Genomic DNA, 227,984 nt, shown 5'->3' on the forward strand with positions numbered 1-227,984 from the left:
GCCCAGTTGCGACCAGTCGAAACCGAGAATGAAAGCCATATAGCTGCCAAGATGCAGAACCACATAAGCAAAACACCAGAGCCCCAACTGACGGCGCACAGCAATCCACCCGGCCCACCCCGTAAGTTTCTGCAGCGGCGTCATACTCAGAGTGATCAACAGCAATACCAATGTTCCAAGCCCCAGCCGATCAACCAGGACCTTTCCCGGATCCGGCCCAAGCAGATCAGTAAAGGCCTGATAGAACCAAAACAGCGGCCAGATCACCGCCCCCAGAAAGACGCCCACACGCCAGAACGGATATCGCATCAGTAATTCTTCCGCAGATCGAGACCTGTATATAAAGAAGCGACCTCGTCCGCATAGCCGTTGAACATCTGCGTATCACGCACATTCGGCTTGAACAGACTATTGGGCAGTCGTCGCTCCCGCGCCTGAGTCCAACGTGGATGGTCGACCGTAGGATTCACATTCGCATAGAACCCGTATTCATCCGCCGCGATGCTCTGCCACGTTGTCTTCGGCTGCTCGCTGACCAGACTGATCCGCACGATGGATTTGACGCTCTTGAAGCCGTATTTCCATGGCACCACCAAACGCAACGGCGCGCCGTTCTGATTTGGCAACTCGCGGCCATACATACCCACCGCCAGAATCGCCAAGGGATTCATCGCCTCATCCAGACGCAAGCCTTCTACGTAAGGCCAGTCGATCAGGGCAAATCCCGAACGCTGTCCGGGCATGCTTTTCGGATCCTGCAGGGTTTCGAAGCGTATGTATTTGGCATTGGAAGTAGGCTCTACCTGCTTCAACAACGCCGAGATAGGGAAACCGATCCAGGGGATCACCATCGACCATGCCTCGACACAGCGAAGACGATAGATGCGCTCCTCCAGCTGGTAAGGTTTCATGAAGTCTTCCAGAGCATAACGCCCTGGCTTACCTACCTCCCCGTCCACGACAACACTCCACGGCTCGGTTTTCAACGAACCGGCATTGGCCGCCGGATCACCCTTGTCGGTGCCGAACTCATAGAAGTTGTTGTAATGGGTCGCGTCTTTGAAAGGCGTAATCGCCTCATCCTTGACGTTCACCGCACCCCATTTGACAGAGGGCAGTTTCTCGGCAAACCAGGTGGGCGCTTTTCCGGCTTCGACATCGGCATAGCGGGCAGCCTCTTCGGCACTGGCCCAGCCCGGCAAGCTGCTCACGGCCAAGCCAACCGCAGTCGCTCCGAGCAATTGCCGGCGAGAGAGATAAATGGATTCAGGCGTGACGTCCGACTCATGGCAGTCGGACGCCTTGGGGATTTTGATCAGCATGACAACTCCGCAGTTTTGGAGGACAGATGCACCCATAGACTGCGGAGTATGAGGGAAATTACATCACTCGACGTTTTTGTGGCGACGAAGATGCAACAGGTACTGCACAGGACCCGAGGCTGCATAGGCCAGGAACACCAGCAGCAGAATACGCGGAGGGTCACTGAACACCACGGCGAACACCAGCACCACCGCCAGGATCGCCACGAATGGTACGCGCCCTTTCAAGTCCAGCTCCTTGAAGCTGTTGTACTTGATGTTGCTGACCATCAGCATGCCGGCAGCCGCCACCATCAATGCAACCAGGAACGACATCTTCGAACCCTGGATCCCGTAATCGCTGAACGCCCAGACAATCCCCGCGACCACACCGGCAGCTGCCGGACTGGCCAGGCCGATAAAGTAACGCTTGTCTGCGGTGCCCACCTGAGTATTGAAGCGCGCCAGACGCAACGCCGCGCCGGCCACATAGATGAAGGCGACCATCCAGCCGACCTTGCCCATGTCACCCAAGGCCCAGCCGAATGCCAGCAATGCCGGCGCGACGCCGAAGGCAACCATGTCCGAGAGTGAGTCGTACTCGGCACCGAATGCACTTTGGGTATTGGTCATGCGTGCCACACGGCCGTCGAGACCATCGAGCACCATGGCGACGAAGATCGCGATAGCCGCGAAAGCGAAGTACTTGCTCGCATTCACCGAGTCCCCGGCGCTCAACGCAGCCTGGGCACTCATCGAATTGATGATGGAATAGAACCCTGCAAACAGGTTCGCAGTGGTGAACAGATTCGGCAAAAGATAGATACCACGATGCCGGACTTTACGACCTTCTGCGTCATGCCCTTCTTCGACATGTTCATCGATGGGCAGCAGGCTTTCGGCGTCGGAAGCCTGGTTCGGCTCTTCGGGACGTTCGCTCATGGACAGTACCTTGCAACGGATTGGACATTTTCGACAGGCGTCTGGGACGACGGTTCGGCCACAAACGATGCAGCTTTATACCAGAACCGCCCGCCCATACGAAAAAACGCGGCCGAGGCCGCGTTTTTTCATACAAGGTTCTACGACTTAGTTTTTGGCTTTGTCGACGATCTTGTTGGCACCGATCCACGGCATCATGGAGCGCAGTTGCTCGCCGATGATTTCGATACCGTGAGCGGCGTTGTTACGACGCTTGGCGGTCATCGAAGGGTAGCCGGTTGCGCCTTCGCTGATAAACATTTTGGCGTATTCGCCGTCCTGAATACGTTTCAGGGCGTTGCGCATGGCCTGACGGGATTCGGCGTTGATCACTTCCGGACCAGTCACGTACTCGCCGTATTCAGCGTTGTTGGAGATCGAGTAGTTCATGTTGGCGATACCGCCTTCGTACATGAGGTCAACGATCAGTTTCAGTTCGTGCAGGCACTCGAAGTAGGCCATTTCCGGCGCGTAGCCAGCTTCAACCAGAGTTTCGAAACCGGCTTTTACCAGCTCAACGGTACCGCCGCACAGAACGGCTTGTTCGCCGAACAGGTCGGTTTCGGTCTCGTCCTTGAAGGTGGTTTCGATGATGCCGGTACGGCCGCCACCCACGCCAGCGGCGTAGGACAGCGCAACGTTCTTGGCGTTGCCCGAAGCGTCCTGGTAGATCGCGATCAGGTCAGGAATACCGCCGCCCTTCACGAACTCGGAACGTACGGTGTGGCCCGGGGCTTTCGGCGCGATCATGATCACGTCGAGGTCGGCACGCGGAACAACCTGGTTGTAGTGGATCGCGAAGCCGTGGGAGAAGGCCAGGGTGGCGCCCTTCTTGATGTTCGGCTCGATTTCGTTCTTGTACAGCTGAGACTGGAACTCGTCCGGGGTCAGGATCATGACCAGGTCGGCGCCGGCAACAGCGGCAGCCACGTCGGTCACTTTCAGGCCGTGGGCTTCTGCCTTGGCAACAGTGGCCGAACCTTTACGCAGACCGACGGTAACGTCGACACCGGAGTCTTTCAGGTTGCACGCTTGGGCGTGACCCTGGGAGCCGTAACCGATGATGGCAACTTTCTTGCCCTGGATGATCGACAGGTCGCAGTCTTTATCGTAGAAAACTTTCATGAATTTCCCCTTTATATCCAGGCCGTTCAGGCCATTCGCTAATTTGGTTTAGATGCTGAGTACTTTGTCGCCGCGGGCAATACCGGTAACGCCGCTGCGGACGGTTTCCAGAATCGATGCGGTGCCGATGGACTGAATGAAGCTGTCGAGCTTGTCGCTGGTTCCGGTCAATTGAACGGTATACACGCTGGCGCTGACGTCGACGATCTGTCCACGGTAGATATCGGTGGTGCGTTTGATCTCGGCGCGCTGGGCGCCAGTGGCCTTGACCTTGACCAGCATCAGCTCGCGCTCGATGTGAGCACTTTCCGACAGGTCCACCAGCTTGACCACTTCGATCAGCTTGTTCAGGTTTTTGGTGATCTGCTCGATGATTTCATCGTGGCCGACAGTGGTCAGCGTCAGACGCGACAGGGTCGGGTCTTCGGTTGGCGCCACGGTCAGGCTTTCGATGTTGTAGTTGCGCTGCGAGAACAGGCCGACTACGCGAGACAAAGCACCGGGTTCGTTTTCCAGAAGCAAGGAAATAATGTGCCGCATGATTAGGTACGCTCCGTCTTGCTCAGCCACATATCGCGCATGGAGCCGTCTTTGATCTGCATCGGATAGACGTGCTCGCTGGTGTCGACCGAAATGTCGATCACCACCAGGCGATCTTTCATGGCGAACGCCTCTTCCATCTTCGACTTCAAATCTTTCGATTCGGTGATGCGCACGCCGACGTGGCCATAGGCTTCAGCCAGCTTGACGAAGTCAGGCAAGGATTCCATGTAGGAGTGCGAGTGACGGCTGCCGTAACTCATGTCCTGCCACTGACGAACCATGCCCAGAACACCGTTGTTCAGGATGACGATCTTGACCGGCAAACCGTATTGCAGGCAGGTCGACAGTTCCTGGATGTTCATCTGGATACTGCCTTCACCGGTGACGCACGCAACATCGGTGTCCGGGAAGCTCAGAGCGATACCCATCGCCGCCGGCAGACCGAAGCCCATCGTGCCCAGGCCACCGGAGTTGATCCAGCGGTTCGGCTTGTTGAACTTGTAGTACTGCGCAGCAAACATCTGGTGCTGGCCCACGTCGGAGGTCACAAAGGCGTCACCCTTGGTCACTTCGCACAGGGTTTCAATCACGGTCTGTGGCTTGATCTTGCTGCCGTCGCCCTTGTCGTAAGGGAACAGGCCACGATCACCACGCCACTCGTCAACCTGCTTCCACCAGCTGGCAACCGCTTCCTTGTTCGGGGTTTCGCCGATTTCCTTGAGGATCGCGACCATTTCGGTCAGGACGCTCTCCACCGGACCAACGATCGGCACGTCAGCCTTGATGGTCTTGGAAATCGAAGCCGGGTCGATGTCGATGTGAATGATCTTGGCGTTCGGACAGAACTTCGGAGCACCGTTGATCACGCGATCATCGAAACGCGCACCCACTGCCAGGATCACGTCGGCATGGTGCATCGCAAGGTTCGCGGTGTAACTGCCGTGCATGCCGAGCATGCCGATGAACTGACGATCAGTGCCAGGGTAGCCACCCAGGCCCATCAAGGTATTAGTGACCGGCAGGTTGAGCATTTGCGCCAGTTCGGTCAGCGGCGCGGAGCCGTTGCCGAGGATCACGCCACCGCCGGAGTAAAGCACGGGACGCTTGGCCGCCAGGAGCATTTCTGCCGCCTTGCGGATTTGCCCGGAGTGACCGCGAACGGCCGGGCTGTAGGAACGCAGCTTGGCTTTCTTCGGGAAGATGTATTCGAACTTCTCGGCCGGGTTGGTCATGTCTTTCGGGATATCGACCACGACCGGGCCCGGACGACCGGATTGCGCCAGGTAGAAGGCTTTCTTCATGACTTCCGGGATTTCCGAAGCGTGCTTGATCATGAAGCTGTGCTTCACGATCGGCCGGGAGATACCGATCATGTCGGTTTCCTGGAACGCATCGGTGCCGACCATGGTGCTTGGCACCTGACCGGAAATGATCACCATTGGAATCGAGTCCATGTAGGCCGTGGCAATACCGGTGATGGCGTTTGTGGCGCCAGGACCGGAAGTCACCAATACCACGCCGGCTTTACCGGTGGCACGGGCGTAGCCGTCAGCCATATGGGTAGCCGCTTGTTCGTGACGAACCAGGATGTGGGTCACTTCCGGTTCTTTGAACAGGGCATCGTAAACATGAAGAAGAGCACCACCTGGGTACCCGTAGATATATTTGACGCCTTCGTCACGCAAAAAGCGGACGAGCATCTCACCGCCAGATAAAAGCTCCACGTTGTTCACCTCTAAAACGCCAGAATACCGTCCACAAAAAGGCGAACGGGTCTTAATAGGTTTACTTCTCGGCAGAGCATGAGCGACGGTGGTCGCCGACTACGTCAGCACTGACTGAGCAAGTATTGGGATCGTCCCAAGTGTTGCGGGCCTTTCCCACCCAGCGCGAGGTAACGCGTTGCGGGTGTAACAGGTCGACGCGGATATGCGCCTCATGATCTGCCGAGAGGGTCTGCTTCTGGCAGTCCCTGTACAGCGGACTTTGGATTCTTCTGTTTCGCCCTCTCCAAGTCAAGCCGTCAATGTGCTTAATTGTGGGTAAGCACATGAGAACGCAAGAAAAAACCTGAAAAGCGCTACTCTGTTAGCGTCAATTGCGCAATTTTGCCAAGGAATCAGCATGCGAACGCTCCTCGTCATACTGCTGATCGGCCTCAGCCCCTGGTGCATGGCCGGTCAGATCTACAAATGGGTCGATGCCCAAGGTGTCACGCACTTCGATGCGCAGCCGCCGCAGGGACAATCGGCGACCACCCTGCAAACGCCGCCCTCGCCCGCTCCGCGCCCCGCCGCAATACCCGGCAGCGGCCCACTGGGCGATCAGAAAGCCATTGACGACAAGGTCAGGAAACAGGTCGCTGAGCAACAGGCTCAGCTAAAGACCTTCTGCGAACAGGCGCGTACGAATCTGGCGCAACTGCAGAACAATCCGCGCCTGAGGGAAGAAACCGAGGGAGAGTTGCGTCGCCTGAGCGATACACAACGTCAAGAGCGTATCGCAGAGACGCAGAAACAGATTGCCGAGAACTGCCAGTGATCACTGGCAGCCGGCCGTTCAGCGCGAAGCAGTGATCAGCTGGTCGAACTCTTTGAGCAACACCTGCAACTGCCGGTCCTTGCCTTGCAGATTGCGTTGGGCGAAGACCATTTCGGCCATTTCCTGAATGCCCGAGGCATTGGGCAATGGCAGGTTCTGTTCGAGGATCATCTTCATCCGCGGCAGGAAGATCCATTGCAGCCACTGCTCGAAATCGAGGGTGTCGACCGAAAACGGCTCGACACTGCTCAAGGCTTCGGTCGAAGGCTGGACTTCATCCCACCAGCCCTGGGCACGCAGTTCTCGCTCGATCAACAACAGTTGATCGGCGACTTTCGAGAAGCGCGCGTCCATCACAGCGAAACCTTGGCCTTCTGACGCGCCAGTGCGGCGCCGGCGGAATCACCTTGTTTCTCACGCGCCTGAGCGATCAGCTCCCACAGGCTGGCCTGCAAGTCCGGACGACCATTGGCCATGGTCAGCGCGCGGCGGGCGGTTTGCTCGGCTTGCGGGGCATCGCCCTGAGCCATGCGCACTTGTGCCAGGCGGTAAAGCACTTGCGGCTCACGCGGAGCAACGCGTTGAGCGCGCTCAAGGCTGGAGGATGCGCCGTTGAGGTCGCCGCCGGCCTGCTGTTGCTGCGCCGTGCTCAGCAAGGCGAGCACCGGCCCGTCCAACTGCTCGTCGGCGGACAGACCGCCGCCGCTGCTGCTGGCCGAAGGAATGCCGCTCGGTGTCGAAGGCATGCTGTAGCTGCCGGAGCTGATCGGTGCCGATTCGACCGGCGAAGGGTTGTATGGCCCCGCAGTGATACCACCGGACGCCGGGCCCGGCACAATCGGCGAAGTGCTGATCGGCGTCGACGTTGCAGCGCCGCCCGGCACCATCACTACCACACCGGTATCGCCTTGCGGGATAGCCTGAGTCTGACCCTGCACAGGACGTTTCACTGTCGTCTGCCGGAAGCCGCCATTGGCCGAAATGCGTTCGCTGTTGGACACAGCCGTGCCCGAATCGACAACCGGAATCGAACCACGCTGTACGGTGGAGCAGCCGCTGAGCAAAGCCACGGCGGTCACCGCTGGAATCAACCACTTGTTCACTTGAAACCCTCTTCGCTTAATTCATCCAGCCCTTGACCCAATCCATCACCGACTCGCTCGAGGCCGGGCTTTCGCCTGCGCAGGAGGCGCCGGGTGGCGGTTCGCTGCCGCGAATATACGGCATCTGCACGGCGCCCGGACAGTTGGCATCGGAGCCCTGGCCAGTGCGCGAATCAACCCACGCCTGCACCACGTTGTCCGGCTGCGGCATGTCGAGTGGAAGCGGATCGGCCTTGCGCATGAAACTGGTCCAGACCTGCAACGCACCGGTTGCACCGGTGAACGGCGTCTTGCCGTTATCGTCGCGGCCGAGCCAGACCACCGCCAGCAGATCCTGGCTGAAACCGGCGAACCAGCTATCCCGCGAATCGTTACTGGTACCGGTCTTGCCGGCCAGTGTCAGGGTCTTGGGCAATACGTTGTAGACGGAGCTACCGGTACCTTCACGCATGACGCGCTGCATGGCGTTCTGGATCAGGTAGATCGACGCTGGGTCGAAACGCTGCTCGATCTGGAACGGATACCGCTTGAGCGGCTCGCCCTCGGCGGTCAGCACACTGCGGATCCCGCGCATCGGCGTATTGAAGCCACCGTTGGCGAGGGTCTGGTACATCGTCGCCACTTCGATCGGCGTCATGCCACCGGCACCCAGCAACATCGACGGGAACGCCGGGAACTCACGGGTCACACCCAGGCGCCCGATGGTCTTGAGGACATTCGGAACACCCACCGCCAGGCCGAGACGCGAGGTCGACAGGTTGTAGGAGTGCGCCAGCCCTTGATAGAGGAACACCGTACCGTGGGAGCGGCGGTCGTAGTTCTGCGGTTTCCAGACCTGCCCGTCCGCGCCCTTGATGGAAAGCGGATCATCCGACAGCCAACTGGTCAGCGTGTACTGGCTCGGTTTTTCCAGTGCGGTCAGATAAACCGCAGGCTTGACCAGAGAGCCGATTGGTCGCACGGCATCCAGTGCCCGGTTGAACCCGGCGTAACTGGCCTGACGGCTGCCGATCATCGCCTGGACTTCACCGGTTTCCGGATTGGTCACGACCATTGCCGCTTCCACATCGTCGGCGCCCTTACGACCCGACAGACGCTTGAAGGTGTCATTCACCGAGGCTTCGGCTTTCATCTGCAGGATCGGGTCGAAACTGGTGAAGATCCGCAGGCCTTCTTCAGTCAAGTCTTCGTCGCGATAGTCTTCACGCAACTGGCGTTTGACCAGATCGATGAAGCCCGGGAACGAACTGTCGGCCAGTTTGCCGCGCGAGGTCACGCCCAGTGGCATTTTCTTCGCGGCCTCGACCTGTTCGGCGGTGGCGACACCCTGTTGCTCAAGCACGTCGAGCACCAGGTTACGTCGTTCCAGCGCCCGCTCCGGATTGCGGCGCGGGTTGTAATAGGAAGGGCCTTTGACCATGCCGACCAGCAACGCGACCTGATGCAGCTTCAGCTCGGACAATGGCTGGCCAAAGAAGAACTGGCTGGCCAGACCGAAACCGTGCACTGCACGCTGGCCATCCTGTCCGACGAAGACTTCGTTGAGATAAGCCTCAAGAATTTCCTTCTTGTCGTAATGCAGCTCAAGCAACAGCGCCATCATCGCTTCGGTAAGCTTGCGGGTCAGGCTGCGTTCGTTGGTGAGGTAGAAGTTCTTGACCAGTTGCTGGGTCAGCGTACTGCCGCCCTGGGTCATCTTGCCGCCGGATGTGTTGACCCAGATCGCCCGGGCAATCGACTTCGGCGAGACACCCCAGTGACTGTAGTAATCCCGGTCTTCCACGGCGACCAGGGTTTCCAGCAGGTACGGCGGCACCTGATCGAGCTTGATCAGAATCCGGTCTTCAAGGTTTTTCGGGTAGATCCCGCCGATCAGCAGCGGCTCCAGACGCACCACCGACAGCTTAGAACCGTTCGTCGCCGAGAGCTCGGCCACGTAGTCACCGGAGAAGCGCACGCGAACCGGCTGCGGTTTTTCCAGGCCTTCATAGAACTGGAAACCACGGGTATTCAGATCGACGGTGTTGCCGTTGACCGCGGCGGCGCCTGGGCCATTGCTCACGGCTTCGCGGCGATAGCCCAGGGCATCGAGTTCGGTGAGGAAGTCGTCCTTGCTCAGTTTCTGTCCGACGAACAGCTCGAGCGGCCGCGCGTATACCTTGGCCGGGATGGTCCAGCGCTTGCCGGAGAATTTCTCCTGCACCACGGCATCGAGGTAAACGGCGAAGCCGGCCAGCACCACAAGGCCGACCAGACTGAGTTTCAGGGCCCAGCCCAACCATGGGCGCAGGCCCCGGGAAGCTGGTTTTTTAGAAGTGCGGGGGGATCGAGTACGAGTCATGGCGGCGGATTATACGCACTTTATTCATACTCAACAGGAGCGCTCCGAGGTTTGCGTCGGGCTGGCGAGCGGCCATAATGGCGGCCTCGAATTTCCCCAGACTCTGAAGGATCGCCTGTGAGCCAGTCCCTGATCGCCGCCCTGCAAAATCCTGCCCTGTTTGCGCACCCTGTCGAAGGGTTTCAGGTCATAGAAACCCATATCTCGTGGGTCCTGCTCACTGGTCCTTACGCTTATAAAGTGAAGAAGCCGGTGAACTTCGGCTTTCTTGACTTCACCAGCCTCGAATCCCGCGAGCATTTTTGCGGCGAAGAACTGCGCCTCAACCAGCGTCTGACCGACGATTTGTATCTGGAAGTGATTCCAGTCACCGGCACTGCCGAAGCCCCGCAACTGGGCGGCGAAGGCCCGGCCATTGAATATGTGCTGAAAATGCGCCAGTTCCCGCAGACCGGCCTGCTGAGCACCCTGCAAGCCAATGGCGAACTGACCACCACGCACATCGACGAAATGGCCGAGCAGATCGCTCGCTTCCATCTCAGCGCGCCAAAAGTCCCGGCCGAACACGATGCCGGCACCCCTGAAAGCGTGATGGCGCCGGTACGCCAGAACTTCGAACAAATCCTGCCGTTCCTCAGCGACAAGGCCGATCTGCTGCAACTGGATGCCTTGCAAGCCTGGGCCGAAAGCAGCTTCGAACGCCTCAAACCGCTGTTCGCCCAGCGCAAGACCGAAGGTTTCACCCGCGAATGCCACGGTGACATTCACCTGGGTAACGCTACGCTGATCGATGGCAAAGTGGTGATCTTCGACTGCATCGAATTCAACGAGCCGTTTCGCTTCACCGACGTCTGGGCCGACACCGGTTTCCTGGCGATGGACCTGGAAGACCGCGGTCTGAAATCCCTGGCCCGTCGCTTCATCAGCCAATACCTGGAGCTGACCGGCGACTATCAGGGCCTGGAAGTGTTGAACTTCTACAAGGCCTACCGCGCGCTGGTCCGTGCGAAAGTTGCGCTGTTCAGCATGCCTGCCGACGCAACGCCGGTGCAGCGCGCCACCACCCTGCGCCAGTACCGCAACTACGCCAACCTGGCGGAAAGCTACAGCACTATTCCTTCGCGTTTCATGGCGATCACCCACGGTGTATCCGCTGTAGGCAAAAGCCACGTTGCCATGCGCCTGGTGGAGGCGCTGGGCGCGATTCGCCTGCGTTCAGATGTCGAGCGCAAACGTCTGTTCGGTGAGCAAACCGTCGCCAATGATGTTCAGGCCGGGATTTACAGCGCCGACGCCAGCACTGCGACCTATGCTCGCCTGCATGAAATCGCCGAAGTGATCCTGCACGCCGGCTTCCCGGTGGTGATCGATGCCACTTACCTCAAGCGCGAACAACGTGACAGCGCAGCCAAGGTAGCCGAGGCCACCGGCACGCCGTTCCTGATCCTCGACTGCAACGCACCACAAGCGGTGATCGAGAGCTGGCTGGCCCTGCGTCAGGCAGACAAGAAGGATCCTTCCGACGCAACACTGGCCGTGATCGAAGCACAGCAAGCCAATCGTGAAGCGTTGACTCCGGACGAAATCCTGCGCAGCAAGCGCGTGCAGACCAATGAGTCCGGCACCCTGGACACTGTCGTGGCGCAAATCCGCCAGCGCCTGCCAGGTCTGTAAGAAACTATTTCGGCCGTGAAGCCCACGCTCGCTTCACGGCCGTCAAATAGTGGCACTATACTGGCGTCATAAAACCAACAGGTGATCTGACATGAGCCAGCCGAAACTTCTCGACACCCCGCTTTATGCCTTGCTGCACAAAGACGACATAGCCGGTTTCAACAAAGAACGTCCGAAAGACGGCCCGATTGACATGGTGGGCGGTGATTTTCGTGGCCTCGACTTGCGCGAATTGAACGCCGACGGCGTGGATTTCCGGGACGCCTACTTCCGTTCCGCTGATCTGCGCGGTATCGACTTTCGTAATGCATCGCTGGAAGGCGCCAGCCTGGCCCACGCACAGATTTCCGGTGCTTACTTCCCGCCGGAGCTGAGTGCAGACGAAATCCTGATGTCGATGAACTTCGGTACCCGCCTGCGCTATCGCACCCGCTGAGCCACCAAAGGGCCAACCCGTCCAGCGCCCCCGCTTTGCGCTGGACTGGGTGTCATTCGTGCCTCCCCCCTCTCCAACCTGATTCGTCAGTGAAAACCTGACCTTTCTTAGAAGCGTTTGCGTCGAATCCGACCAAACAACCACGCTTTTCCTACTGATGGCTACACTCCTGAGAAGATCGCCCACGCACCATTCGGCCGTCGCAAGGAGGCTTGATGAATGATGAACTGCAACACCTGAAGAATCTTGGCAAGACGTCGGCGCAATGGCTGCATGCCGTGGGCATCCACAGCGCCTCGGATCTGCGTCGCCTGGGCGCCGTGGATGCCTATCGGGCCGTGCGCACGCGTGGGTTCCGAGCGTCGAAGGTGTTGTTGTATGCAATCGAAGGGGCGTTGATGGATGTGCACTGGAACGACATTCCCGCCGAACGCAAGGACGCTCTGAACAAACAGCTGGAAGCCATTTCCTCTCGCCACAAGAACTGACGGGCACCCACCTTCATGTATCTGCTCGGGGAACAATCGGCGCCGGCCGAAACAATGATCAACCGTTTGCAGAGCCTTCCCGGTCATTTTCTGCAGGACCTTGCACCGTGTGGGCCCCCACTGGAACTGGAGGCCACGGATGATCTGATGGCTCGGTTGCCGGGCGATCAACTGTTTTTACTGACAGAGGGTGTCATCAACGGCCAGTTAGGTGGCAGGGCGCTTTTCTATTGGCAGGAAGGTGATCTGATCGGTCTGCAGCAAAGCCCGGAATGGACGGATTGCCTCCTGCGTTCGGACGGACCGCTGAGCCTCCTGCCCTATCGTCGACGCGATTTGTTTCAGCATGTGTATTCAGAACCGGCACGTTCGGAGCAGTTTCTGCACTATCTGCTCGGGCAAATGGCGCTGCTGGCCCATGCGATTGGCGAACTGAAGCCACGGGAGTTTCGCTGCACCAATGGCTTTAAACGGGTCGAGGCCGGAGAAGTGTTGATCCGCGAAGGCGATCCCGCCGATCACGTGTTCGTAATCATCGAGGGACACGCGCAGGCATTCGTCGACGGGCACAAGGTTGGGGAGGTGCCCAGGGACGAGATCTTCGGCGCGATGGCGATATTCACCGGCGAGGCCCGCAACGCTACGGTCATCACCTGCGAGCCGAGCACGGTGATGCTGATTCCAGGCGATCAGTTTCTGAGCATGACCCGCAGCAATCCGAAAATCGCCCACAGCCTGATCGAAAGCATGGCGCGGCGCATCGACCAGCTCAACAAGCAGCTCACGGCACTTGATCGTCCAAGCTGAAGCCAGTGTTTGCAGGGCTTTTCAGCCATTCCCCAAACAAAACCGAAGAAATGGAAAAACACACGTTGACTTGTTAATGAGAATCGCTATGATTATCACAACTGATCGCGAGATCAGTCGATATTCTGAAAAGCCCTTGGTTCGGACTCTCAGATTATCTCCTCATCAGGCTAATCACGGTTATTTGACCCGGTTTTACCGGGTCTTTTTTTGCCCGCAAGAAAGTCATTGACCGAACTGTTTACGCATCTCGGTGCAATAATCCGGTTTCGGTGTAGATGGTGTGAACCAGACATAATCGGCCATGGCCGCCGTGACTTCGCTGCCCTGCTCCGCCAGCATCAACACTGCAGGTGCTTCGGGCGTGCCCAGATCCAGCACATGCAGCGGCACACCCACATCCTTGCGCGCATGGAACGCACCAGCGAACAACAACGCTGGCGCAGGCGCCGCCAACAATCTTGTCGCCATACGCCGATCCCGTTGCTGCTGCACCGCCAGCATCGCCGGCATCTGCGACTGAGGCAGCAAGCCACAATGAGAATCGCTGATCTGCCCGGCCAATTCGTTTTTCACCGACTCGGCGTTACTGCGTTCCCCTTGCAGAACCGGAGGCTGGCGATAGAACGCACGAATTTCACTGTTATCGAGATTGGCCGCCAGCAGCGGATAAGGTTGCGTGAAGGCAAACCGGACAATCGGCCCGTAGAGATTCCAGTCCCAACCATCCTGCCACGCCAGCTCGACCGGAAGATCAGTGGGAGCCTTTGGAGCTCGACGCACGACATCGACCCGCACTTGTTGATCGGGCGTGAGCATTTCCAGCAGGAGACTGCCCTGAGGCCGCTCACGACCCAGGTTCTGCAACAGCCACAACTGCACGGCATGGTGATCGGCATTGTCGTGCTGCTCACCGACGATCACCCTCGCCGGCTCGCCCAGACGCGTCAGCAATTCTTGCGGGGTAATCAGTGTTCCGCTACGCAGGTCGCGAATCTCGCCAGTGACCGGTGGCGGAGCGAGATGTTGGCAACCGCCAAGCAACAACACCGCAAACAGAAAAATCCTACGCATGCTTTCACCTCGATGACGAAATCAGCGAGCGATGATCAGCGGATGCCCGCGCTCCGGGTGCGACTGCACCAACACCTCCAGACCGAAAACAGCCTTGAGCGAGTCAGGGCGCAACACTTGCTGAGGCGTGTCCAGTGCCACCGGACGTCCACCCTCAAGCAGCAAGATGCGATCACAATAGCGCGCCGCCAGGTTCAGATCATGCAGGATCACCATCACAGCAGCGCCGCGATCGGCAAACTCGCGCACGGCTTGCAACGTGGTGTGTTGATGCAACGGATCGAGCATCGAAGTCGGCTCGTCCAGCAACAAGGTCTGCCCGGCCTGCCCCGGCCACAACTGAGCCAGCACGCGGGCCAGGTGTACCCGCTGGCGCTCGCCACCGGACAGCGCCAGATAACTGCGCCCCTTCAGGTGCCCGGCATCAGCGGCCGCCAATGCGTCGGCAACGATCTCGTCATCGCGCACTCTCCCGCTCTGATAGGGCAAACGCCCCATCCCGACCACTTCTTCGACGCGAAAAGCGAAATCCAGCGTCGATACCTGGGGCAATACCGCCAGTCGTTGAGCACGCTGAGTGCCGCTCCAATGGCCAAGGTTTTCACCGTCGAGAAGAACACTGCCTTCGCTGGCACTCAGTTCACCGCACAACGCTCCGAGCAACGTGCTCTTGCCGGCACCGTTGGGGCCGAGCACGCCGAGCACTTCACCCGACTCCAGTTGCAGATTGACGTCAGCCAGCACGGTCTTGCGGCCACGACGGATGTGCAGATTGTGCGCACGCAACATCAGGCACGCCCTCGCAGCAACAGATAAAGGAAGAACGGCGCGCCGATGAATGCCGTAACGATGCCAATCGGCAACTCCGCCGGGGCCAGCGCCAGCCGCGCCACCAGATCCGCCAGCAACAACAGACTGGCACCGGCCAGCACCGATGCCGGCAACAACACGCGATGATCCGGCCCGGCGAGCAAACGCACCAGATGCGGTACGACCAGCCCGACAAATCCGATCATCCCCGCCGCCGCCACTGCAGCCCCGACACCCAGCGCCGTGCAGAACACCAGCTCACGCTTGAGCCGCTCGACATCGATCCCCAAATGCCCGGCTTCCGACTCCCCAAGCAACAACGCATTCAAAGCCTTCGCCCGGCGCGGCAACCACAACGCGACGCCGGCACTGATGATCAGCAGCGGCCACAACCGTGCATAACTCGCACCGTTGAGGCTGCCGAGGTTCCAGAAAGTCAGGGTTCGCAGGGTGGCGTCGTCCGCCAGATAGGTAAAAAGTCCCACTGCAGAACTGGCGAGCGCAGTCAGGGCGATACCCGCCAGCAACATGGTCGCGACATCGGTCTGCCCGTTGCGACGGCCGAGCCGATACACCAGCGCTGTCACCCCTAGACCGCCGAGAAACGCGCACACCGACAATAAGTACGGGCCGAACCACTCCGGCAGACCGCCGAAAAACGAACCGCCGACAATCGCCACCGCAGCACCGAGCGCCGCCCCACTGGACACGCCAACCAAACCCGGGTCCGCCAGTGGATTGCGAAACAAGCCTTGCATCGCCACCCCGGACAACGCCAGCACGCCGCCTACTGCCAACCCGAGCAGCGTCCGAGGCAGGCGAATCTGCCCGAGAATCAGCTCAGCCTGCTCCAGCCCGTCCGGCGCCAGCGGCACGCCGATCATGCGCAATGCCGCGCGCAAGGTATCGAACAGCGGCAGGCTGACCGGCCCCAGAGCCAGTGACAGCCAGATCGCCAACAGGCACAGCAGGATCAGGCCGGTGAACAAGCCACGGGGTTTGACCAGTGTGGTCATTGGCCGCTCTGGCCTGGGTAGAAACCGTCAGTCAGAGTTTTCAGCGCTCCCGGTAAACGCGGCCCTAGCCCACCGACCAGCAATGTCGGGTCCAGCTCCAGCACGCGACCAGACTTGGCCGCACGGCTGGAATTGAGGATCGGGTTTTCCTTGAACAGAGCCGTTTTCGCCGCCTCGCCGGTCAGTGCGCGGTCAGCAAACACCAGCACTTCGGGGTCGAGTCCGGCCAGGGATTCCACGGAAAACGGTTTGTAGCCGGTGTGAGTGGCCAGGTTATGTCCGCCCGCCTGTTGCAGCATCCAGTCGGCAGCGGTGTCCTTGCCGGCAATCAATGGTTTGCCGCCGGCATGTCCGAGCAACAACAGCACGCCGGGAGCCTTGTGTTTTGACTGCACCGCCACCACGCGCGACGTCTGTGCATCGAGTTGCTGTTGATAACTTTGCAGCAGCTGAGTCGCCTGAGTCTCGGCGCCCAGCAACCGGCCCAGATGGGTGACATTTTTCTCCAGCGTCGGCAGGTCCGGCTGAGCGGAGAACAGCTCCACCTGCACTTTGGCACTGCGAACCTGTGAAATGACCGGCGGCGGGCCCATTTCCTCGGTGCCGATCAGGATGTCCGGGCGCAGGCTGAGGATGCCTTCCGCCGACAGACTGCGCTGATAACCGATACTCGGCAGCGACGTGAGGGACTTTGGATGCTGGCTCGTGGTGTCGACGCCCACCAGCTTCGCCTCACCGCCCAACGCACTCACCCATTCCGACAACGCACCGCCGGCACTGACCCAGCGTTGCGGCAATTGGGCCGCTGCAGCCTGGTGGCTGACCAAAAGTCCGACACACAGCACGGCAACGCGGGTACTCAGGCGCATAGACAGCTTCCCTTAGAGGATTTTCCCGGGCATCGGGGCGGCAGGCCAAGTATCCTCGGCAGCGGCCACCGCGCGGCGGACGAAGGCGGCCATTTGATAATTGTTTGCATTTAAACGTCAAGCTCGGACATATCCGGACACGAGCTGACACTTGAGGATAGCCATGAAGTTTCTGTGCATCGGCGCCGATTTGCTCGAAGCCACCAGCCGCGGGTTCGAGATCGACGGCCAAAAACTGTTCGCCGTGCGCCGGGCCGGCAAGGCGTACGTCTATCTCAATCGCTGCCCGCACCGAGGCGTCGGGCTGGAATGGCAACCCGACCAGTTTCTCGACCCGAGCAACAGCCTGATCCAGTGCGCCACTCACGGCGCACTGTTTCTGATCGAGGACGGTGAATGTGTGGCGGGCCCTTGCGCCGGGCAATCGCTGACAGCCATCGATTGCCGTGAAGATGCCCAAGGGCTGTGGGTCGACGTTTAACCGTCAAGCAATACGTCCAGTCGACGATCGATCAACATTTCCTCATGGCCCAACCGCACGCCATAAGCCAGCACCTCGACACCGGACGCCACCGCCTCACGCAAGGCAGCGGCGTAGGCAGCGTCGATTTCCACGGCCGGACGTACCGCTTCGATACCCGTCAGATTCACGCAGTACAGCTGCACTGCTCGAATCCCGTCTCGCGCAAGATGCGCCAGCTCACGCAAATGCTTGGCGCCCCGCTCGGTCACCGCATCGGGAAAGGCCGCCACCGCTGTACCGTCGAAACCCAGCGTGACGCTTTTCACCTCCACATACACCGGCCCTGTCGGGTATTCGAGGCGAAAGTCGATGCGGCTTTTTTCCTGTCCGTACGCCACTTCGCGCTTCAGCGCGGTAAAACCGTTCAACTCGCTGATGACACCGGCTTGCAAGGCTTCTTCGACCAGCGCATTGGCGCGCCCGGTGTTCACGCAGAACAACCGCCCCTGCGGGGTTTCGCCGATTTCCCAGGTGCCGGGCAGCTTGCGCTTGGGGTCATTGGAGCGACTGAACCAGACCTGCCCGCCTTCGACCTGACAATTAAGCATCGAGCCGGTATTCGGGCAGTGAATCGTCAGCAGTTCGCCGCCAACGGTTTCGATATCGGCGAGAAAGCGCTTGTAACGGCGGATCAACCGGCCTTCTTCAAGAGGAGGAAAAAAACGCATCAGCCTTGCCAGCTCTTCAAGCCGCGAGCAATGCGTTCCACTGCTTCCTGTAGGCGAGGGAGGTTTTGCGTGTAGGCAAAGCGCACATGGTGACTGGCCTGATAACGACCGAAATCCAGCCCCGGGGTAAACGCTACGTGCTCGGTTTCGAGGAAGTGACGGCAGAACGCGAAGGCATCACCGCCGAACTGGCTGATATCGGCATACAAGTAGAACGCGCCCTCCGGCTCCACCGCGATATTGAAACCCAGCTCCCGCAGCGCTGGCAGCAGGAAATCGCGGCGACGGCCGAATTCGGCGCGGCGCTCCTCGAGAATCGCAATGGTGTCCGGCTCGAAACAGGCCAGCGCCGCATGCTGGGCCATGCTCGGGGCGCTGATGTAGAGGTTCTGCGCAAGCTTTTCCAGCTCGCTGACCGCAGCATCCGGTGCCACCAGCCAGCCGAGACGCCAACCGGTCATGCCGAAATATTTTGAAAAACTGTTGAGGACAAACGCGCTGTCGTCGACTTCCAGCACGCTGGCGGCATCGGTGCCGTATGTCAGGCCGTGGTAGATCTCGTCCACCACCAGATGCCCGTGCCGCGCCTTGATGGCTGTGGATAACCCCGCCAGCTCATCGCGGGTCAGAATCGTGCCGGTCGGGTTGGCCGGTGAAGCGACCAGTGCACCGACACTGTCGTGATCCCAGTGGCGCTCCACTAGATCAGGCGTCAGTTGATAGCGCACATCCGGCCCGACAGGAACGAGCTGCGCCGCGCCCTCCACCAGTCGCAGAAAGTGCCGGTTGCACGGATAACCGGGGTCGGCCAGCAGCCAGTGTTTGCCCGGGTCCACCAGCAACGCACTGGCCAGCAACAGCGCCCCGGAGCCGCCCGGGGTGATCAGAATCCGCCGCGGATCGATATTCAGACCATAACGGGTCTGATAAAAGCCGGAAATCGCCTCGCGCAGCTCAGGAATGCCCCGGGCGGCGGTGTAACGGGTTTTCCCCGCCGTCAGGGCAGCCTGGCCGGCGCGGATGATCGGTTCGGCGGTCGTGAAGTCCGGCTCGCCGATTTCCAGGTGGATCACGTCATGGCCGGCGGCCTGCAATTCATTGGCCCGCGCCAGCAACGCCATCACATGGAACGGTTCGATCGCACGACTGCGCGCACTGTAGGGCTGAGCCATTGGCCTTCCTTCAACGAGTGAAAAGAAACGATTCTACCCATCTGCCGGAACGAGCGAGAACCCGCAGCGGTCACAGCCTCAAGAACGCTGGACTGTAACAAGGCAAACGTACGCTCCAGGATTGACTAAAATCAGTGATTGTCAGGTCTCCAGCACCACCAGACATGGCTTGGCAAACATTTGCAGGCACCACCGGCCGCGGGCTCGACATCCGGGAGTAGCGCAGGCCGAATTGATCTGGTAAGTTCGCCCGCTTGCAGCCGCAGGGCCGGCAGGTGTCGGTGATGGAGCAATCCTGCGCAATGGATTACAAGAGTAGAGGCGGTCCATTTCATGCCCACCCAAGCAAAGCAACAGCAGCAACAGGCGATCAGCGGTTTCGAACCTTACGTTCCGGCCGAAGGCGAAGAGTACATGGGCAAGCCCATGCGCGCGCACTTCACCAAAATCCTGACCAAGTGGAAACTGGACTTGATGCAGGAAGTCGACCGCACTGTTGATCACATGAAAGACGAAGCAGCCAACTTCCCTGATCCGGCCGACCGTGCCAGCCAGGAAGAAGAATTCGCCCTTGAGCTGCGTGCCCGCGACCGCGAGCGCAAACTGATCAAGAAGATCGACAAGACGCTGCAGTTGATCGAAGACGAAGAGTACGGCTGGTGTGACTCCTGCGGCATCGAGATCGGCGTCAAGCGCCTTGAAGCCCGTCCGACCGCCGACATGTGCGTCGACTGCAAGAACCTTGCGGAAATCAAGGAAAAGCAGGTCGGCAAGTAATCCTGACCTGAACGAGAAACGGAGCGTGCGAACGCTCCGTTTTTGTTTCTGCTGTTTTCTGACTCTCTAGTAGCATCGCTCTCATGACTGCCAACACCTCCCCCGCCTACATCGGCCGCTTTGCTCCGACACCCAGTGGCCACCTGCACTTTGGCTCGCTTGTAGCGGCGCTGGCTTCCTATCTGGACGCCCGCTCGGTGAACGGTCGCTGGCTGGTGCGCATGGAAGATCTCGATCCGCCTCGGGAAGAGCCGGGGGCGCAGGCAGCGATTCTCAAGGCCCTGGAAAGCTACGGCTTCGAATGGGACGGCGAAATGACCCGTCAGAGCGAACGGCATGAAGCCTACGCGCAAGTGCTCGACAGCCTGTTCAATCACGGCCTGGCGTATGCCTGCACCTGCTCGCGCAAACAACTGGAGCCCTATCACGGCATTTATCCAGGACTGTGTCGCAATGCCGGCCATGGTCAGGAAGACGCCGCAATCCGCCTGCGCGTGCCCGAGCTGGAATATCACTTCATCGACCGGGTGCAGGGCGAATACCGCCAGCACCTGGGCCGCGACGTGGGTGATTTCGTGATCCGCCGCCGCGACGGCCTCTACGCCTATCAACTGGCGGTGGTGCTGGACGATGCCTGGCAGGGCATCACCGACATCGTGCGCGGCGCCGACCTGCTCGACTCAACCCCGCGCCAGCTCTATCTGCAGGAACTGCTGGGCCTGCGCCAGCCGCGCTATCTGCACCTGCCCCTGATTACCCAGCCGGACGGCAACAAGCTCGGCAAGTCCTACCGCTCACCGCCGCTGGAGGCCGATCAGGCCACCCCGCTGCTGCTGCGGGCGCTGCGCGCACTGGGGCAAAACCCGGGCTCCGAACTGGCCCACGCCTCACCGCAGGAGCTGCTGAATTGGGGCAGCGCCCACTGGGACGCCTCGAAAATCCCGCGCACACTGACCCTGCCTGAAGCGCAACTGCTGTGACGACACTTGCAGTGGCGCGCCCATCCGTTACCATCGCCGCACGTTTTCGGGCACGCGCATAAAAAAGAGAGGCCGAGATGTACATCTATCGCTTGGTCCTGCTTCTGGTCGTGGGGATCTACCTGTTTTCTCCCGCCATCATGGATTGGTGGATCGACGCCACGGGCGCCTGGTATCGCCCTTATCTGCTCTGGCTGATCCTGATCGTCGTGACCTTCATCCTGCAGAGCCAAAAAGATGCCGATGAGCTTTAGCCTGACCCAGATGCTGCTGATCAGCGCTGCCTACCTGGCCGCGCTGTTCGGCGTGGCATGGATCAGTGAACGGGGCATGATCCCCCGGGCGATCATTCGCCATCCGCTGACTTACACCCTGTCGCTGGGGGTCTACGCCAGTGCGTGGGCGTTCTATGGCACGGTCGGTCTGGCCTATCAATATGGTTACGGCTTTCTGTCCAGCTATCTCGGGGTGTCCGGTGCGTTTCTGCTGGCGCCGGTACTGCTGTATCCGATCCTGAAGATCACCCGCACCTATCAACTGTCATCGCTGGCGGACTTGTTCGCTTTCCGTTTCCGCAGCACCTGGGCCGGTGCGCTGACCACGATTTTCATGTTGATCGGCGTACTGCCGTTGCTGGCCCTGCAGATCCAGGCCGTGGCCGATTCCATCGGCATCCTCACCGGCGAACCGGTGCAGAATCGCGTGGCCCTGGCGTTCTGCGCACTGATCATCCTGTTCACGATCTTCTTCGGCTCGCGCCATATCGCCACCCGTGAAAAGCACGAAGGGCTGGTGTTCGCGATCGCCTTCGAATCGGTGATCAAACTGGCCGCCCTCGGCGGCGTCGGCCTCTATGCCTTGTACGGCGTTTTCGATGGTCCACAACAGCTTGAACTGTGGCTGCTGCAGAACCAGACCGCCCTCGCCGCCCTGCATACCCCATTGCAGGAAGGCCCGTGGCGCACGTTGCTGCTGGTGTTTTTCGCCTCGGCGATCGTGATGCCGCACATGTATCACATGACGTTCACCGAAAACCTCAACCCGCGTTCGCTGGTGAGCGCGAGTTGGGGTCTGCCGTTGTTCCTGCTGTTGATGAGCCTGGCAGTACCGCTGATTCTCTGGGCCGGCCTGAAACTCGGCGCCACCACCAATCCGGAGTACTTCACCCTTGGCATCGGCATTGCCGCCAACAGCAAGTCGCTGGCGTTGCTGGCCTATGTCGGCGGTCTGTCGGCGGCCAGTGGCTTGATCATCGTCACCACGCTGGCGCTGTCGGGCATGGCCCTGAACCATCTGGTGCTGCCGCTCTATCAGCCACCGGCCGAGGGCAATATCTATCGCTGGTTGAAATGGACCCGCCGGGCGCTGATCGTCGCGATCATCATGGCCGGTTTCTGCTTCTATCTGATGCTGGGTGCCGAGCAGGATCTGGCCAACCTCGGCATCGTCGCCTTCGTCGCGACCCTGCAATTCCTGCCGGGCGTGCTGTCGGTGCTGTACTGGCCGACCGCCAATCGCCGCGGTTTCATCGCCGGTCTGCTGGCGGGGATTGTGGTGTGGGTCGTGACCATGCTGTTGCCGCTGGTCGGCAATCTGCAGGGTTTCTATATTCCGCTGCTGAACATGATCTACGTCCTGGACGATACCAGTTGGCACATGGCGGCCATCGCCTCGCTGGCGGCCAACGTCCTGATGTTCACGCTGATTTCGCTGTTCACCAATGCCAGCCCCGAAGAGGCCAGCGCGGCCGAAGCCTGCGCTGTGGATAACGTGCGCCGTCCGCAACGCCGGGAACTTCATGCAGCCTCACCGCAAGAATTCGCCACTCAACTGGCCAAGCCTTTGGGCGCCAAAGCGGCGCAAAAGGAAGTCGAACAGGCCCTGCGCGACCTTTATCTGCCTTTCGATGAACGCCGCCCTTACGCATTGCGTCGACTACGCGACCGAATCGAAGCCAACCTCTCCGGCCTGATGGGCCCGAGCGTAGCCCAGGACATGGTGGAAACCTTCCTGCCCTACAAGGCCGGCGGTGAAAACTACGTCACAGAAGACATCCACTTCATTGAAAGTCGCCTTGAGGATTACCACTCGCGCCTCACCGGCCTGGCCGCCGAGCTCGACGCCCTGCGCCGCTACCACCGCCAGACCTTGCAGGAACTGCCGATGGGCGTCTGCTCGCTGGCCAAGGATCAGGAGATCCTGATGTGGAACAAGGCCATGGAAGAGCTGACCGGAATTGCCGCGCAACGGGTCGTCGGCTCGCGCTTGAGCACCATAGCCAATCCGTGGAAAGAATTGCTGCAAGGCTTCATAAACTTGCCCGACGAGCACTTGCACAAACAGCATCTGGCTCTCGACGGCCAGACCCGCTGGCTGAACCTGCACAAAGCGGCCATTGATGAACCATTGGCACCGGGCAACAGTGGCCTCGTATTGCTCGTGGAGGACCTGACCGAGACCCAGATGCTCGAAGACAAACTGGTGCACTCCGAGCGTCTGGCCAGCATTGGCCGTCTCGCAGCCGGCGTGGCCCATGAAATCGGCAACCCGATCACCGGCATCGCCTGTCTTGCGCAAAACCTGCGCGAAGAACGTGAAGACGACGGTGAACTGACGGAAATCAGCGGCCAGATCCTCGAGCAGACCAAACGCGTGTCGCGCATCGTCCAGTCGCTGATGAGCTTCGCCCATGCCGGCAGCCATCAGCACAGCGACGAACCCGTCTGTCTGGCGGAAGTGGCCCAGGATGCCATCGGCCTGCTCGCGCTGAACCGGCGCAACTTCGAAGTCCAGTTCTATAACCTGTGCGACCCCGACCACTGGGTCGAAGGCGACCCGCAGCGGCTCGCCCAAGTCTTGATCAACTTGCTCTCCAACGCCCGTGACGCCTCGCCTGCCGGCAGTGCGGTCCGGGTCAAGAGCGAAGCCGGCGAACACACGGTCGATCTGATCGTGGAGGACGAAGGCAGCGGTATTCCGAAGAACATCATGGACCGATTGTTCGAACCCTTCTTCACCACCAAGGATCCTGGCGAAGGTACCGGTCTGGGCCTTGCACTGGTCTATTCCATCGTTGAAGAGCATTATGGACAAATCACCATCGACAGCCCGGCTGATGTTCAGAGCCAGCGCGGCACCCGTATCCGGGTGACATTGCCGCGTCATGTCGAAGCGACGTCCGCTGTGAACTGAGACCGTCGAGAGTATCGAATCAATGCCGCACATTTTGATCGTCGAAGACGAAACCATTATCCGCTCCGCCTTGCGCCGCCTGCTGGAACGCAACCAGTACCAGGTCAGCGAAGCCGGTTCAGTGCAGGAAGCACAAGAACGCTTCAGTATTCCCACTTTCGATCTGATCGTCAGCGACCTGCGTCTGCCGGGTGCTCCGGGCACCGAGCTGATCAAGCTCGGCCAGGGCACGCCGGTGCTGATCATGACCAGCTACGCCAGCCTGCGCTCGGCGGTCGACTCAATGAAGATGGGCGCGGTGGACTACATCGCCAAGCCTTTCGACCATGACGAGATGCTTCAGGCCGTCGCGCGGATCCTGCGTGATCGTCAGTCGGCGCCAGTTGCCGGCGAAGTTGTTACCGGCAAAACGGCCAACGGTAACGGCAAATCCGCCGTCGACAACAGCAATGGCGAGATCGGCATCATCGGCTCCTGCCCTCCGATGCAGGACCTTTACGGCAAGATCCGCAAAGTCGCTCCAACCGATTCCAATGTCCTGATCCAGGGCGAGTCCGGAACCGGTAAAGAACTGGTGGCCCGCGCCCTGCACAACCTTTCGAAACGCGCCAAGGCCCCGATGATCTCGGTGAACTGCGCTGCCATTCCGGAAAGCCTGATAGAGTCCGAACTGTTCGGTCACGAGAAAGGCGCATTCACCGGCGCCAGCGCCGGTCGCGCCGGCCTGGTGGAAGCAGCAGACGGCGGCACGCTGTTCCTCGACGAGATCGGCGAATTGCCACTGGAAGCACAGGCCCGCCTGCTGCGTGTATTGCAGGAAGGCGAAATTCGCCGGGTTGGCTCGGTGCAGTCGCAGAAGGTCGATGTCCGCCTGATCGCCGCGACCCACCGTGACCTCAAGAGCCTGGCGAAAATCGGCCAGTTCCGTGAGGACTTGTACTACCGCCTCCACGTGATCGCGTTGAAACTGCCGGCCCTGCGCGAGCGTGGTGCAGACGTCAACGAAATCGCCAATGCGTTCCTCGCTCGTCAGAGCGCACGCATCAATCGCACCGATCTGAAATTTGCCGCTGATGCCGAACAGGCAATCCGGCACTATTCCTGGCCGGGCAACGTGCGGGAGCTGGAAAACGCCGTCGAGCGCGCCGTCATCCTGAGCGAAAGCCCGGAAATTTCTGCCGACCTGCTGGGCATCGACATCGAGCTGGGGGATCTGGAGGACGACGAGTTCATCGGTCTGCCGACGCAACCGGCCGGTAACGCCAGCAACAGCAGCCACGAGCCGACCGAAGATCTGTCGCTGGAAGACTACTTCCAGCACTTCGTGCTCGAGCATCAGGACCACATGACCGAGACCGAACTGGCGCGCAAACTGGGCGTCAGCCGCAAATGTCTGTGGGAACGCCGTCAGCGTCTGGGCATTCCACGGCGCAAGACCGGGGTCACCAGCGAGAGCTGAACGTTACCTGTCAAGTGTGCGGGTTACCGTTGAAGATGTGAAAAAACTGTTACCTCAGTTTTTTCACGTAACAGAAGCCGGGGTTATCGGTAACGAAACCCCGGCTTTTTTTCGCCCTGCAAAAACGGTTATATCGATCTAACCCCTTGTTTTATTGGGGTTCGCAAAAGTTGGCACGGCACCTGCTATATGTTTGGTACAAGAACAATAACAAGCAATGCACAAGACAATAAAAATAAGACGAATCGACTCACGCACAATAAAAACAAGACGGCGAGAGGCGCAGCTAACTGATTCTTTTGGAGAGGCGTTGTATTTGGGGCTTGCCCCACGACCAGGCCGAGAACAACAAAAACTGTCTTAAGACAGAGCCTGTACTGGTTGGATCGAGAGATCACTGCAATTCAGCGACCAAAGCAATCCGTTTGCTCTTGGCTCCCGATTGGGAGGGTCATGAAGGAAAAGCTTCATGGCGAGGGCACTCAACAAAAACAAGAAGCCCGAATCAATAATAAAAAGAGCACGCAACTACTTCTTGGGGAGCTTCGGCTCCCCTTGTAGTTTCTCCCTTCCGGAAATCCTCCCTTCTGATGCATCTTCCCCCCTCTAGCCTGCGGCCCGCAGCGCAAATCGGCAGCGTCCTACACCATCCCTCGACTAAATGCTAGAATCCCCGCCCATCATGCGGTCATTCTCTGGTATGGCCGAACATTCCTTCAAACAGTGCATCCCATGCTGAAGAAGCTGTTCCAGTCATTCCGAACTCCCCTGCGTCGTACGCAACACATCCGTAGCACGCCTGAAGTCCTCAACAGCGGCCAACATTCGCTGCAAAAGGCGCAATTCAGCCGATACGCGGTCAACATCGTCGAACGTCTGCAGGGCGCCGGCTATCAGGCTTACCTGGTTGGCGGCTGCGTGCGAGACATGCTGCTGGGTATCACGCCCAAAGACTTCGACGTCGCCACCAGCGCCACCCCCGAGCAGGTTCGCGCCGAATTCCGCAATGCGCGGATCATCGGCCGCCGCTTCAAGCTGGTGCACATCCATTTCGGTCGCGAAATCATTGAAGTCGCGACCTTCCGCGCCAATCACCCGCAAAACGAAGACGACGAAGACAGCAATCAGTCTTCGCGCAACGAGAGCGGGCGCATTCTGCGCGATAACGTTTACGGCACCCTGGAAGAAGACGCGCAACGCCGCGACTTCACCATCAACGCCCTGTATTACGACCCGGTCAGCGAACGCATCCTCGATTACGCAAATGGCGTACACGACATCCGCAATCAACTGATCCGTCTGATCGGCGACCCGAAACAGCGTTATCAGGAAGACCCGGTACGAATGCTGCGGGCCGTGCGCTTCGCCGCCAAGCTCAACTTCGGCATCGAAAAGCACACCGTTCAGCCGATCCGCGACCTGGCCCCGATGCTGCGCGAGATTCCGTCGGCTCGCCTGTTCGAGGAGGTGCTCAAGCTGTTCCTCTCCGGCCATGGCGCCATCACCTTCGAGATGCTGGTCGACCTGCAACTGTTCGCGCCGTTGTTCCCGGCCAGCGCCGATGCGCTGGAATACAACCCGGAATACACCCACACGCTGATCAGCGAAGCGCTGACCAACACCGACCTGCGGATCAAGCAGAACAAACCGGTGACCCCGGCGTTCCTGTTTGCCGCGTTGCTGTGGCCAGCCCTGCCAGCCCGCGTATTGCGCCTGCAGGAACGTGGCATGCCGCCGATTCCGGCGATGCAGGAAGCCGCCCACGAGCTGATTGCCGAGCAGTGCCAGCGCATTGCGATTCCAAAACGTTTCACCATGCCGATCCGCGAGATCTGGGACATGCAGGAACGCCTGCCGCGCCGCAGCGGCAAACGCGCCGACCTGTTGCTGGACAATCCGCGTTTCCGCGCCGGCTACGACTTCCTGCTGCTGCGTGAAAGCGCCGGCGAGCAAACCGATGGCCTGGGCGAATGGTGGACCGATTACCAGGACGCCAACGACAGCGAACGTCGCGACATGATCCGCGACCTCAGCGGCAAGGATGACGGTGCCGGTGCGCCGCGCAAGCGTCGCCGCAGCAGCGGTTCCAAGCGCAAACGCGCCGGCGCACCGAGCGCTACGGGCGAATAAGGCATGGAACGCATCTACATCGGCATGGGCAGCAACCTGGCTGACCCGGCCGAACAACTGCGCAGCGCGGTCGATGCGCTGGGGCAATTGCCGGACAGCGCACTGGCCGGCGTATCTGCCTTCTACCAAAGCGACTCGCTGCTGCCGGGCCAACCGCGTTATACCAACGCGGTCGCCGCACTCGACAGCGCGCTCGCTCCGCTGGATCTGCTCGATGCCTTGCAGGCAATCGAAAACGGCCAGGGTCGCGAACGCCTGGAGCGCTGGGGCCCGCGTACGCTGGACCTGGACATCCTGCTGTTCGGTGACCGTCTGATCGATGAGCCGCGCCTCAAAGTCCCGCATTACCACATGCAGGAACGCGCGTTCGTCTTGTATCCCCTGGCCGAACTGGCCCCCGAAGATCTGCGCCTGGCCGATGGCCGCACTCTCGCCGATCTTCTCGCAGCCTGCCCGTTCGTCGGCCTCGAACGCCTCTCCCATGCCTGACATAAACCGCTGAAGCGGGAGCAAACCTGCTCCCGCATTTTGCGTTCTTGTAGGACAAAAAACCGCGGATCAGGCCCGCCGGCCCGCTGAATCGCATCAGTAACGCCGGTAACACTAGCGTCGTAACAATGCGGTAACACATGCAATTGACTTCCTGAGGCCTCATCACGACTATAGGCGTCCCGCTGCCGCCAACCCGGCATACAAGGGCGCAATCCAGGCCTTATAAGCACGACAAAAGAACGTGCGCCTGAATAGATGACGAATCACGCGCGTTACTCGCAGTAGTTTCCAAAGCGCCTGAACGAGGATTTCTTACATGCCAGCCATCACCCTGACCACGCTCCAGAGCCTCAAGCAGAAAGGTGAAAAGATCACCATGCTGACCTGCTATGACGCGACCTTCGCCCACGCCTGCAACGAGGCCGGTGTCGAAGTGCTGCTGGTGGGCGACTCCCTCGGCATGGTCCTGCAAGGTCACGACAGCACCCTGCCGGTGACCATTGCGGAAATGGCCTACCACACCGCCTGCGTCAAGCGCGGCAACACCGACGCCCTGATCCTGGCCGACCTGCCGTTCATGGCCAACGCCACCCTTGAACAAACCATGACCAACAGCGCCATGCTGATGCAGGCCGGCGCGCACATGGTCAAGGTCGAAGGCGCACTGTGGCTGGCGGAATCGATCCGCCTGCTGGCCGAACGCGGTGTACCGGTCTGCGCTCACATGGGCCTGACCCCGCAAGCCGTGAACATTCTCGGTGGCTATAAAGTGCAGGGTCGCAACGAAAACCAGGCACGCCAGATGCGCGCCGACGCGATCTCCCTGGAGCAGGCCGGCGCGGCCATGCTGCTGCTGGAATGCGTGCCGAGCGAACTGGCTGCCGAAATCACCCAGGCGGTGAAAATCCCGGTGATCGGCATCGGCGCCGGCACCGACACCGACGGTCAGGTCCTGGTGCTGCACGACATGCTCGGCCTGTCGATCAGCGGCCGCGTACCGAAATTCGTCAAGAACTTCATGCAGGGCCAGGACAGCATCCAGTCCGCACTGAAGGCTTATGTGAACGAAGTCAAAGCCGCCACTTTCCCTGGGATCGAACACGGATTCTCTGCATGAACACCGTCAAAACCGTACGTGAACTGCGCGCTGCCGTGGCGCGCGCGCGCAGTGAAGGCAAGCGCATCGGCTTCGTGCCGACCATGGGCAACCTGCACAGCGGCCACATCGCACTGATCACCAAGGCCAAACAGCGAGTGGACTTCGTGGTCGCGAGCATTTTCGTCAACCCGCTGCAGTTCGGCGCTGGCGAAGACCTCGACAAATACCCGCGCACCCTGGCGGCTGATCAGGAAAAACTGCTGGAAGCCGGCTGTTCCCTGCTGTTCGCGCCGACCGTCGAAGAGATGTACCCCGACGGCATGGCCGGGCAGACGCGGGTCAGCGTTCCGCACTTGTCCGAAGGCCTGTGCGGCGCCAGCCGTCCGGGGCATTTCGAAGGCGTGGCGACCGTGGTCAGCAAACTGTTCAACATGGTCCAGCCGGATCTGGCGATCTTCGGCCAGAAGGACTACCAGCAACTGGCGGTAATCCGTGCGCTGGTGCATGACCTGAACATGCCGATCCAGATCATCGGCGAGCCGACCGTGCGTGCCGCCGACGGCCTGGCACTGTCCTCGCGCAACGGTTTCCTCAGCGAGGAACAACGCGCCGTGGCGCCCGTGGTCTATCGCGCCTTGAGCAGCATTGCCGAGTCGATCAAGCAGGGTGAACGCGATTTTCCGGCCTTGATCCAGGCACAGCGGCAACAGCTGGAAGCCGCCGGCCTGCGTCCGGATTACCTGGAAATCCGCCACGCCCTGACCCTGCGTCCGGCGACCGCGGAAGATCGTGACCTGGTGATTCTGGTCGCCGCGTTCCTCGGCACCACGCGGTTGATCGACAACCTGCACCTGAACCTCGATACCCCCGCCTGAACCCCGCAACATCAGAATGAGGGAGCGAGCCTGCTCGCCCCCCACATTCGTGTTACATCCCCTTCCAGACCGTATTGCCGGGCACCTGACCATCGGGCAAACTGCCCGCCGATCCACTGCGCGCGAAAAGCAGGGACTTGCTCGTATTACCCGCCGTCTGTCGGCGTCTGCTGTTATCGATGTTAAAAAAGTACAGGTAACAGGTCAGAAGAAGCCAAGACAGATTGCAGCGCTAGGTTTACTGTATTCGCCCTGCGCCAGTGTAATCGTGTCGACGCAGTTGCCCCCTCGCCCAAACATGGCGGGGAGGTCTTTTCAGTGTTCAAAAGGCCGTTCAAGTAAAAAGGAAAACCGCAGCGATGGCGTACTACCGCACTCCTCATGACGTTACCGCTCTGCCTGCCTGGCAGGCGTTGAAAGACCACCGCCAAGCCATGCAGGATTTCAGCATGCGCGAAGCCTTCAACGCCGATCCGCAGCGCTTCAATCAGTTCTCCCTCAGCAGCTGCGGACTGTTTCTCGATTATTCGAAGAATCTGATCAACGCCGAGACCCGCAACCTGCTGGTGGGTCTGGCCAACGAAGTCGATCTCAAGGGCGCGATCAAGGCGCTGTTCGACGGCGAAATCGTCAACTCCTCCGAAGGCCGCCCGGCGCTGCACACCGCCCTGCGTCGCCCGGTGGGCGACAAGCTGTCGGTCAATGGCGTCAACGTGATGCCAGAAGTACACAAGGTGTTGAACCAGATCACCGATCTGGTCGGCAAGATCCATGACGGTCTGTGGCGCGGTTACACCGAGAAGCCGATCACTGACGTGGTCAACATCGGCATCGGTGGTTCGTTCCTCGGCCCGGAGCTGGTCTCCGAAGCCTTGCTGTCCTACGCCCAGAAAGGCGTACGCTGCCATTACCTGGCGAACATCGACGGCAGCGAATTCCACGAGCTGACACAAAAACTGCGCGCCGAGACCACGCTGTTCATTGTGTCCTCGAAGTCGTTCAACACCCTCGAAACCCTGAAAAATGCTCAGGCCGCGCGTGCCTGGTACCTGGCTCAGGGCGGTTCGGAAGCCGAGCTGTACCGTCACTTCATCGCCGTTTCGAGCAACAACGCGGCAGCCGTGGCCTTCGGTATCCGCGAAGAAAACATCTTCCCGATGTGGGACTGGGTCGGCGGCCGCTACTCGCTGTGGTCAGCCATCGGTCTGCCGATTGCCCTGGCCATCGGTATGTCCAACTTCAAGGAACTGCTGTCCGGTGCCTACACCATGGACCAGCATTTCCAGAGCGCGCCGTTCGAACAGAACATGCCGGTACTGCTGGCCCTGCTCGGCGTGTGGTACGGCAACTTCTGGGGCGCGCAAAGCCACGCGATCCTGCCGTACGACCACTACCTGCGCAACATCACCAAGCACTTGCAACAGCTGGACATGGAATCCAACGGCAAGAGCGTGCGTCAGGACGGCACTCCGGTGTCGACCGATACCGGTCCGGTGATCTGGGGTGGCGTAGGTTGCAACGGTCAGCATGCTTACCACCAGTTGCTGCACCAAGGCACCCAACTGATCCCGGCCGACTTCATCGTGCCAATCGTCAGCTTCAACCCGGTGTCTGACCACCATCAGTGGTTGTACGCCAACTGCCTGTCCCAGAGCCAGGCGCTGATGCTCGGCAAGACCCTGAGCGAAGCCGAGACCGAACTGCGCGACAAGGGCATGAGCGAAGACCAGGTGCAGAAACTCGCACCGCACAAGGTGATCCCGGGCAACCGTCCGAGCAACACCATCGTGGTCGAACGCATCAGCCCGCGTCGTCTTGGCGCACTGGTGGCGATGTACGAACACAAAGTCTTCGTGCAAAGCGTGGTCTGGGGCATCAACGCCTTCGACCAGTGGGGCGTGGAACTTGGCAAGGAACTGGGCAAGGGCGTGTACAACCGCCTGGTCGGCAGCGAAGAAACCGCCGCTGAAGATGCTTCCACCCAAGGCCTGATCAACTACTTCCGCGGTCGTCACCGCGGCTGATCCTGCACTGAACACACCCCCTCGCCATGAGGGGGTGTTTGTTTACGGGTCTTGAACCCTCCCCGCTCTCGGCGCATCTTTATCCTTGTCGCATAACAAGAATAAGGAACCGTCATGTTCGATATCAGCACGTTCCCCAAAGCCGATGCCGTCCGCCGGGCTGCCCAGTTGAGTCAGGACGACTACCATCGCCTGTACCGCGAATCCATTGAACACCCCAGCACCTTCTGGGCGGAACAGGCCACGCGTTTCCTCGACTGGAGCACACCGTGGCAGACCGTCCAGCGCTATGACCTGAAAACCGGCGAGGCTTCCTGGTTTGCAGGGGCGAAACTGAACGTCAGCTACAACTGCATTGACCGTCACTTGGAAAAGCGCGGAGATCAGACCGCTATCCTCTGGGAAGGCGATGACCCTGCCGAATCGACGCAAATCACCTACAACAAACTCCATCACCACGTCTGCCGTCTGGCCAATGTGCTGAAAAGCCGTGGCGTGAAGAAAGGCGATCGGGTGTGTATCTACATGCCGATGATCCCCGAGGCGGCTTACGCCATGCTCGCCTGCGCAAGGATCGGCGCGATTCACTCGGTGGTGTTCGGCGGTTTCTCCCCGGACTCGCTGCGCGACCGCATCCTCGACGCCGACTGCCGCACCGTGATCACCGCCGACGAAGGCGTGCGCGGTGGCAAGTTCGTGCCGTTGAAAAAAAACGTCGACAAGGCCCTGCAAAGCTGTCCCAAGGTCAGCACTGTCGTGGTCGTCGAACACACCCAGAACAAGGTCGACTGGACCGAAGGCCGCGACCTCTGGTATCACCAGGCCGTGCGCGATGTCAGCGACGATTGCCCGCCGGAACCGATGGACGCCGAAGACCCGCTGTTCATCCTCTACACCTCTGGCAGCACCGGCAAACCCAAGGGCGTGCTGCACAGCACCGGCGGTTACCTGCTGCAAGCGGCGATGACCTTCAAGTACGTGCTCGACTACCGCGAAGGCGAAGTGTTCTGGTGTACCGCCGACGTTGGCTGGGTCACCGGCCACAGTTACATCGTCTACGGCCCGCTGGCCAACGGTGCGACCACACTGATCTTCGAAGGCGTACCGAGTTACCCGAGCACTTCGCGGTTCTGGCAGGTGATCGACAAACATAAGGTCAACATCTTCTATACCGCCCCCACGGCCCTGCGCGCACTGATGCGCGAAGGTGCTGGCCCCTTGCAGGAAACGTCGCGACAGAGCCTCAGATTGCTCGGCAGCGTCGGTGAGCCGATCAACCCCGAAGCGTGGGAATGGTATTTCAACGTGGTCGGCGAACAACGCTGCCCGATAGTCGATACGTGGTGGCAGACCGAAACCGGCGGCATCATGCTCAGCCCGCTGGTCAGTGCCCAGCGGATCAAACCGGGCTGCGCCACCCAACCGATGTTTGGCGTGCAACCGGTGCTGCTCGACGAGCATGGCAAGGAAATCAAGGGCGCCGGCAGCGGCGTGCTGGCGATCAAGTCGAGCTGGCCGGCGCAGATCCGCAGCGTCTACGGCGATCCGCAGCGCATGGTCGACACCTACTTCAAACCCTACCCCGGCTACTACTTCACCGGCGACGGCGCCCGCCGCGACGAGGACGGCGATTACTGGATCACCGGGCGCATCGATGACGTGATCAATGTCTCCGGCCACCGCATCGGTACCGCCGAGGTCGAAAGCGCGCTGGTGTTGCACGACAGCATCGCCGAAGCCGCCGTGGTCGGTTACCCCCACGACGTAAAAGGCCAGGGCATCTATGCCTTCGTCACGCCCATGAACGGCGCCGAACCCAACGATGAGCTGAAGAAGGAATTGCTGGCCCACGTCAGCAAGGAGATCGGCAGCTTCGCCAAACCGGACCTGATCCAGTGGGCCCCGGCCCTGCCGAAAACCCGCTCGGGCAAGATCATGCGACGGATCCTGCGCAAGATCGCCTGCAACGAGCTCGACAGTCTTGGCGATACCTCGACCCTGGCCGATCCGAGCGTGGTGCAGGGGCTGATCGACAAGCGCCTTAACCAGTAGAATCACGGGCGCGGTCAACCGGCCGCGCCGCCCTTCACCACTGAGTTGCCATGGAATTCATCCGCAGCCGTATCGAAAACCAACTCATGAGCCTGACCGGTCTGTCCCTCGGCCAGCTCGATCTGGAAAACCCCAAGGGCGATCCCGGCCTGTTCGGCCCGGACTCGATCAGTTGGCAAGTGCACGGCGACTTCAGCAGCATGTTGATCGGCGGCATCAGTGCCTTGTTGCTGCAAGCCCTGCACCCATTGGCACTGGCCGGCGTCTGGGACCACTCGAATTTTCGCCAGGACATGCTTGGCCGCTTGCGCCGTACCAGCCAGTTTGTCTCCGGCACTACGTTCGGCTCAAAACGGGACGCCGAATGGCTGATCGAAAAGGTCCGCACCATTCACCTGCAAGTCGCCGGCACCGCGCCGGATGGCCGGCCCTATGCGGCCAGCGATCCGGATCTGCTGACTTGGGTGCACGTGGCCGAAGTCAGCAATTTTCTCGCCGCCCATTTGCGTTATCGCAACCCGCACTTGTCACTGAAGGATCAGGATCGTTACTACGCGGAAATCGCCGTGGTCGCTGAACGCCTGGGCGCCCGGGATGTACCGAAGTCGCGCCAGGCCGTGGCCGATTACCTGCAACGCATGCGTCCGCAGTTGCTATGCGACGATCGTAGCCGCGAAGTCTTGCGCCTGTTGCTCGAAGCGCCAGCGCCAAGCGTTCTGGCGCGGCCGTTTGGCGATCTGATGATGAAGGCCGGCATCGACCTGCTGCCGGACTGGGCCAGCGACATGCTGGATGCCCGTCAGAACCCGCTGCAACGCCATTTGATCCGCGCCAGCGTCAAACGCAGCGCGCCGATGCTGCGCTGGGCGATGCGCAATGGTTCGGTGCAACGGGCCCAACGGCGGATGGGGCTGAGATGAAGCTCAGTAGCTGCTAAACTCCCGCGCCCCGATTCCCTCCAGCAAGGCGCAAGCATGTCTTCCCTGAATCAGGCGCTGCGCGCCGCCCTCGATCAACGCCAGGATCTGCTCGCCGAGCTGCATCGCCAGGGCACCGACTGCTATCGCCTGTTCCACGGCAGCCAGGAAGGCGCCGGCGGCCTGACCGTCGACCGTTACGGGCCGCAGTTGATGGTGCAGAGCTTCCACCAGACGCTGGAACTCGCCGACCTGCTGCAACTGCACGCCACAGTGAACGAAACGCTGGGCTTGCAAACCCTGCTGGTCTACAACGACCGCTCCCGTGGCAACTCGCGCATCGATCGTGAAGACAGGGTGTACCGCGCCGACGACGCCGCGCTGGTTGATCTGGTCGGCCACGAATGGGGCCTGAACTACCGCGTGCGCGGACGCCATGCCGGCCAGGATCCGCTGCTGTTCCTCGACCTGCGCAACACTCGCGGCTGGGTCAAGGATCACGCCAAGGGCAAAAGCGTGCTCAACCTGTTCGCCTACACCTGCGGCGTCGGCCTCAGTGCGGCCGCCGGCGGTGCGCGTGAGGTGTGCAACCTGGACTTCGCCGAAGGCAACCTGGCAGTCGGCCGTGAGAACGGTTTGCTCAATCCGCAGCTGCCGACCATGGAGTTCATCCAGTCCGATTACTTCCCGGCGATCCGCCAGTTGGCCGGCCTGCCGATCAGTCAGCGTCGCGGGCAGAAACTGCCGAGCTATCAGCGCCTCGAACAGCGTCAGTACGACTTGGTATTGCTCGATCCACCTGCGTGGGCCAAAAGTGCGTTCGGCACCGTCGACCTGCTTCGCGATTATCAGAGCCTGCTCAAGCCAGCTCTCCTGACCACCGCCGAAAACGGCGTGCTGATCTGCTGCAACAACCTGGCAAAAGTCAGCATGGACGACTGGCGCGAACAGGTGCTGCGCTGCGCCGAGAAAGCCGGGCGCCCGGTGCGCGAATGGAGCGTGATGACCCCGGGCCGGGATTTCCCCTCACTGGACGGACAGCCGCCGCTCAAGACCCTGATTCTCCAGCTCTGAATTTCCCCCCGGCAGGAGCCGCCTTCGGCAGCTCCTACAGACATTGCAGACAAATCTGAACAATCCTGTCTCGTGCGATGTACTTCGGAACCGGAATCGCGTGCCATACTCCAAGGCACTCCGATTCAGACAGATGAAGCCGCACATGCCCAAAGGATTGATTCGCGCGATTGGCGCCCTGTTGACTGCTCTGGCCCTCTACAGCCTGCTGGGGTTTCTGATTTTGCCGGGCATCGCGCTGCGAGTGGCCAACCAGCAACTGGCCAACTACGCTACGGTGCCTGCGCACATTCAGCGTATCGAACTCAATCCGTTCAGCCTCGAAGTCACTCTTTGGGGCCTGGTCATCGGCGAGCCGGGCAAGGAACAGGTCGGTTTCGAACGCCTGTACGCCAACCTGCAACTCGACAGCCTGTGGACAAAAGCCCTGCACCTGTCCGACATCGAACTGGACAAACCGAAGACCGAAATCCTGTTCGCCAAGGACGGCAAACTCAATCTGCTCGGTCTGTTCAAACTGCCGGCCAGCGAACCGACGCCGGCCGATCCGAATGCCAAGCCGTTTCCGCTGCGTATCGACCGGATCAAACTGGCCGGCGGCAACGTACATTTCGAGGATGCACGCCCGAGCGAGCCGATCGAGTTTCTCTACGACAAACTCGATTTCGAATTGAACAACCTCAGCACCCTGCCTGAAGACAACGCCGACATGACTCTGGTCGCCATCGGCCCGGCTGGCGGGCAGATCGACTGGAAAGGCAATTTCAGCCTGATCCCGATTGCCTCCGAAGGCACGCTCAAGGTCACCGATGGCCAGATGAAAGCGTTCTGGCCCTACGTGCGCGACGCAGTGCCGCTGGTGCTGGAAAATGGCGTGGTCAGCCTCAGCACCGATTACAAACTCAACCTGTCCAAGGAAACCGAACTGCTGTTGAGCAACGTGGCGGTCAGCGTTGCGCCGTTTGCGATCAAGGCACCGGACGGACGTCCGCTGGCAAAACTCGACCGCCTGGACGTCAGCGAAACCACCGTGGACCTGGCCAAGCAGCAAGTGGTGGTCGGCAAGATCCGCAGCCAGAAACTCGAAACCTGGGCTGCCCTTGAGGCGGACGGGCAACTGGACTGGCAGAAACTGTTCGCCAGTCAGCCGTCCAAACCTGCCGCCAAAGCAGCAGCTGAACCGAAAAGCACTCCGGCCGCCGCCGACTCGCCGAAGACGGAACCGACCGCACCGGGCAAGCCATGGCAAGTGCTGCTCAAGGACGTGCAACTGCGTGACTACAAAGTGCACCTGGCGGACCGCTCGGCGAAGCCCGAGGTCACACTGGATGTCACGCCGCTGAACGTCGATCTGCAGAATTTCGACAGCCTCAACGGCTCCCCCTTCAACGTCAAACTCGACGCAGGCCTGGGCAAGCAAGGCAAGATCAACGCCGATGGCGTGGTCAACCTGGCGCCGGTCACCGCCCAGCTCAACGTGAAAACCCAGGACATCGACCTGCGCGTCGCCCAGTCCTACATCAACCCGTTCATTCGTCTGGAACTGCGCAGCGGCATGCTCGGCAGCGACCTGAAAGTAAACCTGAAAAGCACCGAGCCGCTGGCACTCAGCGTCACTGGTCGCGCTCAGGTCGATCAGTTGCACACCCTCGACACCCTGAAGACCCGGGACTTCCTCAAGTGGCAGCAAGTGGTGGTCGAAGGCCTGAATTATCAGCACGGTGACAGCCTGTCGATCGACAGGATCAACCTGTTCCAGCCGTATGCGCGCTTCATGATCAACGATGACCGCACCACCAACATCGATGATTTGCTGATCCCGCAGCCTGCCGATTCCGGAACGAAAACCGCAGCGGCAAAACCCGCCGGCAACTCGAAACCGCTGGGCATTCACATCGGCGGTATCGTGATCAATGACGGTTCGGCCAACTTCGCCGACTTCAGCCTGACCCCGAACTTCGCCACCGCGATCCAGCAGCTCAACGGCCAGATCGGCACCATCGACAGTCGGCAGGCGAAACCTGCCAGCGTCGATGTCAAGGGCAAGGTTGACCGTTATGCGCCGGTGACCATCAAAGGCGCGGTCAACCCGTTCGACCCGATGGCCAGCCTCGACATCGCCACCAGTTTCAAACGGGTCGAACTGACCACCCTGACCCCCTACTCCGGCAAGTTTGCCGGTTACCGGATCCGCAAGGGCCGGCTCAATCTCGACCTGCACTACCTCATCACCAAGGGCCAGCTCAAGGCCGAGAACAAAGTGGTGGTCGAGCAACTGCAACTGGGTGAGAAAGTCGACAGCCCGGATGCCGTAAGCCTGCCGCTGAAACTGGCGATTGCGCTGCTCAAGGACGTGGACGGCAAGATTTCCATCGAGCTGCCGGTCACCGGCGACCTGAACAACCCGCAATTCAGCGTGATGCCGATTGTCTGGCAGACCCTGCGCAACCTGATCGTCAAAGCCGCCGCCGCACCGTTCAAGCTGATTGGCGGTCTGGTCAGCGGTGGCGGATCGGAAGATCTGGGCACCGTGTCCTTCGCGCCGGGCTCCAGCGAACTGAACAAGGACGCCGAAGCGGCGCTGGTCAAATTGTCCCAGGCCTTGAAGGAGCGTCCGTCCCTGCGTCTGGAAATCGAAGGCACCGCCGCACAAAGCAGCGACGGCCCGCTGCTTGCCGAGCAGCGTCTGGAACGCGAATACCAGTACAACTACTACAAGATGCTCCAGCGCCGTGGCGATAAAGTGCCGGCTCAGGCTTCGCTGATTCAGGTGCCGGATAACGAAAAAGGCCCTCTGCTCGAAGGCATCTACCGTACCCGTCTGAAAACCCAGCCACCGGCTGAATGGAAAGACCTGGGCAAGGAAGAACGCACGGCGAAAATGCGCGCCGAGGTAATCAAGTTCTGGAGTTCCAGCGATGTGCTGCTACGCCAGCTCGGTCAGGACCGTGCCAGCAGCATCAAGGATTACCTGGTGGACAAGGGCCAGTTGGCCGACGACCGTGTGTACTTCATCGACGCCAATCTTGGCGAAGCCGAAAGCGACGGTCGCGTGGTGACACAAATGCATCTGGACGCCGAGTGATGAACAGTCAATGGCTGGCCGCAATGGCGCTGGCGCTCGTCGCCAGCCACGCTTCGGCATCCGATACCTTGCGCTGTGGCAGCCAGTTGGTCAGCCTCGGTGACCGCGCCAGCGAGGTGCTGCAGAAATGCGGTGAACCGGTCAGCCGCGACGTACTGGGCTACAAACGCAGCGCCAATCGACGTGAAGAGTTTCAAGTCGAGGAATGGACCTACGGCCCGAGCAACGGCATGTATCAATACTTGCGCTTCGAAGGCAATCGGCTGCGGCAGATCAACAGCAAGCGCGGCGACTGACTTCTCTGCACTTTTCCAGCCCTTGAAATAGAACAGGCCCCGACATGAATGCCGGGGCCTGTAATGGCCACAATCCTTGTGGCCGTTCGCATGAACTCTAAAGTGCGGCAGACGTATTGCTCGGCCCGCCTGTCGCGTCTTCTCCCGGTCCAGGCGAGAAGTCTTGCCTTACTCGGCTTTCAGGCCGTCAGCGGAAACCGCTTTGACGCCTTTGATTTTCTTGGTGATGTCTATGGCCATTTTTTTCTGTGCTTCTGTCACTGCAACGGTGGAGGACAGAGACACTACGCCTTTGTTGGTTTCTACTTTGATGTCAGTGCCAGGAATGCCTTTTTCGGTCACCAGGTCGCTTTTGACTTTGGTGGTGATCCAGGTGTCGGAAGTGGCTTCTTTCGCCTTGGTCATTTCACCGGCAGCCAGAGTCATTGGAGCCTGGGTCGCCTGGGTGGATTGTGCGAATGCGCCGGTGGCCATGGTCAGGGTCAGCGCGGTAGCAGCAGCGGCAGTGATAGCGAACTTCTTCATACGAGTAACTCCTGTTTTTCTGGAAAGTCTGCTGCGTGTCTTGTCAGCAGGGTTACCGAAGATATTGCGAACGCTGTGCCAACTTTCTGTAAAACAAAAATTACATATAAATCAATAACTTAAACTTAACAGGAAATTTCGAAATCATGCAAAATGCATGACTCGGGGAATATTCACATGCAAGTTGCAGCTTTTGGAAAAGTTCCTAAGATGCTGAAACTATTGAAACTTCTATTTTCACCGGATAAATAAAAATGCCCTGCGTGGCAGGGCATTCGGTCGTCACACGCTCGCCATCACGTACCGCTGGCGGTACAGCCTTTTGGCGAATAATCCGGGTTAACAGTAGTGGCACAGGTCCACACACCAGAGGTATTACCGGTAGCAGCGCCCGAACGAGTGAGCGTGACAGTTTTGCCCAGTACCGGCCCCGGAGCGTTGAGCAGCGTGCAGGAGATGCTGCCCGCCCCCGTCGCCGCTGTACCTGTAACCTGCACCGTACAGTTGGAGGTGGTGGTTGTACCGCCGTTCACAGAGTTTATATCCGGAGCGGTACCTTGATTGATGGTGTCCTCGAACGGCACCTTCATCGCACTGATTTCCGCCAGCCCCGCCGTCACCTTCGACCGTGCCTGATACTTGGAATACTGCGGCAAGGCGATGGTGGCCAGGATGCCGATGATCGCCACGACAATCAGCAGCTCGATCAGAGTGAAACCTTGTTGTTTTTTCATAGACACGCTCCATGCATGAGTCGGAATCTCATGATCTGCACAGGACTCAGCACAGCCCGTGCCAAGGCGCCCGCACCCGCGCAGGCTGGGCGCGATCACGCTATCGCGGTGTTTCCTACAACCTGTAACCGCACTATCTGACACTTTTTGTCACCTGCACCGAGGCGGTTTGGCGCTGTCACTTGACTAGGCTATAAGTCATGAACTGTCTGCATCCGGGATTCCCATGAATGACATCGCTCTGAGCGGTCTGGCCAAGCAATTGGTACAGGCCGAACTGCTCACGGAAAAAAGCGCCCAACAAGCCTGGCAGCAAGCCCAGCGCAATCGCCTGTCGCTGGTCAGCTATCTGGTACAGAACAAACTGGTGAAGAGTTCGCAGGTTGCCGAAATCGCCTCGGAGCACTTCGGCATGGCGTTCCTCGACCTCAATTGCCTGGACAAGGAAACCCAGCCCAAGGGCCTGGTCAGCGAAAAACTGGTCCGCCAGCATCATGCCCTGCCCCTGTGGCGGCGCGGCAACAAACTGTTCGTGGGGATTTCCGACCCGAGCAATCATCAGGCAATCAACGACATTCAGTTCAGCACCGGGCTGACCACCGAAGCCATTCTGGTGGAGGACGATAAGCTCACCGATGCCATCGAGAAATTCTTCGACACCCACGCCTCCGGCCTGGAAGACATGGCCGATGTCGACCTCGACGGACTGGACGTCGAATCCGTCGACGACAGCAAGCAGGACGCCATCGGCGTGCTGGATGCCGACGACGCGCCGGTGGTGCGCTTCGTCCACAAGATGCTGCTGGACGCAATCAAGAGCGGCTCTTCCGACCTGCACTTCGAGCCTTACGAGAAAAACTACCGGGTGCGGGTACGTACCGACGGCATCCTGCGTGAGGTGGCCAAACCGCCGATTCAACTGGCCGGACGCATCGCCGCACGCCTGAAGGTCATGGCCAGCCTCGACATTTCGGAACGGCGCAAGCCTCAGGACGGACGCCTGAAGATGCGCCTGTCGAAAACCAAGTCGATCGACTTCCGGGTCAACACCCTGCCGACCCTGTGGGGCGAGAAAGTGGTAATTCGGATCCTCGACCCTTCCAGCGCGCAGATCGGCATCGACGCCCTCGGCTACGAGCCGGAGCAGAAAGAGCTGTACCTGGCCGCCCTGAAGCAGCCGCAAGGCATGATTCTGGTCACCGGCCCCACCGGTTCCGGCAAGACCGTGTCGCTGTACACCGGGCTGAACATCCTCAATACCGTCGACATCAATATCTCCACCGCCGAAGACCCGGTGGAAATCAACATGGAAGGTATCAACCAGGTCAACGTCAATCCGAAGCAGGGGCTGGATTTCGCCCAGGCCCTGCGCTCGTTCCTGCGTCAGGACCCGGACGTGATCATGGTCGGCGAGATCCGCGATCTGGAGACGGCGGAAATCGCCATCAAGGCGGCGCAGACCGGTCACCTTGTACTGTCCACGCTGCATACCAACAGCGCAGCGGAAACGCTGACCCGCTTGCACAACATGGGCATTCCCGGCTTCAACATTGCCACGTCGGTCAGCCTGATCATCGCCCAGCGTCTGGCGCGCAAACTCTGCGGCCACTGCAAGAAAGCCATCGAGATTCCCCGCGAAACCCTGCTCAAGGAAGGCTTCCCCGAGGAACGCATCGGCAGTTTCACGATCTATGAGCCCGTCGGTTGCGATCAATGCAACGGCGGCTACAAGGGCCGCACCGGTATCTATGAAGTGGTCAGGAACACTCCCGAACTGCAGCGGCTGATCATGGCCGAGGGCAACTCACTGGAAATCGACAGCCAGATGCGCCTGGACGGCTTCAACGATCTGCGCACTTCGGGCTTGATCAAGGCCATGCAAGGCATCACCAGCCTTGAAGAAATCAACCGGGTCACCAAGGACTGAACATGGCCGTCAAGGCAGCGAAAATCAGCGTCTACGCCTGGGAAGGAACCGACAAGAAAGGCAGCCGGATCAGCGGCGAACTGAGCGGGCAAAACCCCGCGCTGATCAAGGCCCAGTTGCGCAAGCAGGGCATCAACCCCGGCAAGGTACGCAAGAAATCCGCGTCGCTGCTGAACTTCGGCAAACGCATCAAGCCGCTGGACATCGCCCTCTTCACCCGGCAGATGGCGACCATGATGAAGGCCGGCGTGCCATTGCTGCAGTCGTTCGACATCATCGGCGAAGGCTTTGAAAATCCGGCGATGCGCAAACTGGTGGACGAGGTGAAACAGGAGGTCGCCGCCGGTAACAGCTTCGCCGCGGCCCTGCGCAAGAAGCCGCAATACTTCGACGAGTTGTACTGCAACCTGGTCGATGCCGGCGAGCAATCCGGTGCTCTCGACACCCTGCTCGAGCGCGTGGCGACCTACAAGGAGAAGAGCGAAAGCCTCAAGGCCAAGATCAAGAAAGCCATGACCTATCCCACCGCCGTGATTCTGGTGGCGGCGGTCGTCACCGGCATTCTGCTGGTAAAAGTGGTGCCGCAGTTCCAGTCGGTATTTTCCGGCTTCGGTGCCGAACTGCCGGCGTTTACCTTGATGGTCATCGGCCTGTCGGAGTTCATGCAGCAATGGTGGTGGGCGATTCTGGGTGTGCTGATCGTGGCGTTTTTCGGCACCCGCCATGCCTTGAAGAAATCCCAGGCCCTGCGTGACCGACGTGATGCCTGGCTGCTGAAACTGCCACTGGTGGGCACCATGATGTACAAGTCCGCCGTCGCCCGTTTTGCCCGGACCCTGTCGACCACGTTTGCCGCCGGCGTGCCGCTGGTCGAAGCGCTGGACTCGGTCGCCGGAGCCACCGGCAACGTGGTGTTCAAGCGTGCGGTGCTGCGCATTCGCCAGGACGTGGCCACCGGCATGCAGCTGAATTTCTCGATGCGCACCAGTGGGGCTTTTCCGAACATGGCCGTGCAGATGACCGCCATCGGCGAAGAGTCCGGCGCCCTGGACGATATGCTCGACAAGGTAGCCGGGTTCTACGAGGAAGAAGTGGATAACATGGTCGACAACCTCACCAGCCTGATGGAGCCTTTCGTCATGGTGGTACTCGGGGTGATCGTCGGCGGGCTGGTCGTGGCCATGTACCTGCCGATCTTCCAACTCGGCTCAGCGATCTGACATGCCCATCGACGAACTTTTCGCCCTCTATCCGCTGGCGTTTGTCTTCACTGCCCTGGTGCTCGGGCTGGTGGTCGGCAGCTTTCTCAATGTGGTGATCTGGCGTCTGCCGAAGATGCTCGAACGCGAATGGCGCCAGCAGGCCCACGACGTGTTGGGGCTGCCCGTCGAAACGCCGTTGCCGGTCTACAACCTGATGCTGCCGCACTCGCAGTGCCCACATTGCGCCCACCGCATTCGTGCGTGGGAAAACATTCCGCTGCTCAGCTACCTGTTTTTGCGCGGCCGTTGCTCGTCTTGCGCAGCGCCGATCAGCAAGCGTTATCCACTGACCGAACTGGCCTGCGGGCTGCTCTCGGCGTTCATTGCCTGGCATCTGGGTTTTGGCTGGCCGGCTTGCCTGATGATCGCCCTGACCTGGGGCTTGCTGGCGATGAGTCTGATCGACACCGAGCATCAGCTGTTGCCCGATGTACTGGTGCTGCCGTTGCTGTGGCTGGGATTGATCGTCAACAGTTTCGGCCTGTTCGTCTCACTGCACGATGCGTTGTGGGGGGCGGTGGCTGGCTACATGGCGCTGTGGTCGGTGTTCTGGCTGTTCAAACTGCTCACCGGCAAAGACGGCATCGGTCACGGTGATTTCAAGTTGCTGGCGCTGCTCGGGGCCTGGGGTGGCTGGCAGATTCTGCCGCTGACCATCCTGCTGTCCTCCCTGGTGGGCGCCGTGTTCGGGGTGATTTTGCTCAAACTGCGTGACCGCAAAACCTCGACGCCGATCCCCTTCGGGCCCTATCTGGCAATTGCCGGCTGGATTGCCTTGCTCTGGGGTGGTCAAATAACCGGCTTCTATTGGCAGTTTGTCGGTTTGAAATGAATACCCCTGTGGAAAAACCCTGGATTCTCGGCCTGACCGGCGGCATCGGCAGCGGTAAAAGCGCTGCCGCCCAGCACTTCATCGATCTTGGCATCCACGTGGTGGACGCCGATCACGCGGCGCGCTGGGTGGTCGAACCGGGCCGTCCGGCGCTGGCAAAGATCGCAGAACACTTCGGCCCGGATGTCTTGCAGGCCGATGGCACGCTGGATCGCGCGGCGTTGCGCAAGGTGATCTTCGAAGTGCCGGAGCAACGCCGCTGGCTCGAAGCGCTGCTGCATCCACTGATCGCCGAGGAGATCGCCCATCACCTGGCGCTGGCAAAATCGCCTTACGCGATTCTGGTTTCGCCGCTGCTGATCGAGTCCGGACAGTACGCGATGACCCAGCGGATTCTTGTGATCGATGCTCCGCAACAACTGCAGATCGAACGCACCTTGCAGCGTGACCAGACCAGCGAACAGCAGGTCCAGGCGATCCTCAAGGCCCAATCCAGCCGCGAAGACCGCGTGAGCCGTGCCGATGATGTAGTGGTCAACGACCGCGACCTCGCCTGGCTGCACAGCGAGGTCGAGCGCCTGCATCACTTTTACCTGACTTTATCCGGAGGCCAGTCATGAGCCAGACCCCAACCGTTAATTGCCCGACCTGCGGCGCCCCGGTGGAATTCACCCCCGCAAACAAATTCCGGCCGTTCTGCTCGGACCGCTGCAAACTGATCGACCTCGGTGCCTGGGCGTCGGAAGAACACAAGATCCCGGTGGCCCCGGATGCCGAGGACGAACTGTTTTCCGGCGATTTCGACCCGCGTCACTGATCCCGTTCAGGGCCGCATGAAGCCGTAATCCTGATCGTCGTCGAGGTTTTCCGCCAGAAAACGTAACTCGTCGGCCAGGTCTTCGGCGTTGCGCACGGCTTTGCTCTGCTGCACTACCGCACTGAGCAAAGCGCGCAGGCTCAGACCTGGATCAAATCCCACCTCCTGTGCCATCTCCAGACTGTGTCGGGTTTCCTGCCTCGCCCACTCGTAAACGCTCATGCCGCTGCTCCTGAAGGAATTTGGCCGAGCATGAAATGCCGCGCGCGGGGTGGATTTGATGTGGATCAAGACTTGGGGTCGTCGTCCTTCCAGGGTGCCGAAAGGTAACGGGTGCGGTTGAAGGTCTCCAGCCATTCCGGGCTGAACACCACCAACGCGCTGATCACCATGCCGTTGATGAACGCTTCCGGAAAAATCAGCAGCCACAAGTAACCGATGAAGTCTTCCAGCCATTCGGGCATGGCGAAGAGGCCGTCGTACCAGAGCAATGTGAGGCTCAGCACCAGACACGCCAACGCCGACAAGGCCGCCGCGAAGAAGCCGGAGCAGAAGATATAAACAAACGGATTACGCGGTTGCGCCCGTTCGACCAGAATCGCCACGCCCTCGGTGATCAGCACCGGCAGCAGGATCAGCAACGCACCGTTGACCCCGACCGCCACCAGATCCTGGCGTCCCAGCAGAACCAGCCCGATCTGCGCCACCAGTCCGCCGACAATCGCCAACGGCCAGTCGAGCAGCAAGGTCACGGCGGTCATGCCAATGAAGTGATACGACACACCCGTATCGAAATCCCTGCGCACCATCCACAACAGAAACAGTGCGAACACAGTGCCGAACAGCAAGTGCTGACGACGGCTGTCGCTGAACAATTCCACCCACGGCGCGCGGCAGATCGCCCAGAGCAGCACCGGCAGGTAAATCAGCCAGCCGAGGGTCAGACTCGTCGATGACAGCAGTTCTGCACCGATCATGATCCCATCACCTTCATTCGCACCGCAGACTCCCTTGATTGGCGCACCTGTGTCGAAGTCTACACCGCCATCCGGATGAATCTGCCGATGCAAAGCTTTCTGCTTGTCGCAATTGAACGCTAAGCTTGGGCCTATGGATGACTCAGATTACTTACGCCTGCTGACCATCGCGGCCGAGCAGGCCAACGCGTTCCTGTCCAATGCCCGCAAATGGGAGCGTGAGCGTTGGGTCTGCCAGCGCCTGCTGCAAGGCTTGAATATCCCGTATCGCGCCGACGAATTCGCCCCGGCCGGCGAGCCTCCGGACGTATTGTTTCGCGATGCCAATTTCGAAGTGTTTTTCGTCCTCGACGAAGGTCGCCGACTCAACGATGAATGGCGCGATGAGCTGCAACGCCGGCGCAGTGCATTTTCCCTGAGCCAACTGGTGCGCCGCGAAGCCAAGCCGCGACGGATTCCGGCCAACGAATTCCTGCTCAGGCTGGCGCCGACCTTGCGCAAGAAAGCGCACAACTACAAAGAACGCGGCATGGACCTGGGCGAGCTGGACATCATCGCCTTCGCCAGTCTCAAACGCGAAGTGCTCGACCTCAACAGCCACTTTCCGCCACCCACCGAATATTTGCGCCAGGGCTGGCGCTCGCTGTCACTGGTCGGGCCGACGTTCGCCCGCGTGTTGTTCGCCCACCCCGATGCGCCGGATTTCCTGCGCGGTAACCTGGGACGCAGCATCGTGTTCGATGTCGGGATCAGCCTGTGACGCCACTTCAACAATTGATTGCCGATGTCCCGCAGACCGGTTGCGTGCGCTGGATTGGCGTGCGCCCCGAGTCACGGGGGCCGATGCTCGCACTCGATGCGGTGGAGGCGCGGCTTGAGGCCGGGCTCACCGGCGACCACGCTCGGCCCGGGGTGCGAAATGCGCGGCAGGTGACGCTGATTCAGTGGGAACACCTGGCCGTGATCAGCGCCTTGATGGGGCGGTCGGGCGAACAACCGGTCACACCTGAAGATCTGCGGCGCAATCTCGTTATAAGCGGGATCAACCTGTTCAGCCTCAAGGGGCGGCGCTTTCGCATTGGTCAGGCGATTTTCGAAACCACGGGCTGGTGCCAGCCGTGCGCGCGCCTGCAGAACAACCTCGGCCCGGGAACGTTCCAGGCCGTGCGCGGGCATGGCGGAATCACCGCACGAGTGTTACAAAGCGGGATCATTCGCCTCGAGGACAGCGTGTCTGTCGAACCGGTCCCAGACAGTGGCTATGCTGCATTCAATCCCGGTTGAAAACCGCTGTAGCTTGTTCACTTTCAGTAACGTCTACCAGACGAGGCCTTTATGACCAGCCGCCTGAACCCCGAAGACCAGAAGCATGTCGAAGAGTACCTGCAGTTGTCCCAACACCGTGTCGAGCGCCGGCCATTCCGGCCGTGGATGCTCCTGGTGGTGGTGCTGGCAGCGACCATCGGTCTGGGCCTGTTGAGCCGATTTATCAGTTACCTGACGCTATGAGCTGCATCGCGCTCGCTTGGGTTACGACGACAACGATTTCCTTTAAAAACCTTGCGAGCTATCACCATGTCCCATCGTATTGTCATTGTCGGCGGCGGCGCCGGCGGTCTGGAGCTGGCTACCCGTCTGGGTAAGACTCTGGGCAAGCGCGGCACCGCCAGCATCATGCTGGTCGACGCGAACCTCACGCACATCTGGAAACCGCTGTTGCACGAAGTGGCCGCCGGATCGCTGAACTCCTCCGAAGACGAACTCAACTATGTCGCCCAGGCCAAATGGAACCACTTCGAGTTCCAGCTGGGGCGCATGAGCGGGCTCGACCGTGAGCAGAAGAAGATCCAGCTCGCCGCCACCTACGACGAAAACGGCGTGGAACTGGTTCCGGCGCGGGAAGTGCCGTATGACTCGCTGGTGATCGCGGTCGGGAGCACCACCAACGATTTCGGCACTCAGGGCGCAGCGCAGCACTGCCTGTTCCTCGACACCCGCAAACAGGCCGAGCGTTTCCACCAGCAACTGCTCAATCACTATCTGCGCGCTCACGCCGGGCAAACCGATGTGGTCCAACAGATCAGCGTGGCGATCGTTGGTGCGGGCGCCACAGGCGTCGAACTGGCGGCGGAGCTGCACAATGCCGCTCATGAACTCGCGGCCTACGGTCTGGACCGGATCAAACCGGAAAACATGCACATTACCCTGATCGAAGCCGGGCCACGGGTGCTGCCAGCCCTGCCGGAACGCATCAGCGGGCCGGTGCACAAGACCCTGGAAAAGCTCGGGGTCAACGTGATGACCAACGCGTCGGTCAGCCAGGTCACCGCCGACAGCCTGATCACCGCCGATGGCAACGAGATCAAGGCCGGCCTGAAAGTCTGGGCCGCCGGGATCCGCGCGCCGGGTTTCCTCAAGGATATCGATGGCCTGGAAACCAACCGCATCAACCAGCTGCAAGTGCTGCCGACATTGCAGACCACCCGCGACGAAAACATTTTCGCCTTCGGCGATTGCGCCGCCTGCCCGCAACCGGGTTCGGATCGCAACGTCCCACCACGGGCCCAGGCCGCGCACCAACAGGCGTCGTTGCTGGCCAAGTCGCTGAAACTGCGGATCGAAGGCAAGACCCTGCCGGAGTACAAGTACACCGACTACGGCTCGCTGATTTCGTTGTCGCGTTTTTCGGCTGTAGGCAACTTGATGGGCAACCTGACCGGCACCGTGATGCTCGAAGGCTGGCTGGCGCGGATGTTCTACGTTTCGCTGTACCGCATGCACCAGATGGCGCTGTACGGCCCGTTCCGCACGGCGATGCTGATGCTGGGCAGCAAGATCGGACGCGGCACCGAGCCACGCCTGAAGCTGCACTAATGTAAAAACCGCGGGGGCGGGCCGGCTCGCCCCCCCGCGGCGTTTTGTCTTCTACTGTATCTGCCGGCGCTTTTCCCACCTTCGCTTACAAACGCCCCGCTCCTCGACACAGACGCGATACACCGCCACCGCTTAATGGCCACACCCGAGCGCACTTGCTCCGGCTGATCGCCCTTAACGTGTGGTTGCGCAGTGCAACCGAAGGAGAATGAAATGACCTGCACTTCGAAAATTGGCAAAACCTCCCTTGGCCTGGTCGGTGCCGTACTGGCCGGCGGCCTGATGCTGTCCGGCTCGGTGTTCGCCGCGCAACCGCTGGCCCAGGGCTATATGGTCGCCTCGGCTGAAACCTCGGTGAAAACCCCGGAAGGTAAATGTGGTGAAGGCAAATGCGGCGATGCGTCGATGGCCAGGACCGACACCGATGGTGACGGCAAAGTCTCCCGCGCCGAATTCCTGAAGGTCGCGCCGCACTCTGACTTCGACAAGATCGACACCAACCACGATGGCTTCATCGACGAGCAAGAGGCTTACGACAACGTCAAAGCCAACTACGAGGCCAACGGCAAGAAAATGCCCAAAGGCCTGTTCGAACACCTGAAAGAGCGTGACGGTGCCTGATTTTCATTCTGTCCCGACAAAACAAAGCCGCGCTTTCTCTTACGAGAAGCGCGGCTTTTTTATGTCTGCCGGAATTACAGCTGGAAACGCCGCACCATGCCCTGCAATGCGTTGGCGAGTTTCGATAGCTCATGACTGGAAGCGCTGGTCTGATCAGCGCCGGCCGCCGAACGCACCGACAGGTCACGGATGTTCACCAGATTGCGATCTACTTCCCGCGCCACTTGCGCCTGCTCTTCGGCGGCGCTGGCGATCACCAGGTTACGTTCGTGGATCTCATGCACCGACGCGGTGATGGTTTGCAATGCCTCACCGGCCCGCTCGGCCAGCACCAACGTGGTGGCAGCGCGCGAGGCGCTGGCCTGCATCGACTCCAGCGCCAGGCTCGAACCGTTGCGCATGCCCTGCACCATCTGCTCGATTTCCTGGGTCGATTGCTGTGTGCGATAAGCCAGCGCCCGGACTTCGTCGGCGACCACGGCAAACCCGCGACCACTCTCCCCAGCCCGCGCTGCTTCGATGGCGGCGTTGAGCGCCAGCAAGTTGGTTTGTTCGGCAATCGCGCGGATCACGTCCAGCACTTTGCCGATGTCTTGCGACTGATTGGCCAGTGATTGCACCAACTCACCGGTGTGTTGCACCTCACTGGCCAGCGCATTGATCGCGCTGGCGGTTTCACTGACCCGCTCTTGGCCCAAATGCGCCGACTCGCTGGACTGGCGCGTCGCGTCGGAGGTCGACACTGCATTGCGTGCGACTTCCTCGACCGCCGTGGTCATCTCGTTGACGGCGGTGGCGGCCTGTTCGATTTCGTTGTTCTGTTGTTGCAGACCTTGAGTGCTGTCATGGGTGACCGCGCTCAGTTCGTCGGAAGCTGTCGCCAGTTGCGTGGCCGAACCGCTGATGCCCTGCAGGGTTTCGCGCAGATTCTGCTGCATGGTCGCCAACGCCTTGAGCAGACGGCTGACTTCATCATTACCGTGGGTTTCGATCGGGCGGGTCAGATCGCCCCTGGCGACGTGTTCAGCAGCGTCGACAGCGGTGCTCAGGGGGCGAACGATACTGCGGGTGAGCAACATGGCCAGGACCACGGTGGCCAATGCCGCCAGAGCGATGAATAAGGTCACGATAGTGCGGGAGGTTTCGTAGTGGGCGGCAGAGTTCTGGCTTTCGGCAGCGACCTGCCGGGCGAACAGGTCTGCCAGGTCATTGAGTTGTTTGCCGGACCCGTCGACCACGGTTTTCATGTCGACCAGCAGCAACTTGGTCAGCTCATCGCGCTTGCCTTGCTCGGCGAGCGTGAACGACTGAGCGATCCCGGTGCGATAGGCGGCGAAGGTTTTCTTGAACTGATCGTATAACTGCTGACCTCCCGGGGTGGTCACCAGTCGGTCGTAAGCGGCGATTTTCTCGCTCAGTTCCTTGTCGCGGGTGTCCATCTGGCTGCGGTACGTGGCGATGTTGGCCGGATCCTGATCCAGCGCCATGCGCAGGGAAATGGTGCGAATGCGCAACATGATCTCGCGAATCTCGTCGCCACCACGAATGCTCGGCAGCCACTGCGTCTCCACTGCCACTTCGCTGTCGCGGATGCTCGACATCTGCCCCAGCGCAAACACCCCGAGCAACGCCACCAGCACCGCGATCAGAGCAAAGCCCAGGGCGGCACGGGGAGCAATATTCAACTGACGAAGCAACATGACGAACGCCCTTTTTCTTGTATTGGCCGGATTCAAGGGGCGATCAATGGCAAGCCCCTTTTGTTAGCGGGCTATCGGCAAGTTGTATGATGACTTGGATGAACATTTTCGGAGGGCAAAAAAAATCCCCGTATCTTTCGATACGAGGATTTTCAATATGGTCGGGGTAGGGGGATTCGAACTCCCGACATCCTGCTCCCAAAGCAGGCGCGCTACCGGACTGCGCTATACCCCGGTAAAAAAAGGCGACCTTTCAAAGATCGCCTTCTTCGATCAGCGCTTTTGGCCTCTGATCTTAAGATTCGATCCCAGGGCAAACTGGTTTCAAAAATGGTGGGTCGTGTGGGATTCGAACCTACGACCAATTGGTTAAAAGCCAACTGCTCTACCAACTGAGCTAACGACCCAAAAATGGTCGGGGTAAGGGGATTCGAACTCCTGACATCCTGCTCCCAAAGCAGGCGCGCTACCGGACTGCGCTATACCCCGGTTTGAAATTGGCTCCGTGACCAGGACTCGAACCTGGGACCCAATGATTAACAGTCATTTGCTCTACCGACTGAGCTATCACGGAACTACATATTTCAATTTACTACGGTGAAACTTGCAGCTTCTCGACATCGTTTTCGCATCGCTGCGTTCGTGTGTCTGAGGCGCGCTATTCTACAACCTAGAACACCTCTGTCAACCCCCTAAATTGCTTTCAAGTTAATGATTTGCAACTTATTTCAGATTTCTGCCCAGTGAGCTGAAACCGTGTTGGTGACTGACTGCGGGGCGCACTTTACAAGCCTTTTCCTTTGAGTTCAACAGCCTAACGAAAAAAAAGGCCTCGCATTGCGAGGCCTTGCTTAGTTCAACACCCTGAGGTGTCAGTTGAACGTGATCTCGTCGTTCTCCACGACGCCGGTCGCGGTCTCCCCGGGCATGAAGCGTCCCGACAGGATCAACTGCGCCAACGGGTTCTCGATCCAGCGCTGGATCGCCCGTTTCAGCGGCCGTGCACCGTAGACCGGGTCGTAGCCGACGGCAATCAGCTTGTCCATCGCCTCCGGACTCAGTTCCAGCTTCAGCTCGCGCTCGGCCAGACGACTGCGCAGACGACCCAGCTGGATCTCGGTAATGCCCGCAATCTGATCCCGCGCCAGAGGCTCGAAGATCACCACTTCGTCGACCCGGTTGATGAACTCCGGACGGAAGTGGGTGGAAATCGCATCCATCACCGCTGCACGTTGCGCTTCACGGTCACCGACCAGTTCCTGGATCTGCATCGAACCGAGGTTTGAGGTCATGACGATCACGGTATTGCGGAAATCCACCGTACGGCCGTGGCTGTCGGTCAGACGCCCATCCTCGAGCACTTGCAGCAGGATGTTGAACACGTCCGGGTGCGCCTTCTCGACTTCGTCCAGCAGGATCACCGAGTAAGGCTTGCGCCGTACCGCTTCGGTCAGGTAACCGCCCTCTTCATAACCGACGTAGCCCGGTGGTGCACCGATCAGCCGTGCCACGGAATGTTTCTCCATGAACTCGGACATATCGATCCGCACCATCGCCTCTTCAGTATCAAAGAGGAATTCGGCCAGCGCCTTGCACAGCTCGGTTTTACCGACACCGGTCGGGCCGAGGAACATGAACGAGCCGCTCGGGCGATTCGGGTCGGACAACCCGGCACGGGAACGCCGCACCGCATTGGCCACTGCGACCACTGCTTCGTCCTGGCCGATCACACGCTGGTGCAACAGGCTTTCCATCTTCATCAGCTTGTCGCGCTCGCCTTCGAGCATTTTCGACACGGGAATGCCGGTCCACTTCGAAACGACTTCGGCGATTTCCTCTTCGGTCACCTTGCTGCGCAGCAACTGGTTCTCGCTCTTGCCGTGCTGGTCGACCATTTGCAGACTGCGTTCCAGATCCGGGATCACCCCGTACTGCAACTCGGCCATGCGGTTCAGGTCGCCTTTGCGGCGCGCGGCTTCCAGTTCCTGACGGGACTGTTCGATCTTCTGCTGAATCTGCGCAGAACCCTGCACCTCGGCTTTTTCCGAGTTCCAGATTTCTTCCAGATCCGAGTACTCACGCTCGTGCCGGTCGATTTCTTCCTGGAGTTTCTCCAGGCGCTTCTTCGCCGCGTCGTCGCTTTCTTTCTTCAGTGCCTGGGATTCGACTTTCAGTTGAATCAGGCGACGCTCCAGACGATCCAGCACTTCCGGCTTGGAGTCGATCTCCATACGGATGCGGCTTGCGGCTTCGTCAATCAGGTCGATCGCCTTGTCCGGCAACTGCCGGTCAGTGATGTAACGATGGCTGAGCTTGGCTGCCGCAATGATCGCACCGTCGGTGATCGCCACTTTGTGGTGAACCTCGTAACGTTCCTTGAGGCCACGCAGGATAGCGATGGTGTCTTCTTCGCTCGGCTCGTCCACCAGCACTTTCTGGAAGCGCCGCTCGAGGGCCGCGTCCTTCTCTATATATTGGCGGTACTCGTTGAGCGTGGTCGCACCGACGCAATGCAGCTCGCCACGGGCCAAGGCCGGTTTGAGCATGTTGCCAGCGTCCATCGAACCTTCGCCCTTGCCGGCGCCGACCATGGTGTGCAGTTCGTCGATGAACAGAATGATCTGCCCTTCCTGCTTCGACAGCTCGTTGAGCAATGCTTTCAGGCGCTCTTCGAACTCGCCGCGATACTTGGCACCGGCAATCAGAGCACCCATATCCAGAGACAGCAGGCGCTTGCCACGCAGCCCATCCGGCACTTCACCGTTGATGATGCGCTGGGCCAGACCTTCGGCAATCGCGGTTTTACCCACGCCAGGCTCGCCGATCAGCACCGGGTTGTTCTTGGTCCGGCGTTGCAGGACCTGAATGGTGCGACGGATTTCATCGTCACGGCCGATCACCGGATCGAGCTTGCCGTCTTCGGCGCGCTTGGTCAGGTCGACGGTGTATTTATCCAGTGCCTGACGCGACTCTTCGTGGTTGGCGTCGTTAACGGCTTCGCCACCGCGCAGATTGTTGATCGCGTTTTCCAGGGCCTTTTTGCTCACGCCCTGGCCGAGCAGCAACTTGCCGAGCTTGCTGTTCTCGTCCATCGCGGCGAGCAGCACCAACTCGCTGGAAATAAACTGGTCGCCCTTCTGCTGTGCCAGACGATCGGCCTGGTTGAGCAGACGCGCCAAGTCCTGCGACATGTTGACGTCGCCGGTCGGATTCTGGATTTTCGGTAATTGATCGAGCTCTTTGGTCAGCTCTTTACGCAAGCTGTTGACGTCGAAGCCCACCTGCATCAACAGGGGTTTGATCGAACCACCCTGCTGTTCAAGCATCGCTTGCATCAAATGCGCCGGCTCGATGGCCGGATGATCGTGGCCGACAGCCAAGGATTGGGCATCGGACAACGCCAACTGTAATTTGCTGGTTAAACGGTCTATACGCATGGGTCACCTTCCTTTTGAGCAGGCCGGACCTAAAAAACCATCCTGAATAAAGAAACCTGCCAGATACCGCTATAGATGCGGTCGATTCTGGAAGATTCAAGCGTCAGGGAGTTGATGCAGATCAGACAAGCTTAGCGGGCGTCGGGCGACTCGAGCCAAACGAGGGAGGCGAAGCGACCAGTGCGCGATGCACGGCGATAAGAGAAGAAGCGCGGATCGGTCACGGTACAGAAACCGCCACCATAAACAGCCGTGACACCGCGAACCGCCAGACGCAGTCGCGCCAGCTTATAGATGTCGGCCATGAACTTGCCGGCATTGTGGCTCGGGACAAAGGCTGTCGCGGCTTCGGGCAATTGATTGATGAAGACTTCCCGGACTTCCGGACCGACTTCGAAGGCTTGCGGACCGATGGCCGGGCCGAGCCAGACCAGTACGTCCTCAGCGGCAACATCCAGACTGTCCAGCGTGGCTTCCAGCACGCCAGCCGCCAAACCACGCCACCCCGCGTGCGCCGCTGCCACGCGAGTACCGGCACGATCGCAGAAAAGCGCCGGCAGGCAATCGGCAGTCATCGCTGCACAAGCGATACCCGGTGTTGCCGTCCAGCTGGCATCCGCCGTGGCCACCACCGACGGATCGGCATGCGCCACGGCAATCCCGTGCACTTGCTGCAACCAGGCAGGCTTTATGGAGAAGTGTTCGGTCAGGCGCCGACGGTTTTCGGCGACGGCCTCCGGGCGGTCATCGACGTGATCGCCCAGGTTGAGGCTGTCGAACGGCGCCTCGCTGACGCCGCCCTCGCGGGTGGTGACACAGGCCTTGACGCTGGCCGGCGCGGGCCAGTCCGGCGTCAGCCAGTTCATCCGACGAATGCCTCGCGATCCTGCTTGAGCAGGGTCAGCAGCCACACCAGATCTTCCGGCAACGGCGATTCCCAGCTCATGCGCTCACCGGTAGTCGGGTGATCCAGCTCGAGGAACCGTGCGTGCAGCGCCTGACGCGGGAAGTGCTTCAGCGATTCGACCATGGTCTGGCTCGCCGCCGGCGGAATGCGGAAACGACCACCGTACGCCGGGTCTCCGACCAACGGGAAGTTGATGTGCGCCATGTGTACGCGGATCTGATGGGTACGACCGGTTTCCAGCTTCACCCGCACGTGGGTGTGAGAACGGAAACGCTCCAGCACACGATAGTGGCTGACGGCAGGCTTGCCGCCTTCCATGACTGCCATGCGCTGGCGCTGCTGGCCGTGGCGACCGATCGGGGCGTTGATCTTGCCGCCGGCCGTTACCACGCCGATCACGATGCACTCATAGATCCGGCTGACACTGCGGCTTTGCAGTTGGGCAACCAGTTTGGTCTGCGCCTGGATGGTCTTGGCCACCACCATCAGACCGGTGGTGTCCTTGTCCAGACGATGCACGATGCCGGCACGCGGGACATTGATGATGTCCGGCACATGGTGCAGCAAGGCGTTGAGCAAGGTGCCATCAGCGTGGCCGGCAGCCGGGTGCACTACCAGGCCCGCAGGCTTGTTGATCACCAGGATGTCGTCGTCTTCATAGACGATATCGAGCTCGATGTCCTGGGCGACCCATTCACCCTGAGCCTCCTGCTCGGCGGTCAGTTCAAGGACGGCACCGCCATGAACGATGTCGCGCGGGCGGATGACCGCCCCGTCCACAGTCAGGCGACCTTCTTTGATCCAGGCGGAAAGGCGCGAGCGGGAGTGCTCTGCGAAGAGTTGGGCGGCGACTTGATCGAGGCGTTGGCCGCCCAATTCGGACGGCACCTCTGCGCGAAGTTCAATTTTATCGGACATGCTCGGACTGGGCGTCGGCTACAGCCTTTGGTTTCGGCTGCGCGCTTGTGGTTAAATACGGCGTCTTTTGCCCCGGGGCTTTTCAACGGGGCGCTCATCATAACAGGACGGCCCCGCCCAAGACAGCGGCCGTCATAGGGACGCAAGCCGCCATGCAAGTGAAACACCTGCTGCTGATCGCCATCCTCGCATTGACCGCTGCTTGCTCATCGAAGGAAGTCGTAGACGAAAACCTGAGCGAAACCGAGCTGTACCAGCAGGCTCAAAAGGACCTGGACAACAACAGTTACACCAGTGCCACCGCCAAGCTGAAGGCTCTGGAGTCGCGCTATCCGTTCGGTCGTTACGCAGATCAGGCACAGCTTGAACTGATTTACGCGAACTACAAGAACTCGGAGCCGGAAGCTGCAAAGTCCGCCGCCGAGCGCTTCATTCGTCTGCACCCACAGCACCCGAACGTCGATTATGCCTACTACCTCAAGGGCCTGACCTCGTTCGACCAGGACGTCGGCCTGCTGGCGCGCTTCCTGCCGCTGGACATGACCAAGCGTGACCCGGGCGCTGCCCGCGACTCCTACAACGAGTTCGCCCAGCTGACCAGCCGCTACCCGAACAGCCGCTACGCGCCGGACGCCAAGCAGCGCATGATCTACCTGCGCAACCTGTTGGCGGCCTACGAAATCCACGTGGCCGACTACTACCTGACCCGTCAGGCCTACGTAGCTGCCGCCAACCGTGGCCGTTACGTAGTGGAAAACTTCCAGGAAACCCCATCGGTCGGTGACGGCCTGGCGGTGATGACCGAAGCCTACCAGCGTCTGCACCTGGACGAACTGGCGGCCACCAGCCTGGAAACCCTGAAGCTCAACTACCCGAACCACCCGAGCCTGAAAGACGGTCAGTTCGTACCGTCGGTCGCCGAGGCCGACAACCGTTCGTGGCTGAGCAAGGCTACTCTGGGCCTTATCGAATCCCGTCCGCCGCTGCCACCGGGAGAGACCCGCGCCAACCAGGACGTGCAGAAGCAGTTCCAGGACGCGAAAGACGCAATCCCGAACGAGCTCAAGCCTAAAGACGAGAACGGCGACGTGATCGAAGCGCCGGAACCGGAGTCCAGCAACAACGACCGCTCCATTTTCAGCTACTTGACCTTCGGTCTGTTCGACTGATCACTTCGGTGATGCCAAAAAGGGAGATCCTCGGATCTCCCTTTTTTATTGCCGCGTTTTATTGAGCTGTGCGCCCGCCAAGACCTTGGCTAAACTGCCGGATCATCAGCCAAAAAGCCGCCCATCATGCTTCGTTTACTGTTCTGGATCGCCCTGATCGCCGCCGCCGTCTGGCTCTGGCGCAAATTCAAGGCGCCTGTCGCCCCCACGCAATCCCCCCGCGAACAGGATGCCGCTCCCATGGTGCGTTGCGCCCATTGCGGCGTGCACCTGCCGCGCGACCGCGCGCTGAGCCTTCGTCAACAGTGGTATTGCAGCCAGGCTCATCTCGAGCAAGGCCCCGGTTCCAGTGATCGCTGAGGCGACCGACGCCACTCGCAAACAGGCCCAGCGACTGCTGCGCCTCTATCACCTCTACCGTCTGAGCGTCGGCATCACCCTGGTGCTGCTGATCTCCAGCAACATGGACAACCGCCTGTTGACGTCGGCCGACGACGAGCTGCTGCGCAATGGCAGCTGGTTGTACCTGGTGCTGAATATCCTGCTGGTGGTGTTCCTGGAGAACATCCGCCGCCCGGCCCAGTTGTTCGGACTGGCCCTGGTCGACATCCTGCTGCTGTGCGGGCTGTTCTACGCCGCCGGCGGCGTGGCCAGTCCGGTCGGCAATCTGCTGATCGTCTCGGTAGCCATCAGCAACACATTACTGAAACGCCGTATCGGCGTGCTGATCGCGGCTATCGGTGCACTCGGCATTGTCGGTCTCAGCTTCCTGCTGAGCTTCAGCCATCCCCTGAGCGCCAACGAATACCTGCAGGCGGGCACCCTCGGCGCCCTGTGTTTTGCCGGAGCGCTGCTGGTGCAAGGCTTGATCCGCCGCCTCGAAGTCAGCGAGACCCTCGCCGAGCAACGGGCCAGCGAAGTGGTCAGCCTCGAAGCCCTCAACGCCTTGATCTTGCAACGCATGCGCACCGGCATTCTGGTCCTCGATGAACAACGCCGGGTGCAACTGGCCAACCACAGTGCCCGGACCCTGCTGGCGCAGTCGCCCCTTGAAGGCCATTTGATCGATAACTATTCGACCGCGCTGGTCGAGCGCCTGAATCTGTGGCTGAACAACCCCACCCTGCGCCCTCAAAGCCTGAAAATCGCGGCCAACGGCCTGGAACTGCAACCGAGCTTCATCGCCCTGGAGCAGAGCCCGAACCGCCAGACCCTGGTGTTTCTCGAAGACCTCGCGCAAATCGCCCAACAGGCCCAGCAACTGAAACTCGCCGCACTTGGGCGCCTGACCGCCGGCATCGCCCACGAGATCCGTAATCCGCTGGGTGCCATCAGTCATGCCGCACAGTTGCTGCGGGAATCCGAGGAACTCGACGATGCGGATCGGCGTCTGACGCAGATCATCCAGGATCACTCCCAGCGCATGAACCGAGTCATTGAAAACGTCCTGCAACTGTCCCGCCGCCAGCAGAGCGCCCCGCAGCGACTCGATCTCGAGCCATGGCTCGAGCACTTCGTCGAGGAAAGCCGCGAACAGGCCAGCGAGCACCAACGGATTCATCTGAACATCGAATCCGGGGATTTCCGGACCCTGATGGACCCGGGGCAACTGACGCAAATTCTCGACAATCTGTTGCGCAACGGCTGGCGGCACAGCGCCCTGCTGCACGATCCGGCGCAGGTCTGGCTCCGGCTGTTCATCGACCCCGAGAGCCAACTGGCCGTGCTCGAAGTGCAGGACAATGGCCCCGGCGTGGCGCTGGATCAGCAGGCGCATCTGTTCGAACCTTTCTTCACCACCAGCAGCCAGGGCACCGGCCTTGGGCTTTATCTGTCCCGTGAGCTGTGCGAAAGCAACCAGGCCCGCCTAGACTTCAAACCACGCCAAGGCGGCGGCTGCTTTCGCATCACCTTTGCTCACGGACGGAAACAAAGTTGAACACGAGCCCACGGCAAAAAATCCTCATCGTCGACGACGAACCGGATATCCGCGAACTCCTGGAAATCACCCTGGGACGGATGAAACTCGACACGTTCAGCGCACGCAACCTCGGCGAAGCCCAGGCACTGCTGAACCGCGACACCTTCGACCTGTGCCTGACCGACATGCGCCTGCCGGACGGCACCGGGCTGGACCTGGTGCAGCATATCCAGCATCGCTACCCGCAATTACCGGTGGCGATGATCACGGCCTATGGCAGCCTGGAAACAGCGATCAACGCCCTGAAAGCCGGCGCATTCGACTTTCTGACCAAACCGGTGGACCTCACCCGACTGCGCGAGCTGGTCGCCACCGCACTGTGCATGCCCGCGACCGGCGGCGTCTGCACCTCGATTGATCGGCGCCTGCTCGGCGACTCACAACCGATGCGCGATCTGCGCAAACAGATCGACAAACTGGCCCGCAGCCAGGCGCCGGTCTACATCAGCGGCGAGTCCGGCAGTGGCAAGGAACTGGTCGCCCGCCTGATCCACGAGCAAGGCCCGCGCGCCAGCCAGCCGTTCGTGCCGGTGAACTGCGGGGCCATTCCTTCAGAGTTGATGGAAAGCGAGTTTTTCGGCCATCGCAAAGGCAGTTTCACCGGCGCGGTGGAGGACAAACCGGGCCTGTTTCAGGCTGCCCATGGCGGCACGCTGTTTCTCGATGAAGTAGCGGACTTGCCGCTGTCGATGCAGGTCAAGCTACTGCGGGCTATTCAGGAAAAAGCCATACGCAGCGTCGGCGGTCAGCAAGAAACCGTGGTCAATGTGCGTATTCTCTGCGCCACTCACAAGGACCTGGACGCCGAAGTCGCCGCCGAGCGCTTTCGGCAGGATCTGTATTACCGGCTGAACGTGATTGAACTGCGGGTTCCGTCCCTGCGTGAACGCCGTGACGATATCGAAGCGCTGGCCTCCCATATGCTCAAGCGCCTGGCCCACGGCACTGGCCAGCCTTCTGCCCGCCTGCATCCACAAGCGCTCGAGGCCTTGAAGAACTATCGCTTCCCGGGGAATGTCCGTGAACTCGAGAACGTCCTCGAACGCGCGCACACGTTGTGCGAAAACCGCATGATTGAAGCCGACGACCTGCGCCTGAGTGAAGGCAACTGTGCGGCCGAGGGCGGCATCGCCGATCTCACGCAGATCGACAACCTGGAAGACTATCTGGAAAACGTCGAGCGCAAACTGATCCTGCAGGCGCTGGAGGAAACCCGCTGGAACCGTACCGCAGCGGCCCAGCGGTTGAATCTGTCATTTCGTTCGATGCGATACAGGCTCAAGAAGCTCGGCCTGGATTAAATACGCCCGGCCGGAGCATACGGCGCCGGATCGATGATCGGCGCCCGCCCCAGCATCACATCGGCAAACAGCTGACAGGAGGCAGGTGCCAGCACCAGTCCGTTGCGGTAATGCCCGCAGTTGAGCCACAAACCATCGAAGCCTGGCACCCGGCCGATATAGGGAATGCCCTCCGGCGAGCCGGGACGCAACCCGGCCCAGTGTCCCACCACTTCGGCATCAGCCAGCGCTGGCAGCAACTCCACGGCCGACGCTTTCAGGCTTTCCAGAGCATTTTCGGTCGGGGTCTTGTCGAAACCTTCATGCTCCAGCGTACTACCGATCAGGATGTGCCCGTCGCGACGCGGAATTGCATAACGCCCCTTGGCCAGCACCATGCTTGGCAGGAAGTTCGCCGCGCACTTGTAGAGAATCATCTGGCCTTTGACCGGCTCCACCGGCAGCGACAGATTCAGCGTCTTGAGCAGCTCGCCGCTCCACGCCCCCGCCGTCAGCACCACCTGATCGCCGTTGATCACGCCTTTCGAGGTTTGCACACCGACAACCTTCTCGCCCTCCCGGACAAACCCGCTGACCTCGCACTGCTCGTGAATCGTCACGTTCGGCAATGCCTGCAACGCGGCTTTCAGCGACTTCACCAGCCTCGGGTTGCGTACGTTGGCCACGTCGGCCATGTAGATCGCCCGGGAGAAACCGCCGCCGAGTACCGGCACCGCATCATGGGCCGCAGAGATATCCACAGCCCGCAGCGGACGGTTTTCCCGCTCGGCCCAGGCCAGCGCTTCGGCTTCGTCGTCCAGATCCAGCCAGTACAGGCCGGTGGTATGGACTTCAGGATCGACGCCGGTGTCGGCAAACAATCGCTCACCCAGCTGTGGATAAAAGTCCTGCGACCAGTGCGCCAGCGCCGTGACGGCCGGGCTATAGCGCCACGGATACAACGGAGAAACGATGCCGCCACCGGCCCAGGACGATTCCTGGCCAAGGTTCGAGCGATCCAGCAGCACCACGCTGCGCACCTCGGAGGCGAGGTTGTACGCGGTCAGCAGGCCAATCACCCCGCCACCGACAATCACCACTTGCTGTTGCCTGGTCATGTTTGTTCCAACCGTAAAAAAGACAGCGGGCGCAAAAGGCACCCGAATGAACGCGGCTCAGCGGCCCCAGCAATCCTTGGTGGCAAGCCCGGCAGTCGCGTTGATCATGCTGCGCACACCGGTGTTGGTGAGGGTGAAGTCCCCGCACTTGTCGCCGGCCATGGTCGTGCCGGCCTTGCGGGTCGCGGTCAGCAGGTAAGTCTGGTCAGCGATGGTCGGGGTGATGGTGTAGAAATCATTGCCCGTGCTGAGTCCGGTGACACCGGTGTAAACATTGTTGCGGGTGTAGAAGCGCTCGAGAGTCTGCGCCTGCTCCGACAGCAGCGATACCACTTCGGCGCGGCGGCCCTTTTTCAGGTATTCGGTATAGCTCGGTGCGGCAATGGTGATGATGATCCCGATAATCGCAATCACAATCATGATTTCGATCAGGGTGAATCCTCGGATGGATCTGCGCATGCCTCAACTCTCGCTTACTGTATTTGTCGCCATATGATACGACGGCTGCCGCCGCCGGACTTTTCCACCAGGGTGGTGATACCGCCACTGGAATCGTTCACGATCTTGCGCGTTGCGCCGTTGACGATGGCGTTCAGGGTCGGAATGCCGCCGCTGAACACCACGCCGCTGGAAATCGTGTCATTGGTGTCGACCACGCCGTCGGCGTTGGTGTCGAGCACCGCATAGTTGAGCATCTTACCGCTGAACGCATCGAGTTCGACCAGTTTGCCGGTACCGAAGCTGGAGCACGGGTCGGTGGTATCGACACTGGCCGTGGTGAACACGATGCGCCCCAGCACCAGACTGGCCTGATTGATTACCCGCTCGCCGGTCAATACGTTGTTGTACACCAGCGGCAGATACCAGCCCTTCTCCGCAGGATAAGTGGTGTCGTTCTGAGTCGTGGTAATGAATTGCCCTGAACTGCCCGAGAACACGCCCGTTATGGCCTGGGCCTGCAAACTGCTGACCGTCAGTTGCCCCGTGCCGCCATCGGCATCCCACACCGAATAGAACGCCTGCAGATCCTTGTTGGTCTTGTCGGAGGTTTCGTTGAATTTGCCGGTACCGACGAAAATCTGTTTGCCCCCCAATGAATTATCCGCCAGCAGCGGTTGCGCGGTGATCGGTTGAGTCGCGCCGCCCACCGTCGTGAACAGCGGCTTGCCGGAAAACGCCATGCCCCAGCTGTCGGTCGTGGTCGCGCTCAGGTCGAATTTCCACAGGCGTCCCTTCAAATCCCCGCCGTACGCAGCCTGCACCACGTTCTGCGAATTGACCTTGAGCTTCACCGACGACAGTCCGTTGGTGGTTTCGGTACTGTCGATGACGATTTTCTTGATCAGCGAACCGTCGCGCACATCCAGCACATACAACGCCGCTACCCCCGAGTTGCTGCCGTAGCCATTGGCGATGAAAGCCGCCCAGCGCCCATCGGCCAAGCGTGCCACTTCCGGACGGGCGTAGGCATAACCCAGATCATTGAACGCGTTCGCAGTGTTGGCAGTGGCCGGTGCACTCACTTCCCACAGCGCATTGAGAATGTTCCCCGCCGAGGCGTCGAACAACTGCAATGCATAGAACGTCTTGCCACCGGCCCCGGTGCCGCCGATGGCCAGGGTTTTCCAGGCTGTGCCGAACTGTGCGTCATAGACACCGACCTGCCCGTCCACCAGAAATTTGTGGCTGACGCCGTTGATGTAGTTGGGGTCGGCGATCAATCGCAACGACGGCAGCACGCTCGACGGCATGTAGGCGTAACGCCGGGTGCCGTTGGCCGGGTTAATGACGCTGACGAAACCGTCGTTGCCGTTCACCACCAGGTTGGCATTCATGTTCGCAGCCTTGGTGGTCAGGTAGCTGGTGTAGGTGGTGTCGCCCGACAGGTCGGAGGCGGTCTTGTCGGAGGGCGAGGCCAGCACCAGCGGCGAGTTGATGATGTCGCCCAGCAGCACGCTGCGCACCTTGAGCCCGGTCTTGTTGGTACCTTTGCTCCATTCCACCAGATCGCTGCCACTGATGCCGGTGGGCAGGCTCTGGCTGAGCGAAGTCTGCTGGGTTGCCGAAAAGTTGCCGTAGGCCAGGGTGACTGCCGCGTTGTTCGCGCTATTCCATGATTGGTAGGTCGGCGTTGCAGCGCCGGGAACGATGGCCGTGTCGGTTGTCCATAGCACCGTTGAGGTATTCACCGTCCCGGCCGAGGTAAATCCGAATGATTTGATGGTGCCGCGCCAGTCCCTGGGATCGTAACTGGTCTGAAAATAACTGCTGCCGCTCGCCAGCGTGGTGCCGCTGGTGACACCGCTACCGCCGGAGCCCGCCTTGGAAGTGATGTCACTCAGTGCCGCCGACAATGCTGTGTTGAGGCCGGCGCTGTCGGTGGCCTGGTAATACCTGCCCTGTCCATACGCCGACGCGTCCGACAGCATATCGTTATCGGCGGTGAAGCCGACGGTATAGGTGTTCATGTTCTGCTTGGGGAAATCCACCGCGTTCCAGCTCTTGCCAGCCGCATCGGTGCCGGTCGAACGCATGTCGATGTCGAAGGCAAATTTGGCGATGTCGTCCAGGTACAGCGTATCGCCCTCGTTGTCACCGTTGAGGTTGTTGCCGTCATTGTTGATGCCGTCCCAGTTCGGCAATCGGCTGCCGCCCAGCGGGTCGTTGGTAGGGAACGTGCGGTCGTAGGTCGGCAGGCCGTCGGTAATCACCACCCCGTAGTTTTTCTGGCAGCGGTACTGGATCGGGCTGGTGTAGGTGTTTGGCGTGTTGTTGTAATACGGTGCCATTCCGCGCATGTAGCGGGTGATTTCATAATAGGTTTCCGCCAATGGCGTATTGGCCACGGCGCTCAAGCCGCTGATCGCCGAAATCAGTGCGTTGTAGTTACTGTCGGCCTGGGCTTGAGTCACGCTGCCGCTGACCGGCGCCAGGTCACTGATGGAGCGGGCGATATACCCGCCATTGCCCGGGTTGTTGTTGGTGGCCGGGTTGAATGTCGACAGGCCTATGCGCAGGTTGCGGTTGCTGCTCACCAGCGCCGTGGATACGTTGCGCGCCACGTTGATCCGGTAGTCGTTGGGAATGGCCCCGGTGGTGAAGTCGCGGGTGCCGTTATTGATGGCAAGGCCGACCACGTAGGCGATGTAATCCCCGTAGTAACGGGTGTTTCCGCCGCCTACGGGGTCCGGCAGTTTCAGACACAACGGCGTCAGGCTGTTGTTGTAGAACGCATAGGCACCGCCGGAACAGCCGGAGGTCGGCAGGCTCGACAGAAACACCGGGTCACCGGTGATAGCCGTCGAAGACAGGCACAAACCAAGCACCGCGTTGCACTGTCGGGCCGGCGTTCGGGTCACCGTCGGATCAAACCCGGCGGCGTAAATGATGCTGTTCATGCTTCCCGAATCATCGATCAACAGCATGACATTCGGCGGTACAGCCGCCGCGCTCAACAGTGGCGAGTCAGACGGGGTGAAGGCATACGCCGGCGCCGCCAGATACAGGCCCAATAACAGCCCCATGAGCCCGGCCCACCAACCAGAACGCCGCTCAATACTTCGCATAGACGCTCTCCACCACACTGCGTGAGCTGCCGACGATACCGACGGCCGTGACCCGGTACAGCGTCGCCGAGGTATTGCTCGGTACGTTCACCGCCGTCAGGGTGGTGCCAATGTTCTGCACCCCGTAGAAACCGTTACCGGCGGCAATCCAGGTAACACCCGACGTGGAATTGAGTCCCGCCGCGCTGACCACCGATGACTCTGCCGGCGGTGCGCATTGCGTGGTGCTGGCACACACAGCCAGCGAATAACTGTCCAGTTGCACTGCGCTCTCGCCGATACGCAGCACCGCCTCGGCAGTCTGGAACGACTGGTTGCGCAGGCTCACGCTGCCGGCCATTTTTTCCTGCAGGTTGGCGCTTTGCATCGAGGAGAGACCGATCATGGTCAGCAGCAACAGAAATACCAGGCTGACCAGCAACACCATGCCGCGCTGGCTTCGTCGCTGATGAAGAGAAATATTCATCGACCGGCCCTCACTGCAAGCGGTTGCGCAGCGCGGCAACCACGTTGAAGGTTTGATTGGCGACCCGATTGTTCGGATCGGTGAGGGTCAGACTCAGGCGTACGCTGCGGATGCGCGCAGGATCGCCGGGGTTGCTGCTGTAGGTCGAGGCGGCCACATCGGTCGCGGTGCCGGCCAGGCCAAACAGGACGGTGAACGCACTGACGTTGCTCACCAGCACCTGCTGAGTCGGCGTACCGCTCCCAGTACCCATCAGGATCTGGTTGTTGCTGAAGCTGTAGACCAGACGACGGATCGGAAACGCGACTTGCCCTGTCGCCGGTGCTCGCACGCCCGTATAAGCCGTTGAACTGTTGCGGCAGTCGGACACCACGGTCCAGGTCGGCGTCCCGCCCGCAGCACCGATGTCGGCGGTGACCAATGTCAGTTTGAGATTGGTGTTGTCCCAACTGATCGGCGTGATCTGCGCAGCATTGAAATCGCCGCCGGTGCTGGCGTCGGTAATGGTCCCGAGGCAGCCGAACATCCCGACCATGCGCAATTCCTGAATCATCTTGCTCAACACGAACCGCGCATCTTCCTGCATGGCAGCAGAGGTGTTCTGACTAACGTAAGTGTTCTTCGCCGCAATAAAGGTTTGTACGACGCCCAGCACGATGATCAGCCCCAGCGCCAAAGCGATGAGCATTTCGATCAGGCCGAAACCCTGGTTATGCCGCTTCATGGCGTAGCCACTGGATCGACCGCGACCCGGCTGGTCAGGACAAAGCTGCGCGGGGCGCTCGCGGTGTTGGCGGCCCGTGAGTCGCTCCAGTTGATGGTGATGGTGTACACCCGCTGGTTGAGGGTAATGCTGCCGGTGGCGCTCGGACCGCCGAAATTGACGATGTTGGTGGTGAAGTCGTAGAGGTCCTGATCCCGCGTAACGCTCAGGTTGCCCGAGGTCGGCGGCGTGACGGTGTAGTCGGCGCCAGAGTTGGCGCGGATGCGGTCCATCATGTCGTAGGCGATGAAGCTCGCCTGACTGGTCATGCGCGAACTGTCGGTGTATTTCAGCGCATTGAGCTGAACCGCCGCGGCCCCCAGCAACCCGACCGTCAGAATCAGCAATGCGACCAGAACTTCGATCAGCGACATGCCTTCCTGTGCAACTGTGCTCCCTGCCCTCATCCGCAGCTTCCACCCGATTGAATTCGTCCGTTCAGACACACGTTCAGCGTCCTGCTTTGCGTTCCCAGCGTGTAACTGAACACCACCGCCGTGGACGGTGCTGCCAGGCCACCCAGATTGTTGAAATCCAGTGCGGTCACTCCTGAGGTTAGCGTCAGAGTCGCACCACTGCTCATCGCTGGAACAACCCGCAATACATTGGCCGAAGTGCCAGTACTGTCGTAGACCGACAATTCGCCGGTCCAGACGCCGCCCCCGGCCGTCGGCCGCAACCGGATGGTGGTCCCGCGATCGATGGCTTCCAGTCGCGCATAGTTGAGTGCCCGCTGCAGGTCGCCGACTTCGGTGTCGGCCTTGCTGCCCTGGATCGATCGGGTAAACGCCGGGACAGCCATCGTGATCAGGATCACAACCAATGCGACCGCCACCAGCAGCTCGATCAGCGTGAAACCTTTTGTACGATGATCCATCGATGCCCTCCGTTGCCGTCGGCTATACCTGCCCTGTAAACCTAGAACATTCGGCCGGCTTGCGTCGGTTGATTTGCCCTGCCCGGCGCACGGATCGCATCGGACACCCTGCTTCAAGGAGGAAATGCTCATGCCGCAACAGGGATTCAGCCTGGTCGAACTGCTCATGGGACTGGCGATCGGCGCAATTGTTCTGTCACTGGTCAGTCCGGCGCTCTCCACGCTGGCGGAGTCGAACCACCGGCAACAGGTCGCAGAATCGCTGATCAGCGGAATCCGCAATGCCCGCAGCCAGGCCATCACACGTAATCAGAGCGTAGTGATTCATGGCATCGACGGAGACTGGAGCCAGGGTTGGCGGATCATTCTGGACGTCAGTGGCAAAGGAGCGGAGGACAGCAACAACCCACTGCTGGTCGAGCATGCCAGTGATGGTCGAATCCCGATTGTCGGTAACTGGTTCGTCAGTCGGTACATACGGTTCAGCAGTCTGGGGCAACCGCTGATGCCCGGGCGGGCGTTTCAGGCAGGGAAACTACATATCTGTTCGACCCGCGAACCGGTCAGCCAGCTTCAATTGGTACTGGCGGCGACCGGTCGCGTGCGCCTGGCCAGCGAAAAGGCTGAACAGGCGCTCTGTCGAAAGGATAAAGCGGTCAGATCGAGCGCACGCGCAGCTCTTTAGGCATCGAGAAGGTGATGTTCTCTTCACGCCCGGCCAACTCGTCGGCACCGGTGGCGCCCCAGGCCTGCAATTGCTGGATCACGCCGCGCACCAGCACTTCCGGCGCGGAAGCCCCAGCGGTGATGCCGATACGCTCGACGCCATCGAACCAGCTCTTTTGCAGGTCTTCGGCACCGTCGATCAGGTACGCCGGCGTGGCCATGCGTTCGGCCAGCTCACGCAGGCGGTTGGAGTTGGAGCTGTTCGGGCTGCCGACCACCAGCACCACGTCACACTCATCGGCCAGTTGCTTGACCGCGTCCTGACGGTTCTGCGTGGCGTAGCAGATGTCGTCCTTGCGTGGGCCACCGATGGCAGGAAAACGCGTGCGCAAGGCGTCGATGACCCGGCTGGTGTCGTCCATCGACAGCGTAGTCTGGGTGACGAAGGCCAGTTTTTCAGGGTTGTGCACCTGCAGTTCGGCGACATCTTTCTCGTCTTCGACGAGGTAGATCGCACCGCCATTGCTGGCGTCGTACTGGCCCATGGTGCCTTCGACTTCCGGGTGACCGGCGTGGCCGATCAGGATGCATTCGCGGCCGTCGCGGCTGTATTTGGCGACCTCGATGTGCACCTTGGTCACCAGCGGGCAGGTGGCGTCGAACACTTTCAGGCCACGGCCGGCGGCTTCGGTACGCACGGCTTGCGAGACGCCATGGGCACTGAAGATCACGATGACGTCGTCCGGCACCTGATCCAGCTCTTCGACGAAGATCGCGCCACGACTGCGCAGGTCCTCGACGACAAACTTGTTGTGCACCACTTCATGACGCACATAGATTGGCGGCCCGAAGACTTCCAGGGCGCGGTTGACGATTTCGATCGCCCGGTCCACGCCGGCGCAGAAGCCACGGGGGTTGGCGAGTTTGATTTGCATGCTGTGCCTCGTGTCTTGCGCGCGAAAATTCAGATCAATGCAGGGGCCGGTCCAGCCCCTGCAGAACAGCGTTTACAACGCTTTGACGGAGAAGATTTCCACGTCAAAGGTCAGCGTCTTGCCGGCCAGCGGGTGGTTGAAGTCGACGGTCACTTGCGCGTCATCGAACTCTTTCACCACACCCGGCAGCTCAGTATTTGCCGCATCGTTGAAGATCACCAGCAAACCTGGCGACAGCTCCATGTCCGCAAACTGTGAACGTGGAATGACTTGCACGTTCTGCGGGTTCGGCTGGCCGAATGCGTTTTCCGGTTCAATGATCAGGGTGCGCTTGTCACCCGCCTTGAAGCCGAACAGCGCCGCCTCGAAACCCGGCAGCAGGTTGCCGTCGCCGACCTTGAAGGTCGCCGGGGCCTTGTCGAAAGTGCTGTCGACCGTGTCGCCGTTCTCCAGGCGCAATGCAAAGTGCAAGGTGACTTCCGTGTTCTGGCCGATGCGTTGCTCAGCCAATACCTGTTCAGTCATGAACGGTTTCTCCGGTTTTTTTACTTTTGAACATGTCCAGTGCCAGCATCACCGCGCCAACGGTGATGGCGCTGTCGGCAAAGTTGAACGCCGGGAAGTACCAGCGGTTCTGCCAGTGCACCAGAATGAAGTCGATCACATGGCCGAGGGCAATGCGGTCATACAGATTGCCCAGCGCGCCGCCCAGCACCAGCGCCAGCGCGATGGCCAGCCAGGTTTCATTGCGGCCCAGGCGCTTGAGCCAGACTACCAGCACCGCACTGACCACCACCGCGATCAGGGCGAACAGCCAGCGCTGCCAGCCGGAACTGTCAGCCAGGAAGCTGAATGCCGCACCGGTGTTGTAGGCCAGGGTCCAGCTGAAGTAATCGGGAATGATCACGATCTGCTGGTACATCTCGAGCTTGCCTTCAAAGTAGAACTTGCTGGCCTGGTCGATGACCAGAACCAGCAAGCTCAACCAGAGCCAGCTCAGCCGTCCGAAACGGCCAACGGCATTAGGCATAGTGACGAACCTCGCCGGCGCCATCGATGTTGTCCACGCAACGGCCGCAGATTTCCGGATGCTCCGGGTTCACGCCGACGTCTTCACGGCAGTGCCAGCAACGGGCGCATTTCGGGAAGGCGGATTTGACGATCTTCAGCTTCAGGCCGCTGACTTCGGTGGCCACAGCTTCGGCCGGAGCCTGCACGAACGGCGCAACACTGGCGGTCGAGGTGATCAGTACAAAGCGCAGCTCGTTGCTCAGCTTGGCCAGATCGGCGCTCAGGGCGTCTTCGGCGTACAGCGTCACTTCGGCTTGCAGGTTGCCACCGACGGCCTTGGCCGCGCGCTGGATTTCCATTTCTTTGTTGACCGCCACCTTCACGTCCATGATGCGATCCCAGTACTCGCGACCCAGTTCGAAGCCTTCCGGCAACTCGGTCAGGCCTTCGTACCAGGTGTTGAGCATCACCGATTCGTTGCGCTCGCCCGGCAGGTATTGCCACAGCTCGTCGGCGGTGAAGGCCAGGATCGGCGCGATCCAGCGCACCAGCGCTTCGGAGATGTGGAACAGCGCAGTCTGGCACGAACGACGGGCCTTGCTGTCGGCGCCGGTGGTGTACTGGCGGTCCTTGATGATGTCGAGGTAGAAACCACCCAGCTCCTGCACGCAGAAGTTGTGGATCTTCGAGTAGACGTTCCAGAAACGGTATTCGCCGTAGTGCTCTTGCAGCTCACGTTGCAGCAGCAGGGTGCGATCCACCGCCCAGCGATCCAGTGCCAGCATGTCTTCGGCCGGCAGCAGGTCGGTGGCCGGGTTGAAACCGGTCAGGTTGGAAAGCAGGAAGCGCGCGGTGTTACGGATACGACGATAGGCATCCGCACTGCGTTGCAGGATCTGCTCGGACACGGCCATTTCGCCGGAATAGTCGGTCGAAGCGACCCACAGACGCATGATGTCGGCGCCCAGGGTGTCGTTGACTTTCTGCGGCGCGATCACGTTGCCCAGGGACTTGGACATCTTGCGGCCGGACTCGTCCACGGTGAAACCGTGGGTCAGCAGTTCGCGGTACGGCGCGTGGTTGTCGATGGCGCAACCGGTCAGCAGGGACGAGTGGAACCAGCCACGGTGCTGGTCGGAACCTTCCAGGTACAGGTCGGCGCGCGGGCCGGTCTCGTGGCCCATCGGGTGCGAACCGCGCAGGACGTGCCAGTGCGTGGTGCCCGAGTCGAACCAGACGTCGAGGGTGTCGCTGATCTTGTCGTACTGCGGCGCTTCATCGCCCAGCAGATCGGCGGCGTCGAGCTTGAACCAGGCCTCGATGCCTTCGACTTCGACGCGCTTGGCAACTTCTTCCATCAGCTCGACGGTGCGTGGGTGCAGCTCGCCGCTTTCCTTGTTCAGGAAAAACGGGATCGGCACGCCCCAGTTGCGCTGACGGGAGATGCACCAGTCCGGACGGTTGGCGATCATCGAGTGCAGACGCGCCTGACCCCAGGCCGGAACGAATTTGGTGTCTTCGATGGCTTTGAGCGAGCGCTGGCGCAGGGTGTCGCCGGACACCGGCTCCTTGTCCATGCCGATGAACCACTGGGCGGTGGCGCGGTAGATCAGCGGGGTCTTGTGGCGCCAGCAGTGCATGTAGCTGTGTTCGATGACGGTGGTGTGCAGCAGCGCACCGACTTCGGTCAGTTTGTCGACGATGGCCGGGTTGGCCTTCCAGATGAACTGGCCGCCGAAGAACTCCAGCGATGGCACGTAAACGCCGTTGCTCTGTACCGGGTTGAGGATGTCGTCGTTGACCATGCCGTATTTCTTGCAGGTCACGAAGTCGTCCACACCGTAGGCCGGGGCGGAGTGAACCACGCCGGTGCCGGCGCCCAGTTCCACGTAGTCGGCCAGATACACTGGCGACAGACGGTCGTAGAACGGGTGACGGAAATTGATCAGTTCCAGCGCCGAACCCGGAGCGGTCGCCAATACAGTGCCTTCGACGCCGTAACGGGTCAGGCAGGACTCGACCAGTTCTTCGGCCAGCACCAGCAGTTTGTCGCCGATATCGACCAGCGCGTAGTTGAATTCCGGGTGAACGTTCAGCGCCTGGTTGGCCGGGATGGTCCACGGGGTGGTGGTCCAGATCACGATCGAGGCAGGTTTGCCCAGCGATGCCAGACCGAACGCGGCAGCCAGTTTGGCTTCGTCAGCGATCGGGAACGCGACGTCGATGGTCGAAGACTTCTTGTTCTCGTACTCGACTTCCGCTTCGGCCAGGGCCGAACCGCAGTCGAAGCACCAGTTCACAGGCTTCAGGCCCTTGAACACGAAACCGCCCTTGACGATTTCGGCGAGGGCACGGATTTCACCGGCCTCGTTCTTGAAGTCCATGGTCTTGTACGGGTTGGCGAAGTCGCCCAGCACGCCGAGACGGATGAATTCGGTCTTCTGCCCTTCGATCTGCTCGGTGGCGTAGGCACGGCACAGTTCGCGGGTCTTGTCCGCGCCCAGGTTCTTGCCGTGGGTCACTTCAACCTTGTGCTCGATCGGCAGGCCGTGGCAGTCCCAACCTGGAACATACGGCGCGTCGAAGCCCGACAGGGTCTTCGAGCGGATGATCATGTCCTTGAGAATCTTGTTCAGTGCGTGACCGATGTGGATCGTACCGTTGGCGTACGGAGGGCCGTCGTGCAGGACGAACTTCGGACGATCCTTGCCAATCTCGCGCAACTTTCCGTACAGGCCAATACTGTCCCAGCGCTGCAGGATCTGCGGTTCGCGCTGTGGCAGGCCGGCCTTCATTGGGAAGGCGGTGTCCGGAAGGTTTAGCGTGGCTTTATAGTCGGTCATTTAAGGCTCTTCATTAGCGATGGGCGCTAGGTGCGGCTAGTGCACGGGCGGCGGCGACATCCGCGCTGATCGCCGTTTTCAATGCCTCCAGGGAGGCGAAACGCTGCTCTTCACGCAGCTTCTGGTGGAAAACCACCGTCAAACGCCGGTCATACAGATCGCCGGCAAAATCCAAAAGATGTACTTCAAGGTGGGCCTTGCCATCACCTTGCACCGTGGGCCGCACGCCGATATTGGCGACGCCGGGCCAGGTCTTGCCGTCGATGTCGACGTCGACCAGATAAACACCGGTAAACGGCACGCGACGGCGCTTGAGTTGTATGTTCGCCGTGGGCGTACCCAGCTGGCGGGCCAGTTTCTGGCCATGCAGCACGCGACCGGCTATCCGGTACGGGCGGCCAAGCAAGCGTTCAGCCAGGGCAAAATCGGTGGCGGCCAACGCGTTGCGCACCTGGGTGCTGCTGACACGAATGCCGTCCAGCTCGACGGTTTGCGCGGCTTCCACGGTAAAACCGTGAACCTGCCCGGCCTGCAGCAGAAAATCGAAATCGCCGAGGCGGTCGCAACCGAAGCGGAAATCGTCGCCGACCTCCAGATGCTGCACACCCAGGCCATCCACCAGAATCGTATCGACGAATTCACTGGCGCTGAGTTTGCTCAAGCGCTGGTTGAAGGCCAGGCACAAGACCCGGTCGACACCTTCAGCGGCCAGCAGTTGCAGCTTGTCGCGCAACCGGGCCAGACGCGCAGGCGCGGTCTCCGGAGCAAAGAATTCCCGTGGCTGCGGCTCGAAAATCACCACGCAGCTGGGTACGCCCAACTCGAGCGCACGCTCACGCAGTCGAGCCAGGATGGCCTGGTGACCACGGTGAACACCGTCAAAGTTGCCAATAGTGGCGACGCAGCCCCGATGCTGGGGGCGCAAGTTGTGAAGGCCTCGAACCAGCTGCATAACGCGCTTCTTGCTCATAAAGTGGCCGATTATAACCACACCCGACGGCCGACGACAGGCAACACCGTAACCCAAAGTGAACGAGCCGACAAAACTGCCGGCCCGCGCCCGGCTTTCAAGGGTGAAACCTCAGCTCAACGCCTTGCGATTGAAGTCACGCAGGCGGAAACCGAGCAGCAGCAACATGCCGAAATACGCCACTACGCCGGCGACCACCAACGCGCCCAGACGCAGGAAGCGCTCCAGCATGTGGCCCTGATCCCACGCCGGCATGAAATGCATGCCGATCAATAGCACCGCCGACATCACCGCCACGGCGAGCAACAACTTCAAACTGAACTTCAACCAGCCTGGCTGCGGTTGATACATCTGCTGTTTGCGCAGTTGATAGAACAACAGGCCGGCGTTCAGGCACGCACCGGCACTGATTGCCAGTGCAAGACCGGCATGGGCCAGTGGCCCGATCAACACCAGGTTGAACAACTGCGTGACCACCAGAGTGAAGATTGCGATTTTCACCGGCGTACGGATGTTCTGTTGCGCATAAAAGCCTGGGGCCAACACCTTGATGACGATAATCCCGAGCAGACCGACAGAATAGGCAATCAACGCCCGCTGAGTCATGGCTGCGTCAAAACCGCTGAACTGGCCGTACTGGAACAGCGAAACGGTCAACGGCTCGGCCAGAATCCCCAGCGCCAGCGCACACGGCAGCACCAGCACGAAGCACAGGCGCAGGCCCCAGTCGAGAATCCGCGAGTACTCGTGACGGTCCTTGCTGGCGTAGGTTTTGGCCAATGTCGGCAGCAGAATCGTGCCCAGCGCCACACCCAGCACGCCGGATGGCAGCTCCATCAGACGGTCGGCGTAGTACATCCACGACACCGAGCCGGCCACCAGAAACGAGGCGAAGATGGTGTTGATGATCAGGGAAATCTGGCTGACCGAGACGCCGATGATCGCCGGCAACATCTGCTTCATGACCCGCCAGACGCCGCTGTCGCGCAGATTCAGTCGCGGCAGCACCAGCATGCCGATCTTTTTCAGATGCGGCAGTTGATAGAGCAACTGCGCCAGACCACCGACCAGCACCGCCCAGCCAAGGGCCATGACCGGCGGATCGAAGTACGGCGTCAGGAACAGCGAAAACACGATCATGCTGATGTTGAGCAGAGTCGGCACGAACGCCGGCACCGAGAAACGGTTCCAGGTATTGAGAATCGCACCGGCCAGGGACGACAGGGAGATCAGCAATATATAGGGGAAGGTCACCCGCAGCAGATCGGAGGTCAGCTGGAATTTTTCCGGCGTATCGGTAAAACCGGGAGCCGTGGCCCAGATCACCCAGGGCGCGGCAATCATGCCCAGCGCGGTGACCAGCGCCAGGACCAGGGTCAGAAGCCCCGTCACATAAGCAATGAAGGTACGGGTCGCCTCCTCGCCCTTCTGACTTTTGTATTCAGCAAGAATCGGCACGAATGCCTGTGAAAATGCACCCTCGGCAAAGATTCGCCGCAACAGATTGGGCAGTTTGAAGGCGATGAAGAAGGCGTCGGTCGCCATTCCGGCGCCGAATGTGCGCGCAATGAGCGTGTCGCGGACAAACCCGAGAATCCGGGAAAGCATCGTGATAGAGCTGACGGCGGCCAACGATTTGAGCAGATTCATTGAAGGAATTTGTGCCTGTCGATAAACAGCAGGCGAACAATGCGCCTACTTGTGCGATACTCCGCGCCGCAACAGCACAGAGCCAAAGCTCGCGAGTTTACAGGTCAAGCGCCGGAAATAAATATCCCGCCTCTTTATACCTACCACTTAGCGGAACGTTTCAAGCGCCCTTGACAAGACATCTCTTCATCGGCATGATTCGCGGCCTATTTTGTTTGCTATTTCCTAAAAAGTCTTTCGAGGAGCTCGACGGTGGCCAACTCACCTTCCGCCAAAAAACGTGCAAAACAGGCTGAGAAGCGTCGCAGCCACAACGCCAGCCTGCGTTCCATGGTTCGTACCTACATCAAGAATGTAGTTAAAGCCATCGACGCAAAAGACGCTGAAAAAGCTCAAGCTGCATACGTTCTGGCTGTGCCAGTTATCGACCGCATGGCCGATAAAGGCATCATCCACAAGAACAAGGCTGCTCGTCATAAGAGCCGTCTGAATGGCCACGTCAAGGCACTGAAAGAAGCTGCCTAAGCGACGTAGTCATTAAAAAACCGACCTCAGGGTCGGTTTTTTATTGTCTGCGATTTGCCAAAAACGACGAAAAAAAAGAGGAGCCAACCGACTCCTCTTTTTATTTACGTCCAAATCAATGAACTGGCGCCCACGGCAGAATCGGAATCGCTGTCACCGCATTCTGTGGACTGCCCTCGATCAGGCGATCGCTGTAGACCAGATACACCAGGGTGTTGCGCTTCTTGTCGAGAAAACGCACCACCTGCATGGTCTTGAATACCAGCGAAGTGCGCTCCTTGAACACCTCTTCACCATCCTTCAACTCACCCTTGAAGTTGATCGGACCGACCTGACGGCAGGCAATGGACGCCTCGGCACGATCCTCGGCCAGACCCAAGCCACCCTTCACGCCACCCGTTTTGGCGCGCGACAGATAGCAGGTCACACCCTCGACCTTCGGATCATCAAACGCCTCGACCACGATCCGGTCATTCGGCCCGACAAACTTGAACACCGTCGATACCTGGCCGATTTCCTCGGCCGAGGCCAGCAATGGCAACGCCATCAACAGGCCCAACAATCCTTTTGCCATGCGCATTGCGCTTTCCTCAAACCAGAATCAGGTTGTCACGGTGAACCAGTTCCGGCTCAGCCATGTAACCCAGCAAACCGACAATCGCATCCGACGACTGACCGATGATTTTTTGTGCTTCCAATGCGCTGTAGTTAGCCAGACCACGGGCGATTTCACGACCGTCCGGCGCCACACAAACCACCATTTCGCCGCGACGAAAACTGCCCTGCACCAACTTGACACCAACGGGCAGCAAACTTTTGTTGCCTTGGGACAACGCAGAAACCGCACCATCATCCAGCACCAGCGTGCCACGGGTTTGCAGATGACCGGCCAGCCACTGCTTGCGCGCCGCCAGCATGCCGCGCTCGGGTGACAGCAGCGTACCGATGCGCTCGCCCGCCTTCAGACGATCGAGCACTCGCTCCAGACGCCCACCAACAATAATGGTGTGCGCACCGGAACGCGCCGCCAGGCGCGCCGCACGCAATTTGGTCTGCATGCCGCCACGCCCCAACGCACCGCCAGTACCGCCCGCCACCGCATCCAGGCTCGGGTCATCGGCGCGCGCCTCGTAAATCAGTTGCGCATCAGGATTGTTGCGCGGATCAGCGTCGAACATGCCGTCGCGATCCGTCAGAATCACCAACAGATCAGCCTCGACCAGGTTGGCCACCAGCGCCGCGAGCGTGTCGTTGTCGCCGAAACGGATTTCGTCGGTGACCACAGTGTCGTTCTCGTTGATTACCGGGATGACTTTCAGCTCGACCAGCGCACGCAACGTACTGCGGGCGTTCAGGTAGCGCTTGCGATCAGACAGGTCGTCGTGGGTCAGGAGAATCTGTGCCGTGTGCCGGCCATGCTCGGCAAAGCTCGACTCCCAGGCCTGCACCAAGCCCATCTGACCGATTGCCGCAGCGGCCTGGAGCTCGTGCATCGCACTGGGTCGTGCGGTCCAGCCCAAACGGCTCATGCCGGCTGCCACCGCCCCGGAGGACACCAGCACCAACTCGACGCCAGCCTCATGCAAAGCCACCATCTGCTCGACCCAGACGCCCATCGCCTTGCGATCAAGACCCTTGCCATCCGCTGTCAGCAAAGCGCTGCCGATCTTCACGACCCAACGCTGCGCACCTGTCACCTTGCTCCGCATCATCTTCAACCTTAGCTTGAGGACAGCGCGACCCAGCGCTGCCCGTGACGTTATTCGTGGTTACTCGTGACCAACAATCGATTTCCAGATACCAAAACGCCGCTCGATTGAGCGGCGCTTAAGTTTACTTCAACGAATCAGTCACGCACGTAAATGATTTCCGGACCGTCTTCGTCATCCACATCTTCTTCGTCCCAGTCATCGTCGCCAATGTCATGGACCGACTTCACGCCGCTGCGACGCAGGGCACGCTTGTCATCCAGCGCCTGCAACTGGGCACGAGCTTCGTCTTCGATGCGCTGATCGAGGTCGGCCAGCTCTTCCTTGTAGGCCGGGTCATTGGCCAGGCGATCGGCGCGATCTTCCAGATAACGCATGATGTCGCGCGTCAGGCGCTCAGTGCCTTCTTTGGCGATGGCCGAGATCACGTAGACCGGACCTTCCCACTGCAGACGCTCAACGATTTCCTTGACGCGCTCTTCGTGCTCCTCTTCGAGGATCTGGTCGCACTTGTTCAACACCAGCCAGCGATCACGCTCAGCCAGCGACGGGCTGAACTTGATCAGCTCGTTGACAATCACTTCAGCGGCATCCGGCGCACTGCTTTCATCCAGCGGCGCCATGTCCACGAGATGCAGCAGCAGGCGGGTACGCGCCAGGTGCTTGAGGAAACGGATACCGAGACCAGCGCCGTCGGAAGCACCTTCGATCAGCCCCGGAATGTCGGCAATGACGAAGCTTTTCCAGCGGTCGACACTGACCACACCCAGGTTTGGCACCAGGGTAGTGAACGGGTAATCGGCGACTTTCGGCTTGGCGGCCGAAACGGAACGGATAAAGGTACTTTTACCGGCGTTCGGCAGTCCCAGCAGACCGACGTCAGCCAGAACTTTCATTTCCAGTTTCAGGTCGCGCTGCTCGCCCGGCTTGCCCGGCGTCGTCTGACGCGGCGCACGGTTGGTACTGGATTTGAAACGGGTGTTGCCCAGACCATGCCAACCACCCTGCACCACCATCAGCTTCTGACCGGACTTGGTCAGGTCACCAATGACTTCCTGGGTAGCCGAGTCGATGATCGTGGTACCAACCGGCACGCGCAGGATCAGGTCTTCGCCCTTCTTGCCGGTGCAGTCGGTGCTGCCGCCGTTGGAACCGCGCTCAGCCTCGAAGTGACGGGTGTAACGGTAATCCACCAGGGTGTTGAGGTTTTCGTCGGCCATCATGAAGATGGAACCGCCGTCGCCACCGTCACCACCGTTCGGGCCACCATTTTCAATGAATTTTTCCCGACGGAAACTCATGCAACCATTGCCGCCGTCGCCAGCCTTTACGCGGATCGATACTTCATCAACAAACTTCATAACCAACGCCTCTCGCCGTACGGACGAGCCGAAAAACAATCAAGACATAAGACTCTTGCAAAAATGAGCGCAGCGACCCCAAACCACGACCTGCATCGCACGCTGGCAGCCCATACAAACAGCTTTGCAAGAGACTCACCCCACAAACGAAAAAGCCCCGTCGCAAGACAGGGCTTCTCCAGCACTCTCGCAGTTAGGCTGCGACAACGCTCACGTAACGACGACCGAAGGCGCCTTTTACTTCAAACTTGATCACGCCTTCGATTTTCGCGAAGAGGGTGTGATCTTTACCCATGCCAACGCCGTAGCCAGCGTGGAATTGGGTGCCGCGCTGACGCACGATGATGTTGCCGGCCTTGATGACCTGGCCGCCATACATCTTCACGCCAAGGCGTTTGGCTTCTGAGTCGCGACCGTTACGGGTACTACCACCAGCTTTTTTGTGTGCCATGAGTTCAATTCTCCTAGTGAGGAATTAGGCTGTATTAAGCCTGAATACCGGTGATTTTGATCTCGGTGAACCACTGGCGGTGGCCCATACGCTTCATGTGGTGCTTACGGCGACGGAACTTGATGATGCGGACTTTATCGTGACGACCTTGGGAGATCACTTCAGCCTTGACGGTTGCGCCAGCAACAACAGGTGCGCCGATATTCACGTCGTCGCCATTGGCGACCAACAGAACGCGGTCAAAAGTCACGGATTCGCCAGTAGCGACTTCCAGTTTTTCGATCTTCAGGTATTCACCTTCAGCGACCTTGTATTGCTTACCGCCGGTAACGATTACTGCGTACATGGTATTTCTCCGATAATCCTGCTCACCCAGCTCTTTATAAGAAGAGGTATTGGCTGGCATGGCTGCATGGGGCTGGAACGGCCCAAGTGCAATTGCGTAAGGCAGGTGCTGCCCAGGAAGTTCAGGGTGCGCGATTGTACGCAAGCCTTCGAAGTCATGCAAGGGGCCGTCCATCGCGCCTTGACAGGCCCGGACGTGGGTCCTAGCATGCCGCGCAACCCTTCTGGAGCACCTGTCGCTGATGCAACCCCAAGCTTTCTACCGCGCGGTGGCGGACGATTTTAGCGCCGTCGACGGCATCATCAAGAAGCAGCTGACTTCCCGAGTGCCGCTGGTATCGAAAATCGGCGATTACATCACGTCGGCCGGCGGTAAACGCCTGCGTCCTTTATTGGTGCTGCTGTGTGGCAAGGCCCTGGGTCGCGAAGGCGACGACATGCGTCTGCTGGCCGCCACCATCGAATTCCTGCACACCGCCACCCTGCTGCATGACGACGTGGTCGACATGTCCGGCATGCGCCGTGGCCGTTCGACCGCCAACGCCATGTGGGGCAATGCCCCGAGCGTGCTGGTTGGCGACTTCCTGTACTCGCGCTCGTTCGAAATGATGGTCGAACTGGGCTCGATGCCGGTGATGAAGATCCTGTCCCAGGCCACGCGCATCATCGCCGAAGGCGAAGTGCTGCAGCTGTCCAAGGTTCGCGATGCCAGCACCACCGAAGAAACCTACATGGAAGTCATCCGCGGCAAAACCGCGATGCTCTTCGAAGCCTCGACCCACAGCGCCGCGGCGCTGGCCGGTGCCACCGCCGAGCAGAGCGAAGCCCTGCGCACCTTCGGTGATCACCTGGGCGTGGCGTTCCAATTGGTCGACGACCTGCTCGACTACAAGGGCGACGCCGAAACCCTGGGCAAGAACGTCGGTGACGATCTGGCCGAAGGCAAGCCGACCCTGCCGCTGATCTACACCATGCGCGAAGGCACGCCAGAGCAAGCCGCACTGGTACGCCAGGCGATCCAGAAAGGTGGGATCGAAGACTTGGAAAGCATCCGCATCGCCGTGGAAGCGTCCGGTTCGCTGGAATACACCGCACAACTGGCCCGCGATTACGTGGCCCGTGCGATCAAGTGCCTCGACGCGCTGCCGGCCAGCGAATACCGCGATGCACTGGTTGAACTGAGCGAGTTCGCGGTCGCCCGCACGCACTGATCAACGCCGCGCAATAAAAAAACCGCAGCCTCCGTCGGAGCCTGCGGTTTTTTGTTGCCTGCCATCTGCGGTTAAAACCTTATACAATGTACGACTTTTAACGACCCCCTCTCCAAGGAGCCTTAGTGAGCACGTTGCCACCCTGCCCGAAATGCAATTCCGAATACACCTACGAAGACGGCACCCAACTGGTGTGCCCGGAGTGCGCCCACGAGTGGTCTGCCGGCGGCGAAGCCGAAGTGGCGTCCGATGATGCCGTGAAGAAAGATTCGGTCGGCAACATCCTGCAGGACGGCGACACCATCACCGTGATCAAGGACCTGAAGGTCAAGGGCACCTCGCTGGTGGTCAAGGTCGGCACCAAGGTCAAAAACATCCGTCTGTGCGACGGCGATCACGACATTGACTGCAAGATCGACGGCATCGGCCCGATGAAACTCAAATCCGAGTTCGTCAGAAAAGTCTGATCCTGCTGCCCTCCATCCCGCGCCCGTCGTGGGATGGAGCTTCGCCCTCCCCCGCTATCCCCAGCAAAACCACACAATAGCCAAACGCCAGCCATTTTGACCTTACGCAATCTTTACCCATAAAAAATCACGATCCGCCAATAGGCGCTTGCTATTTGACGAATAAGAATTATTCTCATTGAAACCCTGCAATGGAGATGAGAACCATGACTTATTTGATCGACGCCTGGCTGGATCGCCCGCACCCGTACCTGAGGATCCTGCATCGGGAAACCGGTGAAGTCTGCGCGGTGCTGGAAGAAGAAGCTCTGCACGAGTTGCAGGATCAAGGGGATCTGGACGTCAGCGGTCTGAGTTCCAGCGAACCGTTGGTGCTCAAGGAGCTGGTGCGCAATCTGTTCCTGTTCTGCTATGCCCGGGCGTTGCGCCCGACCAGTGAGCTGCATCACAAGATCGAAGTATGAGAACGGCGGAGAAACCCTGCACAAGCCAGGCTTGTGCAGGGTAACGGGATTACAGAACGTCGAGCAGCTCGACGTCGAACACCAGAACGCTGTGCGGCGGAATGCTGCCAACGCCTTGAGCGCCGTAAGCCAGCTCGCTCGGCACGTACAGACGCCATTTGCTGCCGGCATTCATCAGTTGCAGGGCTTCGGTCCAGCCAGCGATCACGCCGCCAACCGGGAATTCTGCAGGCTGGCCACGCTCGTAGGAGCTGTCGAACACAGTGCCGTCGATCAGCGTGCCGTGGTAGTGAGTACGCACGGTGTCTTCACGGGATGGCTTGGCGCCTTCACCCTGAGTCAGCACTTCGAATTGCAGACCGGAAGCCAGCGTGGTGATGCCGTCTTTCTTGGCGTTTTCAGCCAGGAACGCACGACCTTCGCCAGCGGCGGCTTCAGCCTTGGCAGCAGCTTCGGCTTGCATGATCTCGCGGATCACCTTGAAGCTGGCGGACAGCTCTTCCTGACCCACACGGCTTGGCTTGCCGGCGAATGCGTCGGTCAGACCGGCCAGGATGGCGTCCAGGCTGACACCCGGTGGCGGGTTGTCGCGCAGCTGGTCACCCAGCTGACGGCCGATGCCGTAGCTGACGCGGGTTTCGTCGGTGGACAGATTTACTTCGGACATGACACTGCTCCGCTGTGCGGACGGCCTCAGGACCTGCCGTGCGTACACAGCGCGTCCAGGCGCGCCCGGAACCAAAAGGGCGAGCAGACTAGCACAGATGTTCCGCCATTGATCAGGCCCTCGGGCCTACAGTGCCGAACGCCAGGCCAGCGGCACTTTCAGGCTTTCTTCACCGCTGGCGCCAAGACCGCACATTTCATCGTGCACCGAGGTGTGGACCAGGTTGAACGGCAGCACCGGAAAGTTGTGCAGCACATCCCGGGCATGCTCCACCGAACGCAGCATCAGCATCTTGCCCTGGGGATCGCTCAACGGGTACGCCGCGCCGTGCATCCGCGCCTCGAGCAAGTAGATTCCACCCTCCATGGAGATCAGGTTCAGCTCATCGACCTTCCTGGCGATGGCAAACGCATTCAACTCTTGCAGGTTCATGAACGCACCTCACGCTGTTGCGAGCCGGGACGCTTACAGGGATATGCCTCGGCGCTACAAAGCACAAGCCACAAACGACACCGCCCGTCTGTTTCGCAACAGACGGGCGGTTTTGTTACAGCTTTCGACAACTCATCAGTGCTTGGTGAGCTTGTCCAGGTAACCCATGGCAAACGCCGAGACCACAAAGGTCATGTGGATGATCACGTACCACATCAGATGCTGGGGATCGACGTTCTTGGCGTCCATGAAGATCCGCAGCAGGTGGATCGAGGAAATTGCCACGATCGATGCCGCCACTTTCATTTTCAGCGACGAGGAGTCCATGGTGCCCAGCCAGCTGAGTTTCTCTTTGCCTTCGTCGATGTTCAGTTCGGAGACGAAGTTCTCGTAGCCGGAAATCATCACCATCACCAGCAAACCGCCGACCAGCGCCATGTCGATCAGCGACAGCAGCACCAGAATCAGTTCGGACTCGGCCATGGAGAACACGTTGGGAATGACATGAAACACTTCCTGGAAGAATTTCAATGCCAGCGCCAGCAGTCCGAGGGACAGCCCGATGTAGATCGGCGCCAGCAGCCAGCGCGTGGCGTACATTGCATTTTCGATAAAGCGTTCCATTGACTCTCACACAAGGGGGGTTGTAATCGGCGGCGAGTATACCAGCCCCCCATGACAGCCAGAAACCGCCCGGAAATCCGTCACCTGCGTGTGTGTATCAAAGTTTTTCTGCTAGTGTCCAAACCATTGACAGCCCAGCGACAGTGGACAGGACGACTGGAAATGGATGTGCGATTGCCGTTAACGACTGCCGGAATTTGCCTCGCCTTGATGATCGGCGGCTGCTCGCCCGCTGATGAAAAACACCCGCTCAGCCTTGAAGAGAAGACTGCACAGTTCGAACAGTCGCTGGACGCCATCACCGACCCGAAACTCAAGGATGCCGTGACCGAACTCGGCGGCTCGTTACTGCTGCTGGAGCGAGCGCAGCAACGACTCGACAACAAACCGGCCAGAACCGAATACGGCGAAGACGCGCTCGGCGTGCTCAAGCATTACCCAACGCCCCAGGCGCTGGTCGACACCTTCATCAACGGTCTGTTCGTTCTGCACAAGGACGCCAGCTCCGATTACCTCACCGACCTGCAACCGGTGTTTCCCTTCAACCTCAATATTCCCGGCGGATTCCTGTTCCCCCATGGCGTGGAATGGCAATCGGTGACCTTGAGCAACAAACGGGTGATCACCTACCAGCCGGAATGGTCGGAAACCGATCCGGGCATTCAGTTGAGCCCGTCCAGTTCCAACGTCACCAACCCCGATGACCTGACCGTGACCTACCCGTTCATCGAGGGTCTGGACGTCGACAAGAAAACCCGGCCGCGTCCGGTGAGCCTGCAAGGTCAGGTGGAAGTCATCGCCCCGAAACGCCTGCACAGTTTCGACCTGGGCAAAAAAGACGTCGGCCAGACCCGGACCGACGCCAACCTCAGCGTGACCCTGCTGAATCTGGAAAAGAACTACGCCGAAGTCGAATTCAGCAACAGCCTGCCGCTTGCTCTGGAAGTCGCCAACACGCCGCTCAATCCGCTGATCGTCCAGGCCCGCGACACGACCGGGCAATATCTGGTGCGTGCCGGCGCCATCAACGAAAGCCCGGAACAGGTCGGTTTTTACCAGAAGCAACTGGCGCACCTGCAACAGCAAAAGGCCTGGAGCGAGGATCTCGAGAAGCAGCTGAACGACGACCAGCGCACCTTCGAACAACAGCATCCGCGCCGCTACAACAAGGTTTACTTCAACGGCCCGATCGACACCCTCGAAGTCAGCGTGCTGGACTTTTCCGAAGCGACCGTCACCCGCAAGCCACTGGATCTGCCGATTCGCGAGTTCGATTCGCACACCACGGCAAAAACCATTCAGCCGCTGGATCTGGCGATCACCGTCTACGACGACCAGGCGCCTAACTGGCTGAAAGGTGCGGCACTGACCGAGGACGAGCTGAAAAAAAGCATCCATATCCGCCAGTCAGTGGAGGAGCCCAGCGCCGCGCGCATCGAGTTCGATCACCGTAAAACCTTCAATGACGAATTGATCGGCGACGACCTGGCTCCCGGCGAAAGCCCGGTGACGTTCTTCACCGAAAAACACAACGGCAAACTCGATGAGCCGATCGAACTGCCGGCCGAGGCATATCAGGTGGATCCGCTGCAAGCGACCATCACCTATGACTTGAACCTGTTCCCGGAAACCCCGGCGATTGCCGTCGGTTCGATGCCGCTGTTCCTGGCCACGGTGGCCAAGCAGTCGTTTGAGACCAAGGCGTTGCCCAAGGGTCTGGAAGTCAGGAACAACGCACTGGTGGTGGACCTCAAACTGTTCCCGGCCAACGAATGGCGATTCTTCGTCAAGGACGACAGTGGCAACTACCTGAAGCAGATCCTTTCGGTCAGCCACGACGCGAGCGCAGAAGGCCCGGCGCTGTTCGGCGTGCACTATTTCTACGGTCGCCCGACGCACGTGGAAACCTATCAGCGAACCGACCTCGCCACCGTGCAATACGGCTTTGAGGTCAAACTCGACAAGGCCCACACACAAGGTGCTGCGCCATGATCGGCGCTAGTGGTCAAAAACGCCGATGCTGCGCCCACGCCCACCGTTGATCTGCCGTAACTGGGCTTGCAGGTGCAGGGACCAGATCTGCGGATCATTGGCCAGTTCGTAGCCATGCATCGTCAGGCTTTCGACGATGGTATCGAGGATCGATTCGGCGGCGATCGGCCCGTGAAATGGGCCTTGGGCCTTGATGGCGGAAGGTTGCTCACCGGCCATGCCGGCGGCGAAGAGCAAAGTCCACATGCCGTTATCGCCGGCCAACGGCTTGATGGCGCATTCGATACGGGTCACAAGACCCAGGCACTGACGGGTGAGACAGAGGTTGCGCGACATGGCGGCGACCCTCGGTAAAGCCGGTGTTCAGCCCTTGCTGAAGGGCTGTTTCGATCCCGTGATACTGTCGATGTCCTTGAGCAGAGAATAGAAGAAAAGTCCGCCGCGCAAGCCGCACAGAACCAGAAGGCGCCGAATGGTCATTGTGTGAATATTGACGTCAGAGTGCTGGCACTTTTGCCGACGTTCGCGACAAAACAAAATGGGAGCACAAGGCTCCCATTTTTTGATTGCAACCTGGTTTAAGCCGGTTTGGCCTCGGCCAGCGCCTCCTGCGCCAGTTCCTTCTCGGCTTCTTTCAGGTCTTCTTCGCTGATCATCTCGGCAATCACTCGCAGGCGCTCCACGACCCGCGCGTTGACGCTGCCTTCCGGGAATTCGCCTTCCTCGTTCGGCTCACCGGCAGGCTCGCCAACCAGCAGGCTCAGCGCTTCGTCAGCCTGACGCACCGCGTAAACGTGGAACTGTCCGGCCCGGACTGCGGCCAGTACTTTCTCGTCGAGCATCAGCGTGGCGACGTTGGCGTGAGGAATGATTGCGCCTTGCTCGCCCGTCAGCCCGCGCGCTTCACAGAGGCGGAAGAAACCTTCGATCTTCTCGTTGACCCCGCCCACCGCCTGCACTTCGCCGAACTGGTTGATGGAACCGGTGATTGCGAAACACTGTTTGAGCGGAGTTTTCGACAAGGCCGAGATCAGCGTGCAGGCCTCACCCAGCGACGCACTGTCGCCATCGACGTAGCCGTAGGATTGCTCCAGCGCGATGCTCGCGGAAATCGCCAGCGGGAATTCCTGGGCGTAGCGGCTGCCCAGATACCCGGTGAGGATCATCACGCCCTTGGAGTGAATCGGCTGGCCAAGGTTGACCTCGCGCTCGATGTCGACGATACCGCTGCCGCCCGGGTACACCGTGGCGGAAATCCGCGCCGGCACACCGAACGCCGAGTCGCCGACTTCGAGCACGGTCAGGCCATTGCACTTGCCGACCGCTGCGCCGTCGGTATCGATCAGGATGATCCCCGCCAGCATGTCATCGAGAATCCGCGCCGACACCCGGCCGGTGCGAGTGGCCTTGGCCTTCAGGGCGCGTTCGATGTGGCCGGCGTCAGTCATTTCATCGTTGGCCAGATGCCGGATGAAATCCGCCTCGCTGACCAGTTGGAACAGATCACCGATCCGCGCCGACAAACGCCCCTGGTGCTCGGCCAGACGCGCGCTGTAAGTCGCCAGACGCGCCACCGCATCGGCGGTCAACGGCGCCATGCCTTCTTCCGAAGTACGGGTTTTCAGCAACTGGGCGAATTGTTCCAGGCTTTCGTCGACCATCGGGATGTCTTCGTCAAAGTCCACCAGGACACGGAACATCTCCTGGAAGTCCGGATCGAGGTCCTGCAGCGTGTAATACAGCGACCGCGCACCGATGATGATGACTTTGACATTCAACGGAATGAACTGCGGATTGAGCGTCACGGTGGCGAAACGGCCCATCTCGCCCAGTGGCGATTCCATTTTCAGCTTGCGCGATTGCAGGGCGCGCTTGAGCGCATCCCACACGAACGGCTCGCCGAGCATTTTTTCCGCTTCAAGGATCAGGAACCCACCGTTGGCGCGGTGCAACGCCCCCGGACGCAACTGGCGATACGTGGTGTAGAGCGCGCCCTGATCAGTGGTGTATTCGATGCGGCCGAACAGGTTTTCATAGGTCGGATGCGGCTCGAACACCACTGGCGCACCGCCGCTGAACGGATGCCCGACCATCAGGCTCGGCGAGTATTGCTCTTCCAGCAGTTTGCGCGCCACTGCATCAGTCTTGCTGTCGTCCACCAGTTGCTCAACCACGGTTTTCAACAGGTAGACCTGCATCGCTTGCAGGTAACCGCAGACCGCCGCGTTTTCTGCGTACTTTTCCGACAGCGGCGAAAGCAACGGCTGCAAGGCCAGGGTGATGGTTTCTTCGTTGAGCTGACGCAACTGGTTGCTCGATTCACGCTTCCACTGCGGCAGGCTGGCGAGCTCTTCGTTCAGGCGCTCTTCGAGACCGGAAATGTCTTCGTGGAAACGCTCACGCTCGGCTTCCGGCAACTGGGCGAATTCAGCCTCGTCCAGCGCCTTGCCTTCGAGCATCGGGGTGAACGCGATGTTGCTGCTGTCGCGGTACAGGGCGACGTCTTTTTCCAGGGCCAGACGCTCGATGATGTCCAGCGCCTTGTCGTAACGCTGGTTGAAGGCGCGGTCGATGGCGCTTTTCTTCTGCTGGTAGGACGGGTGTTCGAACACGGCGGGAAAAGTCGACAACAAGTTGTCGATCAAGCCGTTGATGTCACCGATGAACGCACCGGCGGTGCCCGACGGCAACTCCAGGGTGCGGGGTTCGCGCGGTTCATCGAAATTGTTGACGTAGACCCAGTCCGCCGGGGTCTGCAGGCGTTTGCCTTCTGCCTTCAGGTAGCGTTTGACGAACGAGAAACGGCCGGTGCCAGGCTCGCCCATGACGAATACGTTGTAACCGGGGCGTGGCATGGCCACACCGAACTGCAAGGCTTCGACCGCACGTTCCTGGCCAAGCACACCGCGAAAGGGCTCCAGATCATTGGTGGTAGTGAAGCTGAACTGTTCAGCGGAAAACGGACGGGTCAGCGCTTCGGGCGCTAGACGCAAGCTGGCAGCAACAGGATCAGGCATCGGGCTTCCTTAACAATCAGGCGGGGCAGATAGCGGCATTCTGGCGCTGCCCGAGCCCCACTGGCAAGGCGCGCCATACGACAAAGCATAGACAACCGGCCTGTCCACGGTCCGGCCCTGTAAAACCGGGGTTTATTCCAAATATTGTGCAAAAAGTCACGGAACCCTTGGAACGTGCCTAAACTCCAAACTGCGCGGCTGGAACTAATACCGGCCCACTGGCACCACAAGGTCTGTACGAAAACTCGCCATGAGGCTTGTTTGGTAGAGAATCGGGGCCAGAACCCTGTCCATTGGTATGCACACAAAGAGAACAAAGCTATGAAACGGATTCTTCTCGGTACTCTCTTCACCGCTGTATCCATCAACGCCATGGCTCAGGCGCCAGGCGGCCCGGATTGCGGTTGGGGCAACATGCTGTTCGAAGGTCAGCGTGGCACCCCGGCTCACTTCCTGGCATCCACCACCAACGGCACCTCCGGCAACGCGACGTTCGGCATGACGTCCGGCACCAACGGTTGCTCCACCAACGCCTCGCTGACCTATGGCGGCAAATCCTGGTTTGCCATGAATGGCATGATGAACGAGCTGTCCGAAGACATGGCAAAAGGCAACGGCGAAGCGCTGACGACCTATGCCGTGGTACTGGGCGTGGCGCCGGAAGACCGTGCGCACTTCGCCGCCGTCACTCACGAGCACTTCCAGCAGATCTTCAGCAAGGCTGACGTGACCGCCGAAGACGTGCATACCAACACCCTGGCCGTTCTGAAAGCAGACCCTCGTCTGGCCAAGTACGCGACTCAGGCTTAAGCTCGACCCCACCCGCTTCTTTCGGGAAGCGGGTTTTGTTTTTTCGGCCCGTCCCTCTTTGGGTCTTTTGTTTCTTTCGACTTAAGTTGCCACCTATGCTCAAACGCCTTGCCTGGCTGGCGCTGTGTGTCTGCGCCCCGCTATCCGCCGCGCCCCACATCAACCCTCAACGTTTGCAGCAACTGGCCAACGATCGCTTCTGGATTTCCCTCGGCCACTACGAAACCGCCAAGCTCGGCGGCTGGCGCAGTTACGTCAGCGACAAGAAGTTCTTCCTGGCCGCCGACGGCAACGAGCACCCCGACCACGAACTGGCCGCCACCGTCCAGGCGCTGTATGCCCCGGTCAGTCTCGGTGGGCAACACGCCCAGTGCGTCTACCCGGCGCGCACCCGCTGGCTGAAAGATCAACTCAACCTGACCGACCTGCCATCGCCGGACTGCTCCGAATTCAAGAAATGGTTCAAGGACGTCTCGCCCCACAGCGCGGTGATGATTTTCCCGGCGGCCTACCTCAACAGCCCGTCGTCGATGTTCGGCCACACCCTGCTGCGCATCGACCAGGCTGACGTGCAAAGCGACAAGACTTCGCTGCTCAGTTACGCGATCAACTTCGGCGCCTACATCGAAGGCTCGGACAACAGCATCCTGTACGCCTGGAAAGGCCTGATGGGTGGCTATCCGGGACTGTTCGCGCTGGTGCCGTATCAGGAAAAACTCTCGGAATACCGCAGCCTGGAAAACCGCGACCTGTGGGAATACCGGCTCAACCTGACGCAAGCCGAAACCGCACGCATGGTCGAGCATGTGTGGGAGCTGAAGCAGATTCAGTTCGACTACTTTTTCTTCGATGAAAACTGCTCCTATCGTCTGCTCGAACTGTTGCAGGTCGCCCGTCCGAGCCTGCGCCTGACCGAGCAATTCCCGCTGACCGCGATCCCGACCGACACCGTCAAAGCCGTGAAGGAAGCCGGACTGGTCGAGCACATCGAATACCGCCCGTCCCGCGAGCGTGAATTGCTCAGCCGCGCCGAACCCCTGACCGGCGAAGAACAGGACTGGGTGCTGAAAGTCAGTGCCGACCAGCAACAATTGCAGGACCCGGCCTTCAAGGCCCTGCCCCGTGACCGGCAAGCGCTCATCGTCGACGCCGCGTATCGACTGGAACGTTACCGCGCCAACGGCCAGGAGCGTGATCCGCAGCGAGCGCAGCGCAGTTTCGAACTGCTGCGGGCGATCAACAAGAACCCGGCACCGGAGCTGCAAATCCCGCAGCCGGGGCTGCCCGAGGACGGGCACGAGTCCCGCACCTGGCAGGCCGGTCTCGGCACCCGAGGTGACCGCGCGTTCGGCGAGTACGGCTTGCGCATGGCCTACCACGATCTCAACGACAACGCCGAGAGTTTCCCCCTCGGCGCGCAGATCGAAATCCTGCAAATGAAGCTGCGCCAGTACGAAGGCAATCACTGGCAGTTCCAGCAACTGGATCTGGCGACCATCCGCTCACTGACGCCGCGCAATGCGCTGTTGCAGCCACTGTCGTGGCAAGTCACCGGAGGTCTGGAGCGGGTGCCGGGCAAGCATGACGACGAAACCCTGGTCAGCCATGTCAACGGTGGCGGCGGTGGAACCTGGGCGCTGGGTGACGATGTACTGGGTTTTGCCCTCGGCACCGTGCGCGTTGAACACAACAATGATTTCGCCGAATTCGTTTCCCCCGCAGGCGGTTTCAACACCGGCGTGTTGTGGAAAAACCCGTTGGGCAATCTCAGTGTGGAGGCCAAGGGCGATTACTTCTTCAATGGCGAAGTGCGCCGCAGCCTGAGCCTGAACCAGCAGTGGGAGTTATCCCGCAATCTCGGCCTGCGCCTCAGCGCCCAGCGTGAATTCAGCCATCTGGCAACACCTGAGACCGAGGTGATGCTTGAGGTGAAGTGGTATCACTACTGAGGTTTTGATCTTTCTTTCACGCCTCATCGACGAATCCGCTTCTAGACTTTCCCTATCAGCCGGATAACGGCGCGGGAGAGTGTGATGTGGCGGTATGCGGTTTTTGCGGGCGTGTTGCTGATGCTGGGTGGCTGTCAAAGCACCCACGAAGATCTGATTGCCAAGGGTTACCCACCGGCGTTCGCCGACGGTTTCGATGACGGTTGCATCAGCGGTCGTCAGGCGGCCGGCTCGATCAGCGGCGAGTTTCGCAAGAATGTGCCGCGCTACCTTAAGGACAAGCAATACGCCGAGGGCTGGAGCGACGGTTTCCGCCAATGTCAGGCGATGCTGGAAAACCGGGATCGCGAAGACTATCGCAACGAACATTGGGACGAGCGCGAACGGGCCTGGCAGCAACAGAAGGATCAGGGCGCCGCGCGGGCTTATCGCTCGCAGTAGGTCGTTTCCAGACATCCAGTGAAACTCATTGCCTGCGAACATGGCCCAACGGTTGTCACAGGAGGTCACCATGAGCCGTGCTTTCGTCAACGAAGACAACGCCGCCGCGCAGGCCGATCAGCCAGTCGAACGGCAGGTCAGCACTCAACCCAATTACGTCACGCCGCAAGGGCTTGTCCAGTTGCAGACGAAAGTCGCCGAACTGCAGACGTTGCACGCCGAACAGTCTGCCAAGGGCGAGCAAGCCGACAAGCAGCGACTGGCCGACCTCGAACGGGATTTGCGTTATTTCAATCAACGGGTCGGCAGCGCCCAGGTCGCGCTCGCCCCGACCTCGACCGACAAGGTGCAGATCGGCAGCTGGGTGACTTACGCCGATGAACACGCCACCGAGCGCCGGGTGCAACTGGTCGGCGAAGATCAGGCCGATGCGGCCAACGGCCTGATCAACTGGGCCTCACCGCTAGGCCGTGCACTGCTCGGTGCCCGGCTCAACGACGAAGTGCTGTGGCAGCGCCCGGCCGGCAATCAACTGATCGAAGTGATCCGAATCGATCTGCCTTAAACCACGCCTTGCGCCAGCATCGCGTCGGCGACTTTGACGAAACCGGCGATGTTCGCGCCTTTGACGTAGTTGATCCGCCCGTTTTCCTCACCGTAATGCACACAGGCATGGTGGATCGACTGCATGATCCCGTGCAGCTTGCTGTCCACCTCGCCCGCCGTCCACAGCAGGCGCATGGCGTTCTGCGACATCTCCAGACCGCTGACCGCCACGCCGCCGGCATTCGATGCCTTGCCCGGCGCGAACAGAATGCCGGCTTCGATAAAGATATCCACAGCCTCAAGAGTGGTCGGCATGTTCGCGCCCTCGGCCACACAGATGCAGCCGTTGTGCAGCAGGGTGCGGGCAGCTTCAGCGTCGAGTTCGTTCTGGGTGGCGCATGGCAACGCGATATCGCACGGCAACGACCATGGCAGCTGACCGGCGCGGAACTCCAGGCCAAACGCCGCCAGTTCGCTGATCCGTCCACGCCTGACGTTTTTCAGCTCCAGCAGCGCCAGCCACTGCTCTTCGCTCAGGCCGGCCTCGCAATACAGCGTGCCTTCGGAATCGGACAGGGAAATCACCTTGCCGCCCAGATCCATCACTTTGCGAGCCGCGTACTGGGCAACGTTGCCGGAACCGGAGATCGCCACGCGCTTGCCTTCGACGGTCTGCTCGCGGCGCTTGAGCATTTCCTCGGCGAAATACACGCAACCGAAACCGGTGGCTTCCGGGCGGATCAGGCTGCCGCCGTAGGTCATGCCCTTGCCGGTCAGCACGCTGGTGAACTGGTTGCTCAGGCGCTTGTATTGGCCGAACAGGAAACCGATCTCCCGTGCACCGACACCGATATCGCCCGCCGGCACGTCCACGTCGGCACCGATGTGGCGGTATAGCTCGCTCATGAACGCCTGGCAGAAACGCATGACTTCGGCGTCACTCTTGCCCTTCGGATCGAAGTCCGAACCGCCCTTGCCGCCGCCCATGGGCAGCGAGGTCAGGGAGTTCTTGAAGGTCTGCTCGAAGGCGAGGAATTTCAGCACGCCCAGATTCACCGAAGGGTGGAAGCGCAAACCGCCCTTGTACGGGCCAATGGCGCTGTTCATCTGGATGCGGAAACCGCGGTTGACCTGGACCTTGCCCTGATCGTCGACCCACGACACCCGGAACACCACCGCCCGTTCCGGTTCGCAGATGCGCTCCAGAGCTCCCGACGTCAGATAGTGCGGATGGGCTTCGAGAAACGGCCACAGGCTGCGCAGGACTTCTTCGACGGCCTGGTGGAATTCGGGTTGATCCGGATCGCGCTTTTTCAGACGGGCGAGGAAGGATTCAACGGATTCGATCATGGGAAAAGTCTCGGCAAATTTGTTGTCGTTGGAAGAGATTGAGCCGGACTGTAACAAACGACATGTACACAGCAACAGACAAAAATGTCGCATTTATGAAAACAAATAGTACACACGCTATAAAACAGTCTGCATTGCAGGCAAAAAAAAGCGGAGCCCGAAGGCTCCGCTTTTTCATGCAACCAACCCGTAATCAGGCCAGTTTCTTGTGGCGTACCCGATGTGGCTGGGCCGCTGCTTCGCCGAGGCGCTTTTTGCGATCGGCTTCGTACTCGGTGTAGTTGCCTTCGAAGAACACCGCTTGCGAGTCGTCTTCGTACGCCAGGATGTGAGTCGCGACGCGGTCAAGGAACCACCGATCGTGAGAGATCACAATGGCGGCGCCCGGGAAGTCCAGCAGGGCTTCTTCCAGGGAACGCAGGGTTTCAACGTCGAGGTCGTTGGACGGTTCGTCGAGCAGCAGGACGTTGCCGCCCTCCTTCAGGGTCAGCGCCAGGTGCAGACGACCGCGCTCACCACCGGACAGGTCCTTGACGAACTTCTGCTGATCGCCGCCCTTGAAGTTGAAGCGACCGACGTAGGTACGCGACGGGATCTCGTAGTTGCCGATGCGGATCTGGTCGGAACCGTCGGAGATCTGCTGGAAAACGGTCTTGCTGCCGTCCAGGTCTTCGCGGCTCTGGTCAACGCAGGCCAGTTGCACGGTTTCGCCGATCTCGATGCTGCCGGAGTCCGGAGTTTCCTTGCCCATCAGCATGCGGAACAGGGTCGACTTACCGGCACCGTTACCGCCGATCACGCCGACGATGGCGCCTTTCGGCATCGAGAACGACAGGTTGTCGATCAGTACACGATCGCCATAGCCCTTGGTGACGTTCTTGAATTCGATGACCTTGTCGCCCAGGCGTGGACCGGCCGGGATGTAGATCTCGTTGGTTTCCGAACGCTTCTGGAATTCCTGCGACTGCATTTCTTCGAAGCGTTGCAGACGAGCCTTGGATTTCGACTGACGGGCCTTGGCGCCTTTGCGCACCCACTCCAGTTCTTCCTTCATGGCTTTTTCGTGAGCCGATTGCTGCTTGGATTCCTGGGCCAGACGCTCGGACTTGGCTTCCAGCCAACCCGAGTAGTTGCCCTCGTAAGGAATGCCCGCGCCGCGGTCGAGTTCCAGAATCCAGCCGGCGACGTTGTCCAGGAAGTAACGGTCGTGCGTGATCGCGACCACAGTGCCCGGGAAGTCGTGCAGGAAGTGTTCGAGCCACGCAACGGAGTCGGCGTCCAGGTGGTTGGTCGGTTCGTCGAGCAGCAGCATGTCCGGGGCGGACAGCAGCAGACGGCACAGGGCCACACGACGCTTTTCACCACCGGACAGGTGTTCGACCTTGGCGTCCCAGGCCGGCAGACGCAGCGCATCGGCGGCGACTTCCAGTTGACGCTCCAGGTTGTGACCGTCGCTGGCCTGCAGGATCGCTTCGAGCTTGGCCTGTTCGGCGGCCAGCTTGTCGAAGTCGGCGTCCGGGTCGGCGTAGGCGGCGTAGACCTCGTCCAGACGCGCTTGCGCATCCTTGATCACGCTGACCGCTTCCTCGACCACTTCACGCACGGTCTTGGTCGGATCAAGTTGCGGCTCTTGCGGCAGATAACCGATGTTCAGTTCCGGCATCGGGCGCGCTTCGCCTTCGAATTCGGTGTCGACGCCGGCCATGATCTTCAGCAGCGTGGACTTACCCGAACCGTTGAGGCCGAGTACGCCGATCTTGGCGCCCGGGAAGAAGGACAGAGAAATGTTTTTCAGGATTTCCCGCTTCGGCGGAACAACTTTGCCCAGCCGATGCATGGTGAAGACGTATTGAGCCATGGAGAACCTTGGGTCAGTGACTGATGAATGATTGGGACACAGGCAATGCCTGGCCAGACCGTGCGCGTCGTTCACTGGAGGATATCAATGCGTGCGCGCGGAAAGTCTAGGAGCTGGAACGCTCCCGCGTAACCGGCAAAGCTACCTGAATGACAGAAGGCAGTCCAGCCGAGCGGGGCTGGCACTTCGCCACAACTCAAGGCATGCTAGCCGCCCTTTGGGCGTCCGGCTTATAGTGCACGTCGCGCCAGTCCAGCCAAACCGCAGGATTACAGCTTGTCCAATGTCACTCCGCCAGCCTCTGTGAGCAGCACCCAACCGGTGCCCGGCTCGTCCCTGCGCGGAACATTGAAAGGCGCGCTGGCGACTTTGGTGCTGTTGCTGCTGGCGTTGCTGTTCTGGCAACTGCTCGATCAGTTGCGTGAAACCCAGAAAAACCAGCGCCAGTACACCATCGATTACACCGCCGATCTCGCCTCGCAAGTCAGCCTGAACATGTCGCTGAACGCGCAGATCGCCCTCAATCTGCTACCGATCGTCGAACAGCCGCAGTCCACCGACGAACAGCAGACGCTGCTGCGCAAGCTGCAGAAATCCCTGCCTGATCTGCAGAGCATGGCTTTGCTCAGCCCGTCGGGAAAAATCCTCAGCGACAGCGCCACCGACAGCAAGGACGCCGACTACCTCAGCGACCTGGTCCGCCGCAGTCACGCCCAGGCACATTACTTCAGCAACGCCGACGACGGCTCGGTGGTGCATCTGTTGCTGCATCAGGCCAGCGGCAGCACTCGCGGTTATTGGGCACTGCGCCTCACCCCGACTTTCTTTGCCTCGCTGACCAAACAGGGTGACAGCGGAATCCGCCCTTTGTGGCTGGTGGAAAATCGCATCAACCATCAGATCATCAGCCGCGACGAAGCCCAGCCGACCACCAAGACCAGCACCCTGACGCCTGACGATCTGGCCAACAGCGTGCTGACCGTGCCGCTGAGCAGCAGCGACTGGCAACTGCGCGGACTGTTCGACCGGCAACACGTGCTCGAAGAATTGCTGCCGGCGTTCATCGGCAAATGCCTGCTGGGCCTGGCGTTGTCCCTGCTGCCGTTCATTGCCTTGCTGAACATGCGCCGCCGCCAGCGCCAGGTGCATGAAGGACGACGTCGTTATCAGGATATTTTCGAAGGCACCGGTGTGGCGCTGTGTGTGCTGGATCTTTCGGGATTGAAACAGGTTTTCGAAAAGACCCAGATCCAGACCAGCGACCAGCTCAAGGCCTGGCTCGACCAGCCACAGCAACGCCAGCAATTGTTGCAGGAACTACGAGTCACCGAGGTCAATCAGGTGGCGTTGCAACTGCTCAACGTCAATTCCTGCGAGCACGCCTGGCAACTGCTGATCGACGGTCATCCGCACAGCCAGTGCGCGATCGGCAATCAAGTGCTCGATGCCGTACTCCAGCAGCAAAAGCAGCTGGAACTGGAAATCAAACTGCCGGACATCAACGGCCGCGACCAGCACCTGTGGCTGGTGTTGCGTTTGCCTCACGAACAGCACGACTACAAAGCCGTGATCCTGAGCATCAATGACATCACCAGCCGCAAGCTGATCGAACTGTCACTGCTGGAGCGCGAAGGCTTCTGGTCGGACGTGGTGCGTACCGTGCCGGATCATCTGTACGTGCAGGATGTGATCAGCCAGCGAATGATCTTCAGTAACCACCATTTGGGCCAGACCCTCGGCTACAACCGCACCGAACTGCACCAGATGGGCGAGTACTTCTGGGAAATCCTCCTGCACCCGGAAGACGCCGACTATTACCACCGCTCGCGGCAAATGCAGCGTCATGCAGGTTACAGCCAGTTGCTGCAATGCCAGTTGCGTTTCCGTCATCGCGACGGCAAGTGGCGGCGCTTCGATATCCGCGAACAGGCGCTGGCCCGGGACAAGCACGATCAGGTCACGCGGATCATCGGCGTGGCCAAGGACATCACCGAGCAGATAGAGGCCAGCGAATCCCTGCGTGACAGCGAACAGCGCTACCGGATGCTCGCCGAAAGCATCAGTGATGTGATCTTCTCCACCGACAGCAAGCTCTCGCTCAACTACGTCAGCCCGTCAGTGCAAGCGGTGCTGGGCTACGACGCCGAGTGGATTTTCCAGAACGGCTGGCAGTCGACCATCGCTAATCCGCAGCAATTGAGCGGCATCTATCTCCTGATGGATCGGGTCAGCAAAGCGTTGGGCAAACCCGAGCAACTGGTGATTTTGCGTAGCCAGGTACAGACCCAGTTGTTCCTGTTCGACTGCCTGCGCGCCGATGGCCGCAAGATCCCGATCGAACTGCGTCTGGTGCTGGTGTGGGACGAGCACGGTGCGTTCGAAGGCGTGCTCGGGGTCGGTCGTGACATCAGCCAGCAGCGCCGCGCCGAGAAAGACCTGCGCATGGCGGCCACGGTATTCGAGCACTCGACCTCGGCGATCCTGATCACCGACCCGGCCGGTTACATCGTTCAGGCCAACGAAGCGTTCAGTCGTGTCAGCGGTTACGCGGTGAGCGAAGTGCTCGACCAGTTGCCGAACATGCTCACCGTCGACGAACAACAGGATGCGCACCTGCGCTACGTGCTCAAGCAATTGCATCAGCACAGCACCTGGGAAGGCGAAGTCTGGCTCAAGCGGCGCAACGGCGAGCACTACCCGGCGTGGGTCGGCATCACTGCGGTGCTCGATGACGAGGGCGATCTGGCGAGTTACGTGTGCTTCTTCAGCGACATCAGCGAGCGCAAGGCCAGCGAGCAGCGCATTCACCGTCTCGCCTACTACGACGCCCTGACCCACCTGCCGAACCGCACGCTGTTCCAGGATCGTCTGCACACCGCGCTGCAATCGGCCGACCGGCAGAAGTCGTGGGTGGTACTGATGTTCCTCGACCTCGACCGTTTCAAACCGATCAACGACTCCCTTGGTCATGCTGCCGGCGACCGCATGCTCAAGGACATGGCCACGCGGTTGCTGGCCTGTGTCGACGATGACGACACCGTGGCGCGGATGGGCGGCGACGAATTCACCCTGCTGCTGCAACATCGTTCCAGCCGCGAGATGGCGCTGAACCGTGCGATCCACGTGGCCGAGCAGATCCTCGCCAGCCTCGTTCGGCCGTTCGTGCTCGAAGGTCGCGAATTCTTCGTCACCGCCAGTATCGGCATCGCCCTGAGCCCGCAGGACGGCAACGAACTCAGTCAGTTGATGAAGAACGCCGACACCGCGATGTACCACGCCAAGGAGCGCGGCAAGAACAACTTCCAGTTCTATCAGGCCGACATGAACGCCAGCGCGCTGGAGCGCCTGGAACTGGAAAGCGACCTGCGCCACGCCCTCGAGCAGAACGAATTCGTGCTGTATTACCAGCCGCAGTTCAGCGGCGACGGTAAACGTCTGACCGGTGCCGAAGCCCTGCTGCGCTGGCGTCATCCGCGTCGCGGGCTGGTGCCGCCGGGGGACTTCATCCCGGTGCTTGAAGAACTCGGGCTGGTGGTGGACGTCGGCGACTGGGTGATCAGCGAAGCCTGTCGCCAGCTCAAGACCTGGCACCAGAGCCGTGTGCGCGTACCGAAAGTCTCGGTAAACATTTCCGCCCGGCAGTTCTCCGACGGCCAGCTCGGCACGCGGATCGCCACCATCCTCAAGGAAACCGGTCTGCCGCCGGCGTGCCTGGAGCTGGAGCTGACTGAAAGTATCCTGATGCGTGAAGTCAGCGAAGCGATGCAGATCCTTGCCGGCCTGAAGAACCTCGGCCTGAGCATCGCGGTCGACGACTTCGGCACCGGCTACTCATCGCTGAACTATCTCAAGCAATTCCCGATCGACGTGCTGAAGATCGACCGCACCTTCGTCGACGGTTTGCCTTCCGGCGAACAGGATGCGCAGATCGCCCGGGCGATCATCGCCATGGCCCACAGCCTCAATCTGGCGGTGATCGCAGAAGGCGTGGAAACCCATGAACAACTGGACTTCCTGCGCGAGCATGGCTGCGACGAGGTTCAGGGTTATCTGTTCGGGCGGCCGATGCCGGCCACCCGCTTCGAGGCGCAATTCAGCAATGACGCGCTGTTCATGTTCGACTGAAGATCGGTGGGGTGGCCTCCGCAAGCAGGCTCGCTCCCACAGGGATTGATGTCGATCACGCAATCCTGCCGCCAACCCGGCTATTGTGCGAACCGGCTGGCCAGGAAAAGGCCGGCACGGACGCCACACATCTGGTCATGAACGCCACTTGTCTGCGACATGATGTCGTTTCATATGCCATCCAAAACCCGATGGGTTAGAATGCCCCCCTTTTCTGCCCCCGATCCTTGAGGACCGCCATGTTCAGCCGTGATTTGACTATTGCCAAGTACGACGCCGATCTTTTTGCCGCCATGGAGCAAGAAGCCCAGCGCCAGGAAGAACACATCGAGCTGATCGCTTCGGAGAACTACACCAGCCCAGCGGTGATGGAAGCTCAAGGCTCGGTTCTGACCAACAAGTACGCCGAAGGCTACCCGGGCAAGCGCTACTACGGTGGTTGCGAGTACGTCGACGTTGTTGAGCAACTGGCCATCGACCGCGCCAAGGAACTGTTCGGCGCCGACTACGCCAACGTTCAGCCGCACGCTGGTTCCCAAGCCAACGCCGCTGTCTACCTGGCCCTGCTGTCGGCCGGTGACACCATCCTGGGCATGAGCCTGGCTCACGGCGGTCACCTGACCCACGGCGCCAGCGTTTCCTCCTCCGGCAAGCTGTACAACGCCATCCAGTACGGCATCGACGCCAACGGCCTGATCGACTACGACGAAGTCGAGCGTCTGGCGGTTGAGCACAAGCCGAAAATGATCGTGGCCGGTTTCTCTGCCTACTCGCAGATCCTCGACTTCCCGCGCTTCCGCGCCATCGCCGACAAGGTTGGCGCCTACCTGTTCGTCGACATGGCTCACGTGGCCGGTCTGGTCGCCGCTGGCGTCTACCCGAACCCGGTTCCATTCGCTGACGTCGTGACCACCACCACCCACAAGACCCTGCGCGGTCCTCGTGGTGGCCTGATCCTGGCTCGCGCCAACGCCGACATCGAGAAGAAGCTGAACTCCGCTGTTTTCCCGGGCGCCCAGGGTGGCCCGCTGGAGCACGTGATCGCCGCCAAAGCGATCTGCTTCAAGGAAGCACTGCAGCCTGAGTTCAAGGCTTACCAGCAACAAGTGGTGAAAAACGCCCAGGCCATGGCCGGCGTGTTCATCGAGCGCGGTTTCGACGTGGTTTCCGGCGGTACTGAAAACCACCTGTTCCTGCTGTCGCTGATCAAGCAGGAAATCTCCGGTAAAGACGCCGACGCCGCTCTGGGCAAAGCGTTCATCACCGTGAACAAGAACTCCGTGCCAAACGACCCACGCTCCCCGTTCGTCACTTCCGGCCTGCGCTTCGGTACTCCGGCTGTGACCACTCGCGGCTTCAAGGAAGCAGAGTGCAAAGAGCTGGCCGGCTGGATCTGCGACATCCTGGCTGATCTGAACAACGAAGCGGTGATCGACGCCGTTCGTGAGAAAGTCAAAGCCATCTGCAAGAAACTGCCGGTATACGGCGCTTAATCGCGACGTTAAACCCGCAGCATGAAAAACCGGCCAGTGATGGCCGGTTTTTTTTCGTCTGCGAAAAAGTTTTCAACCCCGAATGGCTCAAGGTCGGGGCCTGGCGCATAACTGGTAAGACCGGTCATGCCAATTCGTCATTTTTCACTTGCGATCCGTAAAAAACAGCGCCTAGACTGCATCCGCACTGGACATACCGGTAAGACCACAATAATTAAGTCCTGAATCTGATGCGCCCCGCGCACGGCAGCCAGGACACCGACCAGGATTCCTCCCATGCTCAGATGGTGCTCGCGTTCAATCTTCCTCCAAGTGGTTCTCGGACTGGTGCTCGGCATCGTCTGCGGGCTGACCCTTCCTGAATACTCGGCCCAGCTGAAACCGCTCGGCGACGGTTTCATCAAACTGATCAAAATGCTCATCGGCCTGATCGTGTTCTGCGTGGTGGTCAGCGGCATCAGCGGCGCCGGCGACCTGAAAAAGGTCGGGCGCATCGGCCTCAAGTCGGTGATCTACTTCGAAGTGCTGACCACCATCGCTCTGGTGATCGGTCTGGTGTTCGCCTTCAGCACCGGGATCGGCAGCGGCGCCAATATCCATCTGGAGCAGCTGTCCGCCGCCGACATGGGCGACATCGCCGAGCGCGGCCAGCACATGCACACCACCACTCAGTTCCTTATGGATCTGATTCCGACCTCGGTACTCGGCGCCTTCGCTGACAACAACATCCTGCAAGTGCTGTTGTTCTCGGTGCTGTTCGGCAGCGCGCTGAATCTGGTCGGCGAAGCCGCTTCCGGCATCTCTCGACTGATCAACGAACTGAGCCATGTGATTTTCCGGATCATGGGCATGATCGTGCGTCTGGCGCCGATCGGCGTGTTCGGTGCCATCGCCTTCACCACCAGCAAATATGGCCTGGATTCGCTGCAACATCTGGGCAGTCTGGTCGGCCTGTTTTATCTGACATGCATCGCGTTCGTCAGCGTGATTCTCGGTCTGGTGATGCGTGCCTCCGGCCTGCGCATGTGGCCGCTGCTCAAGTACCTGCGCGAAGAACTGCTGATCGTCATGGGTACCGCGTCCTCCGACGCCGTGCTGCCGCAGATCATGCGCAAACTGGAACACTTGGGCATCGGCAGCTCCACCGTCGGGCTGGTGATTCCCACCGGTTACTCGTTCAATCTCGATGGATTTTCGATCTACCTGACCCTGGCCATCGTGTTCATCGCCAACGCCACCGGCACACCGCTGGCCATGACCGATCTGCTGACGATTCTGCTGGTGTCGCTGATTACCTCCAAAGGAGCCCACGGCATTCCGGGTTCTGCGCTGGTGATTCTGGCTGCGACGCTGACGGCCATCCCGGCAATTCCGGTGGTCGGTCTGGTGCTGGTACTGGCGGTGGACTGGTTCATGGGCATCGGCCGGGCACTGACCAACCTGATCGGCAACTGCGTCGCCACCGTGGCCATCGCCCGTTGGGAAAAGGACATCGACGTGCAGCGGGCGAACAAGGTGCTCAACGGCGAGCAGGGCTATAACTTTCAGCCGAGAAAAACGGCCGCTCAAGCGGCGGCCAAAGAATTCTGAATGAGCGCCGTGCCTGCGCACCTGCAGGCACGGCTCGTGGAGCAAACACGTGATTACTACATCAACCGTCGTCAACTCAGTGGTAGAAAAACTCCGGGCCGCCCTCGCCCGTGGCCAGTGGCGCTCCGGCGAAATGCTGCCGGGCCAGCGCGAACTGGCCGAGCAACTGGGCATCAGCCGCCCGAGCCTGCGCGAAGCGGTGATCGTGCTGGAAACCCTCGGCCTGGTGCGTTCGATGCCGGGCAAAGGCGTAGTGGTGCTCGACGCCCAGGCCAGTGACAACCAAATCCACGACAGCGCGGTAGCCGGCGCCAGCCTCGAAGATGTGCTGCAACTGCGCTACACCCTCGAGCCGTTCATCGTCGGTCTGGTGGCGCAGTCGATCAGCAGCAAGGAAGTCGGGCAACTGCGCCTGACCTTGATGGACATGCGCGAAGCCCTCGAAGCAGGTGACAGCGAGGCCGGGGTCAGCGCCTATATCGCCTTCCACGAAGAACTGTTCACCCTGACCTCGAACCCGATTTTCCAGAGCGTGGTGCAGCAGACCAGCAACGCCCTCAAGCAGAGCGCCGAAGTGCTGCGCAATTCACCGGAACACCTGGCCGAACGCCTTGAGGAAAACGAAGCTGTGGTACGTGCGATCCGCAGCAAGAACAGCGCTCAGGCCAGTGCCGAAATGCGCCGGCACATCCTGCGTGAAGGCCAGCGCATGGGCATCGAACTGAACATTCCGGATGACAACCTGAACACCTGAAACACCTCACACTGGAGACCGGCCATGAACAGTCTTGCTACGCCGTCGAACCCTCGCCCGACCTCGGCGGCCCTGCCCTTCTCCCGCCTGCAAGCGCCGGTGGACGATCTCTATCCGCGCCTGCTTGATGCGATCCTCGAACAGCGCCTCGATGCCGCCAGCCGTTTCACAGAAGAGAGTCTCAAGCACATGTTCGGTGTCAGCCGCGCCGATGTGCGTCGGGTGCTGACCCAGCTGTCCCACGAGCAGATCATCGTGCTGCGGGCCAACCATCGGCCGCGGGTTGCTGCGCCGGACGCCGAGCAGACCCGTCAGGCCTTGCACGCCCGGCGTCTGGCCGAGAACACGCTGGTGCGACTGGCTTGTCAGCATGCGCAGGCTGAGGATCTGAAACGCCTGCGCGCGTTGATCGAATGCGAACGTCAGGCTGTGGATAAAGACCGACGCGGTGCGGCGATTCGCCTGTCCGGGGAGTTTCATTTGCAGTTGGCGAAAATGGCCGGGAATGCACCGTTGGCGCATTTTCTCGGCACGCTGGTGCCGTTGACCTCACTGGCGATTGCGCGTTGCATTGAAAGAGCGCACAGCTGTTGCGGTTGGCAGGACCACGCCCGGATCGTCGAGGCGATCGAGCGTGATGACGCCGCCGAGGCCGTGTCGCTGATGAACCGTCATCTGGATCATCTGGAACAGACGATTCTCAGCGGTTCCACGCACTGAGACAGCGGCGGACTCAGTTCGCCGCCACCCTGGCAAACCCCGCCCGGATCTTCTCTTCCGGCAAATCGTCGGCGATAAACACGATCACGCTTTCCCGCGCCTCGCTTTCGGCCCACTCGGTGTCCCAGTCGAAGCCGTAGAGTTTCAGCACGCCCTGAAACACCAGCCGACGATCTTCGCCCGCAATGTTCAGCACGCCCTTGTAGCGCAGCAATTGCTTGCCGTGCTCTTCCAGCAATTCGTTCATGAACTCGCTGAGCTGATCGATATCCAGCGGCTGATCGGTACGCAGCACCAGACTGGAAATCCGGTCGATGGACGGCGCCTTGCTGACCGGTCGCAGGCTCACCCCACCGCCGAGATCGGCATTGAGGTTGAAACCGCGCACATCGAGCAATTCGGCCAGATCAATGTTGCCGTGTTCGACCACGCGAATCGGCGCACGGCGGTTGATGCGGGTCAGGCGCTCACTGAGCGTGGTGAACGCAGCCTCGTCCACCAGATCGGTCTTGCTCACCAGCAAGCGGTCGGCAAAACCGATCTGTGCCTGGGCGATGGTCTGGGTCAGGTGCAGCTCGGCATGGGCCGCGTCGACGAGGGTGATGATGCCGTCGAGCAAGTAGCGTTCACGCAGTTCTTCGTCGATGAAAAACGTCTGCGCCACTGGCGCCGGGTCTGCCAGGCCGGTGCACTCGATGACCAGCCGATCAAAGGCGATTTCACCGCTGTCCAGCCGTTCGAGCAGCAGGTACAGGGCTTTGGTCAGGTCGGTGTGAATGGTGCAGCAGACGCAGCCGTTGGCCAGGGTCATGACTTGCACCGGCTCGTCGCCCAGCAGTTGGGTGTCGATGCCGGCGTCGCTGAATTCGTTTTCGATCACGGCGATTTTCAGGCCGTGCTCGGCTTTCAACAGATGACGCAGCAAGGTGGTCTTGCCGGCGCCGAGGAAACCGCTGAGCACCGTGACCGGGATGGGAGAAGACAAACTCGATCTCCTTCAATTGCACAAATAAAAATGGGAGCAGGTCGAAAGACCTGCTCCCACCTCACCTCTGATGAACCGCGATCAGCGGCTCAACAGCACTTCGGCCCACCCTTGCCACCGTAACGGGCTTCCTGACGTTCGCGAAAGAACATCTCGTAGCTCATCACCGGTTTGTCCGGGTGTTTGGTTTGCATATGCTCGACGTACGTGTCGTAGTCGGGCATGCCGACCATCAGGCGCGCGGCCTGACCGAGGTATTTACCGAGGCGACTCAGGTCATTGAACATGGTGCAATCCTCTGGTTACGCGTCCGGCAGAGCCTGGAACGGCGATTCTTTATCCGTACGCTCTTTTTTGCCCCAGGCGGCGATGCCGACCTTGAGCGCATAGAACAGGATGCTGAATACCACGAACAGGAACAGCGCGGTCAGCGTTGCGTTGGTATAAGCGTTGAAGATCACGTGCTGCATCTGTTCGACGCTCTTGGCCGGTGCGATCACCTGGCCTGCGGCCAGTGCATCGCTGTACTTCTTGGCCAGCGACAGGAAGCCGACGGCCGGGTTGGCGTCGAACAGCTTGATGAAGCCTGCGGTCGTGGTGCAGATCAGCAGCCAGGCCGCCGGCAGCAGGGTGACCCAAATGTAGCGCTGACGCTTCATCTTGATCAGGACCACGGTGCCGAGCATCAGCGCGATACCGGCCAGCATCTGGTTGGAGATACCGAACAGCGGCCACAAGGTGTTGATACCACCCAGCGGATCGATCACGCCCTGATACAGCAACCAACCCCACATCGCCACACAACCGGCGGTGGCGATCAGGTTGGCGGTCCAGGATTCGGTACGTTTCAGCGCCGGCACGAAGGAACCGAGCAGATCCTGCAGCATGAAGCGCCCGGCACGGGTGCCGGCGTCCACAGCGGTCAGGATGAACAGCGCTTCGAACAGGATCGCGAAGTGGTACCAGAACGCCATGGTGTTTTCACCCGGCAGGACACTGTGCAGGATCTGCGCGATACCGACCGCCAGGGTCGGGGCACCACCGGCACGGGCCAGAATGGTGGTCTCGCCGATGTCATGGGCCACGGCCTGCAGAGCATCCGGGGTAATCGCAAAGCCCCAGTTGCTGACTGCAGTCGCAACCGCCACCACATCACCGCCGACCACGGCAGCCGGGCTGTTCATGGCGAAGTACACGCCAGGTTCGATCACCGAAGCGGCAACCATGGCCATGATGGCCACGAACGATTCCATCAGCATGCCGCCGTAACCGATGTAACGGGCGTTGGTTTCGTTATCCAGCAGTTTCGGCGTGGTGCCGGACGAGATCAATGCGTGAAAGCCCGATACCGCGCCGCAAGCGATGGTGATGAACAGGAACGGGAACAGACCGCCCTTCCACACCGGACCGGTGCCGTCGACGAACTGGGTCAACGCCGGCATTTTCAGCTCGGGCATGGTGACCAGAATGCCGATCGCCAGTGCGATGATGGTACCGATCTTGAGGAACGTGGACAGATAGTCACGTGGCGCGAGAATCAGCCAGACCGGCAACACAGCGGCAACGAAGCCGTAACCGATCAGCATCCAGGTGATTTGCACGCCGGTGAAGCTGAAGGCCTTGGCCCACACCGGATCAGCGGCAATCTGCCCGCCCAGCCAGATCGAACCGAGCAGCAGCACCACGCCGATCACCGAGATCTCGCCGATGCGACCCGGGCGGATGTAACGCATGTAGATGCCCATGAACATCGCAATCGGGATGGTCGCCATCACGGTGAAGATGCCCCAAGGGCTCTCGGCCAAGGCTTTGACGACGATCAGCGCCAGCACCGCGAGGATGATGATCATGATCAGGAAGCAGCCGAACAGCGCAATGGTACCGGGGATACGGCCCATTTCTTCACGCACCATGTCGCCGAGCGAACGGCCGTTGCGACGGGTCGACATGAACAGAACCATGAAGTCCTGCACCGCGCCCGCCAGCACCACACCGGCAATCAGCCACAGCGTGCCGGGCAGGTAGCCCATCTGCGCCGCCAGTACCGGACCGACCAGTGGTCCTGCGCCGGCGATGGCCGCGAAGTGGTGTCCGAAGAGAATGTGTTTGTTGGTCGGAACGTAGTCCAGACCGTCGTTGTTGAGCACGGCGGGGGTGGCCCGGCGTGGATCGAGTTGCATCACATTGTTTGCGATGAACAGGCTGTAGTAACGGTACGCAACCAGATAAATGGCCACCGCGGCGACCACGATCCACAAGGCGTTGATCGCCTCGCCTCGGCGCAATGCCACTACGCCCAGGGCGCACGCTCCTACGATTGCCAGCACTAGCCAGGGTAAGTGGCGCAGCGGGCTATTATTATTTTTCATTTTATTATTCCAGCCAGGGTGGACAAGAAAGACAGCCACCCCGAGTTTAGCGCTACTGGCGGCAAAGGCCATACCCCGACATTGGTCGGACGCCCTGCCTGACTGGCAACACTCGACGTGGCGGGTCTATAGTCAGCGAACCGTCCAGAGGATTGCGCCATGAGCGAGCACCCGTCCGAGCGTCGCCGCTTCAAACGTATCGCGTTCGATGCCAGAACCGAATTGAGCCAGGGCGAGTACATCTGGCCGGTGAAGCTGATCGACCTGTCGCTCAAGGGATTGTTGATCGAGCGGCCGGATCCGTGGCTGGGGGATGAAACGCAGGACTTCAACGTCGACATTCACCTGAGCGACGACACCGACATCCAGATGGACGTGCAACTGGCACACGATGATCACGGCCAACTGGGCTTCCAGTGCCGGCACATCAGCCTGGAATCGATCCAGCGCCTGCGCCGCCTGATCGAACTCAACCTCGGGGATGAGGCCGAGCTCGAACGGGAGCTTGGCGCGTTGATGGAGCTCTGATTACTCGAAGAGTGAATCCAGCGCCTGCTCCAGACGCGTCACCGCAATGATCTGCAACCCTGCCGGCGCTTCTTTTGGCGCGTTGCCCTTGGGCACGATCGCGCGTTTGAAGCCGTGTTTGGCGGCTTCCTTCAACCGCTCCTGACCGCTCGGCACCGGACGCACTTCGCCGGACAGGCCGACTTCACCGAACACCAGCAGATCATGAGGCAACGGACGGTTGCGCAGGCTCGACATGACGGCGGCCATCAACGCCAGGTCGGATGCGGTTTCCAGCACCTTCACCCCGCCGACCACGTTGAGGAACACGTCCTGATCGTGGGTCGGAATGCCGCCATGCCGGTGCAATACCGCCAGCAACATCGCCAGACGGTTCTGATCCAGGCCTAAGGTGACCCGACGCGGATTGGCCAAGTGACTGTCATCCACCAGCGCCTGGACTTCCACCAGCATCGGTCGGGTGCCTTCCCACGTTGCCATCACCACACTGCCCGGGACTTCTTCCTGAGCGCGTGTAAGAAAAATCGCCGAAGGGTTGGAGACTTCTTTCAGGCCCTTGTCGGTCATGCCGAAAACGCCCAGCTCGTTGACTGCGCCGAAACGGTTTTTCACCGCCCGCAGCAGGCGCAACCGGCCATCGGACTCGCCTTCGAAATACAGTACGGTGTCGACCATGTGCTCCAGAACGCGCGGGCCGGCCAGTGCGCCTTCCTTGGTCACGTGGCCGACCAGGAAAATCGCCGTGCCGCTTTGCTTGGCGTAGCGCACCAGCAACGCCGCACTTTCGCGCACCTGGGACACGCCGCCCGGTGCTGATTGCAGTTGTTCGGTGAAGATCGTCTGGATCGAGTCGATCACCATCACCTTGGGTTTTTCCTGGCGGGCGGTGGCGATGATGGTTTCGATGCAGGTTTCGGTCATCACCCGCAGTTGATCCTGCGGCAGCCCAAGGCGACGCGCGCGCATGGCAACTTGCTGCTGGGATTCCTCACCGGTGACATACAGCGCCGGCATGGTCTTGGCGAGGTTGCACAGGGTCTGCAGCAGAATTGTCGACTTGCCGATACCCGGATCACCGCCGATCAGCACTACCGAGCCGTCCACCAGACCGCCGCCGAGCACTCGGTCCAGTTCGCCGGAAGCTGTGGAAAAACGCGGTATCTCTTCGATGCTGACTTCGGCCAGGGTCTTGATTTGTGCTTGCTGACCCGCCCAGCCAGTGCGCCCGCTCGGGGCGGCGGCACCGCCGCTCTCGACCATGGTTTCGGTCAGGGTATTCCAGGCGCCGCATTCGCCGCACTGCCCGGCCCACTTGGGAAAGGTTGCGCCGCACTCGGTGCAGCCGTACATGCGCTTGGCCTTGGCCATCAGAACCCCCGACAAAAACCGCGATGATAACGCAGCCTTCGCCGATCAGCGCGGCGCCGCGGTACGGATTTCCCCGCTGGCCTGACGCGCGGCGCTGCTGCCGGTCAATCCCCGACAATTGCCGGGGATTGAAAGGGTCGCTGTCAGTCGACCAGTTTCGCCGCCAGGGCCTTGACCCGATTCAGGTCGCCCTTGGCGACTTTGGTCACACCGGTGCCGTATTCCGGATCCGCCTTATAGAGGAAGGACAGCATGATGTGCTTGCTCTCGTCATCGGTGCTTGCCAGCGACCCGCCGAAGCTCTCGATCAGATCCTGACGCTCCTTCTTGCTGAACGAGCGATACAGATCACCGGCCTGCTTGAAGTTCTGCTCACGCTGAATCTTCGCCTGTTGTGTGCTGCCCTGCAGAGCGGTCTGGCTATAACGCGCGCTTTGCGTTTCTTCACGTGGTTGCAGGCGGCTTGGCTGATAGTTGACACCCGAGTGACTCGCACCGGCATTCATCGTGCCATCCTGATTACCATTGTTGACCGGTACTTTTGCAGCATTGATCGGCAACTGCAGAGCATTGGCGCCAAGGCGATACATCTGGGTGTCGGCATAGGCAAATATCCGGCCTTGCAGCAGACGATCTTCAGATGGCTCGATTCCCGGCACAACATTCGAAGGTGCCATGGCCACTTGTTCAGTTTCCTGGAAGACGTTCGAAGGATTACGGTTCAAGACCATTTGTCCAACTTTTCGCTCTGGAATACCGGGCCAGGTCTTGGTTGCATCAAGAGGATCGAAATCAAACTTTGACAAGTCTTGCGGTTTCAGAACCTGAATGTATAAGTCCCACTTCGGGAAATTTCCCTTATTGATATTAGTTACCAAATCATTAGTCATGTGACTGTAGTCACGACCCTGCACTTGCTCGACCTGTTTTGGATCGAGATTTTTTATCCCCTGCAGACTTTTCCAGTGAAACTTGACGTAATGCACTTCGCCCTTATCGTTAACCAATTTGTAGGCGTGCACACTGTTGCCATCCATTTCCCGATAACTGGCCGGTGTCCCTGAGTTGGAATACAACTCGGTCAATGTACGAGTGGCTTCAGGTATATGGGAGAAGAAGTCGAAACGGCGGGAATCATCGTCCAGATTGGTACGCGGATCAGGCTTGAAGGCATGCACCATGTCCGGGAACTTGATCGCGTCGCGGATGAAGAACGTCGGGAAGTTGTTTCCCACCAGGTCCCAGTTGCCGTCTGCTGTATAGAACTTGGTCGCGAAACCCCGTGGGTCACGCAGGGTTTCCGGTGAATGGTTGCCGTGAACCACAGCAGAGAAACGCACGAACACCGGCGTGACCTGGCCGACAGTGAACACTTTGGCCTTGCTCAGATCGCTCAGATTGTTGGTCGCGGTGAACGTGCCATGAGCACCGGTGCCACGAGCATGCACGACGCGTTCGGGAATACGCTCGCGATCAAAGCGTTGCAGCTTCTGGATCAGTTGCACGTCCTGCAACAACACCGGGCCGTTGGCACCGGCGGTCTGCGAATTCTGATTGTCGCCCACTGCGGCACCGTTATCCCGGGTCAGGGGTGCGGCATTCACGGAAAAGCTCAGCAGGCTGGCGGCGAGTACGCCAAGCGTACGGCGATGGGGAACAGCCCCGAGGCCAAGAGTGGAATTCATTTCAGGCTCCTCTGTTTTTTGAAGCGCATCCAGGTGCGCCAAACAGAGGCTAGAAGCTCGGCCCGCCAAACATAAATAGAAAGATCGTAACGCCATGATTGATCAATTTTTCTTCAAAATCAGGCGTTTGTAGCGTATATCGCGCGCGATTAGTGGCACTTTGCAAACTAATCGCGAATTGATGTGTCGATAAAAACGAGCATTGTAAGAAGGTGTTTCGCGCAGGACGCGTTTTGCTGATTTACACTGCGTACACCAAACTCATCTGTAACAAGGAAATAACTATGGGCGTGCTCAGCGAGTTCAAGGCCTTCGCGGTCAAAGGCAATGTGGTCGACATGGCCGTCGGTATCATCATCGGTGCGGCCTTCGGCAAAATCGTTTCGTCGTTTGTCGGTGATGTGATCATGCCGCCAATCGGCCTGCTGATCGGTGGAGTGGACTTCAGTGATCTGGCGATAACCCTGAAAGCCGCCGAGGGCAGCGCCCCCGCAGTCGTGATGGCCTACGGCAAGTTCATCCAGAGCATTCTGGACTTCATCATCGTCGCGTTCGCGATTTTCATGGGCGTCAAAGCCATCAACCGCCTGAAACGCGAAGAAGCCGTCGCTCCGACCTTGCCGCCAGTGCCAACCAAGGAAGAAGAGTTGCTGGGCGAGATCCGCGATCTTCTCAAGGCCCAGAACAACCGGCCTTGAAGACTGAAACGGCGCCTGAGGGCGCCGTTTTCTTACCAGTAGTTTTCCACCGCCACCTGTCCTGGTCGACGGGTCAGACTCAAGGCCATGCCGCGTTGCTTGAGCAAGGCCCGGGTGTCATCGATCATCTGCGGATTACCGCAGAGCATGACTCGCGAATGCACCGGAGTCAGCTCGACACCTGCCACCCTCTCCAGTTCGCCATTTTCGATCAGTGTGGTGATGCGCCCGTTGAGAGCGCCGGCATAACGCTCACGAGTGACCACCGGAATGAACTGAAATTTGTGCGCATATTCCGCCAGATAGTCGCGCTGCGTCAGTTCGGCAATCAGTGGTTGATAGGCCAGCTCCCGCGCCTCTCGCGCACTGTAGACCAGGATGATTCGTTCAAACTTCTCCCAGACCTCGAAGTCCTGCAGGATCGACAGAAACGGCGCCACCCCCGTGCCTGTGGATAACAGCCAGAGATCTCGACCATCAATGAAGCGATCCAGCGTCAGATAACCAAAGGCCTGGCGCTCTATCAGCAAGGTATCCCCTGCTTTCAGACGGCTCAGCTCGCTGGTGAATTCGCCGCCCGGCACCACGATGGAAAAAAATTCGAGAAACTCGTCGAACGGCGATGACACCATCGAGTAGGCGCGCCACACCGTACTGCCGTCCGCGCGCGTCACGCCAATCCGCGCGAATTGCCCGGCGCGGAAGCGGAAACCGGCATCCCGCGTGGTACGCAAGGTGAACAGGTTCGGGGTCAGCGGTTGTACATCGAGTAATGTCTGGCGGCTGAATTTTTCGCTGCTGGCAGTCATCGATTCACTCCATCAACAATGACTCGATTGTTACGCATAATTGCACAACAAAACACCGACAGTTTGTGATGGAATTTCAAAGTGCCACTAGTTTTAAAACTCTAAAATAGTCGACCTGAAAATCAGAATTGTTTAAATGGTCTCACACATATAAAGACTTTTTCAGAGATATTCCAAATAGAGCCACTGTTCAAGAACAAAAAAATCCAAACAGCTTCGTAGGAAGCATCCTACACTCGTCTCCGTGCCACCCACTTTGGATCCAATATGGCGCCCCCCCGAATTAATATTTTGGAGAACATTCAAAATGGAAAGGTGGAAGGAGTACCAGATAGAGCAGATCACGCGTGCGAAGGAAATCGAGAACGCATTCCCGATTTTGAGCACATTTGCCAGGAACCTCGGTTTTCAATTTTGCGGCATTAAAGTTTCGCGGCCTGGTTACCCGTCATTCAAATCGTTCAATATCAATAACTTCCCAATGGCATGGAACGATGAATACGAAAAAAATTACGAAAGTGATGACCCGATAACAGCTTACTGCGATCGTTCCATGCTGCCGTTTCTCTGGAGCAGGAAAGCCTTCTCGAAGACTCCGCTAATGTGGGATGCGCTTCAAAATCACGGGATGCAACATGGTTGGTCGCAGTCGTATCGCGACGAGAAAAACGACTTATGTTGCACGGTCAGCCTGGCACGAACCCACTGCGAAATTTTTGCCCTGGAGCTGTACAACGAATATGGCGTGTTGCATTACGTCTTGCAGCATTTGTGTGCGTTGTTCCTCACTGCATTCCCCCCAATACTGGCCAAACCACCCCCCGTGCGATTGTCCACACGGGAACTCGAAATCGTGAGGCTTTGCGCCTTGGGTAAAACAGCTTGGGAAATCGGCCAGATTCTGAACGTAGCCGAACGGACCGTGACCTATCACATCAAGAACCTGATCATTAAGTTCAACGTCTGCAACAAGATGTCGGCCGTCATCGCCGCCTCAAAGGCCGGATATCTCTAGCCCCCTCTTCCACTGCACTGAAATCAGACGAGTATTACCAACAAAAAAAACGTACCATTTGCAACCTTCCTGAGTGATGTCGTGAACTTTCACGCCGCTGTCCACTCGGTCGGTTCCGCCGCACAACACTCAGGGCCGCGGGACACCCGTCGATTACCCAGAGTCCCCGCCCCATGCCTTTGCTCGATACGCCCTTCGCCCAGCTTGATCTGATCCGCCAGCCCGAACAGCAGAACGAACCGCTGCAAGCCTTCGACGCGGCCGACGAATACCTGCTCAATCATCTGGCCGAGCAGAACCCAGCGGCAAACACTCGGGTATTGGTACTCAACGATAGCTTTGGCGCGCTGGCCATCAGCCTCTGCGGCAAAGTGCAGGTCAGCACCAGCGGCGATTCGTTCCTGGCGTTTCAGGGCCTGGAGAAAAACCTGCTGCGCAATGGCCAGGTGTTCGATGCGCTACGCGGCACGCCGGCCAGCGAGCCGTTCGTCGGGCCATTTGACCGAGTGCTGATCCGCGTGCCAAAAACCCTGGCGCTACTGGAAGAACAACTGATTCGCCTGCAAGGCCAATTGGCACCCGGCGCTCAGGTGGTAGCCGCAGCCATGGTCAAACACTTGCCCCGCGCTGCCGGTGATCTGCTGGAGCGCTACATCGGCCCGGTTCAGGCTTCGCTGGCCGTGAAGAAGGCGCGCTTGTTGATCGCCACGCCTGAGGCCAAGGCTCCGGCCGCCTCGCCTTATCCGACCCGCTATCGCCTCGACGAGCCGGCCATCGAACTGCTCAACCACGCCAACGTGTTCTGCCGCGAAGGGCTGGATATCGGTACTCGCGCCTTTCTTCCGCACTTGCCGAAGAATCTCGGCGCGGCGCGGGTTGCCGACCTCGGTTGCGGTAACGGTGTACTGGCCATCGCCAGCGCCCTGCAAAACCCTGATGCGCATTACACGCTGGTGGACGAGTCGTTCATGGCCGTGCAATCGGCGGCCGAGAACTGGCGCGTGGCATTGGGTGAACGTGAAGTGATCGTTCGCGCCGGCGACGGTCTGGCCGGGCAGGAAGCGCAATCGCTCGACGTGGTGCTGTGCAACCCGCCGTTCCACCAGCAACAGGTGGTCGGCGACTTCCTTGCCTGGCGCATGTTCCAGCAGGCTCGCGAAGCGCTGGTAGTTGGCGGTGCGTTGTACATTGTCGGCAACCGTCACTTGGGTTATCACAGCAAACTGGCGCGCCTGTTCCGGGGTGTCGAGCAAGTCGCGGCCACGCCGAAATTCGTGATCCTCAAGGCGCGTAAATAATCCGGGCAAAAAAAACCCTCCGGTCGGAGGGTCAAAAATCCGTGCCGCAAGGCAGCGGGATGGGAAGTCTCAGTGCGTGGTCAGGCCTGCTGCATTCATGAACATGCGCATCAGGCTGGCGACGATGAACAATGCACCGACGCTGCCGACCCAGATCATGGCCAACCAGCCGAGCCGCTGCCACAGCGGTTTTTTTTCGGCTTCTTCAATGTCGTGCAGGGAATGTTTGCCGGTCATGCTTGCATCCTCCGGTTGAGGGAGATGGCGCCGCCGACGGCGCCATCGTGATCAGCCCTAGTGATAACCGTCTTCGTGGGTGACCTTGCCGCGGAACACGTAGTAGCTCCAGAAGGTGTAACCCAGGATGAACGGGATGATGAACAGCGTGCCGACCAGCATGAAGCCCTGGCTCTGCGGCGGAGCGGCTGCGTCCCAGATCGAGATCGACGGCGGCACGATGTTCGGCCACAGGCTGATGCCCAGACCGCTATAGCCGAGGAAGATCAGCACCAGGGTCAGCAGGAACGGCATGTAGTTGGCATTGCGTGCCACGGCGCGAATCAGACCGTACATCGTCACCAGCACGAGGATCGGCACCGGCATGAACCAGAACAGGTTCGGCATGCTGAACCAGCGCGTCGCGATTTCAGGATGAGCCAACGGCGTCCAGAGGCTGACGATGCCGATCACCGCCAACAGCACGAAGGCCAGAGGGCGCGCCAGGTTGTGCATCTGCTCCTGCAGCTTGCCTTCGGTCTTCATGATCAGCCAGGTGCAGCCGAGCAAGGCATACGCCACCACAAGAGCAGCGCCGCAGAACAGCGTGAACGGCGTCAGCCAGTCCAGTGAGCCGCCGGCATATTGCCGGTTGACCACGGGCAAGCCGTCGATGAACGCGCCGAGTGCAACGCCCTGGAAGAACGTCGCCGCCACCGAACCGCCGATGAACGCCTTGTCCCACAGATGACGCTTGTCGTCCTTGGCCTTGAAGCGGAACTCGAACGCCACGCCGCGGAAAATCAGCCCGATCAGCATGAAGATCAGCGGCAGGTACAACGCCGACAACACCACCGAATACGCCAGCGGAAACGCGCCAAACAACGCAGCACCGCCCAGTACCAGCCAGGTTTCGTTGCCGTCCCACACCGGGGCGACGGTGTTCATCATCACGTCACGGTCGACTTTGCCCGGGATGAACGGGAAGAGAATCCCGATCCCCAGGTCGAAACCGTCCATGACCACGTACATCATGATCCCGAAGATGATGATCACGGCCCAGATCAGCGGAAGATCAATACCCATGACTCAAATCTCCTTGGTCAGGCTGCGGTCGTGTTCGGCGCCATCGTCGTCGGCAGCGGACAACGGACGGGCCGGTGTGCGTTTCTGGCCAGGACCACCGTCGTTGGTTTCCTTGCCTTCGTCGGTCTTCGGCCCTTTGCGCACCAGGCGCATCATGTAGCCCAGACCTGCACCGAACAGCGCGAAATACACCACCACGAACATGATCAGCGTGATGCTCATCTGCATGAAACTGTGGTTGGAAGACGCATCCGCCGTGCGCATCAGCCCGTAGACCACCCACGGCTGACGACCGATTTCAGTGGTGAACCAGCCCGCCAGGATCGCGATCAGGCCGGACGGCCCCATCCACAACGCCAGGTACAGGAACGGCCGCGAGGTGTAGAGCGTGTCGCGCTTGCGCAGCCACAGGCTCCAGAGGCCGGTGAAGATCATCAGGAAGCCGAGGCCGACCATGATCCGGAACGACCAGAACACGATGGTCGAATTCGGCCGGTCTTCAGGCGGGAACTCCTTGAGCGCCGGGACTTGCTTGTCCAGCGAGTGGGTCAGGATCAGGCTGCCGAGGTAGGGGATCTCGACGGCGTACTTGGTCTTCTCTTCCTTCATGTCCGGCCAGCCGAACAGGATCAACGGCGTCGCTTCGCTGCCGACGTTTTCCCAGTGACCTTCGATCGCGGCGATTTTCGCCGGCTGATGCTTGAGGGTGTTGAGACCGTGGAAGTCACCGATGACCGCCTGGATCGGTGCAACGATCAACGCCATCCACATCGCCATCGACAGCATGGTGCGAATCGCCGGGTTGTCTTTGCCGCGCAACAGATGCCAGGCCGCCGACGAGCCAACGAAGAACGCCGTTGCAACGAACGCGGCAGTTGCCATGTGCATCAGGCGATACGGGAACGACGGGTTGAACACGATTGCCAGCCAGTCGGTCGGGATTACCTGACCGTTGACGATCTCGAAGCCCTGCGGTGTCTGCATCCAGCTGTTGGACGCGAGAATCCAGAAGGTCGAAATCAACGTACCGATGGCCACCATCACCGTGGCGAAAAAGTGCAGGCCGCGCCCGACCTTGTTCCAGCCGAACAGCATCACGCCGAGGAAACCGGCCTCGAGGAAGAACGCCGTGAGCACTTCATACGTCAGCAACGGCCCGGTAACGGAACCTGCGAAGTCCGAGAAGCGGCTCCAGTTGGTGCCGAACTGGTAGGCCATGACCAGGCCCGAGACCACGCCCATGCCGAAGTTGACGGCAAAGATCTTCGACCAGAAATGGTAGAGGTCACGGTAGGTGTCGTTGCGGGTTTTCAGCCACAGGCCTTCCAGCACCGCGAGATAGCTCGCAAGACCGATGGTGATCGCCGGGAACAGGATGTGGAACGAGATGGTGAACGCGAACTGAATTCGGGCGAGATCCAGGGCCTCTAAACCGAACATAAGCTTTCCTCTATCAGATAACGGTTCCAGGACTGGCGGCCTTGAACCACTGCCCCCACGGGTATGGAGTGCGGCGAACTCGGATTCGTTCTTCTTTTTTACAGGCATCGCGACGCAGGGAGTCTGTCGACGGGTCCGCGATCGTTTCCACGAAGGGTCTTGATCTGGATCAATCAACGTTGAAAGAGTAGTCCCATTTCCGACGGGGAACCGCGTGGTCTTTTGCCGCGTGACAAGTTGCCTCACAGTCCTGGCAACGCCCTGAAATACATCCTTGGCCGGGTACGGTGTCCGAGTGCGGAAAAATCGATGTCTGGCTAACTAAATTTTCTGTCATAGCAACTTCCTGTTACAGACAGGTGATAATCTCGCGATTCCCCCTCGATCAAGACCGGCCCGCAGATGCCCAGCCAAGAGCCCTTGCTGTTACGCCACCACCGTCCCTTTCTTGCGTTCTGGTTTGCCCGGATCTTCACTGCCAGCGGTTTCCAGATGCTCACCGTAGCCATCGGCTGGAACCTCTATCAACTGACCGGCAACGTGCTCGACCTTGGCTTGGTCGGTTTGGTGGAATTCGCCCCACGGGTGTTGTTCATGCTGCACACCGGTCACGTTGCCGACCGCTACGACCGATGCAAGGTCGCGGCAATCTGTCAGTCGTTGCAGGCGTTGATCGCCCTGGCACTGGCCATCGGCAGCGCTACTGACCATGTCACCCGGGAAATGATCTTTATCCTGGCGTTCCTTCTGGGTGCTGCGCGCTCCTTCGAAATGCCGACCACCCAGGCGCTGCTACCGAGCATCGTGCCCAGCGTGCTGTTCCCACGGGCGGTCGCGGCGGCGCAGTCGGCACAGCAATCGGCCACCATCGTCGCCCCGGCGCTCGGCGGTCTGCTCTATGCCTTCGGCAGCGTCTGGGTCTATGGCCCGACGGTCGTTCTGTATGTCATTGCCTGCACCCTGATGCTCAACCTGCCCGCGCGACAGACCCCGCTGAACAAAGGCAAGGCAACACTGGATTCGTTGCTGGCGGGGATTCGCTTTATTCGCAGTCGCCCGGACATTCTCGGGGCGATCTCGCTGGATCTGTTCGCCGTGCTGCTCGGCGGCGCCACGGCGTTGTTGCCGGTGTTCGCCAAGGACATCCTGCTGACCGGACCTTGGGGCCTCGGGTTGCTGCGTTCGGCGCCGGCTGTGGGGGCGTTGATGATGTCGCTGTTCCTGGCGCGCTTCGCCGTCGAACGCAACGTCGGCCGGGTGATGTTCACCGCCGTCGGCGTATTCGGTGTGGCCACCATCGCCTTCGGTCTGTCGACGTCGTTCTGGTTCTCGCTGGCGGTGCTGGTGGTGCTCGGCGCGGCGGACATGATCAGCATGGTAATCCGCGCCTCGTTCGTGCAACTGGAAACCCCGGACGAAATGCGTGGCCGGGTCAGCGCGGTGAACGGCCTGTTCATCGGCGCCTCGAACCAGTTGGGCGAATTCGAATCCGGCCTCACCGCTCACTGGTTCGGCACCGTGCCAGCGGTGGTGATGGGCGGGATCGGTACGCTGGTGGTGACCGGGACGTGGATCAAACTGTTCCCGACCCTGGCCAACCGCGACCGGATGCATGTGCCGGTGGAAGAAGTGAAGGCCTGACGATCTCAGACCAATAATTCCCCTGCTATCTTCGCTCTGGCGGCCTTGCCCGCCAGTTGCTCGACCAGTGTCAGGGAGAAATCCAGCGCGGCGCCGGAGCCCTGGGCGGTGATGCAATTGCCATCCACCACCACCGGTTGATCAACAAACGTGCAACCGGAGAGGTTATGGCTGGTAACGGGCAGGCAGGTCATGCGCCTTTGGCGCAAAACACCGAAACTTTGCAGGGCGACCGCCGGGGATTCGGCGATGGCGGCGAACAGTCGCCCGGCGCTGGCCTGGTCCTTGAGTAGTTGTTGCAGGGGCTGGTGCGCGGCAAGGTGTTGTGCGCCGACAGCACCGCCGGGCAGGACGATCAGATCGAAAGTCTGGGCCAGCACATCAATGAGCATGCCGTCGGCGGTCAGCCGCGTGCCTCGGGCGCAGGTGAGCATGCGCCGGCCCTCGATGCTGGCCGCCACCACTTCGACACCGGCCCGACGCAGCACGTCGATCAGGGTTACGCATTGCAGATCATCGATGCCCTCGGCGAGGGTAATCAGGGCTCTAAAGGTCATGGGCGCCATCCGCTGGGAGATCTTTAAAGCGTAGTCAGCTTTGCCCTGCCCTGTTCGGCTACAGCCGTTACTTGATGTAAAGCTGGGTCGACATCGTGTTGCGCGGGGCGTTGATCGACGTGTTGCTGAAGGTAAAGGTGCCTTCCTGACGGGCCGCCAGATCGAAGGTGTACAGCGAACCGACGGTTTTCGCACCTGGCGTGCATTCGGTCAGGTTGCCGTTATCAAAAGCACAGACCGGGCTCCGGGTGCCGTTCACTTCGAAACCGTCCAGCGCTGCCTGAGGCTGGCTCTGGCCGTAGCCGATTTCCAGCACATAGACCTTGATGCCCGGCGCGCTGTGATCGCAACGGGTCTGCACCTGGCCATCGGTAATGTCTTCGAGCCCACAGGACGACGACTGAACCTTGATGACTTTCACCTCGCTCAATGGCGGTGCCGACGCCGCGAGTGCCGCCGATGCACCGGCCAGCAGCAAGGCCATCAATCCTGCGCTCTTCATCCAACCCTTGGTCATGCGATCCATCCCCGAAAAAACAGCGCGCAGTATGGCGTACTTGGTCGTGGTGCAAAACTTCGCCGACGATCGACACCAACATCCGCCATCTTCCTCACGCTGCTGGTATGATGCGCGGCTTTTTCCGGCCCACCACAATTTTCCAGGCGCTTGCGACGGTCTGTGCTTTGCTGTTGAGGTCGATACATTCACGGCGCCACGCGCGCCACGGGGAGCAGACATGCTGGAAAGGCTGTTTCAACTCAAGGCACACAACACCAACGTGCGGACCGAGATACTGGCGGGCGTCACGACCTTCCTGGCCATGGCCTACATTCTGTTCGTCAACCCGAGCATCCTCGGCGAGACCGGCATGGACAAAGGCGCAGTATTCGTCGCCACGTGTCTGGCAGCCGCCATTGGCTCCACAGTCATGGGTCTGATCGCCAACTACCCGATCGCCCTTGCGCCGGGCATGGGTCTGAACGCCTTCTTCACCTACACCGTCGTGCTGCACATGGGCCACACCTGGCAAGTGGCGCTGGGTGCGGTGTTCATTTCGGCCGTGTGCTTCTTCCTGCTGTCGATCTTCCGCATCCGTGAATGGATCATCAACAGCATTCCGCTGCCGCTACGTTCGGCGATTGCCGCCGGTATCGGCCTGTTCCTGGCGCTGATCGCCCTGCACAACGCCGGCATCGTGGTCGGTAACCCGGCGACCATGGTCGGCCTCGGTGACCTGAAACAACCGGCCCCGATCCTCGCCACCCTCGGTTTTGCCCTGATCGTTGCCCTTGAAGCGCTGAAAGTGCGCGGCGCGGTGCTGATCGGCATTCTGGTGGTGACCATCGTCTCGATCGTAATGGGCTTCACCCCGTTCGGCGGCGTGACTTCGATGCCACCTTCGCTGGCCCCGACGTTCCTGCAACTGGACATCAAGGGTGCGCTGGACATCGGTCTGGTCAGCGTGATTTTCGCTTTCCTGTTCGTCGACCTGTTCGACAACTCCGGCACCCTGATCGGCGTCGCCAAGCGTGCCGGCCTGATGGGCAAGGACGGCCACATGCCGAAAATGGGCCGTGCGCTGATCGCCGACAGTACCGCTGCGATGGCCGGCTCGCTGCTGGGCACCTCGACCACCACCAGCTACATCGAATCCGCTGCGGGCGTGAGTGCCGGCGGCCGCACCGGCCTGACCGCCATCGTCGTCGCGATCCTGTTCCTGCTGGCGCTGTTCTTCTCGCCACTGGCCGCCAGCGTACCGGCCTTCGCCACCGCGCCGGCGCTGCTGTTCGTCGCCGTGCTGATGACTTCGGGCCTGGCGGAAATAGACTGGGAAGACATCACCGTCGCCGCGCCGGTCGTGGTCACCGCCCTGGCGATGCCTTTCACCTATTCCATCGCCAACGGCATCGCCTTCGGCTTCATCGCCTGGACCGCGATCAAACTGCTGTCCGGTCGCGCCCGCGAGCTGAACCCAGCGCTGGTGATCCTGTCGATTCTGTTCGTGATCAAGTTGGGTTGGTTCAACGCATGACTTTCGATTCCCAGGCCTACGCCGCACAACTCGAAGACAAGGTCACGCGCCTGCGTGACCTGCTGGCCCCGTTCGATGCGCCGCAGCCAACGGTGTTCGACTCGCCGCTGCAGAACTTCCGCCTGCGCGCCGAATTCCGCCTGTGGCGCGAGGGCGGTGAGCGGCACTACGCGATGTTTTCCCAGGACGACAAACGCACGCCGATCCTGATCGAAGAGTTTCCGATCGCCAGCCTGCGCATCAACCAGTTGATGCCGCAATTGAAGGCGGCATGGCAGGCCAGTGCGGCACTGAGCCACAAGCTGTTTCAGGTGGAGTTTCTGACTACCCTGGCCGGCGACGCGATGATCACCCTGTGCTATCACCGTCCGCTGGACGAACACTGGCACGCTGCGGCCACCAAACTGGCGGCGGATCTGGGCGTCAGCATCATCGGCCGCTCCAAGGGCAAGCGCGAAGTGCTTGGCCTCGATTACGTGGTCGAGAAACTGGAAGTCGGCGGTCGTACCTTCAGCTATCGCCAGCCGGAAGGTGCATTCACCCAGCCCAACGGCACCGTGAACCAGAAGATGCTCAACTGGGCATATGAAGCACTGGGCGATCGCAGCGACGACCTGCTGGAGCTGTACTGCGGCAACGGCAACTTCACCCTGCCGCTGGCGACCCGCGTGCGCAAAGTGCTGGCCACCGAAATCAGCAAGACCTCGGTTAACGCTGCGTTGAGCAACCTGGCCGAAAACGCTGTGGATAACGTTACTCTGGTGCGCCTGTCCGCCGAAGAGCTGACCGAAGCCCTGAACGAAGTTCGGCCGTTCCGTCGCCTGCACGGTATCGACCTGAAAAGCTACGAGTTCGGCAGCGTGTTCGTCGACCCGCCACGGGCCGGCATGGACCCGGACACCTGCGAACTGACCCGTCGCTTCGACAACATTCTGTACATCTCCTGCAACCCGGAGACCCTGGCAGCCAACATCGCCCAACTGCACGACACGCACCGCATAACCCGTTGCGCGTTGTTCGACCAGTTCCCGTGGACTCACCACATGGAGTCCGGCGTGTTGCTGACCCGGCGTTGATCGCAGGTGCCAGATACGAGAAAGCCGTCCTCATCGACGGCTTTTTTGTACCTGCTCACGGCACGGGATCGATCTTGCTCGGGCGCCCGCCCTTCCTGCCGTTGGCCCGTGCGGCTTCAGCTTTCGCGGTGCTGCTCTGGCGGCCATTACGGGAGGCGATCACCGAGGCGGCCATGGCCATCAATGGCTGACTGGCGGAGATCATGCCGGCGATGGAAACCTGCAGGTCCTTGCCGTCGTGGCAAAGGGCGGTGCCGGCGAAGCCCACACTCAACCCGCTGAAGTCTTCGGGTTCGAAATCATCGAATTCACGGTAGAGATTCACTGGCAGCAGCACGCCACTGTCGTCCTCGAAGCGAATCACCAGACATGGTTTCTGAAAGGCTACCGACACGGCTTGCAGGCTGCTGCGACGGCGCAGTCCTCCCCGCTCAACAGCCTCATCGAGACGCTTTTCCGTTACCGGTCGATCAGCATGCAAACCGGCTTTTACTGTTTTCATAGTTCGATCTCCACACCTTCCTGAGCACCAACCAGGGCCAGCAGGGTTTTGTTTTCTTCTGGTTCGTAATACGCCGACCCGATCCTGAAGGTCTCACCGGTCACTTCACGCATGACGGCCACTTCGTTCGAGTCCCCGTCCCACCATTGGTTATCGAGACAGGCAGTCTGTAGACGAGTCCACCAGATTCGACGGGCCCGCCGCAGATGATTCGTTTCACGCAGCGATTGGCGCAGCCCCTCAAGCACTGCAATCGGTGGCTGACCCGACAGGGGCACCACATCCCATAACTCCACGCCGTTGTGCCAGAAGCTGAATTTGAAGCGGGCACTCCATACACCTGAATCTACGTGCGCATGGGGCGGACAATGTTCGTCTCGCAACATGATCACCACTGACAATCCCTTGTAACTGCACACTTTCATGCCAACCCATCCATTAGGTTAAAGAATTCGTAAACTGCCATTCCCTGACAATTCCGACCATCGGCATTGCTGCCCTCCAGTGATCATTACGTTTTCGAGCCTAGTGCGGGTTTCAGGAAAGCCTCGCGCAAAATGGTAAGCAGTTCTTTCGCAGCGACCGCGCATTTGCTACATACGAAGACTCATTCCCCGGTGTAATCAATCATGCAGCGACACTTCGACGACCTTCAGCTGGGCAGCATCGAGTTGTTTTGTCTGGCCGCCGAGTGCGGCAGTTTCACCGCTGCGGCGCAGGCGGCTTCGGTGACGCCGGCGGCGGTGAGTCGCTCGGTTTCGCGCATGGAGGAACGCTTGGGCGTGCGGTTGTTCGCGCGCACGACCCGCAGTGTGAAATTGACCGAGAGCGGCCGACGCTATTACGAAGAATGCCGTCAGGCACTGGCGCAACTGGTCGAGGCACAACGGGAAGTCATGGGCCAGCAGCAGGAACCGTCCGGCACCCTGCGGATCAGTATTCCTACAACCTACGCCCATCATCGGATCCTGCCGCTGCTGCCTGCCTTTCGTGCGCGCTTCCCGCAGGTGAAGGTCGACATGCACATCAGCAATCGCAACATCGACTTCGTCGGCGAGGGTTACGACATGGCGATCCGTGTGCGAGTGATTCCAGACTCAGGCCTGATCGCCCGCCATCTGGAAGACGCGGCGCTGGTGATGGTCGCCAGCCCCGACTACCTGAAACGTGCTGGCACGCCGCAGACACTCGAAGACCTCGAACAGCACGAATGCATCCAGTACGAACTGCCCAGCAGCGGACGGCGGATCACCTGGCTGTTTTACGAAGAGGACGCGCCACGGGAAATCCTCGCCGAGGGCAATTTCTGTTGTTCCGATGACGTGCTGGGCGGCGTGACCCTGGCCAGACACGGCGCCGGATTGTTCCAGACCTATCGCTTCATCGTCGAAAAAGAACTGGCCGACGGGTCGCTGATAGAAGTGCTCAAACCCTACAGCGGACGCTCGCGACCGTTCACGTTGCTGTACCCGCAGAATCGCCACATGCCGCTGCGTGTCAGGGCTTTCATCGATTTTCTGGTGGAGCAATTGCCGAATTGAGTTTCGCCAGTGTGCGATCACCGCACACAAAACAGGACTGTCGATGCAGAGCCATTGCTTAAAGTAACCAGCTAGTACAATTTAACTCCACAGGTCGAAACCCTCGACCCAAGCCAAAAACAATAAGTGGAGTTTGCCCCATGCCCCCTATCGTTCTGGTGCTCAACGGCCCGAACCTGAACCTTCTCGGCACCCGTGAACCGGCGACCTACGGTCACGAAACCCTGGCCGACATCTCTGCCCTGTGCGGTCGCGCTGCCGAAGAATTCGGCTTGGCCGTTGAGTTTCGCCAGACCAACCACGAAGGCGAACTGCTCGACTGGATTCACGGCGCCCGTCAGCGCTGCGCCGGCATCGTCATCAATCCGGCCGCCTGGACTCACACTTCGGTCGCGATCCGCGACGCCCTGATCGCCAGCGAACTGCCGGTGATCGAAGTGCACCTGTCCAACGTTCACGCCCGCGAGCCGTTCCGTCATCACTCGTTCGTCTCGGCCATCGCCACGGCAGTGATGTGCGGCTTCGGCAGCCACGGCTATCGCCTGGCCCTGGAACATTTCAGCCAGCGGCTGAAGGGGTGATCCGCATGAATCGCAACAACGTGATACTCGCAGGACTGATCGGCGCTGGCATCCAGGCCTCCCGCACCCCGGCCCTGCATGAGCATGAGGGCGACGAACAGGGCCTGCGTTACTTGTACCGGCTGATCGATCTCGATCAACTGCAACTGGACAGCAACGCCCTGCCCGACCTGCTGCTGGCCGCCGAGCGGATGAACTACACCGGGCTGAACATCACCTTCCCTTGCAAGCAGGCAATCATCCCGCTGCTCGATGAATTGTCCCCGGAAGCCCGAGGCATCGGTGCCGTGAACACGGTGGTGCTGAAGGACGGCAAACGCGTCGGCCACAACACCGATTGCCTGGGTTTCGCCGAAGGTTTTCGTCGCGGCCTGCCAGACGTCGCCCGCGAACGTGTAGTCCAGATGGGCGCTGGTGGCGCAGGCGCGGCAGTGGCCCACGCCTTGTTGAGCGAAGGCGTACAGCAACTGAGCATTTTTGATGTGGACGTGGAGCGCGCCGAATGTCTGGCCGACAACCTCAACCAGCATTTTGGTGCCGGTCGGGCGGTTGCCGGGCATGATCTGGCGAGCACGTTGAGTCAGGCCGACGGCCTGGTAAACACCACGCCGATGGGCATGGCCAAATTACCCGGCATGCCCGTGCCGGCGGCATTGCTGCGGCCCGAGTTGTGGGTGGCGGAGATCGTGTATTTCCCGCTGGAAACCGAACTGCTGCGCAACGCCCGCGCCCTGGGTTGCCGAACCCTGGATGGTGGCAACATGGCGGTGTTTCAGGCAGTGAAGGCGTTTGAACTGTTCAGCGGTGTGGCGCCGGATGCGCAACGAATGCTGGCGCATTTTCAAAGCATGAATGGATAAAACCGTGAGGGGGCGACGCCCCCTCGATACCGATCAGGCCTGCAGGTAACGCAGCACCGATTCGCAAATCATTTCGCGATGACGCTGCTTGATGGTCTCGTCCGGCAGGTCGATCTGAAAGATCTCACCGAACGTGTGGCGGTTCGATACGCGATAGAAGCAGAACGAACTGATCAGCAGATGCACATCCAGCGCGTCGAGCCCGGCGCGGAACACACCTTCAGCGGCGCCGCGCGCCAGGATCTCGCCCAGCGAATCGAGGATCGTGTTGTTCATCGCCTTGATCGCATCGGAACGCTTCACGTACTCGGCGTTGTGGATGTTTTCGATGCAGACGATGCGCACGAAATCGACGTTGCGGTCGTGGTGATCGAAGGTGAATTCCACCAAGCGCCGGATCGCCTCCACCGGCGGCAGCTCGGCCAGATGCAAACGGTTTTCAGTGCTGCGGATATCGCCGTAGAGCTTCTCCAGCACCTCGACATACAACTGCTCCTTGCTGCCGAAGTAGTAATAGATCATGCGTTTGGAGGTGTGGATGCGCTCGGCGATCGCGTCCACGCGAGCACCGGACAGCCCCTGCTGGACGAACTCGACGATCGCCTCCTGCAGGATGTTCTCGCGGGTTTTTTCCGGGTTGTTCTTGCGACTCTTGCGCGGCTCTACCGCTGATGAAACGGGGGCTGCGGAAAGTTCTGAAGTCATTGTCATTGCGGGCTCACGGCCATCACTGCACAGGCTGGCGATTATGGGCCGCGCAGCACAGTGAAGGAAGCCGCGCGACCCGGGTTTAATCCCGCGTTTACGAATTTCCTACAACTTCGCCTGGCGAACTGCGCCACTGCGTGATTTGGCCATCGCCGCCAACCGCACCGCAACGTTGGCCGCGCCGTAACCGGCATAACCGTTCTTGCGCTGGATGATCTCGAAGAAGAAGCGCCCTTCGAACGGCTCGGTATAGACGTGAAACAACTCGCCGCCCTGAGCGTCGCGGTCATACAGCACGTTGTAGTACGCCAGCTCGCTGAGGAATTCGTCATCGAAATCGAAACGCGCCGCGAGGTCGTCGTAATAGTTCAGCGGGATGTCCAGCAGCGGCACCCCCGCCTCTTTCGCCCGGCTGACTTCGGCGAAGATATCGTCGCAATCAAAGGCGATGTGATGCACCCCGGAGCCGCGATAACTCGACAGCGCGTGTGAGATCGCAGTGTTGCGGTTCTCGGAAATGTTCAGCGGCAGACGGATCGAACTGTCGCGGCTGCGCAGCGCGCGACTCTTCACCAGCCCGTACGGATCCGGCAGCACCACTTCGTCATCGGCCTCGAAATCCAGCAGGCTCTTGTAGAACAGCACCCAACTGTCGAGGCTGTCTGCAGGAAGCGCCATGGCCATGTGATCGATGCGCTTGAGGCCGCCGCGCGCCACTGCATCCGGCAGCAGGTTGAAGTCGGTGCCGTAGACATCCGCCTCCTGATCCACCAGATAAATCAGGCTGCCGTCCGGCGCACGCACCGCCGCCAGTTCCAGCTCGTTGGGGCCGACCAGTCCGCGATACGGCTGACCTTTATAAGCGACAGCACGGGCCAGCGCACTGGCGCTATCCTTGACCCGCACGGCAGTGGCGCACAGCGAAGGGCCGTGAGCCTCGAAAAAGCTGTGGCCGAACGAATAGGGTTCGGAGTTGAGGATCAGGTTGATATCGCCCTGACGCAACAGGCTGACGCTCTTGGAGCGATGCTGGCCGGCCTTGACGAAACCCAGCCGTTCCAGCCAGTTCGACAGCTTGGCGCCCAGGCTTTCATCTACGGCGAACTCAAGAAACTCGATGCCGTGGTATTCGCTGGCCTTCGGCGTTTCGAAGAGGATTTCGCGGTTATCCACAGGACGAATTTCCTGCTCCAGACGCTGGCGGGTTTTCTCCTCCAGGTACAGCAGCGAACGCAGACCGTCGGCCGCATTGGCCCGAGGCGGCGCGGCGCGGAAGCCGTCGTTGAAGATTTCCAGCGACAGCGGCCCGGTGTAGCCGCTCTGGATGATTGGCGCGAGGAAGCCCGGCAAATCGAATTCGCCCTGTCCCGGGAAGCAGCGGAAGTGCCGGCTCCACTCCAGCACGTCCATCGCCAGGATCGGCGCGTCGGCCATTTGCACGAAGAAAATCTTGTCGCCGGGAATCTCGGCAATCGCCCGCGGATCGCCCTTGAGCGACAGTGTGTGGAAGCTGTCGAGCAACACGCCGAGGGCCGGATGATCGGCCTGACGCACGATGTCCCAGACCTGTTGATAAGTGTTCACGTGACGGCCCCAGGCCAGCGCTTCATAACCGATGCGCAGGCCACGGGCGCCGGCGCGCTCGGCCAGCAGACGCAGGTCGTCGATGAGGATCTGTTGATCGCCGATACTGTCGGGGGAGGCATTGCTGCAGACCAGCACCAGGTCGGTGCCCAGTTCCTGCATCAGGTCGAACTTGCGCTCGGCCCGCTCCAGATTGCGCTCCAGACGATCGCGGCGGCAGCCTTCAAAATCGCGGAACGGCTGGAACAGGGTGATGGCGATTCCAAGGTCGGCGCACATCTGCCGGATTTCCCGGGGACTGCCGTCGTAATACAGAAGATCGTTCTCGAAAATCTCCACCCCGTCGAACCCGGCGGCGGCAATGGCTTCGAGTTTTTCCGGCAGGGTTCCGCTCAAGGAAACGGTGGCAATGGATCGCTGCATGTTTCAACTCCCGGTGGAGACGTCGGCTACGGAAATTGCGCCGCTTTTATAGAGTGAGCGAATTATTGGTCCCGGTTTTTCATTGAGCAATTTAAACTGTACTACCCGGTTAGTTTTGCGTGCGATTATCGAACACAATGCCGGTTTGGCGAATTGACGATTTTTCGCCCACTGCCCAACATCCGTCTCACCTTGAGTCCGGAACTGAACCACCGGTCGCAGCGTGCAAAAAAGAAAGCACACCAAATAACAAATCCAAAAACGGGTGGAACACATGATTCCTTCACAGACTTCCCGCATGGCTCCGGCCATGAGCACTGCCACGGGTGGCATCGGCGACAAGATCCGCGGCGCCATGGCCGTCGGCAAGACCCGTTGGGGCATGCTGGCGCTGGTGTTTTTCGCCACCACCCTGAACTACATCGACCGCGCCGCCCTCGGCGTCATGCAGCCGATCCTTGCCAAGGAAATGAGCTGGACGGCGATGGACTACGCCAACATCAACTTCTGGTTTCAGGTCGGCTACGCGATCGGCTTCGTGCTGCAAGGACGGCTGATCGACCGGGTCGGCGTCAAACGCGTGTTCTTCTGCGCGGTGCTGCTCTGGAGTCTGGCCACCGGCGCCCATGGTCTGGCAACCTCGGCGCTGGGCTTCATGGTCTGCCGGTTCATCCTCGGCCTGACCGAAGCGGCCAACTACCCGGCCTGCGTGAAGACCACGCGCCTGTGGTTCCCGGCCGGCGAGCGCGCCGTGGCCACCGGCATCTTCAACGCCGGCACCAACGTCGGCGCGATGTTCACCCCGATGCTGCTGCCGCTGATCCTTCACGTGTGGGGCTGGCAGGCCGCGTTCCTGTGCATGTCGGCACTGGGCGGGATCTGGCTGCTGTTCTGGGGCCTGAAGTATTTCAATCCGGAAGATCACCCGAGCGTGAAGCAGTCCGAGCTGGACTACATTCAGAAAGAAGTCGAACCGGAACAGGCCCGCGTGCCGTTCTCGCGAATCCTGCGCATGCGCGGCACCTGGGCCTTCGCCCTCGCCTACGCGCTGACCGCGCCGGTGTTCTGGTTCTACCTGTACTGGCTGCCGCCGTTTCTCAATCAGCAATACAACCTGGGCATCAACGTCACCCAGATGGGCATTCCGCTGATCATCATTTACGTCACTGCTGACTTCGGCAGCGTGGGTGGCGGGATTCTGTCTTCGTTCCTGATCGGTCGCGGCATGAACTCGATCAAGGCGCGGCTGCTGTCGATGTTCCTGTTCGCCTGCTGCATCATCGGCGTGGTCATGGCCGCCGGTTCCGCCAACCTGTGGATCGCAGTGGCCGCCATCTCCCTGGCCATCGGCGCGCACCAGGCCTGGACCGCCAACATCTGGAGCCTGGTAATGGACTACACGCCCAAGCACATGATGAGCACGGTGTTCGGTTTCGGCGGCATGTGCGCGGCAATCGGCGGGATGTTCATGACCCAGATCGTCGGCCACATCCTGACCGTCACCAACAACAACTACACCGTGCTGTTCACCCTGATCCCGGCGATGTACTTCATTGCCCTGACGTGGATGTACTTCGTGGCACCGCGCAAGATTCCTACCGTCACTGAGTAACCCTCCTGCACCGGCCGGCCTGATTTCAGGCCGGTCACGTCTTCAGCGCCGGCTCTGCTGCCACGCTGCCGCCAGTCCGCTGCAACAGATCACCGCGATCCCAATGACCGTCATCAGGGTCGGTGTGTGATTGAACAGCAGCCAGCCCAACAACCCCGCAAACACAATCTGGCAATAGCCGAACGGCGCCAGCAAGGCCGGGGCGGCATGGCGGAACGCCTGGGTCAAAAACAGGTGAGCGGTCATTCCGCAGCTGCCCAGCGCCAGCATCAACAACCCATGCTTCAGGCTCGGCGTCTGCCAGAAAAACGGCACCAGTGCACTCATCACCAACGTGTTGCACAACCCGGCAAAAAAGTTGCTGGTGGTCGGGCTGTCCACTTCCGCGAGTTTGCGGGTGAGCAGTTGATAGAAGCAGAAAAACAGTGCGGAACAGAATGGCAACAGCACCGCCGGCGTGAACAGTTCACCGCCGGGATGAACGATGATCAAGACGCCGATGAACCCGCAAATCACCGCGATCCACTGCCCCCGCGTCACCCGCTCCTTGAGCAACGGCACCGACAGCGCCGTGACCAGCACCGGTGCGAGAAAATTGACGGCCGTGGCTTCGGCCAGCGGGATATACAACAGTGCCGTGGTGAAAAACAGGCTGGTGCCCAGCAGGCACAACGCCCGCGCCAACTGCCACAACGGACGTTTGGTGCGCAGTACGCGCAGCCCGGACTGCGGCAGGAAAATTCCCGCCATCAGCAGCGTGTGTACCAGATAGCGCGCCCATACCACCATGATGATCGGATAAAAACCCGAGAGGTATTTCGACAGCGCGTCGTGACTGGAGAACAGGAAGGTTGCCACGACAATCAGCAAGATCCCTTTGAAGGGCTGGTTGAAACCGGAAAGCGGAGTGCTGACAGTCATTGGCTATCTCTGAATGAAAAATAAACAGTGGTGAGGACACATACGCCCTCACCCCTTGAAGCAGACTTAAAGCCGGGCCAACAATTCCCGCGTCCGGTCGATTGCCATTTGCGCCCTCTGCAATCCACTCACGCCTTGCTCAAGCAATTTGACCGTAGGAATTTCCAGACTCAATGGCAGGTTAGCCGGCAGGCCGCGCAACAACCCGGGCAGATCACAATCGCCCTCGCCGGGAAACCGTCGCTCGTTGCGGGCCTGACGCAAGATCTCGGCCATGTCCGTCGGTCTCGGCCCGGCGACATCGCACAACTGTGCATAGCGCAACTGCGCAGCCGGCACATCGGTCAGATCCTCCAGCCGCGAGCCCGACCGGTCAAAGTGGAACGCATCCACGAGTACCGCACCGTTGTCACGCCCGGCGTTATCGACAATGCGCACCGCCTGCTCAAGATTGCGCACATCGGTCCAGGGCATGAACTCCAGATGCGGATGCAAGCCATAAGGCGCTGCCAAATCACACAGTGCCGCGAAATGATCGGTGAGTCGCAGCTCGTCGGGATCGTTACCGGCGACCAGCAACTCGCTGGCGCCGAATTCCGCACCGACGCTGAGCAGTTTCTCGAAATCGGAGACGACCGTCTGCGGTTTCAAACGCAGGATCTCCACATCGAGCACGCCGATGCCGGTGTCACGCAAACGCGCCAGTGTCTGGTGACGCAGGCCGGCATCGGCCACCAGCGGGAAGTGATATTCCTCAGGCGTCGCCGGCTCCAGACGCAGACCCACATGACTATAACCGGCACGCGCCGCCACCTCGACCATGTCGGGTGGCGACAACTCCAGCACGGTCAGGCTGGCCAGGGACAAAATTCGCTCGCCCATGTTCAGGCCTCCATCTGCGCAGGTTCGGTGGTACGTCTGCTGGCCGCTGCGTCACGAATGGCCTCGACCAGCGCCAGCGTGCGGGCGGCGTCGGCAGCACTCACCAGCGGTTCGACTTCCCGCCGCGCCACGCGGACGAAATGCTGCAACTGCAACCGCACGGCTTCGTCAGGCGTGAACGTTTCATCGACCGACAGCAACGGCTCATGCCAACCGGCGTCCACCTGATCGGCGCTGTAATGCCAGCACTTGAGTTGCGGAAGGCTCAAGGCCCCGGCCGTTCCCGCCAGCAAGTAACAAGGCTGATCGGCCTGACGCGGATAGACCGGGTTTTCCCCGGAGTTCAACTCCCAGCTCCACGGCGCCGCCACCGCATCGGAACCGGTCAGGCTGCCCAGCGCTCCGCCATCGAATTGCAGCAGGATCGCTGCGCTGTCCTCATTGGCGAACCCGCGCACCGAACGATCGGTGATTGCCTGCACCGAACGCACTTCACCGCACAAATGACGCAGCAGATCGAGGTCGTGAATCAAATTGGTCAGCAGCATGCCCGCGCCCTCTTCGCGCCGCCACGCCGTTTCAAAATAGTGGTCGGGTTTGCGCAATTGGAACAACGCGGTCACCAGAGTCAACCGTCCCAATGCCCCGCCCTTAACCAGCTCATGGGCGCGCACGATCAACGGATTGTGCCGCCGATGATGGCCGACCAGCACCGGCACACCACTGCGCTTCACCGCTGCCACCAGTTCCCGCGCTTCATCAAGGTTTACGCCCACCGGTTTTTCCAGCAATACCGGAATGCCAGCGGCCAGGCAGTCCAGCGCGGTGCTGACGTGCTGATTATTCGGATTGGCGACGATGACTGCGTCTGGCCGGTTCTGCTCCAGCATCTGACGGTGATCGGCGAAATGCGCCACACCCCACTCCGCCGCCAAGGCCGGTGCAAGAGGGCCGGGATCGGCCACGGCGCACAACGTGGCCTCAGTGAGATGTTTCAGGTGCCGGTAATGCTGCTGGCCCATGTTGCCGGCGCCGATCAGGGCGATTCGAAGGGGCGGGTTCAAGGTGCGATCCTCTTGTAATTGTTGTGGGAAAAGTCACTCCACAAACAATTTAGAACCCAGTTCCATATTCTCACACCCACCTGGCTGAAAAGTGGGCGAACAGCGCACAGCTTTGCTTAAACGAACAGCTCCGAGGCCAGGCTGGCCGCCGACAACTCCTCGGTAAACGTCAGTAACAGCGGCGCCAGCTCATGCAATCGTGCCCCCGGCATCCGTGCGCTTGGCCCGGCGATGCTGAGCACGCCAATCACCCGGCCATCGGCGGGATGTTTGACCACGGCGGCGATTGCCGAAGTGCCCACCGCCGAGCTTTCTTCCACGCAGGCATAGCCCTGTTCTCGGGCCACCCGCAGGCGTTCGAGCAGTTCAATATTGGAGCGCGGCGCGTTGGGCCCGATATCCGCCGGCACTTCCGCCCCTTGGCGCTCAACCAGCGACAACGCCTCGGCGTCGCTCATGCACGCCAGCCACGCATGGCCCGAGGCGGTGTAAAACAGCGGCGCATCGCGGCCCATGTCCGGGTCGTAACGCAGGCCGGTGCGGGCGCCCTGGGCCTTGGCAATCCAGGTCTGGCGTTCGCCGTCGATCACCCCCAGGCGCACCAGCTCACCGGTTTCCTCGGCCAGGCGATCGAGCACCGGCTGCACGATGTCGGCACCGCTGCTCGACAGATACTGGAAGCCCATCGCCACCAGTTTGGTCGACAGGTGATAGCGCAGTGTCTCGGGGTTCTGCCGCACGTAACCCAGGCGGATCAGTTCGGCGAGCAGGCGATGAGTCGCGCTCTTCGGAATGTCCAGTTGCTCGGCCAACGTCTGCATCGGCAGCCCGCGCGGATCACTGGTGAGGCTTTCCAGCACGCTGAAAACCCGTTCGATTTGACTGCCGGCCATGATGAGCTCCCGGTTAAATTCCACCGATTCTAGAAGACATGCCAAGGAATGCGAAATCTGGAACCCTGTGTCCGATTACCGCCCGGTTTGCACGTCAGCCGGTTGATCTACTTCGTCAGCACTGGTTATTTTCTGGAACCTGATTCTAAAAATAACTTATTGCTGGAGCCCTTCCTGATGCCTGCCCTTCCCGATATCGACTGCGACGTTCTGGTGGTCGGCTCCGGCGCCGCCGGTTTGTCGGCCGCCGTCACCGCTGCCTGGCATGGCTTGAAGGTCATCGTGGTGGAAAAGGATCCGGTGTTCGGCGGCGCCACCGCCTGGTCCGGCGGCTGGGCGTGGGTGCCGTGCAATCCACTGGCCCGGCGCGCCGGGATCGTGGAAGACGTGGAATTGCCGCGCACCTATCTGCGCCACGAACTCGGCAAGCACTACGATCCAGCCATGATTGACGCCTTCCTTGAGGCCGGCCCTCGCATGGTGGCGTTCTTCGAACAACACACCGCCCTGCAATTTGCCGACGGCAACGCCATCGCCGACATCCACGGTGAAACCCCAGGTGCAGGAACCGGCGGACGTTCGGTCATTGCCGCTCCCTATGACGGACGAAAGGTCGGGCGCCTGCTCAAGCGCCTTCGTACAACCATGCGCGAAACATCGTTCATGGGCATGCCGATCATGGCCGGCGCGGACCTGTCGGCCTTTCTCAATCTGACTCGCTCGTTGTCGGCGGCCTGGCACGTGACCCGGCGTTTCACCCGCCACCTTCTGGATCTGGCGCTGCACGGTCGGGCGATGCAACTGGTCAACGGCGTTGCGCTGGTGGCGCGGCTGGCGAAATCCGCCGAAGACCTCGGCGTACTGCTGTGGGAGTCAGCGCCGGTGACCGAGCTGCTGCGCGACGACTCACGCATCACCGGCGCTCGCGTGAATACCGCAAAAGGCCCGGTCAATGTCCACGCACGCAAAGCCGTGGTGCTCGCGGCTGGAGGGTTCGCCAACGACATCGAACGGCGCAGGGCTTTGTTCCCTCGCACGCCCACCGGTCATGAACATTGGGCGCTGCCTCCGTTGGCCGTCAATGGCGATGGCCTGCGGCTGGGTGAAAACGTCGGAGGCCGGGTCAACACCGATGTGGTCTCGCCAGTCGCGTGGGCACCCGTCTCGCAAGTGCCGCATTCAGACGGCAGCATCGGCCATTTCCCACACATCATCGAGCGCGGCAAACCGGGGATCATCGGCGTGCTGCGCAGCGGCCAGCGCTTCGTCAACGAAGCCAACGGTTATTACGACTACGTCAGCGCCATGGTCGCCGCAACTCCCGAAGGCGAAGAGGTCGCGTCCTGGCTGATTTGTACCCGAGCTTTCCAACGGCGCTACGGGCTCGGCATGTCCCGGCCGTTTCCGGTTCCGGTGTCAGGTTTTATCCGCAGCGGTTATCTGAAAACCGGCAATACCCTTGAGGAACTGGCCACGGCTTGCGGTATCGACCCAAAGGGCTTGCGCACCACCGTCGATGACTACAACCACCACGCCCGCCACGGCGATGACCCGCTGTTCGGGCGCGGCTCGACCCCTTACAACCGCAAACAGGGAGACCCGAAGCAACAACCCAACCCGTGCGTGGCCCCCCTCGAACATGGCCCGTTCTTCGCCGTAAAGGTGCAGCCAGGTTGCTTCGGCACCTTCGCCGGGCTCAAGGTCAACCCGCACGCGCAAGTGCTCGACGCCGAAGACCGACCCATCGCCGGGCTCTACGCTGCAGGTGGTGACATGGCCAGCATCATGGGCGGGCATTACCCGGCAGGTGGGATCAACCTCGGCCCGGCATTGACTTTCGGTTACATCGCGGCCCGGCACATTGCCGGCATTTCGGCATTCGAACAGGAGATCGACCATGCAGCACATCGTTAACAGACAAGGACTGAACCTGCCGAAACTCGGCCTCGGCACCTGGCCGATGCTTGGCGAGGAATGCACCCGCGCCGTGGAGCAAGCGCTGGAAGTCGGTTACCGGCACATCGACACGGCAGCCGCCTACAACAACGAAGACGCAGTCGGACAGGCGCTGGCGAATACGCCGACACCCCGCGAGCAGATCCACGTCACCACCAAGGTCTGGTGGGACCAGCTGCAACCGGATGCCATGCGCCACTCGCTGGACCGCAGCCTCAAAGCGTTGCGCAGCGAGTACGTCGACCTGTTCATGATCCATTGGCCGACCACGGATTGGGACCTGCCGCGCACTCTCGAGACCCTCGCCTCGTTCAAGGAGCAAGGTCTGGCTCGCAACATCGGCGTGGCGAATTTTCCGCTACCGTTGCTGCGAAAAGTCGTCGAGGACTACGGCATTCCTCTGTCAGCGATCCAGGTCGAATACCACGTCCTGCTCGGACAAAACGCGCTGCTCGACTACGCCCGTCAACACGATCTGGCATTGACGGCCTACACGCCGCTGGCGCGTAACAAAGTCTCGGAGATTCCACAGATTCAGCAGATCGCCGAAAAACACGGCGTGCTGCCAACTCAGGTTGCGCTGAAGTGGCTGCTGGATCAGGACAGCGTCGCGGCGATTCCCAAGGCCAGCAGCAAAACCAATCAACTGGCCAACCTGGCCTCATTGAACGTTTGCCTTGATGATGACGACCGCGCGTTGATTGCGACACTGTCCAAACGCGAGCGCCAGGTGAGTCCGGACTTCGCGCCGGTGTGGGATGCCTTCGACCGCTGAGGCCTGACCCAGCAAAAGAAATCCGGCGCCGGATTGAATTCCCGACGCTCATGCTCGTCAATAACAGGCCCGACTTCGCCCCGCGAGGTCGGGCCTGTTGGTTTGTGTGCGAATGGACGGACGACCGGACTGGCGCCACACTCACTCACCAGCAACACTCATCACCACGATCAGATAGAGGATTCCCACATGCTATGGAGAAAAGGCCGACGCAGTGACAACGTCGTCGATGCCCGTGGCGATGACATGGGCGGTGGTGGCATGCGTTTCGGTGGCGGCAAGGGCCTGAGCCTCGGGGCGATTCTGCTGATCGTCGGTATCGGCTGGATTACCGGGCAGGACCCGCTGCAGATACTCGGCCAATTAACCGGGCAGATGACCGAGCAATCGGCCCCTTCTACGCAAACCCGTCACGCCCCTCCGGCCAACGATGAACAGGCCGAATTCGTGCGCTCGATCCTCGGCGACACCGAAGACACCTGGGGCGCCATTTTCCAGCAGGCGGGCCGGCAATATAAGGATCCGACCCTGGTGCTGTTCAGCAACCGCGTCAATTCTGCCTGTGGTCTGGCAACCTCGGCCACCGGCCCGTTCTATTGCCCGGCAGACCAGAAGGTCTATCTGGACATGGCGTTCTTCCAGGAGATGGCCCAACGCTTCAAGGCCGCGGGCGACTTCGCACAGGCCTACGTGATCGCTCACGAAGTCGGACACCATGTGCAGACGCTTCTCGGCGTCTCGGCGAAAATTCAGGCCGCCCGCCAGCAAGGTCGGCAGATGCAAGGCGACGGCGGTCTGCTGGTGCGCCAGGAACTGCAAGCCGACTGCCTGGCGGGCGTCTGGGCCTACCACGCGCAGAAGCGCCTGAACTGGCTGGAGCCGGGCGACATCGAAGAGGCCTTGAACGCGGCAAACGCCATCGGTGATGATCGCCTGCAACAACAGGGTCAGGGCCGTGTGGTGCCGGACTCATTTACTCACGGTACGTCGGCGCAAAGGGTGCGCTGGTTCAAAACCGGATTCGCCCAGGGCCAGGTTGGCCAGTGCGATACCTTTACGGCGAAAAACCTGTAAATGCATAAATGGCTGTTGGCTTTACTGTTCATCGGCGGCACCGCACAAGCGGCCGGCGTCGACGCGATCAGCCCCGGGCGCCTGCAATTGCAGGCCGGCGAAATGGCGGTGGGTATCGGCCCGGCGCCGGCGAAAATCGAGCGGGTGCTGATCGTCATTCATGGCAAGCTGCGCAACGCCGAGACCTATCGCAAGAGTGGCGAAAGCGCTGCCGAACTGGCCGGACAAACCGCCAACACCCTGGTGATCGCCCCGCAGTTTCTCAACGAAAGCGATGTGTCGCTCTACTCGTTACCCGCCAGCGTGCTGCGCTGGCAAGGCAACGACTGGATGGGCGGCGGATTATCCATAGGGCCGAATCCGCTGAGTTCCTACGCTGCACTGGACGAAATCGTCGGGCGGCTGAGTGATCGCAAGCAGTTTCCGGACGTGAAGCAGATCGTGATCTTCGGCCACTCCGGCGGCGGTCAGGTGGTGCAGCGCTATGCCCTGCTCGCCCGCGAACAACCGGCGCTCAAGGCTGAAGGCATTCGCTTGCGCTACGTGGTGGCCAACCCGTCGTCGTACGCTTATTTCAATGAACAACGGCCCGTGGCGTTCGATCACGCGCAGTGTCCGGGATTCAACCGCTGGAAGTACGGTCTGGTGGATCCGCCGATCTACTCCGGTGGACAAACGCCCGCACAGCTTGAAGGCCGTTACGTCAAACGCGAGGTGATTTATCTGTTGGGCCAGCAGGACACCGACCCGCAACACCCGGCGCTGGACAAGAGTTGCGCCGCCGAAGCGCAAGGTGCCTATCGCCTGATGCGCGGGAAGATGTTCTTCAGCTATTTGCTGCGTCGGCATCCGGAAGGGGTGAATCAGCGACTGGTGGAAGTGCCCGGCGTCGGGCATAACGGCGACGGCATGCTGACCTCGCCGGAAGGTCAGAAAGCAATCTTCGACCAATAAAAAACGGGGGCCGAAGCCCCCGTTTTTTTCAAGCGAACAAGATCCGCCGCAATTCCACACAATCCTTCGCATGCCAGTCGGTCAGCTCCGGCCACGGATTATCCGGCAGGTTCACCAGCACCGTGTGGGTGCCCGCCGCCCGACCGCAATCGAGGTCGAAGCGGTAATCGCCGACCATCACCATCTCGCTCGCCGGCACTTGCCAGGCCTCGGCGAGTTTCAGCAGGCCACCCGGATGCGGTTTCGGCGGTGCTTCATCGCGGCCCAGCACATCCTCCACCGCGAAGCAGTCCGCGAGGCCGATGGCCTCCAGCGTCACATGGGCCAGCTCCCGCGCATTACGGGTCAGGATGCCGAGTCGATAACCCCGCGCGTGAAGATCGCGCACCAGCTCCACCGCACCGGCTGCCGGGGTCGAGCCGAGCGCGAGATCCCGCTCATGCTCCAGCAGCCACGCATGTTTCGCCGCCGCTTCTTCGGCAGGCAATGCTGCGAGGTGGGTGAGGATGTCGTCCTCCGGCGGGATCGCCAGCGCCACGCGGATCGCCGCGAAATCATGCACGGCCACGGTCAGGGTGCCGTCCATGTCGAACACCCAGTGCCGCACCTCCGCCAGACTCATGCCCAGTCCTTGCGATGACGGATCAGGCCTTCCTGGGTCACCGACGCTACGAGTTGCCCGGCGCGGTTGAACACGCTGCCACGAGAAAATCCGCGGGAGTTGCCGGCCCACGGACTGTCCATGGCGTAGAGCAACCAGTCATCGGCGCGCAGGTCATTGTGGAACCACAAGGCGTGGTCGAGGCTGGCGACCTGCATGTCTTTCTGCCAGACCGATTTGCCGTGAGGCAACATCGAGGTGGTCAGCAGGCCGAAGTCCGAGGCGTAGGCCAGCAGGTATTTGTGCAATGCGGGAATGTCGGCCAACGCACCGTCGGCGCGAAACCACACGTACTTGATCGGGTCCGCAGGTTGCGGGTTGTACGGGTCTTTTTCAGTGACCGGGCGCACTTCGATCGGCTTCGGGCACAGCAGCTTTTCACGCATGTGTTCCGGGATCAGGTGCGCGCGTTGCTGGGTCAGTTCCAGCTCCGACGGCAGGTTTTCCGGGCCGACCACTTGCGGCATCTGGCTCTGGTGTTCGAAGCCTTCCTCGTCGTACTGGAACGAAGCGCTGCAAGTGAAAATCGGATGGCCCTTCTGGATCGCGGTCACGCGGCGAGTACTGAAACTGCCGCCGTCGCGCACGCGGTCAACCGAGTAGACCACCGGCAACTTGGCATCGCCCGGACGCAGGAAATAACCGTGCATCGAATGCACATGACGCGTTTCTTCAACCGTCTGACTGGCCGCCGACAGCGACTGGCCGAGCACCTGGCCGCCGAACAACTGGCGAAAGCCCAGATCCTGACTGCGACCACGGAACAGGTTTTCCTCGATCGGTTCGAGGGTCAGCAGATCCACCAGATCTTCCAACACTTGGCTCATTCAGACTCTCCTCACACAACGCTATGCCGCGCAGTCTTGGCTGCGGCGGAAAATTCAGGTTCTGGCGCGAGCCATGATCGCGCCATTGTAAACGTCCGTGTCGGCTTAGCCATGCAGGGTCTGCAGCCATTGCTCCCTGGTGATTCGGTACAACAGATGTCGACGCAACGGGTGATCGACAGCCAGTTTCGGGTGATCGAAATCATGGGCCGGGTCGTGATGCATGCCGATGGCCTGCATGACTTTTTCCGACGGCAGATTGCTCTGCGCGGTGAACGCCACGATCTCCTTCAGCGCCAACCGGTCAAAGCCGCAACGCAGCGCGGTCCACGCCGCCTCGCTGGCATATCCCAGGCCCCAGTGTTCCTTCGCCAGACGCCAGCCGATTTCCACCGCCGGGGTGAACGGCGCCTCGAAACCGACTACGCCGAGCCCGGTAAAACCGATGAATTCGCCGGTGTCCTTGCGCTCCAGCGCCCACAGGCCGAAGCCGTGTTCGGCGAAATGGCCGCGCACACGGCCGATCATTGCGGCACTTTCCAGCCGGCTCAACAGCGCGGGAAAATAGCGCATCACCTGCGGATCGGCGCACATCGCCGCAAATGCCGGCAAATCCGCGTCCTGCCACTGACGCATCAGCAGTCGCGCGCTTTCCAGCTGCAGTATCGGCTCCATAGTGCCCCTCCGTTTCCATGCCGCCAGTCTACATCGCTGGTAGGCTTTGCACTCTTTCCTACAGCCTTTATGAATAGTCCGCCATGCCATTGCCGTTGATCTACCACGAAGACTACAGCCCCGAGTTTCCGGCGGATCACCGCTTTCCCATGGACAAGTTCCGCCTGCTGCGCGATCACCTGGTGGACAGCGGCCTGACCCGCGATGAAGACCTGCTGCGCCCTGAACTGTGCCCTGCCGATATCCTTGCCCTGGCCCATGATCGCAGCTACATCGAACGCTACATGAGTGGCGAGTTGTCCCGCGAAGACCAGCGGCGCCTCGGCCTGCCGTGGAACGAAGCGCTGGCCCGGCGCACGGTGCGGGCCGTCGGCGGTTCGATTCTGGCAGCGGAAAAAGCGCTGGAACATGGCCTGGCCTGTCACCTTGCCGGCGGCACCCATCACGCGCATTACGACTACCCCGCCGGCTTCTGTATCTTCAATGACCTGGCGATCATCAGCCACTACCTGTTGCAAAGCGGCCGGGTGAACCGGGTGCTGATCTTCGATTGCGACGTGCATCAGGGCGACGGGACTGCACGGATTCTGCACAACACCCCGGAAGCGATCACCGTTTCCCTGCATTGCGAAAAGAACTTTCCTGCACGCAAGGCCGAAAGCGACTGGGACATTCCGCTGCCCAACGGAATGGGCGACGCCGATTACCTGAAAGTGGTCGACGATGCACTCAACTACCTGCTGCCGCTGTATCAGCCGGATCTGGTGCTGTACGACGCCGGCGTCGACGTGCACAAGGACGACGCCCTCGGTTACCTGCAACTGACCGACGAAGGCGTCGCCGCCCGCGATGAAAGTGTGATGCGCCATTGCCTGGGCCGCGACATCCCGGTGGTCGGAGTGATCGGCGGCGGTTACAGCAAGGATCGCCACGCCCTCGCCCGTCGCCACGGCATCCTGCATCACAGTGCGCAGCGTGTCTGGCAGTCATCCGGTTGTCATTGAGTTGTGCTGCGTTACCCACAATGGCTGTGGAACGGCCTGTGGATAACCTGAGCGAAAGGGACTACAGCCCACACTGAACATGGCCTGCAGCGCACTGGTTATTTTTTGATCAGGCCTGACGCCGGCCGCTGCTGCTAGAATGCGCGGCTTATTCCGCCACGCTATTGCCGCTGCCATGACCCAGACTTCCGCCGCCCTTCCCGCTCACGTCGCCATCATCGGCGGTGGCCCCGCCGGCCTGATGGCCGCTGAAGTGCTGAGCCTGGCCGGAGTCCGTGTCGACCTGTACGACGGCATGCCTTCAGTGGGTCGCAAGTTCCTGTTGGCCGGGGTTGGCGGCATGAACATCACTCACTCCGAAGCCTACCCGGCCTTCCTCTCGCGCTACGCCGAACGCGCCCCGAACATCGCCCCGTTGCTGCGCGCGTTCGATGCCGACGCACTGTGCCGGTGGATTCACGAGCTGGGCATCGAGACCTTCATCGGCAGCTCCGGCCGGGTGTTCCCCACCGACATGAAAGCCGCGCCATTGTTGCGCGCCTGGCTCAAGCGCCTGCGCGACAGCGGTGTGGTTATCCACACCCGCCATCGTTGGCTCGGCTGGGATGAAAACGGTGCGCTGCGCATCGACAGCCCGGAAGGCGAGAAAAACCTCACCCCCGACGCCACCCTGCTCGCTCTCGGCGGCGGCAGTTGGTCGCGACTGGGCTCCGACGGCGCGTGGATGCTGGCGCTGGAGCAGCGCGGCGTAGGACTGGCGCCGTTGCAGCCAAGCAATTGCGGCTTTGAGGTGCAGGCCTGGAGCGAAGTGATGGTCAGCAAATTCGCCGGCGCACCACTGAAAAATATCGCCATCAGTTTGAACGACGATATTCCGCGCTTGGGTGAATGCGTGATCACCGCTACCGGCATCGAGGGCAGTCTGATTTATGCGCTGTCGGCGCCGATTCGTGAGGCGATCAATGTGCACGGTGCCGCGACCATTCACATCGACCTGCTGCCCGGCCGACCTGTGGATAAATTGCACGCGGCTTTGAGCAAACCACGGGGTTCACGCTCGATGGCCAAGCATCTGCACAGTCAGGTCGGAATTGATGGGGTGAAAGCAGCGTTGCTGCGAGAACTCACTGACGCCGCAACGTTTGCCGATCCAGCGCTGCTGGCCCGGGCGATCAAGGCCTTGCCGCTGACCTTGGTGAAACCCCGTCCGCTGGACGAAGCGATCAGCAGTGCCGGTGGCGTGACGTTCGAGGCGATGGATGAGCGGCTGATGCTCAAGGCGTTGCCGGGGGTGTTCTGTGCGGGGGAAATGCTGGATTGGGAAGCGCCGACTGGCGGGTATTTGCTGACGGCGTGCTTTGCCAGTGGCCGGGCGGCCGGAGCTGGAATGCTGGACTGGTTGAAACAGCGCAATTGATCGTTCCCGCATTGCGCGGGAACGATCCGATCTGACGCTTAAGGCTTACGCTTGCGCGGTCCGGTATTGAACACCGGTACCTTGCGCACAGGCTTGATCGAAGGCTCCGGCGCCTGAGTCTCGCCGCTGTCCACCCACTTGCCCAGATTGCGCTTGCCACCGCCACCACCGGAAGCCTTCGGCTTTTTCGGTTTCTTCGGTTTCTTGATCACCTGGCCACTGGCATCGGTGTCCGGCACGCGGTGCTCCGGCACGAAGTCCGGCTCAATTTCACGCTTCAACGTGCTGCGGGTCAGCATTTCAATCGCCGACAACATGTTCACTTCATCCGCACACACCAGCGAAATCGCCTCACCGGTCGAACCCGCGCGGCCAGTCCGGCCGATACGGTGAATGTAATCCTCGGCAACGATCGGCAGATCGAAGTTGACCACCAATGGCAGGTCTTCGATATCCAGACCACGGGCCGCCACGTCGGTGGCCACCAGAATCTGCACCTCACTCAGTTTGAAACGGTCCAGCGCCCGCTGCCGGGTCGCCTGCGGCTTGTCGCCGTGGATGCCGTCGGCGTTCACGCCCAGGCCCTGGAGCTTCTCGACCAGCGCATCCACACCGTTGCGGGTCTTGGCGAACACCAGCACCTGCTTCCACTTGTTCTTGCGCATCAGGTGCACGAACAGTTCCGGCTTGCGCTTCTTGTCCACCGTGACAATCCACTGCTTGACGGTATTGGCGGCCACGTTGCGCGGGCTGACTTCGATGCTCAGCGGATCGTTGAGCATCTGCCCGGCCAGCAGGCGGATGTCATCGGAGAAGGTCGCGGAGAACAGCAGCGTCTGACGTTTTTTCGGCAGCGCGCGGTAAATGTTCGCCAGTTCCTCGGAAAAGCCCAGGTCGAGCATGCGGTCGGCTTCGTCCAGCACCAAGGTTTGCAGCTGGCTGAACTTCAGCGCGTTCTGGCGGAACAGGTCGAGCAGACGGCCCGGGGTCGCGACCAACAGATCGACGCCGCCACGCAGCTTCATCATCTGCGGGTTGATGCTGACGCCGCCGTACACCGCGTAAGTGCGCAACGGCAGGTTTTCAGCGTACTGGCGCACGGCTTCATGGACTTGTTCGGCCAGCTCGCGGGTCGGCACCAGAATCAGCGCACGCACCGAGTTGGCGGTGACTTTCGGCCCTTCCATCGCCAGCAGTTGCAACAGCGGCAAGGCGAAACCGGCGGTCTTGCCGGTGCCGGTCTGGGCCGCGGCCATCAGGTCGCGACCGGCCAGCACGGCCGGAATGGCTTGCGCCTGCACCGGCGTCGGGGTCTGGTAGCCGAGCTTCTCGAGGGAGCGCAGCAAGGGTTCGATCAGGCCAAGGGTGGCGAAAGTCATGGGAGTACCGTAGGAAAAATCAGAGCAGATTGTGCAAAACGAGTATGCGATGGCGCGCAGTTTACCCTAATTCGCACGCTGCTCCGTCGCTATGGCAGCCGGCTCGCTGACCACCGGCAGCTGCCGTGGGCGCCGCCACTGCGGCAGACCGATCAGCACCACCGCGCCGATGATCACCAGCATCGCCAGCGCCTCTTCGATGCCGATGGTCTCGCCGACAAACACGATCCCCAGCAACACCGCCACCGCCGGGTTCACATAGGCATAACTGGTGGCCGCCGCCGGGCGAACGTTTTTCAACAGATACATATAGGCGTTGAAGGCGATGATCGAGCCGAAGAAGATCAGGTAAGCCAGCGTCAGCCAGCCTTCCAGCGGCGGCATGGCTTGCAAGTGTTCGCCGCTGGCCGCGCTGCCGATCAGCAGCACCACGCCGCCCACCAGCATTTCCACGGCACTGGCCATCGCGCCCTGGGGCAATGGCAGGTGTTTGCTCCACACCGAACCGAACGCCCAGCTCGCCGCGGCAAAAATCAGCAGCGCCGCGCCCAGCGGGCTCGATTGCAGGTTGGAGCCCATGTTGAGCATCGCGATGCCGATAATCCCCATCGCCACCCCGGCCCATTCCAGACGGGTGTTGCGCGCCCCCCAGAAATAACCGCAGAGCAAAGTGAACAGCGGCACCGTCGCCACCGCCAGTGCAGCAACACCCGATGCCACGCCGCTATGCTCGGCCAGCGTCACCGCGCCGTTACCGAAACTCAGCAACAGAATCCCGATGATCCCCGCCGCTTTCCACTGCGCCCAGGTCGGCGCCGGTGCCCCGCGCCAGCGCAGGAAGGCGTACATCAGGCTGCCGGCAATCACGAAGCGCACACCGCCGAGCATCAGCGGCGGCCAGTATTCGACGCCGATGCGGATCACCAGATAGGTCGATCCCCAAATCACGTACAACGCAAAAAACGCAGCGATCAACGGCAAGGAAAAACGGCGCAAGGCAGGCATGGGCAACTCGAAAGTCAGACTCAGGGGATTGGTTATTCTAGAAAGGCCAACCGCTAAAAATAAGTTACAAAACCTGTTTATAGCGCCGGTACACTTTTGAAAACACGGAGATCGACGGCTGAAACCGTCATTTCGAAAGTCTGGCATTTTCAGGAGTCCGACCTTGGACAAATACGACCGCATGCTGCTCGGCGCCCTGCTCGAAAACGGTCGCGCGTCCTACGCCGACCTCGCCCGCAAAGTGAACCTCTCCGCCCCAGCCGTCGCCGAACGCGTGGCCAAACTCGAGGCGGCCGGAGTAATCACCGGGTATCAGGCGAACATCGACCTGTCGAAAATCGGCTTGCCGATCCAGTGCGTGATCGAACTGCGCCTCCACCAGAACGGCAGTCAAAGGGTCTACGACGAACTGGTGAAGATTCCGCAACTGACCGAGTGCTTTCGAGTGACGGGCGATCCGTGCGTGATCATGAAGGCCGCGGTGGGTTCGATGCCGGAGCTGGAGGACTTGATCAACCAGGTGGCGAAATTCGGGTTCAGCAAGACGTCGATCGTGTTGTCGAGTGCGATAGAGAAGCGGGTGCCGTTGGGGCATATCGAAGGTAACGGCAAATCCTGAGGCGATAGTGATCCCTATGGGAAATGTGTTTGCCTGAAAATCAGCGATAGCGCTGCAAGTGCTCGCCGACCTTGGCGGCCGGTACTTTCTGCAATTTGCACAGCAGGTCGTGCGATAGCTCCCTCACGCCATGCTTGTGCCGCAACTCATCTGTCAGATGCGCCAGCAAATTCGCCGCCATCTCCGCATCCGCCATCGCCCTGTGCGCCTGGCCGGTATGCGGCAATTGGGCAAAGGTGGTGAGCGTGCCGAGCTTGTGGTTCGGCGCCGCTGGCATCAAACGCCGGGCCAACAACAGCGAACAAGCAAAGTTCTGCAGGCGGGTACGTTTGATCCGGCCCAGTTCGAAGTCCCAGAACTTCTGGTCGAACGCGGCGTTGTGCGCCAGCAGGGGCGTGCAGCCGACGAATTCGTTGACTTCGTTCATCACCTGTTCGGCCGACGGAGCGGTGCGCAGCATGGCGTTGCTGATGCCGGTGAGTTGTTCGATGAAGGCCGGGACGCGCACGCCGGCGTTCATCAGGCTCTGGTAACGCTCGACGATACGGCCGTTTTCCAGCATGACCACGGCAATTTCCGTGGCCCGGCAACTGCTGCTCGGCGAAATGCCGGTGGTTTCAAAGTCGATGACTGCAATGCGTTCCAAACCGGGTTCAACTCCGTTCAAATCAATTCTTGAGCAACGCTCAGTTTTTCAACAGCAGTGCGCCTTCGATCGGCACATAACGGCTGGCGGCGCGGATCAGCGAGTTGGCGGTCAGGCCGGGAACGCCGTAGGCCACCGCTTGCACGCCGTGTTTGTTGATGATGCGTTCGAGCAGCATGTCGAAGTCGCCATCACCGGAGGCCAGGACGATTTCGTCGACGTGGTCGGCGGCATCCATGATGTCGAGGGTGATGCCCACGTCCCAGTCGCCCTTGGCCGAGCCGTCGCTGCGCTGGATGTAGGGTTTGAGTTTCACGGTGAAACCGAGGTTGCGCAGGATCTGCTGGAACTGCTGCTGTTTGCTGTCGCCCCGGTCGATCGCATAGGCGTAGGCCTCGACGATCTGCCCGTGCTGGCTGACATCAGCCCACAGCGCTGCGTAGTTGAAGTGGCAACCATAGGCCTGACGCACGGTGTAGTAGAGGTTCTGCACATCGGCGAACACTGCGATTTTTTTCACCGGAGTTCCTGTAAGCGCTGACGCGCATGAGCCGGATCAGGCACCAGGCCCGAAAAAGGCGCTCAGTATGCCAGCCCGAAGGAAGGTTCCGCGAATAATCGGCCCGGGGCGCTCAGGCGCCCCGGACGAATGGTGAATCAGACGAAGGAATCGTCGTCATCGAAGAACGATGAGTTGTCATCGCTGTAGTCGGTGTCGCTGAAGCCACCCTGGTTGTTGCCCCAGGAGTCGTTGTTGGCCATGCGCTGATCATCGCCCCAACCGTTGTTACCCTGATCGTTGACCTGGGCCGGCTCTTCCTTGATCACCTCAACGATTTCTTCCGGCTGCTGGTTGTGATGGAACAGGCTGCTGATGCCTTGTGCCAGCATCACGCCACCCGCCACACCGGCGGCGGTTTTCAGGGCGCCGCCGAGGAAGCTGCTACCGGCCGCCGGGGCCGCTGGTTGCTGGCCATAACCCGGTGGTGGCGCGCCGAAATTCTGTTGTGGCGCGGGAGCACCGAAGTTTTGCTGCGGAGCCGGTTCACGCCAGCCGCCAGTGGAGGCCGGGGCGCTCTGGGTCGGAGCCGGGCGCGGGCTGCTGCCACCGAAGATGCTCGACAGGAAACCGCCGCCGCTCGACGCCGGGGCTGCGCTTTGCGCCTTGGCCGATTGCAGTTCGGCCTGCAGTTGCTGGACCTGTTGAGTCAGTTGTTTGTTCTGTTCGTCGAGGCTCTTGATCGCGGCCTCCTGCACCAGAATCGCCTGGGTCATGAAATAGCCTGCGGCCGGCTGGCGCGTCAGGTGTTCCTTGATCCGCGCTTCAGCCAGTGCGTCGCGCGGGGCTGCCTCCGTTTCGGCCTGTTGCAGCCGGGAAAACAGTCCATCGATCAGGGTTTGCTCTTCGCTGTTCATGGCGACCTCGTAGATTGCCGGGGATAACGTTGCCCTCGTCCACGGTGGACAAGGTGCATCTCCGTAATGGAGGCAGTGACAGAATGTTTCAATGATCTTTACCGAACGTTTACGTTTGTCCCCGGCGGCACATCATCGGTTAAAGTGGGCCACTGTTTTTGACCTGCGATACCGACTGATGAATGCCTTCGATGTGCTGCGTGACTCACTGTATTTCTTTAAACGCAATCTGGCCCGGATCGTCCAGTTGTGCCTGCCGCTGGTGATCTTCGAAGCCGCGTTGCAACAAGTGGTGGATCACGCCAGCGACCCGGACGGTTATTCGGCCATCAGTGTGATCGTCGGCCTGCTGGTCTACCCGCTGTACACCGCCGCGCTGATCCTGTTTCTCGACGCCCGCACCCGTGGCGAATCCCCGCAAACCCTCGACTTGCTGGCGATGGCGGCGCGCCTGTGGCCGCGTTTTGCCGTGCTCACTGCGCTGAACACTTTGCTGATTCTGCTCGGTCTGTCCCTGTATTTCCTGCCAGGCCTATGGCTGATGGTCACCCTGGCCTTCGGTGAATACCTGCTGGTGCTGCGCGGCTATGGCCCGTTGCAGGCCATGAAGGAAAGCCTGCGCTTGAGCCGTGGGCATTTCCTGCGGATTCTGGTGTGCATCCTCTGTGTGATGGGGCCGTTGTGGCTGCTCAAAGGTCTGACCCTGCAGGTCTACCCCGATCCGCAGAATCCGTTGATCGCCATATTGATCGACAGTGGCCACAGCTTCCTGCAGCTGTTCACCAGCGTAGTGCTGTTCCGCCTGTTCATGTTGATCAGCGAATTGCCCGACAAACGTGACGGAATAGTCTGACCGCTCTGCGCTTGGGTGATGCGGGGGTCTCGGGTATGCTCGGGACCACTTCCGTATCGCTATAAGCCGAGCCATGACCCGTCTACTGCGCTACATCCTGCTGCCTGTGCTGCTTGCCATCGCCCTGATCGGCGTGATGATTTTCAGCCTGACCTGGCGCCCCGACGCCCGGGAGACCCTGCCGGTCAGTTGCACCGGGCAGCCGCCGACGCTGGTGCCCGGCCAGGCGCTGAAGGTCATGACCTGGAACGTGCAATACCTGGCCGGCAAGCGCTACGTGTTCTGGAATGACCTGGCGCAAGGCGACGATGAAGCCCCGACCCCGGAAGACATGGCGTTCAGCCTCGACGAAGTGGCCCGGGTGATCCGCGACGAGCAGCCCGATGTGGTGCTGATCCAGGAACTGGATGACGGCGCCAAGACCAGCGACTATCAGAACCAGCTCAAGCTGTTGCAGGAACGCCTCACCGACCTCTATCCGTGCAGCGCCCATGCCTTCGACTGGAAGGCCGATTTCGTCCCGGATCCGCATATCTTCGGCAGTGTCGGCCGGCAACTCGCGACCCTCAGCCGCTTTCGTATCGAACACGCCGAACGCCTGCAATTGCCGGTGCAGCCGCTGAATATCATCAGCCGCCAGTTCCAGCCGAAAAACGCCCTGCTCGCCACCACTCTGCCGTTCAGCAATGGCGGGCAACTGGTGGTGTTCAACACCCATCTGGATCGCGCCATGCAGCCGGACGAAACCTTGCAGGCGCAAGTGACGGCGGTGGCCAAGGTTCTCGACAAACACGAAAGCCACGGCACGCCGTGGCTGATCGGAGGGGACTTCAACCTGTTGCCGCTCGGCCAGTACCGGCGCCTGCCCAGCGAACAGCGCACGCCCTACTCCGTGGACAGCGCGCTGCATCTGTTGTGGGACAAATACCCGATGATCCCGACCAACAACGAAGCCGGCGGCATCGACCGCGCCAAGTGGCTGACCCATTACCCCAACGACCCCGGCCTCAACGGCCCGGATCGCACGGTCGATTACCTGTTCTACAGCCCGAAGATCAAACGGGTCGAGGCCACCGTGCGTCAGGACGATACCTTGCGCATTTCCGATCATTTGCCGGTGATTGCGAAGTTCCTCCTGCCACCCAACTGATTGCCGCCGTAACTCAATGGGCCTCTTCGAGATCGTCGTGCAACAACCCGAAGATCTGCCGTTTCATGTCGATGAACGAGCGCTCCATCACCATGTCCAGCGTGCGTGGCCGCTCGATCGGCACGTCGAGAATCTGCTTGATCCGTCCCGGCCTCGCGCCCATCACATACACCCGGTCGCCGAGCAGGATCGCCTCGTCGATGTCGTGGGTAACGAACAGCACGGTCTTCTTGCTGTTGCCCCACACCCGCAGCAACAGCTGTTGCATTTGCAGGCGGGTCTGGCTGTCGAGGGCGCCGAAGGGTTCGTCCATCAGCAAGATCTGCGGATCGTTGGCCAGCGCCCGGGCAATAGCCACCCGCTGCATCATGCCGCCGGACAACTGCTTGGCGTAGTTGTCGGCAAATCCCGACAGGCCGACTTCGTGCACATAGTGATCGACGATCTCCTTGCGTTTCGCTGCCGGCATGCCCCGGCGCTTGAGACCGAACTCGACGTTCTGCCGCACCGTCAGCCACGGGAACAGCGTGTAGCTCTGGAACACCATCCCGCGATCCGCGCCGGGGCCCTGCACTTGCTGGCCGCCGACGTAGATTTCGCCGGAGGTCGGCTCGGCGAGGCCGGCGGTGAGGTACAGCAGGCTCGACTTGCCGCAGCCCGACGGCCCGACCAGCACTGCAAATTGCTGATCCGGCACTTCGAACGACACTTCTTCCAGCGCAGTGAATGTACCGCCACCCGGTTTGCTGTAGCGCAGGCTGACCTTGTCCACCTGCAACCTTGGCGCGGCGTGTGCCGGTGCGGCGACCGGCTCGATGAAACGACGGTTGGCAGCGGTTACTGAGCCCATGCGGCAATCCTCAAACGCAAGAAGCGGAACAGTTGATCGGTGACCAGGCCCAACAGGCCGATGATCGCGATGGCGAGAAAAATCACATCGACCTGAAAGCCGCGCATGGCCTTGAGGCTCAAGTAGCCGAGGCCGCTGGACGCGGCGACCAGTTCGGCGACAACCAGATAGGTCCAGGCCCAGCCCATGGTCACCCGCAAGGTGTCGAGCACGCCGGGTAACGACGCCGGGGCGATCACATGCAGCACCGCGTCACGCCGGTTGGAGCCGAGGGTGTAGGAGGCGTTGATCAAGTCCTTGGAGATGCCTTTGGACACGTCCGCAACCATCACCAGTTGCTGGAAGAACACACCGAAAATGATCACCGAGACCCGCTGCTCCAGACCGATGCCGATCCACAGGATGAACAGCGGCACGAACGAGGTCACCGGCAGGTAACGGATGAAGTTGACCAGCGGTTCGAGGAACGCCTGGACGATGCGGAAGCTGCCCATCAACAAGCCCAGCGGCACCGCCACCAGCGACGACACGATGAAACCGACCATCACCACTTCGACACTGGCCCAGACATGCTGGCCAAGAGTGCCGTCGCGGCTGAGGCGCACGGCGGCCTCAACTACCGCGCCGGGCGTCGGCAGGAACATCCCCGGCACGATGCCGCCGTAGGACAATCCGGCCCACAGGCCGACCAGCAACACCCAGGCCAGACCGCTGGCGCTCCACACCACCGGCACCGGCAATCCGGTCTTCGGCGTGATGCAGCGGCTCAGCCATGAATTGCGCTTGAACATGACCAGTCTCCTAGAGCGGGCTGACGAAACGGTTATCCACCAGATCGTCGTTGCTGACGTTGTAGGGCTTGCCCTGCAATTCGCTGGCGGTTTCGTTGGCCAGTTTGATCAGCGGTGCGCTGTCACCCGGCGCGCCCGGTTTGCCCAGCAGCTTCTCGCTCATGGCCTGATCGTAGAAGCGCACGCCTTGCGCGGCGGCGGCCAGTTCCTTCGGATCGGACAGGTAACCGCCGACGCCCTTGGCCATGATTTCGTAGGCCTTCTGTGGATGATCCTTGGTGTACTGCACCGCTTTGTAGAGACCAGCGACCAGCGCCTTGACGTCTTCCGGCTGCTTCTCGATCACCGTGCAGTTGAGCGCCACCACATCGACGATCACGCCAGGCGTACTGCTGCTGTCGATCAGCACTTTGCCCTGCTGCTTGTCGCGCACCATCGACAGATGCGGCTCCCAGGTCACGGCGGCCGGCACGCGACCGGCGATGAACGCGGTGGCGGCATCGTCGGCGGTCATGTTCTGCACGGTGATGTCGCTCATGCTCATGCCGTTCTTTTTCAGCAGGTACGAGAGCCAGAACTGCGAGGTCGACCCTTCGTTGACGGCCACGGCCTGGCCCTTGAGTTCTTGCAGGCTCTTCACGTTTTTGCCGACCAGCACGCCGTCGCCGCCATGGCTGTCATCCAGCGCGGCCACGGCCTTGAAGCAGAACTGCGGGCGGTACTTGAGCACTTCGTCGATGGTCGAGGCCGAGCCGGACAATTGCCCGGACGCCTGGGCGGCCATGTACATCGACGCCTCTTCTACCACCGGCAATTCGACGGTCAGGCCGTTTTCCTTGAAGTAGCCCAGATCCTGGGCCAGATACAGGGTGCCGTAACCGACCCACGTGGTGTGGCCGATCGACAAGGTGCCGGCCTGGGCGGCGGTGACTGAAAGGGCGGAAATCGCCAGAGGACATGCAAGACGGGTAAACAAGGACTTGTTCATGGAGCACTCCCAACGCTGTTGATTTAGTTGTCATGGGCAGTACGGCCAGCCGGGGTGTCGCGATTGCACGCTGCGGTCTCTGTCGGACTCTGGCGGGCAATGCCTTGGCTGGCGAAATCGATGTTGACCCAGGCTTGGCGTCAGGAAAACGAGGAAATAGTTAGACGCGAACGATGAAAAAACTGGGTAGTGCGCACCGCGAAAGGGCGCGTCGGGCGGGGACGCCCGAGGTGGGTGCAAAGCCAAAAAAAACCGCAGCCAAAGGCTGCGGTTTTTAGCGGTTCACGCTGTTGTCAGATCAGAGCCGACCGTATTCCTGCGCCGTACGATCCAGCGCTTTCAAGGTCTTGCCCACCAGTTCATCTATCTCTTCACGGCTGGCAATCAACGCCGGCGCCATGATCATCCGCCCCAGTGTCGAGCGAATGATCACCCCCTCTTCAAAACCGATCGTGCGGCAGCGCCAGGCGATGTCGTTCTCATTGGCGAAGCGCTTGCGCGTGACCTTGTCTTCGGCCAGTTGCAACGCCGCGACCATGCCCGTGCCCTGAATGTCGCCCACCAACGGGTGATTGCCGAACACCTCGCGCAGGCACTGTTGCAGGTACGGCCCGATGTCATCCTTGACCCGCGTCACCACGCCTTCATCGCGCAATGCCTTGAGGTTGGCAATCGCCACCGCCGCCGCCACCGGGTGCCCGGAATAGGTCAGGCCGTGAGCGAACACACCACCCTGTTCCACCAGCACGTCGGCCATTTTCTTCGACAGGATCAAACCACCCATCGGGATGTAACCGGAGGTCAAACCCTTGGCAATGGAAAGGGTGTCCGGCTCGAAACCGAAGTATTCGTGAGCGAACCATTCACCGGTACGACCGAAGCCGCCGATCACTTCATCGGCGCACAACAGCACGTCGTACTTGCGGCAGATGCGCTGGATTTCCGGCCAGTAGCTTTCCGGCGGGAAGATCATCCCGCCCGCGCCCTGAAACGGTTCGGCGATGAAGCCTGCGACCTTGTCGGCGCCCAGTTCGAGGATCTTCGCTTCCAGCTGCTGCGCCGCCCGCAGACCGAATTCCGCCGGGGTCAGGTTGCCTTCGTGGGCGAAAAAGTACGGCTCGTCGATGTGCGCGATGTCGGGAATCATCCCGCCCATTTCGTGCATGAATTTCATGCCGCCGAGGGCCGTCGCCGCCAGGGTCGAACCGTGGTAACCGTTCCAGCGGCCGATCATGATTTTCTTTTCGGGCTTGCCCAGCACCTGCCAGTAACGGCGCACGGTACGGATCAGCACCTCGTTGGCTTCGGAGCCGGAGTTGGTGTAGATCGCGTGGCTGTAGTGCCCCGGCAGCAGGCTGAACAGCAGCTCGGAGAGTTCGATCACCTGCGGGTGGGTGGTGTGGAAAAACATGTTGTAGTACGGCAACTGCTCCAGTTGCCGGCTCGCCGCCGCGTTCAGGTCCTTGCGACCGTAACCGAGGTTGGTGCACCACAGCCCGGACATGCCGTCGAGGTAGCGCCGACCGTCGTTGTCCCACAGGTGCAGACGATCACCGCGCACCATCACCCGTGGGCCTTCGTCGTTGAGGGCCTTCTGGTCGACGAACGCATGAATGTGGTGCGCTGCATCGGCGGCCTGATAGTCGCGGGTTTCACGTGAGGTGGTCATCGCCGGATCTCCTTTTTTGTTGTGAGCGGCTGTCATGAGCGCAGTTGAAACCAGGTGGTTTTCAACTGGGTGTATTTGTCGAACGAGTGCAGCGACAGATCGCGGCCGAAACCGGATTGTTTGCCGCCGCCGAACGGCACGGTCACGTCCAGCGCATCGACGCTGTTGACCGACACCGTACCGGCTCGCAATTGCCGCGCCACTCGATGTGCGCGGTGCAGATCGTCAGTCCACAGCGACGCCGCCAGACCGTAGACGCTGTCGTTGGCCAGTTGCAAGGCGTGGGCCTCGTCATCGAACGCAGTCACCGCCAGCACCGGGCCGAACACTTCCTCGCGAAACAGGGTCATGTGCGGCTGCACGTCGGTGAAAATCGTTGGCTGAACGAAGTTGCCCGAACCGTTGAAACTCAGTTGTCGACCGCCGCAGACGAGGGTGGCGCCCTCACGCTCGGCTTGATGAATGAAGCGCAGAATGCTTTCGGTCTGACGGCTGTCGACAATCGCCCCGGCCACACTCGCCGGGTCCAGCGGATCGCCCGGTTGCCAGCGTTCGGCCTGAGCTTTCAGACGCTCGACGAACTCGTCGTGAATCGAGCGCTCCACCAGCAACCGCGAGTTGGCCGAGCAGACTTCGCCCTGATTGAAAAAGATCCCGAACGCGGCTTTCTGCGCCGCCAGGTCCAGATCCTTACAGTCGGCGAACAGCAGATTGGCGCTCTTGCCGCCGCACTCCAGCCACACCTGCTTGAGGTTCGACTGCGCGGAGTACTGCATGAAATACTTGCCGACCTGCGTCGAGCCGGTGAACACCAGACAATCGACATCCGGGTGCAGGCCCAAGGCTTTGCCGGCCTGTTCGCCGAGCCCCGGCAGCACGTTCAGCACGCCGGCCGGCAACCCGGCTTCGAGCGCCAGCTCAGCCAGACGCAATGCGGAAAACGGTGATTGCTCGGCGGGTTTGAGGATCACCGAGTTGCCCGCCGCCAGCGCCGGTGCGAGTTTCCACGCGGCCATGTCCAGCGGGAAATTCCACGGCACCACGGCCGCGACCACGCCCAGCGCTTCGCGAGTGATGGTCGCCAGCACGTTCGAGGCGCTCGGCGCGACCTGATCGTAGAGCTTGTCGAGGCTTTCGGCGTACCAGCGGAACACCCCGGCGGCGCCCGGCACGTCGATGTTGTAAGCGTCCATCACCGGCTTGCCCATGTTCAGCGAATCGAGCAGCGCCAGCTCTTCGCGATGGGCCAGAATCAGATCCGCCAGACGCAACAGCACTTGCTTGCGCTCGGTGGGCGAACGCCCGGCCCAGGTGCCGGCTTCGAACACCTGCCGCGCATTCTTCACTGCCGTGTCGACGTCTTCTTCCCCGCACGCGGCGACGTTGGCCAGCAACTGGCCGGTGGCCGGGTTGATCGCGGCAAAGGTCTGCCCCGACTGCGCCGCACGCAGTTTGCCGTCGATCACGGCCTGGTACGGATAGCTCAACGCAGCGGCCTTGCGCTGCCAGTCTGCAAGTTCGAACACGGTGGATGCTCCTTGGACTTTTATTCTTTTATAAACAGCTTCTGTCGATAGTCGCTCAGGCCTGCGCGCGCTAAAACCAGTAAAAATGTCTTCGCAGACAATAAAAAAGGTAACCAGCCGACAGCCCCTTCGCGCGCGTATGGGGCTATTGTTCGGGGACAAAAAAACCGCCGACAGAACGGAGGCCGGCGGCTTACAAATTGCTTGGATGTGAAATCCGTTCGCTTTGAGGTTCACCGTGGCCGCTTACAACCTGCGTCAGCTGAAATACTTCATCACTACCGTCGAATGCGGCAGCGTCGCCGAAGCGTCGCGCAAGCTGTACATCGCGCAACCGGCGATTTCCACGGCAATCAAGGGGCTGGAAGACAGCTTCGGCGTGCAACTGCTGATCCGCCATCACGCCCAGGGCGTGTCCCTGACGCCGAGCGGCGCGCGGTTCTTTCGCAAGGCCCAGGAACTGCTGCGCATGGCCAAGGAGTTCGAACAGAACGCCCTCGCCGACAACGACGTGGTGGCCGGGCAGATCGATATCGGCTGTTTTGAAACGGTCGCGCCGCTGTACCTGCCGCAACTGATTGCCGGGTTCTCGGCGCTGTATCCGGGGGTCAAGATCCGCATCCGCGACGGTGAACAACAGGAACTGGTGCAAGGCCTGACCTCGGGCACCTTCGATCTGGCAATCCTGTACAAGCACGACCTCGATGCGACCATCGAAACCGAACCCTTGATGCCGGCGCAACGGCCTTACGCGCTGCTCCCTGCAGATCACCGCTTCGCCCAGCTCAAACAGGTTTCGCTGCGGGATTTGTGCCTGGAACCGATGATCCTGCTCGACGTACAACCGAGCCGCACCTACTTCGTCAGCCTGTTCGAAGAACTCGGCCTGTCACCACGCATCGAGTTCAGCTCGCCCTCGATCGAAATGGTGCGCGGCATGGTCGGCCAGGGTTTCGGCTTCTCGATCCTGGTGACCCGCCCGCATTCGGAATGCACCTACGACGGCAAGAAAGTCGTGTGCGTGGACATCGTCGAAGACGTCACTGGCTCAGGCCTGGTGGCGGCGTGGCTCAAACGCGGGCAACTGACCAAACCGGCGCAGTTGTTTGCCGATTATTGCCGGGAGCAACTGACGGCGAAGGCCAGTCACTGACCCTCACGTACCGCGCGGTTTGGCCCGAGCAGTGGCCTCGGCCACCAGTGGGTCGTCCGGCCAGTAATGCTTCGGATACCGCCCCTTCAGATCTTTCTTCACCTCGGCATAGGTGCTGCGCCAGAAGTTGGCCAGATCCTGCGTCACCTGCACTGGGCGCCGAGCCGGGGATAGCAGGTGCAGCTTGACCACTTGCCGGCCGCCGGCAATGCGCGGTGTGTCGGCGAGGCCGAACAACTCCTGCAAGCGCACGGCGAGAATCGGCGGCTGCTCGCTGTAGTCGAGGCGAATCGATGAGCCCGACGGCACGCTCAGGTGGTGCGGCGCCTGTTCGTCGAGTTGCTGTGGAAGCGGCCACGGCAGCAGATTACGCACGATGCTCGACAGGTCGAGGTTGGCGAAATGGCTGAGCCGCGAGACCTTGCCCAGATAAGGCATCAGCCAGTCTTCGAGGGTTTTCAGCAATGTGGCGTCGCTGACATCCGGCCATTGGCTGTCGCCCTTGGCGTCCAGGTCGAGCTGGCGCAGCAACGCGACTCGCGCCTGCCATTGGCGCAGTTCGGGTGTCCACGGCAGCAGTTCCAGACCTTTGCGCCGCACCAGATTGACCAATGCCTGGCTGCGAGCATTTTCGTCGAGACCGGTCAGCGGCTCGCGGCTGAGGATCAGTTCGCCAACCTTGCGCTGACGCTCGGCCCGCAGCACGCCTTCGCGTTCGTCCCAGTCCAGTTGATCGACGGTGTGCACCTGTTCGGCCAGCACCGAATCGAACAGCGCCGGATCGAAATCCGCCGCCAGATAAATCCGTTCCTCACGCTGGCCCTGACGGCTGCCAAGGTCGGCGATGACGATCCACGGCTCCTTCATCAGGCTGTCGGCTTCGGCGAACAGCGCCGCACGGCCGTTGGCCAGTCGATATTCGGCACCACCGGCACGCCGCTGTTGAGCGACGCGATCCGGATAGGCCAGCGCCAGCAAGGCGCCAAGCCAGCGCGGGTGATCCGGGTCGGCCACCGGTTCGCTCGGCTGCCCGCGCAGGTAGCCGTGATATTGCCGCGCCAGTTGCCGGGCGCGCTGCACCCCACCCTGGGCGCTGCGCGCCGCGCGCTCTTCGCCGGACAGCAGCACCAGACGACTGTGCAGATCCGCTCCGGCACCGCGCAAAATGTCGCGTTCACCGAGCAACGCGGCAACGTCGCACGCCATGTCCGCCAGCCCCAGCGCCTGACCGCGCAATAGCAAATGGGCGATGCGCGGATGGGCCGGCAATTCAGCCATGGCCTGACCATGACGGTTGAGACTTTCACCGTCCAGCGCACCGAGGCGCAGCAACAAATCCTGAGCCTGTGCATACGCGGCGGTTGGCGGTACGTCGAGCCAGATCAAATCACTCGGCGCCACGCCCCAGCGTCCGAGTTGCAAGGCCAGCCCGGCCAGATCCGCCGAAAGAATTTCCGCACTGCCATAAGCCGCCAGTTGTTCGTGCTGATCCTGCGACCACAGGCGATAACACACGCCCGGCTCCAGACGCCCGGCCCGGCCCGCTCGCTGGGTGGCACTGGCTTTGGAGATACGTTGAGTATCGAGACGGGTCATGCCGCTGCCCGGGTCGAAACGCGGCACCCGCGCCAGCCCGGCGTCGATCACCACGCGCACGCCGTTGATGGTCAGGCTGGTCTCGGCGATGTTGGTGGCCAGCACCACTTTGCGCTGGCCTGCGGGCGCCGGGTCGATGGCAGCGCGTTGCGCATTCAGGTCGAGTTCGCCGTGCAACGGACAGAGCAGGATGTCGCTGCCTTCACCGATGGCGTCCGACAGTTGCTGATGAACACGCCGGATTTCCGCCTGCCCCGGCAGGAACACCAACAGGCTGCCGGTTTCATCGTGCAGGGCTTCGAGTACCGTTTGCGTGACGCGTTGATCGATGTATTCGCCGGGCTGGAACGGCCGGCCCCAGCGCATCGTCACCGGGAACATCCGGCCTTCGCTGCGCAGGATCGGCGCGTCGTCGAGCAGGCCGGCCAGACGTTCGCCCTCGAGGGTGGCGGACATCAGCAAAATCTTCAGCGGCTGTTCAGCTCGAAACAGCTCGCGACCGTTCAGACTGAGGGCCAACGCCAGATCGGCGTCGAGGCTGCGCTCGTGGAATTCGTCGAAGATCAGCAGACCCACGCCTTCCAGCGCCGGGTCGTCCTGCAAGCGCCGGGTGAGGATACCTTCGGTGACCACTTCGATGCGCGTGGCGGGACCGACCTTGCTGTCGAGGCGGATGCGATAACCGACGGTTTCACCGACCTTCTCGCCCAGCTCGCTGGCCAGCCGTTCCGCCGCTGCGCGGGCGGCCAGCCGACGCGGTTCGAGCATCAGAATGGTCTGCCCGTTCAGCCACGCTTCATTGAGCAGGGCCAAAGGCACGCGGGTGGTTTTACCGGCGCCGGGCGGTGCTTCGAGCACGGCTTCATGGCGTGTCGCGAGGGCTTCACGCAGGGCGGGTAAAACATCGTCGATTGGCAAAAAATTCATGCTGGCTCCAAAACAGAGGGCCGAGTATAACGGCGAACTGCCAGGCGTTCGTCAGGGTCTTAACTTCACACGACGACGCTTCGTCAACAGATGACTCAGGAGATTCCCATGCGCTTACCTTTTCGCCTGATCGGCGGTGTACTGGTTGCCACCCTGCTCACTCAGATCACCGCGTGCGGTTCGATTTTCTATCCCGACCGGCGCGGCCAGATCGACGGCAAGATCGACCCGGCGATTGCCGTGCTCGATGCCGTGGGCCTGTTGTTCTATATCCTTCCCGGCGTGATCGCGTTTGCCGTGGACTTCACCACCGGCGCGATCTATTTCGAACCGGGCCGCACGGCGCAAGTCGATCCGGCCAAGCTCAAACAAGCCATCGGCCCGGACGGTCAGGTCGATAACCTCAAGTTGCAGGCTATTCTCGAAACAGAACTGGGCCGCAACCTGCCGCTGGACGACCCGCGCCTGATCCGGCACAAGGGCAGCACCCAGCAACTGGCGATGTTTGGCCTGCAACCTGCCGCATAAGGAATAGACGTACCCATGACCTCCAGCCCCGAACACGCCCGCCTGCTGCGGCTGGCGACCCGCGCCTCGGTGGCGGTGGCCTGTACGCTGATCATCGCCAAAGCCATCGCCTGGTGGCTGAGCGGTTCGGTGAGCATGCTCGCCGGCCTCACCGACTCGGCCCTCGATGGCGTCACCTCGTTGCTCAATCTGCTGGCGGTGCACTACGCGTTGCGCCCGGCGGATGACGATCACCGTTATGGTCACGGTAAGGCCGAATCCCTGGCGGGCATGGCGCAGGCGCTGTTCATTGGCGGCAGTGCGCTGCTCATTGCGTTTCAGGCTTATGAGCGCATCCAGCAACCGGAGCCGCTCGGCGCGCCCTGGATAAGCATCGGCGTGATCGTGTTTTCGCTGCTGCTGACAGCGGCGCTGTTGATGTTGCAGCACCGGGTGATCAAACAGACCGGCTCCAATGCCGTGCGCGCGGACTCGCTGCATTACCGTTCGGACATGCTGCTCAACGGCAGCATCCTGATCGCCCTGATCCTGGCGGGTCTGGGCTTTCATCAACTGGATGCCTGGTTCGGTCTGGGGATTGCCGTGTACATCCTGTGGAGCGCGATCCAGATCGCCCGAGAGAGTTTTTCGGTGCTGATGGATGAAGAGCTGCCGGTGAATGTCAGTCAGCACATGCTCGAGCTGGCGTGCGGTGTGCCGGGCGTTTTGGGCGCACATGATCTGCGCACACGGATTTCCGGCAACCACTGGTTCGTCCAGTTGCACCTGGAATTGCCGGGGGAGCTGACGCTGTCAGTCGCTCACGGCATCAGCGATCAGGCCGCCGATGCGATTCACAAAGCCTACCCGCGGGCCGAAGTGCTGGTGCACGCCGACCCGCAGGAAGTGGTGAAAGCCGCCCGGGCTCAGTAGTTGACCTGATAACCGCGACTGCTCAGGCAATTGCCCTGGGCCTGGCGGTAGGCCTGCACCACTTCAGGTGCTGGCTGGTAGGTCGCAGTGCGCGGATCGAAACCGCTTTGCTGCACCGCGTACTGATAGCACTGGTAACCGTCCTGCTGGACCTGCTCCGGCGACTGGCCGTTGGCGGGATACGCTTCGACGTCATAACCGTTGCTGGCCGGTTGCGGAGGTTGCTGCACCGGCGGCTCGACCACCACGTAATCCTGAGTCGCTTCCTGATAGGCGTAGTACGAACCTGCCGCCAGAAACAACAGCGAACCGCCGATCCACACTTCGCGCGCGTAATCCGGCAGGTACTGGATGCGGATGCCCCGTGGCGGCTGAACCACGACATATCGCGGACCTTGCGGGCGATACCAGTAGCCGCCGGAGTAGAAGTAATCCTGGCCGCGATACGGCACGCGGAAGTCACGATCCGGGAAGCGGTCGATCACGTGGCCCGGCCGGTATTGCGGGCCGGGGCCCCAGCCATTGCCATGCCCGTCCGGACGCCCCGGCCAGCGACGGTCATCGGGTCGGTTGCCGGTTTGCCAGTTCTGGTGGTAGCCATTCTGCGGACGCTCGTCGCGGTAGTAGCCCTGACGCGGTTCCTGGGTCTGGCGCACGGTGTCGGGGCGTGGCTGGATCGGCAGGCTGTTGGCCGGCAGTTGCGGCGGCGGTGGCGGCTGGCGAACCGGATTGGGATTGTAGGCCGGACGGTTCTGGTCGTGGTTCTGCCACTGCCCATTGTTGTGCTGCTGGCCGTTGTGCTCGAACTGGCGGCTGTTGTCGCCGCGAATGATCTCGTTGTTCTGCGGCCGAGGCTGATTCTGCTGCGGCTGGTTTTGCGGATGGGGCTGATTGTTTCCGCCGTGCCCCTGATTGTTGCCCCAATGCTCCCGCTCGCGTCCACCGCCGTCGGGGCCGCGATTCTGCGGCTCATCGGCCAGCGCCTGCGCGCAGACACTCACACACAGCAAACCAACACTGGCCAGACGCCAGATACGCGACTTCATGAAATTCCTCACTGCGGGCCGGACCCTGTAATTAAGAGGGTTTGTAGCTAAGACCGGGAATGGGCACACCGGGTTCTGCAACAGGTTATCAGTCACGCCATTTATTTATTGAGCGAGGGAGGTCAAATCGCGGGCAAGAAAAAAGGGAGACCCGTCGGCCTCCCTTCCAGAGAACTTCGTCCTGGCTCGACGCTTTTGACGTCGGCTCACCTCACGCCGTCTTCTGGACAGTGTGCAGCTCGGGGGCCGGCACGTCCCCGGTGGGGGCGGCGGCCGCGGCGGGCCTGATTGGGCGGGCCGCAGTGGACTGTGTTACCGAGCAGTGATTCTGGTGATAAGGATAGGCCTGAGGACGCGACAGATGATTGCGAAGATTGCTCAATTAAACACCACTTGCGCAATTTTTAACCCTGGATAGATAATCTGCCGCAATAGTTATGACAAAGGACAGATTGATGAGCAAACTCGACCGTTACGACCTGAGCATTTTGGCGGAATTGCAGCGCGACGCCCGCATCTCCAACCAGGAACTGGCCGAGCGCATCGGTCTGTCGCCCTCCCCGTGCTCGCGCCGGGTCAAGCAACTGGAGGACGACGGCTACATCTCGCGCCAGGTGGCCCTGCTGGACCGCAAGATGCTCGGCCTGAGCCTGACCGCCTACGTGCTGATCGGCATGGACCGGCACACGCCGGAACGTTTCGAGAACTTCGAAGCGGCGATCCGCACCTTGCCGCAGGTTCTGGAGTGCAGCCTGGTGACCGGGGTGGATGCCGACTATCAACTGAAGGTTGTGGTGCCGGACATGGATCACTATCAGAAGCTGCTGCTGGGGCACCTGACACGGATTGAGGGCGTGACCAGTGTTCGGTCGAGTTTTGTGCTGAATCAGGTGCTCAACAGTACCGAACTGCCGCTGACTCATCTGCGTAGCTGAAATCGACGAATGACTGCGGCACACCGACGCAGGTCAATGCTGCGTCGTTCGCCGCTGGCGTATACTCCCGCCCGCCCTTTCAGCCGAACAGCGCCGGAGATGCCCGATGGATCCAGCAGTATTTGAAGAGTGGATGATGACCGGTCTGGTCAGCATCCTGATCATTTTCATGGGTTTCATCGTCTGGGATCTGGCGAAGAAGTCCAAGGCCGGGCGCTTCGGCTCGTTCATTCTGTTCTTCGTGCTGGGCCTGGGCGTGGCCGCGTTCATCATCAAGAGCGTAGTGATCGGCCTGATCGAATCCGGCGCCTTATAAGCGCGCCGGCACTTCCTTCCACTGGCCCTGATCGAGCCCTTCGATCGTCCAGTCACCGATCCTGACCCGCACCAGCCTCAACGTCGGCAACCCTACCGCCGCCGTCATTCGCCGCACCTGACGATTGCGCCCTTCGCGAATTACCAGTTCCAGCCAGGTTGTCGGTATGGTTGCGCGAAAGCGTACCGGTGGATTGCGTGGCCACAGTTCAGGCTCATCCAGTTGCCGCGCCTCAGCGGGCAAGGTCATGCCGTCATTCAGTTCGACGCCGTCACGCAGGCGCTGCAACTGCTCGGCCGTCGGCACGCCTTCGACTTGCACCCAATAGGTTTTCGCCAGTTTGTGCTTGGGGTCGGCGATCCGCGCCTGCAACTGGCCGTCGTTGGTCAGCAGCAGCAAACCTTCGCTGTCGCGGTCCAGCCGTCCGGCCGGGTAGATGCCCGGAATGTCGATGTAATCCTTGAGCGTCGCCCGCCCTTCGCCGTCACTGAACTGCGTCAGTACATCAAACGGTTTGTTGAACAGGATCAGCTTCGGCTCGGCCGGCGGTGCCTTGGCGACACGGCGCGGGGCTGAAGAGGACGGCTTCGCACCGGGGCGGCGGGAAGATGGACGCTGGGGACGGGACATGGGCAAAACAACATCTAACAGTCGGGGCTGACAATGCTAGTGCCCCGACCGCCAAATGACCACGACTAACCGTTAGCGGAACGGCGGCTCGTCGAAGCTGCGCAGTTTGCGCGAGTGCAGCGAGTTGAGTTCGGTGCGCAGCAGGTCCACTGCTTCGATGCCGATCTTCAAGTGCTGGCTGACCGCGCGCTCGTAGAACGCGTTGGCCGAACCCGGCAGCTTGATTTCACTGTGCAGCGGTTTGTCCGAAACGCACAGCAACGTGCCGTATGGCACCCGCAGGCGATAACCCTGGGCGGCGATGGTGCCGCTTTCCATGTCCACCGCCACGGCGCGGGACAGGTTGATCAGCGGTCGCTCCTGGGCCCAGCGCAATTCCCAGTTACGGTCGTCGTAGGTCAGCACGGTGCCGGTGCGCAGGCGTTTCTTCAGCTCTTCGCCTTTTTCGCCGGTGATGTTGGCCGCCGCTTGCTGCAGCGCCAGTTGCACTTCAGCCAGGGCCGGGATCGGAATGTTCGGCGGCACCACCCGGTCAAGAATTCCGTCGCGACGCATGTAAGCGTGAGCCAGCACATAGTCGCCGATGGTCTGCGACTGACGCAGGCCGCCGCAGTGACCGATCATCAGCCAGCAATGCGGACGCAGCACGGCCAGGTGATCGGTGATGTTCTTGGCGTTGGACGGGCCGACGCCGATGTTCACCAGTGTCACGCCGTGGCCATCGCTGGCGATCAGGTGATAGGCCGGCATCTGGTAACGGTGCCAGACCACACCGGCCGCAATGGCCGAGGCTTCGCCGTGATCCATGCCTTTTTCGATGATCACGTTGCCCGGCAACACCATGCGCACGAAACGCGGGTCGCGGCGCAGTTGTTCCAGGCCATGAACAATGAACTGGTCGACATAGCGGTGGTAGTTGGTCAGCAGGATCCACGGCTGCACATGGCGCCAGTCGCTGCCGGTGTAATGCACCAGACGACGCAGCGAAAAGTCGACGCGGGCCGCATCGAACAGCGCCAGCGGCAGCGGATCGGTGTTTTCCCAGTCGTAGAGACCGTCGGCGATGCCATCGGTGGCGGCGGACAGGTCGGTACTCGGGAACACTCGCGCCAGCACGGCGGCAGTGACGCCGGAGCCGGCCAGTTCATCGCCCTGCTCGACCACGTACGGGTACGGAATGTTCTGCTCGCTGACCCCGACTTCCACGGTTACGGTGAAATCGTGCATCAGCGGCGTGAGCTGCTCCAGAAGGTATTTGCGAAACGCCGCCGGGTGGGTGACGGTCACGCTGTAGGTGCCCGGCAACTGCACCTTGGCGTAAGCGCGGGTGGTCTGCGGGACTTCGCCCTGGCAGTGGTAGGTCAGACGCAGTTCGGGATAACGGAACAGGGCACGTTGCTCGGCGTCGGGCTCGACGCGATCCTTGAGATAACGCTTGAGCGCAGAGTTCAGCGCCGTGGTGGCCTGCTCATGCAGCTCGGCCAGACGATCCACGGCTTGTTCGGCGGTTTGAACGACAATAAACGCTTCGGTCACGATCAGCTTCCTGTGTTCTGACTTGCAGAGCTTCATCTTGCCTGCATCGTGGCGTCACGGAAACAGTGGCGTTGTGGCTATTCATCAATCTGACAGGTATAGGCGGGCCCTGTGGGAGCGGGCTTGCCAGCTCCCACAAGGCCTTTCGGTGCTTGGAAATTGCAGTCAGAAACCTTGCGGCGTCGAGCGGGTGACGATGGCTTCGACATCCAGCCCGCGCGGCAACGCGCCGTAGACCCGCCCGCCTCCGTTCAGGCGACTGGCGATAAACGCATCACTGACCGCCGCATTCCCGGCCTCCAGCAACAGCTTCGCTTGCAACCCCAGAGCGATGTCTTCGGTCAGTTGCCGAGCCCGGTACTGAATGTCGCCCGTGTCCTTGAACGACGCCTGCAACTGCTGGATATGCGCGGCCAACCGTTTGTCGCCATGGCCGTCGCCCAGTTCGTTGAACAGCACATCCAGCACGCCCGGCTCTTTCGACAACGCTCGCAGCACGTCGAGGCATTGCACGTTGCCGGAGCCTTCCCACGTCGAGTTCACCGGCGCTTCGCGGTACAGCCGCGGCAGGATGCTCTCTTCGACATATCCCGCGCCGCCCATGCATTCGGCGGCTTCGTTGATCATTGCCGGCGCACGCTTGCAGATCCAGTATTTGCCCACCGCCGTCACCAGTCGGGCGAATTGCGCTTCATGACGATCATCCAGATGATCCAGCGCCTTGCCCATGCGCAGGCTCAGGGCCAGCGCGGCTTCGCTTTCAAGCGCCAGATCGGCCAGCACGTTTTGCATCAGCGGTTGTTCGCTGAGCAGTTTGCCGCCAACCTTGCGATGGGCGCAGTGATGGCTGGCCTGGGTCAGCGCCTGACGCATCAGCGAGCTGGAGCCGACCATGCAATCAAAACGGGTCATGGCCACCATCTCGATGATCGTCGGTACTCCGCGCCCTTCTTCACCGACCATCCACGCCAGGGCGCCACGGAACTCCACTTCGCTGGAAGCGTTGGACTGGTTGCCGAGTTTGTTTTTCAGACGCTGGATGTAGAACTGATTGCGCGTGTCATCCGGGCGATGGCGCGGCAACAGGAAACAGGTCAGGCCCTTGTCGGTCTGCGCCAGCGTGAGGAACGCATCGCACATCGGCGCCGAACAGAACCACTTGTGGCCCACCAGTTCATAAGCCTGGCCCGGGCCGCTGGCGCCGACCGGATAAGCCTTGGTGGTGTTGGCGCGCACGTCGGTGCCGCCCTGTTTCTCGGTCATCGCCATGCCGATGGTGACACCGGCCTTATGGGCCATGCCGACGTTGCGCGGATCGTATTCGGTGGCGAGGATTTTCGGCAGCCACTGTTCGGCCAGATCCGGCTGCAAACGCAGCGCGGGAACACTGGCGAAGGTCATGGTCAACGGGCAACCGCTGCCGGCCTCGGCCTGGCTGTGCAGATAGGACATCGACGCGCGGGCAACATGGGCGCCGTCCTGTGGATGAGCCCAGGGCAACGACGTGAGGCCATGTTCGATGGCCGTGCGCATCAGCTCGTGATACGCCGGGTGAAATTCCACCAGATCAATGCGATGACCATAGCGATCATGGCTGGCGAACACCGGTTTGTTCTGGTTGGCGAGGAACCCGGCCTCCATCAGCGGCCCGCCGGCCAGTGCGCCGTAGGCATCGATCCGCGACTCGGCCCAGCCGGCGCCGAACCGCCGTGACCACTCCTGCAGCGGCAGGTCGATGCGGTACAGGTTGGTGCCGTCCAGCGATGGTGGCTGGTTGGTCACTTCGTGGGTTTCGGCGAACTGATGCAGGTTCATGACGGGGCTCCTTGATCGGCCAGAGCTTCAGTTAAGCACCGCCCCCGGACCGATCAAAGTGTCATATCGGCCTAAATGCCGGCGCTTTCACCCTGTCAGCACCTCAATACCCGACGCTGCATCGCGACCTGCAAGTCTTCGAATTTCACCGGTTTGCTCAGGTAATCGATCGAGCCGGCAGAAGCGCAATGCTCTCGATCCGCCCCCAGCGCGATCACGAACACCGGCAGGCTGGCACAGCCCGGCAAGTCGTGGATCTGGCAGCACAACGACGCACCATCGAGCGACGGCAACTGGCAATCGATCAGCACCGCATCGAACGGCTCGCGCTGCAGGCATTCGATGGCTGCGGCACCGTGGTCGGCGGTGCGCACGCGGAAACCGAGCTTGAGCAACATCCCGCGCATCACCAACTGATTGACGCTGTTGTCGTCCACCAGCAACACGGTGCAGTCCTGCGGTGCGCGCACGGCATCGCGAACGAGCGTCGGCACCGCTTCAACCGCCGGCAACTCAAACTCGACATCCAGCTGAAAGCGACTGCCGCGCCCCGGTTCGGAACGGTGCGTGAGCTTGCCGCCGAGCAGTTCCACCAGTTGTCGGCAAATCGCCAGACCGACGCCCAGCCCGCCGTATTCGCGGGTCATCGAACCATCGAGCTGGAAGAATCGCTGATACAGCGTGGCCTCGCCCAGATCAGTAAAACCGATACCGGTGTCGATCACCGCGAAGGACAGCGCCAGGCGATTGTCCGTCGACGGTTTGCCGGTGACCCGCAAGGCGAGGCCGCCGACGCGGGTGAACTTGATCGCGTTGTCCAGCAGGCATTCCAGGCATTGCGCGAGTTTGGCGCTGTCGCCGTGCAGGCGATCCGGCAGGGTCGGCAGCACCTCGACCTTGAAGTCCAGCGACTTGCTCGACGCATTGCCGTCGAACTGCACGCGCAGCGCCTCGACCACCGCACGCAGGCTGAAACTGCCCGGCGTGGCCTTGAGCTTGCCGGCCTGCAATTCGGTCAGGGTCAGGATGCCGTTGACCATGCGCATCATGTCCCGGGCCGAACCGGCGGCGGTCTGTTGGTATTGCTCCAGTTCCGGGTCCAGTTCGACGGTCTGCATCAGTTCCAGCGAACCAATCACCCCGTTCATCGGCGTGCGCAGTTCATGGGTCAGGGTCGCGAGGAATTCGTCCTTGAGCTTGTTGCTGTGGGCCAGTTGCTGGTTCAGCACTTCGAGCTTCTGGCCGGCGTCGAACAGGGTCTGCGCCTGTTGTTCGCGCATGGCGTTGATGCGGTCGGCCAGCGCCAAGGACAGCAGCGCCACCTCGATGGCCGAGCCGATCTGGCTGGCGTACATGGTCAGGAACACATTCGGCAGCAGGCCCAGAACCATCATCGTGTTGACGATCCCGCCGAGCAGAAACGCCGACCAGGCGATGATGAAATAGCGCGCCACCCGCAGACCCCGCCACCAGGCGAGGATCCCGGCGGCGAAGATCACCACGGTAAAGGTCAGTGCCAGGGTCGTCGCCAGACGCAAGGCCAGGGCGTAACTGGTCATCAGCGACAGACCGATCACCAGTGCACCGAACACGATCAGGGCGATCAACAGCCGGTCGAGCCAGCGGCTGTGGTTTTTGGTCTGCAAGAAGCTGCGGGCGAACTGGCTGCCGAACAGACCTGCGCAACCAATGAAGAATGGCGTGGCGGCGTTGGCCCACCATGGATTGTCCGGCCAGAAATACTCGACCGCCGCGCCATTTACCGACAGCTGATAAAGGCCGAACGAGCCGATATAGAAGATGTAGTAGAGATAACTGGTGTCGCGCACGCTGAGGTAGATGAACAGGTTGTAGACCAGCATCCCCAGCAGCACGCCATAAATCAGGCCCAGCACATAAAGGCGCACCGGCTGGTCTTCGAGGTACGCGGTGCTCGACCACAACGTCACCGGTGCCTGGATCGAGCCTTCGCTGGACAGCCGCAAATAGACGGTCTGTTGCTGGTCAGGCTTGAACGTGAGGTTGAACAGGTAGTTGTTCTGCCGGATCTCGCGACTGGCGAACGGCAAGGCGTCCCCGGTCTGGCGCACCAGGCGATAGTCACCGGCGGCGTCGGGCAGATACAGGTCGAGGTGATCAAGCGGCGGATAGGCCAGCTCCAGCAGCCAGGTACGCTGCGCCGCCGGATTGCTCGGGCGGTAATGCAGGTCGATCTTCAGCCAGAACGCCGAACGCGAGTAACCGGCATTGAGCGTGGCTTTATCGTGTTTTTTGAATTGTCCGGCAGCGGCTTGCGCGCGGACGTCGGCAATGCTCGCCTGACCGCTCGGGTCTTCGAACACTTGCAGGGATCGACCCAGCGGGAGGCTCTGGGTGAACTCGTCGAACTCGACGGCGTTTGCCAGGAGGGGCAAACAGAACAGCAACATCAACAAATAGCGCATTGAAGCCCCAGCGTGGCTTGTCCGGTTGTGTCAGGAAGCCCCCCATTCCCTTTGAGTAGACGTAAAACCGGTATTACCTGTTATTGGTTTGGATCCACTCTAGCATAGCTGTTGATGGCCATTGAGCACCATGGAAATTTTTCTGACAAAGGCTCTAGAACGCGCGTTTCAGAGCAGAGCACCGAGCTAGAGCTGTTGGCTCGGTCAGATTGTGAAAACCCGTGCACATCCAGTTGCCGAGGTTATCGGCCAAGCGCTGCGCCACAACACCCGAAAAACAGGTTTGGTGGTAAGCTCGCGCACCATGAATATCTACAGCTCCCGCCCCGTTGTCCTCTGTCTCTCCGGCCACGACCCCAGTGGTGGCGCCGGCTTGCAGGCAGATATCGAAGCCCTGCTCGCTCAGGGTTGCCATGCGGCTCCGGCCGTCACCGCCCTGACCGTGCAAGACACCGTCAACGTCACTGACTTTCGCGTCCTCGACCGTGAGTGGGTACTGGCCCAGGCCAATGCCGTGCTCAACGATTCCGAAGTCACGGCAGTGAAACTGGGCATGCTCGGTTCCCTGGAAATGGTCGACACCGTCGTCGAACTGCTTCAGGCGCACCCGCACTTGCCAGTGGTCTGCGACCCGGTGCTGCGCGCCGGCGGTGGCGGACGCCTGGGCAAGGACGAAGTCGGCTACGCCATGCGCGAACGCCTGCTGCCGCTGTCGATCATCGCCACCCCCAATCTTCCCGAAGCCCGGATCCTCGCCGAACTGCCAGAAGGCACCGCGGACGAGTGCGCTGAAAAACTCCTGCCGTACATCAAGAATCTGCTTATCACCGGCGGTCACGGCGACGAAACCGAAATCCACAATCGCCTTTACAGCCGCGACGGCCTGCGCGAGACCTTCAAGTGCCAGCGCCTGCCGGGCAGCTACCACGGTTCCGGCTGCACCCTGGCCAGCACCCTTGCCGGTCGACTGGCACAGGGCGAAAACCTGGCCAGCGCCGTGCGTACCGCGCTGGATTACACTTGGCGGACCCTGCGCGATGCCGAACAACTGGGCAAAGGCCAGTTCGTGCCGCGTCGCCTGCCGCTGGATTTCTGCTCGTAACGTCGTGAGGTCTGCCTGATGAAACTACGTGGCCTGTACGCCATTACCGACGGTCCATTGCTGGCCGGCAAGTTTCTGCCGTACGTGGAGGCGGCGCTGGAAGGCGGCGTCACCCTGCTGCAGTACCGCGACAAGAGCAGCGACGAAGCCCGACGCTTGCGTGAGGCCGAGGCCTTGCGCGATCTGTGCGAACGCTACAAGACGCAACTGATCATCAACGACGACGCCGAACTGGCCGCACGCCTGAACGTCGGCGTGCACCTGGGCCAGACTGACGGCCCGTTGTCGCCGACCCGCGCCCTGCTTGGTTCGAAAGCGATCATCGGTTCGACCTGCCATGCGCAGCTTGAACTGGCCGAACAAGCCGCCAAAGAAGGCGCAAGCTACGTCGCCTTCGGCCGCTTCTTCAACTCCAATACCAAACCCGGTGCGCCGACCTGCAGCCTCGATCTGCTCGATCAAGCCCGCCAGACGCTGCACCTGCCGATCTGCGCGATTGGCGGCATCACCCTCGACAATGCCGCGCCGCTGGTGGCCCACGGTGTCGATCTGCTGGCCGTGGTCCATGGCCTGTTCGGCGCCGACAGCACCGCCGAAGTGACCCGCCGCGCCCGCGCATTCAACGAATTACTAAAAGTCTGAGAGCCCGATCATGTCTCGTTCCGAAACTCTGTTTGCCAACGCCCAGAAACACATTCCCGGTGGCGTGAACTCGCCGGTTCGCGCGTTCAAGAGCGTCGGCGGCACGCCGCTGTTCTTCAAGCACGCCGAAGGCGCCTACGTCACCGACGAAGACAACAAGCGTTATGTGGATTACGTCGGTTCCTGGGGCCCGATGATCCTCGGCCACAGCCACCCGGACGTACTGGACGCCGTGCGTAACCAGTTGCAACACGGCCTGTCCTACGGCGCGCCGACCGCGATGGAAACCGAGATGGCCGACCTGGTCTGCTCGCTGGTGCCGTCGATGGAAATGGTGCGCATGGTCAGCTCCGGCACCGAAGCGACCATGAGTGCGATCCGTCTGGCCCGTGGCTTCACCGGCCGTGACAGCATCATCAAGTTCGAAGGCTGCTACCACGGTCACTCCGACAGCCTGTTGGTCAAGGCCGGTTCCGGCGCACTGACCCAGGGTGTACCAAGCTCGGCCGGTGTGCCGGCAGCATTCGCCAAACCCACTCTGACCCTGCCGTTCAACGACATCGACGCCGTTGAAAAAATGCTCGCCGAAGTCGGCCAGGACGTGGCCTGCATCATCGTTGAGCCGGTTGCCGGCAACATGAACTGCGTGCCGCCAGCACCGGGTTTCCTCGAAGGCCTGCGCAGCCTGTGCGACAAGCACGGCGTGGTGCTGATTTTCGACGAAGTGATGACCGGTTTCCGTGTGGCCCTCGGCGGTGCCCAGGCTTACTACGGCGTGACTCCGGACCTGACCACGTTCGGCAAGATCATCGGCGGCGGCATGCCGGTCGGCTGCTTCGGCGGCAAGCGTTCGATCATGGAGCGCATCGCACCGCTGGGCCCGGTCTATCAGGCGGGCACCCTGTCGGGCAACCCGCTGGCGATGGCCGCCGGCCTGACCACCCTGCGCCTGATCAGCCGTCCGGGTTTCCATGCCGAGCTGAACGATTACACCACTCGCTTGCTCGACGGCCTGCAACAACGCGCTGACGCGGCGGGCATTCCGTTCGTGACCACCCAGGCCGGCGGCATGTTCGGTCTGTACTTCAGCGGCGCCGACGACATTGTTACTTTTGAAGACGTGATGGCCAGCGACGCGGCGCTGTTCGGTCGATTCTTCCACCTGATGCTGGAAGGTGGCGTGTATCTGGCACCGAGTGCGTTCGAAGCCGGTTTCACCTCGATCGCCCACGGCGAAGCGGAGCTTAAACTTACTCTCGACGCCGCCGAGCGCGCTTTCGCCAAACTGAAGTAATGGCTTGATCGCTGACGTTGGCCATTGCCAGCGTCAGCTTTCACCTACACTCCAGCGTTTTCTCCGACGCTTCTGCCAAAAACCTCCCGCAAACCGGGTGATATATTCCCCACACAGCAGAAAATCGAGTAAAGACTTTGTAAGGTGGCCCCTGCTTATTTCATAATGCGCGCTTATTGGATCCCTCGACGGGTCCGCGCGCCCTTCAGAGGTAAGTCGATTCCCATGAACCGCACCGGCCGCACCCTTGCCTTGGGCTGCCTGTTGCTCCTTCAGCCGCTGCTCGCACATGCACAAGCAGGCGGCAACTCGTTGTTGATCCCGGCGATGGGTCGCTGCACCCTCAATACTCAGCCGCAAGATGTCACGCAGGCCCTCGCCGCCTGCCAAAAGGCAGCGGATGAAGGGGATGCGCAAGCGCAATACGAGTTGGGTGAGTTCTACTACGACGGCAAGAACGCGCCGCGCGACCTCAATCAAGCCCTTAGCTATTTCGAAAAGGCCTCGCTGCAAGGCCATGCTCAGGCGCAATTCAAGCTCGGCACCATGTTCTTCCACGGTGAAGGCGTGCAAGCCAACAACATTCAGGCTTACATCGTGCTGAAGATGGCCGCGGTCAACGGCGCCGAAGACGCGCTCGACACCGCCGACGAAGTGTCCGAAAAGATGTCCCGCGAAGACCTGGAAACCGCAACCCAGGTGCTCGGGCAAATTTTCCGTAAATACCTGATGGAACTGCAGAGCGCCGACGGGCGTACGCCGTTCTCGCCCCTGCCGTAGCTCCTGTCGTAGCTCCTTTATCCCGCCCCGTTTACTTCTCGGGCATTGGTACCGGGAACGGCATCACATTGCCAACACCGCCACGGGCTTCACTGATTTTCGGCGTGCCAAGGCGTTCCACTTCGTCGATGCGCACGATCGAATGCATCGGCACAAAGCTGCGCACCACGCCTTCGAATTGCGCCTTGAGCTTCTCTTCGCTCGGATCGACGACCACCTGGGTGCGCTCGCCAAAGACGAACTCTTCCACTTCCAGGAAGCCCCACAGATCACTTTGATAGATCTGCTTGGCGTACATTTCGAACACCTGGCCCTGATTGAGGAAAATCACCTTGTAGATTGGAGCTTCGCGTTTGGTCATGGCGGGCGGACAACACATCGGGGTAAAAATGAGGGCGCGAACTATAGCATAGCCGCCGGACGCGCAACGGTAGGAACCTGGGGACATGTTCCCTATAATGCGCGGTTCTTTGAACCACGTGACGACCCTATTCCATGGCCAAGAAGCTTTACATCGAAACCCACGGTTGCCAGATGAACGAGTACGACAGCTCGCGCATGGTCGATCTGCTGGGCGAACACCAGGCCCTGGAAGTCACGGCACGCGCCGAAGATGCCGACGTGATTCTGCTCAACACCTGCTCGATCCGCGAACGCGCCCAGGACCGGGTGTACTCCCAGCTCGGTCGCTGGCGCGAGCTGAAACTCGCCAACCCGGACATGGTGATCGCCGTCGGTGGTTGCGTGGCCAGCCAGGAAGGCGCGGCGATCCGTGATCGCGCCCCTTACGTCGACGTGGTGTTCGGCCCGCAGACACTGCACCGCCTGCCGGAAATGATCGACGCCGCGCGCATCAGCAAGTTGCCGCAAGTGGACGTCTCGTTCCCGGAAATCGAAAAGTTCGACCACCTGCCCGAGCCGCGCATCGATGGCCCGAGCGCCTACGTGTCGGTAATGGAAGGCTGCAGCAAGTACTGCACGTTCTGCGTCGTACCCTACACCCGCGGCGAAGAAGTCAGCCGGCCGTTCGACGACGTGATCGCCGAGATCATTCATTTGGCCGAAAACGGCGTGCGTGAAGTGACCCTGCTGGGCCAAAACGTCAACGGTTATCGCGGGCTGACCCACGACGGTCGCTTGGCCGATCTGGCCGAACTGATCCGCGTCGTCGCGGCAGTCGATGGCATCGACCGCATCCGCTACACCACGTCGCACCCGCTGGAATTCTCCGACAGTCTGATCCAGGCACACGCCGAAGTGCCGGAACTGGTGAAGCATCTGCACTTGCCGGTGCAGTCGGGTTCGGACCGGATCCTGGCCGCGATGAAGCGCAACCACACGGCGCTTGAGTACAAATCCAAGCTGCGCAAACTGCGCGCCGCCGTGCCGGGCATCTGCATCAGTTCGGACTTCATCGTCGGCTTCCCGGGGGAAACCGAGAAAGATTTCGAACAGACCATGAAGCTGATTGCCGACGTCGGTTTCGATTTTTCCTACTCGTTCGTCTACAGCCAGCGACCAGGCACCCCGGCCGCCGATCTGGCCGACGACACCCCGGAAGAGCTGAAGAAAGAACGCCTGAATGCCTTGCAGCACCGTTTGAACCAGCAAGGGTTCGAGATCAGCCGACAAATGGTCGGCTCGATACAGCGGATTCTGGTGACCGATTATTCGAAGAAGGATCCGGGCGAGCTGCAAGGGCGCACCGAGAATAACCGTATCGTCAACTTCCGCTGCGATAATCCAACTCTGATCGGCCAGTTCGCCGACGTGCACATCGACGCGGCGCAACCGCACTCGCTACGCGGCTCGCTGGTCCAGTAACACCGCAAGGACACCACGCCAGACGGCTGAATAGGTGCCAGGCTTTTTAAGAGCTTTCGCACCCACGCCGCTGGCGTTATCCTTGATTTCATCCTAATTGCCCCAGGGCGGCTAAATACGACCTTGAACGCACCCATAGAACCTCATCGTTTTATCCTCGAGCCTTTTGAGGCTCGCCGCTTCGCCAATTTGTGCGGGCAGTTCGACGAGCACCTGCGGCTGATCGAACGGCGCCTGGCCATCGAGATCCGCAACCGCGGCAATCAGTTCGAGCTGATCGGCGATCCCAAGCACACCACGTCTGCGGAAAATCTGATTCGCCGCCTGTACCGGGAAACCAAGGGTTCAGAGCTGTCGCCGGATACGGTTCACCTGTTCCTTCAGGAATCGGCCGTCGAGCAACTGGACAACCACGCCCCCGCCGAAGCCTCCGTCGCCCTGCGCACCAAGAAAGGCATGATTCGCCCGCGCGGCTTGAATCAGTTGCGCTATGTGAAGGAAATCCTCGGCAACGACATCAACTTCGGCATCGGCCCGGCCGGTACCGGCAAGACCTACCTGGCCGTGGCCTGCGCCGTTGATGCTCTGGAACGCGAGCAGATCCGCCGCATCCTGCTGGTGCGTCCGGCGGTCGAAGCGGGTGAAAAACTCGGCTTCCTGCCCGGCGATCTATCGCAGAAGATCGACCCGTACCTGCGCCCGCTCTACGACGCCCTCTATGAAATGCTCGGCTTCGAATACGTGGCCAAGCTGATCGAACGTCAGGTGATCGAAGTCGCACCGCTGGCCTATATGCGCGGTCGTACGCTGAACAACAGCTTCATCATTCTCGACGAAAGCCAGAACACCACCGTCGAGCAGATGAAGATGTTCCTGACCCGGATCGGTTTCGGCTCCACAGCCGTGATCACCGGCGACATCACTCAGGTCGACCTGCCGCGCGGCACCAAATCCGGACTTCACCATGTCATCGAAGTCCTGAAGGATGTGCCGGGTATCAGCTTCACCCACTTCCAGCCCAAAGACGTGGTGCGCCACCCGCTGGTGCAACGCATCGTCGAAGCCTACGAGCGCTTCGAAACGCGCGTAGCCGATGAAGCGCCAAAGGACATTCGCCACGATGCTTGAGCTTGACCTGCAAATCGCGACCAAAGCGTCTGCGCCGACCGAAGCCGAATTTCGCCAATGGTGCGAACTGGCCCTGCGCCAGCGCACCGCCGACTCGGAAATGACCATTCGTCTGGTCGACGAAGAAGAAGGCCGCGAACTGAATCACACCTGGCGCCACAAGGATTACGCGACCAACGTTCTGTCCTTTCCCGCCGAAGTGCCCGACGAGTTTCTCGACATTCCATTGCTGGGCGATCTGGTGATCTGCGTGGCGGTGGTAGAGCGTGAAGCTGCCGAACAGGGCAAGGAACTAAAGGCCCACTGGGCACATCTGGTCATTCACGGCTGCTTGCATCTGCTTGGTTACGACCATATAGATGACGAGGAAGCCGAGGAAATGGAAGCACTGGAACGCGAGTTGCTTGCCGAATTGGGTTATCCCGATCCGTACGCGGACGACGAAACCGAAACATCCCCTATCGTTACAACAAAGGATTCAGAGTAATCGCTATGAGCGAAGATCGATCGAGCAACGGGCAGAAGTCATGGCTGGGCAAACTGACCCAGGCTTTTGCCCACGAGCCGAAGAACCGCCAGGAGCTGCTGGAGCTGCTGCGCGATGCACATCAGAACAAACTGCTGGACAGCGAAGCGCTGGCCATCGTCGAAGGCGCCATCCAGGTGGCTGACCTGCAGGTTCGCGACATCATGGTGCCGCGCTCGCAGATGATCAGCATCAAGGCGACCCAGACACCCCGCGAATTCCTTCCCGCCGTGGTCGACTCGGCCCACTCGCGCTACCCGGTCATCGGCGAAAGCCATGACGACGTGATGGGCGTGCTGCTGGCAAAGGATCTGCTGCCGCTGATCCTCAAGGAGAACGGTGACAGCTTCAACATCAAGGATCTGCTGCGCCCGGCCACCTTCGTGCCGGAGTCCAAGCGTCTGAACGTGTTGCTGCGTGAGTTCCGCGCCAACCACAACCACATGGCCATCGTGATCGACGAATACGGCGGTGTGGCGGGTCTGGTGACCATCGAAGACGTGCTTGAGCAAATCGTCGGCGACATCGAAGACGAGCACGACGTCGAAGAGGACAGCTACATCAAGCCGCTGCCCAGCGGTGATTTCTTGATCAAGGCCCTGACGCCGATCGAGAACTTCAACGAGTTCTTCGACAGCGAGTTTTCCGACGACGAGTTCGACACCGTCGGCGGGCTGGTGATGAGTGCGTTCGGGCACTTGCCAAAACGCAACGAAATCACTGAAATCGGCGCCTATCGTTTCCGCATCCTGAACGCCGACAGTCGTCGGATTCATCTGCTGCGACTGACGCCAATCGCCCGGTAATAAATAAGGACTGAAATGCGCTGGACAACCCGCCCCGGCTGGCCCGGTAACCTGCTGGCCGTGGCGGCCGGTGCAATCACCACCTTCGCTCTCGCGCCGTTCGATCTCTGGCCGCTGGCCCTGCTGGCGGTCGGCCTGTTCTATGCCGGCCTGCGCGAGCTGAGCCCGCGCCAGGCCCTGGGTCGCGGCTGGTGCTTCGGCTTCGGTCTGTTCGGCGCCGGCACCAGCTGGATCTACTACAGCATCCACCATTTCGGTGGCGCTTCGGTGCTGCTGGCCGGTTTCCTGATGTTGATTTTCACCGCGGCCATTGCCTGGTTCTTCGCCCTGCCCGCGTGGCTGTGGGCGCGCTGGCTGCGCCGCAACGAGGCACCACTGGCCGATGCCCCGGCTTTCGCTGCATTGTGGGTTGGCCAGGAAGCGTTCCGTGGCTGGTTCCTCACCGGTTTCCCGTGGCTATATTCCGGTTACAGCCAGCTCGATGGTCCTCTGGCCGGGCTCGCACCAGTGGGCGGCATGTGGCTGGTGTCGTTCGTCCTGGCGCTGACCGCCGCGCTGATCTACAACGCACCGCGCCTGCTGCAGACCGGTCGCAAAGGCTTTATCGCCGCCGGGCTGGTGCTGTTGGTCGGCCCATGGGCGGCGGGCATTGCCTTGAAAGGCCATGCCTGGACCAGCCCGTCCGGCGCACCGCTGACCGTTGCCGCCATCCAAGGCAACGTCGAGCAAAGCATGAAATGGGACCCGGCGCAGCTCAACGCGCAACTGGCGCTGTACCGCGACCTGAGTTTCCGTTCGAAACCGGTGGATCTGCTGATCTGGCCCGAAACCGCCGTCCCGGTGCTCAAGGAGTCCGCCGAGGGTTACCTGAACATGATGGGCACCTTCGCCGCCGAGCGTAAATCGGCGCTGATTACAGGTGTGCCGATCCGCCAGACGGTGCGTCACGAAAAACGCTTCTTCAACGGCATTACGGTGGTCGGCGAAGGCGACGGTACGTATCTGAAGCAGAAACTGGTGCCGTTCGGCGAGTATGTGCCGTTGCAGGACCTGCTGCGCGGGCTGATCGCGTTCTTCGATCTGCCGATGTCCGACTTCGCTCGAGGTCCTGCGGATCAGCCGTTGTTGCAGGCCAAGGGTTATCAGATTGCGCCGTTCATCTGCTACGAAGTGGTATACCCGGAGTTCGCTGCCGGTCTGGCCGCACACAGCGATCTGCTGCTGACCATCAGCAACGACACCTGGTTCGGCACCTCCATCGGCCCGCTGCAACACCTGCAGATGGCGCAGATGCGCGCTCTTGAAGCGGGGCGCTGGATGATCCGCGCCACCAACAACGGCGTGACCGGCCTGATCAACCCGTTCGGGCAGATCACCGAGCGCATTCCGCAGTTCGAACAAGGCGTGCTGTACGGCGAAGTGGTGCCGATGCACAACCTGACGCCGTATCTGCAGTGGCGTTCGTGGCCGCTGATCATCCTGTGCGTGGTGCTGTTTGGCTGGGCGCTGATGACCAACCGGATGTCCAAGACCCTCAGTCTCCGCTGTCGCCTGCTCGGTAGAACAACGAATAGCCGATCTGCCCCACCGCCTCGTTCATCAATTGCCCGCTCTGCCAGATCGACTTGAACTCCGGCAGCCAGCCGCCGAACGGCCGGGCATTGTCGGTGCCGAGGAAACCGACCGGCGCCGGCACCACTTCAAATCCAGCCTGTTGATAACTCCACACCGCCCTCGGCATGTGCCAGGCCTGGGTCACCAGCACGATACGTTTGACGCCTTCCGGCAGCAGCATTTTGGCGCTGAAGGCAGCGTTTTCCCACGTGGTGCGGCTCTCCCCTTCCTGCCAGCGCACCGTCACACCGAAATCATCGCGCAGTGAATCGGCCATCAGTTTGGCTTCGGTCGGCGGCGTACCGTAATGCAGGCCACCGCTGGTCAGAATCGGCAACCCTGAGGCCTTGGCCAGACGCGCCGCGTAGCGCTGTCGCTCAAGCCCGACGCCCGTCGGTTGATCTTCACCCCAGGCCAGATCTCCGCGCTCGCGCCCGGAGCCCAGCACCACAATCGCATCGGCGCGCTGCGCAAGGCTTGGCCATGAATCCCGGGCCAGCGGCGGCTCGCGTTCCAGGGCCTTGGCCCCCCATTGCACGACCACCGGCAGGCTCATCAGCAGGAAGCCGCCAAATCCCAAGACAAAGCACAGCCCGGCCAGTCGCGGCCGCGAACGTCTCAACCACCAGGCGACGAGCAACAGCAGCAAAAGAAGGCCGGGCGGCAACAGAAGTTGTTTAATGAAATAACGAAAAGGCATCGAGCATCTCCAGAGATGCCCGAAGCCTAAGTGGGTTGATACAACGCGACAACCAGTAGGGTCGGATCCCGTTGAAAAAGATCCGCTTTTTGACCTGCCATGCGTTTACTTGGCCTGCAGAGTGCGCACTTTTACGGTCTCTCTGCCCGGTGCCTTGTCCTTGAGCCAGATGACCTTGGCCGAATGGGCTGCATCGAGTTGCTTCACTGCCTGTGACAGGTATCCGTGGGTTTCACGCTCACTGCGATCCAGATAAGCCTTGACCAGATTGAACTCGGCGGGACTCAAGCCACGCAATTCAAGCTCCAGGGGGCGCTCGTCGCGCAGCCGTCCAGCGGTTTTTGCAGCGTCCAGAGCCATTCCCAGACGATCGATCAACCGCTCGTACAACTCGGGTTTGGTTATGTTTCTTTGCTGTGACTCCACCATCCCTCACCTCATTGAAGATAAGACTCACTCCCCAGTTAGAGCTTAGCTTCGCTGCACAAACCGGCTGCACGCCGCGACCAACGGCCCTCGCCGCGATTTCAACGGGTCAAACGGCTGCAATCAGGGTTTCCCTAGGCCAAGCGCGGTCATGTATGCTACGGCGCTTCCTGTAACTCCACTTCCAGCCCGTCCGGCCCGCTCCGGATGTCGCATTGAAGAGGATTAGGCCACCCCTATCCAGTACAAAAGTAGCCATGCACGAACAATATCAACCCCGTGAAATCGAAGCCGCCGCCCAGTCGTTCTGGGACGAGCAAAAGTCCTTTGAAGTCAGTGAACAGCCAGGCAAGGAGACTTACTACTGCCTGTCGATGTTCCCTTACCCCAGCGGCAAGCTACACATGGGGCACGTGCGCAACTACACCATCGGCGACGTGATCTCCCGCTACCAGCGCATGCTCGGCAAGAACGTCCTGCAACCGATGGGTTGGGACGCCTTCGGCATGCCGGCGGAAAACGCCGCGATGAAGAACAACGTGGCCCCGGCCAAGTGGACCTACGAAAACATCGCCTACATGAAATCCCAGCTGCGCAGCCTGGGCCTGGCGGTGGACTGGTCGCGCGAAGTCACCACCTGCAAACCGGATTACTACCGCTGGGAACAATGGCTGTTCACTCGCCTGTTCGAAAAAGGCGTGATCTACCGCAAGAACGGCACCGTGAACTGGGACCCGATCGACCAGACCGTTCTGGCCAACGAGCAGGTGATCGACGGTCGCGGCTGGCGTTCCGGCGCGCTGATCGAAAAGCGCGAAATCCCGATGTACTACTTCAAGATCACCGCCTACGCGGATGAGCTGCTGGAGAGTCTCGACGAACTGACTGGCTGGCCCGAGCAGGTCAAGACCATGCAGCGCAACTGGATCGGCAAGTCGCGCGGAATGGAAGTGCAGTTCCCGTACAACGTCGAATCGATCGGCGAAAGCGGCACGCTGAAAGTCTTCACCACCCGTCCGGACACCCTGATGGGCGCAACCTACGTTGCCGTGGCAGCCGAACACCACCTGGCTGCTCTCGCCGCGAAGAACAACCCTGAGCTGCAAGCGTTCATCGCCGAATGCAAGGGCGGCAGCGTCGCTGAAGCCGACGTCGCCACGCAAGAGAAGAAAGGCGTGCCGACCGGTCTGTTCGTCGAGCACCCGCTGACGGGCGAAAAACTGCCGGTGTGGGTCGCCAACTACGTGCTGATGCACTACGGCGATGGCGCGGTCATGGCTGTGCCGGCGCACGACGAGCGCGATTTCGAATTCGCCCACAAGTACAACCTGCCGGTCAAATCCGTGGTCCGCACCAGCTCCGGTGAAACCAACCCGGCGCCATGGCAAGACGCCTACGGTGAGCACGGCACGCTGATCAACTCCGGCGAATTCGACGGTCTGGACTTCGCCGGCGCGTTCGATGCCATGGAAGTCGCCCTGATCAAGAAAAACCTCGGCGCCTCGCGCACCCAGTTCCGCCTGCGCGACTGGGGCATCAGCCGTCAGCGCTATTGGGGCTGCCCGATCCCGATCATCCACTGCGATGCCTGCGGTGACGTGCCGGTACCGGAAGACCAGTTGCCGGTCGTACTGCCAGAAGACGTGGTACCGGACGGCGCCGGTTCGCCGCTGGCGCGCATGCCCGAGTTCTACGAGTGCACCTGCCCGAAATGCGGCCAGCCTGCCAAGCGTGAAACCGACACCATGGACACCTTCGTCGAGTCGTCCTGGTACTACGCCCGTTACGCCTCGCCGCACTTCGAAGGCGGTCTGGTGGAAAAATCCGCGGCTGACCACTGGTTGCCGGTGGATCAGTACATCGGTGGTATCGAACACGCCATTCTTCACCTGCTCTACGCGCGCTTCTTCCACAAGCTGATGCGTGACGAAGGCTTGGTGAGCTCCAACGAGCCGTTCAAGAACCTGCTGACCCAGGGCATGGTAGTCGCCGAGACCTACTATCGCCGTGAAGCCAATGGCGCCTACACCTGGTTCAACCCGGCGGACGTGGAACTCGAGCGCGACAGCAAGGCCAAGGTCATCAGCGCCAAGCTGATTGCGGACGGCCTGCCGGTGGAAATCGGCGGCACCGAGAAGATGGCCAAGTCGAAGAACAACGGCGTCGACCCACAGTCGATGATCGATCAGTTCGGCGCCGACACCTGCCGTCTGTTCATGATGTTCGCCTCGCCACCTGACATGAGCGCTGAGTGGTCCGACTCCGGCGTGGAAGGTTCGCACCGTTTCCTCAAGCGCGTCTGGCGTCTGGCTCAGGCCCACGTTACTCAGGGCCTGCCGGGCAAACTGGATATCGCCAGCCTGAATGACGAGCAGAAAGTCATTCGTCGCGCGATCCACCAGGCGATCAAGCAGGCCAGCCATGACGTCGGCCAGAACCACAAATTCAACACCGCCATCGCTCAGGTGATGACGCTGATGAACGTGCTGGAAAAAGCCGCGCAAGCGACCGAGCAGGATCGCGCACTGGTTCAGGAAGGTCTGGAAACCGTGACGCTGCTGCTGGCTCCGATCACACCGCATATCAGCCACGAGTTGTGGAACCGCCTGGGCCACGCCGATCCGGTGATCGACGCCGCCTGGCCGGTGCTGGACGAAAGTGCGCTGGTGCAGGACAGCCTGACTCTGGTGATCCAGGTCAACGGCAAGCTGCGTGGCCAGATCGAAATGCCGGCCGCCGCCACCCGTGAAGAAGTCGAAGCGGCAGCCCGCGCCAACGAAAACGTGCTGCGTTTTGTCGACGGCCTGACTATTCGCAAAGTAATCGTAGTGCCCGGGAAACTGGTCAATATCGTCGCCAGCTAATTGGATCGGGCGTCAGGTGAGCCTGACGCCCAGTAAAACCTTTCGGGCCGCAGGGTCGGCCCACATGGTTTCAAGGGGAGCAACACAATGATCAAACGCAATCTGCTGGTGATGGGCCTCGCTGTCCTGTTGAGCGCCTGCGGTTTCCAGCTACGCGGCACTGGCACCAACGAACTGTCGATCAAGGAACTTGATCTGAGCGCCCGCAACGCCTACGGCGAAACCGTGACGCAACTGCGTCAGGTGCTGGAGGCCAGCGGTGTCAAGATCGTCTCCGGTGCGCCTTACAAGCTTTACCTGGCCGATGAGCAGGAATCCCAGCGCATCCTCAGCTACGCCGGCGCCGGTCGCACTGGCGAGTATCAGGTGAGCACCGTACTCAACTACGATATCCGTGGCGAAAAAGACCTGCTGCTCAAAAGCGACAAGCTTGAAGTGCAGAAAGTGTTCATCCACGACGGCAACAACCTCGTTGGCTCCGACCAGGAAGCCAATGACGCTCGTCGTGAAACTCGTCGCGAACTGGTTCAACGCATGATGCTGCGTCTGCAACAGCTGACTCCGGCTCAGCTGGATGCCCTGCAGCAGACCGCCAACGCCCGGGCCAAGGCAGAAGCCGACGCCCTGGAAGCGGCGCAGAAGGCTGAAGCGGAAACCCCGCGCCAGTCGCCGCTCGAACTGCCGCAGCAGTAAGACGTCCGGGGCGCTCAGGCGCCCCGTTCGCCCTTTCTTATGAAGCTCGCTCCCGCCCAACTCGGCAAACAACTGCAAGGCGCCCTTGCGCCGGTCTACATCATCAGCGGCGATGACCCGCTGCTGTGCCAGGAAGCTGCCGACGCCATTCGTTCCGCTGCCCGTCAGCAAGGTTTCGACGAACGCCAGGTGTTCGCCGCCGACGCCAATTTCGATTGGGGCACGTTGCTGCAGGCCGGTGCCAGCATGTCGTTGTTCGCCGAAAAACGCTTGCTGGAACTGCGCCTGCCTTCGGGCAAGCCCGGTGACAAAGGTGCGGCCGCACTGATTGAATACTGCTCACGCCCGGCTGAAGACACGGTGCTGTTGATCAGCCTGCCGAAGCTGGACGGCAGCGCGCAGAAGACCAAGTGGGGCAAGGCTCTGGTCGAAGGTCAGCAGACCCAGTTCATCCAGATCTGGCCGGTGGATGCCAATCAGCTGCCGAGCTGGATTCGTCAGCGCCTGTCCCAGGCCGGCCTCTCGGCCAGTCAGGACGCGGTCGAACTGATTGGCGCGCGGGTCGAGGGTAACCTGCTGGCTGCCGCGCAGGAGATCGAGAAGCTCAAGCTGATGGCCGAAGGCGGTCAGATTACTGTCGAAACCGTACAGGCGGCCGTGGCCGACAGTGCGCGCTTCGACGTGTTCGGCCTGACCGACGCGGTGCTCAACGGTGAACCGGCCCACGCCCTGCGCATGCTCGAAGGGCTGCGCGGTGAAGGGGTCGAGCCGCCGGTGATCCTCTGGGCCCTGGCCCGTGAGTTGCGCCTGCTGGCCAACATCTCGTTGCAATACAGTCAGGGCACGCCGCTGGACAAGTGCTTCAGTCAGGCCAAGCCGCCAGTCTGGGACAAGCGCAAACCGCTGATGAGCAAGGCCCTGCAACGCTACTCGGCACAGCGCTGGGCACAGTTGCTGCTCGAGGCCCAGCGCATCGATGCGCAGATCAAGGGCCAGGCGGCGGGCTCGCCGTGGATGAGCCTCAGTCGGCTGGCGCTGTTGATGGCCGGTCAGCGACTGACGTTACCTGCCGAATGAAACTCGGGATCGCACACTGCGATCCCGTTTTCTTTGTACAGACCATTCCTACAGAACATCTCGTCTTCAGTCCTATAGACAGACGCTCGGCATCGGCAGATCATTTGCCGCGCAAAACCCACTCAATAGCGAGAACCCTCATGAGCAAAAAGCCATCGAAACATGGCCATAACAAGGCCAAATCCATCGTCGCCCAACCCCTGTTCCGCAGTCGCCAGGAACGACCAACAAAGGGTAAAGGCAGCTATCGCCGCGAAGCCTTCCAGTCTGACAGCTGGGAGGCTTCTTACTTTCTGGCCGCTTGAAGCGCAGCACCCCTTCCTCATGTTAAGGTCTGCACCTGATTCGTATCCCCTGGACCTGTGCATGCCCCTCAGTCTTTCCCGTCGTTGGCCCTTTCGCCAACTGATCGCTGCCACAAGTTTCATTCTGCTTGTCGCCTGTGCGGAAAAACCTACCGCCGCCGACGCTCAACCGCTTCAGACCGCTCCCGTTGCCACGGCCCCCGCGATTATTCCGCCGGTAGTGCCGTCCGGTGACGACCTCGACCTTCAACCGACCCAGACTTTTGCCGAGTGGCAGGCCGGTTTCCGCAAGGACGCCCTGGCCGCTGGTATCCGTCCCGACGTTTTCGACCGCGCCTTCGCCAACGTCAGTTTCGACGCCAGCGTGATCCGCGCCGACCGCAGCCAGCCGGAGTTCGCCCGGCCGGTCTGGGAATACCTGGATGGCGCCCTGTCGCCGCTGCGGGTGCGCAAAGGCCAGGCTCTGATCAACCAGTACGCCGACATCCTGCAACGTATCGAGCAACGCTATGGCGTTGATCGCCAGGCGCTGGTATCGGTGTGGGGGATGGAGAGCAATTTCGGTCAGTTCCAGGGTACCAAGTCGGTGATCAACTCTCTGGCAACCCTGGCCTATGAAGGTCGCCGCCCGGGATTTGCTCACGCGCAACTGATCGCGGCGCTGCAGATTCTGCAACAGGGCGACATCACGCCGGAGAAAATGCTCGGCTCCTGGGCCGGTGCCATGGGCCAGACTCAGTTCATCCCGACCACCTACAACACCCACGCGGTGGATTTCGACGGCGACGGTCGCCGTGACATCTGGGGCAGCCCGGCTGACGCCTTGGCCTCGACCGCACACTACCTGCAAAGCTCCGGCTGGCAGCGTGGCCAGCCGTGGGGTTTCGAAGTGCAACTGCCGAGCGGTTTCAACTACACCCTGGCCGACGGCGCGATTCGCAAGAGCGTCGCAGAATGGCGGCAACTGGGTGTGATTCTGCCCAGCGGTGGCCAGGCGCCGGCCGGCTCCGAGCAACTGTCGGCTGCCCTGCTGCTGCCGGCCGGCTATCGTGGCCCGGCGTTCCTGATCCTCGATAACTTCCGGGCGATCCTCAAGTACAACAACTCGTCGTCCTATGCCCTGGCCGTCAGCCTGTTGTCCGAGCGCTTCAACGGTGCTGGTCTGATCAATGGCACCTGGCCAAAAGATGATCTGCCGCTGAGCCGTACCGAGCGGATTGAACTGCAGAACCTGCTGACTGCGCGCAACTACGACGCGGGCACCGCCGACGGCATCATCGGCGCCAACACGCGCAAAGCGATCCGCAGTGCGCAACAGTCATTCGGCTGGCCGGCGGACGGTTACCCGACGCACAAGCTGCTGGAAAGCTTGCGTAGCCAGTAAAAACAAAACCGCCGCCTCTTCAGGCGGCGGTCTTTTTTGTGGCTCGTTTAACGAATCACCACATCCTGCTCCAGCATCAACTCCTTCTTCCCCGCATCCAGTCGAACCAGCGCGCCCAACGGCAGCGTCAGGTTCGGATCACAGTGTCCGCTGCGCCATCCTGACAACACCGGAATCCGCAGCGGCTCGAAAGTCTGCTTGAGCAGGCGATTCAGCGCCTCGACATCCACCCCCGCGATATCCCCGACCAACACGCCGCGCAATCGGGCCAGCTTGCCGGCCAGGCGCATCTGGGTCAGCAAGCGGTCGATCCGATACAGCGGCTCGTTGACGTCCTCGATGAGCAGGATCACCCCTTCGACATCGATTTCGTAAGGCGTGCCCAGGGTCGCGGCGATCATCGCCAGATTGCCGCCCAGCAAACGCCCGTGGGCAATACCGGGCTCCACCGTAGTCAAGGGATAAGCCACCGGATGGCTCAATACACTGCCGGCCTTCAGCTGCCCGCGCAGCATGGCGAAGAATGACGTCACCGTCGGCGGTTCCTTGCCCCCCAACAAGTCGGCATTCAGCAGCGGCCCATGAAAAGTCACGAACCCTGCGTAACGGCTGATGGCCAGATGCAAAGCGGTGATGTCGCTGTAGCCGACGAACGGCTTGGCATGGCGCGCCAGCAGATCATAGTCAATTTTGTCCAGAAGGCGCGGCGTGCCGTAACCGCCACGCAGACAGATGATTGCGTCGACCTCGGGATCAGTGAACGCCGCGTGCAGATCGTTGAGCCGCACCTCGTCGCTGCCGGCCAGATAGCCATCCTTCTCGTAGACGCCAGGGAACACTCGCAAACCGTAACCCCGGGCGCGCATCCACTGAACGGCCTTGTCAGTATCCAGCGTTCCGGGGCCGGCTGGCGCAATGACGCCTATCAGCCCTTCCGACGGCAGCGCCGGCACAGGCTTGTGCGGAAAAAGGGTGTGAGTGGGACGAACGGTCATCCATGGATCTCCCTGCGTGAAGTCATGCACACAGTAGTCAGGAACGGCGACAAACAGAAGAGGCTCAGCCTCGCCGCAGGTTGCAGGAAAAGTCAGTAACGAGTGTAGGCCGGGCAAAAAAATGCCCGCCGGGCGATAAACCCCGGCGGGCATTTTCTCATTCAGCGTTGAATCAGGAACCGAGCAGTTCGGCCTTGACCAGTTTCGCCTGCTCGTCGGCATGGTACGACGAACGCACCAACGGGCCGGACGCGACGTTCTTGAAGCCCATCTTGTAACCTTCCTCGGCGAACCAGGCGAAGGTGTCCGGGTGCACGAAACGCTGCACCGGCAAGTGGCTGCGGGACGGTTGCAGGTACTGGCCCAGGGTCAGCATGTCGATGTCGTGTTCGCGCATGCGCTTCATGACTTCGATGACTTCGTCGTCGGTCTCGCCCAGACCCAGCATCAGGCCGGACTTGGTCGGAATGTGCGGCATCATCTGCTTGAAGCGTTGCAGCAGGGTCAGCGACCATTGGTAATCCGAACCCGGACGCGCGGCCTTGTACAGGCGCGGCACGGTTTCCAGGTTGTGGTTGAACACATCCGGCGGCTCGGCCGCAGTGATTTCCAGAGCGATGTCCATGCGACCACGGTAGTCCGGGACCAGGGTCTCGAGCTGTACGTTCGGCGACAGTTTGCGGATTTCACGGATGCAGTCGGCAAAGTGCTGGGCACCGCCGTCACGCAGGTCGTCGCGGTCAACCGAGGTGATCACCACGTACTTCAGACGCAAGTCGGCGATGGCAATGGCCAGGCTTTCCGGCTCGTTGACGTCCAGTGGTTTCGGACGACCGTGGCCGACGTCGCAGAACGGGCAGCGACGAGTGCAGATGTCACCCATGATCATGAAGGTCGCGGTGCCGCCGGAGAAGCACTCGCCCAGGTTCGGGCAGGACGCTTCTTCACAGACGCTGTGCAGCTTGTGCTTGCGCAACAGGCTCTTGATGCGGTCGACTTCCGGCGAAACCGGGATGCGTACACGGATCCAGTCGGGTTTCTTCGGCAGTTCGGTGGTCGGAATGATCTTCACCGGGATGCGTGCAACCTTCTCGGCGCCGCGCAGCTTGACGCCCGCTTCAACCTTGGGACGCGGGGTCGGGCGCTCGGTCACGTCGAGCGTCGGGATCATGGTTTGCACTGCATCAGTAGTCATATCAGTCGATTCCGCCCGTCAGGGTCGTCTGCTCAGCATAGTCGAGGTGTTTGACGAGCTGCGCGCGCAGCCGGGCACTTACCTCGGCAAATTCAATCGATCCTGCGTGATCGCTCAGCTGGGTCATCGCCAGCCCGGCGTAGCCGCAGGGATTAATCCGTCGAAACGGTTCCAGGTCCATGTCCACGTTCAGGGCAAGGCCATGAAAGGAACAACCGTGGCGAATCCGCAAACCCAGAGAAGCGATTTTCGCTCCCTCGACGTAGACGCCGGGAGCGTCTGGCTTGGCCACGGCGGTCACACCGTAGCTGGCCAGCAGTTCGATCAGGCACCGCTCCATGCGTGTGACCAGGTCGCGTACGCCAAAACCCAGTTTGCGTACATCCAGCAACAGGTACGCCACCAATTGGCCGGGGCCATGGTAGGTCACCTGCCCGCCGCGGTCGACCTGCACCACCGGGATATCCCCCGGCAGCAACAGGTGTTCGGCCTTGCCGGCCTGGCCCTGGGTGAACACCGGCGGGTGTTCGACGAGCCAGATTTCGTCGGCGGCATCACTGCCGCGTTCGTTGGTAAAGCGTTGCATGGCATGCCAGACCGGCTCGTAAGCCATCTGGCCAAGTTCGCGAAAGCCCAGCGTGCCCGGCATCACAACACCATGTGTACGAAGCCGGTCGCCCGCAGTTCGCTGTTGATGTTGTACAGCTGATCCTGGTCGGTCGCGACGATGTGCAACTGGATGGTGGTGTACTTGCCGTTGCTGCTCTGACGCTCGTCGACACGCTCATCGTTGATCCTGGCGTGTTTCTTGACGATGTCGATGATCTTGTCTTTGTTGCCGACGCCCGTATCGCTGATCACCTTAACCGGATAATCAACCTGCGGAAATTCGATCTTTGGCGCCTTTACTTCGGTATCGGTCATGGCGTAACGGCCTCGTAAGCGTAAGCCCGGTAACGAACAAGGCCCCGCTCCGGAGGGGAACGGGGCCATGCAGGTCAACTCGAATCAGTTGAACAAGCCGTAGAAGAATAGACGGATGCTATCCCACATGCGGCGGAAGATACCACCCTCCTCGACAGCGTCCAGGGCGATCAGGTCGGCGCTGTGCACCACCTTGTCGTCCAGTTTCACTTCGACTTTACCGATCACATCGCCCTTGGCGATTGGCGCGGTCAGTTGCGGGTTCATGGTCATGCTGGCAGCAAGCTTCTTCAGCTGGCCTTTCGGCAGAGTCATGGTCAGGTCTTCAGCCAGACCGGCCTTGACCTGGCTGGTGGTGCCTTTCCACACCGGGGCCTGAGCCAGTTCGGTGCCCTTCTGATAGAAGGTCTGGGTTTCGAAGAAACGGAAACCGTAGGTCAGCAGTTTCTGGGTTTCGGCAGCACGGGCCACTTCGCTGTTGGTGCCGAACACCACGGCGATCAGGCGCATGCCGTCACGTACGGCCGAGGACACCATGCAGTAGCCGGCTTCGTCGGTGTGACCGGTTTTCAGACCGTCGACGGTCTTGTCGCGCCACAGCAGCAGGTTGCGGTTAGGCTGCTTGATGCCGTTCCAGAAGAACTCTTTCTGCGAGTAGATCGCGTAGTGAGCCGGGTCTTCGTGGATGATCGCGCGCGCCAGGATCGCCATGTCGTGAGCCGACGAGTAGTGCTCAGGGTTCGGCAGACCGGTCGGGTTCATGAAGTGGGTATTGGTCATGCCCAGATCGGCGACAGTCTTGTTCATCAGGTCGGCGAAGGCATCTTCGCTGCCTGCGATGTGTTCGGCCACTGCGACGCTGGCGTCGTTGCCGGACTGAATGATGATGCCGTGCAGCAGGTCGCTGACAGTCACCTGCGAGCCGACCTTGATGAACATCCGCGAACCGCCGGTGCGCCAGGCGTTTTCGCTGACGGTCACCGGATCGTTTTCACCGATCTGGCCACGACGGATTTCCAGCGTAGCGATGTACGCGGTCATCAGTTTGGTCAGGCTGGCCGGTGGCAGACGCTGGTCACCGTTGTTCTCCACCAGCACGTTGCCGCTGCTGGCGTCCATGAGCACGTAGGCTTTTGCGGCCAGTTGAGGTGGCGACGGCATCATCTCGGCCGCGAAGGCGGCTGGCGAGAGGAGCAGCGGGACTAGCAGACACAGGCGTTTGGCAAAGGTGGTGATGTTCATCCGTCTCTCGAAATCGCTAATGGAAACTTGCCCAAGGGCAAAAACTAATCAAATAACCTTCTAACGGGTTATCGCGTGTTCAGTTGCTCACTCCAGTCACCCTTTGCCGGGCTTTTGTTCTTCGACGAGCCAACAACCTGGCTCACCCCCCAATCGCTGGTGAACCGTCAATCAAGTGCTACGTATTACTTACTCGGTGACCACACTTGGCGAACCAAGGTTGGCCAGGCGCACGCTGTTTTGTACTTGGGCAATTTCACCCGGCGAACCGATCGGTCCCAGGCGTACCCGGTGCAAAGTCTGCTGATTGCGCACGATCGAGCTGATGAACACCGGAGCGCTCACCATCCCGCTGAGCTTCGACCTCAGGAGTTCTGCAGCGTCCGGGTTGGCGAACGCGCCCACCTGCAGATACTGGCCAGACGCTGGTGCAGAAGCGTTTTTTTTTGCGCCGATCTGTACAGGTACAGTGTCGGAGGCGTGTTGTTGCGGCGGCGGAGTCCACTGCTCGATGGTACCGGCCGAAGCCGTGATCACCGGCGCAGTATTCTGCGCGACTTGCGGCTCGTTAAGCATCAAAGGCGCCGGACGGCCTTTCGCGGCCCACCACTGTTGCGGGTCGATACCCTCGACCTTGACCCGCGCGGTGCCGATTTCGGCATAACCGAGCTTTTTGGCCGCTGCGTAGGACAGGTCGATGATCCGGTCCGAATAGAAAGGCCCACGGTCGTTGACCCGCAGGATTACGCTCTTGTTGTTGTCCAGGTTGGTCACCCGAACGTAACTTGGCAGCGGTAAGGTCTTGTGGGCGGCACTCATGCCGTACAGGTCATAGACTTCGCCGTTGGCGGTGTTCTGACCGTGAAACTTGGTGCCGTACCAGGACGCGGTACCCGAGGCCACGTAGGTCTTGGATTCCTGCAACGGGAAGTAGGTCTTGCCCAGCACGGTGTACGGGTTGGCCTTGTACGGGCCGGTGTGCAGGGTCGGCGTGGCGTCCGGGATGCGCGACACATCGACGTCCCACCATGGCGCGCCGTCCTTGTGGGCCCGGTTGATGTCCAGACCCGGTTGGGCACGAACGGTGTTCGAGGCGTATTTCTGGGTCGGCGCCCGGCTGGTCGAGCAACTGGCGACCAGCACCGCCAACGCGGCAAATGCCACCAGCTTCAGGGGTTTGTTGATAGGCAATGCCTGCATTACTTGACGCCCCGTGCTTTTACCAGCTCTTCAGACAGTTGATGTACAGCCATGGCGTACATCACGCTGCGGTTATAACGCGTGATCGCGTAGAAATTCTTCAGGCCCATCCAGTATTCCGGGCCGTTGTCGCCTTCCAGGCGAAATGCAGTAACCGGCATATCATCGCGCAGCGCATCATGACTTGACCAGCCCAGCGCTCGCAACTCCCCGACGGTTTTCGTCGGATCGATCCCGGTGGTCAAACCTTCATCCACCTGCTCGCCGCGCACATCGGCACGACTGACCACCGGCTCGCCGGCCACCCAGCCGTGACGCTTGAAGTAGCTGGCGACACTGCCGATCGCATCATCCGGGTTGTTCCAGATATTGATGTGGCCGTCGCCGTCGAAATCCACCGCGTAGGCGCGAAAGCTGCTCGGCATGAACTGCGGCAAGCCCATCGCCCCGGCGTAGGAACCCTTGAGGCTCAGCGGGTCGACCTGCTCTTCACGCGCCAAGAGCAGGAACTCACGCAGTTCCTTGCGGAAAAATTCGGCACGGGGAGGATAGTCGAAACCCAGCGTGGACAAGGCATCGATCACCCGGTAATTACCGGTATTACGTCCGAAAAAGGTCTCAACGCCGATGATCGACACGATCACCTGGGCCGGAACGCCGTATTCCTGCTCGGCGCGGGCCAATACGGCCTCGTGCTGGCGCCAGAAATCCACACCACGGGCAATGCGCGCGTCGGTGATGAACATCGGCCGGTATTCTTTCCACTGTTTGACCCGTTCGGCGGGTTTGGAAATGGCGTCGAGAATCGCCTGCTTGCGCTGCGCCTCGCGGAACACCGCCATCAGTTGTTCGCCGGCGAAACCGTAGTCGCGGGTCATTTCACCGACGAATTCGGCCACCTGGGGCGAGCCTTCGTAATCGCCGGCCAGCGCTTCCTGCGCGCTGCCAAGGATGCCTACCAGGCCGAGCCACGGTGCGTATCGTGTCGCCCAGTCACGCATTACTTGCATTGAACTCTTCACCTTATTCAAACCTGTGCGATCCACTTGCGATGCGTATGGATCGACATCAAAACCCCAAACGCTGACAGCAGCGTCACCAGCGAAGTTCCGCCGTAGCTAATGAACGGCAACGGCACCCCCACCACCGGCAACAGGCCACTGACCATACCGATGTTGACGAAAACATAAACAAAAAACGTCATGGTCAAGGCGCCAGCAAGCAGTTTGCCGAACAGCGTCTGGGCCTGGGCAGTAATCACCAGGCCGCGACCGATCAGCAGCAGATAGATCAGCAGCAGCGCGCAGATGCCCACCAGGCCGAACTCTTCACCCAGCACCGCGATGATGAAGTCGGTGTGGCTTTCCGGCAGGAAGTCCAGGTGCGACTGGGTACCGAGCAGCCAGCCCTTGCCGAACACGCCGCCGGAACCGATGGCGGCTTTCGACTGAATAATGTTCCAGCCGGTGCCCAACGGATCGCTTTCCGGGTCGAGAAAGGTCAGGATCCGTTGCTTCTGATAGTCGTGCATGATGAAGAACCACATGGCGATCGCCACGGGTACGGCGGCGGCCAGCACGCTGAGGATCCAGCGCCAGCGCAATCCGCCCATGAACAGCACGAAGGCGCCGCCAGCCAGAATCAGCAGCGACGTGCCCAGATCCGGCTGCCGCACGATCAAAATGAACGGCACACCGATCAGCATCAGACTGATCCCCACGTGCTTGAGCTGCGGCGGCAACGTGCGCTTGGACAGATACCAGGCAATAGTCGCCGGCATCAGGATCTTCATGAATTCCGACGGCTGGAAGCGGATCACCCCGGGGATGTTGATCCAGCGGGTCGCGCCCATGGCGTTGTGGCCCATGATGTCCACCACCATCAGCAGCACCACCCCGACCACATAGCCGAGCGGCACCCAACGGGCCATGAACCTCGGCTCGAACTGGGCGATGACGATCATCGACACCAGGCCGATGCCGAACGACGTGGCCTGCTTGGCCAGCAGGTCCCAGCTCTTGCCGCTGGCCGAATACAACACGAACAGGCTGCCGGCGGCGAGGATCAGCAGCAGGACCAGCAAGGGTCCGTCGATATGCAGGCGTTGCAACAGCGTCGCGCGGCGACGCATCACATCCTCGCTGGAGAGCATGCGATCGAAATTATTCTTCACGGGCCGTAGCCTCCGCACTGATTGGGCTGGCGTATTCGGCCTTCAAGCGTCCGTCCTGATCCAGCAGCCAGGCGTCCATCACCTGACGCACCACGGGCGCGGCGACGCCGGAGCCGGACTCACCGTTCTCGACCATCACCGACACCACTATTTTCGGGTTGTCGGCCGGTGCAAAACCGACGAACAAGGCGTGGTCTCGGTGGCGTTCCTGCACTTTGGAGCGGTCGTACTTCTCGCCTTGCTTGATCGCGACCACCTGGGCCGTACCCGACTTGCCGGCGATCCGGTATTGCGCGCCGATCGAAGCCTTGCGCGCCGTACCCCGGGCGCCGTGCATCACCTGCTGCATGCCGTGGTTGACCTTGGTCCAGTCCGACGGATCGCGCAGGACGATGTCCGGCATCGGGTTTTCATCCTTGGGCTTCTCGCCTTCGATGGTCTTGGCCAGATGCGGACGGTTCCACACCCCTTTGTTGGCCACCAGCGCGGTGGCCTGGGCCAGTTGCAGCGGCGTCGACTGCATGTAGCCCTGGCCGATCCCGAGAATCAGGGTCTCGCCCGGGAACCACGCCTGCTTGCGGGTGGCTCGTTTCCATTCCCGGGACGGCATCAGGCCGGGGGACTCTTCGAACATGTCCAGCGAGACCTTCTGGCCGATGCCGAACTTGTTCATGTAGGCCGACAACCGGTCGATGCCGAGCTTGTGCGCCAGGTCATAGAAGTAGGTGTCGTTGGACCGCATGATCGCCGTGTCGAGGTCGACGAAGCCGTCCCCGGTGCGGTTCCAGTTGCGGTATTTGTGATCGTAGTTGGGCAGCATGTAGTAACCCGGATCGAACACCCGGCTCGACGCCGTCACCACGCCCGCGTCCAGACCGGCAATCGCCACCGCCGGCTTGATCGTCGAGCCCGGCGGGTACAGACCGCGCAACACGCGGTTGAACAGCGGCCGGTCGATGGAGTCGCGCAGCTCGGCGTAAGCCTTGAAACTGATGCCGGTGACGAACAGGTTCGGGTCGAAACTCGGCTGGCTGACCATTGCCAGCACTTCACCGGTGCTCGGGTCCAGCGCCACTACTGCACCGCGTCGCCCGCCCAGCGCGGCTTCGGCGGCTTCCTGCAATTTGATGTCGAGGCTCAGGACGATGTCCTTGCCCGGCACCGGATCGGTACGCTTGAGTACGCGCAGCACGCGGCCCCGGGCGTTGGTCTCGACCTCTTCGTAACCCACCTGGCCGTGCAGCTCGGCTTCGTAGAAGCGCTCGATGCCGGTTTTACCGATGTGGTGGGTGCCGCTGTAATTGACCGGGTCGAGGGTCTTCAGCTCTTTCTCGTTGATCCGCCCCATGTAACCCACCGAGTGCGCAAAATGCGCACCCTGCGGGTAGTGGCGCACCAGTTGCGCGACCACTTCCACGCCCGGCAGGCGGAACTGGTTCACCGCGATCCGGGCGATCTGCTCTTCGGTCAGCTCGAACAGGATCGGCACCGGCTCGAACGGCCGGCGCCCCTGACGCATGCGCTTTTCGAAGATCACCCGGTCTTCCGGCGTCAGCTCCAGCACTTCAACGATCACGTCCAGTACCTGCTGCCAGTCGCCGGAACGCTCGCGGGTCATGCTCAGGCTGAAGCTCGGACGGTTATCCGCCACCACCACGCCGTTGCGGTCGTAAATCAGCCCACGGGTCGGCGGAATCGGCTGGACATGGACGCGGTTGTTTTCCGAGAGGGTCGAGTGGTAGTCGTACTGGATCACCTGCAGGAAATACAGCCGGGCAATCAACACACAGATCAGCAGCACCACCGCAATGGCCCCGAACACGACGCGGCTACGCACCAGGCGGGCGTCTTTTTCGTGGTCCTTGATGCGGATCGGCTGGGACATGAGGGCAGGATTACTTGTGGTAAGGGTGGCCGGACAACACGGTCCAGGCACGATACAACTGCTCGCCGATGAGGATGCGCACCAACGGGTGCGGCAGCGTCAATGGCGACAACGACCAGCGCTGGTCGGCGCGGGCACAGACTTCCGGCGCCAGCCCTTCCGGGCCGCCGACCATGAAATTGACCGTGCGCGAGTCCAGCCGCCAACGGTCGAGTTCGACCGCCAGCTGCTCAGTGCTCCAGGGCTTGCCGTGCACTTCGAGGGTGACGATCCGCTCGTTGTGCCCGACCTTGGCCAGCATGGCTTCGCCTTCCTGACGGATGAAGCGGGCCACGTCGGCATTCTTGCCACGGGTATTGAGCGGAATTTCCACCAGTTCCAGCGCCAGCTCGGACGGAAGACGCTTGGCATATTCATGCCAGCCTTCTTCCACCCACTTGGGCATGCGTGAACCGACGGCGATCAGTCGCAGTCGCACAGCGCGTCCCTTACAGCTGGTCTTTGTTGAGCTTGGTGAAGTGCTCGTGGGTGTTTTCCGGGCTATGGTGCTTGGCGTCTGCCGCACGGCTCTGCTCGGCACCGGCCCACAGGCGCTCCAGGTCGTAGAACTGACGGGCCGAGGCGGTCATCATGTGCACGATCACCAGGTCCAGGTCCAGCAGCACCCAGTCACTGTCGCCCTTGCCTTCTTCGCCCAGCGGCTTGGCGCCCTGCTTTTTCACTTCTTCGCGAACCTTGTCCAGCATCGCGTTGATCTGGCGGTTGGACGTACCGGTGGCGATGATCATGTAGTCAGTGATGCTCTGCTTGTCGCGCACATCGATGATCTGGATGTCCTGGGCCTTGACGTCTTCCAGGGCGGCCACGGCCACCTTGACCAGTTCGTCGCCTTTCAGCGGTTCGTTGGTGTTGGCGACTTCCGGCAGCGGAGCGCTCTTGAACGTGCCTTTGCGCTTTACTTTGGTTTGGTCTTTGTCAGTCATATAAAACTCGTTTTGCTCATGTATTCGGCGTCTCGTCCCACGATGATCGTGTTACTTGAGCACGCCTTGTTCAGTTCGACGCACGGTACAGACCGTGCGCATCGATGTAGGCCAGGACCGCGTCGGGCACCAGGAAACGTACCGACTTACCGCTGGCCAGCAGTTGACGGATCTGGGTGGCGGAGACCGCGAGCGGTGTCTGCCAGACGAATGCAATCTGTCCGCTCGGCCCTTTCAGGGCCAACGGGTCGCTCACCGAACGCGCTGCCAGCAGGTTGCGCAAGGCATCCGGTGGTTCGCTGTCGGCGTCCGGGCGCTGTAGCACCAGGATGTGGCAATGCTGGAGCAACTCTTCCCAGCGGTGCCAAGTGGGCAGGCCGCAAAATGCGTCCCAGCCCAAAAGCAGAAAAACCTGGGTCTCGGCGGCCATTTCGGCGCGCAGCGACTCCAGGGTATCGATGGTCCAGGACGGTTTGTCCCGCTGCAATTCACGGGCGTCCACCACCAGCGGCGGCACACCGGCCACCGCACATTCAACCATTGCCAGCCGATCCTGCGCCGACACCTGCGGGGTATCGCGATGCGGCGGCCGGGCGCTGGGCATCATGCGCAGCTCATCGAGGGCCAGCGCTTCGGCGACTTCCAGCGCGCCACGCAAATGGCCGACATGCACCGGATCGAAGGTTCCGCCCAGGACGCCAATACGCCGGGGGCGAGACTTTCTGCCGGATTTTGGCGCTTTCAGATCGAGGTCGGACAAGTCAGACCGTCGCCTGGCCGCGCAACTGGCCATCACCGACCACGACGTATTTCTCGCAGGTCAGTCCTTCGAGGCCCACCGGGCCACGGGCGTGCAGCTTATCAGTAGAAATGCCGATCTCGGCACCCAATCCGTATTCGAACCCATCGGCGAAGCAGGTCGGGGTGTTGATCATCACCGATGCCGAGTCGACTTCGGCCACGAACTGTCGGGTGTCGGCGAGGTTTTCGCTGACGATCGAATCGGTGTGGTGGGAGCCGTAATGGTTGATATGTTCGATGGCCTGGTCCAGTCCGTCGACCACGCGGATCGACAGGATCGGCGCCAGATACTCGGTGCTCCAGTCTTCTTCAGTCGCCGCTACCGCCTCGATGATCGTCCGGGTGCGCTCGCAGCCACGCAGTTCGACGCCTTTTTCACGGAACTGTCTGGCCATCGACGGCAGGAATTCCTTCGCAACACTTTGATCAACCAGCAGGGTCTCCATCGCGCCGCAGATGCCATAACGATAGGTCTTGGCATTGAAGGCGATGCGCTGGGCTTTCGGCAGGTCGGCGTGTTCGCTGACATAGACGTGGCAGATGCCGTCCAGATGCTTGATCACCGGCACCCGGGCGTCACGGCTGATGCGCTCGATCAGCCCACGGCCGCCGCGCGGCACGATCACATCGACGTACTCGGGCATGGTGATCAGCGCACCAACGGCGGCGCGGTCGGTGGTTTCCACCACTTGCACCACGGCAGCCGGCAATTCGGCTTCGGCCAGACCACGCTGGATGCAGGCGGCAATGGCACGATTGGAATGAATCGCCTCGGATCCGCCGCGCAGGATGGTCGCGTTACCGGACTTCAGGCACAGGCTCGCGGCATCGATGGTCACGTTCGGACGGGACTCGTAGATGATTCCGATCACGCCCAGCGGCACGCGCATCTTGCCGACCTGAATCCCCGACGGACGGAAGCTCATGTCGCGGATCGCACCGACCGGGTCCGGCAAGGCCGCCACCTGGCGCAGACCGACGATCATCCCGTCGATACGGGCCGGGGTCAGTTCCAGACGTTCCAGCAAAGCAGGCTCCAGACCGCTGGCGCGGCCGGCGGCCAGATCCTGTTCATTGGCTGCCGCAAGCTCGGCGCGGGCGGCGTCCAGAGCATTGGCGGCAGCCAGCAGGGCGCGGTTTTTCTGCGCGGTGCTGGCACGGCCGATGACCCGGGAAGCTTCGCGGGCGGCGCGACCCAATCGGGTCATGTAGTCAAGAACGGACTCAGTCATGGTCTGCTGGGGTCTTGGCAAAGAGGAAAGCGGCAGATTATAGCTGTCGCGTCCCGGGACTAACAGCGGTGACGGGCGGATGGTCGAAATGGACCGCGATTTGCCGATGTTCAGCCGTAATTAAGGCTCGGATTGTTATCATCACGACCTCTTTCGCCTGGATAAACACCGTTTGCCATGTCCAATCTGACCGTTCGTGCCCACGCCGAGCGCCTGCCGATGGGCCTTCCGGACGCTTTTTTCGACCGTGACGCTCAGACGCTTGCCCGGGATCTGCTCGGCAAAGTCATCCGTCACCGGGTCGGCGACCTGTGGCTCAGCGCCCGGATCATCGAAACCGAAGCGTATTACTGCGAAGAAAAAGGCAGCCATGCCTCCCTCGGCTACACAGAAAAGCGTAAGGCTTTGTTTCTGGATGGCGGCCACATCTATATGTATTACGCCCGTGGCGGTGATTCGCTGAACTTCAGTGCTCAGGGTCCTGGCAATGCAGTGCTGATCAAGTCGGCCTATCCATGGGTCGATGACATCAGCGGCCCGGCCAGTCTGGCGCAGATGCTGCTGAACAATCCCGATGCGCAGGGCCGGCCGCGTCCCTCGCAGAAGCTGTGCGCCGGCCAGACTTTGCTGTGCAAGGCACTGGGCCTGAAGGTGCCGGTGTGGGATGCCAAACGTTTCGACCACGAAATTCTGCTGGTGGAAGATACCGGTCCTGCGCCCGGCCACATCGTCCAGACCACCCGCCTGGGCATCCCGCACGGTCGTGACGAGCACTTGATGTACCGCTTCGTCGATGCGGCCTACGCCCAGTGGTGCACCCGGAACCCGCTGCGCCGGGGTCAGGTCGAAGGACGCGATTATTTTCTGCTGTGAACTTCCCCTCTGCGCTACGCCGACCAGGGACATCAATGAAATGGAGTGTGTTGTATGGGCCCATGGCTCGATAGCGTGACCGGATGGCTGGCCGCCAACCCGCAGTGGCTGGCCGCTGCGGTATTCGTCGTGGCCTTTGTCGAGTGCCTGGCAATTGCCGGGATCATAGTACCCGGCACGGTGTTGCTGTTCGCCGTGGCGGCACTTGCCGGCAGCGGTGCGCTGTCACTGAGCGAGACCCTGCTGCTGGGCTTTCTCGGCGGGATTCTCGGCGACCTGGTGTCGTATTTTCTTGGCCGCCACTTCCATCAGAACATCCGGCGCCTGCCGGGACTGCGCCATCACCCGGAGTGGATGGCCGGCGCGGAGACCTACTTCCAGCGCTACGGCATCGCCAGTCTGCTGGTCGGGCGGTTCATCGGTCCTCTGAGGCCGATGCTGCCGATGGTCGCCGGGATGTGCGACATGCCCTTCCCGCGCTTCGTTGCCGTCAGCCTGCTGGCGGCGGCGGGCTGGAGCATCGCCTACCTGCTGCCGGGCTGGGCCACCGGAGCGGCGATTCGTCTGCCATTGCCGGAAGGCTTCTGGCTGCAGGCCGGGATTGTCGCCGCCAGCATTGCGGTGATGGTCGGCCTGAGCGCCAACAGCAGCCTGCGCCGTCACCGCCGGGCGACAATCTGGATCAGCAGCATGAGCCTGTTGATCCTGATCGCGCTGTTCATCGGTTATCCGTATCTGAGCGCGCTCGATCAGGGCGTCATGACCCTTGTGCAGGAGCACCGCAGTGCGGTGCTCGACGAGGTTGCGGTGGTCTTCACCCTGATCGGCGAATTCCGCAACATGCTGGTGTTCAGCATCCTGCTGACCGGCCTGTTGCTGCTGTGCCGCCAGTGGCGCCAGGCGATCTTCGCCGGCAGTACCCTGCTCGTCACCGCGCTGGCCAACACCGGGACCAAACTGTTTTTCGCCCGGGTACGCCCGGAAGTGCTGACAGACCCATTGACCAGTTACAGCATGCCCAGCGGACACGCGTCCGGATCGTTCGCGCTGTTCCTGACCCTGGCCGTGCTGGCCGGACGCGGGCAACCGCCAAGACTGCGCCTGACCTGGCTGTTGATCGGCTGCATACCGGCACTGGCGATTGCCTTGTCACGGGTGTACCTGGGGGCACACTGGCCGACCGATGTGCTGGCCGGTGCGATGCTCGCCGCCTGTGTCTGCGCCGCGAGCCTGTGGCTGATTCAGCGCCGCTCACCCCTTGACGCGATGCCGCAGAAAGTCTGGTGGCTGGTGTTGCCGGCACTGGTCGCTCTGTTCGGTTTTTTTGTGTTGCGGCATTTGCCACACACTCTGTTGCGATATGCCTACTAAGGCTGCACTCAATACTCACCGGCGCGCGCCTCGACGGTAAGCGCCGGCAAACATCTGGCAAAGCAAAAGCTCATGAACAAGTCCGTGCCTCATGCCACATTCCGGCAGTTGCACCGCAAACGGACTTGTGAAAAGAGCAATGACTTTGAAGAATCAATCGAACCATCTTTCCCGGGCTGGCCGACCACCAGCTCCGATCAAAATATCCGATCTGAATATCCAACCGGAGTCGCTCCTTCAGCCATCCGGCCAAAAACCCGGGCTTGCTGACCTGGACGTCCTGTTCGGCCCTTTGCGCATCGGCGAATTCAGTGTCAGTCGCCAGACGCTTCAAGCCTTGGGTTGTCGAATCAACGGGGAAGCCATATCGGCAACCACCACTTACTTTTCCGAACCCGACCAATCGTTCATCGATGCGCTGGAATTCGACGCGGTTCAGGTGCAACAGCGGATGAGAGCCGTTCCCTCACCGGAAAACCGGCAGATCCCGCCCCTTCTTTACGAAATCGTCACCCATCGCTCACCCGATGCCGCACCGCTCATGCGCGAAATGCCCACAGGTGAGTTCGCCGATGCCATGGGCAAGATCAACCATTTACTGAACGCCACCCAACGCCTCGACATTCGTCGAGACCCTTTGCCCGAGAGCTTGCCGGACTGGGTCGACAAAACCAAAAGCCGCGGAATGGCCAGCATGGGCGTCGGGATGCAGGCGTACGGACTCTACAGCGCGTACATCGGTGCCATCGACGCTCTGGAGAAAGGCGACACGGTCGAAGCGTTGATCAACGTTGGCGGTAGCGTCGCGGAAATCACCTCATTGGGTGTCGAGTACGCGCTGAACAAAAGCGGTGAACAAATGATCCGCCAGGGATCAATGGCCTTCGAACAATTCGGCAAGACCTCCATGGGCAAATGGCTGTGTCGGGGGGCCGGACTGATCGCCAGCGTGCTGACCCTACCCTTCGATATCTACACCGCCATCAAGTCCTTCAACGATGCCGCCAAGGCTCAGGGCAAGGAAGCACAGGATCTGTATGTCACCGGTGGGCTGAGTGTATTCAGCGGTGTGCTGTCGTTGGCTCTTGGCTGCGCAGCTTTGGCGGGCTTTCAGGCAGCAGGTCCGGTAGGCATCGCCGCCGCCGCGATCATGATTGTCGGGGTGAAAATCTATGGCGCCGTGCGGGCGGTCGACGACATCAACGATTACATCGAGCTCACAGTGAACGAACGCTGGCGTGCCGGCTGGTTCGCGTTCACCGGGCAGGACCAGGACAAGGCATTGATGGATCGCTACCTGATCGCCAAAACCACCGCTGACTACGCCAAAGCCCTGAAGACCCGTAGCCTCGACTGGCTGAACAATGAATTCAAGGAAACGGTCGACGCCATCGTGAATGGCCGGTTCGAGGTGGCGCTGCAACCCACTCGCCTCTATCGCTACCAGTGGGACGAAGCCCGTGGCGAATCGCAGTACGTTACCGAGAACCGGCCGGTCATCTCCGACACCGATGATGTTTATGATGCAAGACACGGGCTGCCCGCCTCGGACTCCATTGTCACCAAGGCAACAAGCGATCCGGCCAAAGGTGTTTTCTGGAGTCTTGGCGGTGGCAATGACAACGTCCAGGGCGTAGAAAACAAAGCCAACTTCTTCAGCTATGGAGCTGGCAAGAAAGTCCTGCACGGCGGTGAAAAGGACGACTCTTTCCTCTTTCAATCGGCGTCCGAAACGCTCTCATCCGATCCGGTCAATATCAGTGAGCTGTCCGGAGGGGACGGCATCGATCTGTTATGGCTGCAAGGTACGCACAAGCATCTTGATCATATCCCGAACCCACCACGCCACCTCGGCTACGACATTGATCTGAAAAGCGGAAAGCTGGCGCTACGCCCAGTGAGTCCGGGACTTGAACCGGTACAGCATTCAACGATCAAGTCTATCGAAAGGGTCGAAACACTTGCCGGCGCAGCCAATCGCGTCACTGGTTCCGATCAGTCGGACATCATTGCCGCCAACGGAGATGACCGTGTGGATGCCGGGGCCGGGGACGACCGGATTTCCGTTCGAGGACTGCACTGCACTGTCGACGGCGGCAGTGGCAGCGATACCTACTTCCTCGATCCGATGAGCCTTGAGGTTTCCATCACCGAGGACGGACAGGAATCAAGCACGGTCTATCTCGGCGTACCGCTCGAAGCCATCCAGCGCTGGTACATCCGTCGCAACACTCTGGTGATCGATTCACTGCGCGACGATGACCCAAGATCGCCGAAGCGCGAACTGGCACTTGAGGCGGTTTACCGGAACGTTGAAGGCAAACGCCTGCTACAGAATGACAAATGGGTGTTCATTACCCAGGACGGTTTCCACTTGCAGCCTGCCTGGCCTGCCGAAATCATGGAACCGGGCGACCTGCCTGTCAGCGTCACCATCCTCACTGCGGGCATACCCAAGGCGTCTCCGGTGCAGATAAGCGATCTTCCACACGTGCTCTCGGCTCGACCACACTCCCATTATTTCGTTTCCCGCCAGACCCGTCGTCCAGCCCTGATTGCCCCGACAGACGGGCTCCCTTCACACAGCACCGTGTACGTCGACTTTGACAGCAGCGAAATTGTGGCCGTCAAAGCCACTTATGTCGTGACCATCACAGAGACGGGGGCGTTCACATACCTCAATTACGACAATGCCTACTTCACCCTCACCTTCTCTCAGGGTTCCCGGCTCTCGCTGCATGAAAACGTGATCGCGAACAGAGGCCGAAAGAGCGACATGGGCGCCGGCAACATGGCTGCAGGATGGGCAATGAATCACCCCCTGACCCTGGTGATGCGTGACGGTGTTTCCTACCATCTGGACTACCCCCGAAACAACTATCTGGAGGATGCGCAGAATCCGGGCTACCGGATCGTCGAAAGTCGTGCCTCACTGCGTAAGCGGGCGGGCCGATACCTGTTCGTCAGACCATCTGTCAGCAAACGCACCTTGAAGAATACGTCGCAACGGGTCGATTTTCTGGCAAGCGAGCACAACGCAACCTATTGGCTGGAAGGGCGATCAACGACGTATGAATTGTTTCCGACCAGCAATCTGTCCATCCGACTGTCCACCGCCGAAGCTGACGCCAGAATTTCCGGTTCGTCCACCTGGCTCATTCATACCCACCTGCTCCAGGAAAAAATCACCCGCAGGGACCTCTCCATCAAGGACGACCTGCTGAAAATCGGCAGCGTTCACGTCCACCTGCCGGACAGCAATGATCCACAACTTCCACTGGAAACCGTCGAAGTGGTGGTGTCCTCGGGGAACCGTTACCGGATCAATACCCTGTTTGAGGTGATCGGTCTTTTTGCTGTCGATGCCCGAGCCTATTCAACAGTTGCGGCGCTGATACAAGACGTCAGCGATCACCAACAGCGCGACGAGCTTGAAAATATCGACGTGCGGGTTCACCACATTCATCTGCGCGATGCCGCTCCCGGCAGGATTATCTACAACGTCGACAGTAATAGTTGGAGAGTCGAAAACGACCCGTCCCGTTCGATATCGGTCGAACACCTGAACATCGTCAAGGAATGACGCCATGCGCCCCAAAAATCCCTCGCTGCCAACCCCGTCCAGAATCAATACATCCGCCGATCCGTTGGCTCATCCCCCGCGACTGCGACCACAGGTCCAGCCCCCACCGTTACATCACTCACTTTCAGGCAATCGAACCTCGGGCCATGACCAGCCACCCACGGCGATTCCTGGGCCCTCAAGAATCGAAGTCTCGGACTTGCCAGACCTGTCGCAAGATTCGGCAACCACTTTGAACAGCTACGTGTTGAGCCCCGGATTGCTGCGCAACATGCAAGCGGCCAATGAAGAAGGTCTGCGCTTTGTAGTTGGACGCAAATTTGTCGATGTAAAAGGCATCGGAACCGTGCATGTGGAGTTCGACACGAATCTGGGCACCTATCGTGCAACGGATCTGTACAAAAAACTTACCCCGGGACCCGCGCTATACAGGAATGTCGGAGAGATGACATGGAGTCCGGCCCGACAGGCCGACTCGGGCAGCCCGGGTAAACGACCACTTGCTGGAGATGAGCAAAGGACAGAAGCCACACCGGCCAAACAGCAGCGTGTCACATCGATGCCAGCACAACTGAAAGCCGCCACATCCGAATTGCTGGGTGTACATTTCGCACAGCTGTATCCGCAAATGAATCACGGTGAACGGGTCATGGAGTTGCGTTCTTACAACCTGTCGCCCCTTCAACACGTCCGGCTGCGCGACGATCTGATCGCCCATCCGTCAGCGCTTCCAGAATGGGTCGTGCAGCACAAGGCACGGTCCTTGAACACTGACGACTCTGCACGCTACGACGCATTGCATCAGGAAATAGAACCGCTGCTCCTGCCACTTAGAAACGGCAAGCTGCTGCTCAGTCATCTGGGAGACTATGGTGGTTTCAGCGAAAGTATCAGCCGCGATTTCCTCGATGGATTCCTTGCGAAACTGGGTTACTTGCGCAACGGCAGTGACTGCTTGTACCGGACAGACTTCCCGGCGCTGTTCAGGGCTGATGAACGAACCCCCTTCGAGTTCTACAACGATGGCCGGATGTTGCCACGGCTGAAACATCCTCGTGGAGCGACGACCGAGAAACCGATCAGTGCAACCGTCAGCCTCAAGCTGGTCCATGAATACGCCGGTAGAGGCACCGACTCACCCGATCCGGAATACCTGCGCTACAACAACCAGAAAAACAAATATCCCGGGCGCAAGCCTGGAGAGTCGGACAACGAATCGGGGGAGTCCGACAACGACTGGTCTGATGCATCGGACGTGGAGCTGGATTCCGAACGTAATTACGAAACCATGCGGCACGCTCAGCAGGTCATATTCACCTACGTCATCGACACGCGAAAAATGGAGGTGGTCCTGGGAGAGGAGAATCACCTTCTCAACAACGCTGCCAGAAAAAACGGCGCGTGGTTTCCCGAAGATGAAATCGAGGCGCTGATATCGACTTCGAAACGAGGAATAGAAGCGGAGCGCCTATGGATGCTCGACTCTACCTTCACTCGCGCCGCGAAAGTCGAAGACATCGCCGAGCAAGCGGATTACGACTCGCGAATTCACATTGAGGAACGCACGCACCAAGGCGTCAATAACCGACATCAATATGACGCCCTGATCGACAAGGTTGCCCAGGCCGGCAAGCCGGTGCTGACCCTGAACAAGGGTAAAGAGTGGTTCGCCAACGACATCGTCTGGCCCGAATAACCTGAACGCGCCCTAAGCGAACAACTCGCCCTGCAATTCATCAAGCAGCGCCTGGATCGCGTCCAGTCGCTGCTGCGGATCATCGAGTTGCAGCAGGTCGATCTTGTCTTCCTCGGCGAACGGCAGCAGATAGGCCAACTGATTAGCCAATGACTGCTGGCCCGCCGCCTCGATGCCCATGTTCAGCGCCTCGACCATCGGGTGTTCGGCGAGGGCCTTGAGCAACGCCACCAGATCGGCGTCTTCATCCTGCAACGGTTGTTCAGGTTCGTCGTCCAGCCACTCGACCTCGGCGACGATCAGTTGATCGCGCTGCACGTCGGTGTGTTGCACGATGAAGCGGCGCCCGCCCTGCACGCGGATGCCCAGCAATCCGTTGTCCTGCTGCTGGAAATCGGTGATCCGCGCTTCGCAGCCGACCATGGCGAATCCTTCCGGCGCGACGCCGACTTCGCTGCCTTCAAGGATGCACACCACACCGAATCCGCCGCCCTGTTTCATGCAGCGGCCGATCATGTCCAGATAGCGCGCTTCGAAGATCTGCAAATCCAGATTGCAACCGGGAAACAGTACCGTGTTCAGCGGAAAAAGCGGCAGACTCATAGACATTTCCTTACACCACCATCGACAACGCCAACGGCAGGAACACCGCCGTGGCCACGCCCATCAGACTCATCGCCAGTGCCGCGAAGGCACCGCACTCATCGCTTTCCTGCAACGCCACCGACGTGCCGACCGCATGCGCCGTCATGCCCAGCGCCATGCCCCGCGCCTCCGGGCTGTGCACACCCAGACGGTTCAGCAGCGCCGGGCCGAAGATCGCACCGATTACCCCGGTGATCAACACGAACACCGCCGCCAGCGCCGCGACGCCACCGATCTGCTCGGCCACCAGCATGGCGATCGGCGAGGTCACTGACTTCGGTGCCATGGTCATCAGGATCATGTGATCGGCACCGAACCACCAGCCCAGCGCCACGCCCATGCCCGTGGCGACCACCCCGCCTATCACCAGCGTAGTAAAAATCGGCCAGAACAACTGGCGGATGCGCCGCAGATTCAGATACAGCGGCACGGCCAGTGCCACGGTCGCCGGGCCCAGCAGAATGCTGAGGATCTCAGTGCTCTTGCGGTACTCGACGTAAGTCAGGCCGCACCCCACCAGCACGCCGATCACCAGCAGCATGGAGACCAGCACCGGTTGCAGGAAGATCCAGCGGGTTTTCTCGAAGGCCGCCAGCACCAGTTGATAGGCGCCCAGGGTGATGCCGATGCCGAACAGCGGATGGTGAATCACCGACGCCCAGGCGCCGTGCCAGTCGAACAGCATCAGGATTCCTCCGAATGCGGCGCATGACGCTTGACCAGCCGCTGCATCAGCACGCCGGCGAAGGCCATGGACAGAATCAGCGAGACCACCAGCGCACCGACAATGGCCCAGAAATCCGCGGCAATCGCCGTGGCGTAAACCATCACGCCCACCGCCGGCGGCACCAGCAGCAAAGGCAGATAACGCAACAGACTGCCGGCAGCCAGGTTCAGCGGCTCGCCGACTTCACCGCGCACGATCAGGAACGCCAGCAACAGCAGCAGGCCGATGATCGGCCCCGGCAGCACCGGCAACAGCAAATGATTGAGGGCCGTGCCGAGCAATTGAAACAGCACCAGCATGGTCAGGCCGCGTAGCAACATCCGTCATCTCCGTCCGACATCCCGCCAAGCACGGGCCCGGCATTATAAGCACGCCTGCGCTATGGATCGGCATTCGCCAAAAGCATGGTCGGTTGACCTGAGCAAATCGCCATGATGATCTACAGTGGTTCGCAGGGCGGTCAAATCCCCCACCTGAAAAACTATAAAACCGATGAACCCAAGGAGAGTCTCAATGCCCTATGTTCCAGTTGCAGAGCTCAAAGATTATGTCGGCAAGGAACTCGGACGTTCCGAATGGCTCACCATCGATCAGGAGCGCATCAACCTGTTCGCCGAAGCCACCGGGGATTATCAGTTCATCCATGTCGACCCGGTCAAAGCCGCGCAAACGCCATTTGGCAGCACCATTGCACACGGTTTCCTGTCGTTGTCGCTGATACCAAAACTGATGGAAGACATCCTGATCCTGCCGCAAGGCGTGAAGATGGTGGTCAACTACGGACTGGACAGCGTGCGTTTCATTCAGCCGGTCAAGGTCAACTCCAAGGTCCGGCTCAAGGTCGATCTCGGTGAAGTGACCGAGAAAAAACCTGGCCAGTGGCTGCTCAAAGCCACCGCCACCCTGGAGATCGAAGGCTCGGACAAACCGGCCTACATCGCCGAACCGCTGTCGCTCTGCTTCGTTTGAGTGCCGGGATGCGAAGCGGCTCACGCTGTTTCGCATCCACTCCCCTCCGCCGGCTGTATAAGGTCACATAGCTGCGGCATACTCGGTCGCCTAATTGCCCGGATCCCGCTATGCGCTCACTTGCTGCTCTTGCACCGCTTGCCTTGACCCTGATGCTCACCGCTTGCGGCGACGGCGAATCGCTGTTGCCCCCGGATGCGCGCCTGCCCGATGGCGGACGCTATCGCGGCGAGCTGGTCAACGGTCTGCTGCAAGGCCAGGGCCGGGTCGACTACCCGAACGGCAGCTGGTACGCAGGCGAGTTCGACAAGGGCCAGTGGCACGGTCAGGGCGAATGGCACGGCAGCAACGGCGAGGTCTATCGCGGGAATTTCCAGCAAGGCCTGTTCGACGGCCAGGGCACATTGACCACCCACGGCGGCAGCTACACCGGCGGTTTCAAGCTCGGCCGACGCGAAGGCGAAGGCACCCTCAAAGAAAACGCGATGACCTATCGCGGCGAATTCAAGGCCGACCAGTATTCCGGGCTCGGCCGTCTGGAGCTGGAAGACGGCAGCTCCTATCAGGGCCAGTTCGCCCACGGTAAACCCAACGGTGAAGGCCAGCGCGGCGATGCCAGCGGCAATCAGTTCACCGGCCATTTCATCAATGGACAGCTCGAAGGCAACGGCACCTTCAACAGCGCCGACGGCGACATCTATGTCGGCGGTTTCAAGAACAATCAGCTACATGGCAAGGGCCGCTACGAAAACGCTGACGGCGACGTCTGGCTCGGCCAGTTCAAGGAAGGCGCACTGACCGGCAAAGGCGAACTGATCGGTGCCGACGGCAGCCATTACATCGGTTACTTCAACGACTGGCGTTTCAGTGGCCAGGGCCGCTTGAACCTGTCCGACGGCAGTTTCTATATCGGCGGGTTCGACAACGACAGCTACACGGGCCGGGGCACGCTGGTGCTGACCGACGGCACCGTGCTCAGCGGCACCTGGATCAACGGTCAGCGCGTGCGCGACGCCAACGGGAAATTGCTGCCGGACACACTCGAACTCGGCCTGCTGGCCCAGGGCCGTCTGCTCGACGAGGCGCTGGCCAATGTACCGGCCTCGACCCCGGCGGTGGAACTGTACACCCTGACCCTCGGCGGCGATGGCAAGCAAAGCGTGTTCCTGCGCGAATCCGATTACGTGGCCAACATGCTCGCCAGCCGTTTCGGTGCCTTTGGCCAGATCCGTCTGGTCAATCACCGCGACCATCTCGGCGACCGGCCGATGGCCACCCGCGAAAACCTGCGCCGCGCCGCCCTGACCCTGGCCGAACGCACTGGCCCGGAAGACCTGGTGTTCATCTATCTGACCAGCCACGGCACCGCCGAACACGAACTGGTGCTCGACCAGCCACGCATGGAACTGGCCGACCTGCCCGCCGACGAACTAGCCGCCGTGCTCGCACCACTGAAGAACCGCGACAAGATCATTGTCATCTCCTCGTGCTATTCCGGTGGTTTCATTCCGGCGCTGAAGGACGAACGCACGCTGATCATGACCGCTTCACGCGCCGACCGCGTTTCGTTCGGCTGCTCCGAAGAAGCCAACTTCACCTACTTCGGCGATGCCTTGTTTGCCCAGGCGCTGAACCAGACCGATGATCTGGAACAAGCCTTCAAACTGGCCAAGGCCACCGTCGCCGAACGCGAACTGGCGGACAACTTCGAAGCCTCCGAGCCGCAGATATGGGCACCGAAAACCGTGCTCGCGCACTGGCAACTGCTGCGCAAACAACAGGCGAGAAAAGCGTTGCAAAGTGCTGCATTGAACGACGGAGCGATAAAGAGCAACTAAGCTGAACAGTATCAAGGGAGAGACACTATGTACTTGACGCCTCAGCATGTCTTGCTTGCCGGAGCCACCGGGCTGACCGGTGAACATCTGCTCGACCGTTTGCTCAACGAGCCGACGATCACCCGTGTCCTGGCCCCTTCACGCCGGCCACTGGCCGAACATCCACATCTGGAAAACCCGGTCGGCGATCCACAGACGTTCCTGCCGCAACTGGCCGGCCGGGTCGACATTGCCTACTGCTGCCTCGGCACCACCATCAAACAGGCCGGCTCCGAAGAGGCGTTTCGCGCCGTGGATCTGGACATGGTGGTGGCTTTCGCCAAGCGCGCCCGGGAAATGGGCGCACGGCACCTGATCGTGATCAGTGCCCTGGGGGCCGACCGCCGATCCTCGATTTTCTACAACCGGGTCAAAGGCGAGATGGAACATGCATTGCGCGCGCAGGACTGGCCGCAGCTCACCATTTGCCGGCCTTCGCTGCTGCTGGGTGACCGCAGCGAGCCTCGCCTGGGCGAACAGCTTGCCGCACCGTTCTCGAAACTGATTCCCGGCAAGTACCGGGGCATCGAAGCCTGCCAGCTCGCCCGGGCCATGTGGCGCCTGGCATTGGAGGAACAGGACGGGGTGCGGATCGTCGAGTCGGACGAGTTGAGAAAACTCGGCAAGTGAGTTCCCACATCAAGTAGTTCAACACGGCCCCCGGAACGCCATTTTCCGATGAATTCCGAGGACCTTGTGTTGAACTGCCCGATACCTGAAACGAGCCGGATCGATTCAACAACTGCCCCTAACTATCTACCACACCTCCCTCCCCCTTCATGGATAACGTGCCCTCCAGCACGCCTGCATCTGCCACTTCGTCATCGGATGGCAACTCCCGACGGCAGGCAATCAATGAAAGGACGCCTTGATGGCCCCCAAAAACCCCATACCGAAAAATACCGGCACACCCGGCAACCCACCCGGTGCATCAATAGCCCTGTCGACTCCACGAGTTGAGCTCCCAGGGCTGAATCGGTCCGCAGGGCCGGACGCCCGCCTGCCCGAGCCACACCACTCGACGCAACTGCCTTCAGGCGAAACGTTGCCCCGGATACAGATCCAGGATCTGATTCCCGCATCCCTGGAGAGAGCGTCATCCGGCCACCCGCGCCCGACCGAAAACATCCGTCACTACGAGCTGCCGCCCCACGCACGGACGCTTTTGCCCGCCGTCAATGCCGAAGGGTTGCGTGTCCACCGGGGACGCATTTATGCCGAGGTGCAATACACCACGACCAGCACCGTCATGGTGGACTGGGACGAAGGCGCCGGAACCTATCGAGCCAAGCTGCCGCAGGAAATGCGCCCCTCCGGCCCGGCCCTGCACTTCGACCCTCAAAGCAATACCTGGCGAATCGGTGAGCCAGCCGACAGCGGAGTTCTGATCGAGTCTGCGGTTCATCGACCCGCAGTCAATCCGCAGAACACTCCGTCGCAGGCACTTGCGTCCCTCGCGCAATCAGACACGACAGCGGTTTACATCGACACCCGGCACTACGTCTGGGACAGCACCACCACCCACCATCATGGCTACGTGGTCATGCACCGGAAAATGCGGCTGGACGACACCGTCGGGCCCCAGTCGATTCATGCGTTCAGGGACGACAACGGATCGTTTGTCAGTGTCGAGCCCCCCACGCATCCCATCGATCAACCCGCCGAACTGCTGCCAGCCTGGACTGACCGCGACATCTGGAATCTCTACGGCCTGCAGGGTGCCGATATCACCCGTTTTCGCGCCGAAGCCCACCGCACCGGGAGAAAACCGCAGTGGGCCGGGGTTCGCACAGACCGAATGGAGAACACCTACCTGTTTGACGAGTTGCGCCGCTGGCTTGGTCCGGACATGGACCGCGACATGCTCAGCCGCGTCCTGGATCATCAGAAGCGCTCACCCGCCCAGTGGGTGAACCACCTTGAATCAGTCACCCTGCACCGCAGTACACCGGACCCGCAAACATCCTTACCGAACCTGGCGACACCCGACACCCCACTGTCGCGCCACCTGACACCCGATTCCCTTGCAGCCACCGACAGCGCACCAGCCTACGGCGATCAGCGCTACTACACCTGGGATCCCGACAAATCAAACGCTCATGGTTACATCGAGATGCAGCGCAAGCCTGAGCTTGATGACCGTCATGGCCCACTCACCCAGGTGGCTTTTCCCGAGGGGACCGAGCTGACCATCGTCAGGCCAATCAAGTACTCGGTCGAACAAAGAGCATTTCGACCTTACTGGCGAGACATCGATATCTGGAATCTTTACCGGATCGAAGGGGCGGATATCCTGCACTTTCGTCAGGATGTCGCGCTGCACCTGAAACCGCCGGCCTGGGTCAGGCAACGGGATTACCCATCACAGCGTGAACAACTGATCGACTACCTGCGGCTGTGGACCAATCCGGATTCTCCGCTCAAGTCCCGGGATCAGGTCATCGCCCGGTTCCGGCCCTACAATCTGTCCACTGAACAACTGGCGCGACTGAGCAACGAAATCTCACCCACCGGGCAGTTCAACAACTTGATCAATGATGAGGTGCCCACCTGGGTCAAGACCCATCAGGCTCGTACGCTGGTCGTTACCCGCTTCGAACAGTTCGATCCGTACCTGCCGGAATTCAAAGCCGAAATCATCCGATTGAGAAATCAGGGAGGAGGCACAAGTCTGCTGAAGGCCAGCCTGACCGCACCTTTTTTCCGGGAGTTGTTGCAACGCTGCGGCTTCAAACGCAACAAACACAACTACCTGTATCGGGACGACATTCCCGCCGTGTTCAAAGTAGACGACCGCACGCCCTTCGAATTTGCCCGGCCCGGTTCCATGCAGCCAAGGCCCCTAGCGACCGAAGGCTCCACCAGCGGGACGGCTGTCAGCGCGTTGTTCAGCCTCAGAACGGCCATGAGCTTCGCCAATGAAGCCAGAGGATTGTCTGCCTCTCCCGGCGGCCATCCGAACGCGCCACAGACCGCCCACGAATCGAAACAGACGACTGACGCCGCATCCAGGCCCCGCTCTCAGCGCATCATGTTCTGCTATCTGCTTGATACCCGTGGCATCGAGGTCGTTTCCGGGCAGGATAACCGCACCTACAACACAACGCGGATCACCCCGAAACCGGCAGACGACAGCAGGCTGTTCCCGAGCATGAAGCTCGAGGGTCACGTTTCGATGTCTCCGATCGGTTTCACTTCGAGGCGCATCTGGCTGGTCAACTCGACCATGACTCGCGCGGCCACCGTGGACGACATACACACACAGGCGCGCGAGCGCGCCACCGGTTCAAGCCAGAGCCATGACAATGCAATCGAAGGCCGCACAAGGGCGGGAGACCTGAACCGGGACGAATATGACGCCCTGATCGATGAGGTGGCGAAAGCCGGCAAGCGTGTTCTCGAGTTGCCGCAGGGAAAAGACCTTTTCTCCACCGATATCAGCTTCCCGCCCGAACTGATCAGTCTCTCCTGAGAACGGTTACTGGCTCGACCTTGCCTGATCGAGCCGGTGTTTTTCATAACCCCCCGGTCGCCTGAAACCCGACGCCCAGTACCGTCAGCACCGACAGCGGCAACAACAGGGTATCGAGCAACGCACTGGCCGGCAGATCCACGCCGGGATAGCTCGGCGCCTCGGCGCCGAACCGGTCCATCGCGCAACAGCCACCGTTCATGGCGTACAGATCCAGCCTCGTGCCGGCATACACCACTGGCGCACCGGGTTTGGCGGCATCCAGCGTGCGTGCGGTGGCGCAGCCGGTCAGTTGCACTATCAGCAGGATCGCCAGCAGCTTATTCATCGCTGCTCAGATGGTGCTCACCCCAGCGCGGCAGCATGTCCTGGGGAATGCCCAGCAGATTGAGAATCCGCGCCACCACGAAATCGATCAGGTCATCGATGGTCTGCGGCTGGTGATAGAAGCCCGGCGAGGCTGGCAGGATGGTTACACCCATGTTCGACAGCTTGAGCATGTGCTCCAGGTGAATGCTCGAATACGGCGCTTCGCGCGGCACCAGAATCAACTGGCGACGCTCCTTCAAGGTCACGTCTGCCGCCCGCTCGATCAGGTTGTTGCAGGCGCCGGTGGCGATGGCCGACAAGGTGCCGGTCGAACATGGCACCACCACCATGGCGGCCGGGGCACCGGAACCCGAGGCCACCGGCGACATCCAGTCTTCCTTGCCATACACGCGGATCTGCCCGGCAGTCGCGCCGGTGTATTCGGTGAGGAACGCCTGCATCATTTGCGGCTTGGCCGGCAGCGACACGTCCGTCTCGGTGGCCATCACCAATTGCGCGGCCTTGGAGATCAGGAAATGCACCTCGCGATCCTCGCGCACCAGGCAATCCAGCAGGCGCAAGCCGTACTGGGCGCCGGACGCCCCGGTCATCGCCAGCGTGATGCGTTCCGGGCCGCCGTCCTGAAAGCGAGTGTTCATTTCAGCGCCTCGGCGAGTTTGCCGTGCAGGCCGCCGAAGCCGCCGTTGCTCATGATCACCACGTGGGTGCCGGGCTGGGCCTGGCTCTTCACACGTTCGATGATGCCTTCCAGCGAATCGCTGACGATCGACGGCACGGTGCACAGCGCGGCGGTGCCTGCCAGATCCCAACCGAGGTTGGCCGGGGCGTACCAGATCACCTGATCGGCATCGACCACGCTGTCCGGCAGACCGTCACGGTGGGCGCCGAGCTTCATCGAGTTGGAGCGCGGCTCGATGATCGCGATCAGCGGCGCATCGCCAATGCGCTTGCGCAGGCCGTCGAGGGTGGTGGCAATCGCGGTCGGGTGGTGGGCGAAGTCGTCGTAGATGGTGATGCCGCGCACTTCCGCGACTTTTTCCATCCGGCGCTTCACGCTCTTGAACGCGCTCAACCCGGCGATGCCCATCGACGGTACAACACCGACGTGACGCGCGGCGGCCAGAGTGGCCAGGGCATTGGCGACGTTGTGCTGACCGGTCAGTTCCCACTCGACCACGCCTTGGGATACGCCTTCGAACATCACCTCGAATGCCGAGCCGTCGTCTTTCAACAACTTGACCTGCCACTGACCGCCGGCCCCGGTGGTTTGCACCGGGGTCCAGCAACCCATCTCGATCACGCGCTGCAAGGCCGGTTCGGTGGTCGGATGGATCACCAGACCTTCGCTCGGGATTGTGCGCACCAGGTGGTGGAATTGCCGCTCGATGGCCGGCAGATCAGGGAAGATATCGGCGTGATCGAACTCAAGGTTGTTGAGGATCGCGGTGCGCGGGCGGTAGTGGACGAACTTCGAACGCTTGTCGAAGAACGCGCTGTCGTATTCGTCGGCCTCGATCACGAAGAACGGCGTGCCACCCAGACGCGCCGACACCGAGAAATTCTGCGGCACACCGCCGATCAGGAAGCCCGGGCTCATGCCGGCATGTTCCAGCACCCAGGCGAGCATGCTGCTGGTAGTGGTCTTGCCGTGTGTACCGGCAACCGCCAGCACCCAACGACCTTGCAGCACGTGGTCAGCCAGCCACTGCGGACCGGAAACATATGGCAGGCCTTTGTTCAGCACATATTCGACTGCCGGATTGCCGCGAGACATGGCGTTGCCGATCACGACCAGATCCGGTGCCGGATCGAGCTGCGCCGGGTCGTACCCCTGGGTCAGCTGAATGCCCTGGGCTTCGAGCTGAGTGCTCATCGGCGGATAGACGTTGGCATCGGAGCCGGTCACGTGATGGCCCAGCTCTTTGGCCAGAACCGCCATCGAGCCCATGAAAGTCCCGCAGATACCCAGAATATGAATGTGCATAGTCGACCTCGTAAAACATGGCCGCAGGGTAGCCCAGGCAGGGGAAAACCGCATCCTCGTTTTCAGGGGGTCAGGCGCTGCGGGCGATCCCGTGTTTGCGCAGCTTTCTATAAAGGGTGTTGCGACTGACACCAAGCTGCTCGGCCGTATGGGTCATGTGCCAGCGCGTGTGCTCCAGCGCATTGAGCAACGCCAGCCGCTCGGCATCCTCCAGCGGCTGTCCGGGCGATGCCTCATCGACTTTGACCAACAGCGGTTGTATCTGCCGGAACATCGCAGGTAGATCATCCAGCCCGATCCGCCCCTCATCGCACAACGCCGCCAGCGTGCGCAGCACGTTGCGCATCTGCCGCACATTGCCTGGCCAGTTGAACCCGAGCAACGCCCGGCGCGCCGGCTCTTCGATCAGGATCGTTTCTCCACCCGCCTCTTCGGCCAGCAAAAAATCCAGCAATTCGGATTTGTCACTGCGCTCGCGCAATGGCGGCAGCGCCACTTCCAGCCCGTTGAGCCGATAGTAGAGGTCTTCACGGAAACTGCCGTCGCCAACCCGCTCCAGCAGATTGCGGTGCGTGGCGCTGATGATCCGCACGTTGACCGCTTCCGGCTCGCCACCGATCGGTACCACTTGCCGGTCTTCCAGCACTCGCAGCAGACGGGTCTGCAAGGTCAGCGGCATATCGCCGATTTCGTCGAGAAACAGCGTGCCACCGTCGGCCTGCTGCAACTTGCCACGCATGCCGTCCTTGCGCGCGCCGGTAAAGCTGCCGCCGCGATAGCCGAACAGTTCGCTCTCGATCAGGCTTTCGGGAATCGCCGCGCAGTTGAGCGCGACGAAGGCTTTGCCGGCGCGCTGACTGGCGTTGTGCACAGCCTTGGCGAATGCTTCCTTGCCGGAGCCGGTTTCGCCGTTGACCAGCAGCGGAACGTCGCGCTCGAACACCCGCAGGGCCTTGCGAAAATCCGTCTGCAGCCCTGCATCGCCCAGGCAAATGCCGGCAAGGCGCGGCGCCTCGGGAGCTGCCGGTTTCGGCAGGACGGGAGACGGCTTGCGCGCTTCTCCGCGCAACACCGCAAACAGATGCCGACCATCGCGGGTACGCAGCGGCCAGCTTGCGCTGGCATGAGCACTGGCGCGCCCGAGCAATTCATCCAGCGAACAATCGAAAAACACCTCTACCGGTTTGCCAAGCAAACCACCACGAATATGGCCGAGCAGGTTCAATGCGCTCTGGTTGACCGCACTGATCCGCCCTTCCCCGTCGAACGCGAGCAGCCCTTCACTGAAAAGCCCGACGGATTCGGCCTGGAGATGGAAACGCAGCAACCATTGATTATCGAAACAGCGCAGGAAGTAACAGCTCTCGATCATCTTCGCCGACAGATTGACCAGCGCCATGGTGTGGAACTGGCTCTGCCGTGAAACGTCCGGCCGCGCCGAGGACACGTCGAGCACCGCCAGCAACTCGCCGTGGGGGTCGAACACCGGGCTCGCCGAGCAGGTCAGCCCAGTGTGGCGACCACGGAAATGCTCGTCCTGATGAATGGTCAGGGCCTGGCGCTCCACCAGGCAGGTGCCGATGCCGTTGGTGCCTTCGCAGGCTTCGCTCCAGTCGGAGCCCAGCCACAGGCCGGCCCGTTCGAAGATCCTGCGCTCGGAAGGGGCAGTGACACAGTTGAGGATCACCCCGCGCGCGTCGGTCAGCAGCACCGCGTGGCCGGCGCCGGAGAGTTGTTGATGCAGGCTGGTCATTTCATTGCCGGCGATCTGCAACACTTGTTGCAGCCGTTCGCGGCTTTCGAGGACACGACCGTGTTCGAGCACGGTCGGCGCCATGGTCAGGGCCGGGTCGAGGTGATAGTCCTCAAGACAACGCAGCCACGAGCGGGCGATCGACGGGTCGGCACCGGGGCCATGCAGGTGCGGCTTGCCCTGGGTGACGGTGAGAACCTGTTGGGCATGGCGACTCAAATGGTTGTCGTGCATTTCTTATTATTCTCCCCGAGGCTCATCGGCCCATGCGTGAAGTGGTGCCCAGCATCCTCCAGCCAACCGGTCTTTGCAATGCTGGCAAGACCGCCCGGTCACGGGTTGTGCCAGAAGCGGTACAAACTGTCACCCGAGCTGTACCGATACCGTCACAGACGCTTGCCATTTGTCCGAGACAAAACACGCAAGGCCTTGATTTGTCTGAGCTGCACGGCAGTGGCCCGACCTTTGCTCTACGCTTATAGCAAGCGCACATGCGCGTTTCTCTAATAAGTACAAAGCCAAGGAGAACATCATCATGCGTTACGCTCACCCCGGTACTGAAGGCGCCAAAGTCTCGTTCAAGAGCAAGTACGGTAACTACATCGGCGGCGAGTTCGTCGCGCCAGTCAAAGGTCAGTACTTCACCAATACCTCGCCGGTCAATGGCCAGCCGATTGCCGAATTCCCACGCTCCACTGCCGAAGACATCGACAAGGCACTGGACGCTGCTCATGCCGCTGCCGATGCATGGGGCTCGACCTCCGCCCAGGCCCGTTCGCTGATCCTGCTGAAAATCGCCGACCGTATCGAACAGAACCTCGAAACCCTGGCAATCACCGAAACCTGGGACAACGGCAAAGCCATCCGCGAAACCCTCAACGCCGACATCCCGCTGGCCGCCGACCACTTCCGCTATTTCGCCGGGTGCCTGCGCGCCCAGGAAGGCAGCGCCGCCGAGATCGACGGCAACACCGTGGCCTATCACATCCATGAACCGCTGGGCGTGGTCGGCCAGATCATCCCGTGGAACTTCCCGATCCTGATGGCCGCGTGGAAACTCGCCCCGGCCCTGGCTGCCGGCAACTGCGTGGTGCTCAAACCTGCCGAACAAACCCCGCTGGGCATCAGCGTGCTGCTGGAACTGATCGGTGACCTGCTGCCACCGGGCGTACTCAATGTGGTGCAAGGGTTCGGCAAAGAAGCCGGCGAAGCCCTGGCCACCAGCAAACGCATCGCCAAGATCGCCTTCACCGGCTCGACCCCGGTCGGCTCGCACATCATGAAATGCGCCGCCGAGAACATCATCCCGTCCACCGTTGAGCTGGGCGGCAAGTCGCCGAACATCTTCTTCGAAGACATCATGCAGGCCGAGCCAAGCTTCATTGAAAAAGCTGCTGAAGGCCTGGTGCTGGCGTTCTTCAACCAGGGCGAAGTCTGCACCTGCCCTTCCCGCGCGCTGGTACAGGAGTCGATCTATCCGCAGTTCATGGAAGCGGTGATGAAGAAAGTCAGCCAGATCAAACGCGGCGACCCGCTCGACACCGACACCATGGTCGGCGCCCAGGCGTCCGAGCAGCAATTCGACAAGATCCTGTCGTACCTGGAAATCGCCAAGGGCGAAGGTGCCGAACTGCTGACCGGCGGCAAGGTGGAAAAACTCGAAGGCAACCTGGCCTCCGGTTATTACATCCAGCCGACCCTGCTCAAGGGCACCAACAAGATGCGGGTGTTCCAGGAAGAAATCTTCGGGCCGGTGGTGAGCATCACCACTTTCAAGGACGAGGCCGAAGCCCTGGCGATTGCCAACGACACCGAGTTCGGCCTCGGCGCCGGCCTCTGGACCCGCGACATCAACCGCGCCTATCGCATGGGCCGCGCCATCAAGGCCGGTCGTGTGTGGACCAACTGCTACCACCTGTACCCGGCGCATGCCGCGTTCGGCGGGTACAAGAAATCCGGCGTCGGCCGTGAAACCCACAAAATGATGCTCGACCACTACCAGCAGACCAAAAACCTGCTGGTGAGCTACGACATCAACCCGCTGGGCTTCTTCTAAAAAGACCGGGCGGCACCGAACGATCGGTGTCGCCCTTTTCTTCCCGATGACAAACCCTGGTCTGGCCGCTCTGGCACGGGCCTTGCGTACCCGTCATTCAGGATTTGCCTGAAAACTGCCGCTGCGTGAACAGCACCCACTCACTCAACCGCTGCACCCGAAAGTCCAACAGATCGAACAATAAAAAAGACAGAGAGGACTTATGACTTCCACCACACAGCTCAAACCCACACTCGGCACCCTGCATCTGTGGGGCATTGCCGTCGGCCTGGTGATTTCCGGCGAATACTTCGGCTGGAGTTATGGCTGGGGCACCGCGGGAACCCTGGGGTTCCTGGTTACGGCCCTGATGGTCGCGACAATGTATACCTGCTTCATCTTCAGTTTCACCGAGCTGACCACCGCGATTCCCCATGCGGGCGGGCCGTTTGCCTACAGTCGCCGGGCATTCGGTGAAAAAGGCGGACTGATCGCCGGGATCGCCACGCTGATCGAATTCGTCTTTGCCCCGCCGGCCATCGCCATGGCCATTGGCGCCTATCTCAACGTGCAATATCCGGAGCTTGATCCGAAAGTCGCGGCGGTCGGCGCGTATTTCGTGTTCATGACCTTGAACATCCTCGGCGTCAGCATCGCCGCGACCTTTGAACTGGTGGTCACCGTGCTGGCGGTTGCCGAACTGCTGGTGTTCATGGGCGTGGTCGCGCCGGGCTTCAGCTTCAGCAACTTCGTGCTCAACGGCTGGTCAGGCTCCAGCGAGTTCAGCCTCGGTTCGATTCCCGGCATTTTCGCCGCCATTCCTTTCGCGATCTGGTTTTTCCTCGCCATCGAGGGCGCGGCCATGGCGGCCGAGGAAGCCAAGGACCCGAAACGCACGATTCCCAAGGCCTATGTCAGCGGCATCCTGACCCTGGTGTTCCTGGCCATCGGCGTGATGGTGATGGCCGGCGGCGTCGGCGACTGGCGACAACTGGCGAACATTAACGACCCGCTGCCTCAGGCGATGAAAGCGGTGGTCGGCAACAACTCGACGTGGATGCACATGCTGGTGTGGATCGGCCTGTTCGGGCTGGTGGCGAGTTTTCACGGGATCATCCTCGGCTACTCGCGGCAGTTCTTTGCCCTGGCCCGGGCCGGTTACCTTCCGAAAAGCCTGGCCAAACTCTCACGCTTCCAGACCCCGCACCGGGCGATCCTGGCCGGTGGCGTCATCGGCATCGCCGCGATCTACAGCGATGGCCTGGTCAATCTGCAAGGCATGAGTCTCACCGCCGCGATGATCACCATGTCGGTGTTCGGTGCCATCGTGATGTACATCATCAGCATGCTCAGCCTGTTCAAACTGCGCAAAACCGAGCCGAACCTTGAGCGTACCTTCCGCGCTCCGGGCTATCCGATCGTGCCGGGTATCGCGCTGTTTCTGGCGGTGGTGTGCCTGGTGGCGATGGCCTGGTTCAACACGCTGATCGGTTGTGTGTTCCTGGGTTTCATGGCTGCCGGTTACCTGTATTTCCAGCTGACCGCCAAACAACGCTCCGAAGCACCGGCAGACGCTATGCTCGAAGGTATCTAGAAGTTGCACCGGCACCGGGCCTCAGGCTCGGTGCCTGCACTAAAAGCATTCATTCAGGAGGACCGCGCCCCATGGCCGCATTTGCCCATACCGTCGGCGCCCAGACCTACCGCTTCGACAGCCTCAAGGACGTGATGGCCAAGGCCAGTCCGGCGCGCTCCGGGGATTTTCTGGCCGGCGTCGCCGCGCTCAACGATGGCGAGCGGGTCGCCGCGCAAATGGCGCTGGCCGACATCCCGCTCAAACATTTCCTGCAGGAAGCACTGATTCCCTACGAAGCCGATGAAGTCACCCGGCTGATCCTCGACAGCCATGACAAACAGGCCTTTGCAGTCGTCAGCCATCTCACGGTTGGCGGCTTTCGCGACTGGTTGTTGAGCGAAGCAGCCGACGAATCCAGCCTGCGTGCTCTGGCCCCCGGCCTGACACCGGAAATGGTCGCCGCCGTGTCGAAGATCATGCGCGTGCAGGATCTGGTGCTGGTGGCGCAGAAGATCCGCGTCGTGACGAAATTTCGCGGCACCCTCGGCCTGCGTGGAAGGTTATCCACAAGGCTGCAACCCAATCATCCGACCGACGAACCGTCCGGCATCGCCGCGAGCATTCTCGACGGTCTGCTGTATGGCAACGGCGATGCCATGATCGGCATCAACCCGGCCACCGACAGCATCGCCTCGATCTGCGCGATGCTGGAAATGCTCGACGCAATCATCCAGCGCTATGACATTCCGACCCAGGCCTGCGTGCTGACTCATGTCACCACTTCTATAGAGGCGATCAACCGTGGTGTGCCGCTGGATCTGGTGTTCCAGTCGATTGCCGGCACCGAAGCGGCCAATGCCAGTTTCGGCATCAATCTGAACGTGTTGCAGGAGGGTTATGAAGCGGGCCTGAGCCTCAATCGCGGCACGCTCGGGCAGAACCTGATGTATTTCGAGACCGGCCAGGGCAGCGCACTGTCCGCCAACGCCCACCACGGTGTCGATCAACAGACCTGCGAGACCCGGGCCTACGCCGTGGCACGACATTTCAAGCCGTTTCTGGTGAACACCGTCGTAGGCTTCATCGGGCCGGAATACCTTTACAACGGCAAGCAGATCATCCGCGCCGGCCTCGAAGACCACTTCTGCGGCAAGTTGCTCGGTGTGCCGATGGGCTGCGATATCTGCTACACCAACCACGCCGAAGCCGACCAGGATGACATGGACACCCTGCTGACCTTGCTGGGCGTTGCGGGGATCAACTTCATCATGGGCATCCCCGGCTCCGACGACATCATGCTCAACTACCAGACCACCTCGTTCCACGACGCCCTCTACGCGCGTCAGACCCTGGGTCTGAAACCGGCCCCTGAGTTCGAGCAGTGGCTGGCGAACATGGGCATTTTCACCCAGGCGGACGGCAAGGTCCGCTTCGGCAACAACCTGCCGCCGGCCTTTCGCCAGGCGTTGGCGCAACTGGGATGAGTCAGATGGAAAAACCGCCCGTCGATCCGCAAAACCCGTGGCTGGAGCTGCGTCGCCTGACCCCGGCGCGCATCGCCCTCGGCCGCACCGGCACCAGCCTGCCGACCAGCGCACAACTGGATTTCCAATACGCCCACGCGCAGGCCCGGGACGCAGTGCACTTGCCGTTCGATCACGCCGGGCTCAGCGCCCAACTGGCTGAACGCCGGCGCGAAAGTCTGCTGCTGCACAGCGCGGCCGTGGATCGCAACAGCTACCTGCAACGCCCGGATCTGGGGCGCAAATTGAGCGATCAATCCGCCCAGACCCTGCGTGAATACGCCCTGGCGCATCCGGGTGGCGTGGATCTGGTGATCGTCGTGGCTGATGGCCTCTCGGCGCTGGCGGTGCATCGGCATACCCTGCCGTTCCTGACCCGACTGGAGGAACAGATGAGCGCCGACCAATGGTCGACCGCGCCGGTGGTGCTGGTGGAACAAGGGCGGGTGGCGGTTGGCGATGAAGTCGGCCAGTTGCTGGGCGCCAAAATGGTCGTGATGCTGATCGGAGAGCGCCCCGGGCTCAGCTCCCCGGACAGCCTGGGTTTATATTTCACCTACAATCCAAAGGTCGGTCTCACGGATGCCTACCGCAATTGCATCTCCAACGTGCGGCTGGAAGGGCTCAGCTACGGCATGGCGGCCCATCGCCTGCTGTATCTGATGCGCGAAGCCTGTAGACGGCAGCTATCGGGGGTCAATCTGAAGGACGAGGCGCAGGTTCAGACGCTGGAATCGGAAGCCGGTACAGACATGAAGAGTAATTTCCTACTTGATCCGCCCCCAGCCTGAACCGTTTCCGCATTGCCTTTCTGCGCCGGTTTGAGGCAGGATCGACGCACGGCCGCCCAAGGTTTCCCGATGCCGTCAGCCCCACGTGAAGACAGCCACTTGAAGGACGAGACCTACCATGCGGATTATCCAAGCGACCCTCGAACACCTGGATTTGCTGACCCCGTTGTTCGTTAAGTACCGCGAGTTCTACGGCTCCCTGCCCTATCCGGACTCGTCCCGGGCCTTTCTCGAAAAGCGCCTGCGACGCAAGGAATCGGTGATCTACCTGGCGCTGGCCGATGACGACGACAAGAAGCTCATGGGCTTCTGCCAGCTCTATCCGAGCTTTTCCTCCCTGTCGCTCAAGCGCGTGTGGATCCTCAACGACATCTATGTCGCCGAAGACGCCCGCCGCCAGCTGGTCGCCGACAACCTGATCCGCACGGCCAAGAAAATGGCCAAGGAAACCCAGGCCGTGCGTATGCGCGTGTCCACCAGCAGCGACAACGAAGTGGCGCAGAAAACCTACGAATCCATCGGATTCAAGGAAGACACCGAGTTCAAGAACTATGTGCTGCCGATCAGCGACGAACTCTGATTTTTTCTAACAGTGCGCAAGCTGGCCATCGTGGCGAAGGAGCAAACCCCATCGCCACATAGGCCGGCGCCGTGTTCCCCTTCGAAACGCCCCGCTACAAAACCAACGCGCTTTTCACCTTTCAGACCGTATAATTCGGAGCTTTCCGGCTTGTAAGAAAAACTACACCCGTCTGTAGGCTTACACCGAATCATCCGCACAGGCCTGCCGAGTCGGGCCATCACGACAGGTGCCCACATGGATTTCAACCCGATCGACATCATTCTGCATCTCGACGTCTACCTCGACATGCTGGTGAACAACTA

General features: G+C 60.7%; 211 protein-coding genes, 4 tRNA genes and 1 pseudogene (2 of these 216 running past the window's edge). 103 read left to right on the top strand and 113 right to left on the bottom strand.

Features of this window, described 5'->3' with window-relative positions; genetic code table 11:
* The 6 genes from msrQ to NH234_RS25310 all read right to left on the bottom strand — a co-directional run.
* A protein-coding gene (msrQ, locus tag NH234_RS25285) for a protein-methionine-sulfoxide reductase heme-binding subunit MsrQ (protein ID WP_367254630.1) crosses the window boundary here: on the bottom strand, positions 1 to 309 show its 5' portion. 315 nt of this gene lie to the left of the window's left edge; 309 of the gene's 624 nt are visible here — the first part of the coding sequence; its start codon is at positions 307 to 309; its stop codon lies off the left edge, out of view.
* Complete coding sequence (msrP, locus tag NH234_RS25290) at positions 309 to 1,322, bottom strand: protein-methionine-sulfoxide reductase catalytic subunit MsrP (RefSeq protein WP_085732801.1); 1,014 nt, start codon at positions 1,320 to 1,322, stop codon at positions 309 to 311. The genes msrQ and msrP overlap by 1 nt, the downstream gene beginning before the upstream one ends.
* 63 nt (positions 1,323 to 1,385) lie before the next feature.
* On the bottom strand, positions 1,386 to 2,243 hold the full coding sequence (gene pssA / locus NH234_RS25295) for a CDP-diacylglycerol--serine O-phosphatidyltransferase (RefSeq protein ID WP_085732802.1): 858 nt from the start codon (positions 2,241 to 2,243) through the stop codon (positions 1,386 to 1,388).
* Positions 2,244 to 2,390: 147 nt separating this feature from the next.
* Positions 2,391 to 3,407 (bottom strand): ketol-acid reductoisomerase, encoded by a 1,017-nt coding sequence (gene ilvC / locus NH234_RS25300; protein ID WP_007959661.1) that lies wholly within the window; start codon positions 3,405 to 3,407, stop codon positions 2,391 to 2,393.
* A 48-nt stretch (positions 3,408 to 3,455) separates the two neighbouring features.
* Positions 3,456 to 3,947, bottom strand: a complete 492-nt coding sequence (gene ilvN / locus NH234_RS25305) for an acetolactate synthase small subunit (protein WP_003205610.1) — start codon at positions 3,945 to 3,947, stop codon at positions 3,456 to 3,458.
* A gap of 2 nt (positions 3,948 to 3,949) precedes the next feature.
* Entirely contained in the window at positions 3,950 to 5,674 is a 1,725-nt protein-coding gene (locus NH234_RS25310) for an acetolactate synthase 3 large subunit (protein WP_085608788.1), read from the bottom strand.
* Positions 5,675 to 6,074: 400 nt separating this feature from the next.
* On the opposite strand from NH234_RS25310, the gene NH234_RS25315 reads away from it, so the two are divergent.
* On the top strand, positions 6,075 to 6,491 hold the full coding sequence (locus NH234_RS25315; protein WP_085732803.1) for a DUF4124 domain-containing protein: 417 nt from the start codon (positions 6,075 to 6,077) through the stop codon (positions 6,489 to 6,491).
* Between the two features lie 18 nt (positions 6,492 to 6,509).
* Here the strand turns inward: NH234_RS25315 and NH234_RS25320 are convergent, their stop codons facing one another.
* Genes NH234_RS25320 through mrcB form a run of 3 tightly spaced genes read right to left on the bottom strand, consistent with a single transcriptional unit; the run spans position 6,510 to position 9,935 of the window.
* On the bottom strand, positions 6,510 to 6,845 hold the full coding sequence (locus tag NH234_RS25320; protein ID WP_085732804.1) for a YqcC family protein: 336 nt from the start codon (positions 6,843 to 6,845) through the stop codon (positions 6,510 to 6,512).
* Positions 6,845 to 7,594 (bottom strand): hypothetical protein, encoded by a 750-nt coding sequence (locus NH234_RS25325; RefSeq protein WP_367254635.1) that lies wholly within the window; start codon positions 7,592 to 7,594, stop codon positions 6,845 to 6,847. Before NH234_RS25325 ends, NH234_RS25320 begins: the two co-directional genes overlap by 1 nt.
* Positions 7,595 to 7,610: 16 nt before the next feature.
* Complete coding sequence (gene mrcB, locus NH234_RS25330; RefSeq protein ID WP_085732806.1) at positions 7,611 to 9,935, bottom strand: penicillin-binding protein 1B; 2,325 nt, start codon at positions 9,933 to 9,935, stop codon at positions 7,611 to 7,613.
* A 117-nt stretch (positions 9,936 to 10,052) separates the two neighbouring features.
* Between mrcB and NH234_RS25335 the strand changes: the two genes are divergently transcribed.
* The 4 genes from NH234_RS25335 (at position 10,053) to NH234_RS25350 (ending at position 13,340) form a co-directional block, all read left to right on the top strand.
* The gene (locus NH234_RS25335; RefSeq protein ID WP_367254637.1) at positions 10,053 to 11,609 is read left to right on the top strand and encodes an AAA family ATPase; all 1,557 of its coding nucleotides are present in this window, start codon (positions 10,053 to 10,055) and stop codon (positions 11,607 to 11,609) included.
* Positions 11,610 to 11,700: 91 nt separating this feature from the next.
* A complete protein-coding gene (locus tag NH234_RS25340; protein ID WP_065261603.1) occupies positions 11,701 to 12,045 on the top strand; it encodes a pentapeptide repeat-containing protein in 345 nt (114 codons plus the stop codon).
* A 215-nt stretch (positions 12,046 to 12,260) separates the two neighbouring features.
* Positions 12,261 to 12,533, top strand: coding sequence for a TfoX/Sxy family protein (locus NH234_RS25345; RefSeq protein WP_003228231.1), 273 nt, complete (start codon positions 12,261 to 12,263; stop codon positions 12,531 to 12,533).
* A 15-nt stretch (positions 12,534 to 12,548) separates the two neighbouring features.
* Positions 12,549 to 13,340: a Crp/Fnr family transcriptional regulator gene (locus tag NH234_RS25350; RefSeq protein ID WP_367254641.1), complete on the top strand. Its 792-nt coding sequence runs from the start codon at positions 12,549 to 12,551 to the stop codon at positions 13,338 to 13,340.
* Positions 13,341 to 13,565: 225 nt separating this feature from the next.
* Here NH234_RS25350 and NH234_RS25355 read toward each other — a convergent pair whose 3' ends face one another.
* Genes NH234_RS25355 through NH234_RS25370 form a run of 4 tightly spaced genes read right to left on the bottom strand, consistent with a single transcriptional unit; the run spans position 13,566 to position 17,109 of the window.
* Positions 13,566 to 14,414, bottom strand: a complete 849-nt coding sequence (locus tag NH234_RS25355; RefSeq protein WP_367254644.1) for a ChaN family lipoprotein — start codon at positions 14,412 to 14,414, stop codon at positions 13,566 to 13,568.
* Positions 14,415 to 14,435: 21 nt separating this feature from the next.
* Entirely contained in the window at positions 14,436 to 15,203 is a 768-nt protein-coding gene (locus tag NH234_RS25360; protein ID WP_367254646.1) for a heme ABC transporter ATP-binding protein, read from the bottom strand.
* Positions 15,203 to 16,186, bottom strand: coding sequence for an iron ABC transporter permease (locus NH234_RS25365; protein WP_170929640.1), 984 nt, complete (start codon positions 16,184 to 16,186; stop codon positions 15,203 to 15,205). The genes NH234_RS25360 and NH234_RS25365 overlap by 1 nt, the downstream gene beginning before the upstream one ends.
* A 50-nt stretch (positions 16,187 to 16,236) precedes the next feature.
* On the bottom strand, positions 16,237 to 17,109 hold the full coding sequence (locus tag NH234_RS25370; RefSeq protein WP_367254647.1) for a hemin ABC transporter substrate-binding protein: 873 nt from the start codon (positions 17,107 to 17,109) through the stop codon (positions 16,237 to 16,239).
* A gap of 163 nt (positions 17,110 to 17,272) precedes the next feature.
* On the opposite strand from NH234_RS25370, the gene NH234_RS25375 reads away from it, so the two are divergent.
* Complete coding sequence (locus NH234_RS25375) at positions 17,273 to 17,590, top strand: Rieske 2Fe-2S domain-containing protein (protein ID WP_085732813.1); 318 nt, start codon at positions 17,273 to 17,275, stop codon at positions 17,588 to 17,590.
* On the opposite strand, the gene sfsA is transcribed toward NH234_RS25375, so the two are convergent.
* Together sfsA and NH234_RS25385 are read right to left on the bottom strand one after the other, a co-directional pair.
* The gene (gene sfsA / locus NH234_RS25380; RefSeq protein WP_367254649.1) at positions 17,587 to 18,300 is read right to left on the bottom strand and encodes a DNA/RNA nuclease SfsA; all 714 of its coding nucleotides are present in this window, start codon (positions 18,298 to 18,300) and stop codon (positions 17,587 to 17,589) included. The two genes, NH234_RS25375 and sfsA, sit on opposite strands and share 4 nt — an antisense overlap.
* Positions 18,300 to 19,472: a pyridoxal phosphate-dependent aminotransferase gene (locus NH234_RS25385; protein WP_367254650.1), complete on the bottom strand. Its 1,173-nt coding sequence runs from the start codon at positions 19,470 to 19,472 to the stop codon at positions 18,300 to 18,302. The genes sfsA and NH234_RS25385 overlap by 1 nt, the downstream gene beginning before the upstream one ends.
* Positions 19,473 to 19,805: 333 nt before the next feature.
* Here NH234_RS25385 and dksA point away from each other — a divergent pair, with 333 nt between their 5' ends.
* The 15 genes from dksA to NH234_RS25460 all read left to right on the top strand — a co-directional run bounded on the left by dksA (position 19,806) and on the right by NH234_RS25460 (position 39,924).
* On the top strand, positions 19,806 to 20,249 hold the full coding sequence (gene dksA / locus NH234_RS25390) for an RNA polymerase-binding protein DksA (RefSeq protein WP_085712147.1): 444 nt from the start codon (positions 19,806 to 19,808) through the stop codon (positions 20,247 to 20,249).
* A gap of 83 nt (positions 20,250 to 20,332) precedes the next feature.
* On the top strand, positions 20,333 to 21,229 hold the full coding sequence (gene gluQRS, locus NH234_RS25395) for a tRNA glutamyl-Q(34) synthetase GluQRS (RefSeq protein ID WP_367254652.1): 897 nt from the start codon (positions 20,333 to 20,335) through the stop codon (positions 21,227 to 21,229).
* 77 nt (positions 21,230 to 21,306) lie between these two features.
* Positions 21,307 to 21,483 (top strand): hypothetical protein, encoded by a 177-nt coding sequence (locus NH234_RS25400; protein ID WP_003176118.1) that lies wholly within the window; start codon positions 21,307 to 21,309, stop codon positions 21,481 to 21,483.
* A complete protein-coding gene (locus tag NH234_RS25405; protein ID WP_170929636.1) occupies positions 21,467 to 24,421 on the top strand; it encodes a sensor histidine kinase in 2,955 nt (984 codons plus the stop codon). Before NH234_RS25400 ends, NH234_RS25405 begins: the two co-directional genes overlap by 17 nt.
* A 22-nt stretch (positions 24,422 to 24,443) precedes the next feature.
* Entirely contained in the window at positions 24,444 to 25,880 is a 1,437-nt protein-coding gene (locus NH234_RS25410) for a sigma-54 dependent transcriptional regulator (RefSeq protein ID WP_085732818.1), read from the top strand.
* 732 nt (positions 25,881 to 26,612) lie between these two features.
* Positions 26,613 to 28,010: a polynucleotide adenylyltransferase PcnB gene (locus tag NH234_RS25415; RefSeq protein WP_085732819.1), complete on the top strand. Its 1,398-nt coding sequence runs from the start codon at positions 26,613 to 26,615 to the stop codon at positions 28,008 to 28,010.
* A 3-nt stretch (positions 28,011 to 28,013) separates the two neighbouring features.
* Positions 28,014 to 28,499: a 2-amino-4-hydroxy-6-hydroxymethyldihydropteridine diphosphokinase gene (gene folK / locus NH234_RS25420; RefSeq protein WP_085732820.1), complete on the top strand. Its 486-nt coding sequence runs from the start codon at positions 28,014 to 28,016 to the stop codon at positions 28,497 to 28,499.
* Positions 28,500 to 28,818: 319 nt separating this feature from the next.
* Positions 28,819 to 29,619 carry a 3-methyl-2-oxobutanoate hydroxymethyltransferase gene (gene panB, locus NH234_RS25425; RefSeq protein WP_085712154.1) on the top strand — a complete coding sequence of 267 codons (801 nt, stop codon included), beginning with the start codon at positions 28,819 to 28,821 and terminating at the stop codon, positions 29,617 to 29,619.
* A complete protein-coding gene (gene panC / locus NH234_RS25430) occupies positions 29,616 to 30,476 on the top strand; it encodes a pantoate--beta-alanine ligase (RefSeq protein ID WP_085732821.1) in 861 nt (286 codons plus the stop codon). Before panB ends, panC begins: the two co-directional genes overlap by 4 nt.
* A gap of 359 nt (positions 30,477 to 30,835) precedes the next feature.
* Complete coding sequence (gene pgi, locus NH234_RS25435) at positions 30,836 to 32,500, top strand: glucose-6-phosphate isomerase (protein ID WP_085732822.1); 1,665 nt, start codon at positions 30,836 to 30,838, stop codon at positions 32,498 to 32,500.
* A gap of 114 nt (positions 32,501 to 32,614) precedes the next feature.
* On the top strand, positions 32,615 to 34,552 hold the full coding sequence (gene acs, locus NH234_RS25440) for an acetate--CoA ligase (RefSeq protein ID WP_367254655.1): 1,938 nt from the start codon (positions 32,615 to 32,617) through the stop codon (positions 34,550 to 34,552).
* Positions 34,553 to 34,602: 50 nt separating this feature from the next.
* Entirely contained in the window at positions 34,603 to 35,472 is an 870-nt protein-coding gene (locus NH234_RS25445; RefSeq protein WP_367254657.1) for an oxygenase MpaB family protein, read from the top strand.
* A 54-nt stretch (positions 35,473 to 35,526) separates the two neighbouring features.
* Positions 35,527 to 36,543 carry a class I SAM-dependent methyltransferase gene (locus NH234_RS25450; protein ID WP_085732825.1) on the top strand — a complete coding sequence of 339 codons (1,017 nt, stop codon included), beginning with the start codon at positions 35,527 to 35,529 and terminating at the stop codon, positions 36,541 to 36,543.
* Positions 36,544 to 36,676: 133 nt separating this feature from the next.
* The gene (locus NH234_RS25455; protein ID WP_367254659.1) at positions 36,677 to 39,628 is read left to right on the top strand and encodes a DUF748 domain-containing protein; all 2,952 of its coding nucleotides are present in this window, start codon (positions 36,677 to 36,679) and stop codon (positions 39,626 to 39,628) included.
* Entirely contained in the window at positions 39,628 to 39,924 is a 297-nt protein-coding gene (locus tag NH234_RS25460; protein ID WP_085732827.1) for a DUF2845 domain-containing protein, read from the top strand. Before NH234_RS25455 ends, NH234_RS25460 begins: the two co-directional genes overlap by 1 nt.
* A 168-nt stretch (positions 39,925 to 40,092) precedes the next feature.
* Here NH234_RS25460 and NH234_RS25465 read toward each other — a convergent pair whose 3' ends face one another.
* Positions 40,093 to 40,449, bottom strand: a complete 357-nt coding sequence (locus NH234_RS25465) for a BON domain-containing protein (protein ID WP_085732828.1) — start codon at positions 40,447 to 40,449, stop codon at positions 40,093 to 40,095.
* A gap of 296 nt (positions 40,450 to 40,745) precedes the next feature.
* Positions 40,746 to 41,183 carry a pilin gene (locus NH234_RS25470; protein ID WP_367254661.1) on the bottom strand — a complete coding sequence of 146 codons (438 nt, stop codon included), beginning with the start codon at positions 41,181 to 41,183 and terminating at the stop codon, positions 40,746 to 40,748.
* A gap of 226 nt (positions 41,184 to 41,409) precedes the next feature.
* On the opposite strand from NH234_RS25470, the gene pilB reads away from it, so the two are divergent.
* Genes pilB through yacG form a run of 5 tightly spaced genes read left to right on the top strand, consistent with a single transcriptional unit; the run spans position 41,410 to position 46,021 of the window.
* Positions 41,410 to 43,110 (top strand): type IV-A pilus assembly ATPase PilB, encoded by a 1,701-nt coding sequence (pilB, locus tag NH234_RS25475; RefSeq protein ID WP_085732830.1) that lies wholly within the window; start codon positions 41,410 to 41,412, stop codon positions 43,108 to 43,110.
* A 2-nt stretch (positions 43,111 to 43,112) separates the two neighbouring features.
* Positions 43,113 to 44,330 (top strand): type II secretion system F family protein, encoded by a 1,218-nt coding sequence (locus NH234_RS25480; protein ID WP_367254663.1) that lies wholly within the window; start codon positions 43,113 to 43,115, stop codon positions 44,328 to 44,330.
* A 1-nt stretch (position 44,331) separates the two neighbouring features.
* The gene (locus tag NH234_RS25485) at positions 44,332 to 45,204 is read left to right on the top strand and encodes an A24 family peptidase (protein ID WP_085732832.1); all 873 of its coding nucleotides are present in this window, start codon (positions 44,332 to 44,334) and stop codon (positions 45,202 to 45,204) included.
* Positions 45,201 to 45,824 (top strand): dephospho-CoA kinase, encoded by a 624-nt coding sequence (coaE, locus tag NH234_RS25490; RefSeq protein ID WP_085732833.1) that lies wholly within the window; start codon positions 45,201 to 45,203, stop codon positions 45,822 to 45,824. The genes NH234_RS25485 and coaE overlap by 4 nt, the downstream gene beginning before the upstream one ends.
* Positions 45,821 to 46,021, top strand: coding sequence for a DNA gyrase inhibitor YacG (gene yacG, locus NH234_RS25495; protein ID WP_085712167.1), 201 nt, complete (start codon positions 45,821 to 45,823; stop codon positions 46,019 to 46,021). Before coaE ends, yacG begins: the two co-directional genes overlap by 4 nt.
* A 6-nt stretch (positions 46,022 to 46,027) precedes the next feature.
* Here the strand turns inward: yacG and NH234_RS25500 are convergent, their stop codons facing one another.
* Both NH234_RS25500 and NH234_RS25505 read right to left on the bottom strand, forming a co-directional pair.
* Complete coding sequence (locus NH234_RS25500) at positions 46,028 to 46,243, bottom strand: hypothetical protein (protein ID WP_367254665.1); 216 nt, start codon at positions 46,241 to 46,243, stop codon at positions 46,028 to 46,030.
* Between the two features lie 65 nt (positions 46,244 to 46,308).
* Complete coding sequence (locus NH234_RS25505) at positions 46,309 to 46,998, bottom strand: energy-coupling factor ABC transporter permease (RefSeq protein ID WP_065261574.1); 690 nt, start codon at positions 46,996 to 46,998, stop codon at positions 46,309 to 46,311.
* A gap of 133 nt (positions 46,999 to 47,131) precedes the next feature.
* Here NH234_RS25505 and NH234_RS25510 point away from each other — a divergent pair, with 133 nt between their 5' ends.
* The 5 genes from NH234_RS25510 to NH234_RS25530 all read left to right on the top strand — a co-directional run bounded on the left by NH234_RS25510 (position 47,132) and on the right by NH234_RS25530 (position 50,493).
* The gene (locus NH234_RS25510) at positions 47,132 to 47,758 is read left to right on the top strand and encodes a DUF1780 domain-containing protein (RefSeq protein ID WP_007959580.1); all 627 of its coding nucleotides are present in this window, start codon (positions 47,132 to 47,134) and stop codon (positions 47,756 to 47,758) included.
* On the top strand, positions 47,755 to 48,282 hold the full coding sequence (locus NH234_RS25515; protein WP_367254666.1) for an MOSC domain-containing protein: 528 nt from the start codon (positions 47,755 to 47,757) through the stop codon (positions 48,280 to 48,282). The genes NH234_RS25510 and NH234_RS25515 overlap by 4 nt, the downstream gene beginning before the upstream one ends.
* Before the next feature lie 51 nt (positions 48,283 to 48,333).
* Positions 48,334 to 48,507 carry a DUF3094 domain-containing protein gene (locus NH234_RS25520; RefSeq protein WP_065261571.1) on the top strand — a complete coding sequence of 58 codons (174 nt, stop codon included), beginning with the start codon at positions 48,334 to 48,336 and terminating at the stop codon, positions 48,505 to 48,507.
* 66 nt (positions 48,508 to 48,573) lie between these two features.
* Positions 48,574 to 49,872 carry an NAD(P)/FAD-dependent oxidoreductase gene (locus tag NH234_RS25525; RefSeq protein WP_085732836.1) on the top strand — a complete coding sequence of 433 codons (1,299 nt, stop codon included), beginning with the start codon at positions 48,574 to 48,576 and terminating at the stop codon, positions 49,870 to 49,872.
* Positions 49,873 to 50,085: 213 nt separating this feature from the next.
* Positions 50,086 to 50,493: an EF-hand domain-containing protein gene (locus NH234_RS25530; RefSeq protein WP_367254668.1), complete on the top strand. Its 408-nt coding sequence runs from the start codon at positions 50,086 to 50,088 to the stop codon at positions 50,491 to 50,493.
* A 74-nt stretch (positions 50,494 to 50,567) separates the two neighbouring features.
* Here NH234_RS25530 and NH234_RS25535 read toward each other — a convergent pair whose 3' ends face one another.
* The 8 genes from NH234_RS25535 to rluD all read right to left on the bottom strand — a co-directional run bounded on the left by NH234_RS25535 (position 50,568) and on the right by rluD (position 57,455).
* Positions 50,568 to 52,193 carry a methyl-accepting chemotaxis protein gene (locus NH234_RS25535; protein WP_085732838.1) on the bottom strand — a complete coding sequence of 542 codons (1,626 nt, stop codon included), beginning with the start codon at positions 52,191 to 52,193 and terminating at the stop codon, positions 50,568 to 50,570.
* Between the two features lie 158 nt (positions 52,194 to 52,351).
* Positions 52,352 to 52,428, bottom strand: a tRNA-Pro gene (locus NH234_RS25540).
* A gap of 96 nt (positions 52,429 to 52,524) precedes the next feature.
* Positions 52,525 to 52,600: transfer RNA gene (locus tag NH234_RS25545), tRNA-Lys, on the bottom strand.
* Positions 52,601 to 52,605: 5 nt separating this feature from the next.
* Positions 52,606 to 52,682, bottom strand: a tRNA-Pro gene (locus NH234_RS25550).
* Between the two features lie 9 nt (positions 52,683 to 52,691).
* Positions 52,692 to 52,767 (bottom strand) — tRNA-Asn (locus NH234_RS25555).
* 298 nt (positions 52,768 to 53,065) lie between these two features.
* The gene (clpB, locus tag NH234_RS25560) at positions 53,066 to 55,630 is read right to left on the bottom strand and encodes an ATP-dependent chaperone ClpB (protein ID WP_085732839.1); all 2,565 of its coding nucleotides are present in this window, start codon (positions 55,628 to 55,630) and stop codon (positions 53,066 to 53,068) included.
* 131 nt (positions 55,631 to 55,761) lie between these two features.
* Entirely contained in the window at positions 55,762 to 56,496 is a 735-nt protein-coding gene (gene pgeF / locus NH234_RS25565; protein WP_085732840.1) for a peptidoglycan editing factor PgeF, read from the bottom strand.
* On the bottom strand, positions 56,493 to 57,455 hold the full coding sequence (gene rluD, locus NH234_RS25570; protein ID WP_085712174.1) for a 23S rRNA pseudouridine(1911/1915/1917) synthase RluD: 963 nt from the start codon (positions 57,453 to 57,455) through the stop codon (positions 56,493 to 56,495). Before rluD ends, pgeF begins: the two co-directional genes overlap by 4 nt.
* Before the next feature lie 152 nt (positions 57,456 to 57,607).
* On the opposite strand from rluD, the gene NH234_RS25575 reads away from it, so the two are divergent.
* The 4 genes from NH234_RS25575 (at position 57,608) to NH234_RS25590 (ending at position 61,906) form a co-directional block, all read left to right on the top strand.
* Entirely contained in the window at positions 57,608 to 58,624 is a 1,017-nt protein-coding gene (locus tag NH234_RS25575) for an outer membrane protein assembly factor BamD (protein WP_085732841.1), read from the top strand.
* Between the two features lie 126 nt (positions 58,625 to 58,750).
* Positions 58,751 to 58,984, top strand: a complete 234-nt coding sequence (locus NH234_RS25580; protein ID WP_085712176.1) for a PP0621 family protein — start codon at positions 58,751 to 58,753, stop codon at positions 58,982 to 58,984.
* A complete protein-coding gene (locus NH234_RS25585) occupies positions 58,974 to 60,563 on the top strand; it encodes a PAS domain-containing sensor histidine kinase (RefSeq protein ID WP_367254672.1) in 1,590 nt (529 codons plus the stop codon). Before NH234_RS25580 ends, NH234_RS25585 begins: the two co-directional genes overlap by 11 nt.
* Positions 60,560 to 61,906: a sigma-54-dependent transcriptional regulator gene (locus NH234_RS25590; protein ID WP_367254674.1), complete on the top strand. Its 1,347-nt coding sequence runs from the start codon at positions 60,560 to 60,562 to the stop codon at positions 61,904 to 61,906. The genes NH234_RS25585 and NH234_RS25590 overlap by 4 nt, the downstream gene beginning before the upstream one ends.
* Here the strand turns inward: NH234_RS25590 and thiO are convergent.
* Genes thiO through NH234_RS25625 form a run of 7 tightly spaced genes read right to left on the bottom strand, consistent with a single transcriptional unit; the run spans position 61,903 to position 68,675 of the window.
* Positions 61,903 to 63,003 carry a glycine oxidase ThiO gene (thiO, locus tag NH234_RS25595; RefSeq protein ID WP_367254676.1) on the bottom strand — a complete coding sequence of 367 codons (1,101 nt, stop codon included), beginning with the start codon at positions 63,001 to 63,003 and terminating at the stop codon, positions 61,903 to 61,905. The genes NH234_RS25590 and thiO overlap by 4 nt on opposite strands.
* Positions 63,004 to 63,060: 57 nt before the next feature.
* Complete coding sequence (locus tag NH234_RS25600; protein WP_367254678.1) at positions 63,061 to 63,462, bottom strand: type IV pilin protein; 402 nt, start codon at positions 63,460 to 63,462, stop codon at positions 63,061 to 63,063.
* A 14-nt stretch (positions 63,463 to 63,476) separates the two neighbouring features.
* Positions 63,477 to 66,569, bottom strand: coding sequence for a pilus assembly protein (locus NH234_RS25605; RefSeq protein ID WP_367254680.1), 3,093 nt, complete (start codon positions 66,567 to 66,569; stop codon positions 63,477 to 63,479).
* Positions 66,556 to 67,035, bottom strand: coding sequence for a PilX N-terminal domain-containing pilus assembly protein (locus NH234_RS25610; RefSeq protein ID WP_367254682.1), 480 nt, complete (start codon positions 67,033 to 67,035; stop codon positions 66,556 to 66,558). Before NH234_RS25610 ends, NH234_RS25605 begins: the two co-directional genes overlap by 14 nt.
* A 10-nt stretch (positions 67,036 to 67,045) precedes the next feature.
* A complete protein-coding gene (locus NH234_RS25615; protein ID WP_085732848.1) occupies positions 67,046 to 67,759 on the bottom strand; it encodes a PilW family protein in 714 nt (237 codons plus the stop codon).
* Positions 67,756 to 68,205, bottom strand: a complete 450-nt coding sequence (gene pilV / locus NH234_RS25620) for a type IV pilus modification protein PilV (RefSeq protein WP_085732849.1) — start codon at positions 68,203 to 68,205, stop codon at positions 67,756 to 67,758. The genes NH234_RS25615 and pilV overlap by 4 nt, the downstream gene beginning before the upstream one ends.
* Positions 68,202 to 68,675, bottom strand: a complete 474-nt coding sequence (locus NH234_RS25625; RefSeq protein ID WP_085732850.1) for a GspH/FimT family pseudopilin — start codon at positions 68,673 to 68,675, stop codon at positions 68,202 to 68,204. Before NH234_RS25625 ends, pilV begins: the two co-directional genes overlap by 4 nt.
* A 130-nt stretch (positions 68,676 to 68,805) precedes the next feature.
* Between NH234_RS25625 and NH234_RS25630 the strand changes: the two genes are divergently transcribed.
* The gene (locus tag NH234_RS25630) at positions 68,806 to 69,360 is read left to right on the top strand and encodes a GspH/FimT family protein (protein ID WP_085732851.1); all 555 of its coding nucleotides are present in this window, start codon (positions 68,806 to 68,808) and stop codon (positions 69,358 to 69,360) included.
* Here the strand turns inward: NH234_RS25630 and ispH are convergent.
* From ispH to murJ, 6 genes are all read right to left on the bottom strand, one after another.
* Positions 69,332 to 70,276, bottom strand: a complete 945-nt coding sequence (ispH, locus tag NH234_RS25635; protein ID WP_038361699.1) for a 4-hydroxy-3-methylbut-2-enyl diphosphate reductase — start codon at positions 70,274 to 70,276, stop codon at positions 69,332 to 69,334. The two genes, NH234_RS25630 and ispH, sit on opposite strands and share 29 nt — an antisense overlap.
* A 72-nt stretch (positions 70,277 to 70,348) precedes the next feature.
* The gene (gene fkpB, locus NH234_RS25640; protein ID WP_170929641.1) at positions 70,349 to 70,786 is read right to left on the bottom strand and encodes an FKBP-type peptidyl-prolyl cis-trans isomerase; all 438 of its coding nucleotides are present in this window, start codon (positions 70,784 to 70,786) and stop codon (positions 70,349 to 70,351) included.
* Positions 70,787 to 70,793: 7 nt separating this feature from the next.
* On the bottom strand, positions 70,794 to 71,306 hold the full coding sequence (lspA, locus tag NH234_RS25645) for a signal peptidase II (protein ID WP_085732853.1): 513 nt from the start codon (positions 71,304 to 71,306) through the stop codon (positions 70,794 to 70,796).
* A complete protein-coding gene (gene ileS / locus NH234_RS25650) occupies positions 71,299 to 74,130 on the bottom strand; it encodes an isoleucine--tRNA ligase (protein ID WP_085732854.1) in 2,832 nt (943 codons plus the stop codon). The genes lspA and ileS overlap by 8 nt, the downstream gene beginning before the upstream one ends.
* A gap of 13 nt (positions 74,131 to 74,143) precedes the next feature.
* Positions 74,144 to 75,082, bottom strand: a complete 939-nt coding sequence (gene ribF / locus NH234_RS25655) for a bifunctional riboflavin kinase/FAD synthetase (protein ID WP_367254686.1) — start codon at positions 75,080 to 75,082, stop codon at positions 74,144 to 74,146.
* A gap of 129 nt (positions 75,083 to 75,211) precedes the next feature.
* Positions 75,212 to 76,750 (bottom strand): murein biosynthesis integral membrane protein MurJ, encoded by a 1,539-nt coding sequence (gene murJ, locus NH234_RS25660; RefSeq protein WP_085732855.1) that lies wholly within the window; start codon positions 76,748 to 76,750, stop codon positions 75,212 to 75,214.
* A 252-nt stretch (positions 76,751 to 77,002) separates the two neighbouring features.
* On the opposite strand from murJ, the gene rpsT reads away from it, so the two are divergent.
* Positions 77,003 to 77,275 (top strand): 30S ribosomal protein S20, encoded by a 273-nt coding sequence (gene rpsT / locus NH234_RS25665; protein WP_003228351.1) that lies wholly within the window; start codon positions 77,003 to 77,005, stop codon positions 77,273 to 77,275.
* A gap of 115 nt (positions 77,276 to 77,390) precedes the next feature.
* Here rpsT and NH234_RS25670 read toward each other — a convergent pair whose 3' ends face one another.
* The 5 genes from NH234_RS25670 to rplU all read right to left on the bottom strand — a co-directional run bounded on the left by NH234_RS25670 (position 77,391) and on the right by rplU (position 81,142).
* A complete protein-coding gene (locus NH234_RS25670) occupies positions 77,391 to 77,855 on the bottom strand; it encodes a CreA family protein (protein ID WP_085712193.1) in 465 nt (154 codons plus the stop codon).
* Between the two features lie 10 nt (positions 77,856 to 77,865).
* Complete coding sequence (gene proB, locus NH234_RS25675; RefSeq protein WP_085732856.1) at positions 77,866 to 78,984, bottom strand: glutamate 5-kinase; 1,119 nt, start codon at positions 78,982 to 78,984, stop codon at positions 77,866 to 77,868.
* A gap of 137 nt (positions 78,985 to 79,121) precedes the next feature.
* On the bottom strand, positions 79,122 to 80,345 hold the full coding sequence (gene cgtA, locus NH234_RS25680; protein WP_367254689.1) for an Obg family GTPase CgtA: 1,224 nt from the start codon (positions 80,343 to 80,345) through the stop codon (positions 79,122 to 79,124).
* A gap of 193 nt (positions 80,346 to 80,538) precedes the next feature.
* Positions 80,539 to 80,796, bottom strand: a complete 258-nt coding sequence (rpmA, locus tag NH234_RS25685) for a 50S ribosomal protein L27 (RefSeq protein WP_003228360.1) — start codon at positions 80,794 to 80,796, stop codon at positions 80,539 to 80,541.
* 34 nt (positions 80,797 to 80,830) lie between these two features.
* Complete coding sequence (rplU, locus tag NH234_RS25690) at positions 80,831 to 81,142, bottom strand: 50S ribosomal protein L21 (protein ID WP_003228361.1); 312 nt, start codon at positions 81,140 to 81,142, stop codon at positions 80,831 to 80,833.
* Positions 81,143 to 81,383: 241 nt separating this feature from the next.
* Between rplU and NH234_RS25695 the strand changes: the two genes are divergently transcribed.
* From NH234_RS25695 to NH234_RS25705, 3 genes are all read left to right on the top strand, one after another.
* Positions 81,384 to 82,352 (top strand): polyprenyl synthetase family protein, encoded by a 969-nt coding sequence (locus NH234_RS25695; protein WP_007950962.1) that lies wholly within the window; start codon positions 81,384 to 81,386, stop codon positions 82,350 to 82,352.
* A 125-nt stretch (positions 82,353 to 82,477) separates the two neighbouring features.
* On the top strand, positions 82,478 to 82,819 hold the full coding sequence (locus tag NH234_RS25700) for a zinc ribbon domain-containing protein YjdM (RefSeq protein WP_134828160.1): 342 nt from the start codon (positions 82,478 to 82,480) through the stop codon (positions 82,817 to 82,819).
* 206 nt (positions 82,820 to 83,025) lie between these two features.
* Positions 83,026 to 83,283: a hypothetical protein gene (locus tag NH234_RS25705; protein ID WP_039771721.1), complete on the top strand. Its 258-nt coding sequence runs from the start codon at positions 83,026 to 83,028 to the stop codon at positions 83,281 to 83,283.
* A 49-nt stretch (positions 83,284 to 83,332) separates the two neighbouring features.
* Here NH234_RS25705 and NH234_RS25710 read toward each other — a convergent pair whose 3' ends face one another.
* The 3 genes from NH234_RS25710 to NH234_RS25720 form a co-directional block, all read right to left on the bottom strand.
* Complete coding sequence (locus tag NH234_RS25710; RefSeq protein WP_085689724.1) at positions 83,333 to 83,950, bottom strand: FKBP-type peptidyl-prolyl cis-trans isomerase; 618 nt, start codon at positions 83,948 to 83,950, stop codon at positions 83,333 to 83,335.
* Between the two features lie 126 nt (positions 83,951 to 84,076).
* Complete coding sequence (locus NH234_RS25715; protein WP_085732858.1) at positions 84,077 to 84,382, bottom strand: DUF6482 family protein; 306 nt, start codon at positions 84,380 to 84,382, stop codon at positions 84,077 to 84,079.
* A gap of 135 nt (positions 84,383 to 84,517) precedes the next feature.
* Complete coding sequence (locus tag NH234_RS25720) at positions 84,518 to 85,006, bottom strand: TIGR00645 family protein (RefSeq protein ID WP_065257512.1); 489 nt, start codon at positions 85,004 to 85,006, stop codon at positions 84,518 to 84,520.
* Positions 85,007 to 85,168: 162 nt separating this feature from the next.
* On the opposite strand from NH234_RS25720, the gene NH234_RS25725 reads away from it, so the two are divergent.
* Positions 85,169 to 86,998 carry a hypothetical protein gene (locus NH234_RS25725; RefSeq protein ID WP_367254693.1) on the top strand — a complete coding sequence of 610 codons (1,830 nt, stop codon included), beginning with the start codon at positions 85,169 to 85,171 and terminating at the stop codon, positions 86,996 to 86,998.
* A gap of 6 nt (positions 86,999 to 87,004) precedes the next feature.
* Here NH234_RS25725 and NH234_RS25730 read toward each other — a convergent pair whose 3' ends face one another.
* Both NH234_RS25730 and NH234_RS25735 read right to left on the bottom strand, forming a co-directional pair.
* Positions 87,005 to 87,334, bottom strand: a complete 330-nt coding sequence (locus tag NH234_RS25730; RefSeq protein ID WP_085732860.1) for a hypothetical protein — start codon at positions 87,332 to 87,334, stop codon at positions 87,005 to 87,007.
* A 242-nt stretch (positions 87,335 to 87,576) separates the two neighbouring features.
* Positions 87,577 to 90,015 (bottom strand): Lon protease family protein, encoded by a 2,439-nt coding sequence (locus tag NH234_RS25735; protein WP_085732861.1) that lies wholly within the window; start codon positions 90,013 to 90,015, stop codon positions 87,577 to 87,579.
* Positions 90,016 to 90,336: 321 nt separating this feature from the next.
* On the opposite strand from NH234_RS25735, the gene NH234_RS25740 reads away from it, so the two are divergent.
* The 4 genes from NH234_RS25740 to NH234_RS25755 all read left to right on the top strand — a co-directional run bounded on the left by NH234_RS25740 (position 90,337) and on the right by NH234_RS25755 (position 93,780).
* Positions 90,337 to 90,825, top strand: a complete 489-nt coding sequence (locus tag NH234_RS25740) for a DUF3015 domain-containing protein (protein ID WP_007950971.1) — start codon at positions 90,337 to 90,339, stop codon at positions 90,823 to 90,825.
* Between the two features lie 95 nt (positions 90,826 to 90,920).
* The gene (locus NH234_RS25745; protein WP_367254695.1) at positions 90,921 to 92,774 is read left to right on the top strand and encodes a DUF4105 domain-containing protein; all 1,854 of its coding nucleotides are present in this window, start codon (positions 90,921 to 90,923) and stop codon (positions 92,772 to 92,774) included.
* Positions 92,775 to 92,858: 84 nt separating this feature from the next.
* Positions 92,859 to 93,215 (top strand): hypothetical protein, encoded by a 357-nt coding sequence (locus tag NH234_RS25750; protein ID WP_085732863.1) that lies wholly within the window; start codon positions 92,859 to 92,861, stop codon positions 93,213 to 93,215.
* Positions 93,216 to 93,285: 70 nt separating this feature from the next.
* Positions 93,286 to 93,780, top strand: coding sequence for a GreA/GreB family elongation factor (locus NH234_RS25755; RefSeq protein ID WP_085732864.1), 495 nt, complete (start codon positions 93,286 to 93,288; stop codon positions 93,778 to 93,780).
* Here the strand turns inward: NH234_RS25755 and gdhA are convergent.
* Positions 93,777 to 95,111 (bottom strand): NADP-specific glutamate dehydrogenase, encoded by a 1,335-nt coding sequence (gdhA, locus tag NH234_RS25760; RefSeq protein WP_367254697.1) that lies wholly within the window; start codon positions 95,109 to 95,111, stop codon positions 93,777 to 93,779. The two genes, NH234_RS25755 and gdhA, sit on opposite strands and share 4 nt — an antisense overlap.
* Before the next feature lie 193 nt (positions 95,112 to 95,304).
* The gene (gene ettA, locus NH234_RS25765) at positions 95,305 to 96,969 is read right to left on the bottom strand and encodes an energy-dependent translational throttle protein EttA (protein ID WP_085689706.1); all 1,665 of its coding nucleotides are present in this window, start codon (positions 96,967 to 96,969) and stop codon (positions 95,305 to 95,307) included.
* 276 nt (positions 96,970 to 97,245) lie between these two features.
* Between ettA and NH234_RS25770 the strand changes: the two genes are divergently transcribed.
* The 5 genes from NH234_RS25770 (at position 97,246) to NH234_RS25790 (ending at position 105,651) form a co-directional block, all read left to right on the top strand.
* Positions 97,246 to 101,094, top strand: a complete 3,849-nt coding sequence (locus tag NH234_RS25770) for an EAL domain-containing protein (protein ID WP_367254699.1) — start codon at positions 97,246 to 97,248, stop codon at positions 101,092 to 101,094.
* A gap of 239 nt (positions 101,095 to 101,333) precedes the next feature.
* Positions 101,334 to 102,587, top strand: a complete 1,254-nt coding sequence (glyA, locus tag NH234_RS25775; protein ID WP_085655048.1) for a serine hydroxymethyltransferase — start codon at positions 101,334 to 101,336, stop codon at positions 102,585 to 102,587.
* 276 nt (positions 102,588 to 102,863) lie between these two features.
* Entirely contained in the window at positions 102,864 to 104,177 is a 1,314-nt protein-coding gene (locus NH234_RS25780) for a C4-dicarboxylate transporter DctA (RefSeq protein ID WP_085732867.1), read from the top strand.
* A gap of 49 nt (positions 104,178 to 104,226) precedes the next feature.
* Positions 104,227 to 104,931: a FadR/GntR family transcriptional regulator gene (locus NH234_RS25785; protein ID WP_367254702.1), complete on the top strand. Its 705-nt coding sequence runs from the start codon at positions 104,227 to 104,229 to the stop codon at positions 104,929 to 104,931.
* A gap of 24 nt (positions 104,932 to 104,955) precedes the next feature.
* The gene (locus tag NH234_RS25790) at positions 104,956 to 105,651 is read left to right on the top strand and encodes a GntR family transcriptional regulator (protein WP_085732869.1); all 696 of its coding nucleotides are present in this window, start codon (positions 104,956 to 104,958) and stop codon (positions 105,649 to 105,651) included.
* A 13-nt stretch (positions 105,652 to 105,664) separates the two neighbouring features.
* On the opposite strand, the gene yjiA is transcribed toward NH234_RS25790, so the two are convergent.
* The 3 genes from yjiA to NH234_RS25805 all read right to left on the bottom strand — a co-directional run bounded on the left by yjiA (position 105,665) and on the right by NH234_RS25805 (position 109,005).
* Complete coding sequence (gene yjiA, locus NH234_RS25795; RefSeq protein WP_085732870.1) at positions 105,665 to 106,636, bottom strand: GTPase; 972 nt, start codon at positions 106,634 to 106,636, stop codon at positions 105,665 to 105,667.
* Positions 106,637 to 106,725: 89 nt separating this feature from the next.
* Positions 106,726 to 106,923: a YbdD/YjiX family protein gene (locus NH234_RS25800; RefSeq protein ID WP_003228401.1), complete on the bottom strand. Its 198-nt coding sequence runs from the start codon at positions 106,921 to 106,923 to the stop codon at positions 106,726 to 106,728.
* Between the two features lie 15 nt (positions 106,924 to 106,938).
* Entirely contained in the window at positions 106,939 to 109,005 is a 2,067-nt protein-coding gene (locus tag NH234_RS25805) for a carbon starvation CstA family protein (RefSeq protein ID WP_085732871.1), read from the bottom strand.
* 159 nt (positions 109,006 to 109,164) lie between these two features.
* On the opposite strand from NH234_RS25805, the gene NH234_RS25810 reads away from it, so the two are divergent.
* Positions 109,165 to 109,533, top strand: coding sequence for a PilZ domain-containing protein (locus NH234_RS25810; RefSeq protein WP_085732872.1), 369 nt, complete (start codon positions 109,165 to 109,167; stop codon positions 109,531 to 109,533).
* On the opposite strand, the gene radA is transcribed toward NH234_RS25810, so the two are convergent.
* Together radA and katB are read right to left on the bottom strand one after the other, a co-directional pair.
* On the bottom strand, positions 109,534 to 110,901 hold the full coding sequence (radA, locus tag NH234_RS25815; protein WP_085732873.1) for a DNA repair protein RadA: 1,368 nt from the start codon (positions 110,899 to 110,901) through the stop codon (positions 109,534 to 109,536).
* A 143-nt stretch (positions 110,902 to 111,044) separates the two neighbouring features.
* Positions 111,045 to 112,586: a catalase KatB gene (gene katB, locus NH234_RS25820; protein WP_367257251.1), complete on the bottom strand. Its 1,542-nt coding sequence runs from the start codon at positions 112,584 to 112,586 to the stop codon at positions 111,045 to 111,047.
* Positions 112,587 to 112,870: 284 nt separating this feature from the next.
* Here katB and mscL point away from each other — a divergent pair, with 284 nt between their 5' ends.
* Entirely contained in the window at positions 112,871 to 113,284 is a 414-nt protein-coding gene (gene mscL, locus NH234_RS25825) for a large-conductance mechanosensitive channel protein MscL (RefSeq protein ID WP_085712217.1), read from the top strand.
* A 32-nt stretch (positions 113,285 to 113,316) separates the two neighbouring features.
* On the opposite strand, the gene NH234_RS25830 is transcribed toward mscL, so the two are convergent.
* A complete protein-coding gene (locus NH234_RS25830) occupies positions 113,317 to 114,093 on the bottom strand; it encodes a ferredoxin--NADP reductase (protein ID WP_367254706.1) in 777 nt (258 codons plus the stop codon).
* A gap of 307 nt (positions 114,094 to 114,400) precedes the next feature.
* Between NH234_RS25830 and NH234_RS25835 the strand changes: the two genes are divergently transcribed.
* Positions 114,401 to 115,108 carry an autoinducer binding domain-containing protein gene (locus tag NH234_RS25835; RefSeq protein WP_367254708.1) on the top strand — a complete coding sequence of 236 codons (708 nt, stop codon included), beginning with the start codon at positions 114,401 to 114,403 and terminating at the stop codon, positions 115,106 to 115,108.
* A gap of 173 nt (positions 115,109 to 115,281) precedes the next feature.
* Complete coding sequence (locus NH234_RS25840; RefSeq protein ID WP_367254710.1) at positions 115,282 to 116,406, top strand: methyltransferase; 1,125 nt, start codon at positions 115,282 to 115,284, stop codon at positions 116,404 to 116,406.
* 69 nt (positions 116,407 to 116,475) lie between these two features.
* Here NH234_RS25840 and NH234_RS25845 read toward each other — a convergent pair whose 3' ends face one another.
* The 3 genes from NH234_RS25845 to NH234_RS25855 are packed head-to-tail and all read right to left on the bottom strand — an operon-like array spanning position 116,476 to position 119,148.
* Complete coding sequence (locus NH234_RS25845; protein WP_007950992.1) at positions 116,476 to 116,643, bottom strand: DUF2474 domain-containing protein; 168 nt, start codon at positions 116,641 to 116,643, stop codon at positions 116,476 to 116,478.
* A 57-nt stretch (positions 116,644 to 116,700) separates the two neighbouring features.
* Positions 116,701 to 117,708: a cytochrome d ubiquinol oxidase subunit II gene (cydB, locus tag NH234_RS25850; RefSeq protein WP_007950993.1), complete on the bottom strand. Its 1,008-nt coding sequence runs from the start codon at positions 117,706 to 117,708 to the stop codon at positions 116,701 to 116,703.
* A gap of 3 nt (positions 117,709 to 117,711) precedes the next feature.
* The gene (locus tag NH234_RS25855) at positions 117,712 to 119,148 is read right to left on the bottom strand and encodes a cytochrome ubiquinol oxidase subunit I (RefSeq protein WP_367254712.1); all 1,437 of its coding nucleotides are present in this window, start codon (positions 119,146 to 119,148) and stop codon (positions 117,712 to 117,714) included.
* A 402-nt stretch (positions 119,149 to 119,550) separates the two neighbouring features.
* Between NH234_RS25855 and NH234_RS25860 the strand changes: the two genes are divergently transcribed.
* Complete coding sequence (locus NH234_RS25860) at positions 119,551 to 120,789, top strand: MFS transporter (protein WP_367254714.1); 1,239 nt, start codon at positions 119,551 to 119,553, stop codon at positions 120,787 to 120,789.
* A gap of 5 nt (positions 120,790 to 120,794) precedes the next feature.
* Here the strand turns inward: NH234_RS25860 and NH234_RS25865 are convergent, their stop codons facing one another.
* Both NH234_RS25865 and NH234_RS25870 read right to left on the bottom strand, forming a co-directional pair.
* Positions 120,795 to 121,346, bottom strand: coding sequence for a DJ-1 family glyoxalase III (locus tag NH234_RS25865; protein ID WP_085733021.1), 552 nt, complete (start codon positions 121,344 to 121,346; stop codon positions 120,795 to 120,797).
* Between the two features lie 67 nt (positions 121,347 to 121,413).
* Complete coding sequence (locus NH234_RS25870) at positions 121,414 to 121,863, bottom strand: DUF4879 domain-containing protein (protein ID WP_085732881.1); 450 nt, start codon at positions 121,861 to 121,863, stop codon at positions 121,414 to 121,416.
* A 220-nt stretch (positions 121,864 to 122,083) separates the two neighbouring features.
* Between NH234_RS25870 and NH234_RS25875 the strand changes: the two genes are divergently transcribed.
* Both NH234_RS25875 and trmA read left to right on the top strand, forming a co-directional pair.
* Complete coding sequence (locus NH234_RS25875) at positions 122,084 to 123,379, top strand: NCS2 family permease (RefSeq protein WP_085697559.1); 1,296 nt, start codon at positions 122,084 to 122,086, stop codon at positions 123,377 to 123,379.
* On the top strand, positions 123,376 to 124,455 hold the full coding sequence (trmA, locus tag NH234_RS25880; RefSeq protein WP_085732882.1) for a tRNA (uridine(54)-C5)-methyltransferase TrmA: 1,080 nt from the start codon (positions 123,376 to 123,378) through the stop codon (positions 124,453 to 124,455). The genes NH234_RS25875 and trmA overlap by 4 nt, the downstream gene beginning before the upstream one ends.
* A 55-nt stretch (positions 124,456 to 124,510) precedes the next feature.
* Here trmA and NH234_RS25885 read toward each other — a convergent pair whose 3' ends face one another.
* Positions 124,511 to 124,957 carry a hypothetical protein gene (locus tag NH234_RS25885; RefSeq protein ID WP_085732883.1) on the bottom strand — a complete coding sequence of 149 codons (447 nt, stop codon included), beginning with the start codon at positions 124,955 to 124,957 and terminating at the stop codon, positions 124,511 to 124,513.
* Positions 124,954 to 125,382 (bottom strand): DUF4160 domain-containing protein, encoded by a 429-nt coding sequence (locus NH234_RS25890; RefSeq protein WP_085732884.1) that lies wholly within the window; start codon positions 125,380 to 125,382, stop codon positions 124,954 to 124,956. Before NH234_RS25890 ends, NH234_RS25885 begins: the two co-directional genes overlap by 4 nt.
* Before the next feature lie 204 nt (positions 125,383 to 125,586).
* Between NH234_RS25890 and NH234_RS25895 the strand changes: the two genes are divergently transcribed.
* From NH234_RS25895 to NH234_RS25905, 3 genes are all read left to right on the top strand, one after another.
* A complete protein-coding gene (locus NH234_RS25895; RefSeq protein WP_085732886.1) occupies positions 125,587 to 126,498 on the top strand; it encodes a LysR family transcriptional regulator in 912 nt (303 codons plus the stop codon).
* A 140-nt stretch (positions 126,499 to 126,638) separates the two neighbouring features.
* Entirely contained in the window at positions 126,639 to 127,079 is a 441-nt protein-coding gene (gene aroQ, locus NH234_RS25900; RefSeq protein WP_085732888.1) for a type II 3-dehydroquinate dehydratase, read from the top strand.
* 5 nt (positions 127,080 to 127,084) lie between these two features.
* A complete protein-coding gene (locus tag NH234_RS25905; RefSeq protein ID WP_367254718.1) occupies positions 127,085 to 127,939 on the top strand; it encodes a shikimate dehydrogenase in 855 nt (284 codons plus the stop codon).
* A gap of 33 nt (positions 127,940 to 127,972) precedes the next feature.
* On the opposite strand, the gene NH234_RS25910 is transcribed toward NH234_RS25905, so the two are convergent.
* Together NH234_RS25910 and quiC are read right to left on the bottom strand one after the other, a co-directional pair.
* The gene (locus NH234_RS25910) at positions 127,973 to 128,650 is read right to left on the bottom strand and encodes a TetR family transcriptional regulator (protein WP_085732890.1); all 678 of its coding nucleotides are present in this window, start codon (positions 128,648 to 128,650) and stop codon (positions 127,973 to 127,975) included.
* A 102-nt stretch (positions 128,651 to 128,752) separates the two neighbouring features.
* Positions 128,753 to 130,654: a 3-dehydroshikimate dehydratase QuiC gene (gene quiC, locus NH234_RS25915; RefSeq protein ID WP_367254721.1), complete on the bottom strand. Its 1,902-nt coding sequence runs from the start codon at positions 130,652 to 130,654 to the stop codon at positions 128,753 to 128,755.
* 274 nt (positions 130,655 to 130,928) lie between these two features.
* Between quiC and NH234_RS25920 the strand changes: the two genes are divergently transcribed.
* A complete protein-coding gene (locus tag NH234_RS25920; RefSeq protein ID WP_367254723.1) occupies positions 130,929 to 132,266 on the top strand; it encodes an MFS transporter in 1,338 nt (445 codons plus the stop codon).
* Positions 132,267 to 132,308: 42 nt separating this feature from the next.
* Here the strand turns inward: NH234_RS25920 and NH234_RS25925 are convergent, their stop codons facing one another.
* The 4 genes from NH234_RS25925 to NH234_RS25940 all read right to left on the bottom strand — a co-directional run bounded on the left by NH234_RS25925 (position 132,309) and on the right by NH234_RS25940 (position 136,026).
* Positions 132,309 to 133,187, bottom strand: coding sequence for a DMT family transporter (locus NH234_RS25925; protein ID WP_085732893.1), 879 nt, complete (start codon positions 133,185 to 133,187; stop codon positions 132,309 to 132,311).
* 66 nt (positions 133,188 to 133,253) lie between these two features.
* Positions 133,254 to 134,069, bottom strand: a complete 816-nt coding sequence (locus NH234_RS25930; protein ID WP_367254726.1) for a sugar phosphate isomerase/epimerase family protein — start codon at positions 134,067 to 134,069, stop codon at positions 133,254 to 133,256.
* Positions 134,070 to 134,071: 2 nt separating this feature from the next.
* A complete protein-coding gene (locus NH234_RS25935; RefSeq protein ID WP_367254728.1) occupies positions 134,072 to 135,133 on the bottom strand; it encodes a Gfo/Idh/MocA family protein in 1,062 nt (353 codons plus the stop codon).
* Between the two features lie 116 nt (positions 135,134 to 135,249).
* Entirely contained in the window at positions 135,250 to 136,026 is a 777-nt protein-coding gene (locus tag NH234_RS25940) for an IclR family transcriptional regulator (RefSeq protein ID WP_367254730.1), read from the bottom strand.
* 177 nt (positions 136,027 to 136,203) lie between these two features.
* On the opposite strand from NH234_RS25940, the gene NH234_RS25945 reads away from it, so the two are divergent.
* The 4 genes from NH234_RS25945 (at position 136,204) to NH234_RS25960 (ending at position 140,785) form a co-directional block, all read left to right on the top strand.
* Positions 136,204 to 137,940, top strand: coding sequence for an FAD-dependent oxidoreductase (locus tag NH234_RS25945; protein ID WP_085732900.1), 1,737 nt, complete (start codon positions 136,204 to 136,206; stop codon positions 137,938 to 137,940).
* The gene (locus NH234_RS25950; protein ID WP_367254733.1) at positions 137,924 to 138,757 is read left to right on the top strand and encodes an aldo/keto reductase; all 834 of its coding nucleotides are present in this window, start codon (positions 137,924 to 137,926) and stop codon (positions 138,755 to 138,757) included. Before NH234_RS25945 ends, NH234_RS25950 begins: the two co-directional genes overlap by 17 nt.
* Positions 138,758 to 138,946: 189 nt before the next feature.
* A complete protein-coding gene (locus NH234_RS25955) occupies positions 138,947 to 139,831 on the top strand; it encodes a neutral zinc metallopeptidase (RefSeq protein ID WP_085732902.1) in 885 nt (294 codons plus the stop codon).
* Positions 139,832 to 140,785, top strand: coding sequence for a hypothetical protein (locus tag NH234_RS25960; RefSeq protein WP_085732904.1), 954 nt, complete (start codon positions 139,832 to 139,834; stop codon positions 140,783 to 140,785).
* 28 nt (positions 140,786 to 140,813) lie between these two features.
* Here NH234_RS25960 and NH234_RS25965 read toward each other — a convergent pair whose 3' ends face one another.
* The 3 genes from NH234_RS25965 to NH234_RS25975 form a co-directional block, all read right to left on the bottom strand.
* A complete protein-coding gene (locus tag NH234_RS25965; protein ID WP_085732906.1) occupies positions 140,814 to 141,407 on the bottom strand; it encodes an HAD family hydrolase in 594 nt (197 codons plus the stop codon).
* A complete protein-coding gene (gene tesB, locus NH234_RS25970) occupies positions 141,404 to 142,273 on the bottom strand; it encodes an acyl-CoA thioesterase II (RefSeq protein ID WP_085712241.1) in 870 nt (289 codons plus the stop codon). The genes NH234_RS25965 and tesB overlap by 4 nt, the downstream gene beginning before the upstream one ends.
* 105 nt (positions 142,274 to 142,378) lie before the next feature.
* Positions 142,379 to 142,948, bottom strand: a complete 570-nt coding sequence (locus NH234_RS25975) for a GNAT family N-acetyltransferase (protein WP_248743689.1) — start codon at positions 142,946 to 142,948, stop codon at positions 142,379 to 142,381.
* An 83-nt stretch (positions 142,949 to 143,031) separates the two neighbouring features.
* Here NH234_RS25975 and NH234_RS25980 point away from each other — a divergent pair, with 83 nt between their 5' ends.
* Positions 143,032 to 143,952, top strand: coding sequence for a histone deacetylase (locus NH234_RS25980; protein WP_011336057.1), 921 nt, complete (start codon positions 143,032 to 143,034; stop codon positions 143,950 to 143,952).
* 175 nt (positions 143,953 to 144,127) lie between these two features.
* Positions 144,128 to 145,369, top strand: coding sequence for a TIGR03862 family flavoprotein (locus tag NH234_RS25985; RefSeq protein ID WP_367254736.1), 1,242 nt, complete (start codon positions 144,128 to 144,130; stop codon positions 145,367 to 145,369).
* Positions 145,370 to 145,407: 38 nt separating this feature from the next.
* Here the strand turns inward: NH234_RS25985 and NH234_RS25990 are convergent, their stop codons facing one another.
* Together NH234_RS25990 and yedA are read right to left on the bottom strand one after the other, a co-directional pair.
* Entirely contained in the window at positions 145,408 to 146,748 is a 1,341-nt protein-coding gene (locus tag NH234_RS25990; protein ID WP_085732910.1) for a DEAD/DEAH box helicase, read from the bottom strand.
* A 66-nt stretch (positions 146,749 to 146,814) separates the two neighbouring features.
* On the bottom strand, positions 146,815 to 147,753 hold the full coding sequence (gene yedA / locus NH234_RS25995; RefSeq protein ID WP_367254739.1) for a drug/metabolite exporter YedA: 939 nt from the start codon (positions 147,751 to 147,753) through the stop codon (positions 146,815 to 146,817).
* A gap of 163 nt (positions 147,754 to 147,916) precedes the next feature.
* Between yedA and NH234_RS26000 the strand changes: the two genes are divergently transcribed.
* Entirely contained in the window at positions 147,917 to 148,372 is a 456-nt protein-coding gene (locus NH234_RS26000) for an Lrp/AsnC family transcriptional regulator (protein ID WP_085732914.1), read from the top strand.
* Between the two features lie 40 nt (positions 148,373 to 148,412).
* On the opposite strand, the gene NH234_RS26005 is transcribed toward NH234_RS26000, so the two are convergent.
* From NH234_RS26005 to NH234_RS26015, 3 genes are all read right to left on the bottom strand, one after another.
* Positions 148,413 to 149,018 carry a PolC-type DNA polymerase III gene (locus tag NH234_RS26005; RefSeq protein WP_367254741.1) on the bottom strand — a complete coding sequence of 202 codons (606 nt, stop codon included), beginning with the start codon at positions 149,016 to 149,018 and terminating at the stop codon, positions 148,413 to 148,415.
* A 40-nt stretch (positions 149,019 to 149,058) separates the two neighbouring features.
* Positions 149,059 to 149,538: an NYN domain-containing protein gene (locus NH234_RS26010; RefSeq protein WP_007958730.1), complete on the bottom strand. Its 480-nt coding sequence runs from the start codon at positions 149,536 to 149,538 to the stop codon at positions 149,059 to 149,061.
* 137 nt (positions 149,539 to 149,675) lie between these two features.
* The gene (locus tag NH234_RS26015) at positions 149,676 to 150,434 is read right to left on the bottom strand and encodes a DUF2076 domain-containing protein (protein ID WP_085732917.1); all 759 of its coding nucleotides are present in this window, start codon (positions 150,432 to 150,434) and stop codon (positions 149,676 to 149,678) included.
* 178 nt (positions 150,435 to 150,612) lie between these two features.
* Between NH234_RS26015 and NH234_RS26020 the strand changes: the two genes are divergently transcribed.
* Together NH234_RS26020 and NH234_RS26025 are read left to right on the top strand one after the other, a co-directional pair.
* Entirely contained in the window at positions 150,613 to 151,287 is a 675-nt protein-coding gene (locus NH234_RS26020; protein ID WP_085733022.1) for a YciC family protein, read from the top strand.
* Between the two features lie 73 nt (positions 151,288 to 151,360).
* Positions 151,361 to 152,437, top strand: a complete 1,077-nt coding sequence (locus NH234_RS26025; RefSeq protein ID WP_367254745.1) for an endonuclease/exonuclease/phosphatase family protein — start codon at positions 151,361 to 151,363, stop codon at positions 152,435 to 152,437.
* 13 nt (positions 152,438 to 152,450) lie between these two features.
* Here the strand turns inward: NH234_RS26025 and NH234_RS26030 are convergent, their stop codons facing one another.
* The 5 genes from NH234_RS26030 to NH234_RS26050 form a co-directional block, all read right to left on the bottom strand.
* Entirely contained in the window at positions 152,451 to 153,287 is an 837-nt protein-coding gene (locus tag NH234_RS26030) for an ABC transporter ATP-binding protein (RefSeq protein WP_085687896.1), read from the bottom strand.
* Positions 153,275 to 154,078, bottom strand: a complete 804-nt coding sequence (locus NH234_RS26035) for an ABC transporter permease (protein ID WP_085732919.1) — start codon at positions 154,076 to 154,078, stop codon at positions 153,275 to 153,277. Before NH234_RS26035 ends, NH234_RS26030 begins: the two co-directional genes overlap by 13 nt.
* Before the next feature lie 10 nt (positions 154,079 to 154,088).
* The gene (locus NH234_RS26040; protein WP_085732921.1) at positions 154,089 to 155,066 is read right to left on the bottom strand and encodes an ABC transporter substrate-binding protein; all 978 of its coding nucleotides are present in this window, start codon (positions 155,064 to 155,066) and stop codon (positions 154,089 to 154,091) included.
* 298 nt (positions 155,067 to 155,364) lie between these two features.
* The gene (locus tag NH234_RS26045; protein WP_367254748.1) at positions 155,365 to 156,735 is read right to left on the bottom strand and encodes an aspartate aminotransferase family protein; all 1,371 of its coding nucleotides are present in this window, start codon (positions 156,733 to 156,735) and stop codon (positions 155,365 to 155,367) included.
* 32 nt (positions 156,736 to 156,767) lie between these two features.
* The gene (locus tag NH234_RS26050; protein WP_367254751.1) at positions 156,768 to 158,261 is read right to left on the bottom strand and encodes an aldehyde dehydrogenase; all 1,494 of its coding nucleotides are present in this window, start codon (positions 158,259 to 158,261) and stop codon (positions 156,768 to 156,770) included.
* A gap of 238 nt (positions 158,262 to 158,499) precedes the next feature.
* Here NH234_RS26050 and NH234_RS26055 point away from each other — a divergent pair, with 238 nt between their 5' ends.
* Positions 158,500 to 159,414, top strand: coding sequence for a LysR family transcriptional regulator (locus tag NH234_RS26055; protein ID WP_085732924.1), 915 nt, complete (start codon positions 158,500 to 158,502; stop codon positions 159,412 to 159,414).
* Positions 159,415 to 159,417: 3 nt separating this feature from the next.
* Here the strand turns inward: NH234_RS26055 and hrpB are convergent, their stop codons facing one another.
* Positions 159,418 to 161,937: an ATP-dependent helicase HrpB gene (gene hrpB / locus NH234_RS26060; RefSeq protein ID WP_367254755.1), complete on the bottom strand. Its 2,520-nt coding sequence runs from the start codon at positions 161,935 to 161,937 to the stop codon at positions 159,418 to 159,420.
* Between the two features lie 108 nt (positions 161,938 to 162,045).
* Between hrpB and NH234_RS26065 the strand changes: the two genes are divergently transcribed.
* Together NH234_RS26065 and NH234_RS26070 are read left to right on the top strand one after the other, a co-directional pair.
* Positions 162,046 to 162,465, top strand: a complete 420-nt coding sequence (locus tag NH234_RS26065; protein WP_085703120.1) for a polyribonucleotide nucleotidyltransferase — start codon at positions 162,046 to 162,048, stop codon at positions 162,463 to 162,465.
* Positions 162,466 to 162,480: 15 nt separating this feature from the next.
* Entirely contained in the window at positions 162,481 to 163,377 is an 897-nt protein-coding gene (locus NH234_RS26070; protein WP_085732929.1) for a cation diffusion facilitator family transporter, read from the top strand.
* Here NH234_RS26070 and NH234_RS26075 read toward each other — a convergent pair.
* Positions 163,371 to 164,423 (bottom strand): DUF6515 family protein, encoded by a 1,053-nt coding sequence (locus NH234_RS26075; RefSeq protein WP_367254757.1) that lies wholly within the window; start codon positions 164,421 to 164,423, stop codon positions 163,371 to 163,373. The genes NH234_RS26070 and NH234_RS26075 overlap by 7 nt on opposite strands.
* A gap of 455 nt (positions 164,424 to 164,878) precedes the next feature.
* Here NH234_RS26075 and NH234_RS26080 point away from each other — a divergent pair, with 455 nt between their 5' ends.
* Positions 164,879 to 165,358: an Lrp/AsnC family transcriptional regulator gene (locus NH234_RS26080; protein ID WP_007909658.1), complete on the top strand. Its 480-nt coding sequence runs from the start codon at positions 164,879 to 164,881 to the stop codon at positions 165,356 to 165,358.
* A 106-nt stretch (positions 165,359 to 165,464) separates the two neighbouring features.
* The gene (locus NH234_RS26085) at positions 165,465 to 165,674 is read left to right on the top strand and encodes a DUF2788 domain-containing protein (protein WP_003228500.1); all 210 of its coding nucleotides are present in this window, start codon (positions 165,465 to 165,467) and stop codon (positions 165,672 to 165,674) included.
* Here the strand turns inward: NH234_RS26085 and NH234_RS26090 are convergent.
* The 4 genes from NH234_RS26090 to NH234_RS26105 all read right to left on the bottom strand — a co-directional run bounded on the left by NH234_RS26090 (position 165,669) and on the right by NH234_RS26105 (position 172,099).
* Positions 165,669 to 166,304 (bottom strand): pseudouridine synthase, encoded by a 636-nt coding sequence (locus NH234_RS26090; protein ID WP_085732933.1) that lies wholly within the window; start codon positions 166,302 to 166,304, stop codon positions 165,669 to 165,671. The genes NH234_RS26085 and NH234_RS26090 overlap by 6 nt on opposite strands.
* Before the next feature lie 72 nt (positions 166,305 to 166,376).
* Positions 166,377 to 167,876 carry an AMP nucleosidase gene (gene amn, locus NH234_RS26095; RefSeq protein ID WP_170929638.1) on the bottom strand — a complete coding sequence of 500 codons (1,500 nt, stop codon included), beginning with the start codon at positions 167,874 to 167,876 and terminating at the stop codon, positions 166,377 to 166,379.
* A gap of 129 nt (positions 167,877 to 168,005) precedes the next feature.
* The gene (locus NH234_RS26100; protein WP_085732935.1) at positions 168,006 to 169,655 is read right to left on the bottom strand and encodes an acyl-CoA dehydrogenase family protein; all 1,650 of its coding nucleotides are present in this window, start codon (positions 169,653 to 169,655) and stop codon (positions 168,006 to 168,008) included.
* A 95-nt stretch (positions 169,656 to 169,750) separates the two neighbouring features.
* On the bottom strand, positions 169,751 to 172,099 hold the full coding sequence (locus NH234_RS26105; RefSeq protein WP_085732936.1) for a hybrid sensor histidine kinase/response regulator: 2,349 nt from the start codon (positions 172,097 to 172,099) through the stop codon (positions 169,751 to 169,753).
* A 304-nt stretch (positions 172,100 to 172,403) separates the two neighbouring features.
* On the opposite strand from NH234_RS26105, the gene NH234_RS26110 reads away from it, so the two are divergent.
* The 4 genes from NH234_RS26110 (at position 172,404) to NH234_RS26125 (ending at position 175,917) form a co-directional block, all read left to right on the top strand.
* Positions 172,404 to 173,201, top strand: coding sequence for a hydroxymethylpyrimidine/phosphomethylpyrimidine kinase (locus tag NH234_RS26110; RefSeq protein WP_085733024.1), 798 nt, complete (start codon positions 172,404 to 172,406; stop codon positions 173,199 to 173,201).
* 18 nt (positions 173,202 to 173,219) lie between these two features.
* Positions 173,220 to 173,843, top strand: a complete 624-nt coding sequence (gene thiE, locus NH234_RS26115; RefSeq protein WP_085732937.1) for a thiamine phosphate synthase — start codon at positions 173,220 to 173,222, stop codon at positions 173,841 to 173,843.
* A gap of 10 nt (positions 173,844 to 173,853) precedes the next feature.
* Entirely contained in the window at positions 173,854 to 175,137 is a 1,284-nt protein-coding gene (gene hemL, locus NH234_RS26120) for a glutamate-1-semialdehyde 2,1-aminomutase (RefSeq protein ID WP_367254762.1), read from the top strand.
* A gap of 225 nt (positions 175,138 to 175,362) precedes the next feature.
* Positions 175,363 to 175,917, top strand: coding sequence for a tetratricopeptide repeat protein (locus NH234_RS26125; RefSeq protein WP_003228518.1), 555 nt, complete (start codon positions 175,363 to 175,365; stop codon positions 175,915 to 175,917).
* Between the two features lie 31 nt (positions 175,918 to 175,948).
* On the opposite strand, the gene NH234_RS26130 is transcribed toward NH234_RS26125, so the two are convergent.
* A complete protein-coding gene (locus tag NH234_RS26130) occupies positions 175,949 to 176,278 on the bottom strand; it encodes a DUF1820 family protein (RefSeq protein WP_007958692.1) in 330 nt (109 codons plus the stop codon).
* A 134-nt stretch (positions 176,279 to 176,412) separates the two neighbouring features.
* On the opposite strand from NH234_RS26130, the gene miaB reads away from it, so the two are divergent.
* The 5 genes and pseudogenes from miaB to lnt form a co-directional block, all read left to right on the top strand.
* On the top strand, positions 176,413 to 177,741 hold the full coding sequence (gene miaB / locus NH234_RS26135; RefSeq protein ID WP_085732939.1) for a tRNA (N6-isopentenyl adenosine(37)-C2)-methylthiotransferase MiaB: 1,329 nt from the start codon (positions 176,413 to 176,415) through the stop codon (positions 177,739 to 177,741).
* A gap of 123 nt (positions 177,742 to 177,864) precedes the next feature.
* The gene (locus tag NH234_RS26140) at positions 177,865 to 178,869 is read left to right on the top strand and encodes a PhoH family protein (protein WP_367254765.1); all 1,005 of its coding nucleotides are present in this window, start codon (positions 177,865 to 177,867) and stop codon (positions 178,867 to 178,869) included.
* Entirely contained in the window at positions 178,862 to 179,356 is a 495-nt protein-coding gene (gene ybeY, locus NH234_RS26145) for an rRNA maturation RNase YbeY (protein WP_367254767.1), read from the top strand. The genes NH234_RS26140 and ybeY overlap by 8 nt, the downstream gene beginning before the upstream one ends.
* 5 nt (positions 179,357 to 179,361) lie before the next feature.
* Complete coding sequence (locus NH234_RS26150; protein WP_007909641.1) at positions 179,362 to 180,201, top strand: HlyC/CorC family transporter; 840 nt, start codon at positions 179,362 to 179,364, stop codon at positions 180,199 to 180,201.
* A 15-nt stretch (positions 180,202 to 180,216) separates the two neighbouring features.
* Positions 180,217 to 181,737: pseudogene (gene lnt / locus NH234_RS26155) on the top strand (apolipoprotein N-acyltransferase); the annotation flags it as partial.
* On the opposite strand, the gene NH234_RS26160 reads toward lnt, so the two are convergent.
* Entirely contained in the window at positions 181,736 to 182,515 is a 780-nt protein-coding gene (locus NH234_RS26160) for a YdcF family protein (RefSeq protein ID WP_085732942.1), read from the bottom strand. The pseudogene lnt and the gene NH234_RS26160 overlap by 2 nt on opposite strands.
* 105 nt (positions 182,516 to 182,620) lie before the next feature.
* The gene (locus tag NH234_RS26165) at positions 182,621 to 182,944 is read right to left on the bottom strand and encodes a hypothetical protein (protein ID WP_085712273.1); all 324 of its coding nucleotides are present in this window, start codon (positions 182,942 to 182,944) and stop codon (positions 182,621 to 182,623) included.
* 254 nt (positions 182,945 to 183,198) lie between these two features.
* Between NH234_RS26165 and leuS the strand changes: the two genes are divergently transcribed.
* From leuS to NH234_RS26190, 5 genes are all read left to right on the top strand, one after another.
* Positions 183,199 to 185,805 (top strand): leucine--tRNA ligase, encoded by a 2,607-nt coding sequence (gene leuS, locus NH234_RS26170; RefSeq protein ID WP_367254770.1) that lies wholly within the window; start codon positions 183,199 to 183,201, stop codon positions 185,803 to 185,805.
* 87 nt (positions 185,806 to 185,892) lie between these two features.
* Positions 185,893 to 186,498 carry an LPS assembly lipoprotein LptE gene (lptE, locus tag NH234_RS26175; RefSeq protein WP_085732944.1) on the top strand — a complete coding sequence of 202 codons (606 nt, stop codon included), beginning with the start codon at positions 185,893 to 185,895 and terminating at the stop codon, positions 186,496 to 186,498.
* Between the two features lie 39 nt (positions 186,499 to 186,537).
* Entirely contained in the window at positions 186,538 to 187,575 is a 1,038-nt protein-coding gene (gene holA, locus NH234_RS26180) for a DNA polymerase III subunit delta (RefSeq protein WP_367254773.1), read from the top strand.
* A 140-nt stretch (positions 187,576 to 187,715) separates the two neighbouring features.
* Positions 187,716 to 187,880 (top strand): alternative ribosome rescue factor ArfA, encoded by a 165-nt coding sequence (arfA, locus tag NH234_RS26185; protein WP_007958672.1) that lies wholly within the window; start codon positions 187,716 to 187,718, stop codon positions 187,878 to 187,880.
* A 61-nt stretch (positions 187,881 to 187,941) separates the two neighbouring features.
* Entirely contained in the window at positions 187,942 to 189,264 is a 1,323-nt protein-coding gene (locus NH234_RS26190) for a lytic murein transglycosylase (protein ID WP_367254775.1), read from the top strand.
* A 47-nt stretch (positions 189,265 to 189,311) separates the two neighbouring features.
* Here the strand turns inward: NH234_RS26190 and NH234_RS26195 are convergent, their stop codons facing one another.
* The 13 genes from NH234_RS26195 to NH234_RS26255 all read right to left on the bottom strand — a co-directional run bounded on the left by NH234_RS26195 (position 189,312) and on the right by NH234_RS26255 (position 201,894).
* Positions 189,312 to 190,259, bottom strand: a complete 948-nt coding sequence (locus NH234_RS26195; RefSeq protein ID WP_367254777.1) for an LD-carboxypeptidase — start codon at positions 190,257 to 190,259, stop codon at positions 189,312 to 189,314.
* Positions 190,260 to 190,431: 172 nt separating this feature from the next.
* A complete protein-coding gene (lipA, locus tag NH234_RS26200; protein ID WP_367257253.1) occupies positions 190,432 to 191,430 on the bottom strand; it encodes a lipoyl synthase in 999 nt (332 codons plus the stop codon).
* Positions 191,431 to 191,455: 25 nt separating this feature from the next.
* Positions 191,456 to 192,103: a lipoyl(octanoyl) transferase LipB gene (lipB, locus tag NH234_RS26205; RefSeq protein WP_085732949.1), complete on the bottom strand. Its 648-nt coding sequence runs from the start codon at positions 192,101 to 192,103 to the stop codon at positions 191,456 to 191,458.
* On the bottom strand, positions 192,103 to 192,378 hold the full coding sequence (locus NH234_RS26210) for a DUF493 domain-containing protein (RefSeq protein WP_011336094.1): 276 nt from the start codon (positions 192,376 to 192,378) through the stop codon (positions 192,103 to 192,105). The genes lipB and NH234_RS26210 overlap by 1 nt, the downstream gene beginning before the upstream one ends.
* Positions 192,379 to 192,462: 84 nt before the next feature.
* Positions 192,463 to 193,620, bottom strand: coding sequence for a D-alanyl-D-alanine carboxypeptidase family protein (locus NH234_RS26215; RefSeq protein ID WP_065259591.1), 1,158 nt, complete (start codon positions 193,618 to 193,620; stop codon positions 192,463 to 192,465).
* 189 nt (positions 193,621 to 193,809) lie between these two features.
* Positions 193,810 to 194,820, bottom strand: a complete 1,011-nt coding sequence (locus tag NH234_RS26220; RefSeq protein ID WP_085732950.1) for a septal ring lytic transglycosylase RlpA family protein — start codon at positions 194,818 to 194,820, stop codon at positions 193,810 to 193,812.
* Positions 194,820 to 195,830 (bottom strand): lytic murein transglycosylase B, encoded by a 1,011-nt coding sequence (gene mltB, locus NH234_RS26225; protein WP_085732951.1) that lies wholly within the window; start codon positions 195,828 to 195,830, stop codon positions 194,820 to 194,822. Before mltB ends, NH234_RS26220 begins: the two co-directional genes overlap by 1 nt.
* A gap of 17 nt (positions 195,831 to 195,847) precedes the next feature.
* Entirely contained in the window at positions 195,848 to 196,951 is a 1,104-nt protein-coding gene (gene rodA, locus NH234_RS26230; RefSeq protein ID WP_085712360.1) for a rod shape-determining protein RodA, read from the bottom strand.
* Between the two features lie 31 nt (positions 196,952 to 196,982).
* Positions 196,983 to 198,878 carry a penicillin-binding protein 2 gene (mrdA, locus tag NH234_RS26235; protein ID WP_085732952.1) on the bottom strand — a complete coding sequence of 632 codons (1,896 nt, stop codon included), beginning with the start codon at positions 198,876 to 198,878 and terminating at the stop codon, positions 196,983 to 196,985.
* Between the two features lie 10 nt (positions 198,879 to 198,888).
* Positions 198,889 to 199,356: a 23S rRNA (pseudouridine(1915)-N(3))-methyltransferase RlmH gene (gene rlmH, locus NH234_RS26240; RefSeq protein ID WP_011063671.1), complete on the bottom strand. Its 468-nt coding sequence runs from the start codon at positions 199,354 to 199,356 to the stop codon at positions 198,889 to 198,891.
* Positions 199,357 to 199,366: 10 nt separating this feature from the next.
* Positions 199,367 to 199,861 carry a ribosome silencing factor gene (gene rsfS, locus NH234_RS26245; RefSeq protein ID WP_085712284.1) on the bottom strand — a complete coding sequence of 165 codons (495 nt, stop codon included), beginning with the start codon at positions 199,859 to 199,861 and terminating at the stop codon, positions 199,367 to 199,369.
* 70 nt (positions 199,862 to 199,931) lie between these two features.
* Entirely contained in the window at positions 199,932 to 200,654 is a 723-nt protein-coding gene (gene nadD / locus NH234_RS26250; RefSeq protein ID WP_085732954.1) for a nicotinate-nucleotide adenylyltransferase, read from the bottom strand.
* On the bottom strand, positions 200,623 to 201,894 hold the full coding sequence (locus NH234_RS26255) for a glutamate-5-semialdehyde dehydrogenase (RefSeq protein WP_367254781.1): 1,272 nt from the start codon (positions 201,892 to 201,894) through the stop codon (positions 200,623 to 200,625). Before NH234_RS26255 ends, nadD begins: the two co-directional genes overlap by 32 nt.
* A 177-nt stretch (positions 201,895 to 202,071) precedes the next feature.
* Here NH234_RS26255 and NH234_RS26260 point away from each other — a divergent pair, with 177 nt between their 5' ends.
* The 4 genes from NH234_RS26260 (at position 202,072) to NH234_RS26275 (ending at position 209,417) form a co-directional block, all read left to right on the top strand.
* Positions 202,072 to 202,767 carry a DNA-3-methyladenine glycosylase gene (locus NH234_RS26260; RefSeq protein ID WP_085732956.1) on the top strand — a complete coding sequence of 232 codons (696 nt, stop codon included), beginning with the start codon at positions 202,072 to 202,074 and terminating at the stop codon, positions 202,765 to 202,767.
* Positions 202,768 to 202,821: 54 nt separating this feature from the next.
* Entirely contained in the window at positions 202,822 to 204,138 is a 1,317-nt protein-coding gene (locus NH234_RS26265) for a bifunctional DedA family/phosphatase PAP2 family protein (RefSeq protein WP_085732957.1), read from the top strand.
* Between the two features lie 139 nt (positions 204,139 to 204,277).
* Positions 204,278 to 207,721, top strand: a complete 3,444-nt coding sequence (locus NH234_RS26270) for a calcium-binding protein (protein ID WP_367254784.1) — start codon at positions 204,278 to 204,280, stop codon at positions 207,719 to 207,721.
* A gap of 4 nt (positions 207,722 to 207,725) precedes the next feature.
* Positions 207,726 to 209,417, top strand: coding sequence for a hypothetical protein (locus NH234_RS26275; protein ID WP_367254786.1), 1,692 nt, complete (start codon positions 207,726 to 207,728; stop codon positions 209,415 to 209,417).
* 12 nt (positions 209,418 to 209,429) lie between these two features.
* On the opposite strand, the gene NH234_RS26280 is transcribed toward NH234_RS26275, so the two are convergent.
* From NH234_RS26280 to NH234_RS26290, 3 genes are read right to left on the bottom strand one after another with little or no spacing between them, the layout of a single operon-like run.
* Complete coding sequence (locus tag NH234_RS26280; protein ID WP_085732960.1) at positions 209,430 to 210,020, bottom strand: LON peptidase substrate-binding domain-containing protein; 591 nt, start codon at positions 210,018 to 210,020, stop codon at positions 209,430 to 209,432.
* A 10-nt stretch (positions 210,021 to 210,030) separates the two neighbouring features.
* Positions 210,031 to 210,747, bottom strand: coding sequence for an LrgB family protein (locus tag NH234_RS26285; protein ID WP_367254788.1), 717 nt, complete (start codon positions 210,745 to 210,747; stop codon positions 210,031 to 210,033).
* Complete coding sequence (locus NH234_RS26290; RefSeq protein WP_039771873.1) at positions 210,747 to 211,109, bottom strand: CidA/LrgA family protein; 363 nt, start codon at positions 211,107 to 211,109, stop codon at positions 210,747 to 210,749. The genes NH234_RS26285 and NH234_RS26290 overlap by 1 nt, the downstream gene beginning before the upstream one ends.
* 193 nt (positions 211,110 to 211,302) lie before the next feature.
* On the opposite strand from NH234_RS26290, the gene NH234_RS26295 reads away from it, so the two are divergent.
* The 4 genes from NH234_RS26295 to NH234_RS26310 all read left to right on the top strand — a co-directional run bounded on the left by NH234_RS26295 (position 211,303) and on the right by NH234_RS26310 (position 217,107).
* The gene (locus NH234_RS26295; protein ID WP_007909575.1) at positions 211,303 to 211,758 is read left to right on the top strand and encodes a MaoC family dehydratase; all 456 of its coding nucleotides are present in this window, start codon (positions 211,303 to 211,305) and stop codon (positions 211,756 to 211,758) included.
* Between the two features lie 110 nt (positions 211,759 to 211,868).
* Entirely contained in the window at positions 211,869 to 213,596 is a 1,728-nt protein-coding gene (locus tag NH234_RS26300) for a C13 family peptidase (protein WP_367254790.1), read from the top strand.
* A gap of 27 nt (positions 213,597 to 213,623) precedes the next feature.
* Positions 213,624 to 214,265, top strand: coding sequence for an oxidoreductase (locus tag NH234_RS26305; protein ID WP_085712294.1), 642 nt, complete (start codon positions 213,624 to 213,626; stop codon positions 214,263 to 214,265).
* A gap of 241 nt (positions 214,266 to 214,506) precedes the next feature.
* Positions 214,507 to 217,107, top strand: a complete 2,601-nt coding sequence (locus tag NH234_RS26310) for a hypothetical protein (protein ID WP_367254792.1) — start codon at positions 214,507 to 214,509, stop codon at positions 217,105 to 217,107.
* 43 nt (positions 217,108 to 217,150) lie between these two features.
* On the opposite strand, the gene NH234_RS26315 is transcribed toward NH234_RS26310, so the two are convergent.
* The 4 genes from NH234_RS26315 to NH234_RS26330 all read right to left on the bottom strand — a co-directional run bounded on the left by NH234_RS26315 (position 217,151) and on the right by NH234_RS26330 (position 221,408).
* Positions 217,151 to 217,435, bottom strand: a complete 285-nt coding sequence (locus NH234_RS26315; protein ID WP_085732964.1) for a YceK/YidQ family lipoprotein — start codon at positions 217,433 to 217,435, stop codon at positions 217,151 to 217,153.
* Positions 217,428 to 218,075, bottom strand: coding sequence for a flavin prenyltransferase UbiX (gene ubiX, locus NH234_RS26320; protein ID WP_085732965.1), 648 nt, complete (start codon positions 218,073 to 218,075; stop codon positions 217,428 to 217,430). The genes NH234_RS26315 and ubiX overlap by 8 nt, the downstream gene beginning before the upstream one ends.
* A complete protein-coding gene (gene mpl, locus NH234_RS26325) occupies positions 218,072 to 219,421 on the bottom strand; it encodes a UDP-N-acetylmuramate:L-alanyl-gamma-D-glutamyl-meso-diaminopimelate ligase (RefSeq protein WP_007958628.1) in 1,350 nt (449 codons plus the stop codon). Before mpl ends, ubiX begins: the two co-directional genes overlap by 4 nt.
* A 70-nt stretch (positions 219,422 to 219,491) precedes the next feature.
* Positions 219,492 to 221,408 (bottom strand): sigma-54-dependent Fis family transcriptional regulator, encoded by a 1,917-nt coding sequence (locus NH234_RS26330; RefSeq protein WP_367254795.1) that lies wholly within the window; start codon positions 221,406 to 221,408, stop codon positions 219,492 to 219,494.
* A 301-nt stretch (positions 221,409 to 221,709) separates the two neighbouring features.
* On the opposite strand from NH234_RS26330, the gene NH234_RS26335 reads away from it, so the two are divergent.
* The 6 genes from NH234_RS26335 to NH234_RS26360 form a co-directional block, all read left to right on the top strand.
* Positions 221,710 to 223,230 carry an aldehyde dehydrogenase family protein gene (locus NH234_RS26335; protein ID WP_064599698.1) on the top strand — a complete coding sequence of 507 codons (1,521 nt, stop codon included), beginning with the start codon at positions 221,710 to 221,712 and terminating at the stop codon, positions 223,228 to 223,230.
* A 202-nt stretch (positions 223,231 to 223,432) separates the two neighbouring features.
* Complete coding sequence (eat, locus tag NH234_RS26340; RefSeq protein ID WP_085732968.1) at positions 223,433 to 224,803, top strand: ethanolamine permease; 1,371 nt, start codon at positions 223,433 to 223,435, stop codon at positions 224,801 to 224,803.
* Between the two features lie 71 nt (positions 224,804 to 224,874).
* The gene (locus NH234_RS26345) at positions 224,875 to 226,269 is read left to right on the top strand and encodes an ethanolamine ammonia-lyase subunit EutB (RefSeq protein ID WP_367254798.1); all 1,395 of its coding nucleotides are present in this window, start codon (positions 224,875 to 224,877) and stop codon (positions 226,267 to 226,269) included.
* A 5-nt stretch (positions 226,270 to 226,274) separates the two neighbouring features.
* Complete coding sequence (eutC, locus tag NH234_RS26350) at positions 226,275 to 227,099, top strand: ethanolamine ammonia-lyase subunit EutC (RefSeq protein ID WP_367254800.1); 825 nt, start codon at positions 226,275 to 226,277, stop codon at positions 227,097 to 227,099.
* A 118-nt stretch (positions 227,100 to 227,217) separates the two neighbouring features.
* On the top strand, positions 227,218 to 227,679 hold the full coding sequence (locus tag NH234_RS26355) for an N-acetyltransferase (RefSeq protein WP_085732970.1): 462 nt from the start codon (positions 227,218 to 227,220) through the stop codon (positions 227,677 to 227,679).
* A gap of 237 nt (positions 227,680 to 227,916) precedes the next feature.
* Positions 227,917 to 227,984, top strand: the beginning of a protein-coding gene (locus NH234_RS26360) for a DedA family protein (RefSeq protein WP_085712304.1). It continues 589 nt past the right edge of the window; 68 of the gene's 657 nt are visible here — the first part of the coding sequence; its start codon is at positions 227,917 to 227,919; the stop codon falls past the right edge of the window.

Origin of the sequence: Pseudomonas sp. stari2, from assembly GCF_040760005.1 — a bacterium.
Taxonomy (GTDB): domain Bacteria; phylum Pseudomonadota; class Gammaproteobacteria; order Pseudomonadales; family Pseudomonadaceae; genus Aquipseudomonas.

What these genes read in the sequence shown, in the direction of transcription:
- hemL (WP_367254762.1), top strand. Translation starts at nt 173,854, where the DNA reads ATGTCTCGTTCCGAAACTCTGTTTGCCAACGCCCAGAAACACATTCCC.
- NH234_RS26310 (WP_367254792.1), top strand. Translation starts at nt 214,507, where the DNA reads ATGGCCCCCAAAAACCCCATACCGAAAAATACCGGCACACCCGGCAAC.
- NH234_RS25480 (WP_367254663.1), top strand. Translation starts at nt 43,113, where the DNA reads ATGGCCGTCAAGGCAGCGAAAATCAGCGTCTACGCCTGGGAAGGAACC.
- NH234_RS25715 (WP_085732858.1), bottom strand. Translation starts at nt 84,382, where the DNA reads ATGAACCTGCAAGAGTTGAATGCGTTTGCCATCGCCAGGAAGGTCGAT.
- NH234_RS26025 (WP_367254745.1), top strand. Translation starts at nt 151,361, where the DNA reads ATGACCCGTCTACTGCGCTACATCCTGCTGCCTGTGCTGCTTGCCATC.
- NH234_RS25790 (WP_085732869.1), top strand. Translation starts at nt 104,956, where the DNA reads ATGAACAGTCTTGCTACGCCGTCGAACCCTCGCCCGACCTCGGCGGCC.
- NH234_RS26300 (WP_367254790.1), top strand. Translation starts at nt 211,869, where the DNA reads ATGCGCTCACTTGCTGCTCTTGCACCGCTTGCCTTGACCCTGATGCTC.
- nadD (WP_085732954.1), bottom strand. Translation starts at nt 200,654, where the DNA reads ATGGCCAGTTGCGCGGCCAGGCGACGGTCTGACTTGTCCGACCTCGAT.
- NH234_RS25370 (WP_367254647.1), bottom strand. Translation starts at nt 17,109, where the DNA reads ATGCGCCTGAGTACCCGCGTTGCCGTGCTGTGTGTCGGACTTTTGGTC.
- ybeY (WP_367254767.1), top strand. Translation starts at nt 178,862, where the DNA reads ATGCTTGAGCTTGACCTGCAAATCGCGACCAAAGCGTCTGCGCCGACC.
- NH234_RS25810 (WP_085732872.1), top strand. Translation starts at nt 109,165, where the DNA reads ATGAGCGAGCACCCGTCCGAGCGTCGCCGCTTCAAACGTATCGCGTTC.
- rplU (WP_003228361.1), bottom strand. Translation starts at nt 81,142, where the DNA reads ATGTACGCAGTAATCGTTACCGGCGGTAAGCAATACAAGGTCGCTGAA.
- NH234_RS26335 (WP_064599698.1), top strand. Translation starts at nt 221,710, where the DNA reads ATGCGTTACGCTCACCCCGGTACTGAAGGCGCCAAAGTCTCGTTCAAG.
- NH234_RS25385 (WP_367254650.1), bottom strand. Translation starts at nt 19,472, where the DNA reads ATGGCTCAGCCCTACAGTGCGCGCAGTCGTGCGATCGAACCGTTCCAT.
- NH234_RS25410 (WP_085732818.1), top strand. Translation starts at nt 24,444, where the DNA reads ATGCCGCACATTTTGATCGTCGAAGACGAAACCATTATCCGCTCCGCC.
- NH234_RS25400 (WP_003176118.1), top strand. Translation starts at nt 21,307, where the DNA reads ATGTACATCTATCGCTTGGTCCTGCTTCTGGTCGTGGGGATCTACCTG.
- NH234_RS26295 (WP_007909575.1), top strand. Translation starts at nt 211,303, where the DNA reads ATGCCCTATGTTCCAGTTGCAGAGCTCAAAGATTATGTCGGCAAGGAA.
- NH234_RS25980 (WP_011336057.1), top strand. Translation starts at nt 143,032, where the DNA reads ATGCCATTGCCGTTGATCTACCACGAAGACTACAGCCCCGAGTTTCCG.
- ubiX (WP_085732965.1), bottom strand. Translation starts at nt 218,075, where the DNA reads ATGAACACTCGCTTTCAGGACGGCGGCCCGGAACGCATCACGCTGGCG.
- NH234_RS25580 (WP_085712176.1), top strand. Translation starts at nt 58,751, where the DNA reads ATGCTTCGTTTACTGTTCTGGATCGCCCTGATCGCCGCCGCCGTCTGG.
- folK (WP_085732820.1), top strand. Translation starts at nt 28,014, where the DNA reads ATGGAACGCATCTACATCGGCATGGGCAGCAACCTGGCTGACCCGGCC.
- NH234_RS25905 (WP_367254718.1), top strand. Translation starts at nt 127,085, where the DNA reads ATGAATCGCAACAACGTGATACTCGCAGGACTGATCGGCGCTGGCATC.
- mrcB (WP_085732806.1), bottom strand. Translation starts at nt 9,935, where the DNA reads ATGACTCGTACTCGATCCCCCCGCACTTCTAAAAAACCAGCTTCCCGG.
- proB (WP_085732856.1), bottom strand. Translation starts at nt 78,984, where the DNA reads ATGCGGAGCAAGGTGACAGGTGCGCAGCGTTGGGTCGTGAAGATCGGC.
- NH234_RS26150 (WP_007909641.1), top strand. Translation starts at nt 179,362, where the DNA reads ATGAGCGAAGATCGATCGAGCAACGGGCAGAAGTCATGGCTGGGCAAA.
- NH234_RS25985 (WP_367254736.1), top strand. Translation starts at nt 144,128, where the DNA reads ATGACCCAGACTTCCGCCGCCCTTCCCGCTCACGTCGCCATCATCGGC.
- NH234_RS26190 (WP_367254775.1), top strand. Translation starts at nt 187,942, where the DNA reads ATGCCCCTCAGTCTTTCCCGTCGTTGGCCCTTTCGCCAACTGATCGCT.
- mltB (WP_085732951.1), bottom strand. Translation starts at nt 195,830, where the DNA reads ATGCAAGTAATGCGTGACTGGGCGACACGATACGCACCGTGGCTCGGC.
- ettA (WP_085689706.1), bottom strand. Translation starts at nt 96,969, where the DNA reads ATGGCTCAATACGTCTTCACCATGCATCGGCTGGGCAAAGTTGTTCCG.
- NH234_RS25750 (WP_085732863.1), top strand. Translation starts at nt 92,859, where the DNA reads ATGTGGCGGTATGCGGTTTTTGCGGGCGTGTTGCTGATGCTGGGTGGC.
- NH234_RS25910 (WP_085732890.1), bottom strand. Translation starts at nt 128,650, where the DNA reads ATGACAATGACTTCAGAACTTTCCGCAGCCCCCGTTTCATCAGCGGTA.
- lspA (WP_085732853.1), bottom strand. Translation starts at nt 71,306, where the DNA reads ATGCCTAATGCCGTTGGCCGTTTCGGACGGCTGAGCTGGCTCTGGTTG.
- tesB (WP_085712241.1), bottom strand. Translation starts at nt 142,273, where the DNA reads ATGAGCCAAGTGTTGGAAGATCTGGTGGATCTGCTGACCCTCGAACCG.
- ribF (WP_367254686.1), bottom strand. Translation starts at nt 75,082, where the DNA reads ATGCAGCTGGTTCGAGGCCTTCACAACTTGCGCCCCCAGCATCGGGGC.
- pgi (WP_085732822.1), top strand. Translation starts at nt 30,836, where the DNA reads ATGGCGTACTACCGCACTCCTCATGACGTTACCGCTCTGCCTGCCTGG.
- yedA (WP_367254739.1), bottom strand. Translation starts at nt 147,753, where the DNA reads ATGCCTGCCTTGCGCCGTTTTTCCTTGCCGTTGATCGCTGCGTTTTTT.
- NH234_RS25350 (WP_367254641.1), top strand. Translation starts at nt 12,549, where the DNA reads ATGTATCTGCTCGGGGAACAATCGGCGCCGGCCGAAACAATGATCAAC.
- NH234_RS25315 (WP_085732803.1), top strand. Translation starts at nt 6,075, where the DNA reads ATGCGAACGCTCCTCGTCATACTGCTGATCGGCCTCAGCCCCTGGTGC.
- NH234_RS26290 (WP_039771873.1), bottom strand. Translation starts at nt 211,109, where the DNA reads ATGTTGCTACGCGGCCTGACCATGCTGGTGCTGTTTCAATTGCTCGGC.
- rodA (WP_085712360.1), bottom strand. Translation starts at nt 196,951, where the DNA reads ATGCGTCGCCGCGCGACGCTGTTGCAACGCCTGCATATCGACGGACCC.
- NH234_RS25840 (WP_367254710.1), top strand. Translation starts at nt 115,282, where the DNA reads ATGCCTTTGCTCGATACGCCCTTCGCCCAGCTTGATCTGATCCGCCAG.
- NH234_RS25455 (WP_367254659.1), top strand. Translation starts at nt 36,677, where the DNA reads ATGAAGCCGCACATGCCCAAAGGATTGATTCGCGCGATTGGCGCCCTG.
- NH234_RS25990 (WP_085732910.1), bottom strand. Translation starts at nt 146,748, where the DNA reads ATGACTTTCGCCACCCTTGGCCTGATCGAACCCTTGCTGCGCTCCCTC.
- rsfS (WP_085712284.1), bottom strand. Translation starts at nt 199,861, where the DNA reads ATGACTGACAAAGACCAAACCAAAGTAAAGCGCAAAGGCACGTTCAAG.
- mpl (WP_007958628.1), bottom strand. Translation starts at nt 219,421, where the DNA reads ATGCACATTCATATTCTGGGTATCTGCGGGACTTTCATGGGCTCGATG.
- holA (WP_367254773.1), top strand. Translation starts at nt 186,538, where the DNA reads ATGAAGCTCGCTCCCGCCCAACTCGGCAAACAACTGCAAGGCGCCCTT.
- coaE (WP_085732833.1), top strand. Translation starts at nt 45,201, where the DNA reads ATGAATACCCCTGTGGAAAAACCCTGGATTCTCGGCCTGACCGGCGGC.
- aroQ (WP_085732888.1), top strand. Translation starts at nt 126,639, where the DNA reads ATGCCCCCTATCGTTCTGGTGCTCAACGGCCCGAACCTGAACCTTCTC.
- NH234_RS26030 (WP_085687896.1), bottom strand. Translation starts at nt 153,287, where the DNA reads ATGGGCTCAGTAACCGCTGCCAACCGTCGTTTCATCGAGCCGGTCGCC.
- NH234_RS26260 (WP_085732956.1), top strand. Translation starts at nt 202,072, where the DNA reads ATGTCCAATCTGACCGTTCGTGCCCACGCCGAGCGCCTGCCGATGGGC.
- NH234_RS25525 (WP_085732836.1), top strand. Translation starts at nt 48,574, where the DNA reads ATGTCCCATCGTATTGTCATTGTCGGCGGCGGCGCCGGCGGTCTGGAG.
- NH234_RS26165 (WP_085712273.1), bottom strand. Translation starts at nt 182,944, where the DNA reads ATGGTGGAGTCACAGCAAAGAAACATAACCAAACCCGAGTTGTACGAG.
- NH234_RS25805 (WP_085732871.1), bottom strand. Translation starts at nt 109,005, where the DNA reads ATGAAAAATAATAATAGCCCGCTGCGCCACTTACCCTGGCTAGTGCTG.
- cydB (WP_007950993.1), bottom strand. Translation starts at nt 117,708, where the DNA reads ATGGGTATTGATCTTCCGCTGATCTGGGCCGTGATCATCATCTTCGGG.
- NH234_RS26035 (WP_085732919.1), bottom strand. Translation starts at nt 154,078, where the DNA reads ATGTTCAAGCGCAATTCATGGCTGAGCCGCTGCATCACGCCGAAGACC.
- NH234_RS25710 (WP_085689724.1), bottom strand. Translation starts at nt 83,950, where the DNA reads ATGTCCGAAGTAAATCTGTCCACCGACGAAACCCGCGTCAGCTACGGC.
- katB (WP_367257251.1), bottom strand. Translation starts at nt 112,586, where the DNA reads ATGAATTCCACTCTTGGCCTCGGGGCTGTTCCCCATCGCCGTACGCTT.
- NH234_RS25890 (WP_085732884.1), bottom strand. Translation starts at nt 125,382, where the DNA reads ATGAAAGTGTGCAGTTACAAGGGATTGTCAGTGGTGATCATGTTGCGA.
- NH234_RS25625 (WP_085732850.1), bottom strand. Translation starts at nt 68,675, where the DNA reads ATGGATCATCGTACAAAAGGTTTCACGCTGATCGAGCTGCTGGTGGCG.
- NH234_RS26275 (WP_367254786.1), top strand. Translation starts at nt 207,726, where the DNA reads ATGCGCCCCAAAAATCCCTCGCTGCCAACCCCGTCCAGAATCAATACA.
- NH234_RS26270 (WP_367254784.1), top strand. Translation starts at nt 204,278, where the DNA reads ATGACTTTGAAGAATCAATCGAACCATCTTTCCCGGGCTGGCCGACCA.
- murJ (WP_085732855.1), bottom strand. Translation starts at nt 76,750, where the DNA reads ATGAATCTGCTCAAATCGTTGGCCGCCGTCAGCTCTATCACGATGCTT.
- NH234_RS25860 (WP_367254714.1), top strand. Translation starts at nt 119,551, where the DNA reads ATGCCCAGCCAAGAGCCCTTGCTGTTACGCCACCACCGTCCCTTTCTT.
- sfsA (WP_367254649.1), bottom strand. Translation starts at nt 18,300, where the DNA reads ATGCGTTTTTTTCCTCCTCTTGAAGAAGGCCGGTTGATCCGCCGTTAC.
- NH234_RS26065 (WP_085703120.1), top strand. Translation starts at nt 162,046, where the DNA reads ATGCGCTTACCTTTTCGCCTGATCGGCGGTGTACTGGTTGCCACCCTG.
- eutC (WP_367254800.1), top strand. Translation starts at nt 226,275, where the DNA reads ATGGAAAAACCGCCCGTCGATCCGCAAAACCCGTGGCTGGAGCTGCGT.
- NH234_RS25830 (WP_367254706.1), bottom strand. Translation starts at nt 114,093, where the DNA reads ATGACTGCCAGCAGCGAAAAATTCAGCCGCCAGACATTACTCGATGTA.
- NH234_RS26355 (WP_085732970.1), top strand. Translation starts at nt 227,218, where the DNA reads ATGCGGATTATCCAAGCGACCCTCGAACACCTGGATTTGCTGACCCCG.
- pilB (WP_085732830.1), top strand. Translation starts at nt 41,410, where the DNA reads ATGAATGACATCGCTCTGAGCGGTCTGGCCAAGCAATTGGTACAGGCC.
- NH234_RS25885 (WP_085732883.1), bottom strand. Translation starts at nt 124,957, where the DNA reads ATGAAAACAGTAAAAGCCGGTTTGCATGCTGATCGACCGGTAACGGAA.
- NH234_RS25735 (WP_085732861.1), bottom strand. Translation starts at nt 90,015, where the DNA reads ATGCCTGATCCTGTTGCTGCCAGCTTGCGTCTAGCGCCCGAAGCGCTG.
- NH234_RS25950 (WP_367254733.1), top strand. Translation starts at nt 137,924, where the DNA reads ATGCAGCACATCGTTAACAGACAAGGACTGAACCTGCCGAAACTCGGC.
- NH234_RS26045 (WP_367254748.1), bottom strand. Translation starts at nt 156,735, where the DNA reads ATGACCACCTCACGTGAAACCCGCGACTATCAGGCCGCCGATGCAGCG.
- NH234_RS26040 (WP_085732921.1), bottom strand. Translation starts at nt 155,066, where the DNA reads ATGAACAAGTCCTTGTTTACCCGTCTTGCATGTCCTCTGGCGATTTCC.
- rpmA (WP_003228360.1), bottom strand. Translation starts at nt 80,796, where the DNA reads ATGGCACACAAAAAAGCTGGTGGTAGTACCCGTAACGGTCGCGACTCA.
- mscL (WP_085712217.1), top strand. Translation starts at nt 112,871, where the DNA reads ATGGGCGTGCTCAGCGAGTTCAAGGCCTTCGCGGTCAAAGGCAATGTG.
- NH234_RS25730 (WP_085732860.1), bottom strand. Translation starts at nt 87,334, where the DNA reads ATGTCGCGCAACCTCTGTCTCACCCGTCAGTGCCTGGGTCTTGTGACC.
- NH234_RS26315 (WP_085732964.1), bottom strand. Translation starts at nt 217,435, where the DNA reads ATGAATAAGCTGCTGGCGATCCTGCTGATAGTGCAACTGACCGGCTGC.
- NH234_RS25485 (WP_085732832.1), top strand. Translation starts at nt 44,332, where the DNA reads ATGCCCATCGACGAACTTTTCGCCCTCTATCCGCTGGCGTTTGTCTTC.
- gdhA (WP_367254697.1), bottom strand. Translation starts at nt 95,111, where the DNA reads ATGATCGAATCCGTTGAATCCTTCCTCGCCCGTCTGAAAAAGCGCGAT.
- NH234_RS25960 (WP_085732904.1), top strand. Translation starts at nt 139,832, where the DNA reads ATGCATAAATGGCTGTTGGCTTTACTGTTCATCGGCGGCACCGCACAA.
- NH234_RS26020 (WP_085733022.1), top strand. Translation starts at nt 150,613, where the DNA reads ATGAATGCCTTCGATGTGCTGCGTGACTCACTGTATTTCTTTAAACGC.
- NH234_RS25460 (WP_085732827.1), top strand. Translation starts at nt 39,628, where the DNA reads ATGAACAGTCAATGGCTGGCCGCAATGGCGCTGGCGCTCGTCGCCAGC.
- NH234_RS25895 (WP_085732886.1), top strand. Translation starts at nt 125,587, where the DNA reads ATGCAGCGACACTTCGACGACCTTCAGCTGGGCAGCATCGAGTTGTTT.
- NH234_RS25415 (WP_085732819.1), top strand. Translation starts at nt 26,613, where the DNA reads ATGCTGAAGAAGCTGTTCCAGTCATTCCGAACTCCCCTGCGTCGTACG.
- NH234_RS25445 (WP_367254657.1), top strand. Translation starts at nt 34,603, where the DNA reads ATGGAATTCATCCGCAGCCGTATCGAAAACCAACTCATGAGCCTGACC.
- ilvN (WP_003205610.1), bottom strand. Translation starts at nt 3,947, where the DNA reads ATGCGGCACATTATTTCCTTGCTTCTGGAAAACGAACCCGGTGCTTTG.
- hrpB (WP_367254755.1), bottom strand. Translation starts at nt 161,937, where the DNA reads ATGAATTTTTTGCCAATCGACGATGTTTTACCCGCCCTGCGTGAAGCC.
- NH234_RS25740 (WP_007950971.1), top strand. Translation starts at nt 90,337, where the DNA reads ATGAAACGGATTCTTCTCGGTACTCTCTTCACCGCTGTATCCATCAAC.
- NH234_RS25695 (WP_007950962.1), top strand. Translation starts at nt 81,384, where the DNA reads ATGCAACCCCAAGCTTTCTACCGCGCGGTGGCGGACGATTTTAGCGCC.
- NH234_RS25780 (WP_085732867.1), top strand. Translation starts at nt 102,864, where the DNA reads ATGCTCAGATGGTGCTCGCGTTCAATCTTCCTCCAAGTGGTTCTCGGA.
- NH234_RS25800 (WP_003228401.1), bottom strand. Translation starts at nt 106,923, where the DNA reads ATGTTCAATGACCTGAGTCGCCTCGGTAAATACCTCGGTCAGGCCGCG.
- NH234_RS26280 (WP_085732960.1), bottom strand. Translation starts at nt 210,020, where the DNA reads ATGAGTCTGCCGCTTTTTCCGCTGAACACGGTACTGTTTCCCGGTTGC.
- NH234_RS25875 (WP_085697559.1), top strand. Translation starts at nt 122,084, where the DNA reads ATGCTGGAAAGGCTGTTTCAACTCAAGGCACACAACACCAACGTGCGG.
- NH234_RS26125 (WP_003228518.1), top strand. Translation starts at nt 175,363, where the DNA reads ATGAACCGCACCGGCCGCACCCTTGCCTTGGGCTGCCTGTTGCTCCTT.
- NH234_RS25360 (WP_367254646.1), bottom strand. Translation starts at nt 15,203, where the DNA reads ATGTTGCGTGCGCACAATCTGCACATCCGTCGTGGCCGCAAGACCGTG.
- glyA (WP_085655048.1), top strand. Translation starts at nt 101,334, where the DNA reads ATGTTCAGCCGTGATTTGACTATTGCCAAGTACGACGCCGATCTTTTT.
- NH234_RS25870 (WP_085732881.1), bottom strand. Translation starts at nt 121,863, where the DNA reads ATGACCAAGGGTTGGATGAAGAGCGCAGGATTGATGGCCTTGCTGCTG.
- NH234_RS26100 (WP_085732935.1), bottom strand. Translation starts at nt 169,655, where the DNA reads ATGAACCTGCATCAGTTCGCCGAAACCCACGAAGTGACCAACCAGCCA.
- NH234_RS25500 (WP_367254665.1), bottom strand. Translation starts at nt 46,243, where the DNA reads ATGAGCGTTTACGAGTGGGCGAGGCAGGAAACCCGACACAGTCTGGAG.
- NH234_RS25865 (WP_085733021.1), bottom strand. Translation starts at nt 121,346, where the DNA reads ATGACCTTTAGAGCCCTGATTACCCTCGCCGAGGGCATCGATGATCTG.
- NH234_RS25520 (WP_065261571.1), top strand. Translation starts at nt 48,334, where the DNA reads ATGACCAGCCGCCTGAACCCCGAAGACCAGAAGCATGTCGAAGAGTAC.
- NH234_RS25505 (WP_065261574.1), bottom strand. Translation starts at nt 46,998, where the DNA reads ATGATCGGTGCAGAACTGCTGTCATCGACGAGTCTGACCCTCGGCTGG.
- lipA (WP_367257253.1), bottom strand. Translation starts at nt 191,430, where the DNA reads ATGATCCCGACGCTCGACGTGACCGAGCGCCCGACCCCGCGTCCCAAG.
- NH234_RS26345 (WP_367254798.1), top strand. Translation starts at nt 224,875, where the DNA reads ATGGCCGCATTTGCCCATACCGTCGGCGCCCAGACCTACCGCTTCGAC.
- NH234_RS25340 (WP_065261603.1), top strand. Translation starts at nt 11,701, where the DNA reads ATGAGCCAGCCGAAACTTCTCGACACCCCGCTTTATGCCTTGCTGCAC.
- NH234_RS25355 (WP_367254644.1), bottom strand. Translation starts at nt 14,414, where the DNA reads ATGCGTAGGATTTTTCTGTTTGCGGTGTTGTTGCTTGGCGGTTGCCAA.
- gluQRS (WP_367254652.1), top strand. Translation starts at nt 20,333, where the DNA reads ATGACTGCCAACACCTCCCCCGCCTACATCGGCCGCTTTGCTCCGACA.
- NH234_RS26255 (WP_367254781.1), bottom strand. Translation starts at nt 201,894, where the DNA reads ATGACTGAGTCCGTTCTTGACTACATGACCCGATTGGGTCGCGCCGCC.
- NH234_RS26130 (WP_007958692.1), bottom strand. Translation starts at nt 176,278, where the DNA reads ATGACCAAACGCGAAGCTCCAATCTACAAGGTGATTTTCCTCAATCAG.
- panC (WP_085732821.1), top strand. Translation starts at nt 29,616, where the DNA reads ATGAACACCGTCAAAACCGTACGTGAACTGCGCGCTGCCGTGGCGCGC.
- yacG (WP_085712167.1), top strand. Translation starts at nt 45,821, where the DNA reads ATGAGCCAGACCCCAACCGTTAATTGCCCGACCTGCGGCGCCCCGGTG.
- NH234_RS25345 (WP_003228231.1), top strand. Translation starts at nt 12,261, where the DNA reads ATGAATGATGAACTGCAACACCTGAAGAATCTTGGCAAGACGTCGGCG.
- lptE (WP_085732944.1), top strand. Translation starts at nt 185,893, where the DNA reads ATGATCAAACGCAATCTGCTGGTGATGGGCCTCGCTGTCCTGTTGAGC.
- NH234_RS26330 (WP_367254795.1), bottom strand. Translation starts at nt 221,408, where the DNA reads ATGCACGACAACCATTTGAGTCGCCATGCCCAACAGGTTCTCACCGTC.
- NH234_RS25705 (WP_039771721.1), top strand. Translation starts at nt 83,026, where the DNA reads ATGACTTATTTGATCGACGCCTGGCTGGATCGCCCGCACCCGTACCTG.
- NH234_RS25955 (WP_085732902.1), top strand. Translation starts at nt 138,947, where the DNA reads ATGCTATGGAGAAAAGGCCGACGCAGTGACAACGTCGTCGATGCCCGT.
- NH234_RS25510 (WP_007959580.1), top strand. Translation starts at nt 47,132, where the DNA reads ATGGATGACTCAGATTACTTACGCCTGCTGACCATCGCGGCCGAGCAG.
- NH234_RS26210 (WP_011336094.1), bottom strand. Translation starts at nt 192,378, where the DNA reads ATGACCGATACCGAAGTAAAGGCGCCAAAGATCGAATTTCCGCAGGTT.
- NH234_RS25945 (WP_085732900.1), top strand. Translation starts at nt 136,204, where the DNA reads ATGCCTGCCCTTCCCGATATCGACTGCGACGTTCTGGTGGTCGGCTCC.
- msrP (WP_085732801.1), bottom strand. Translation starts at nt 1,322, where the DNA reads ATGCTGATCAAAATCCCCAAGGCGTCCGACTGCCATGAGTCGGACGTC.
- NH234_RS26110 (WP_085733024.1), top strand. Translation starts at nt 172,404, where the DNA reads ATGAATATCTACAGCTCCCGCCCCGTTGTCCTCTGTCTCTCCGGCCAC.
- ilvC (WP_007959661.1), bottom strand. Translation starts at nt 3,407, where the DNA reads ATGAAAGTTTTCTACGATAAAGACTGCGACCTGTCGATCATCCAGGGC.
- miaB (WP_085732939.1), top strand. Translation starts at nt 176,413, where the DNA reads ATGGCCAAGAAGCTTTACATCGAAACCCACGGTTGCCAGATGAACGAG.
- NH234_RS25615 (WP_085732848.1), bottom strand. Translation starts at nt 67,759, where the DNA reads ATGAAGCGGCATAACCAGGGTTTCGGCCTGATCGAAATGCTCATCGCT.
- NH234_RS26105 (WP_085732936.1), bottom strand. Translation starts at nt 172,099, where the DNA reads ATGCGCTATTTGTTGATGTTGCTGTTCTGTTTGCCCCTCCTGGCAAAC.
- NH234_RS26085 (WP_003228500.1), top strand. Translation starts at nt 165,465, where the DNA reads ATGGATCCAGCAGTATTTGAAGAGTGGATGATGACCGGTCTGGTCAGC.
- NH234_RS25375 (WP_085732813.1), top strand. Translation starts at nt 17,273, where the DNA reads ATGAAGTTTCTGTGCATCGGCGCCGATTTGCTCGAAGCCACCAGCCGC.
- NH234_RS25725 (WP_367254693.1), top strand. Translation starts at nt 85,169, where the DNA reads ATGGATGTGCGATTGCCGTTAACGACTGCCGGAATTTGCCTCGCCTTG.
- NH234_RS25845 (WP_007950992.1), bottom strand. Translation starts at nt 116,643, where the DNA reads ATGACCGGCAAACATTCCCTGCACGACATTGAAGAAGCCGAAAAAAAA.
- ileS (WP_085732854.1), bottom strand. Translation starts at nt 74,130, where the DNA reads ATGACCGACTATAAAGCCACGCTAAACCTTCCGGACACCGCCTTCCCA.
- NH234_RS26195 (WP_367254777.1), bottom strand. Translation starts at nt 190,259, where the DNA reads ATGACCGTTCGTCCCACTCACACCCTTTTTCCGCACAAGCCTGTGCCG.
- ispH (WP_038361699.1), bottom strand. Translation starts at nt 70,276, where the DNA reads ATGCAAATCAAACTCGCCAACCCCCGTGGCTTCTGCGCCGGCGTGGAC.
- dksA (WP_085712147.1), top strand. Translation starts at nt 19,806, where the DNA reads ATGCCCACCCAAGCAAAGCAACAGCAGCAACAGGCGATCAGCGGTTTC.
- NH234_RS26220 (WP_085732950.1), bottom strand. Translation starts at nt 194,820, where the DNA reads ATGCAGGCATTGCCTATCAACAAACCCCTGAAGCTGGTGGCATTTGCC.
- clpB (WP_085732839.1), bottom strand. Translation starts at nt 55,630, where the DNA reads ATGCGTATAGACCGTTTAACCAGCAAATTACAGTTGGCGTTGTCCGAT.
- acs (WP_367254655.1), top strand. Translation starts at nt 32,615, where the DNA reads ATGTTCGATATCAGCACGTTCCCCAAAGCCGATGCCGTCCGCCGGGCT.
- NH234_RS25930 (WP_367254726.1), bottom strand. Translation starts at nt 134,069, where the DNA reads ATGGGCGAGCGAATTTTGTCCCTGGCCAGCCTGACCGTGCTGGAGTTG.
- rluD (WP_085712174.1), bottom strand. Translation starts at nt 57,455, where the DNA reads ATGTCCGATAAAATTGAACTTCGCGCAGAGGTGCCGTCCGAATTGGGC.
- NH234_RS26080 (WP_007909658.1), top strand. Translation starts at nt 164,879, where the DNA reads ATGAGCAAACTCGACCGTTACGACCTGAGCATTTTGGCGGAATTGCAG.
- NH234_RS26285 (WP_367254788.1), bottom strand. Translation starts at nt 210,747, where the DNA reads ATGCTGTTCGACTGGCACGGCGCCTGGGCGTCGGTGATTCACCATCCG.
- NH234_RS25720 (WP_065257512.1), bottom strand. Translation starts at nt 85,006, where the DNA reads ATGGAACGCTTTATCGAAAATGCAATGTACGCCACGCGCTGGCTGCTG.
- NH234_RS26160 (WP_085732942.1), bottom strand. Translation starts at nt 182,515, where the DNA reads ATGCCTTTTCGTTATTTCATTAAACAACTTCTGTTGCCGCCCGGCCTT.
- NH234_RS25600 (WP_367254678.1), bottom strand. Translation starts at nt 63,462, where the DNA reads ATGCGCAGATCCATCCGAGGATTCACCCTGATCGAAATCATGATTGTG.
- NH234_RS25470 (WP_367254661.1), bottom strand. Translation starts at nt 41,183, where the DNA reads ATGAAAAAACAACAAGGTTTCACTCTGATCGAGCTGCTGATTGTCGTG.
- NH234_RS25920 (WP_367254723.1), top strand. Translation starts at nt 130,929, where the DNA reads ATGATTCCTTCACAGACTTCCCGCATGGCTCCGGCCATGAGCACTGCC.
- NH234_RS26215 (WP_065259591.1), bottom strand. Translation starts at nt 193,620, where the DNA reads ATGAACATCACCACCTTTGCCAAACGCCTGTGTCTGCTAGTCCCGCTG.
- pgeF (WP_085732840.1), bottom strand. Translation starts at nt 56,496, where the DNA reads ATGAACTGGCTGACGCCGGACTGGCCCGCGCCGGCCAGCGTCAAGGCC.
- quiC (WP_367254721.1), bottom strand. Translation starts at nt 130,654, where the DNA reads ATGCAGCGATCCATTGCCACCGTTTCCTTGAGCGGAACCCTGCCGGAA.
- NH234_RS25630 (WP_085732851.1), top strand. Translation starts at nt 68,806, where the DNA reads ATGCCGCAACAGGGATTCAGCCTGGTCGAACTGCTCATGGGACTGGCG.
- NH234_RS25975 (WP_248743689.1), bottom strand. Translation starts at nt 142,948, where the DNA reads ATGGAGCCGATACTGCAGCTGGAAAGCGCGCGACTGCTGATGCGTCAG.
- NH234_RS25925 (WP_085732893.1), bottom strand. Translation starts at nt 133,187, where the DNA reads ATGACTGTCAGCACTCCGCTTTCCGGTTTCAACCAGCCCTTCAAAGGG.
- NH234_RS25450 (WP_085732825.1), top strand. Translation starts at nt 35,527, where the DNA reads ATGTCTTCCCTGAATCAGGCGCTGCGCGCCGCCCTCGATCAACGCCAG.
- thiE (WP_085732937.1), top strand. Translation starts at nt 173,220, where the DNA reads ATGAAACTACGTGGCCTGTACGCCATTACCGACGGTCCATTGCTGGCC.
- NH234_RS25755 (WP_085732864.1), top strand. Translation starts at nt 93,286, where the DNA reads ATGAGCCGTGCTTTCGTCAACGAAGACAACGCCGCCGCGCAGGCCGAT.
- NH234_RS25320 (WP_085732804.1), bottom strand. Translation starts at nt 6,845, where the DNA reads ATGGACGCGCGCTTCTCGAAAGTCGCCGATCAACTGTTGTTGATCGAG.
- NH234_RS25530 (WP_367254668.1), top strand. Translation starts at nt 50,086, where the DNA reads ATGACCTGCACTTCGAAAATTGGCAAAACCTCCCTTGGCCTGGTCGGT.
- NH234_RS25610 (WP_367254682.1), bottom strand. Translation starts at nt 67,035, where the DNA reads ATGAATATTTCTCTTCATCAGCGACGAAGCCAGCGCGGCATGGTGTTG.
- thiO (WP_367254676.1), bottom strand. Translation starts at nt 63,003, where the DNA reads ATGACCAGGCAACAGCAAGTGGTGATTGTCGGTGGCGGGGTGATTGGC.
- NH234_RS25855 (WP_367254712.1), bottom strand. Translation starts at nt 119,148, where the DNA reads ATGTTCGGTTTAGAGGCCCTGGATCTCGCCCGAATTCAGTTCGCGTTC.
- arfA (WP_007958672.1), top strand. Translation starts at nt 187,716, where the DNA reads ATGAGCAAAAAGCCATCGAAACATGGCCATAACAAGGCCAAATCCATC.
- NH234_RS25670 (WP_085712193.1), bottom strand. Translation starts at nt 77,855, where the DNA reads ATGCGCATGGCAAAAGGATTGTTGGGCCTGTTGATGGCGTTGCCATTG.
- NH234_RS26305 (WP_085712294.1), top strand. Translation starts at nt 213,624, where the DNA reads ATGTACTTGACGCCTCAGCATGTCTTGCTTGCCGGAGCCACCGGGCTG.
- cgtA (WP_367254689.1), bottom strand. Translation starts at nt 80,345, where the DNA reads ATGAAGTTTGTTGATGAAGTATCGATCCGCGTAAAGGCTGGCGACGGC.
- NH234_RS25535 (WP_085732838.1), bottom strand. Translation starts at nt 52,193, where the DNA reads ATGTTGCTTCGTCAGTTGAATATTGCTCCCCGTGCCGCCCTGGGCTTT.
- NH234_RS26265 (WP_085732957.1), top strand. Translation starts at nt 202,822, where the DNA reads ATGGGCCCATGGCTCGATAGCGTGACCGGATGGCTGGCCGCCAACCCG.
- mrdA (WP_085732952.1), bottom strand. Translation starts at nt 198,878, where the DNA reads ATGTCCCAGCCGATCCGCATCAAGGACCACGAAAAAGACGCCCGCCTG.
- trmA (WP_085732882.1), top strand. Translation starts at nt 123,376, where the DNA reads ATGACTTTCGATTCCCAGGCCTACGCCGCACAACTCGAAGACAAGGTC.
- pssA (WP_085732802.1), bottom strand. Translation starts at nt 2,243, where the DNA reads ATGAGCGAACGTCCCGAAGAGCCGAACCAGGCTTCCGACGCCGAAAGC.
- leuS (WP_367254770.1), top strand. Translation starts at nt 183,199, where the DNA reads ATGCACGAACAATATCAACCCCGTGAAATCGAAGCCGCCGCCCAGTCG.
- NH234_RS26090 (WP_085732933.1), bottom strand. Translation starts at nt 166,304, where the DNA reads ATGTCCCGTCCCCAGCGTCCATCTTCCCGCCGCCCCGGTGCGAAGCCG.
- NH234_RS25940 (WP_367254730.1), bottom strand. Translation starts at nt 136,026, where the DNA reads ATGGCCGGCAGTCAAATCGAACGGGTTTTCAGCGTGCTGGAAAGCCTC.
- NH234_RS25835 (WP_367254708.1), top strand. Translation starts at nt 114,401, where the DNA reads ATGGAAAGGTGGAAGGAGTACCAGATAGAGCAGATCACGCGTGCGAAG.
- eat (WP_085732968.1), top strand. Translation starts at nt 223,433, where the DNA reads ATGACTTCCACCACACAGCTCAAACCCACACTCGGCACCCTGCATCTG.
- panB (WP_085712154.1), top strand. Translation starts at nt 28,819, where the DNA reads ATGCCAGCCATCACCCTGACCACGCTCCAGAGCCTCAAGCAGAAAGGT.
- NH234_RS25745 (WP_367254695.1), top strand. Translation starts at nt 90,921, where the DNA reads ATGCTCAAACGCCTTGCCTGGCTGGCGCTGTGTGTCTGCGCCCCGCTA.
- amn (WP_170929638.1), bottom strand. Translation starts at nt 167,876, where the DNA reads ATGAAGCTCTGCAAGTCAGAACACAGGAAGCTGATCGTGACCGAAGCG.
- radA (WP_085732873.1), bottom strand. Translation starts at nt 110,901, where the DNA reads ATGGCCAAGGCCAAGCGCATGTACGGCTGCACCGAGTGCGGCGCAACC.
- NH234_RS25605 (WP_367254680.1), bottom strand. Translation starts at nt 66,569, where the DNA reads ATGCGAAGTATTGAGCGGCGTTCTGGTTGGTGGGCCGGGCTCATGGGG.
- NH234_RS25575 (WP_085732841.1), top strand. Translation starts at nt 57,608, where the DNA reads ATGCAAGTGAAACACCTGCTGCTGATCGCCATCCTCGCATTGACCGCT.
- NH234_RS25965 (WP_085732906.1), bottom strand. Translation starts at nt 141,407, where the DNA reads ATGAGTCTGGCGGAGGTGCGGCACTGGGTGTTCGACATGGACGGCACC.
- pilV (WP_085732849.1), bottom strand. Translation starts at nt 68,205, where the DNA reads ATGAGGGCAGGGAGCACAGTTGCACAGGAAGGCATGTCGCTGATCGAA.
- NH234_RS26070 (WP_085732929.1), top strand. Translation starts at nt 162,481, where the DNA reads ATGACCTCCAGCCCCGAACACGCCCGCCTGCTGCGGCTGGCGACCCGC.
- NH234_RS26075 (WP_367254757.1), bottom strand. Translation starts at nt 164,423, where the DNA reads ATGAAGTCGCGTATCTGGCGTCTGGCCAGTGTTGGTTTGCTGTGTGTG.
- NH234_RS26015 (WP_085732917.1), bottom strand. Translation starts at nt 150,434, where the DNA reads ATGAACAGCGAAGAGCAAACCCTGATCGATGGACTGTTTTCCCGGCTG.
- NH234_RS25405 (WP_170929636.1), top strand. Translation starts at nt 21,467, where the DNA reads ATGCCGATGAGCTTTAGCCTGACCCAGATGCTGCTGATCAGCGCTGCC.
- NH234_RS25465 (WP_085732828.1), bottom strand. Translation starts at nt 40,449, where the DNA reads ATGAAGAAGTTCGCTATCACTGCCGCTGCTGCTACCGCGCTGACCCTG.
- lipB (WP_085732949.1), bottom strand. Translation starts at nt 192,103, where the DNA reads ATGCCGGGCACGCTGGGCTTTCGCGAACTTGGCCAGATGGCTTACGAG.